The sequence below is a fragment of the Bradyrhizobium zhanjiangense genome, assembly GCF_004114935.1.
GTDB classification, from domain to species: Bacteria; Pseudomonadota; Alphaproteobacteria; order Rhizobiales; family Xanthobacteraceae; genus Bradyrhizobium; species Bradyrhizobium zhanjiangense.
In genome coordinates, this window is the sequence record NZ_CP022221.1 from 286,689 (window position 1) to 507,717 (window position 221,029).

Genomic DNA, 221,029 nt, shown 5'->3' on the forward strand with positions numbered 1-221,029 from the left:
TGACGCTGGAAGCCGCGATCCTGCGCGAAGGCGGCTTTCCCGACATCGACGCCGGTGCGTCGGTCAGCCAGCTCGTCTATGTCCGCCTGAGCGGCAACAATCCGGCCGGGGAAGAGCGCATCCTCCAGCTCAAGGTAAACAAAGGTGACGAGCCAATTCCGCCGGACACTGCCGCCGCCGACGCAAGAGCCAAATTGGAGGCGCTGATCCGCGCCTTCGAGGACGAGAATCAGCCGTACACCTCGCTAAACCTGCCGATGTGGGCGAACCGCTACGGCACCTATGACGATCTTGCCCGGATCAAGGAATGGTCTGCGGCCGGTGGATTGGGGATCGAGGAATGGTGAAGGCGCCGCGCCCCATCCCCGACGAGGTGCGCGCGCGGCAGGCGCGCGCATCCGATCCGACCGCCTCCGCTTTCGTGTCGGCCAATGCCGGCTCGGGCAAGACGCATGTGCTGGTGCAGCGTGTCATCCGCCTTTTGTTGTCGGGCGTGCCGCCGGAAAAGATCCTCTGCATCACCTTCACCAAGGCCGCCGCCGCCAACATGGCCGAGCGCGTGTTCACCACGCTCGGTCATTGGGTGACGCTGGACGATGCCGGGCTCGACGCCGCCATTCGCGCCGTCGGCATTCCCTACCCCAGCCCAAAACTGCGGCGCGAGGCGCGAAAGCTGTTTGCTTGTGCGCTGGAAACGCCGGGTGGCTTGAAGGTGCAGACCATCCACGCGCTCTGCACCCGCCTGCTCCAGCAATTCCCGTTCGAGGCCAACGTGCCCGCGCGCTTTGCCGTGATCGACGAGCGCGACCAGACCGACATGATGGAGCGCGCCAATCTGAAGGTGCTGCTCGACGCCGCACGTGATCCGGAGAGCGTCACAGGCCGCGCGCTGCTGACGGCGATGGCGAGCGCCGCCGACGTCAACTTCAAGGAGGTCGTGCGCGAGGCGTGCCTGAGTCGCGATCATTTCATGGCCTGGACCGATGAGGCCGGCAACGCCGAGGCAGCTGCTGCTCAGATGGCGGCGGTGCTGGGTGTCGACGCCGGCGACCGCATCGAGGACGTCGAGACGGAGATTCTCGACGGTCCGTTCCTGCCGCGGTCGCGCTGGGACGAGATCGCCTTCGCGCTGGAGGACGGCAGCAAGTCCGACAACGACCAGGCCGGCCGGCTCCGCGAAGCAAAAGTCTTTTCCGGCAGTGCACAGGTCGATGCCTATCTCTGCGTCTTCCTCACCGACGACAAGCTGCCGCGCAAGGCAGTGCTGACCAAGAAGTTTTGCGATCACAACCCGTCCGTCGCCCGCCTGTTCGAGGCCGAGGCGCAGCGGCTTGGTGGGATGATCGAGAAGCGTCGCGCTGTGACGGTTCGCGACCGCACTGCGGCCCTGCTGCACATCGCGACCGCTGCCGCCCAAAACTACCGCCGCGAGAAGCAGGAGCGCGGTCTGCTCGACTATGACGACCTCATCGACAGGACGCTGGCGATGCTGGACCGCGTCTCCTCGGGCTGGGTGCATTACAAGCTCGACCGCGGCGTCGATCACGTCCTGATCGACGAGGCCCAGGACACCAGCCCGCGGCAATGGGACATCGTCGCGCACATCATCTCCGAATTCACCGCAGGCGAAGGCGCGCGTGAGGGGCTGAACCGCACCGTCTTCGCGGTCGGCGACGAGAAGCAGTCGATCTTCTCGTTCCAGGGCGCAGCTCCCCATGAATTCGACGCCCGCCGGCGCGAGCTGCACCGCAAGTTCACCGCGGCCGGGCTGAAGTTCGATCCGGTCGCCTTCACCTATTCGTTCCGCTCGGGCGCCGCGATCCTGCACTCGGTCGACCACGTTTTCCGCGATCCCCAGATCTACAAGAGCATCCATTCGGTCGAGATCGGCCATCCCCTGCACAATGCGCTAGCCGATGCAGGCCCGAGCGTGATCGAGCTGTGGGACCTCGCGGAGGCCGACGAGCGACAGGACATTGAGGGCTGGCGCGCGCCGTTCGACGGCGTCGCCGTCACCAGCCCCGAGGTGAAGCTAGCGCGCCGCATCCAGGCCGAGATCAAGCGGCTGGTCGAAAGCGGCACGCTGACGGGACACGAAGGCGAACGGCGGCCGCTGCGCTATGGCGACATGCTGATCCTGGTGCGGCGGCGCGGTAATGCCTTTGACGCCGTGATCCAGGCGCTGAAGCACGCTGGCGTCCCGGTCGCCGGCGCCGACCGGCTCAAGCTGACCGAGCACATCGCCATCATCGACCTGATGAACCTTGCGGACGCGCTGCTGCTGCCGCAGGACGATCTCGCGCTCGCCGTGGCGCTGAAGAGCCCGCTGTTCGGGCTCGATGACGACGACCTGTTCCAGCTTGCCTGGGACCGCAAGGGATCGCTGCGCCGCGCGCTGGGCGAACATGCGGACACAAGCGAGAAGTTCGCCACGGCATTGCGGCGCCTGGAAGCCTGCGAGATGCGCACGCGCGAGGAGACGCCGTTCGCGTTCTACGCCTGGCTGCTAGGGGGCGATGGCGGCCGCGCACGCATCCTGCGCCGTCTCGGGCACGAAGCCAACGACGCGCTCGACGAGTTCCTGGAGCTGGCACTGAACTATGAGCGCAAGGCGCCGGCCTCGCTGCAGGGCTTCATGGCCTGGCTGCGTTCGGCCGACACTGAGGTGAAGCGCGACATGGAGATCTCGCGCGACGAGGTGCGGGTGATGACCGTGCACGGCGCCAAGGGTCTGGAGGCTTCCGTCGTATTCATGGTGGACACGACATCCTCGCCCGCGGATTCGCAGCGGCTGCGGCTAATTCACGTGCCGCGCGGCAATGGCGGCGAGGTGGTGGTCTGGGCCGGCCGTAAGGCCGACGATCCCAAGCCGGTCGCCGAGGCGCGCAAGGCCATGCTCGAGGAGACCGAGGACGAATATCGCCGCCTGCTCTATGTCGCGATGACGCGCGCCGCCGACCGCCTGATCGTCGGCGGCTGCATGCCCGGCAATATGAGGACCGTCCGCAAGCTGAGCTGGTACGATCTGGTCGACACCGGCCTCGCCGGCTCGGGCCTGGACAAGCAGATCATCGAGACGCCGCTCGGCAAGGTGACACGATTCGCGCGGCCAGAGGATGTCGCGGCGCTAGGCACGCCGGCGACGTCCGTGGACCAGACAATCGTTTTGCCGGACTGGCTGCGAGCGCCGGCCCCGCGCGAGGTTATCGACGAGGATCCAGTGCGCCCCTCGGGCCAGTCGGCCGAAGAGGGCCGCCGCGTGCGCAGCGGCGAATCGGTGCAGTCGCGCGCGCTGGCGTTGCAACGCGGCACGCTGGTGCACCGGCTGCTGCAATCCTTGCCCGACATCGCCGCCCAGCGCCGGCGCGAGGCCGCACGCGACTTCATGGCACGCAATGCCTCGGACTGGCCGGAGGCCGACCGCACCGCGCTGGCCGACAAGGTGCTCGCCTTGATCGCTGAGCCGCGCTTCGCCCCGGTCTTTGCCGCCGGCAGCCGGGCCGAGGTCGCCATCGTCGGCAAATTGGAGCGGCCGGGGCGCACCCCGGCGCTGGTGTCGGGGCAGATCGACCGGCTGGTCGTTCGACCCGAGGAGGTCCTGATCGTCGATTTCAAGACCAACCAGGCGGCACCCAGAAACGCGGCCGAGGCACCCGCCGCCTATGTCCGGCAGCTCGCGCTGTACCGGGCGGTGCTATCGAGGCTTTATCCCCAAAGGCCTGTCAGGGCTGTCCTGCTCTGGACCGAGGCCCTTGAATATATGGAGATTTCGGCCCCCGCGCTGGACGCGGCGCTGGCATCCCTTCATCTCGGTGTGAGCGTCCTTGACCCAGCAAGGAGCCGTTCATAGGTTGACCCCATGATCCCGGGCGCGATTCCAGGTCGCGCCGATTCTTTCAACCGAGTGAGGTACTCCAATGGCCGTTAGCAAGGTTTCCGACGCCGATTTCGAAGCCGAAGTGCTCAAGGCGAACGGCCCCGTGGTCGTCGATTTCTGGGCCGAATGGTGCGGCCCCTGCCGCATGATCGCGCCCGCCCTCGACGAGATCGCCGGTGCGATGGGCGACAAGGTCAAGATCGTGAAGCTCAACGTCGACGAGAGCCCGAAGACCGCGTCCAAGTATGGCGTGATGTCGATCCCGACTCTGATGATCTTCAAGGGCGGCGAGATGGCCTCCCGCCAGGTTGGCGCGGCACCGAAGGCAAAGCTCCAGCAGTGGATCACCTCCGCGGTCTGATCCTTCTCGCGCAGGATTATTTTCGAGAACGGCCGGCGAAAGCCGGCCGTTTTGCGTTGGTGGGGCGTGTTCAGCGTAGGACGAGTCCCAGCCCTTGCCCGCCCCTCCCGCAAAGCGCGTGCGAAAATCGACCTCCCTCGTTGCGATGGAGGCGCGGTCGGTCGATGCGATCCCGCGCGGCAAGGAGTGGCAGTACGAGCCGAAATGGGACGGCTTTCGCTGCTTGCTGTCGCGCAACGGCAGCGACGTCGATCTCCGCTCGAAATCCGGCGAGGACCTCACGCGCTATTTCCCCGAGATCGTTGCCGCCGCGTTGAAGCTGAGGGCGGATCGTTTCACGCTCGACGGCGAGATCGTCGTGCCGCACGGCAAGGGTTTTTCGTTCGACGCATTGCTGCAACGAATCCATCCCGCGGCAAGCCGCGTGAAGAAGCTCTCGCAGGACACGCCGGCGCTCTACCTCGTATTCGATCTGCTCGCGGCGGCGAAAGACAAGCACCTCGCTGGAAAGTCGTTGATCGAACGACGGCCGGCGCTCGAAGCGTTCGCGAAAGCCAACCTCAAGGGCAGCGTCTTCCGTCTTTCACCGTCGACAACGAGCTACGCCACCGCCCAAAAATGGCTGGCGCAATCCGGCGGCGGTTCGGACGGTGTCATCGCCAAGCGCATCGACCTGCCCTACCAAGCCGGCACGCGCGACGGCATGCAGAAGATCAAGAAATTCCGCAGCGCCGATTGCGTCGTCGGCGGCTTCCGCTACGCCACCAACAAGATCGCCGGCAGGAACGTGGTCGGCTCGCTGCTGCTCGGGCTCTATGACGACAAGGGTCTGCTGCACCACGTCGGCTTCACCTCGGCGATCAAGGCAGAGCAGAAGCCTGATCTGACCGATCGGCTCGAAGCATTGATTGGCGAGCCCGGCTTCACCGGCAACGCGCCGGGCGGGCCGAGCCGCTGGTCCACCGAGCGCTCCGCGAAATGGTGTCCACTCAAGCCGAAGCTGGTGATCGAGGTCTGCTACGACCATTTCAGCGGCGAGCGCTTTCGCCACGGCACCTCGATCCTGCGCTGGCGCCCCGACAAGGCGCCGCGGCAATGCACATTCGAGCAGCTGAAGCAGAAAGCGGCCGATCCGATGAAGTTGTTGAAGTGAGCTAGCCGTAGCCCGGATGGAGCGCAGCGTAATCCGGGAATTGTGCCACAAGCGACGACGGCCCCGGATTACGCTGCGCTCCATCCGGGCTACAAGATCACACCTACCCAATCCATCCCGTCGCCAGCGCGTTCGCCAGTTCAGGCTGCCCGTTTCGCCGCGCCAACGCCGCCATCGCTTCATAATCATACACGACGTGTCGGAACGTCGCCTGCCAAGCGCCATCAGCAAGTTCGAGAGTGGCATAACGCGCGTGCGGCGTGCCGGCTTCGACGACGTGCGGATACGGATGCTTGTCGCGGTAACCAGGGCTGCCGACACTGCCGGGATTGACGATCAGCCGGCCGTCGCGCAGGCGCACAGCGCGGGCGAGATGGGTGTGGGCGCAGAGGATCAGCGACTGCGTGATGCCTTGTGCGAATTGCTCGATGCGGTCCAGCGGCGACAGCGCAACCGTGCCGTCGGGATGCACGGTGTCGAGCCAATAGACTTCATCGCTATTGGGCGTCGCATGGCACAGGAAGACCTGGTCGCGAAACACACGCGTCATCGGCTGCGCGCGCAGCCAGTCGAGCTGCGCGGCATTGAGCTGCGCATGGGCGGGACGATACCACGAGCCCATCTGTTCCGGAGCGCGGTCGAGCAGATAGCGGTCGTGATTGCCGAGCACGTGCACGGCGTCGAGCGTCATCAGGATCTCGATCGTCCTGCGCGCATCGAGCGGTCCGCTCAGCATGTCGCCGAGATTGACGATGTCGGCAATGCCTTGCGCGCGGATGTCGGCGAGCACGGCTTCGAGCGCGAGACAGTTTCCGTGGACGTCGGCAATCGCGGCAAAACGCATCGTTCATCACCGTAGCCCGGATGGAGCGAAGCGAAATCCGGGGCCTTCATCGCTTGTGGCACGATCCCGGATTGCGCTGCGCTCCATCCGAGCTACGCAAACTCATGCAGGCGGCGTGCCGTTGATCGCCAGCACGTGGCCGGCCAGATACAGCGAGCCGGTGATCAGGATGCGCGGCGGCACCTCGTAGGCGAGCTTCGCCAAGGCGCGCAGCGCAGCTTCGATGCCGGGCGCGGGCTCGACGCGCATGCCGAGGCTGCGCGCGGCGTCCGCGAGGCGGTCGACCGGCATAGCGTTCTCGGTATCGGGGATCGGCACTGCGATGATGTGACGGGTGAGACCGGCGAAATTGGCGAGAAAGCCCTGAGCATCCTTGTTGGCCATCATGCCCGCGATGACGACCAGCGGCCGCGACACCCGCTCTTCGAGATCGCCGAGCGCAGCCGCCGCGACACGCCCGCCCTCGGCATTGTGCCCGCCATCGAGCCAGATGTCCGAGCCCTGCGGCCCCCAGGAGAGCAGCTCGCCCGAGGTGATGCGCTGCATTCGTGCCGGCCATTCCGCGCCGACGATGCCAGCCTCGAACGCCGCCTGGTTGACCTTGAACGCCGGGACGGCGCGCAGCGTCGCGATTGCAAGGCCGGCGTTGTCGAACTGATGACGGCCGAACAGGCGCGGCGCTGCAAGATCCATCAGGCCGCGCTCGTCGGAATAGACCAGACGTCCGCGCTCGACATTGACGTGCCAGCTTTCGTTCGCCGCAAACAGCGGTGCGCGCATGCGCCTCGCCTGTGCTTCGATCACGGCCATCACCTCGCCCGCCTGCTCAGCGCATATCACGGGCACGCCGCGCTTGATGATCGCGGCCTTCTCGCTGGCGATCGATGCCAGGGTCGACCCAAGGAAGTCCATGTGGTCCATGCTGACAGGCGTGATCACGCAGGCCGCCGGCACATCGATCACGTTGGTCGAATCGAGCCGGCCGCCGAGGCCGACTTCGAGCAGCACCACATCGGCCGGATGCTGTGCGAACAGATGCAAGGCCGCGGCGGTCTTCAGCTCGAAGACGGTCGCAGCCTCGCCGGCATTGACGCGCTCGACCTCTTCCAGCGCGGCGCGCAATTCATCGTCACTGACGAGCACGCCGCCACCGACGCGACCCAGCCGGAAGCATTCGTTGATGCGGACGAGATAGGGCGAGGTGTAGGCGTGCACGCGCAAGCCTGCGGCCTCCAGCGTCGCGCGCAGATAAGCGAGCGTCGAACCCTTGCCATTGGTGCCGGCGATGTGGATCACCGGCGGCAGCTTGCTTTCAGGGTGGCCGAGCCGCGCGAGCAGGCGGTGCATCCGCTCGAGCCCGAGATCGATGCGTTTCTGATGCAGGGCCGACAGCCGCCCGATCAATTCGCCGAGCGGCGGCTTTGCGCTGTCAGGGGACGCGTTCACGCGTGGGGCGCGGCCGGCGCCGTTTCGGCGGCCGATACGATCTGCGCCGGGCTCGCAACCGGCTGCACCGGCTTCGATGCGCTTTCCAGCGCCGGCGCCTTGGTCAGCAGGCGGCAGAGTCGCGCCAGCGTCGGACGCAATTCGTGGCGATGCACGACCATGTCGACCATGCCGTGCTCCTTCAGATACTCGGCGCGCTGGAACCCCTCGGGGAGTTTTTCGCGGATGGTCTGCTCGATCACGCGTGCGCCGGCGAAGCCGATCAGGGCGCCGGGCTCGGCGATCTGCACGTCACCGAGCATGGCATAGGACGCGGTGACGCCGCCGGTGGTCGGATTGGTCAGCACGACGATATAGGGCAATTTTGCCTCGCGCAGCATCTGCACCGCAACGGTTGTGCGCGGCATCTGCATCAGCGACAAAATGCCTTCCTGCATCCGCGCGCCGCCGGATGCGGCGAACACGATGAACGGCACATTCTTCTCGACCGCAAGCTCGAGCCCGCGCACGATGGCCTCGCCTGCGGCCATGCCGAGCGAGCCGCCCATGAAATCGAAATCCTGCACGGCAACGACGACGGCGGAGCCTTCGAGCTTGCCGTAGCCGACCTTGATCGCGTCGTTGAGGTTGGTGCGCGCGCGCGCATCCTTGATGCGATCAACGTACTTCTTCTCATCGCGAAACTTGAGCGGATCGGGCGTGACCTCGGGCAGCGCCACATCGAACCAGGTCTCGTTGTCGAAGATCGACTTCAACCGGGCCACCGCGCCCATGCGCATGTGGTAGTTCGAGCCGGGGATGACGAACTGGTTGGCCTCGACGTCCTTGTAGAAGACGAGCTGTCCGGAATCCGGGCACTTGATCCACAGGTTCTCCGGCGTCTCCCGCCGCAGCATGTTGCGGATCTTCGGCCGAACCACATTGGTAAGCCAGTTCATGGTTTGCTCCGATGTGCGAACCCGCCTCGCGGATCGCCTGAAGGGATATATGGCGGCCGGGCCGCTGCCCGGCAAGCCGCCGTGTCGCCCGCCCCAAGAGCGGAATTATGGCCTATTCCGCCGCCTGTTGCGCGCCCTTGACGCCCTGGGCCAGGGCCGCCGTCAATTCGGCGACGGCGTTGACGGTTTTGCCAGTCGCCCGCCCGTCCGCATCGAGGCTGTTCTTGAGCGCATCGACCAGCGCGGTGCCGACCACGGCACCATTGGCATGCGAGGCAATAGCGCGCGCAGCCTCCGGCGTGCGGATGCCAAAGCCGACGCAGACCGGCAGTTTTGTGTGCCGCTTGATGCGGGCAACTGCTTCGCTCACCGCCGAGGAGTCCGCGGCCGCCGCACCGGTGATGCCGGTAATCGAGACGTAATAGACGAAGCCCGAGGTGTTGGCGAGCACGGCCGGCAGACGCTTGTCATCGGTGGTCGGCGTCGCCAGACGGATGAAGTTGAGCCCGGCCTTCATCGCGGGCAGGCAGAGCTCGTCGTCCTCCTCCGGCGGCAGGTCGACGATGATGAGACCATCGACGCCGGCACTCTTGGCATCGGCCAGGAATTTATCGACGCCATAGATGTAGATCGGGTTGTAATAGCCCATCAGCACGATCGGCGTCGCGTTGTCGTCCTTGCGGAAGCCACGCACCAGCTCGAGCGTCTTCTTCAGCGTCATGCCGGCCTTGAGCGCGCGGAGCCCGGCGGCCTGGATCGACGGACCATCGGCCATCGGATCGGTGAAAGGCATGCCGATCTCGATCACGTCGGCGCCCGCCTTCGGCAGCGCCTTGATGATCTCGAGCGACGTCGCCGGATCGGGGTCGCCGGCCATCAGGAAGGTCACGAAGGCCGAGCGGCCCTGCTTTTTCAGCTCGGCAAAACGGGTATCGATGCGGGTGGTCACTTGCTCTTGCCCCTGAGGATGTCGCCGACCTGCGGGACGTCCTTGTCGCCGCGGCCGGAGAGGTTGACGACCATCAGGTGATCCCGAGGCCGCTTCGGCGCGAGCTCCATCACCTTGGCGATGGCATGGGCGGGCTCGAGCGCGGGAATGATGCCTTCGAGCCGCGACAGCAGCTGGAACGCGGCGAGTGCTTCGTCGTCAGTCGCGGAGAGATAGTTCACGCGGCCGATCTCGTGCAGCCAGGAATGTTCGGGGCCGATGCCGGGATAGTCGAGACCGGCCGAGATGGAATGCGCGTCCTGGATCTGGCCGTCGGCATCCATCAAGAGATAGGTGCGGTTGCCGTGGAGCACGCCGGGACGGCCGCCCGCGATCGAGGCGGCGTGCAGCTGCGTGAGGCCATGGCCCGCGGCCTCGACGCCGAAGATCTCGACCGAGGGGTAGTCAAGGAACGGATGGAACAGGCCCATCGCGTTGGAGCCGCCGCCAATGCAGGCCACCAGCGAATCCGGCAGCCGGCCCTCGACCTCCTGCATCTGCGTCTTGGTCTCGTTGCCGATGATCGACTGGAAGTCGCGCACCAGTGTCGGATAGGGATGCGGGCCCGCCACCGTGCCGATGCAGTAGAACGTGTTGTGCACGTTGGTGACCCAGTCGCGCAGCGCCTCGTTCATGGCGTCCTTCAGCGTGCGCGTGCCCGACTGCACCGGGAATACCTTGGCGCCCAGCATCTCCATGCGGATGACGTTGGGCTGCTGCCGCTCGACGTCGACGGCGCCCATATAGACCACGCATTCCAGGCCGAAGCGCGCGCACAGCGTTGCGGTGGCGACACCGTGCTGGCCGGCGCCGGTCTCGGCGATGATGCGCTTCTTGCCCATGCGCCGCGCCAGCATGATCTGGCCGAGCACGTTGTTCACCTTGTGCGAGCCGGTGTGGTTGAGCTCCTCGCGCTTCAGGTAGATTTTCGCACCGCCAAGATGCTCGGTGAGGCGCTCGGCGAAATAGAGCGGCGAGGGCCGGCCGACATAGTTCTTGAGATAGCCGTTCATCTCGGCCTGGAACGCCGGATCGGCCTTGGCTTCGGTATAGGCCTTCTCCAGATCGAGGATCAGCGGCATCAAGGTTTCGGCGACGAAGCGGCCGCCGAAAATGCCGAAATGGCCGCGCTCGTCGGGGCCGCTGCGATAGGAATTGGGTTTGGCGACGTTCATCGGACACTCAACTCTTGGCTTGTATCTTGGCTGGGGCGCGCGGCGCGAATGAAGGCCTTGATCATCTCGGGATCCTTGACGCCGGGGGCGCTCTCGATGCCGGAGGAGACGTCGACGCCGCTGGCGCCGGTGACGCGGAGGGCTTCGGCGACGTTGTCGGCGTGAAGCCCGCCCGAGACCATGTAGGGCAGGATCAGATCGAGATTTTCGAGCAGGTGCCAGTCGAACGGCGCGCCGAGACCGCCGGGGCGGGTTGCATCTTTCGGTGCCCGCGCATCGAACAGGATGCGGTCGGCGACTGCGGCGTAGCCGGGCAGCACGGCGAGATCGGCAGATGTGGCGACCGGCACCGCCTTCATCACGGGGCGGCCGAACCGCTGCTTGATGTCGCGCAGCCGCGCCACGCTCTCCTTGCCATGGAGCTGGAGAATGTCCGGTGACAGCGCGTCCATGATATTGTCGAGCGTGGCGTCGTCGGCATCGACGGTCAGCGCGACCTTGAGCGCACGCCGCTTCACCTGGCGGCCGAGCTCGCGGCCCGCGTCCAACGACAGGTGCCGCGGCGACGGCGGAAAGAACACGAACCCCACCATGTCGGCACCCGCCTCGAGCGCCACCTCGAGCGTCTCGGGCGTAGACAGGCCGCAGATCTTGACGAGCAGGGACATGGTCTCAAAGCGAATGGAGGCCGCGGGCCTGCGGCCGGAAAACAGGGCTTTCGGTTGCGGCCGCTTCTACAACGTCGCGCGCTGCTTGTCTCGCCCGATGGGCCCGTAAAGGCCGACCCCCGAGGCGACGGGGAGGCGCTGGGACTCGGGCTTTGCTGCGGCCATTTGGGCCCGCAGATCGGCCAATTCGCCCCTGGCAGCCCGTGCATCCGCATCATTCCGGCGCGCCGCGCGCCGCCAGTGCCGCTGGCCGAGCCAGACGGCGCAGCCACCTGCCAGCACGCCCAAGGCGGCGACCAGGATCAAAAGCAGGAACAGCGGCAAGGTGACCGACAGCGACGGGTCGGACGACAGGAAGGGATCGAAGGAGACGGTGACGAAATGCCGGTTGGTTACGGCGAAGACCACCAGGAGCAGGCCCAGCGGAATCACGATCAGCGCGGTCAGGAACTTTCGCATCTCGCTTCGCTCGCCTTGAATCAAGCTTGCGGCCGCATCGTGCGCGACCGCAGGAAATCCTGACGCCGGCCTCAGTCTGCCGCGCCGGGATCCGGATGGTCGCGGTTCAACCGCTCGCGCATTTCCTTGCCGGTCTTGAAGAACGGAACGCTCTTCTGGTCGACCGGCACATGGGCGCCGGTGCGCGGATTGCGCCCGGCGCGTGCCGGGCGATGCTTGACCGAGAAGGCACCGAAGCCGCGCAGCTCGACGCGGTCACCGCGTGCGAGGGCCGCTACGATCTCTTCGAGAATCGCATTCACAATGTTCTCGACATCCCGCTGGTACAGATGCGGGTTGTGCTCGGCGATACGCTGAACAAGTTCGGATTTGATCATCGAGAGATAGGATCCGGAAGCGTGCGGATGACCATTTCCGTGAAAATACCGTGATCTGTCAAGACGCTAAATCAAGGTTGAGCGTCGTGAAAATGCGTGACAAATGCCGAAAAAGCAGGCTGACCCGGCACTCGCCCCGCGGGAAAAACATCTGGGACTCGCCCAGTTCCCGTCAGTTTGACGCGGCCGGCTGCCACAAGGCCAGCATTCCATCCATTCCGAACCGATCGACCGCCTGTGCGACGCCGGCCTGCCCGATTTGATGCGCAATCGAGCCTAAACCCAGCGCTTCCAGCGTTACGGCGGCGGCCGTCTTGAGGAACGGCAGATCGCCGAAGCGCGGCTGGAGCTTGTAATCGCGCACGCTGAGCCCCTTCTTGACGCCCTTCTGCTCGACCAGCCAGGTCACGGCCGTCTTCTCGTCGCCGATCTGATCGATCAGCTTGAGATCGATCGCCTGGCGGCCGGTGAAGACGCGGCCATCGGCAACTTTCTCGAGCTGCGTGTCATCCATGCCACGCCGCTCCTTCACTAATCCCCTGAACCAGGCGTAGGAGTCCTTCACCAGCGCATCGAGCGCGGCGCGGGCCTCGGGGCTGGTGGGCTCGAAACCGTTAGGCGCGGCCTTCAGCGGCGACGACTTCACCTCCTCGACCTTGACGCCGATGGTCTTCAAAAGCTCGGTGACGTTCGGATACTGGAACAGCACGCCGATCGAGCCGACCAGCGAGCTCTGCTGGCCGATGATGTGGTCGCTCGCAATCGCGGTGATGTAACCGCCGGAGGCGGCAAGGCCCTCGACCACGACGACGAGCGGCTTCTTCGCCTTCAACCGGGTGAGCGAATCGTAGAGCTGCTCGGAGCCGGCGGTGGTGCCGCCCGGCGAGTTGATGTGAACGATGACGGCCGCGGCCTGCGAATTCTCCAGCCGCTCCAGCGCCTGGGTGCGATCGGAATCGCTGCGGATCAGGCCCTCGATGTGGACGCGCGCGATCGACCCGGCAGATGCGAACGTGCCGCGCGCACCTGGCGTCGCGATCAGCGCGAAGCTCGCGATCGCCGCGATCGCGATCAACGCGGCCATCACGCGCCAGAACGTCAGCTTGCGGCGGATCCTTCGGCGATCGACGATGATGTCCGAATCGAGCGACATCGGAATATCTCCAAATGAATGGCTAGACGCGTTGTGCCGTCACAGCGTGACTATCGGCTTATCTGGATACATCAATTGCGGCGCAATTTGAAGAAAACAAGGCTGTGACCGCGGTAGGTGCGTAGCCCGGATGGAGCGCAGCGAAATCCGGGACAGTCCGTCCGTGAGGCAACGACCCCGGATTACGCTTGCGCTCCATCCGGGCTACAAGCGTAACAAAAAGGCCCCGGCTCGCGCCGGGGCTTTGATGTCAGCGAAACCTGCGTTTCGCTTACTTGTTGTCGCGGTTCTTGAGCGCGGTGCCCAAGATGTCGCCGAGCGTCGCACCCGAATCGGAGGAGCCGTACTGCGCGATGGCCTCCTTCTCTTCGGCGACTTCGAGCGCCTTGATCGACACCTGGACCTTGCGGGCCTTCTTGTCGAACTGGATCACGCGGGCGTCGACCTTCTCGCCGACGGCAAAGCGTTCGGCACGCTGGTCGTTGCGGTCACGGGCGAGTTCGGAGCGCTTGATGAAGGTCGAGAAGTCGGTACCGGCGATCTTCACCTCGATGCCGCTCTCCTTCACTTCGAGCACTTCGCAGGTCACGACCGCGCCCTTCTTGACATCGCCCGGCTCGGCGAAGGGGTCGCCTTCGAGCTGCTTGATGCCGAGCGAGATGCGCTCCTTCTCGACGTCCACATCGAGCACCACGGCCTTCACCATGTCGCCCTTCTTGTAGTTGTCGATCACCTGCTCGCCCGGAAGCTTCCAGTCGAGATCGGAGAGGTGGACCATGCCGTCGACGTCGCCTTCGAGGCCCAGGAACAGACCGAACTCGGTCTTGTTCTTGACCTCGCCCTCGACCACCGAACCGGTCGGGTGACCTTCGACGAAGACCTCCCAGGGGTTGCGCATGGTCTGCTTGAGGCCGAGCGAGATGCGGCGCTTGACGGAATCGACTTCCAGCACCTGCACATCGACTTCCTGCGAGGTCGAGACGATCTTGCCGGGGTGCATGTTCTTCTTGGTCCACGACATCTCGGAGACGTGGATCAGGCCTTCGATGCCCGGCTCGAGCTCGACGAACGCCCCGTAGTCGGTGATGTTGGTGACGCGGCCGGTGAAGCGGGCGCCCAGCGGGTACTTGGCTTCGATGCCCTGCCACGGATCGTCCAAGAGCTGCTTCATGCCCAGCGAGATGCGATGCGTCTCGTGGTTGATCTTGATGATCTTGACCTTCACGGTCTGACCGATCGAGAGCACCTCGGTCGGGTGGTTGACGCGGCGCCAGGCGATGTCGGTGACGTGCAGGAGGCCGTCGATACCGCCGAGATCAACGAACGCACCGTAATCGGTGATGTTCTTGACCACGCCGTCGATGACCTGACCCTCTTCGAGGTTCTGCACCAACTCCTGGCGCTGCTCGGCGCGGGTCTCTTCCAGCACCGTGCGGCGCGACACGACGATGTTGCCGCGGCGGCGGTCCATCTTGAGGATCTGGAACGGCTGCGAGTTGTTCATCAGCGGCGCGACGTCGCGGATCGGACGGATGTCGACCTGCGAGCGCGGCAGGAAGGCCACGGCACCGTCGAGGTCGACGGTGAAGCCGCCCTTGACCTGGTTGAAGATGACGCCGTTGACCTTCTCGTTGTTCTGGAACGCCTTCTCGAGCTTGCCCCAGCTCTCTTCGCGGCGCGCCTTGTCGCGCGACAACACGGCTTCGCCGAGGGCGTTCTCGATGCGATCGAGGAACACTTCCACCTCGTCGCCGACCTTGAGGTCGCTGTCACGGCCGGGGCCGGAAAATTCGCGCAGGGCCACGCGGCCCTCGGTCTTCAGGCCGACGTCGATGACGGCCATGTCCTTTTCAATTGCAACCACCTTGCCCTTGACGACGGAGCTTTCCTGCAGGTTGCCACCTGCGAAGGACTCGTCGAGCATCGCGGCGAAATCGTCGCGCGAGGGGCTATAGGTATCAGCAGAAGTCGAAGCCATTTGTTCTCCAGTTGCGGATGTCTTGCCGGCCGTTGGGTTCATGGGCGCATCGCACACGCAGTGTCGGAAGGTCCGCAAGACCTTCGAGCGACCGCTCGCTGCTCCGGCTCGGCGCCGGAACTGCGGAAGCGGGCCGGCTGAGGCCCGCGCGTTCGATACGTGGAATCGTTGTCCGGGGCCTGGATCGCGCCGGTCCCATCAGGGACCGAAGGTTATCGACCTCAAAGAGCGGGAGCGGGCGCTTCCTCCAATGACGGCTGCGGCTTAACCCCGCGACCGGCCCGCTCGGACGGCCTCGATAATGTCGATGGCGGCCCGGACGCCGCCTTCTATATCCAGTTGGGAGTTATCAAGCAAGTGAGCATCCGGGGCCGGTTTTAAAGGCGCAATCAGCCGGTTCTTGTCGCGCTCGTCGCGCTGGACGATGTCGGCGAGCACGGCCGCCTCGTCCGCCTCCTCCCCCCGCGCCCTCGCCTCCATGGTCCGGCGATGGGCGCGGACCTTGGGATCGGCGACGACGAAAATCTTCACGTCGGCATGGGGGCAGATCACGGTTCCAATGTCCCGGCCATCGAGCACGGCCCCGGGCGGATCAGCGGCGAATTGCCGCTGGAAATTGACCAGGGCCTCGCGGACCCCAGGGATCGCCGAGACGATGGAGGCCCCCTCGCCGACCTTCTGGGTCTTCAGGGCGGGATTGCCGAACTTTTCGGGGTCGAGCTCCAGCGCCGCCGCGACCGCCGCGGCTTCATCGCGGAGATCGTGACCGGACTGCATCAGCTCGTAAGCCACCGCACGATAGATTACGCCGGTATCGAGATGACGATAACCGTAATGGTGGGCGAGGCGCTTGCCGAGCGTCCCCTTGCCGGAGGCCGCGGGCCCGTCGATGGCGATGATCATGAAAACTCGGCCCCTAGCGAACGCATCATCGGAATGAAATCCGGAAAGCTGGTGGCGATGAAGGCAGTGTCGTCGACGCTCACCGGCTGATCGGACGCGCAACCCATCACCAGCGCGGACATCGCGATGCGATGATCCATATGGGTGGCAACAACGCCGCCGCCGGGCACATGACCGCGGCCTTCGACGATCAGATCGTCGCCGGAGACCTCGACCTTCACGCCGTTGACGCGGAGCATGGCAGCCGTGGCTTCCAGCCGATCGGATTCCTTGACGCGCAGCTCTTGCAGGCCGCGCATAATGGTAGTGCCTTCGGCGAAGGCGGCTGCGACCGCCAGCACCAGATATTCGTCGATCATCGACGGCGCGCGCTCCGGCGGCACCTCGACACCGCGCAGTTTCGAGGCGCGCACGCGCAATTGCGCCATCGGCTCGCCGGCATCGCGACGGATGTCGTTTTCCTCGATCGAGGCGCCCATTTCGCGGAGCGTGGTGAACAGGCCGATGCGCAGCGGATTGGTCATGACATCCGACAGGATGACGTCGGAGCCCTCGGCGATCAGCGCCGCAACGACCGGGAAAGCCGCCGAGGAGGGGTCGGCGGGCACGACGACGGTGGCACCGTGCAGCTCAGGCTGGCCTTGAAGCGTGATGCGGCGGCCGTGCTGGCCTTCCTGCACCGATGTGATGTCGGCACCGAAATGCTTCAGCATCAGCTCGGTGTGGTCGCGACTCGCCTCGGTCTCAATCACCGTGGTGGTGCCGGGCGCAGCCAGGCCCGCCATCAGCACGGCCGATTTGATCTGGGCCGAAGCGACCGGGGTCTTGTAGGTGATCGGCAGCGGATCGCGCGCGCCCTGGAGGGTCAGCGGCAGACGGCCGCCCTCGCCGCCTGATACGACCCTGGCGCCCATCTGTTCGAGCGGGTCGAGGATCCGGCGCATCGGGCGGCTGCGCAGCGAGGCGTCGCCGTCGAACACCGCCGAGATCGGGCACCCCGCAACGGCGCCCATGACCAGGCGGCAGCCGGTGCCGGAGTTGCCGAAATCCAGCGCCCCCTTGGGCTGGGCGAAGCCGCCGACACCGACGCCGTTCACCGTCCACGCGAAATCGCCGGTGCGCGCGACCCTGGCGCCCAGCGCCTGCATCGATTTGGCGGTGTTGAGGACGTCTTCGCCCTCGAGCAGCCCCGAAATCTTGGTCTCGCCGACCGCGAGCGCACCCAGGATCAGGGCACGGTGGGAGATCGACTTATCGCCGGGCACCCGTACTTTCCCGGTCAGGGGGCCGCTGGCGCGAGACTGGAGCGGCCTCGGTTGGTCGGAATGGGTCAAGATTGTGTCCTTGGATGCCTTGAAGGCTGGGCCGCAGGTACCACATGGTCCGCGCCCCGTCACGGGCATGTCGTTCTTCCGTAATGCGCTATTGACAGCGGGCCGCCAACTAGCCAAGTGAAACACCGCTTTTCAGACATTCCCAGGATTCCTGCCGTGGCCAAGTCCGAACTCGGAACCAAACGTATTTGCCCGACCACGGGCAAGAAATTCTATGACCTCAACAAGAATCCGGTGATCTCGCCTTATACCGGCGAGGTGGTGCCGATCGCCCCCATCGCTCCCGCACGTGCGTCCCGCGGCACTGAAGCCCGCAGCATGGCCCAGGACACCGCGCCGGAGCCGGCAGAGGCCGAGGAGTTGGTGTCGCTCGAGGAGGCCGATGCCGAGGAGAACACCGGCAAGGTCAAGGCCGTCGTGCCCGAATCGGAGGACGATATCGAGGTCGACGAGACCCTCGACGACGACGATGACGATGATTCGACCTTCATTGCCGACGAGGAAGAGGGCGATGAGGACGTGACCGACATCATTGGTGATGTCGGAGGTGATGAAGAGACTTGAGATCAGCCCTGATCTGTGAAAAAGGGTGCACCGCGCGAGTCGCTAGGGCTCGCCGGTTGGGGTGATCCACCAGATTCACCCCGGTCTAAGGTTAAGGGGCCATAGCTCAGCTGGGAGAGCGCTTGCATGGCATGCAAGAGGTCGGCGGTTCGATCCCGCCTGGCTCCACCAGCCTTCGCTCGCTTCGCGAGCTTCGGCTGGGCAAGCCTAGGGAAGTCCCTCGTAGCGAAGTGAGCGAAGGCTGTCCCGCCATAGCCCGAAGGGCGGCGGCGGACTCTATCCGCGATCACCACCACGGCAACATCCTAGGCATGTCTTGAAGCTGCTATCCTACCCTCCAGGGAGGAAGCGCGATGAAGTACGTCTATATTCTCGAAAGTCTCGATTCCGAGCACTTCTACGTCGGCATCACCGACGATCTACGGGCGCGTCTGGCAAAGCATAACGCCGGCGAGGTGCCTCACACGTCGAAATACGGGCTTGCCGAATACGAACTTATTTCGCGTTCGATGACGCCGCACGCGCTGTCGCATTCGAACGATACTTGAAATCTGGCTCGGGGCGCGCGTTCGCGAAGAAGCACTTCTAGTCGCTCTAACTGCCCCTACTCCCCGATCACCGCATTAAGCCTATCCCGCAGCGCGACGATCTCGTCCTTCATCGCGACCAGTTCCGGCACCGAGCAGTCCGACGCCGCCAGAATCGATTGCGGCACGCTGCGCGCCTTGTCTTTCAGCGCGTAGCCCTGCGGCGTCAGGGCGATCAGCACCTGACGCTCGTCCTCGCTCGAGCGGGTGCGTTTGACGAGTTGGGCGGCCTCGAGCCGCTTGAGCAGCGGTGTCAACGTGCCCGAATCCAGGAACAGCTTCTCGCCGATGTCCTTCACCGGCACGTCGTCGCGCTCCCACAGCACCAGCATCACCAGATATTGCGGATAGGTCAGGCCGAGCCGCTCGAGCAGCGGCTTGTAGACGCGGTTGAAGGCATGCGCGGCCGAATAGACCGCGAAGCAGATCTGGTTGTCGAGCCGCAGCGGCGCGTCCGCTGCCGATGGTTTCCGGGCCATGGCGAATCTCACGGGATTTGCCCCGCATTGTGGGGCCGGGCGGCCGCATATTCAATTGCGAACAATTAAATGTGAGGCACCACAAATTAGATTGCGCACAATCTAATTGTCTGCGATACAGATCGCGCCCACCCGAACCCCCAGGGAGATGAAAATGTCCGTGAACGTCCTCTACAAGACCAGTGCCAAGGCGACCGGCGGCCGCGACGGCCATGCCGCAACCCTCGACGGCGCGCTCGACGTCAAGCTGACCACGCCGAAGGAGCTCGGCGGCGCCGGCGGCGCCGGCAACAATCCCGAGCAGCTGTTCGCGGCCGGCTATGCCGCCTGCTTCATCGGCGCGATGAAGTTCGTGGCTTCGCAGGGCGGCCCCAAGGTCCCCGCCGACGCCTCCGTCACCTCGACCGTCGGCATCGGCCCGCGCTCCGAGGGCGGCTTCGGTCTCGACATCGATCTGGCCGTCTCGCTGCCCGGCCTGGCCCGCGCCGAGGCCGAGGCGCTGGTCGAGAAGGCGCACCAGGTGTGCCCATACTCCAACGCCACGCGCGGCAATGTCGACGTTCGCCTGACGGTCATCTGACCGGAAGTGCGGATTGGCTGGCCCGAGATCCCCCTCGGGCCGGCCGCTTCCGTGGATTTCCCACTTCGCGGGATTGAGGCGTGCATACGGCCCTACGCGCGGGGCCATTGCTGGCCTGCACGAACCTCGCTAGGCCTGTGATCACACGTCGACACAGGGGAAGCGAAGGCATGAGTTCTGAAGCCGCCACAGGTGCCATGAGTGGATTGCGCGTCATCGATCTCACGCGCGTGCTCGGCGGTCCCTATTGCACCCAGATCCTCGCCGACCATGGCGCCGACGTCATCAAGGTCGAGCCGCCCGCGGGCGACGAGGTGCGCGAATGGGGCCCTCCCTTCCACGAGGAGGACGCGGCCTATTTCGTCGGCATCAACCGCAACAAGCGCTCGATCGGCCTCGACCTCGCCTCCGAGGGCGGCCGTGCCGTGCTGCTGAAGATGCTGGAGACGGCCGACGTCCTGATCGAGAATTTCAAGCCGGGCACCCTTGAGAAATGGGGCATCGGCAACGAAGTGCTGCGCGCAAAATTCCCGCGTCTCGTGCATTGCCGGATCTGCGGCTTCGGCGCCGACGGCCCGCGCGGCGGCAATCCCGGCTATGACGCCATCATCCAGGCCATGACCGGCATGATCGCCGCGACCGGCTCACCGGAGAGCGGCCCAATGCGGATCGGCGTGCCGCTGGTCGACATCACCACCGGCCTTTATGCGGCGATCGGCATCCTGATGGCGCTGTCGGAGCGCCAGCGTTCGGGCCAGGGCCAGTTCCTGGAGACGACGCTGTACGAGACCGGCCTTGCCATCATGCATCCGCACACCGCGAATTATTTCATGCATGGCAAGCCGCCCTCGCTCACCGGCAACGAGCATCCCAACCTCGTGCCCTACGCGATCTTCCCGACGAAAACCGACAACATCTTCATCGGGGTCGGTAATGACGGCACCTTCCGCAAGCTCGCCAAGGAGATCGGCAAGCCCGAGCTTGGCACCGATCCGCGCTTTGCCCGCAACAAGGACCGCATCGCCAATCGCGAGGCGCTGCGCGCCGAGCTCGCCGCGGTATTCAGCCAGCACGAGGCCGAGCCGCTGTGCAATCGCCTGCTCGCGGCCGGCCTGCCGGCAGGCCCGGTGCAGAAAATCGACCAGGCGCTGACCAACCCGCACACGATCGCGCACGGCGATATCATCGAGAAGGACTGGTACAAGGGCGTGGCCTCGCCGATCCGGCTCGATCGCAGCAAGCCCAGCCTGCGCCGCCTGCCGCCGAAATTCAGCCAGCATTCGGCGGAGGTGCTGGGCGAGTTCGGCTACTCCAAGACGGAGATCGACGCGATGGTCGAAAAAGGCGTGGTCTGCGGCCCCGAGCGCAAGCGCTGAGATAAGAGAGATTGAGCGGCGGCGCCGGTCCGCTCCCTCCCCCGCTTGCGGGGGAGACTGGGGAGGGTGTCTCCAAAACGGGACAATCCCCAAGCGGAGAGAGCCCTCACCCGCGCCTTCGGCGCGACCTCTCCCGCAAGCGGGAGAGGTTTTCGAGTTTGCGGCCGCACGCATTGCCACGAGCTACCAGCTCTGCTGATCGATCCGCTCGCCGCCAACCAAATGCTGCGGCGCGGTCGCACGCACGTCTTCGCCTATTTTCCGGCTTCCCTTTTCCAGCGCTTGCCGCTTTCGTTTCGGCCGCTTACACAGTCATGTGAACGTCATATGGCGCTGCTAGCGCAAGCGCCTCTTTATTGACGGGCAAGGGAGGTTTTCTTGATGGCTCTTCGACATTTTGGTGCGGCTGCAGCTGTTGCAATCACGGTTGGCTTGTCGGCCTCGCCGGCCCTGGCCGTGACTGAAATCCAGTGGTGGCACGCGATGACCGGCGCCAACAACGACGTCATCGTCAAGCTCGCGAACGACTTCAACGCATCGCAGAGCGATTACAAGGTGATCCCGACCTACAAAGGCAATTACGCCGACACGATGAACGCCGGCATCGCCGCCTTCCGCGCCGGCAACGCCCCGCACATCATGCAAGTGTTCGAGGTCGGCACCGCGACCATGATGGCCGCGACCGGCGCGGTGAAGCCGGTGTACAAGCTGATGGCCGAGACCGGCGAGAAATTCGATCCGAAGGCCTATCTGCCCGCGATCACCGGTTACTACTCGACCTCGAAGGGCGAGATGCTGTCCTTCCCCTTCAACTCGTCGTCGACGGTGATGTGGGTCAATCTCGACGAACTGAAGAAGGCCAATGTCGAGATCCCGAAGACCTGGCCGCAGGTGTTCGACGCCGCCAAGAAGCTGCACGACAACGGCCATCCGACCTGCGGCTTCTCAAACTCCTGGGTCACCTGGGTCAATCTCGAGCAGCTCTCCGCCTGGCACAACGTGCCGCTGTCGACCAAGGCCAACGGCCTCGACGGTTTCGACACCGTGCTCGAGTTCAACAGCCCGGTCCAGGTCAAGCACCTCGAGAAGCTGGTCGAGCTCCAGAAGGACAAGACCTACGACTATGCCGGCCGCACCAACACCGGTGAAGGCCGCTTCACGTCAGGCGAATGCCCGCTCTATCTGACCTCCTCGGCATTCTTCGGCAACGTCAAGGCGCAGGCCAAGTTCAACTTCACCGCCGTCCCGATGCCCTACTATCCCGACGTGAAGGGCGCGCCGCAGAACTCGATCATCGGCGGTGCCTCGCTCTGGGTCATGGGCGGCAAGTCGGCCGACGATTATAAGGGTGTCGCGAAGTTCCTGAGCTTCCTCTCCGACACCGATCGCCAAGTCTACATCCACAAGGCCTCGGGCTATCTGCCGATCACCAAGGCGGCCTATGAGAAGGCCAAGGCGGAAGGCTTCTACAAGGATCAGCCCTATCTCGAGACCCCGCTGCTCGAGCTGACCAACAAGGAGCCGACCGAGAACTCCCGCGGCCTGCGCCTCGGCAACATGGTTCAGCTCCGTGACGTCTGGTCGGAAGAGATCGAGCAGGCGCTCGCCGGCAAGAAGACCGCCAAGCAGGCGCTGGATGCCGCCGTCGAGCGCGGCAACACGATGCTGCGCCAGTTCGAAAAGACCGCCGTCAAGTGAGGCGATCAGCGGCAGGCCGGTAACCCGGCCTGCCGCTCCTGCGGGCATCATGCAAAAGCAAGCCATTTTCCAATCGAAGCTATTGCCCTACGCGCTGGTTGCGCCGCAGCTCGCGATCGTCCTGATTTTCTTCTACTGGCCGGCCCTGCAGGCGGTGATCCAGTCCTACCTGCTCCAGGACGCCTTCGGTCTTTCGACCAGCTTCGTCTGGTTCGACAATTATCTCGAACTTCTGAAGGACCGCGCCTATTTCGAGGCGATCGTGCGGACCTTCTTCTTCTCGTTCGCCATCGCAGTCTCGTCGCTGTCGTTTGCGCTGCTGCTAGCGGTGATGGCGGACAAGCCGCTGCGCGGCTCGATGCTCTACCGCACGCTCTTGATCTGGCCCTATGCGGTGGCGCCGCCGGTCGTCGGCGTGCTCTGGATCTTCATGCTGCACCCCTCGCTGGGTGTGCTCTCGCGCTATGTGCGCGCCTTGGGGGTCGACTGGAATCCGCTGCTAGACGGCGACCAGGCCGCAACGCTGATCATCCTCGCCGCCGCCTGGAAGCAGATCTCCTACAACTTCCTGTTCTTCCTCGCCGGCCTTCAGAGCATCCCGAGAAGCGTGCTTGAGGCGGCCGCGATCGACGGCGCGCGCCCGATGCGCCGATTCTGGACCGTGACGTTCCCACTGCTGTCGCCGACCATCTTCTTCCTGCTGGTCGTCAACATCGTCTACGCCTTCTTCGACACCTTCGGCATCATCGACACCATGACCCGCGGCGGTCCCGGCAAGTCGACGGAGACGCTGGTCTACAAGGTCTATTCCGACGGCCTGCTCGGCGGCAATCTCGGCAGCTCCGCGGCGCAATCGGTGATCCTGATGATCATGGTGATCGTGCTGACCGGAATCCAGTTCCGCTTCGTCGAACGCAAGGTGACCTACTGATGGTCGAGCAAGAGGGCATCAGGCGCTACGTCGCTCATATCATCCTCTGGATCGGGATCGCGATCGTCGCGTTCCCCGTCTACATCGCGATCGTCGCCTCGACCCAGGACAACGCCCTGATAGCGAACGGACAGATGTCGCTGCTGCCCGGCGGCCATTTCTTCCAGACTTACTACCAGACCATCTTCGTCGGCACGAGCGGCTCGACCCGCGAGCCAGTCGGCAACATGATGCTGAACTCGCTGGTGATGGCGCTCTTGATCGCGGTCGGCAAGATCGCGATCTCGATCATCTCAGCCTATGCGATCGTCTATTTCCGCTTTCCGTTCCGGATGCCGATCTTCTGGCTCATCTTCATCACCCTGATGCTGCCGGTCGAGGTGCGCATCTATCCGACCTACAAGATCGTCGCCGATCTGCACATGCTCGACAGCTATGCCGGCCTGTCGCTGCCGCTGATCGCGTCGGCCACCGCAACGCTGCTGTTCCGCCAGTTCTTCATGACGGTGCCGGACGAACTTTTGGAAGCCTCGCGCATCGACGGCGCCGGCCCCTTGCGCTTCTTCTGGGATACGCTGCTGCCGCTGTCGCGCACCAACATGGCGGCGCTGTTCGTGATCCTGTTCATCCTCGGCTGGAATCAATATCTCTGGCCACTGCTGATCACCACCCGCGACGACATGCAGACGATCCAGATCGGCATCCGCAAGATGATCACCACCAGCGACGCACTCACCGAATGGCCGATCGTGATGGCAACCGCCGTGCTGGCCATGCTGCCGCCGGTGTTCGTCGTTGTCGCCATGCAGAAGCTGTTCGTGCGCGGACTGGTCGAGACGGAAAAGTAGGTTCTTGGAAATGAGTTTTCATGGCTAACGTCACCCTGCGCAGCGTCCGCAAGACCTATCCCGGCGGCTTCGAAGCCATCAAGGGCGTCGACGTCGATGTCGGCGACGGCCAGTTCTGCGTACTGGTCGGCCCCTCGGGCTGCGGCAAGTCCACATTGCTGCGCATGGTCGCGGGGCTGGAGACCGTCACCGGCGGCGAGATCGACATCGGCGGCCGCGTCGTCAACCAGATCGAGCCGGCCGATCGCGACATCGCGATGGTGTTCCAGAACTACGCGCTCTATCCGCATATGAGCGTCTACAACAACATGGCCTACGGCCTGCGCAACCGCGGCATGGCGGAAGCCGAGATCAAGACCCGCGTCGAGGAAGCCGCGCGCGTGCTCGAGCTCTCCGCCATGCTCGAGCGCAAGCCGCGCCAGCTCTCCGGCGGCCAGCGCCAGCGCGTCGCCATGGGCCGCGCCATCGTGCGCCAGCCAAAAGTGTTCCTGTTCGACGAGCCGCTGTCCAATCTCGACGCCAAGCTGCGCATCGCGATGCGGGTCGAGATCCGCAAATTGCAGCGCCGCCTCAACACCACGTCGATCTACGTCACCCATGATCAGCTCGAGGCGATGACGCTCGCCGACATCCTGGTGGTGATGAACGGCGGCCAGGTCGAGCAGGTCGGCACCCCCCTCGCGATCTACGAGAAGCCGGCCACCACCTTCGTCGCCTCCTTCATCGGGGCACCACCGATGAATCTGATGTCGACGCGCCCTGACGAGATCAGATCGCAGCTCAATGGTGTAGGCGAGGCCGGCATCCTAGGCATCCGCCCGGAGGATTTCGTCATCACCGACCAGACCCCGGCCGGCGGCGTAGCGCTGCCGCTCACCGTTGAGGCGATCGAGCGCGTCGGTGCCGAAACCTTCGTCTACGGCTCGCGCCAGCAGGAGGAGCAGCGCGTCGCCGCCACCCCCGGCGAGCTGCCGCCGGGGGAGGTCATCGTCCGCATTCCCGGAACCGAGGCCCCCGCCATCGGCCAGAACATCCGCGTCGCGGCGGTGCGCCAAAAGCTGCACCTGTTCAGCGGCGACGGGCGCAAGCGGATCGAGGCCTGACCGGTTCCAGGGGCCGGCCAACCAAAAAGTGCGAAAACAACCCCATGCACAGTAGAAGGGGCTTGTTTTCGTTACGATAAATCGAGACTCGCCATGCCCGGGCTTGTCCCGGGCATCCACGTTCTTGGCGCCGCGGGTAAGATCGTGGATGGCCGGGACAAGCCCGGCCATGACGACCGGAAAGGCCCATCCACAGCCTCCCCGGCTACCTGCTTGAACCGCCTTGGGGATATGCCCATATTGCTGACCAAGGGGTGCCGCTTCCGGGCCCTGAAACACCAAAGTCGCTTCTGCGAGGACTTTGTAAACTATGTCTCGTGTTCCAACGCTCTCCAGTCCCTTTCTGCTGGGCTTCGACGAGATCGAGCGCGTGCTCGATCGGGTCGTCAAAGGCGCCGACGGTTATCCTCCCTACAATATCGAGAGGTGCGACCGCGCGGATGGCCAGCCCGAGCGTTTGCGCATCACGCTGGCGGTCGCCGGATTCACCCGCGACCAACTCGATGTAACCATTGAGGAAAACCAGCTCGTGATCCGCGGGCGGCAGCAGGACGACAAGACCCGGCAATACATCCATCGCGGCATCGCCGCGCGCCACTTCCAGCGCACCTTCGTGCTGGCGGAGGGGATGCAGGTGCTGGGCGCGGATCTGAAGAACGGGCTGTTGTCGATCGATCTGGCCCGGCCTGAACCGGAGAGGATCGTTAAGACAATCGCTATCAATGAGCACGAATAATGGAACGAGTAGCGGACTCGACCGCTTAGTGTTCCAGAGGAGTCGAGACCATGAGTGAAGGTCACGTTGCGTTCGAATATGAAGCCAAGAATGTCTCTCCGGAGACGCTGGCAACACTCGGCGAAGGTCATATCGCCTATGTGAAGCAGATCCGCTCCGAGGACGTGCCGGACCTGTTCCCCGAGGCGCCCAAGATTGCGCCGGGCCTCAAGCTCTTCGCGCTCCACGCCGCCGACGGCACGCCGATCATGCTGACCGACAGCCGGGAAGCCGCGATCGCCAACGCCTGGAGCAACGAGCTGCAAGCGGTGAGCGTGCACTGAGCGCACGCGCGTTCGCACGAATAGAGTTTCAAGCGGGCATGCCTTCACGCGAAGGCGTGCCCGTTTTCATTTCGAGCGATATCGTCTCGGCATCGTCATTGCGAGGAGCGAAGCGACGAAGCAATCCAGAATCCCTCCGCGGAAAGATTCTGGATTGCTTCGCTTCGCTCGCAATGACGGAGTGTGAGCCTACAAGGTGCTCAACTCTCGTGTCCCGGACGCGGTGCAGCGCGAAGCGTTGCGGCGCAGAGCCGGGACCCAGAAAGCAACACGCACAATGTGGAGACATGGGCCCCAGCTCTGCGGCGCACCGTACTCGACGATGCTTCGCATCGCGAGGGAAGCGCTGCGCTGCGTCCGGGGCACGGGAGCGAGTTGCGACGCTCTCTCGCTAGTCGGCAATGACGAAATAGATCAGGCCGCCGTCGCCGGCGGCAGCGCCAGCACCGAATAGATCGCCTGGGCGTCACGCGAGGCGCGGAGTTTTTTGGCGATGTCCTGGTCGCGCAGCAGGCGGGCGATGCGGGCGAGGGCTTTGAGATGGTCGGCGCCGGCGCCTTCGGGAGCGAGCAGCAGGAAGACGAGATCGACCGGCTGGCCGTCCATCGATTCGAAATCGATCGGACGATCGAGGCGCGCGAACAGGCCGAAGATCTTGTCGAGCTTGGGCAGCTTGCCGTGGGGAATGGCGACGCCATAGCCGACTGCGGTGGTGCCGAGCTTTTCGCGCTGAAGCAGCACTTCGAAGACGGAGCGCTCGTTCTGCCCGGTCAGCTCGGCGGCCTTGGCCGCGAGTTCCTGCAAGGCTTGCTTCTTGCTGTTGACTTTCAATGCCGGGAGAATCGCCTCGGGTGCGACCAGATCGGTAATCGGCATGGAAGCTTTCCGAGGTGAATTAAACCGTCAGGTTCCGATTTGGCCATCTTGGAAGACCAAGCTGAGCCGGTGTCAATAACATGAAGCAGGAGGGGGACTTAGCCCCGGTCCTGATGTGGGGCGCTTCTACTCCAACGCAATCCCGGTGCCAACTCCCGCGTGCGGCTTTGCCCACGGTCATTGTTAGGGCTTGCGGAGGGTACGGGACCATTAACCGTCCACCTTGCGGTCTGTTTTGCCGCCCGGAGGGTCGATCCAGCCCACATTGCCGTCGGCGCGGCGGTAAATGATGTTCACCCGGCCCGAGGAGCCGTGCTGGAACACCAGGCAAGGCGCCCCGCTCAGGTCGAGTTCCATGACGGCCTCGCTGACCGACAGCGACTTGAGCGAGGTGGTTTGCTCCGCGATGATCACGGGGCTGTAGCCGGAGACCTCGTCCTCGCCCTCGGGCGCCTCGAGCACATAGCTCGTGGCATTGAGCGCAGCCATCGCCTCGGTGGCGGCATGGGCCTTGCGGGCGGAACGGTCCTTGAGGCGGTTCTTGTAGCGGCGCAGCCGCTTCTCGATCATCAGCAGCGCCTGGTCGGCGCTGGCATAGGCATCCGGCGCGTTCGAATCGGCTTCCAGGGTGATTCCCGAATCGAGGTGCAGCGCGCAATCGGTGCGGAAGCCGAAGCCGTCCTTGCTCAGCGTGATGTGGCCGGAATAGTTGCCGTCGAAATATTTGCGCAGCACCTCGTCGGTGCGGTCGGCAACACGGCCGCGCAGGGCCTCGCCGACGTTGATGCTCTTGCCCGAAATCCGGAGAGTCATGTGATGCCTCGCTTGGTTTGCACCTCAGCTGCGATGACGGATCACCGCAGCTGAAGTTGTTCCCTGCGCATGATCTCCCCGCAAACGCGTTCCGCATTTGTCGGGAGGGAAAACCTTTTCCGGATCATGCGCATGCTTGGATCGGTCTCAATGGGGAGGTGAGAGTAGCGCGATTTCGCCCCGGCGCAATCAGGCCGGCTCGGTGTTGCGGGAACGATCGGACATTGCGGTGGAGAGGACGTTACCAAGAGCGCTCTGCTTGTCGCGGCGGCGTTGCACCGAGGATGGTATACGCATGGCTTCGCGGTACTTCGCGACCGTGCGGCGGGCAATATCAATGCCCGAGGCGCGCAAGCGTTCCACAATGGTGTCATCCGACAGGATCGCCGTGGGCTCTTCCGCATCGATCAGCTGCTTGATGTGGTGGCGAACGGCTTCGGCGGAATGCGCCTCGCCGCCGTCGGCCGAGGCGATCGAGGCCGTGAAGAAATATTTCAGCTCGAACGTGCCGCGATTGGTCGCCATGTATTTGTTGGCGGTGACGCGCGACACCGTGGATTCATGCATCTGGATGGCATCGGCGACGGCCTTGAGATTGAGCGGCCGCAAGTGTGCCACGCCATGGGTGAAGAAGCCGTCCTGCTGGCGCACGATCTCGGTTGCAACTTTCAGGATGGTGCGGGCGCGCTGGTCGAGCGCGCGCACCAGCCAGGTCGCGTTCTGAAGCGCATCGGTGAAGTAGGACTTGTCGCCGTCCTTGCCGATCTTCTTCGACAGCTCGGAATAGTAGGTCTGGTTGACCAGCACGCGCGGCAGGGTGTCGCTGTTGAGTTCGACGTGCCAGCCGCCGTCGGGACCCGGGCGGACATAGACGTCGGGCACCATGGTCTGGAGCCGCGCCGAGCCGAACTTCATGCCGGGCTTGGGATTGAGGCGGCGGATCTCGCCGATCATGTCGGCGATGTCCTCGTCGTCGACGCCGCAAAGCTTGCGCAAGGACGCGATGTCGCGCTTGGCGAGGAGATCCAGATGCTCGACCAGCGCCTGCATGGCCGGATCGTAGCGGTCGAGCTCGCGCAGCTGGATTGCCAGGCATTCGCTCAAATTGCGCGCGCAGACGCCGGGCGGATCGAATTTTTGCAGCACGGCAAGGACGTCCTCGACATCCTGTTGCGATGCGCCGAGACGCTCGGCGGCCTGGCCGAGATCCGGCGGCAGGTAGCCGGCCTCATCGACGAGGTCGATCAGGTACTGGCCGATCATGCGCTGCGCCGGCGCGGTGAAGGCGACCGAGAGCTGCTCGGCGAGATGGTCGGCGAGCGTTATCTCGGCGGCGACGAAGGCCTCGAGATTGTAGTCTTCATCCCCGGAGGCGCCGCCGCCCCACTCGGTGTAGGTCGTCGGCGCGGCGTCCTGGGCATTGCGCGCAGCCGCCTCGGCCGGCTCCTCGGAGAAGACGTTGTCGAGGCCGGTGTCCAGGGTCTGCTCGATCTCGGCGCGGGTGCCGAGATCCTTGCTCATCCATTCTTCCTGGCCGGGCTCGAAGGCCTCCGCGCTGCCACCAAAGCCGTCGTCGCCAAAACTGTCGCCGTTACCATCGTCTTGGCCGCGGGCCTCCTCGCCGTACTGGCCGGCGTCGGCGGAAGCTTCGCCGCCGGCTTCGTCATTGGCCCGCTCCAGCAGCGGGTTACGCTCGAGTTCCTCCTCCACGAAGGTCGTGAGATCGAGATTGGACAATTGCAGCAGCTTGATCGCCTGCATCAGCTGCGGCGTCATGACCAGCGACTGCGATTGCCGGAACTCTAATCTCTGCGTGAGCGCCATGAAGCAAGAACCGTTCCCAAAAATTGGTCCGATTTTTGCTTATCCTAGTCCGGGCCAGATGTACACGTCTTGACGAAACGCAAAAACGGGCTAGAGGCGGAATTCCTCGCCAAGGTAAAGCCGGCGCACGTCTGGATCGGCGACGATCTCATCCGGGGTACCCTCGGTCAGGATTTCACCGGCATAGACGATGTAGGCACGATCGGTGAGGCCGAGCGTCTCGCGCACATTGTGGTCGGTGATCAAGACGCCGATGCCGCGATTGGTGAGATGGCGGACGAGGTCCTGGATGTCGCCGACCGCGATCGGATCGATGCCGGCGAAGGGCTCGTCGAGCAGCATGTAGTTCGGCCGCGTCGCCAGCGCGCGCGCGATCTCGACGCGGCGGCGCTCACCGCCTGATAGCGCGATCGACGGCGATTTCCGCAGGCGCGTGATGTTGAACTCGTCGAGCAGCGAATCGAGCTGCTGCTCGCGCTTCTTGCGCGAGGGCTCGACCACTTCGAGCACGGCGCGGATGTTCTGCTCGACGGTGAGGCCACGGAAGATCGAGGCCTCCTGCGGCAGATAGCCGATGCCGAGCCGCGCGCGCTGATACATCGGGAGTTTCGTGACGTCGTGGCCGTCGAGCTCGATGGCGCCGCGATCGGCCTTGATCAGGCCGGTGATCATGTAGAACACGGTGGTCTTGCCGGCGCCGTTCGGGCCGAGCAAGCCGACGGCTTCGCCACGGCGCACATAGATGCTGACGCCGCGCACGACCTGGCGGCTGCCAAAAGCCTTTTCCACGCTATGCACAGCCAGGAAGCCCGGCCGCCGCAGCAGCTGCGGTCCGCCCGTGCCATTGGACCTGCTGGCGGCCCTGACGGGGTGAACCGCCTGCGGACGCGGCGGCTCGGCTTGATAGTCGGCCTGGTAGTCGCCCTGGAATTGGTCGGGCGCCCGCATCGCCTGGTCACGGGCGAGCGGCGGCGCGTCCCGCACTGGGCTGGTCACGAGACCGCCAACGTTGTCACCGAGCGCGGTGATGTCCTGACGCGCAAACCCTGGCCGGCCGCGTTTGGCGGGGCGCCGACGGAACATGCTGAAGAGATCGACCATCCCCGCCTTCTAGCCTTTCACGACGATCCTGCACGACAATCCTGCACGATGATCCGCGCGTGATCCCGCGATCTGCCACCCCGGCCTTGTGATCCGCCGGTGCAGCATGGGTGAAGGGATGTCTCATGCCCAGTGAAACACGCCCGAAAAGCGGCGAACCCCGCTTCGAAAGCCCTTCGCGCTAGATACAGTCTTGCCGGGCAAGCTTCAACCTCGGATCGGGAGCATCCGACACAAGTGCTTGAATTTACTTTTGTTTACTTGCGCCCGGTAACTGCAAAGGCGGCGCCGTGCCGGGTTTGGCGCCCTGGCCGCAATCACTGCTGCCGCCCTGCGGCAGCAGGGCCTGGACGCGGCCGCTGTCGGATTCCACACGTGAGACGCCGGTCGTCATGTCGACCATCAGACGGTCGCCGCGCAGCACGTTCTTGCACTGCGTCAAGACCACGCCGCCGATCATGGTGATGAGGTTGGTCTTGGTATCGAACACGGCGGTCTCGCCCGTTACCACCTGGTCCTTCTGGGTGACCACGACATTGCCGCGCGCCTCCAGCCGCTTGATCGCGGAGCTGCCGCCCGGACCGGGCGTTGCCGACTGCATCGGCGCCGCCTTCGCGCCCTTCGCCGCGGGCTGCGGCGTGGCCGGCTTATCGCCGCCGCTCGACTCGTAAAACACCACAAGCGTTTTCGAGGTCATGGTGGTGTCGCCCTGCACGACCTTCACATTGCCGGCGAAGGTCGCCTCCTTCTTCTTGTCGCGCATCTCGAGCGAGGCGGCCTCGATCTGGATCGGCTGATCGCGGTTTTGCGAAAAGCCCTGCATCGCGTTGGGCACGCCTTGCATCGTGCTCTGTGCGACCGCGCCACCTGTTGCCATCAGCACGACAGCGGCGGCAAGCGCGGCCGCGTTGATGATGGCGCTCCGCTTGTTGTCGTTGCGCGAAAAAAAACTGATCATGAAAATCACTTTGAATTGGCAGACTTGTTCTGAGGCGTGCGCGTCTTCGCAGGTGGCGCTGGATCGGGTGGCGCAGGCTGCGCGGCGGCGGTGTCGTCCAGCTTGTCGAGGTGCATCACCACGTTGCCCTCGAAGCGGATGAGATCGCCGCCCTCAGTGATCCGCAGCCGGTCCGCAGTCAGCGTGCCGTTGGTCAGCTTGACGTCGACGCGCTCGTCGGAAGTGACCGTGCCTTTGTTCATGTCGACGAAGGCGGAGTTCAGCCGCGCCTCGTAGCCGGTGGAGGTACGCAGCAAGATGTCCTTGTGCAGATCGAGCTGCTGCTGCTTGTTGTCGAAACGGCCGGTGCGAGCGTCGAGGAACAGGGTGGATTGATCCTCCATCAGGACCTTCGCGCGCAGATCGGCGAGATCGACATGATCGGGGTCGGTGATGTCCTGCGTCGCGGTCTTGGCCCAGAGCTCGTAGGGCCGCTGGTCCGGGGTGAAGCCGGCGAGATGCGGCGATTCCATCGTGATCTTGGTGCCCGACACCACCATGTTTCCGGAATCGAGCGGCAGCTTCGGCATCAGCATGCGGAACGGATTGAAGACCGACACGCCGACGATGGCGGCCATGGACAGCAGCACCGCGCCCGGCACCGCGACACGCAGAATCCGCACCAGGCGGCTGTGGCGCGCCGCGCTGGCAAACTTCGCCGCAAGCGCGGCGTCGTAGGTGGGATTCTGGGCCGAGTTCACCGCTGCTCCAGCGTGTCGCTAACCTTGTCCAGTCGAAGGCGCCCCATTGTACCCGGCGCCGCCGAAATATGCAGCCGGCGACAGGCCGTTACGAAAGTGTCCGAAACGGGGCGGCAGCCCTGAACCTGGCGACCACAGGAGGCGTCAGGAATGCGCGAAAATGTCCTCTTCCGCCCAACCCTGCAGGTCGAGCAGGGCGCGGGTCGGCAGGAAGTCGAAACAGGCCTGCGCCAGCTGGGTGCGGCCTTCCCGCACCAGCATGGCATCGAGCCGCTCGCGCAGGCCGTGCAGATGCAGCACGTCGGAGGCGGCATAGGCGAGCTGCGGCTCGGTCAGGCTGTCGGAGCCCCAGTCGCTGGACTGCTGCTGCTTGGAGAGGTCGATGTTGAGCACCTCGCGCACGAGGTCTTTCAGGCCATGGCGGTCGGTATAGGTGCGGGTCAGGCGGGAGGCGATCTTGGTGCAGTAGATCGGCCCGGTCATGACCCCGAAGGTCTGGTACAGCACCGCGATGTCGAACCGCGCGAAGTGGAAGATCTTGGTGATGGCGGGATTGGCCAGCAGCGCCTTCAGATTCGGCGCGTCGGTGTGGCCCTTGGGGATCTGCACCACGTCGGCACTGCCGTCGCCGGGCGAGAGCTGCACCACGCAGAGCCGGTCGCGGTGCGGGTTCAGCCCCATGGTCTCGGTGTCGATCGCCACCGCTCCGGTGTAGCGGGACAGGTCGGGCAGGTCGCCGCGATGCAGGCGTACGGTCATGGCGTTTCAAAACCTCGAATCGGTCGGTCGGCAGAATAGGCTAATCGGGATTACCCGCGATGTATCCACTCGCAGCACGCCGCGCAAGCGCCGGCCGTGACCTTACGGGCCGGTCAGATCGCCGCCAGCATGATGCAGAGCATCGCCGCCACCGTGATGCGGCTGGGGCCGTCGCGGAAAGCGTAGAGAATCGGATCGTCAGGCATCTCGCGGCGATGCGCCATCATCAGGGCGCGGCCGAACCAGTAGAGCAGCAGCGGGTTGAGCAGCCATAGCATCCAGGGGCGGCTGTAGAGCGGCGTCACTGCGGAGGAGGAGACGTAGAGCGAGAACACGGTCACCGCGTTCATCGCGCTCGCCGCCGCCATCGCGGCGATGACATGCAGATCGGTGATCCTGTAGTCGCGGTTGGAGGGATCGGCGAGGCCGGCGCTCTCGCGCATGCTGAGCTCGCTGAAGCGCTTGATCAAGGCGAGCGAGGTGAACACGAACAGCGAGAAGATCAACAGCCATTCCGACAGCACCACGCCGACGCCGACGGCGCCGGCGATGATGCGCAAGCTGTAGAGGCCCGCCAGCGTCACCACGTCGACCAGCATCTTGCGCTTGAGCGCGAGCGAATAGGCGATCGTGGTGACGAGGTAGGCGCCGAGCACGCCGAGGAAGAGGGGCGAGATGCAGAGGCCGGCGACGAGCGCGAACAACCACAGTGCAGGAATCGCTGATAGCGCGGAGGAGATCGGCAAATCGCCGGCCGCGAGCGCGCGATGGCGCTTGGTTGGATGCTGCCGGTCGGCCGCGAGATCCAGGAGATCGTTCATCAGATAGGCGCCCGACGCGCAGGCCGAGAACGCCATGAACGCCAGCAGCGCATAGCCGAGCGTCGAAAGGTTCAGCTGATGCGCGGTGAGCGCCGGCACGAACACCAGCGTGTTCTTGGCGTATTGATAGACGCGCAGCGCCTTGGCCCAGGTTCTTAGGCTGACGCGACTTCCGCCTCGGTTGTCGATGCGCTCGACCGCGCCGCGATCGAACGGCAACGTGTTGCCCGCAGCAAGATCGGCCGGCGTCACGACGCCGTCAAAACCAAGATGCGCGGCAATGCCCGTCGCATGATCGACGAAACGTCCGGCGACGAGATAGATCTTCGCGCCCCGCGCCCGCGCCGCCAGCGCCCGGTTCAGCACATCGGAATCATAGGGCAGATGGGCATAGTCGATCTCGGCCCGCGCCAGGATTTCCGTGAGCGCCGCCATGCCCGCCCGTCCGCCTGCGCCGAAGCGGGCCAGCATGCGGCCAGGCGCGCTGAACAGCGCTTCCATCAGCAGTTCGGAACGCAGCAGCGCGCCTTCCATGTCGACGACAAGCGTCCGCCCAGCCGCCGCAATCGCCGACGGTGCCGGGTCGCTAGAATCGTACTGCCGGGCAGGCTGCTCCATCCGAAAATGCTCTTACTTGCCGCCAAATGACCGGCCCAAAGGCCGGGGAGCAGGGGAAATGGACGGCCGCGAGCCTAAGCGGCATTCGCTAAGGGCGGCTTAACTTGCCGTAAGAGGGGGCGGACGGTCTCCCGCCGAAGGCCCTGTTGCCCAAATCCCACAACCCGCGCGCGCATCCTGTTCCGGCAGAGCTTTTGCCTTGCGCCCTGTGGACATCGTCCCAGCCCACCCTATCTGCCAGTTTCTCGCGCCCCCGTCGCCCTCACCCTGAATCAGGTGCCATGACCGAACAGACGCTCGCTGCGCCCGTCGACGACCCAAGGGAACGCCAACGCGGCTTTTCGCGCTATCAGGCGGTCCTGATCGCGCTGCTCGCGTTCACGCAGTTCACGATCATCCTCGATTTCATCATCATGTCGCCGCTCGGCGCCATCCTGATGCCCTCGCTCAACATCACGGCCGGGCAGTTCGGCGTCGCGGTGTCGGCCTACGCGTTCAGTGCGGGGATCTCGGGCATCCTGGCCGCCGGCTTTGCCGATCGCTTCGATCGCAAGCGCCTGCTCTTGTTCTTCTATGTCGGCTTCACGCTCGGAACGATGCTCTGCGCCGCCGCGCAGACCTACCATGTGCTGCTGCTCGGCAGGATCGTGACCGGATTGTTCGGCGGCGTGATCGGCTCGGTCGTGCTCGCCATCGTCACCGACCTGTTTCCGCTGCACCTGCGCGGCCGCGTGATGGGCTTCATCCAGACCGCGTTTGCCGCGAGCCAGGTGCTCGGCATTCCCGCCGGGCTGTTTCTCGCCAATCACTGGAACTGGCATGTCTGCTTCGCCGCAATCGTCGTGGTGTCGATCGCCGCGATCGCGATCATCGCCCTGGTCATGGAGCCGGTCGACGCGCACCTGAAATTGAAGCAGGACAGAAACCCGTTCCGCCATCTGATCGCGACGATCGGACAGACGCGCTATACGCTGGCCTTCGCCGTCACAACGCTGCTGGCGACCGGCGGCTACATGCTGATGCCGTTCTCCAGCGCCTTCACCGTGCACAATCTCGGCATCGATATTACGCATCTGCCGACGATCTATCTCGTCTCCGGCCTGTTCAGCATCGTCACCGGGCCGCTGGTCGGCAGGGCGAGCGACGCGTTCGGCAAATACCCGACCTTCGTGTTCGGCAGCGTGGTGTCGGTGATCATGGTGCTGATCTACACCCATCTCGGCCACGTCTCGCTGGCGACCGCGATCCTCGTCAACGTCTTGATGTTCGTCGGCATCTTCTCGCGCATGATCCCGTCGCAGGCCTTGATGTCGGCGATCCCCGACGCGAGCCAGCGCGGCTCGTTCAGCGCGGTCAGCGCCTCGCTGCAGCAGCTCTCCGGCGGGCTCGGCTCGGTGCTCGCCGCAGGCATCATCGCGCAGCAGGCGGACGGCTCGCTGATCCATTTCGACCGCCTAGGCTACATCGTCGTCGCGACCTCGATCGTCTCGCTGGTCGCGATGTATTTTGTGCAGAAGGCGGTGGCGGAGCGGGCGGGGAAGCGGGTGGTGTGAGGGCGGCGGGCTGATTTGTACTACAGAGGCACCGTTGTGGCGGCGATACTTCGGCGATCCCAATAAGTCATCGTCCGAACCGCTGGACTAGCCTCGCTCTTCAGGCTCATCGTTGCTCTCCAGTTTCTTCCGTAGCGCCGTGACGACACGGTGAACGGCTTGCAGGTCCTTGACTGCGAGCCCTTCCGAAAGGCCGTTGGCCCACGGCGCCTGCAAAGCCATGGCAGCGTCGAAAGTGCGCCGTCCCTTATCGGTCAGGACGACAAGTTGCGCTCGCCGGTGATGCGGGTTGGCCTCGAGCGCCACAAGCCCTTCCGCGAGAAGGTCGTTGACGATCCGCTGCACGTTCTGCCGATTGGCACCCAGATCGCGGGCAATCCATGCGACTGGCTGGGGGCGCTCTGCATGCACGATGGCGCCGAGGATTTGCCAGCGGGCGCTCGTGAGCCCGAGGCGGGCCACCAAGCGGTCGCCTGCGGTCAAGAGCAGGCTGTTCAGCCGGAACAGGTCAAGCATGAGGTTGGTCAGGGCATCGCCGGCTGGCGTGCGTTCGGATTTCAGCATCTGTCACCATAAATCTAGATTGACATTATGATGTCAAATTGGTATATAGCATAATACCATGATGACATCATGCAACCAACCTCACGGAGGCTTCATGTCGCACCTACGCCCACTGGACCCCGCCTTTCCGATCGATCGTCAGCTCGGCATCGATACCAGCCCTGTCGTGCTGGTGAATGTCTTCACGCTCGACAAGGCCGACGAGCAGAGCTTCCTCCAGGTCTGGCAGGACGATGCCGCCTTCATGAAGCGGCAGCCGGGCTTCATCTCCACCCAGCTTCACCGCGCGATCGGCGAAAGCCCGACCTATCTGAACTATGCCGTCTGGGAATCGACCGCCCACTTCCGGGCTGCGTTCACGCACCCTGAGTTCAGATCGAAGATCTCGGCCTATCCCTCGTCCGCCGTCGCCTCTCCGCACCTGTTCCAGAAGGTCGCCGTGCCCGGCAACTGCGTCGCGTAGCTCGCTTCGAAAACGGCAGGATCCGATGACCAAGATCATCCACCCGATAGCGGGCGCGGTCGCACTGACGACTGTTGCGACCTTCTGGCTTTCCACGGCTTTCGCGGAGATGCTCGCGTCACACGCGAGCGTGACCATGGTCAAAACGGCCATCCCATGGGGCTCCCTGCTGTTGGTACCGGCGCTGGCAGTAACGGGCGGCTCGGGCTCTTCCTCGCTAAGAAGCGACGCGCTGGCCTGATCGGTGGGAAGATCAAACGCATGCCGTTCATTGCCGGCAACGGCATCCTGGTTCTCATTCCCGCTGCCTTGTTTCTAGCTTCCAAGGCGAAGGTCGCCGAGTTCGACTCCACGTTCTACGCGGTGCAGGCGCTCGAACTGCTTGCCGGCGCCACCAACATCGTTCTTCTCGGTCTCAATACGCGGGATGGCTTCAAGGTGAAGGGCCGCTTCCGCGCCCGCCCAGGCGGGCGCTTCGACGCCAAGGCAAAGGTCTGAGGACCGCCCGCAACCTCGCTCTCGATCGATCAGCCCCGCTCATGTCCGGAATTGCCGGACTCCCGATTTCCGAAAGGCAATGATGATGAAATTGGAGATCCGGGACTCCTAGAGTCCATAAACGGAGTCCATAAACGCTGTGTCCCGGCCTTGTGTACCGGTCAGCGGCTCAATTTCCCTGCAAATGAGCGATTTCAACCACTTGGGTTGGGGATGGTGCCCAGGAAAGGACTCGAACCTTCACGGCCGTTAAGCCACTGGCACCTGAAGCCAGCGCGTCTACCAATTCCACCACCTGGGCATGCCGTTTGGGGCACGGAGGCGGTTACTACGGTTCGGTGACGCCGTTGTCAATTCATGCGTGAAGCCTGTTTCGGGATGCCGATTGCGCATCGCAAACCGGCCCGATACAAGCCTGACAACACGTTACCCACCTGCAGGAACCGACCCCCATGGCATCGAATCTGGACACGCTCGTCACGATTTTCGGCGGATCGGGGTTTTTGGGCCGGAATGTCGTCCGCGCCCTGTGCAAGCGCGATTACCGGATCCGGGTCGCGGTGCGGCGGCCGGAACTGGCCGGATACCTCCAGCCCTCCGGCAAGGTTGGGCAGGTCCACACCGTGCAGGCGAACCTGCGCTATCCGGCCTCGGTCGAGGCGGCGCTGCGTGATTCGCATGTCGTGATCAACCTCGTGGGCGTCCTCACCGAGGGCGGCCAGCAGACCTTTGACGCCGTCCAGGCCAAGGGTGCCGAAACCGTCGCCAAGGCGGCGGCGGCCGCCGGCGCCAGCCTGGTGCATGTCTCCGCCATCGGCGCCGACGCCAAATCGCCCTCGCGCTACGCCAAGGCCAAGGCGGCCGGGGAGGAGGCGGTAAGGGCAGCCGTGCCGTCGGCGACGATCTTCCGTCCCTCCCTGATGTTCGGGCCCGAGGACCAGTTCACCAACCGCTTTGCCGCGCTGGCCCGGATTTCGCCGGTGCTGCCGCTGATCGGCGGCGAGACCAAGGTACAGCCGGTCTATGTCGCCGACGTCGCCACTGCGATCGCCGACGCCGTCGACGGCAAGGCCAAGGCGGGCGCGACCTACGAGCTCGGCGGGCCGGACGTGCTGACCATGCGCGCGATCATCGAGGCCATCCTCGCAATCACCAATCGCGAGCGGATGCTGATCCCGCTGCCGTTCGGGCTCGCCCGCTTCAAGGCTAACTTCCTGCAGTTCGCGCCGGGCGCGCTGAAGCTGACGCCGGACCAGGTCACGATGCTCGAGCTCGACAATGTCGTGTCGGATGCGGCGAAGGCGGCGGGCCTGACGCTGGAAGGGCTCGGCATCACCCCCGATTCGCTCGACACCATTGCCCCGCAATATCTCTGGCGCTTCCGCGCGGCGGGCCAGTTTCAGCGCAAGAGCGCGTGAGGTTGACACCTCTCCCGCTTGCGGGAGAGGTCGCCGCGAAGCGGCGGGTGAGGGCTTTCTCGTCATCGGGATCTTTCTGTGGAGACACCCTCTCCCCGACCCTCCCCCGCAAGCGGGGGAGCGAGCGCACCGCCGGTGCGGATACACCTCAAAACTTCAGCTTCTTGAACACCGCTTCGGGCAGCGTCTTGATGATCAGCATCACCAGGCGCCACTTGCCGCTGACATAGACGACGTCGGTTTTGCTCTCGACGGCCTGAAGGATCGCATCGCCGACCACCGGCGCTTCGACTGTGAGCGGGGCGATCAGCTTCATGCCTTCCGTCATCTTGGTGCGGACGAAGCCGGGCTTGACGGTGACGACGTGCACGCCACCGCGGCTGGCGCGGGCACGCAGGCCCGACAGGAACGCGGAGAAGCCGGCCTTGGCCGAACCATAGACATAGTTCGAGGCGCGGCCGCGATCGCCGGCAACGGACGACACGCCGACGATCGTGCCATTGCCGCGGCCTAAAAACTTTTCGGCGAACAGGCCGAGGATCAGCGACGGGCCTTCGTAGTTGGAGCGCATGATCATGGTGGCGTGGGCGAGATCGCTCTCGGCCTTCTCCTGCACGCCGAGCAGGCCGACGATCGAGACAACGACGTCAGGCAATGCCGGCAGGCCGCCGACAAAGCTCTCGAACGACGCAGTGTCGAGCACATCGAATCTGTAAAGGCCGACCTCGATGTTGTAGCGCGCGCGCAGATCGGCGGCATCAGGCTCCAGCACGGCAACGTCGCGGCCGGCGAGGCCGACATCGTATCCCGCTTTGGCAAAGGCGCGCGCGGCGGCGCGGCCGATATCGGAGGAGCCACCCAGCACCAATACGGACTTGCGTGACGTCACGGCCTAGACCTCATCAAACAGGCGTTGTGAAAGTTTCGAGCGGATGGTCCCGGCGGGATCGAGCGATTTGCGGATCGCATTGAAGCGCTGCAAGGCCGGATAGCCGGCGGCGAACGTCGCGCGCGACTGACGCGCATCCTTGGCGAGATACAGCCGGCCGCCGGCAGCGACGACCAGGCGATCGATCTCGTCGAGGAAATTCAGGATGTCGCCCCTCAGCGGGAAATCCAGCGCCAGCGTGTAGCCGGGCAGCGGAAACGACAGGATGCCGTCGCCCTGCCCGAGCTTCTTGAGCACGGCGAGGAAGGAGGCATCGCCGCGACGTGCGACGCGCTCGAGGATGTCGCCGAGCACCGCGCGCGCCCCCTGCTCCGGGATCACGCATTGATGCTGGAGGAAGCCGCGCTTGCCATAGATGCGATTCCAGTCTTTGAGGCTGTCGAGCGGAAAGAAATACGGATAGAGCGAGACCACCTGGCTGCCGCCGGTGCGCCGCGCACCCATGCGGTAATACAGCTCGTTGAAGGCGCGGATGCTGATGCGGTTCAGCGTCATCGAGGGCAGATCGACGGGCACGCGGAGGCCGGGATCTTTGCCGATGGGAAATGCAGCGGCGCCAGCGGCGAGCTCGTCTTTGCCGGCGTGCTCGCCGAGATAAATCAGCGCGCGGCCGAGATCCTTGCCGCGCGCAACACAATCGATCCAGGCCACCGAATAGGTCGCGGAATCGCTCGCATCGAGCGCGCGCATCGCCGCATCGAGGTCGGATGCGGAGATCACCCGTTCGCGGATCCATCCCGTTTTGGCCGGACGCAACCGCATCGTCGCCTCGAGGATGATTCCGGTCAGGCCCATGCCGCCGATAGTCGCAAAGAACGCATCGGAGTTCTGCTCGCGCGAGGCTTCGATCACCTCGCCCTGTCCGGTTCGCAGCAAAATACTCTCGACATAGCGGCCGAAGCCGCCCTCGCAATGATGGTTCTTGCCATGCACGTCGGCCGCAATCGCGCCGCCGATTGACACGAAGCGCGTGCCGGGAACGACGAAGGGCAGGAAGCCGCGCGGGCCGAAGGTCTCGATCAGGTCCGACAGCAGCACGCCGGCCTCGAGGCGGATGCGTCCGGTCGCCGGGTCGAACCACCTGACCCGGTCGAACCCCGTCATCGCGACGGTCCTGGCGGCGCCGATCGCGGCATCGCCATAGGCGCGGCCATTGCCGCGCGCGACAGTGCCGGCCGAGATAGCCTCGCCGACCGCCGCGAACGAGCGCGGCCGCAGCACATCGCTATCGACGACCGGGAAGCGCCCCCAGCCGCTGACGAGGGTCATGGTTCAGCTCCTGTACCGGGGCTCCGCCCGGCGTTGGAAACTGACTACCGATCAAAAGCTTATTTTGCGTTGAAAACGCTCTTCCAGCCATCGCGGCGTAGCCCGGATGGAGCTGGCGGATCGGCGCAAAGCGCCGACCGATGGCGCAATCCGGGATCGTGCAGCAAGCGACGCCGGCCCCGGATTACGCTAGCGCTCCATCCGGGCTACAGCCAGGCGCTTTAGTGCCCCAGCGCCAGCGCGATCAGGCCGAGCGTGCCGACGATGACGCGCCACCAGGCGAACAGCATGAAACCGTGCCGAGTGACGTAGGTCAAAAACGTCTTGACCACGATGATCGCGGTGATGAACGACACCACGAAGCCGATCGTGACGATGTTCATGTGATCCATCGTCATCTCGGAGCGGTTCTTGTAGAAATCGTAGGCGAACGCGCCGATCATGGTGGGGATGGCGAGGAAGAACGAGAACTCCGCCGCCGCGCGCTTGTCCGCGCCGAGCAGCATGGCGGCCACGATGCTGGCGCCGGAGCGCGACACGCCCGGGATCATCGCCACGCACTGCGCGATGCCGATATAGAGATACATCAACAGCGGAAACTTGGTGGCCTCATACTCGCGCGGCTTGAGCTCGAGCCTGTCGACCCAGAGCAGGATGGCGCCGCCGACGATCAGCGTAAAGCACACGACCCACGGATTGAACAGCATGAGCTTGATGTACTTGCCGGCGACGAGGCCGACGATCACGGCTGGCAGGAACGCCACCAGCACGCCGATCACGAAGCGGCGCGCATAGGCATCGCCCGTGAACAGGCCAATCGCGACGTCCCAGAGCTTCTTGAAGTAGAGCCCGACGATCGCGAGGATCGCACCCAGCTGGATCAGAACCGTAAACGAATCCCAGAAGGCTCCTTCGCCGAGGTGGAAGAAGCGCTCGGCAAGCAAGAGGTGGCCGGTCGAGGACACGGGAAGGAACTCGGTCACACCCTCGATGATGCCGAGGATCACTGCCCGTATTGCATCTGACATATTTACGGTCCATTTCGGCTGGAAAAGCGGGGCTCTTCTCGCCTATTCGCCCCCATGCCGCAATCGCAAAATGCGACATCACGCCCTTGCTTCGCGGTTTTGAGGAACTAGTGTGGCGCCGCACAAACATTGATGGATTCTTAAGCACCATCAAATAGTCAAAGGCTTCATGTTTACGCTGTTTCATCATCCGTTCTGCCCGCATTCACGCTTCATCCGCCTGATCGCGGGCGAATACGGGCTCGACCTGAAGCTGGTCGAAGAGCGCAGCTGGGAGCGGCGCGAGGCGTTTCTGCTGCTCAATGCGGCCGGCACGACGCCGGTTCTGGTGGACGATGAGCAGCCGCCCATACCGGGCGCGGCGATCATCGCCGAATATGTCGACGAGGCCCATGGCGCCGAGATGGGACCCAAGCGCCTGATGCCGCAAACGATCGGCGAGCGGGTCGAGGTGCGCCGGCTGATGGCCTGGTTCAACGAAAAATTCTTCGAGGAGGTCTCGCACCCTCTCGTCACCGAGCGCATCTACAAGCGGTTCATGAGCGAGGAGGACGGCGGCGGCCCGCCTTCGGCCGACGTGATGCGCGCCGCCAAGGCCAACGTGCGCTATCATCTGGCCTATATCGGCTGGCTGGCGCAGACGCGTAACTTCCTCGCGGGTGATCGGCTCACCTACGCGGATCTCGCCGCCGCGGCGCATCTCTCGGCGATCGACTATCTAGGCGACGTGCCATGGAGCGAGGACGACGCAGCAAAGGCGTGGTACGCACGGGTGAAGTCCCGCCCGTCGTTCCGTCCGCTGCTCAGCGAATGGCTGGCCGGCGTACCGGCGTCCCGGACTTACGTGGACCTGGATTTCTGAGCTCCGATCCGGCTGAACTGAAGACGGCGCTTGCGCGCGAAGCCCGCGCGCTCGGCTTCGACTGCATCGGCATCACCGCACCGGGCACGATCGAGAGCGCCGGAAAATATTTTCTCGAATTCATCGCATCCGGCGGCCATGGCGACATGGACTGGCTGGCCGCAAGCCCTGAGCGCCGCGTCGATCCGCGCGGGCTGTGGCAGGACGTACGCTCGGTGATCATGCTCGGCGTCAATTACGGCCCCGACCAGGATCCACTGGTGATCCTGAAGCAGCGCACGCGTGCGGCGATCTCGGTCTATGCGCAGGGCGATGACTATCACGACCTCATCAAGAAGCGGCTGAAGGCGCTGGCGCGCTGGCTGGTCGCGACCGCGCCGTCCGACGTGAAGGTGTTCGTCGACACCGCGGCGGTGATGGAGAAACCCTTGGCGCAAGCCGCGCATCTGGGCTGGCAGGGCAAGCATACCAATCTCGTCTCGCGCGCGTTCGGCTCCTGGCTGTTCCTCGGCGCGATCTACACCACGCTGGAGCTGCCGCGCGACGATGCGGAGATCGACCATTGCGGCTCGTGCCGCGCCTGTCTCGACATCTGCCCGACTGCCGCGTTTCCCGCGCCCTACAAGCTCGATGCGCGGCGCTGCATCTCGTATCTCACCATCGAGAACAAGGGGCCGATCCCGCACGAATTTCGCAAGAGCATCGGCAATCGCATCTATGGCTGCGATGATTGCCTTGCCGCCTGCCCCTGGAACAAGTTCGCGCAGGAGGGCCGCGAGACCAAGCTCGCCGCGCGCGATGAATTGCGCGCACCCGGTCTCGCTGAACTGGCACGGCTCGACGACGCGGCGTTTCGCGCGCTGTTCACGAAGTCGCCGATCAAGCGCATCGGCCGCGATCGTTTTGTGCGGAACGTGCTGATCGCGATCGGCAATTCCGGGGAGGGGGCCCTGGCTGCGGAGGCGCGGCGATTGCTGGAGGATGCGAGCCCGCTGGTGCGCGGGGCCGCGGTGTGGGCGTTGGGGCAGTTAATGTCGGAGGAGGAGCTTGCGGCGATGAAGAGCGCTGCGATGGATGGAGAGTCTGACGAGAGCGTGCGTGAGGAGTGGCGCATCGCCTCCTGAAATTTTCCTCATCCGCGACTCACATCTGAACCAGCGTCAGTGCCACATCCTCCGTCATTGCGAGCGCAGCGAAGCAATCCAGAATCTTTCCGCAGAGGCAGTCTGGATTGCTTCGTCGCAAGAGCTCCTCGCAATGACGCGAGCGCGAGCGCCGTTCGGCACCCTGTACGATCTTGATTTCCAAGCGCGTTTCTTCAATCTCGCGCGTCATGACAAACATGCCTTTCTTCACCCGCGACGGCGACACATTCCATCCGACGGAAGTCGCCAACGGTCCATGGGACCCGAAATCGCTGCACGGGCGCGTCATCATCGGCCTGCTCGGTTTCGCCATCGAGGAGCGCTATTCCGGCCCCGAATTCGTGCCGGCACGACTCACCGTCGACATGTTTCGGCTGCCGACCATCGACAAGCCGATCGAAGTGACGACGCGGCTCGTGCGCGACGGCTTGCGCATCCGCGTGTTGGAAGCGGAGTTCGTCTCCGGCGGAGTCAGCATGGCGCGCGCCTCGTGCCAGCTGTTGCGGCGGACGCAGAATCCGGAAGGTAACGTCTGGTCGCCGCCGAACTGGGACGTGCCGAAGCCGGCCGACATTCTAAAGCCGACCGATCCCAGGCTCGGCATGAACGGCAAATGGACGACGCGGCCGATCATCGGCCATATGGGCTCGCTCGGACCGCGCCGGCTCTGGATGAGCGAGGTGCGCGAGCTCGTTGCGGGCGTGCCGATGACGCCGTTCGTCCATGTCGCTGTTGGTGCCGATTTCGCCAGCCCGTTTGCGAACGCCGGCGACAAGGGGCTCGGCTACATCAACAGCGACGTCACGATCTATCTGCATCGCCTGCCGGTCACGAAGTGGATCGGCTTCGAGGTGGTGAACCACCACGCCACCGACGGCGTCGCGATCGGCGAATGCTGGCTCTATGACGAACAGGGCCCGATCGGCACCGCAACGGTCGCGGCGCTGGCCCAGCGCAAGCCGATGGTGAAAGCGCCGCCGCCGTAACCACGCTGCCATTCCGGTGCATCGACCGCGATGAACCCGGAATCTCGCTCAACCATCTCTGGATTCTCTGGTGCGCAATTGCGCACCGTAGTTCGCGCTCCGCGTGCCCCGGAATGACGGCTAGACGAGATGCCGCCGCATCTCGGGGCGCGCCTTCAGCTCGGCGCCCTGCTTGGCGACGATCTTCGCGATGCGCTCGGGTGCGAACTTCAAATCGACGAACGCCGGCGCGGTATTGGCGACCTCGTGATAGCTGGCGATCTTGCCGCCCGTCAGCGTCATGATCGCCACGCCCTCGAACATCGCCCGCGCGCCGTTCGCCTCCGGCAGGGTCGATTTGTAGCTGAACGTGTAGCGCGCATAGAGCGTGGTGCCGTCCGATACGGGATTGTGCATGTCCCAACGGAAATCGGTTGCCGTGCGATAGAACCAGTCATCGATCATTTCGGCGATCTTGGCGCGACCGGCGAAGGCACCGTAGAAGACGTCGTGATAGACGCCGTCCTCGGTGAACAGCTCAGCAAAGGCACGGCCGTTGCGCTGCTCGACCGCATCGCAGAAGGTGCGCAGCATGGCGGTGGTGGTGGTCATTGTGTTGCCTCCCGGTGCTTCTTATTGTGCCCTCTCCCCTTGCGGGAGAGGGCAGCTCCGCTCGTTGATACGCATTCGCTTGGGTGAGGGGTCTGTCTCGGCGAACACGTCTATTCGAGTTCGCGGAAACCACCCCTCATCCGGCGCTTCGCGCCACCTTCTCCCGCAAGGGGAGAAGGAAGAGAGACACTTCACTCGATCTCCGCCACCGCGGCAAGAATGCGCGCGATGTCCTGCGGGCGGGAAAGGCGGTGATCGCCGTCCTGGATCATGGTCAGCACGACGTCGTCGGCCGGCAGGCGATGCGTCAGCGCGAAGGCGTGCTGCCACGGCACATCGGGATCTTTCGCCCCTTGCAGAATGCGGACGGGGCAGCCGAGATCGATGGCGCTGCCAAGCACGAGGTGATTGCGCCCCTCCTCGATCAGGTTTCGCGTGATCGGATAGGGCGAGCCGTCGCCATAGTCCGACGGCCGCATCCAGACGCCTTTGGTCTCGATCTCCTTCTTCACCGCGGGTGAGAAATTCTTCCACATCAGCGCCTCGGTGAAGTCGGGCGCCGGCGCGATCAGGACGAGACCGGCCAGCGAGGCCTTGGCTTGCTGTTGCTCTTGGCGCTTCTTGATCTCGCGTGCGAGCAGCAGCGCCATCCAGCCGCCCATGGAGGAGCCGATCAGGATTTGCGGACCGTCGCAGAAGCGCTCGAACACCGCGACGCTCTCCTCCAGCCAGCGCCCGATGGTTCCATCGGCGAACTCGCCGCCGGATTCGCCGTGACCGGAATAGTCGAACCGAACCACGGCGCGGCCGTGCTCTCTGGCCCAGGCGTCCAGCGCCAGTGCTTTGCCGCCCTGCATGTCCGATTTGAATCCACCGAGCCAGACCAGCCCGGGGCCCGTTCCGCCACGGCGGCGCACCGCGATCCTGCGCGCGGAAGGGCCCTCGCCGACATCAATGAAGTCGAGCACGGTATCGGGAATTGCATTGATCATGGAACGTTTACTCTGGCTGTGCGGTTTGAGCTGTTTGGTCGCGCCCCGCAGCTCAATTCGGTGTCGGCATTGGCCCTTTGGGACGCTTGCGGAACAGAAGCAAGGTGTCTATGTCGTCTGCGTGCCAACGGGCGTGACCAAAATGCCTCGCATTTGAGGGTTTTTCGCGTCTCGCACGAGCGACTTGCTTGCCGGCAAACGCATCTTCCTTCAAAATGGCCGCTTCCTTCACAACTTTGGAGAACCACCCATTCGCCGTCCTAATAAAGCTCCGCCCGCTGCCAGCAAAGACGGGCCCCGCATCAATGATGATATCCGCAATGCGCAGATCCAGCTGATCGATCAGACCGGTGAGAACAAAGGCACGGTCGAGACCGTCGTCGCCATCCGGATGGCCCAGGACGTGGGCATGGATCTGGTCGAGATTTCGCCGAATACCAGCCCTCCCGTCTGCAAGATCATGGACTACGGGAAGTACAAGTATTCCGCTCAGAAGAAAGCCGCCGAAGCCCGCAAGCGACAGAAGACCGTCGAGATCAAGGAGATCAAGCTCCGCCCGATGATCGACGATCACGATTACGACGTGAAGATGCGCGCGATGCAGCGGTTCTTCGAAGAGGGCGACAAGGTCAAGATCACGCTGCGCTATCGTGGTCGCGAAATGGCGCACCAGGAGATCGGCACCAAGCTTCTGGACAAGATCAAGACCGACGTCGCCGAGCTCGCCAAGGTCGAGCAGGACGCAAGGTTCGAGGGCCGCCAGGTCGTCATGGTGCTGGCGCCGCGCTAACGGCTGGCTTGTTAGGATTGAGAGTTCAACGGCCCGTCCGGATCTCCGGCGGGCCGTTTTGTTTTGGTCGAGGTGCAAGCCGCGAGCGCTGCTGCAACCTCTCCCGCTTGCGTGAGAGGGAGCACATCGAACGCTTGGCGCCTACGTCCTTGTCGCCTGCCAGGTGCCGCTGCACTGGTCGCCTGAGATGATGCCTCTCCACGAGCCGGCGCCGTTGATGCCGGCGAGCCGGCCGCCGCCGCTGGCGTGGGAGGCGCCGACCGAGACCTGGACCGCCACAGTGCCCCCGCGATTGACCTTGCCCGACACCAGTCCGCCGCCGGCAGACGACACCCGGCTGCCGGTGACGGTGAAGGGAACGCTGTAGCCGGAGCTGCAATTGCCCCTCGTGGTGGCGAAGGTGACGTTCCAGATGCCGTCATAGCCGCCGGCGCGGGCATCGGCAGTCGAAGGCATCATGGCGGCGGCAAGCACGGCGAGCAGCGCCAGGCGGCGCGGGCGGGCAAAGGTGGAAATCGATTGTGGGAAATCGGCCATTTTGGTCCTGCTCCGGAAATGAAGGCGTGGATATTGGGGGTGGCAACTCCAAATAGTCGGCGGGCAGGTTCCGGCGGTTCATCGTTGCCATTTGGCTCCCGCTCTGTCATAAGCCCAGCCTTCATCGCCCGGCTGATTAAGGGCTGCCGTGGCGATGTACCGTGCGGGTTTCGCGCTTGTTCGTAAAACCTGAGCACAATCAACGCTCTAACGAGCATTTTAGACGGCCAGCCGCCTTCACGGGCGGATTTCTGTTGCGGCCATAGGAGAGCCAAATGCCCAAGCTGAAGACCAAATCGGGCGCTAAAAAGCGCTTCAAGGTGACTGCCACCGGCAAAGTGATGCACGCCCAGCGCGGCAAGCGTCACGGCATGATCAAGCGGACGAAAAAGCAGATCCGTCAGCTCCGCGGCACCCGTGTGCTGTTCAAGACCGACGGCGACAACGTCAAGAAGTACTTCTTGCCGAACGCCTGATCGCGTCCACGATCACTGCCACCTCGCCCCGTTTACGCGCGGCGATCCGAAAACCAAGTCACCTCTGAAGGATTTCTGTCATGTCTCGCGTCAAACGCGGTGTGACCGCCCACGCCAAGCACAAGAAAGTCTACAAGGCCGCCAAGGGTTTCTACGGCCGCCGCAAGAACACCATCCGCGCCGCCAAGCCGGCCGTCGAGAAGGCCGCGCAGTACGCCTTCCGCGACCGCAAGCGTCGCAAGCGCACCTTCCGCGCGCTCTGGATCCAGCGTCTCAACGCCGCGGTGCGTCCGTTCGGCCTGACCTATAGCCGATTTATCGACGGCCTTGCCAAGTCGGGCATCACCGTGGACCGCAAGGTGCTGTCGGATCTCGCGATCCGCGAACCCGCCGCGTTCCAGGCGATCGCCGAGAAGGCCAAAGCCGCGCTGGCGGCGTAAGCCGTCTTCCACTGTGCTCTGCGCAGCGTTTAGCTTGTGATGGCCCGGGCAGCGGCGCGTCTTGGCGTTTGTCTTGGCGCTTCGACTGCCCCAGCCGTCATCTCTTGCGCAAACACACTTCTCCGACGTGGATGCCCGGCAGAGTGCCGGGTGTGACGGGCTAGGATCATCGGCTCAGCATCCTGGCCAAAAGGGATTGCCATGACCGATCTTGCTCAGCTCCAAGCCCAGATCACCGCCGACATCGCCGCCGCCACCGATGAGGCGGCGCTCGAATCCGTGCGCGTCGCGGCCCTCGGCAAGAAGGGCTCGATCTCAGCACTGCTCGCAACGCTCGGCAAGATGTCGCCGGACGAGCGCAAGACGCAGGGCGCCGCGATCAACCAGGCCAAGGACGAGGTTAGCCAAGCGCTCGCAGCAAAGCGCGACGTCTTGAAGTCGGCGGCGCTCGATGCGCGGCTTGCCGCCGAGACCATCGACGTCACCCTGCCCCTGCGCGATGCGGCGGCTGAAGCCGGCCGCATCCATCCGCTGAGCCAGGTCTGGGACGAGCTGACCACGATCTTCGCCGACATGGGCTTCTCGGTCGCCGAAGGTCCCGACATCGAGACCGAGGACTACAACTTCACCAAGCTGAACTTCCCGGAAGGCCATCCCGCGCGCGAGATGCACGACACCTTCTTCTTTCATCCGAAAGAAGACGGCTCGCGCATGCTGCTGCGGACCCACACCTCGCCGGTGCAGGTGCGCACCATGCTGAGCCAGAAGCCGCCGATCCGCGTGATCTGCCCGGGCCGCACCTACCGCATCGATTCGGACGCGACCCACACGCCGCAATTCCACCAGGTCGAAGGCCTCGTCATCGACAAGACCTCGCATCTCGGCCACCTCAAATGGATCCTGCATGAGTTCTGCAAGGCGTTCTTCGAGGTCGACCATATCAACATGCGCTTCCGCCCGTCGTTCTTCCCGTTCACCGAGCCGTCGCTGGAAGTCGACATCCAGTGCCGCCGCGACAAGGGCGAGATCCGCTTCGGCGAGGGCGAGGACTGGCTCGAGATTCTCGGCTGCGGCATGGTGCATCCCAACGTGCTGCGCGCCTGCGGCATCGATCCCGACGAGTACCAGGGCTTTGCCTGGGGCATGGGCATCGACCGCATCGCCATGCTGAAATACGGCATCGCCGATCTGCGCCAGCTGTTCGACAGCGACATCCGCTGGCTATCCCATTACGGCTTCAAGCCGCTGGAGGTACCGACGCTAGCGGGAGGATTGAGCACGTGATGGCGACGCTCGGACACAGGAAGACTCTCTCCGTTCCCTCCGTGGAGAGAACCCTCTCCCTACCCCTCCCCCGCAAGCGGGGGAGGAAACGGATGGAGCGTGCGCGTAGCCTTTGTCTCGTGGGTACGTATTCTGTGTCTGCTCGACAGGTCGAACTCCCTCCCCCGCTTGCGGGGGAGGGTTGGGGTGAGGGTTTCTCCGCAATGGGGCTGCCGATGGTTGATCCCAAGCATCCGGACTGGAAAGTGTCACCCAGACTGCGCGCCAATGCGCGCGCGCTCAGGCGCAACTCGACCGATGCAGAGCGAATCCTCTGGTCGGAGCTGCGCGGCAACCGGCTGAATGGCGCCAGCTTTCGCCGCCAAGTGCCGATCGAGAACTATATCGCCGATTTCATTTGCCATTCAGCGAACCTCGTCATCGAGCTCGACGGCGGCCAACACTTCTCGGACGAAGGCGAGCGCGCCGATGCGCGTCGCTCAGCTCTGATCGAAGCCAAGGGCTTCAAAGTGCTTCGCTTCAGCAATCTCGATGTCATGACCAATCGTGCCGGCGTTCTCGAAACAATCGCAACCACCGTTGCGGAGAGAGCCCCCACCCCAGCCCTCCCCCGCAAGCGGGAGAGGGAGCAGACCGTCCCTGCGGAGAAAAAACAGCCATGAAATTCACTCTCTCCTGGCTGAAGGATCATCTCGAGACCGACGAGTCACTCGACAAGCTCGCCGACAAGCTCACCATGATCGGGCTCGAGGTCGAGAACATCGAGGACAAGGCGAAGGCGCTCAAGCCCTTCACCATTGCGAAGGTGATCTCGGCCGAGCAGCATCCGAATGCGGATCGCCTGCGGGTCTGCATGGTCGACACCGGTGACGGCGGTGCGCCGGTGCAGGTCGTGTGCGGCGCGCCGAATGCGCGGGCCGGACTCGTCAGCGTGTTCTCGCCGCCCGGCACCTACATTCCCGGCAAGGACATCACGCTCGGTGTCGGCACCATCCGCGGCGTCGAGAGCCGCGGCATGCTGTGCTCGGCGGCCGAGCTGCAGATCTCCAACGACCATGACGGCATCATGGAGCTGCCGGCGAACGCGCCTGTTGGCGCTGCTTACGCCGAATGGGCCGGGCTCGGCGATCCCGTGGTCGAGATCAATCTGACGCCGAACCGGCAGGACTGCACCGGCGTGCACGGCATTGCGCGCGATCTTGCCGCCGCCGACATGGGCAAGTTCAAGGACCCCACGATCAAGCCGATCAAGGGTGAATTCCCCTGCCCCGTGAAAGTGACGGTCGAAGACGCCACGCTGTGCCCGGGCTTCGCGCTGCGCCTCGTGCGCGGCGTCAAGAACGGGCCGTCGCCGGAATGGCTGCAGAAGCGGCTGACCGCGATTGGGCTGCGCCCGATCAACGCGCTGGTCGACATCACCAATTTCATGACCTTCGATCGCGCGCGGCCACTGCATGTGTTCGACGCCAAGAAGGTGAAGGGCAACCTCGTCGTGCGCCGCGCCCGCGAGGGCGAGACGCTGCTCGCGCTCGACGGCCGCACCTACAATCTCGATCCCGCGATCTGCGTGATCGCGGATGAGCACGGCGTCGAATCGCTCGCCGGCATCATGGGTGGCGAAGCTTCCGGCTGCGACGAGAACACCACCGACGTGCTGATCGAATCGGCGCTGTGGAACGAGATCAACATCGCCCAGACCGGCCGCAAGCTCGGCATCAATTCCGATGCGCGCTACCGCTTCGAGCGCGGCGTCGATCCCGCCTTCATGGTGCCGGGGCTCGAGCTCGCGACCAAGCTGGTGATGGAGATGTGCGGCGGCACGCCGTCGGAGACTGCCGTGGTCGGCAAGGCCTTCGGCGACGATCGCGTGATCGATTTCCCGGTCACCGAGGTCAAGCGTCTCTCCGGCATCGAAGTGCCGCAAGCAGAGATGAAGCGCATCCTGACCCATCTCGGTTTCATGATGGCGGGCCCGGGCCCGGTGGTGAAGGTCGCAGTCCCCCCCTGGCGCACCGACGTGCACGGGAAGGCCGACATCGTAGAAGAGATCGTCCGCATCTTCGGCGTCGACAAGGTGCCGGAAACACCGTTCGAGCGCGGCGAGGACGGGCGCAAGCCGGTACTGACTCCGCTTCAGCTCCGCACCCGCCGCGCGCGGCGCGCGCTGGCAAGCCGCGGCATGGTCGAGTCGGTGACCTGGTCGTTCATCGCAAAACCTGCGGCAAAATTGTTCGGCGGCGGTCAGCGCGAGCTCGAAGTCGCCAACCCGATCGCGTCGGACCTGTCCGACATGCGCCCGACCCTTTTGGCGGGCCTGATCGCCGCGGCGCAGGCCAATGCCGATCGTGGCTTTGGCGATGTCGCACTGTTCGAGGTCGGGCAGCTGTTCAGGGGTGACCGCCCGCAGGATCAGTTCATGGCGGCGAGCGGCGTGCGCCGCGGCGTTGCTTCTTCGGAAGGTCTGGGACGGCACTGGTCCGGTTCGGCGCAGGCTGACGTTTTCGATGCCAAGGCGGACGCGCTGGCGGTGCTCGCCGCTGCGGGCGCGCCGATGCAGGCGCTTCAGATCGTCGCCGGTGGTCCCGGCTGGCTGCATCCGGGACGCTCGGGCACGATCCAGATCGGTCCGCAGAACGTGCTCGGCTATTTCGGCGAGATGCACCCGCGCGCGCTCGAGTCGCTCGGCGCCGACGGCCCGTTGATGGCGTTCGAGGTGATTCTCGACCGCATCCCCGAGGCGAAGAAGAAGCCGACCCGTGCCAAGCCTGTGATCGAGCTGTCGGCGTTCCAGCCGGTCTCGCGCGACTTCGCCTTCATCGTCGATCGTACCATCAAGGCCGGTGACATCGTGCGCGCCGCGCAAGGCGTCGACAAGAAGCTGATCACCGGCGTCAATGTCTTCGACGTCTACGAGGGCAAGGGCATCGACGACGGCAAGAAGTCGATCGCGATCGCGGTGACCATCCAGCCGCGCGAGAAGACGCTGACCGACCAGGAGATTGAGGCTGTGGCCGCGAAGGTCGTTGCCGAGGTGACGAAGAAGACCGGTGGCACCTTGCGGGGATGAGTCTCACCGACTTTCTTCCCATGGACGTCAGCCTCACCATTGCGATGGCGCTCTGCGCCGTCGCTTTCGTTTCGGGCACCGCCCGCGGCTTCTCCGGCTTCGGCTCGGCGCTGATCTTCATGCCGCTGGCGAGCAGCATCGCGGCGCCGCGGCTCGTGGCTGCACTGCTGCTCGTGATCGATTTCGTCGCGGCCGCGCCGCTCCTGCCCGACGCCTGGCGCAAGGCGGACCGCAAGGCCACTGCCGTGATCGTGCTGGGCGCGCTGACCGGCGTGCCCCTTGGCACCTATTTCCTCAGCGTGCTCGAGCCCGTCACCACACGCTGGATCATCTCCTGCTTCGTCGCTGCACTGCTGCTCCTGCTGCTGTCGGGCTGGCGCTATCGCGGCAAGGACCACGCCTGGCTCTCGGTCGGCATCGGCAGCCTCTCGGGATTCTGTAGCGGGCTGGCTCAGACCGGCGGCCCTCCGATCGTCGGCTACTGGCTCGGGCGCCCGATCGCGCCGCTCGTCGCGCGCGCCAACATCGTGCTGTTCTTCGGCGCGTCGGATTTCTTCTCGATGGTCAGTTACGCGACCACGGGTCTGATCTCGCGCGAGTCGCTCGTGCTTTCGCTGATCGTCGGCCCGGTCTACGCGCTCGGCGTCGCGTTCGGCGCCTCGCTGTTCGGCCGCGCCAGCGAAAAAGTGTTTCGCGGCATCTGCTACGCGCTGATCGCGATGGCGGTGATTGCGGGATTGCCGGTGCTGGATGGGGTGTTGCGTTGAACCATCCTCGCGTCGTCCTGGCGAAAGCCAGGACCCATTACCCCGGTCAGCATTTTTAGCCCGGGTTGGTGACCACTGGCCGTCGCCAAATCCCTCCCTGGGGTAATGGGTCCTGGATCTGCGCTCCGCCCTGGACAACGCTACGCGTTGCCAAGAGCTGCGCTTGTCCAGGACGACGACTGAATCAATTCCGCGGCGGCTTGGCCCTACGCTTCTTCGTCGACTGCGTCGGCACGTCCGCCGGCTCGTCCTTGAGCGCGCCGATCTTGCGCAAGGCGGCCTCCGCGGCGCGTTCGCCGCTTTCCCAGGCGCCGTCGACCGTGCCCCACAGCGTCTCATGCGTGGCTTCGCCGGCGAGGAACATGTTGCCGATCGGCTCCGCCAAAACCTTTCGCGAGAGCTGGCCGCCGGGCGAGGCCGCCGACATCGCGCCCATGACATAGGGCGAGGCATTCCAGCGCGTCGCGCTGGTCTTCTGCACGGCGGCCGCAGCCTCACTGCCGAACAGCTTGGTGATCCACTCCTTCGCGAAAGCCGTCATCGCCTTCTCGCCCTGCTCGGCGAGATCACGGCCGAACGAGCCGCCGACGTCGACCGAGCACAGCGAGGAGCCGCCGATATTGGCGAACATGCGGGCCGTGCGCGTCGAGTTGCTCTGCTCGATGAGGATGTCGTCGCGCGACAGGCCGAGCGGATTGCCCGGCAGTTGCAGCACGATGTGATCATAGCTGCCGAGGGTGAGCTTCGATGCCGCGTCTAACGTGCGTTTCGGAATGTCGGGCGCGAACTTGATCGCGCCTGAGGTCAGCACGTTGGTCGAGACCGTGATGATGGCGGCGCGGGCGGCGATCTTGCCGCTCGGGGTCTCCACGCCGACATCGCGATTGCTCCAGACGATCCGGCTCGCCGGCGTCGACAGCGCCACCGGCGCCTGCTCGCCGAGTTTCGCGATCAGCGTCCCCAGACCCTGGCGGCAGGCGATCGCGCCATTGCGGTCCTGCGCGCGGGTCTTGTCGATCGCCGAAAGCTCCTTCAGATCCTTGCCCGCAAAGCCCGCGCCCAGCATGAATTCGGCCGCGCCGGCCCAGTCGCCGAGATCCTTCGGCAGCACGGAGGCGCAGGAAGTATCCAGCTTGCCGCGCGCGGCGTCGTCGATGGCGCGGTTGGCGCGCACCAGCGCGGCCAGGAACTCCTCGGTCTCGCCGGCGCGCGCATTGCGGCGGCCAATGCGCATCTTCTGACCTGATGGCGCCGGCAGCACGTCGAGCCCGGCGCTGCGCGCCAGCCGGATCATCGGATTGGTCTCGGGATTGTGCATCCAGCGCGCGCCGCGGTCGAATGGCGTGCCGAAAGTCGTGCTGTCCGTGATGCAACGGCCGCCGATCTGGGCCGCCGCTTCCACCACCACAACCTTGCGGTTGGCAGCCATGATGCGCCGCGCTGCGGCAATTCCCGCAGTCCCCGCGCCGATCACGACGATGTCAGCCTCCCGCGGCGGGATCGCGGCGGTTGCGCGCAGCACCGGCACCGCAGCAAGAGCCGCGGACGCCGAAAGGAAACTGCGGCGCGTGATTGTCATGTCATGGTTTCCGGGGACTTGCGGCGAACGGGAACAGCCCGCGAACCTTGCCGCATCTGATGTTGCGCAGCAACCATCATGGTGAATCAACCGTGCTTGATCTCACAGAGTGATGAACCGAATTGCAACACGTTTCGACCATGATAGAGAAGGGAAAAAGACGGCCGGAAAAGGCCGTGGGGGGAGTTCGAAATGGGGACGGTCCTGGACTCAGTCGGCAAGCTGATTGCCGCGTACCTCTCGAAGGAGGTGCCGGGCTACGAGCCGTTCACGCCGAGCGACCCGGAGCACCTGCGCGGCGTCATCGAGCCCGGCGACGTGCTGCTGGTCGAGGGCAACAACCGCATCTCCGGCATCATCAAATATCTGACGCAGTCGACCTGGTCGCATGCTGCGCTCTATGTCGGTCCGATCGAGGGCGCGGAAGAGGCGGACGGCGAGCCGCATGTGCTGATCGAGGCCAATATCGGCGAGGGCGTCACCTCGGCGCCTTTGTCGAAATATTTCCCCTATCACACCCGCGTCTGCCGCCCGGTCGGGCTGTCCTATGAGGACCGCACCACCGTCTGCCGCTATGCGATCAACCGCATCGGATTCGGCTACGACACCAAGAACATCGTCGACCTCATGCGCTTCCTATTCCCGCTGCCGGTGCCACAGCGCTGGCGGCGGCGCATGATCGCGCTGGGATCGGGCGATCCGACCAAGATCATCTGCTCGGCGCTGATCGCGCAAGCGTTCGACGCGGTGCGCTACCCGATCCTGCCGAAGATCACCAAGGCCGGCAGCCGCGCCGCTCGCCGCGAGATCCTGCACATCCGCGATTCCTCGCTCTACATGCCCCGCGACTTCGACATCTCGCCCTATTTCGAAGTCGTCAAACCCACCATCGTGCACGGCTTCGACTACACGGCCTTGCACTGGGCCGACAAGCAGAAGCCGCTCGAGGAGGTGGCGGGCACATTCAGTGTGTTTCCAGAAACGCTCCGTGCGCCGCCGCTCGTTCCTGAAGCGATTGACGAAGAGACGCCGGCTGAGATTTCGGCTGAGGAAGTGAGCAAGCAACCTGCCGAGATGGCCGGCCATGTCCCGCTGCTGAAGAGGCTGGCGATGTATCGCCCAAGGCGGCGAGGCCGGGCAAGAGAGAGGGCGGCGTAGCTCCACTGTCGTCCCGGCGAAGGCCGGGACCCATTACCCCAGGGAGCAGTTTGGCGAAGACTCCTCGTTCGGTACGCCTACCGAACGCAATCGATAGATTCCGCGGTATGGGTCCTGGCTTTCGCCAGGACGACGCAAGAGGAGTTATCTCGCGTCCCTCTCCACAGTCATTGCGAGCGCAGCGAAGCAATCCAGGATCCCTAAGCAGAGACAGTCTGGATTGCTTCGTCGCAAGGGCTCCTCGCAATGACGGTGAGAGCCTACCGCTCCGCCCGTCCGATCACTGCCATCAGCTCCGCGATCTTCTCGCGCTGATCGGCCTTGTCGCCGCTGGCGATGGCGTGCTCGACGCAATGGGCGACGTGATCCTTCAGGATCTCCTCCTCGACCCGGCGCAGCGCGGCGCGCACCGCCGAGATCTGCGTGACGACGTCGATGCAGTAGCGGTCTTCCTCCACCATTTTCGAGAGGCCACGAACCTGGCCCTCGATCCGGCCGAGACGTTTTCCGACAGATGCCTTGATGTCCTTGCGCATGCGGCCTATATACCCCTACCGGGTATAGGTTGCAAGGCCGGAGCATGGAAATGAACAGCAGCGAACACAAGCCTCATCACGACGCCGCAGATGGACATTCGGGGTGCGGTTGTTCCGCCAAGGCCGAGCCCGCAGCGCCCGAGCCGGCGTCCTCCTGCTGCGGCGGACACGGCGATCACGCTGGCCACGTCCATCATCACGCCCATGACCATGGCGATGCCGCGACCAAGGTTCTCGATCCCGTCTGCGGCATGACGGTCGATCCCGCGACGTCGAAGCACCACCTCACACATCACGGCGAGACCTTCCATTTCTGCTCGGCCGGCTGCCGCACCAAATTCGCCGCCGACCCCGCCAAGTACCTCGCGAAGGACGGGGCGCCCGAGCCCGAGATGCCCGCGGGCACGATCTACACCTGCCCAATGCACCCCGAGATCCGCCAGGTCGGCCCCGGCACCTGCCCGATCTGCGGCATGGCGCTGGAGCCGGAAGTCGCGAGCCTCGAGACCGGGCCCAATCCGGAGCTTGCCGACATGACGCGGCGGTTCTGGATCGGCGGCGCGCTGGCGCTGCCGGCCGTGGTGCTGGAGATGGGCGGCCACCTCGCGGGCCCGCACAACTGGATCGACCAGACATTGTCGAACTGGATCCAGCTCGTCATCGCCACGCCCGTGGTGCTGTGGGCCGGCTGGCCGTTCTTCGTCCGCGGTTGGCAGTCGCTGCTGACGCGCAACCTCAACATGTTCACGCTGATCGCGATGGGCACCGGCGTCGCCTATGTCTACAGCATCATCGGCACCGTCGCGCCGCAGATATTCCCTGACACCTTCCGTGGCCATGAGGGGGCGGTCGCCGTCTATTTCGAGGCGGCTGCCGTGATCACCGTGCTGGTTCTGCTCGGTCAGGTGCTGGAGCTGCGCGCCCGCGATGCGACCTCGGGCGCGATCAAGGCGCTGCTCCAACTCGCGCCGAAGACCGCGCGCCGCGTCGATGCCGATGGCAGCGAGCATGAAGTCGAGATCGATACGCTGCATGCCGGCGACCGCCTGCGCGTTCGTCCCGGCGAGAAGGTGCCGGTCGACGGCGCGATCCTCGAGGGCCGCTCCTCGCTCGATGAATCGCTGGTCACGGGCGAATCGATGCCGGTCACCAAGGAGAGCGGAGCCAAGGTGATCGCCGGCACGCTCAACCAGTCCGGCAGCTTCATCATGCGCGCCGACAAGGTCGGACGCGAGACGCTGCTGTCGCAGATCGTGCAGATGGTCGCCGACGCGCAGCGCTCGCGCGCGCCGATCCAGCGGCTGGCCGATCAGGTCGCCGGCTGGTTCGTGCCGATGGTGATTGTCGTCGCCATCGCCGCCTTTGCGGCCTGGTCGTGGTTTGGACCGGAGCCGCGGCTCGCTTTCGGCCTCGTCGCTGCGGTCAGCGTGCTGATCATCGCCTGCCCCTGTGCGCTCGGACTTGCGACCCCGATGTCGATCATGGTCGGCGTCGGTCGCGGCGCGCAAGCGGGCGTGCTGATCAAGAACGCCGAGGCGCTGGAGCGGATGGAGAAGATCAACACGCTGGTGGTCGACAAGACCGGCACGCTGACCGAGGGCAAGCCCAAGGTGGTGGCGATCGTGCCGGCTGCCGGCTTTGCCGAGGATGACGTCCTTCGCCTCGCCGCCAGCGTCGAGCGTGCCAGCGAGCACCCCCTGGCCGACGCGATCGTGCGCGCGGCAAAGGAGAAGCAGCTCACGCTTAGCCAAGTCGAGCATTTTGACTCGCCGACCGGCAAGGGCTCGACCGGCAAGGTCGACGGCAAGACCATCGCGCTCGGCAATGCCAGATATCTGACGTCGATCGGCATCGACACCAAGGCGCTCGATGCCGAAGCCGAGCGGCTGCGCGGCGACGGCGCGACCGTGATCAACATGGCCGTCGACGGCCGGCTTGCCGGCCTGTTCGCGATCGCCGATCCGGTCAAGGCCTCGACCCCGGAGGCGCTGAAGGCCCTCGCCGCCGAAGGCATCAAGGTCATCATGCTGACCGGCGACAACCGCACGACGGCGCAAGCGGTGGCGCGCCGACTCGGCATCGCCGATGTCGAAGCCGAGGTGTTGCCGGACCAGAAGAGCGCGGTGGTGACCAAGCTGCAAAAGGCCGGCCGCAGCGTCGCAATGGCCGGCGACGGCGTCAACGACGCGCCGGCGCTGGCGGCGGCCGAAGTCGGCATCGCCATGGGCACTGGCACCGATGTGGCGATGGAGAGCGCCGGCGTGACCCTGCTCAAGGGCGATCTCGTCGGCATCGTGCGGGCGCGAAAGCTCTCGCAGGCGACGATGAGCAACATCCGCCAAAACCTGTTCTTCGCCTTCATCTACAACGCCGCCGGCATCCCGATCGCGGCCGGTATCCTCTATCCGGCCTTCGGCGTGCTGCTGTCGCCGATCATCGCCGCGGCGGCGATGGCGCTGTCCTCGGTGAGCGTGGTCGGCAACGCCCTGCGGCTGCGTGCGACGCGACTGTGATGGTGTACTCCCTCTCCCCGTTCTTACCGGGAGAGGGTTGGGGTGAGGGGCATCTCCACACAGGCGGTAACAGCCGCATTCGCGGAAGCTCCCCCTCACCCGTAATTCAAGCTACGCTTGAATTACGACCTCTCCCCGCAGGCGGGGCGAGGTAAGAAGGGGCCGCGCGAGGGAGCATCTGATGCAGCGAATTACGATCACGATCGAGGATGATCTGCTGGCGGAGATCGACGCGGCGGCGGAAGCACGCGGCTACCAGAACCGCAGCGAGATCATCCGCGATCTCGCGCGCGCCGGCCTGCAACAGAGCACCGAGGACACCGCGCAGACCGGCCCCTGCGTCGCCGGCCTCGTCTATGTCTACGACCATAGCGCCCGCGATCTCTCAAAACGCCTGGTGCAGGAATTCCACGGCCATCACGACCTCGCGCTGGCGACCCTGCACGTCCATCTCGACGACAACAATTGCATGGAGATGACGGCGCTGCGCGGCGCGGCCTCCGAGGTCAAGCATTTCGCCGACCACATCATCGCCGAACGCGGTGTGCGCTACGGCCGCGTGGTGATGATTCCGACCGGCGAGGGCAAGCACGTGAAGGCGCGGAAGCACGGTCACGGTCATCGGCATGAGTAGGCTACTCTAGGAGAGCGTAGCGGCTCTTACCCTCCCCTGGAGGGGGAGGGTCGATCGCGCGCAGCGCGAGCGGGGTGGGGTGACAGTCTCTCCGCACGAACAATGCCCGAGTGGAGAGATCACCCCACCCCGTCACGCAATCTCGCTTCGCTCGATCACGTGCCGACCCTCCCCCTCCAGGGGAGGGTAAGCAAGAATTCGCGCCGCGTCGCAGCCGACGGCGGCGGAGCCGCCCGCCCTTGCCGAAGCTGCCTTGCATGTCTACCTCTCGCGGGTGGTTTCGGGAGAGGGTGCCCCATGCTGGATGCCGCCGTGAAGGCGTTGTCGCAAATGATCTCGCCGCCGATGCGCTCGATCTTGTGGCGATCGATCGGGCTGGCGCTGGTGCTGATCACCGTGCTCGCGATCGGCCTGCAACGGCTCCTCAGCTGGTTTGCGACCTCTGGCGAGGTCTGGCTGGAGGGCCTGCTCGGGCCGGGCTGGCACTCGTCGCTCGAGGTCCTCTCGTGGATCGTCTCGATTGCCGCCGGCCTCGGCGTCGTGTTCGGAGGCATCTTCCTGATGCCCGCCATCACCTCGCTGGTGGCGAGCCTGTTCGTCGACGACGTCGCCGACATCGTCGAGCGTGAGCATTATCCCGCCGAGCGGCCCGGTGTCGCGCTGCCGTTCAGCCAGGCAATCCTCGAGGGCGTCAAGACCGCATTGCTGACGATCCTGGTCTATCTCGCCGCGCTGCCGCTGGTGCTATTCGCTGGCGCCGGCTTCCTGATCTTCTTCATCGCCGCCGCCTGGCTGCTCGGCCGGGAATATTTCGAGCTCGCGGCCATGCGCTTCCGCCCGCCTGCGGAAGCCAAGGCGATGCGGCGCGACAATGCCGCGACCATCTTCACCGCCGGCCTGTTCATCGCCGCCTTCGTCTCGATTCCGATCGTGAATCTGGCGACGCCGATCTTCGGCATGGCCTTCATGGTCCATATGCACAAGCGCCTGTCCGGCTCGCGACCCGAGCTGATCGAGCCAGCGCGACAGATGCGGTGACGCGCCCGACGCGGCACTATCTCACACCGTCTTCTCCGGCCACCGGCAGAGATCGTTGATCAGGCAGACCTCGCAGCGCGGCTTGCGCGCGAGGCAGGTGTAGCGGCCGTGCAGGATCAGCCAGTGATGGGCGTGCCGCATGAACTCGGCCGGGATCACCTTTTCGAGACCGAGCTCGACCTCGAGCGGTGTCTTGCCCGGCGCAAGCCCGGTGCGGTTGCCGACGCGGAAGACATGCGTGTCGACCGCCATCGTGTGCTCGCCAAAGGCCATGTTGAGCACGACGTTCGCAGTCTTGCGTCCGGCGCCGGGCAGCGACTCGATCCCGGCGCGCGTGCGCGGCACCTCGCCGCCGAACTCGCTGAGCACTTTTGCCGATAGCGCAATGACGTTCTTCGCCTTGGTGCGATAGAGGCCGATGCTCTTGATGTACTCGCGCAGGCGCTCCTCGCCGAGATCGAGCATCTTCTGCGGGGTGTCGGCCACTTCGAACAACGCGCGCGTCGCCTTGTTGACGCCGGCGTCGGTCGCCTGCGCCGACAGCACCACGGCGACCAGCAGCGTGAACGGATTGATGTGCTCAAGCTCGCCCTTCGGCTCCGGATTGGCCTTGCGGAAACGGCTGAAGGCCTCGTGAATTTCGGCGGGCGTCCAGGGTTTTGCGGCTTTGCGCGACTTTTTCGCGGGCGGTTTCGGCTTTGCCGCGGCCGGTTTTGCCTTCTTCTTCGGCACGGCCGCTTTGCGCGGAGCCGGCTTGCGGGTGATTTTCGCCATGATCGGGATATACTGAGGGACGATGAGCACAGGCAACGAAATTGAGCGCAAGGGCTCCGAAGATCAGCGCGAAGTGCAGATCTTCTCCGCGCTGCTGACGCCACACCGCTCGCTGAACCGCACCGGCTTCCTCGCCGTGATGCTGTTCCTGAGCGTTGTCAGCTTCGTCACGGGCCTTGCCTTCCTGATGATGGGGGCCTGGCCGGTATTGGGCTTCTTCGGGCTCGACGTTCTCGTGATCTGGTGGGCCTTCAAAGCCAATTTCCGCGCCGCACGGGCCAGCGAGGAGATCGTGGTCACCCCTTCCGAATTGCGGGTGCGCCGCATCAGTGATCGCGGCCAGGTCGTCGACTGGACGTTCAATCCGCTCTGGGTCCGGCTCGACATGGAGATCGACGAGGAGTTTGGCATCGAGCATCTCTATCTGATTTCGCGCGGCCACCAGATCCAGATCGCCCGCTTCCTGGGTCCTGACGAAAAGGCGAGCTTTTACAAAGGCTTGGTTGAGGCGCTGAACGCCGCCAAGCGCGGCCCGACCTACAATCCGATCACCTGATTCCAGATCAGAAATCGGGTGGTTTCATACCCTTCCCGCTCCTACATTCCGGTCATGATGACACTCGCCATACATGATCAGCGCCTGGCCAAGCCGGGCCCCCAGAACGCCGCGCTGCGCGACTATGATTCCGTGCGCCGGGCGATCGCGTTCATCTCGGAAAACTGGCGCGCGCAGCCGACCATCGAGGCGATGGCCGATGCGGCCGGCGTCACGCCCGATGAGCTGCACCATCTGTTCCGCCGCTGGGCCTCGATCACGCCGAAGGCTTTCATGCAGGCGCTCACCCTCGACCACGCCAAGGGGCTGCTCAGGGATTCCGCAAGCATCCTCGATGCGGCACTCGACTCCGGCCTGTCGGGCCCGGGCCGCTTGCACGATCTCTTCGTCACCCACGAAGCGATGTCGCCGGGCGAATGGAAGAACGGCGGCGCCGGATTGACGCTGCGCTACGGCTTCCATCCCTCGCCGTTCGGCACCGCGATCGTGATCGCGACCGACCGCGGCCTGTCGGGCCTCGCCTTCGCCGATCACGGTGAGGAGAAGATCGCGCTCGCCGACATGACGCGGCGCTGGCCGAACGCCACTTATGTGGAAGATCACGACGGCACCGCGCCGCTCGCAGCGCGCATCTTCGACCCCAAGCTGTGGCGGCCGGATCAGCCGCTGCGCGTGGTCCTGATCGGCACCGATTTCGAGGTGCGGGTGTGGGAGACGCTGCTGAAGATCCCGATGGGCCGCGCGGTGTCCTACTCCGACATCGCCTGCAACATCAACAGCCCGAAGGCCTCACGCGCCGTCGGCGCTGCGGTCGGCAAGAATCCGGTCTCGTTCGTCGTCCCCTGCCATCGCGCCCTCGGCAAGAGCGGCACGCTCACCGGCTATCACTGGGGCATCACCCGCAAGCAGGCGATGCTGGGCTGGGAGGCCGGGCGGGTGGGGATGCAGTAGGCAATACGCGAACTGCCTTCACATGGTCGTCCTGGCGAAAGCCAGGACCCATTACCCCAGGAAGGCGTGGTGGCGTGAAGTGCTCACCACCAATCTTTGCAACAACGACGGCCGGTGGTTATGGGTCCTGGCTTTCGCCAGGACGACACCGAGTATGAGGCGCGGCCTCACCGCACCTCACGCAAAATCTGGCTCAACCCGCCAGATCCAGCTTCGACGCCACCGTCGAATCCGCATTGAGGCGATAGATGATCGGCACACCCGTCGCCAGCTCGCGCTTCAAGATGCCCTCCGGCGAGAGCTTCTCCAGCACCATGATCAAGGCGCGCAAGGAGTTGCCGTGGGCGGCGACCAGCGTGCGCTTGCCGTTGAGGACGGCGGGCAGGATCTCCTGCACGTAGTAGGGCAGCGCCCGCGCCAGCGTGTCCTTCAGGCTCTCGCCGCCGGGCGGTGGCACGTCGTAGGAGCGGCGCCAGATCAGCACCTGGTCCTCGCCCCACTTCTTGCGGGCGTCGTCCTTGTTGAGGCCGGAGAGATCGCCATAGTCGCGCTCGTTCAGCGCGAGGTTCTTCGCGGTCGGCAGGCCTTCTTGCCCGAGCTCGCCGAGGATGAGGTCCAGTGTGTGCTGCGCGCGCGTCAAGACCGAGGTGTAGGCGACGTCGAACACGAGACCCTGTGCCTTCAGCTTGCGGCCGGCTTCCTTGGCTTCGCTCACGCCGAGCTCGGTGAGGTCAGGATCCTTCCACCCCGTGAACAGGTTCTTCAGATTCCATTCGCTCTGGCCATGCCGCACGAGCACGAGAAGACGTTCGCTCATCAACTGCTTTCCATCTAGTTTATTGTTCTGAGCATGACCTTGTCGGAAAACCGCTTCGCACTTTTCCGGATCATGCTCTGGTTCAGATGTCGGACAGGCCGAGCACGTCGGCCATGGAGTAATGCCCCGGCGCTTTGCCGTGCGCCCACAGCGCCGCCTTGAGCGCGCCATGGGCGAACAGCATGCGGTCCTCGGCGTGATGCGACAGGGTCAGGCGTTCGAACTGGCCGAGGAAGCTGACACTGTGATCGCCGGCCACGGTGCCGCCGCGCAAGGAGGCAAAGCCGATGTCGCCGGGCCGGCGTGCGCCGGTGATGCCGTCGCGGCCGCGCGCGGAGTGTTCGTCGAGCGGGATGCCGCGCCCGCTAGCTGCCGCCTGGCCCAGCATCAGCGCGGTGCCCGAGGGCGCGTCGACCTTCATGCGATGATGGGTCTCGACGATCTCGATATCAAAACTCTGGTCCAGCGCCTTGGCGACGCGCTTGACCACGGCGGCAAGCAGGTTGACGCCCAGACTCATATTGCCGGATTGCACCACGACGGCGCGGTTGGTCACGCTCTTGATCACGGCGTTATCGGAGGCCGACAGCCCGGTGGTGCCGATGACATGGACAAGGCCGCGCTGGGCGGCGATCGCGACATTGGCGATGGTCGCCGCCGGCACGGTGAAATCGAGGATGCCATCGGCATCCTTGGACATCGCCCAGAGATCGGCGGAGAGCATGATGCCGTTGGCCGGCAGGCCTGCGAGCACGCCGGCATCCTTGCCGAGCAAGTCCGAGCCCGGCGCCTCCAGCGCGCCGGCCAGCACCGCACCTTTGCTCTCGGCAATCGCCCGCGTCAGCGCGCGGCCCATCCGGCCACCGGCCCCAGCAACAATCAAGCGCATGTCGGACATGGTGTGATCCTCTCTAGGGCCGTTGTAGCGGGGGGAGGCAGTTCCGGCAACCGAGGGGGATCAGAGGCGTGCTTCCACCCTCCCCTGGAGGGGCAGGGTCGGGCGCGCGATCGAGCAAAGCGAGATTGCGTGACGGGGTGGGGTGACGGTCTCTCCGCAACCAGCCGTGCCCGAGCGGAGAGATCACCCCACCCCGCTCGCGCGGCGCGCGATCGACCCTCCCCCTCCAGGGGAGGGTAAGAAAGATCGTGCCTCAGCCGTCCGACGGCTGCGGGCCGTCATAGCCCTCGATGATGATGAGCTCGGCGATGGAGTGCGGCTGGCGCACCTTGATATTGGCTTGGTATTCCGGCGAGTTGTAGCAGGCGAGCGCGGTCTCGTAGTCCGGGAATTCGATCACGACGTTGCGGTTGCGGCTGGCGCCTTCGACGGTGGTGAACTTGCCGGCGCGAACGACGAAGCGACCACCCCATTTCTTGAAGATCGGACCGTTGGCGAGTGCATAGGGCTTGTAGCCCTCGTCATTGCTCACATCGACGCGCCCGATCCAGTAGCCTTTTGCCATTGTTCTTCTCTCCCTGGTTGTTGCTCAGCCGAGCGCTTGCGCGATCTCCGCTTGGATGGCGTCGGCCGCCGCCCTGGGGTCGGCGGCTTCGAGGATCGGACGTCCGACGACGAGATAATCGGCACCTGCGGCGATCGCACGACCCGGCGTCATGATCCGCTTCTGGTCGCCACTCGGCGCGCCCGCGGGGCGGATGCCTGGCGTGACGAGGCTCATCTGGTGACCGACGATCTTTCGCAGGGCGCCCACTTCCTCGGGCGAGGACACGAGGCCATCGACACCGAGCACCTGTGCCTGTTGGGCGCGGGCCTCGACCAGCTCTGAGACGCCGAGCCGATATCCGGCCGCGTGCAGATCGTCGTCGTCGTAGGAGGTCAGCACGGTGACCGCGAGAATCTTCAAGCCCGAGCCGCCACGTCCCTCGACGGCCGCCTTCATGGTCTGCGGATAAGCGTGGACGGTGAGGAAAGTCGCCCCCAGCTTGGCGACACTCTCGACACCGCGCATCACGGTGTTGCCGATGTCGTGCATCTTGAGATCGGCAAACACCTTCTTGCCCGTGTCGGCAAGCTTGCCGATCAGCGGCAGGCCACCGGCATAGGCGAGTTGGTAGCCGATCTTGTAGAAGGTGACGCTGTCGCCAAGCTTTGCGACCATCGCCTCGGCAGCCTCCGGGCTCGACAGGTCGAGCGGAACGATCAGGCGGTCCTTGGGGGCGATCTCGGCTGGCGTCATGTCACCTCACATCATGCGTTGGGAAATGTCGATCAACTGCCGCACCAGCGCCTTCAACGCGGCGATATCGCCCTCGTTCTTCAGCCTGTCCATATCGTCATAGGCCTGATCGGCAAAGGCAAGCGTGAGCTGGCTGGCAATCACATGGGCGTGGCAGGAGGTCAGGATCAGCCGCAACGCCTGCAGCGCACGGGCCGCGCCCAGCCGGCTCTGCGACGCGCCGGCGAGCGCGAAGACGCGGTTGCGGAACACGTCGCCGCGCGCCTCGTGCAGATCGTGCACGCGGCTGACCCAGTCGATCGCGTTCTTCAGCAGCGGCGGCACCGAAGCATTGTATTCGGGCGTGACGATCAGCACGCCGTGATGCGCGCCGATCATGCGCTTGAGATTGATGGCGTGCTTGGGCACGCCGGATTTGGCCTGGAGATCGCCGTCATAGATCGGCAGCGGAAAGTCAGCGAGCGAGATGCGGGTGACGTCGACGCCGGCCTGGTCGAATTCATAGGCTGCGAGCGCCGCCAGCTTCGCATTATGCGAGCCGGTGCGCAGTGAGCCGGGAATGACCAGGATCTTGGGAGCTGACATCCGGGCGGCGAACTCCGTTCACCTCTCCCGCTTGCGGGGGAGGTCGACGCGCGAAGCGCGGCGGGGGGCTTTCTCGACTGGGGGAATCCCACCGTGGAGACACCCCCAGCCCTTCCCCGCAGGCGGGAGAGGGAGCGCACCGCGTTTGTGGCGACAGGTTAGTCCTTGCGATACACCCAGACGCGGGCCGGAGGAAGGTTCATCCAGATCCGTTCCGAGGCCTCTGTGGACACGCCGGGCAGCGATTTCGGGATCGGCGGCACCACCGCATAGGTGAACTGGATGAACGGCGCACCGGGCGCCAGCGCCGTGAAGGCATCGCGGATGAGGCGCAGCCGCGTCAGCATCGGTTTTGTGACGAGCGGCAGGCCGGAGACGACCGCGGAGGCCGGCGCGCTCAAGACGTTCCAGAGCGTGTCGCGCAGGCGATAGGCATCACCCTGCACTACCTTGGCTTGCGGGTAGCGGTCGCGCAGCAGGGCGCAGAAGCCGGGATTGTATTCGACAAGGACGAGGCGCTTCTGGTCGATGCCGCGCTCGATCAGCGCCGAGGTGATGGCGCCGGTGCCGGGCCCGAGCTCGACCACTGGCGCGTCGGAATCGATATCGACGTAATGGGCCATGGTCCGGGCCAGCAGCTTGCCCGACGGCATCACCGCGCCCATGTGCAGCGGCTTTTCGATCCAAGATCTGAGAAAGCGCACCTCATCATCAAGACGAGGCTTCTTCAACGCACGCGCGGACGATGGCAATGGCATGTCAGGACCGGACGGGACCGCGGGACGCGGCGTGTCAGAAAATGGTCATAAAGACGTATAGGCCGAAGACGGCACGGTCAAGACACGTCAACTCGCCCGGTTGCCGAAGAAATCCTTGACCTTGGCGAAGAATCCTTCGGATTCCGGCTGGGTGTTGCCGGAGGAGAGCTTTTCGAACTCGGCCAGCAATTCCTGCTGCTTCTTGGTGAGGTTCTGCGGGGTCTCGACCACGACCTGGACGTACATGTCGCCCATCTGACGCGAGCGCAGCACCGGCATGCCCTTTGATGCAATGCGGAAACGGCGGCCCGACTGGGTTCCGGCGGGCACCTTCACCTTGGCCTTGCTCTTCTCGATCGTCGGCACCTCGAATTCGCCGCCAAGGGCGGCCGTCACCATCGAGATCGGCACGCGGCAATGCAGATCGGCGCCGTCGCGCTGGAAGAACTGGTGCTGGGCCAGCGACAGGAAAATGTAGAGGTCGCCGGGCGGGCCGCCGCGGACCCCGGCCTCGCCCTCGCCGGCGAGCCTGATCCTCGTGCCGTCCTCGACCCCTTGCGGAATATTGACTGACAACGTGCGCTCGCGGGTGACCCGGCCCTGTCCCGAGCAGGACGGGCAGGCATCCTCGATCGTCTGGCCGCGTCCCTGGCAGCCGGGACAGGTGCGCTCGAGCGTGAAGAAGCCCTGCGACTGCCGCATGCGGCCCGCGCCGCCGCAGGTCGAGCAGGTCTTCGGCTTGGTGCCGGCCTTGGCGCCGATACCCGAGCAGGCCTCGCAGGTGACCGAGACCGGAATCTCGATCTGCGCGGTCTTGCCGCCAAAGGCTTCCTCGAGCGTGATCTCCATGTTGTAGCGCAAATCGGCGCCGCGCTCGCGGCCGCCGCGGCCGCGCTGTCCGGCCATGCCGAACAGGTCTTCGAAAATGTCGGAGAAAGAGGAGGCGAAGCCGGCGCCGAAACCGGCGCCGCCGCCAAAGCCGCCGCCCTGCTCGAACGCGGCGTGGCCATAGCGGTCATAGGCGGCGCGCTTGTCCTTGTCCTTCAGGACCTCATAGGCCTCGTTGATCTCCTTGAACTTGACTTCGCTGGTATGGTCCCCGGGATTGCGATCGGGATGGAATTTCATCGCCAGCTTGCGGAACGACGATTTCAGCTTGGATTCGTCAGCGTCGCGGTCGACTTCGAGGGTCTCGTAGTAGCAGCGCTTGGTGGACGTGGACATGTTGGACTCGGTCTATCCAATCGCGAATCAAGTCGGGGCGAAACGATGCCGCTGCGCGACGACATAGGCAGCCTTGATATAGGCGGCCTTGCGCGTCGCGGCAGAGGGCAGCGTAGCAACATTGAGCATAACGGCTGGGAATTGATTGATCGTAACAGGCGTCTTGCCCGCCCGTCCCGACACGTTGGCCTCCCCCGCGAGGGAGGAGGCCTTTAGCGCGTCTGTGGTCCAAGCCGTCCGCATCGTCACCCTCTTGGGGTTTAAGCGGACTTCTTGTTGTTCTTCTCGTCGTCGACCTCGGTGAATTCCGCGTCGACGACGTCGTCCTTGGCCGCGTCCTTCTTGGCGTCGGCCTCGGCCTGCTGCTTGTACATGGCTTCGCCGAGCTTCATCGAGGCCTGGGCCAGGGTGTTGGTCTTGGCCTTGATCGCCTCGGCATCGTCGCCCTTCAGCGCCTCCTTGAGGTCGCTGACGGCATCCTCGATGGCGCGGCGCTCGGTCTCGGAGACCTTCGAACCGTGCTCGGCGAGGGCCTTCTCGGTGGAATGCACCAGCGCGTCCGCATGGTTCTTGGCATCGACCGCCTCGCGGCGCTTCTTGTCGGCCGCCGCATTGGCCTCGGCGTCCTTGACCATCTTCTCGATGTCGGCTTCCGACAGGCCGCCCGAGGCCTGGATCCGGATCTGCTGCTCCTTGCCGGTCGCCTTGTCCTTGGCCGAGACGTTGACGATGCCGTTGGCGTCGATGTCGAAGGTCACCTCGATCTGCGGCATGCCGCGCGGAGCCGGCGGAATGCCCATCAGATCGAACTGGCCGAGCATCTTGTTGTCGGCCGCCATTTCACGCTCGCCCTGGAAGACGCGGATGGTGACGGCATTCTGATTGTCTTCAGCCGTCGAGAACACCTGGCTCTTCTTGGTCGGGATCGTGGTGTTGCGGTCGATGATGCGGGTGAACACGCCGCCCAGCGTCTCGATGCCCAGCGACAGCGGGGTCACGTCGAGCAGCAGCACGTCCTTGACGTCGCCCTGGAGCACGCCGGCCTGGATCGCGGCACCAATCGCCACGACTTCGTCCGGGTTGACGCCCTTGTGCGGCTCCTTGCCGAACAGCTGCTTCACAACCTCCTGGACCTTCGGCATGCGGGTCATGCCGCCGACCAGCACCACCTCGCCGATTTCACCGGCGGTGACGCCGGCGTCCTTCAGCGCCTTGCGGCAGGGCTCGATGGTTTTCTGCACGAGGTCGTCGACCAGCGCCTCGAACTTGGCGCGGGTGAGCTTCATCGTCAGATGCTTCGGGCCGGTTTGGTCCGCGGTGATGAAGGGCAGGTTGATCTCGGTCTGCGTCGTCGAGGACAGCTCGATCTTGGCCTTTTCAGCGGCTTCCTTCAGGCGCTGCAAGGCGAGCTTGTCGTTGCGCAGATTGATGCCCTGCTCCTTCTGGAACTCGTCGGCGAGATAGCCGACCAGGCGCATGTCGAAATCTTCGCCGCCGAGGAAGGTGTCGCCGTTGGTCGACTTCACCTCGAACACGCCGTCACCGATCTCGAGAATGGAGATATCGAACGTGCCGCCGCCGAGGTCGTAGACCGCGATGGTACCGGCCTTGGTCTTGTCGAGGCCATAGGCAAGCGCGGCCGCGGTCGGCTCGTTGATGATGCGCAGCACTTCGAGGCCCGCGATCTTGCCGGCGTCCTTGGTCGCCTGGCGCTGGGCGTCGTTGAAGTAGGCGGGAACGGTGATGACGGCCTGGTCGACCTTCTGGCCCAGATGAGCTTCCGCGGTCTCCTTCATCTTCTGCAAGATGAACGCCGAGACCTGCGAGGGCGAGTAGGTCTGGCCGTCGGCCTCGACCCAGGCGTCGCCGTTGGAAGCCTTCACGATCTTGTACGGAACGAGCTTCTTGTCCTTCTCGACCATCGGGTCGTCGTAGCGGCGGCCGATGAGGCGCTTCACTGCGAAGAAGGTGCGCTCGGGATTGGTGACGGCCTGGCGCTTGGCCGGCTGGCCGACGAGGCGCTCGCCGTCATCCGTGACGGCGACGATCGAAGGCGTCGTGCGCATGCCCTCGGAATTCTCGATGACTTTGGCGTTCTTGCCATCCATTACGGCGACGCACGAGTTCGTGGTGCCGAGGTCGATCCCAATGACCTTTCCCATGGTCCTGATATCCTTCCTTTTGCGGCAGGTTGGCTGGGCCCAGAAGGCACCCGACCGAAACCCCCTAAGATCAAACATCCGCGATATTGCGATGATTGAGGCTCATATAGGAGGGGGAGAGGGGCCCGCAAGGACCGAACGCAAGTTTCGGCCGCGAAAACATCGGGTTTTGGAAGATCATATCCGGGCTCAACCGCCCTTGCGGGTGAGGAAATATTAACAGGTTCAGGCCTCGGCAAGCCCCCGCTATCGCAGTCCGCCCCACCCTGTTGCGGCAAGGCCAAACCCGCTAAAAGGCGGTCCGGCCGGCAACCGCAGCGCAGCTGCTCCGCGCGACAAAGCGGCCCAATGGCCGACCATCGAACGGCCTCAATGTGAACCAATCAGAGTGCCCATGAAGCTGATCCGCCTCCTCGCCGCGTTCGCCCTCCTCGTCGCCTCGGCGCTTCCGGCCCTTGCTGCCGACGCCGTTTACCCGCCTGGCCTGCGCCTCGGAATGGTGCCGCTGGTCGGCCTCAACACGGCAAAAACCTTTCCGGGCTTCGAGAGCGAGGACGGCAGCGTCAAGGTGCTGATCACCGAGCTGCCGCCTGCGGCCTATGGCGAGGTCGTGAGCGCCTTCAATTCCAATCCGGCCGGTGCGAACGGCGTCAAGCAGGACAAGATCGAGACCCCCGCGGGCCTTGCCTATTTCACCACCGAAAGCGGCAAGGCCGGCGACACTCCGGTGAGGCGCTATTCGATGATCGTGCCGGGCGCCGGCTTCTCCGGCTATGTCGCGGTGCAGATCCCGGAGAATGCGACCAAGATCTACACCGATGAAGCGGTGCGGCAGATGTTTGCGAGCACTGTGACCCGCAAGCAGGTCTCGGCCGAAGAGCAGATCGCGCTGATGCCGTTCAAGATCACCGATCTCGCCGACTTCAAGGACATCCGCACGCTGGCGCCGGGCGCGAGCATCATCCTGGCCGACGGCAACGAGAGCGCAGGCTATGAGTCGAAGCCGTTCATGATCCTCGGCCTGATCGGTGCCACCCCGCAGCAGGCCGACGACCGCGCCCGCTTTGCGCAGGAGGCGGCGCTGCAGATTCCCGGCGTACGCGAGTCGCGCGTCACCATGTCCGAGCCGATCCGCATCAACGGCCAGCAGGGCTTCGAGACCCGGATCGACGGCGTCAGCGGCAAGGACAAGACGCCGGTGACCGTGGTGCAGTGGATCCGCTTCTCGACCGGCGGCGCCTCGCTGCGCATCATCGCCAGCGCCCCGCGCGACCAGTGGCAAGCCGCCTTCACCCGCTTCCGCGCCGTGCGCGACGGCATCCAGCCGAAGGGGTAGTCGCATCCACAAACTGGATGCGCTTCCTCCCCGGCTGGCGGGGGAGGGTTGGGGAGAGGGTGTCTCCGCAAGGGGACACTCTCGACGTGGACAGAGCCCTCACCCGCCGCGCTCTGCGAGCGCAGCGACCTCTCCCGCAAGCGGGAGAGGTTAAGCGAACCCGCCGACCAAGCCCAACCACTCACCAATATCGGCTGCATTTTCGGGCTTCTGTTCGTATGCGAACGGAACTAGGCTTTCTTCCCGTGGATCATCCTGGAGGGGAGACGAACGATGCTGGATCGGCGACACATGTTGGCGGCGCTTGCGACTACCGCGCTCGCGGGCCTCGCTCCAACCGCGCTGTTTGCGGCCGCGTCAATCAAGCCGGACGAGGCCTCCGCCCTGCTCGTGATCGACGTGCAGAACTGCTTCCTGCCCGGCGGCAGCCTCGCGGTGAAGGAAGGCGAGCAGGTGGTGCCGGTCATCAACAAGATCGCGAAAGCGTTTGCGAACGTGGTGATGACGCAGGACTGGCACACGCCCGGCCACATCTCGTTCGCGTCGGTGCATTCCGGCAAGAAGCCGTTCGAGACCGTCGATCTTCCCTACGGCAAGCAGGTGCTGTGGCCGGACCATTGCGTGCAGGGCACCGACGGTGCGGCGCTGTCGAAGGACCTTGCGATCCCGCACGCCGAACTCATCATCCGCAAGGGTTTTCACAGGGACGTCGACAGCTACTCGGCCTTCCTCGAAGCCGACGGCAAGACCTCGACGGGCCTTGCCGGATACCTGAAGGGCCGCAAGATCAAGCGCGTCTTCGTCGCTGGCCTCGCGACCGATTTCTGCGTCGCCTGGACCGCGCTCGATGCGCGCAAGGCGGGCTTCGACGTCTATGTGGTGGAGGACGCCTGCCGCGGCATCGACACGCAGGGCTCGCTGGCAAAGGCCTGGGCCGATATGGCCAAGGCCGGCGTGAAGCGGATTCAGTCTGCCGATATCGCGGTGAGCGCGTAAGAGTTTCGCACCGTCATTCCGGGGCGATGCGAAGCGTCGAACCCGGAATGACGGCGAAGCCGTGAGACTCAATTCGTCGCGCCGCTCGACTCATTGTTGTTGGCCGCGGCCGCAGCCTTCGCGCCGCCCTTGGCGACACCGACCAGGGCGGGACGCAGCACGCGTTCGCCGATGGTGTAGCCGGCCTGCACGACCTGCACTACGGTGCCCGACGGCACCGACGCATCGGGCACCTCGAACATCGCCTGCTGGAAATTCGGGTCGAACTTCTGGCCCTGCGGATCGAACTTCTTCACGCCATGCTTTTCCAGCGCGTTGAGCAGCGAGCGCTCAGTGAGCTCGACGCCCTCGATCAACGAGATCAGGCCGGGATCGGCCGCGGCACGCGCCTCGGCCGGAACGGCATCGAGCGCGCGCTGGAGGTTGTCGGCGATGTCGAGCACGTCGCGGGCAAAGCCGGTGATGCCGTAGAGGCGGGCGTCGGCGACTTCCTTGGTGGTGCGCTTGCGCAAGTTCTCCATCTCGGCCAGCGTCCGCAGCATGCGGTCGCGCGCCTCGGCGGCTTCCTTCTGCAGCGTCTCGACCGAACCAGGCTCGGGATCGTCGGGCATGATGTAAGGCTTCGACACCACGGGCTCGCCGGTCGGCGCGGTCGTGTCTTCGGGTTGCCGGTCTTGATCGGTCATCGGCCTATTCTCGAACTCGTCTCAGGGGATTGTTGGCCCGGATATCGTGCCTAAGCTTACGAAAATCAAGCGCCTGTGATCGGAGGAAACGCCGGTCAGCCCCCCAAAAGGCGACTGACGATGCGGGCGGCGTAGTCCACCGTCGGGATCACGCGGGCATAATTCAGCCGCGTCGGGCCGATCACGCCGAGAACGCCGACGATATGGCCGGCGGCATCCCGATAGGGCGAGATGATGGTGGAGGAACCCGACAGCGAGAACAGCTTGTTCTCGCTCCCGATGAAAATTCGCACGCCTTCGGCGGTCTCGGCCCGGCCGAGCAGGTCGATGACGCCGCGCTTGGTCTCGAGATCGTCGAACAACAGGCGCACCCGCTCCAGATCCTCCAGCGCGTGCAGATCCTCCAGAAGATTGGCGTGACCGCGGACGATGAGCTGGCGGTCCTCGTTCTCCCCGCCGGACCAGCTTGCGATGCCAGCCGAGATCACCTTTTGCGTCAGCTGATCGAGCTCGGCGCGGGCCTCCCCGAGCGCGGTCTCGAGCTCGAGCCGCGCCTCGGCCAGCGTGCGGCCGCGGATCCGCGCATTGAGGAAATTGCCGGCTTCGGTCAGCGCCGAGGAGGGAACTCCGGGCGGCAGCGTCAGCACACGGTTTTCGACCTGGCCATCCTCGCCGACCAGGATCACCAGCGCCTTCTCCGGTTCCAGGCGGACGAATTCGATGTGCTTGAGCCGCGCATTGGATTTCGGCGTCAGCACGACTGCGGCGGCACGGGTCAGGCCCGACAGCCGCATCAGGGCCTGGTCCAGCGCCGCCTCGACCGATTGCGCCTCGCCGACGGAAGAGAGCTGGCTCTGAATGGATCGCCGTTCGGCCTCGTTGAGGTCGCCGACCTGCATCAAGGCATCGACGAAGAAGCGCAGACCGAGTTCCGTCGGCAGCCGGCCGGCGGAGGTATGGGGCGCATAGATCAGGCCGAGCTGTTCCAGATCGGCCATGACATTCCGCACGGAGGCCGGCGACAGCGGCATCGCGATCAGGCGCGAGATATTGCGCGAGCCCATCGGCTCGCCGGTCGCGAGATAGCTTTCGACAATTTGACGAAAGATGTCGCGGGAACGCTCGTTGAGCTGGGCGAGGCCTGCGCGCGGCGCGATCAGATGGATCGGATCGTGATGGGCCACAGACGGTAACTCCTCTCAGATACTCATAATTTGTCCATCCCGGGCGCTTCTGACAAGCGTGGCGTTTACAGGCTCGAAATCAGGGGGTGAAAAAACCTTGCCGCCTACCCTCGCCCCTCCTACAAGCACCGCGAACAGCCTTTCCCGTGAGTTTTGGAGGATTTCCCATGCGGCCAAGCCGCCGTGCGCCCGACGAATTGCGCCCCGTGACGCTGGAGCGCGGCGTGGTCAAATATGCGGAAGGCTCGTGCCTGGTGAAATTCGGCGACACCCATGTGCTGGTCACCGCCACGCTGGAAGACCGCCTGCCGCCGTGGCTGAAGGGCCAGGGCCGCGGCTGGGTCACCGCCGAATACGGCATGCTGCCGCGCGCAACCTCCGAACGCACCCGCCGCGAGGCCTCCGCCGGCAAGCAGAGCGGCCGCACCGTCGAGATCCAGCGCCTGATCGGCCGCTCGCTTCGCACCATCGTCGATCTGGAAGCGCTCGGTGAGCGCCAGATCACGGTCGATTGCGACGTGCTCCAGGCCGACGGCGGCACCCGCACGGCCTCGATCACCGGCGCCTGGGTCGCGCTTGCCGATTGCATCAACTGGATGAAGGCGCGCAACATGATCAAGACCAACGTGCTGCGCGACAACGTCGCCGCGATCTCCTGCGGCATCTACAACGGCACGCCGGTGCTCGATCTCGACTACGCCGAGGATTCGGAAGCCGAGACCGACGCCAATTTCGTCATGACCGGCGACGGCCGCCTCATCGAGGTGCAGGGCACCGCGGAACGCGAGCCGTTCACCGAAACCGAGTTCCTGGCGTTGATGGCGCTGGCGCGCAAGGGCGTCGCGCGTCTGGTAGACTTGCAGAAACTGGCGGTAGCGTAGTCAATAGGCCATGCACCGCCGAATCACGGACAAGCTCGTCATCGCCACCCACAATCCCGGCAAGCTCGCCGAGATGCGGGAGCTGCTTGCCCCGTACGGCATCGAGGCGGTGTCGGCCGGAGATCTCGGCCTGAGCGAGCCCGAAGAGACCGGCAATGATTTCCGCAGCAATGCCGCGATCAAGGCGATCGCGGCGGCGCGGGCAAGCAAGCTCCCGTCCTTCGCCGATGATTCCGGCATCGTGGTCGACGCGCTCGACGGCGCGCCCGGCATTTTCTCCGCGCGCTGGGCCGGGCCAAACAAAGACTTCGCAGTGGCGATGGCACAGATCGAGCGCCTGCTCCAGGAGCGCGGCGCGACGATTCCGGCGAAGCGCACCGCACATTTCGTCTCCGCGCTCTGCGTCGCCTGGCCCGACGATCATCTCGAACAGGTCGAGGCGCGCGTCGACGGCACGCTGGTCTGGCCGCCGCGCGGTACCGCCGGCTTCGGCTACGACCCGATGTTTTTGCCCGACGGCCACAGCCGCACCTTCGGCGAGATGGACAGTATCGAGAAGCACGGCCTGCCGCCGCTCGGCCTCGGCCTGTCGCACCGCGCCCGCGCCTTCGTGAAACTGGCGGAGATCTGCCTTGAGCCGCGCTAAGGAAGCCTTCGGCGTCTACGTGCACTGGCCGTTCTGCCTGTCGAAATGCCCCTATTGCGACTTCAACAGCCATGTCCGCCACGCACCAATCGACGAAGCGCGCTTCGCCTCGGCCTTCGCCCGCGAGATCGCAGCGACCGCCGAACGCGCGCCCGGCCGGGAGGTCACCTCGATCTTTCTCGGCGGCGGCACGCCGTCATTGATGCAGCCCGCAACCGTCGGCGCAGTGCTCGATGCGATCGGCAAGCACTGGCATGTTGCTGACGATGTCGAGGTGACGCTGGAGGCAAACCCGACCAGCGTCGAGGCCACACGCTTCGCCGGCTATCGCGCCGCCGGCGTCAACCGCGTCTCGCTCGGCGTGCAGGCGCTCGACGATGCCTCGTTGAAGGCGCTCGGCCGCATGCACAGTGCGCGCGAGGCCCTCGATGCCGTCGCCATCGCGCGCCGCTCGTTCGACCGTTATTCGTTCGACCTGATCTACGCCCGTCCTGACCAGACCCCGGCGATGTGGGCCGAGGAGTTGCGTCTCGCGATCGATGAAGCGGCCGAGCATCTGTCGCTCTACCAATTGACGATCGAGGAAGGCACGCCGTTCTTCGGCCTGCACCAGGCGGGCAAGCTTAAGACACCGGACGAAGCCGTCGCGCGTGCGCTTTACGACGTCACGCAGGAAACCTGCGACAAGCTCGGCCTGCCCGCCTACGAGATCTCCAACCACGCGCGGCGCGGCGCCGAGTGCCGGCACAATCTGGTCTATTGGCGCGGCGAGGAATATGCCGGCATCGGCCCCGGCGCCCACGGCCGCCTCGACATCGACGGCGTGCGCCATGCCACCGCCACCGAGAAGCGCCCCGAGGCCTGGTTGGTGCGGGTCGAGACCAACGGCGACGGCGTCGTCACCGACGAGCTCCTCAACAGCGAGGAACGCGCCGACGAATTCTTGCTGATGGGGCTGCGCCTCGCCGAGGGCATCGACCCCGAGCGCTACAGAGCCCTCTCCGGCCGCCCGCTCGACCCCGGTCGCATCGCGCTGCTCCGCGAGGAAGGCGCGATCACGGTCGACGCGACGGGCCGGCTGCGCGTGACCAGCAGCGGTTTTCCGGTGCTGGATGCTGTGGTCGCGGATTTGGCGGCGTAAGCCTCAGCCAAGTCATTGGTGCGCTCCCTCGCCCGCTTGCGGGAGAGGGTTGGGGAGAGGGTGTTTCCGCAACGGGAGAATCCCCAAGAAGAAAGAACCCTCACCCGGCGCTACGCGCCGACCTCTCCCGCAAGCGGGAGAGGTGAACCATCAAGCCCCAAAACTCTTCGGCGAGCCCGCGACCGCAACGCCGCCACCCTGCGTCACCTTCATGACCGCAAGCCCGCGCTCGTTGGTGCCGTCGGCGCGGAAGCGAAACAGACCGTCGATGCCGGCAAAGCCCGAGGGGTTGGTGAGCACATCAGGCGAGAAGCGCGTCGTGCCTTGCGTGCGCGCGAGCGCGGCGACGAGGGCGACCGCATCATAGGCGAGCGTCGCGGTGCGTATCGGGTCGGCGCCGTATTTGGTGCGATAACGGCCGGAGAACGCGCGAAAACCGGCCGGGTCCGGCGCGGCATAGAGACCGCCTTGCAACGCAGCGCTGGCATAGACGCGCGGATTGTCCCACAGGCCGGTGCCGAGTAGTTGGATGTTGCGCAAATTCGCACCCGCCGCAGTCATCGCATCCGCCACCGAGACGACGGCATCGCCGTCATCAGCAATGAACAGCGCGTCCGCGCCGCCGAGCTGCTGCGCCACAGTCCGCGCCGGCGTGGCGCGATCGGCGCCGTATTTCTCGAAGGCGACGATGCGCCCGCCACGCCGCGGCACCGCCGCCTTCACGGCGGCTTCGACGACATTGCCATAGGCATTGTCGGGCACGAGCACGGCGACGGAGCGTTTTCCGATGCTGGCGGAATATTCGACGATGCGGTTGACGTCGGACTCCGGCAGGAAGCTCAGCAGATAGACGCCGCGTCCGGCGATGCTGGAATCGGTCGAGAACGCGATCACCGAAATGCCACGCGTGCGCGCGACCTGCGCCACCGCAGGCACCGACTGCGCGAACAGCGGTCCCAGGATGATCTCGGCGCCCTCATCGACCGCCTGCTGCGCACCTGCTTGCGCGCCTTGCGGGCTGCCATTGTCGTCCTTGATCAGGAGCTGGATGTTCGGGTTTTGGAACTCGGCCAGCGCCATCTCGGCGGCGTTGCGCATGGATTGTGCCGCGAGGCCCGCATTGCCGGCGGCCGAGAGCGGCAGGATCACGGCGACCTTCACCCCGCCGGTGCCCGCGGTCGCGGCCTGTTGCGGCGGGCCAGCCGGCTGAGCCGGGGGCGCCGAGCTGGAGAACTGACTGAGACTCTGCTGCACGCCGGCGCAGGCCGACAGCAAGGGCGCGCCGAGCAGGAGGCCGAGCGCACTCCGCCGGGTCGCCGCCGACGATCGGGGCCCGGGAGCGGAAGACTCCTCCGAAGAGGAAGATCTGGGATGACGCGGGCCCACCATGGCAACTTCTCTTCCGACCGGCCGTCGGCAGCCGGTCACTCCTTCCACGACACAAGCCGGGGATTCAGGCATATTGTCGACGAATAGTTAACCAAAACAAAAGGATAATAGCCACTTAACCCGGCCGCCTTCCGTCCTGGCCAACTGCTCACGCACTCACGCAGCATCAAGGCGGCGTTTCGGTCGCGAATATGGCGCGAGGACCCTTACTCCCTCGCAACGCGATCCCGGATCGATCACATTCCCGTCCGCCCTCACCTCGGCACGATCTTTTTCGAAGAGCCGGTTCCCAGCCCTGCGGATCGTGCCTAAGTTGACTTCATTATGCGCGCAAAGCCGGCCCCGATAAATACGCCTGAAGCTCAAGATGCCGCCTCGCGCGGCTTCTCCATCGACGCCCATCGGCTTACGGCGCCGAAGGCGGCGCCCGGCCTTCATCTGGTGGCGACGCCCATCGGCAATCTCGGCGACATCACCCTGCGGGCGCTTCAGACGCTCGCCGGCGTCGACGTCATCGCCTGCGAGGACACCCGCATCACCCGGCGCCTGACCGAGCGCTACGCCATCGCTGCACAACTCAAGCCCTATCACGAGCACAACGCGGAAGCCGCGCGCCCAAAGATCCTGGAGGCGCTTGCGGCAGGCGGCTCGGTCGCGCTGGTCTCTGACGCCGGCACGCCGCTGATCTCCGATCCCGGCTTCAAGCTGGTGCGCGAGGTCTGCGCTGCCGGCCATGCGGTCTATGCGCTGCCCGGCCCGTCGTCGGTGCTGGCGGCGCTGTCCGTCGCCGCGCTGCCGACCGACCGCTTCTTCTTCGAAGGCTTTTTGCCGGCGAAATCGGCCGCGCGCCGCGCACGCCTGGCCGAGCTTGCGCGCATCGACGCGACGCTGGTGATGTTCGAATCGGGCAATCGCATGCAGGCCACATTGACCGATCTCGCCGAGATCATGGGTGAACGAGAGGCCGCGGTTTGCCGCGAGCTGACGAAGTTGCACGAGGAGGTCAGGCGTGCGCCCCTCGCCGAGTTCGCGCGGCAAGCCGACGCGCCGGAGACGCGCGGTGAATTCGTTCTGGTGATCGGTCCGCCTGCAGCAACCGCCGACGTGCTGGCATCGGATGCGCTCGACGATCTCTTGCGCGAGCAGCTGGCCGCGCACAGCGTCAGGGATGCCGTGGCGCATGCGGTCGCACTTTCGGGCCGGCCACGACGCGAGGTCTACGCCCGCGCGCTCGAGCTCGCCAAAGACGTGCACAAGGACTTGCGGGGCGGCGATGGCGAAGACTGAGGTCCCGGCGGAACCGAAAGTCGCCTCGCCCGAGCGCGTCGCCGCGTTCCGCACCGGCATCTCCGCCGAGAGCCGCGCCGCCGCCTTTCTCATGGCCAAGGGCTATCGCATCCTCGCCAAGCGTTATCGCACCCCGCATGGCGAGATCGACATCGTGGCGCGCCGCCGCAATCTGATCGCCTTCGTCGAGGTCAAGGCGCGGGCGACGCTGGATGACGCCGCCTTCGCGGTGACGCCGCGCCAGCAGCAGCGCATCATCGATGCCGCACAAGGCTGGCTCGTGGCGCATCCCGAGCATGCCGAATTCGAATTGCGATTCGACGCCATGCTGATTGCGCCGCGATCACTTCCGCGCCATGTGTTGGCGGCATTCGACGCCTCGACCTGAAAGGCAGACCATGAAACTGAACGTCGCCGTCCAGATGGACCCCATCGCCCGTATCAACATCAAGGGCGATTCCACCTTTGCACTGCTCCTGGAGGCGCAGAAGCGCGGCCACGGCCTGTCCTATTACACGCCGGACAAGCTCTCGATGGTCGGCGACGAGCTGGTCGCTCCGGTTCAGCTCCTCACGGTGCGCGACGAGCCCGGCGACCATTTCACCCTCGGGGAGCCCAGGCGCGAGGCGCTCAACGGCTTTGACGTGGTGCTGCTCCGCCAGGACCCGCCGTTCGACCTCGCCTACATCACCTCGACGCATTTCCTGGAGCGCATCCATCCGAAGACGCTGGTCGTCAACGATCCCGCCTCGGTGCGGAATGCGCCGGAAAAGCTGTTCGTCATGAACTTTCCGCAGCTGATGCCGCCGACCCTGATCTCGCGCGACCTCGACGAGATCAACGCCTTTCGCGACAAACATGGAGCCGTTGTCATGAAGCCGCTGCACGGCCATGGCGGCGCCGCGGTTTTCCGCGTGATGCCGCAGGACATGAATTTCGGCTCGCTATTCGACATGTTCTCGGTGACGTTCAAAGAGCCCTGGGTGATCCAGCAATTCATCCCCGAGGTGAAGCACGGCGACAAGCGGATCATCCTCGTCAACGGCGAGTTCGCCGGCGCGGTAAACCGCGTGCCGGCCGCGGACGACCTCCGCTCCAACATGGTGCGCGGCGGCGCGGCGCAGGAGACCGAGCTCACGGTGCGCGAGCGCGAGATCTGCGCCACCGTCGGACCGGCGCTGCGCGAGCGCGGCCTCCTGTTCGTCGGCCTCGACGTCATCAACGGCAACCTCACCGAGATCAACGTCACCTCGCCGACCGGCATCCGCGCCATTACGCGGCTCGGCGGCCCAGATGTGGCGGCGAAGATCTGGGACGCGATCGAGCAGAAGCGGGCGAAGTAGCGTCGGGCTACGCAGGCGTCAATTTATCACCGTCATCCTGAGGCGCTTGTCCTGCATAGCAGGACGAGCCTCGAAGGACGACGGCCCGGCTGCATCCCGGCCGCTCATCCTTCGAGGCTCGCCTTGCGATGCGTTGCATCGACAGCCTCGCACCTCAGGATCACGGATCGCCGACGCGTCGCAGCACACACTGCGATGACGCGCGACTTCGAGCCTCTCCCATCACTAACCACCCATTCACCATGACGCCCCCGCGCTGCATCCGCACGCGTCTCACGCGCTACGTGAATCTACGGGGCCGCTGGCCGACCGAATAACGCTGCGTTCACCATCTGCCGAAAACCCGCAGCGTGATCGGCCATCACATTCGACCTCGCAACACCCCTTATACTTTTACTCCCTACTCATCGACGCGGGGGAACCCGCCACGTGCGGTTCGAGTGCCCCGCGTGAGAGTAGAAGCGTATGAATACCGCGCGCATTGTCGTTCTCGTCATCGCACTGGGCGCCGGCGGCGTCGCTGCGTATCTGGCGAGCAGCTATCAGAGTGCGCCCTCGCCCGTTCTGCCCGTCGCCGAGAAGCTTCCGACGGTCGAGGTCCTGGTCGCGAAAAACGACATCGGGCTCGGCCAGGCCGTGAAGCCCGAGGATCTGCTATGGCAGGCCTGGCCGGCGGCGACCGCGAGCAACGCCTTCATCCGCCGCGACAGCAGGCCCGAGGCGCAGACCCAGATCGCCGGCTCGATCGCGCGCGTGCCGTTGATGCAGGGCGAGCCGATCCGCGAGCAGAAGCTGGTCAGGGCCGAAGGCTCCGGCTTCATGGCTGCGATCCTGCCTTCCGGCATGCGGGCCGTCTCCACCGAAATTTCAGCCGAGACCGGCGCCGGCGGCTTCATCCTGCCGAACGACCGCGTCGACATCGTGCTGACCCGCCGCCTGAAAAATCCCGACACCAACGGACCGACCGGCGGCAATGACCTGATCGTGTCCGAGGTCATCCTGACCAACATCCGCGTGCTCGCGATCGACCAGGCGCCGAAGGAGAAGGACGGCCAGACCGCCGTGATCGGCAAGACCGTCACGCTCGAGCTCAAGCCTGACCAGGTCGCCACGCTGTCGGCTGCGCGCCAGGGCGGCACGCTCCAGCTCGCGCTGCGGAGCATCGTCGATGCCAACGCAGTCGATGGCACGCCCGAGGACCAGGCGGTCAAGCGTCCCGCCGGCGTGAATGTAATTCGTTACGGCGTGCAGGCGCGGCAACTGACGTCACAGAAGTGATGATGGGGATAGCATGAACTACGGGGATGATCGGACGGGCGTGCGCATTCGGGGGAAGCGCGCGCGCTCGTTCTTGGCGGGGACGATGCTGATGCTGGGGCTGCTCGCAGCCCCCGACCGGCTCAGTGCCGCGGACGCACCGGTCGGCGACCAGACACCGATGCAAGCGCCTGATCTCGGTGTGTCGCCGGTCGCGACGATCGCGCCGGCACGGACGCGCTTCCTGTCGCTCGGCGTCGGCAAGTCCGTCGTCATCGACCTGCCGCGCGAGGTCAAGGACGTGCTGGTGGCCGATCCCAAGATCGCCAACGCGGTGATTCGCTCGGCGCAGCGCGCCTATATCATCGGCGGCCAGGTCGGCCAGACCAACGTGGTGTTCTTCACCGCCGACGGCCAGCAGGTCGCCTCCTACGACATCGCGGTGAAGCGCGACCTCAACGGCATGCGCGCCGCGCTGCGCCAGTCGCTGCCGGGCGTGCAAATCGAAGGCGTCGGCGACAGCGTGATGCTGACGGGCTCGGTATCGAGCCCGGTCGAGGCCCAGCAGGCCGGCGACGTCGCCGCAAAGCTCGTCGGCGGCAGCGACAAGGTCGTCAACAACATCGTCGTGCGCGGCCGCGACCAGGTGATGCTCAAGGTCGTCGTCGGCGAAGTCCGCCGCGATATCGTCAAGCAACTGGGCGTCGATCTCAGCGCCAGCCTGAATGCCGGCACCGCCGTGGTGAACTTCAACAACTCCAACCCGTTCTCGGTCTCTGGTGGACCGATCGTCGCCAACAACGGGCTCGGCGTCGCCGGCCTCGCCAAGGGCGTCGCCACCGTGAGTGCCACGATGCGCGCAATGGAAAGCGCCGGCGTCATGCGCACCCTGGCCGAGCCGAGCCTGACCGCGATCTCGGGCGAATCCGCAACCTTCATCGCCGGCGGCGAATTCCCGATTCCGGCCGGCTATTCCTGCGATCCGGTCACCCACGTCTGTACCACCCAGGTCACCTACAAGAAGTTCGGCATCTCCCTGAATTTCACCCCGGTCGTGCTCAGCGAAGGCCGCATCAGCCTGCGCGTCATGACCGAGGTCTCGGAGCTGTCGAATACGAACGCGATCACGCTGACGCAGGCGGTGTCCTCGACCTCGAGCAACTCCATCACGATTCCCTCGGTTCAGACCCGCCGCGCCGAAACGACGCTGGAAATTCCCTCCGGCGGCTCGATGGCGATGGCCGGCCTGATCCAGCAGCACACCAAGCAGGCGATCAACGGCCTGCCCGGCGTCGACCAGGTGCCGATCATCGGCGCGCTGTTCCGCAGCCAGGACTTCGTCAACAACGAGACCGAGCTGATGGTGATCGTGACGCCCTATGTGGTGCGCGCCGTCGCCCAGAAGGAATTGTCGCGGCCCGACGATGGTTTCGCGCCGGCCTCCGACGCGCAGACGGCGCTGCTCGGCCGCATGAACCGCCTTTATGGCATCGCGCGCCGCGTCGATCCGATCAACGGCACGCCTGGCGATTTCGGTTTCATCATCGACTGACGACGAGCGGACGGCCCGGGGGAACGGGACAGGAAACGGGGCAAGAGGGGATCAAGCGATGACGAGGACGATAGCCGACCGACGCCGCCACTTCAGCGTAGCGATGGCGCTGACGGGACTGTCCGTCATGCTGGGTGCGTGCAACACCACCGGTGAAATCGTCACTCAGACGGTGCCGACCGACTATCGCCAGCGCCACCCGATCGCGGTGCAGGAGGGCAAGCGCTCGATCGTGATCTTCGTCGGCAAGGCGCGCGGCGGCCTCTCGGCTGCGCAACACGCGGATGTCGTCGGCATTGCCCGGGACTGGGTGCGCGAAGGCACCGGCTCCGTCGTCGTCGACGTGCCCACCGACACCGCGAATTCGCGCGCGGCGGCGGCAACCTATCAGGAAATCCGCTCCGTGCTCGCATCCGGCGGCGTGCCCTCGCGCGCCATCGTCCAGCATCCCTATCGTCCCGAGGATCCCGGCCTCCTGCCGACGATCCGGCTGAGCTATTCCAAGATCAGCGCGGTGGCCGGACCCTGCGGACTGTGGCCGGAAGACGTTGGTCCGAACATCCTCGACCCCGGCTACAACGAGAACCGGCCGTATTTCAATCTGGGCTGCGCCAGCCAGCGCAACCTCGCGGCCATGATCGACAACCCCGCCGACCTCGAGCAGCCGCGCGCCGAGACGCCCGCCTACACCGCTCGGCGCGACATCGCCTTCGACCGCTATCGCAAGGGCTCGCCCACTGCGACTGCCTATCCCGAGGCCGACAAGGCCAAACTCAGCGACACCGGCAAATGACAGGCATCCACGACGAAGACGCGGACGATCCGCGGCACCCCGACGAACACATTGCGCCGGTTCCCCGCATCTCGGTGCAGGCCTTTTGTGAGACCGAGCAGACGCTCGCCGCGGTGACCGCGGCGGGGGAGGATCGCCGGCTCGCCAAGGCGCATCTCACTGCCAGGGACGGTGGCCTTGCTGCGGCGATCGAAGTCTATGAATCGATGCCGACGCCGAACGTGATCGTGATCGAGTCCGACGGCACGCGCGACATCCTGGAGGGGCTCGACGACCTCGCCGGCGTCTGCGATCCCGGTACCCGCGTCGTGGTGATCGGCAATCCCAACGACACCGCGCCCTATCGCGAGCTGGTCCGCCGCGGCGTCAACGATTACGTGGTCGGACCGGTCGAAACCCTCGACGTGGTCCGCTCGATCTGCAGCCTGTTCTCGGCGTCGGAAGCCATCATCACCGGCCGTGTCATCGCGGTGGTCGGCGCCAAGGGCGGCGTCGGCGCGTCCACCGTCGCGCACAACGTGGCCTGGACCATCGCCCGCGATCTCGCGCTCGATTCCGTCGTGATCGATCTCGACCTCGCCTTCGGCACCGCGAGCCTCGACTACAATCAGGATCCGGTGCAGGGCATCGCCAACGCGGTGCTGTCACAGGACCGGCCGGACACGGCGCTGATGGAGCGCCTGCTCGCCAAATGCACCGAGCGTCTCAGCCTGCTGGCCGCGCCCGCGACGCTCGACCGCGTCTACGATTTCGGCGCCGAAGCCTTCGACGCGGTGTTCGACACGCTGCGCATGACCACGCCTTGCATCGTGCTCGATGTTCCCCACCAATGGTCGGGCTGGACCCGGCGCGCGTTGGTCAACGCCGACGACATCGTGATCGTCGCCGAGCCCGATCTCGCCAATTTGCGCAACACCAAGAACATGCTGAGCGTGCTCAAGGCGGCGCGGCCGAACGACCGGCCGCCGCTGTACTGCCTCAACCAGGTCGGCATGCACAAGCGGGCGGAGATCGAGGTCAAAGCCTTCGCCAAGACCATGGAGAGCCAGCCGCTCGCGGTGATCCCGTTCGATTCGAAGCTGTTCTCGACCGCTGCCAACAATGGCCAGATGATCGCGGAGGTCTCCAAGAGTCACCGCACCACCCTTCTGTTCCAGAGCATGGCGAACCGCCTCGCCGGCCGCGGCGAGATGAAGAAGCCGAAGCGTTCGCTGGTCGGGCCGCTGCTGAAAAAGCTGAAGGGCAGGTCGGGCCGCGGATCCGCCCCGCATCGCAAGGCGTCGTAAGGCTGGAAGCGTCTTCGAGCGAACTGGCTACCGGTTCGTGCGAAGACAACGCGTCAAAACGAGAATCTACGAAGAGAAGAGCGTGGGCTATCTGTCCGCCCGCTGCTGCTTCTTCGCGAGCAATTGCCGCAGCGCCGTGACCTTTGCCGCCGCCTGATCCGGCGGCAGATCGGCCTTCACGATGGCCTCGGCCTCCGCCTGCTTTCCTTCCAGCCCCAGCACGAGCGCGAGATTGGCGCGCACGCGGGGGTCAGTGGGATTGCGCTCATGCGCGCGGCGCATCGTTTCCTCTGCCCGCGGCAGATTGTTCTGGAGCATGTAGGACAGGCCGAGATTGGACAACACCTGCGGCTCGTCGGGCACGATCTTCAGGGCGGTCGCGTAATATTGCTGCGCCTCCTCGTTGCGGCCGAGCTGATCGAGCGCCGCGCCCTGCGCCGACAGGATGCGCCAATCCGGATCCTCGGGCGTATGCGCACGGCCGAGAACATCGAAGGCCTGCTGAAAATTGCCGTTGTCGGCGAGCGCGCGGCCATAGCCGGCGAGCAATGCCTTGTTGCTGGGATGGGCGAGCACGGCCTGCTCCATCACCGCGACGGCCTGCGCCCGCTGGCCGCTCTCGCGCAGCGCCTTGCCGTAGGCGAGCGCAACGCTGGGATCGCCGGGCTTGGCGCGGTAGCGCTCACGCAGGGCGTCCATGTCCGGCCTGGCGTCGGCCGTGACGGTCGTTTCAGATCTGACGCCGAGCGCGCCGGTCACATCCTCGATGCCATTGGTCTGGCAGCCGCCGAGCACGAGCACCATCAACGCGGGAAGCAGGAATTTCGCCGAAGGAAAGGCGGCGGACGGACGCTTGGGCATACTCTGATCACTCGGCGACTGATCAGAGATGCTTACCCATTAACGCTAAAGCCCGGTTAAGGAGGCGCAACCATTAAGGCCTAATCGACGAACTCCGCGCCGAACTCGCAGCCGATGCGCCAGCGCAGGCGGCATTGGCGGGAATAATCGGGCGCGAAGATGATGGTGAATTGCGGCGGCACTTCCAGGAATTCCGCCACCACTTTCACGCCGCCATCCGAAATATCCGTGATCGTGCAGTCGCGCGGCAGCGAGCCCGCACCAAAATGGATCTTGGCCAGCCGGCTGCACACCCGGCGTTCGCTTCTCCGGCGATTTGCAAGCATTTGAATTCTTCACCCGTTAGATCACGGCCCATCCCGCAGCCCCAAGAGTAGCGGACATTCGTTGGAATGTGCTGAGGAGAGCCGCTCGCATTCGAGGCGTAGTGTCGGCATCGCGTTTACGGTCGGTTAGGGCTTGCTTGGCCTCGGAAATGTTCCTGTATTGTTCTTGCGAAGGGCGCCAGGCTCTGCTACCCCTAATTGCACGAGAGGGCAGGCTGGTTCGAGCATGGTTCAGCGGGTTTCTACCGTCGCCTTTGAGGGGATCGAGGCCCGTGCGGTCGACGTGCAGGTGCAGGTCGCCCCGGGCCTGCCGGCCTTCGCCATCGTCGGCTTGCCGGACAAGGCGGTGTCGGAGGCGCGCGAGCGGGTCCGTTCGGCCCTGATCGCCTCGGGGCTGGCGCTGCCGGCGCGGCGGATCATCGTCAATCTGGCGCCGGCCGATCTGCCCAAGGAGGGCAGCCATTACGACCTGCCGATCGCGCTCGGGCTGATGGCGGCGATCGGCGCGATCCCGCCGGATGCGCTGACGGGTTTCACGGTTCTGGGCGAGCTCGGCCTCGACGGGTCGATCGCGCCGGTCGCAGGTGTCCTGCCCGCCGCGATCGGCGCCAATGGACGCGAGGAGGGCCTGATCTGCCCCGCCGCCTGCGGCTCGGAGGCGGCCTGGGCGAGCCCGGACATCCAGATCATCGCCGCACAATCGCTCATTCAGATCGCCAACCATTTCAAGGGCACGCAGGTGCTGTCGCGGCCCTCACCGAAGGTGCATGAAGCCGCCGCCTCGTCCCTCGACCTGCGCGATATCAAGGGCCAGGAAAGCGCCAAGCGGGCGCTGGAGATCGCAGCTGCCGGCGGGCATCACCTCTTGATGATCGGTGCGCCCGGCGCGGGCAAGTCGATGCTGGCGGCGCGCCTGCCCTCGATCCTGCCGCCGCTGTCGCCGAGCGAATTGCTCGAAGTCTCCATGATCGCGTCCGTCGCCGGCGAGATCGAGGGCGGCGCGCTGACCGCGCGGCGGCCGTTCCGCTCGCCGCATCATTCCGCCAGCATGGCCGCGCTCACCGGCGGCGGCATGCGCGCCAAGCCCGGCGAGATCTCGCTGGCGCATCAGGGCGTGCTGTTCCTCGACGAGCTGCCCGAGTTCGATCCGCGCGTCCTGGATTCGCTGCGCCAGCCCTTGGAGAACGGCGAGGTCGCGGTGTCGCGCGCCAATCACCGCGTCACCTACCCTGCCCGCTTCATGCTGGTGGCCGCAATGAATCCCTGCCGCTGCGGCAATGCGTTCGAGCCCGGCTATGCCTGCAAGCGCGGCCGCATCGACCGCTGCACCGGCGACTACCAGGCGCGCATCTCCGGTCCCCTGATGGATCGCATTGATCTGCGCATCGAGGTGCCGGCAGTGACCGCGGCCGATTTGATCCTGCCGCCGCCGGCGGAAGGCTCCGCCGAGGTCGCCGCGCGCGTGGCGGCCGCACGCGACATCCAGCTTGCGCGTTATGCCGATGCCGGCCTGCCCAACGTCCGCACCAATGCCGAGGCGCCGGCCTCGGTCCTCGAAGAGATCGCCAAGCCGGATGCGCAGGGCGCCAAACTGCTGCGCGACGCCGCCGAGACCATGCGGCTGTCGGCGCGCGGCTATCATCGCGTGCTGCGGGTCGCGCGCACGCTGGCCGATCTCGACAACGCCGACAAGATCGGCCGCTTGCACCTCGCCGAGGCCCTGTCCTACCGCGCACTCGCGGAGGATGTGCGCCAGTTGGCCTGATCATTCCGCGCATCAACCCGGCGGTAACGAGTTTCCTTTACGCTCTGCAAACCATAAGCCCCATGTGTTTCCAACACGAGTTCCCGAGGGGCCCGGGCGAGTAGAGTGTCATGTTGCGTTTCAAGATCCTGGCCTCGGTTGTCCCCCTGTTGGCAGCGGCGGTGTTCGCCCGCGCTGAGATCGGATCGGTCTCGCATCCCTGCATCGCCCTCGGCGAGACCTCGGTCGAGCTCACAACTCTGTTCTGGACCGCCGGCGTGCACGTCGCCTTCACCGAGGATCCCGCGCAGGCCACGGTCCGGGTTCAGGTCACCGACGATGCGGACGCTGCGGATTTCGCGGTGGTGGACGACGGCCTCGGTTCGGAATCGGAAACCTGCCAGGCCACTCCGTCGACGCGCTTGGTCTCGATCGCGGCGCAGCCCATCGATGGCGCTCAGGTGATCTATCTCTCCACCGAAGGGCCGGCTGATTACCGCATCTATGTGCGCTCGAAAACGTTCTCGCAGCGCGAGGCGGCGGCGCTGATCGTCGGCGCCCGCGGCGGCCACCGCCAGCTCCAGGCCGCCTCGCTCTGAAGCATTAACACCTCGTCAACCCTGTTTGGAGGCGGCGCCGAAGCCTCAAACTGTTCGCAAGGTCGAGGCGACATCGTCACACACGGCGAGCGCGGGGTTTCGGACAAGAGTCGGGGTCGGTGGCGATGGGTCGGACGTTCCGGATCAAGGTGCGCATGCGCCGCTTCAGGCGACGGCATCCCCGTATCGCTTTCGCGCTCCGCTCCTTCATGATCTTCTCGGCGACGTTCGGCGCCGCCTATGGTTTCGTCTCCGGCAGCCGGTCCGAGAACTCCGGCTACGATCCGAATGCGTTTGCGATCGGCGCGAGCTTCCTGTTCGCCCTCGCCTGTCTCGGCCTTGCGACGCTGAGCATGCGGCTGCGTTTCGTCAACAAGCGGCTGCGTACGCTCGCCGCCCACAATGAGACGCTGATCGATCGCAATTGGGAGCTGAAGGAAGCCGAAGAGCGTGCCCGCAGCCTGTTCGAGCAGCAGGGCGATCTGATCGTGCTGCGCGACACAAACGGGCGCATCACCTTTGCCAATGACGCCTATTGCGCGCTGGCCGGACAGGCGCGGAGCGCGCTGGTCGGCACCCGCTTCGATTTCGACGTGCTCGAGCAGGGCGACAGCGCGCGCGAGAGCAGCGGCACGCGCGTCCACGACCAGAAGATCGCAACCCCGCTCGGCGCGCGCTGGATCGCCTGGCGCGAGGGCTATGTCCGCCTCGATGCCGGGCAGCCCGCCGAATTGCAGAGCGTCGGACGTGACGTCACCGACCGCACCGAGACCGAACGCGCTTTGTCCGACGCCCGCGATCAGGCCGATGCCGCCAACCGCGCGAAATCGCGTTTTCTCGCGATGGCCTCGCACGAAATCCGCACGCCCCTCAACGGCATCATCGGCATGGGCGGCCTTCTGCTCGATACCACGCTGACGCCGGAGCAGACGACCTATGCCAAGGCGGTGAAAACCTCCGGCGAAGCCTTGATGACGCTGATCGAGGAGCTGCTCGATTATTCCAAGATCGAAGCCGGCAAGCTCGATCTCGAGCAACGTCCCTTCGCCTTGTCCACGCTGATCGAGGAGATCACCGAGCTTCTGGCGCCGCGTGCGCAGACAAAAACTCTCGAGATCGCATCCTATATCGACGAGCGCCTGCCGCTCGAGGTGGTAGGCGACGCCGCGCGGCTGCGTCAGGTGCTGCTCAATCTTGCGGGCAACGCCATCAAGTTCACCGCGAGCGGAGGCGTCGCGCTGATCGTCGAGCCCGGCATCTGGCCGCACGAGATCAGCTTCCTGGTCCGCGACACCGGCATTGGCATCGCGCCGGAAGCGCAGTCGCGCATCTTTCGGGAGTTCGAGCAGGCGGACGAGCGCGTCGCGCGCACTTATGGCGGCACCGGGCTCGGCCTTTCCATCAGCGAGCGCATCGTCAAGCGCATGGGCGGCCGGATCACGCTCGCGAGCGAGCCGGGCAAGGGCTCGACCTTCGAGGTCGCGGTGCCACTGGCCCCGTCACAAGCCGGCGCCGGACAGACGGCATTCCCCAGCCCCGACCTCGCCGGCAAATCGTTACTCCTCGTCGCCGAGGGCATCGAAGCCTCGCTGATCGCGCGGCGCCTGGAACGCTGGGGCGGCCAGACCTGCATGGTTGCGGATGCGGCGGTCGCCGAGGCGCTACTGCCGGAGCGTTCATGGCACGCCGTACTGGTCGATCGCGCGATCGGTCCTGCCGCTGCCGACCATCTCGGCGAAGCGGCGCGGGCGCATGCGATGCAGCGGCTCGTGCTGCTGACGTCGAGCTCGCGCCACGAGAAATTCTCCCCGGCCTTCTCCGGATTCCTGGTGAAGCCGCTGCGCGCGGCCTCGCTTGCCACACGCCTCGCGCTGACGCCGGAGATCGCCTCGCCCGATCTCGCGCCGGAGCCGGTGACAGAATCCACCAGCGCAACGCGGGCGAGGGGTTTCTCGATTCTCGTTGCCGAGGACAACGAGATCAACGCATTGTTGATGCGATCGCTGCTCACCAAACTCGGCCATCGCGTCGTCATCGCCGTCCATGGCGAGGCGGCGCTGGAATCCTGGCTCGCCGCCTCATCGGCCGGCGCGCCCTATGACCTCGTGCTGATGGACATCCAGATGCCGCAGCTCGACGGCATCGAGACGACAAAACGCATCCGCGCACATGAGGCAGCCACGGGTCGCCAGCACACACCGATCCTGGCGCTCACCGCCAATACGCTGGTCGAGGACCGCTACGCCTGCTTCGAGGCAGGCATGAACGGATTCCTGATCAAGCCGCTCGACCGCGAGAAGCTGGACGAGGCGCTGGCCGGGCTGGCCGCGTCGCGGAACCTGGCAGTCTGATCCAGAATTTCACGGGAACCTCAGCTCGCCGGCGCCAGCTATGTTGCGGGGCAGGCCGGGAGCCGAGCATGCCCCGTGTCGTCCGGCGGGACGATCGTTCCTTCATGAGCAGTAAAACGCGGCGCAGCGAGCTTATCAGGCGGCGTTTGGGGGCCTTTGAATATGGTGTCCGTCTTTGCCGCGCGCTTGCAATGTGGGCACACGAAGAGATGCGCGATGATCGGGGTCGGCTCGTCCGCGAGCAGTTCGGAGCGGAACCACTTCATCTCGATATGGCAGTCCGGGCAGATCGGCGCTTCAAGCTGCTCCGCGGCGCTTCTGAGACGATCAACCATGCTGCCTCCCAGCCGTTTTTGAAGGCATAGCGGAATACCGATTGTCGGTCAGCAACAAAAGACACTCAGCCCGGACCAGCCAGGGACCCATGTTCACCGGCGCGATTACAGCCGCCTGAGCGCCACGCTCTCCACCGTGTGGTCGGCGCCCTTTTTCAGGATCAGCGTCGCGCGGGGGCGGGTCGGCAGAATGTTGTCCTCGAGATTGGCAAGGTTGGTGCGTTCCCAGATTGCGATCGCGGTGGCGGTCGCTTCCTCATCCGACAACAGGGCGTAGCGGTTGAAGTAGGATTTTGGATTGGTGAAGGCGGTGTCGCGCAGCGCCAGGAAGCGCTTGATGTACCATTGCCGCAGCGCCGCCTCGTCGGCGTCGATATAGACCGAGAAGTCGAAGAAGTCGGAGACCACAGGCACCGCCTTGCCGTCACGCGGCAGCTTTCCGGTCTGCAGCACGTTGACGCCTTCGACGATCAGAATGTCGGGCCGATCGATCTCCGCCCACTCGTTTGGCACGATGTCATAGGTCAGATGCGAATAGACCGGCGCGCGGACGTGACGACGGCCGGACTTGATGTCGGAGAGGAAGCTGAGCAGCAGCGGCAGGTCATAGCTGTCCGGAAAGCCCTTCTTCTGCATGATGCCCTGCCGCTCGAGCACCGCGTTGGGATACAGAAATCCGTCGGTCGTGATCAGTTCGACCTTCGGCCGCGGCGACCAGCGCGCCAACAGCGCCTGAAGCACGCGGGCCGTGGTGGATTTTCCGACGGCGACCGAGCCGGCGACGCCGATGATGTAGGGTACTTTTCGGTCGCGGATATTGAGGAACTGGCGCTCGGCGTAATACAGGCGCTGCATGGCGTCGACATAGATCGACAACAGGCGCGACAGCGGCAGGTAGATGTCCTCGACCTCCTGCAAGTCCAGGCGATCGTGCAGCGAGCGCAGCCGGTCGAACTCGCCCGGCTCCAGAGTCATCGGCGTATCGTCGCGCAGCCTGGACCACTGCTCGCGCGTATAGACGCGGTACGGATTATACTGCTGCTCGGGTGCGCGGATATCCATGACGCGATCTTTCCACCTCGGCTAGTTGCCGCTCTTGCGCGACGCCTTTTCTTCCAACCCTGACATCGACGTCCGCTTGTCCAGCGCGGCCTCGACCTCCTCCAGCTTTACGCCGCGTGCCTTGAGCAGCACAAGGAAATGGTAGAGCAGGTCGGCGCTTTCGGCGATCAGATGCGCGCGATCGTTTTCGACTGCTGCGATTACGGTTTCGACTGCTTCCTCACCGAACTTCTTGGCGCAATGCTCGGCGCCCTTGTCCAGAAGCTTGCGGGTATAGGAGGCTTCGCCACCGGATGCCGCGCGGGCATCGATGGTCTCGGCCAGATCGTGGATCGTGAAACGCGGCATACAGACTACTCGGAAAGCGCGATCCGGCCGAACGAGCCGGTCTACCGGCTCGTGTAGCACTTTTGTGAACGGGAGTCGTCAGGCATCGAGGCGCATGGGCAGTCCGCAGCGGGCCATGTGCTCCTTGGCTTCGCGGATGGTGAATTCCCCGAAGTGGAAGATCGAGGCGGCCAGCACGGCGGTGGCGTGCCCGTCGCGGATACCGTCGACGAGGTGGTCGAGATTGCCGACGCCGCCGGAGGCGATCACCGGGACGGAGACGCTGTCGGCGATCGCCCGGGTCAGCGGAATGTCAAAACCCTGCCGGGTGCCGTCGCGGTCCATCGAGGTGAGCAGGATTTCACCGGCGCCGAGCGAGACCACTTCCTGGGCATATTCGATGGCGTCGATGCCGGTCGAATTGCGCCCGCCATGGGTGAAGATCTCCCAGCGGTCGCCGCCCGGACGCTTGACGCGCTTGGCGTCGATCGCCACCACCACGCACTGCTCGCCGAACTTCTCGGCGGCTTCCTTGACGAACTCGCGTCGCGACACCGCGGCGCTGTTGATCGAGACCTTGTCTGCGCCGGCGCGCAGCAGCGTCTTGATGTCGTTGACCTCACGCACGCCGCCGCCGACGGTGACGGGCATGAAGCAGGCTTCCGCCGTGCGCCGGACCACGTCCAGCATGATGCCGCGGTTCTCATGGGTCGCGGTGATGTCGAGGAAGGTGAGCTCGTCGGCCCCGGCGGCATCATAGGCGATCGCGGCTTCGACAGGGTCGCCGGCATCGCGCAGATCGACGAAGTTGACGCCCTTGACGACCCTTCCGTCCTTGACGTCGAGGCAGGGGATCACGCGCACCTTGAACATTGGATGTCTCCTAGTACGCGTTGCGGATCAGGGTGAGGGCGGCGGCGGGATCGAGCCGGCCGTCGTAGAGCGCGCGGCCGGCGATCGCGCCAGCGAGCTTCTTGGCGCGCGGCGTCAGCATCGCCTTGACGTCCTCGATCGAGGCGAGGCCGCCTGAGGCGATCACGGGAATGGAGATCGCGTCCGCCAGCGCAATGGTCGCGTCTAAGTTCAGGCCCTTGAGCAGGCCGTCGCGCGCGATGTCGGTGAAGATGATGGCGGCAACGCCGGCATCCTCGAAACGCTTTGCGATCTCCAGCACCGTGACCTGCGAGGTCTCGGCCCAGCCTTCGACCGCGACCTTGCCGTCGCGGGCATCGAGACCGACCGCGACGCGGCCGGGGAATTTCTTCGCCGCAGCCTTCACCAACTGGGGATCGCGCACCGCGGCGGTGCCGATGATGACGCGGGTGATGCCCTTGTCGAGCCAGGCTTCGACGGTGGCGAGATCGCGAATGCCGCCGCCGAGCTGCACCGGAATTTTGATCGTCTTCAGCATCGCCTCGACGGCCTCGGCATTCACCGGCTTGCCGGCAAAGGCACCGTCGAGGTCGACGACGTGGAGATACTCAAAACCCTGCGCGGCAAAGCTCTGCGCTTGCGCCGCCGGATCGAGGTTGAACACGGTCGCGCGCGCCATGTCGCCTTGCTCGAGGCGCACGCATTGGCCGTTCTTGAGGTCGATCGCGGGGAAGAGGATCACGGTTTCCATCGCAAAAAGTTCGAGATCAGGGCCAGGCCGAAACGCTGGCTTTTCTCGGGGTGAAATTGCGTGCCGATCGCGGTGTCCTTCGCGACGATCGCGGTGACAGGCCCGCCGTAATCGGCGCGCGCCAGCACATCCGCCTCGTTGGCGGGGTTGAGGTGATAGGAGTGCACGAAATAGGCGTGCTGGCCCTTAGGGCCAAGCGGCAGCTTGTTCAGCACCGGATGCTCGCGCAAAACCTCCAGCGTATTCCAGCCCATGTGCGGGATCTTCAGGTTTTCGTCACGCGGCGTGATCTTCTCGACATCGCCGCCGATCCAATTCAGGCCGTCCGTCGTGACATGCTCCTTGCCGCGGCTTGCCATCAACTGCATGCCGACGCAGATTCCGAAGAAGGGCCGCGCCTTGACGCGCACCGCTTCCGTGATCGCCTCGACCATGCCGTTGACGGCATCAAGTCCGCGCCGGCAATCGGCGAAAGCGCCGACGCCCGGCAGCACCAGACGGTCGGCGCTGTAGGCCTGGTCCGGATCGCTGGTAACGAACACCTTTTGCGGATTGTCCAGGCTGCGCGCGGCGCGCTCGAAGGCTTTCGCGGCGGAATGCAGATTGCCGGAACCGTAATCGATGATGGCGACGCTCATCTTGGCCCTCCCGGTTCTGGAAACAACCCAATGATGCCGCCCGCCGGCAATGGCGGCGGGTTCGAGAATTGCTGACCCGGCACGCCGCGGGTCGGCGGCGGGCCGCCGCGATCAACGGCCCATTGATCGTTGACGATGCCGTGCTGCTTCTGGCTCCAGCGCTCGAAGAAGCGGTGCTCGGCGGTATCCTCGTTGTCGGCAATCACGACGTCGAGCTGCCGCCACTTGCCGCGCGACAAGGTCCAACGGCGAAGGCTCGAGGCCTCAAAGCCCATCAGCAGGGCGATAATGAGATCCGCGTAGAAGATCGACGAGCGCCCGAGACCGAGGCTGGACAGCCCCGCATTGAACGCGGCCACAAAGATCAGCCAGCCGATCAGCGCCAGCCACAGCCGATTCCACAGCAGCCAGACCGGGCCGAAGATCATCGCCCAGAAGTGGAAGCCGTCGCGCACGAAGACGAACTTGTCGGTGGCACGCAGATCGGCTCCGGCAGGAGAGGGAGCATGAACCGTATAGACAGGCATGGTGATGCCCCGTTCTCTGAATTCAGTGATACCGGAGGCGGCGCCCGCCGCCGGACCGAGACGTCAGCCGCCGAGCGAACCCTTGGTGGACGGGATTTCGCCCACAGCCTTCGGATCGATCGCGACCGCAGTGCGCAGCGCCCGCGCCAGACCCTTGAAGCAGGACTCGGCGATATGGTGGCTGTTATCGCCATATAGGGTCTCGACGTGGAGAGTCACGCCGGCGTTGATGGCGAAGGCCTGGAACCATTCGCGCACCAGCTCGGTGTCGAACTCGCCGATCTTGTCGCGGGGGAAGTCGGCCTTGAACACCAGGAACGGGCGGCCCGAGATGTCAATGACGACGCGCGACAGCGTCTCGTCCATGGGCATGTGCACGCCGGCATAGCGGGTGATGCCCGCCATGTTGCCAAGCGCCTGCTTGACCGCCTGGCCGAGCGCGATGCCGGTGTCTTCGGTGGTATGGTGATGATCAATGTGCAGGTCGCCCACCGCCTTGACCGTGAGGTCGATGCGGGAATGGCGGGCCAGGAGATCGAGCATATGGTCGAAAAAGCCGATGCCGGTCGCGATATTGGCCACGCCGGTGCCATCGAGGTTCACGGTGACCTCGATGTCGGTCTCCTTGGTCTTGCGCTTGATCGTCGCGGTGCGCATCAAAACTAGCTTTCATCCTAGTTCGGGGCCGAAAACGCCGGTCTTTTAACAGCCAAATGACGCCTTCGCTACTGCGGGAACGGGTAGCCGGGCCTCTACTTCTGCCTATGGTGAGCGAATTAGGCCCGGAGCGGCCCGTTGTCCGCCGGTTGTCCGGCTGTTGTCCCATTGGCCCCGACCGCCTAAATCAGACCCCACAACGAGGATCATTCATGCAGGTTTCCCAGAACAGCTCGCCGGGCTGGCACGGCACCACGATTTTGACGGTCCGCAAGGGCGGCAAGGTGGTGGTCGGCGGCGACGGCCAGGTCTCGATCGGCCAGACCGTGATCAAGTCCAACGCCAAGAAGGTCCGCAAGCTCGGCAAGGGCGACGTCATCGGCGGCTTTGCCGGCGCGACCGCCGACGCCTTCACGCTCTTTGAGCGGCTGGAGAGCAAGCTCGAGCAATATCCGGGGCAGCTGACCCGCGCTGCGGTCGAACTGGCCAAGGACTGGCGCACCGACCGCTATCTGCGGCGGCTGGAGGCCATGATGATCGTGGCTGACAAGGATGTTTCGCTGGTGCTGACCGGCACCGGGGACGTGCTCGAGCCCGAGGCCGGCGTGATGGCGATCGGCTCCGGCGGCAATTATGCGCTCGCCGCGGCACGCGCCCTGCTCGATACCGACAAGGACGCCGAGACCATCGTCCGCCGCTCCCTCGACATCGCCGCCGACATCTGCGTCTACACCAACCGGAATGTGACCATCGAGAGCCTGGCGACAGGGTAGGGCCCACCTGTGACTCAACGGCGGGGCACCGGACTGGCTGTAACTTCTCCCGCTTGCGGGAGAGGTCGCGCCGAAGGCGCGGGTGAGGGCTTTTCTCCTCTGGGGGATTGTCCCATTGCGGAGACACCCTCTCCCGACCCTCTCCCGCAAGCGGGAGAGGGGGCGCAGCATCGCCGCGGCTAGCTGATGGCCATAACCTACATCTTCCGCCCGATGACCGCGGCCGATCTGCCGCTGATCCGGCGGTGGCTGGGCGAGGCCCATGTGCGGGAATGGTGGGGCGATCCGGACGAGCAGTTTTCGCTCGTCAGCAGCGATCTCGACGAGCCGGCCATGAACCAGTTCATCGTGTTGGTCGGCAACAGGCCCTTCGGCTATCTTCAATGCTACCGCCTGACCGCCTGGAATACGGGCTTCGGGCCGCAACCGGAGGGCACGCGTGGGATCGACCAGTTCATCGGCGAAAGCGACATGATCGCGTGCGGCCATGGCGCGGCGTTGATTCGCCAATTCGTCAACGCGCAGCTGCGGAACGGCCTGCCGCGGATCGTCACCGATCCTGATCCGCTCAACGCGCGTGCCATACGCGCCTATGAGAAGGCTGGCTTTGTCCGCGACCGCATGGTCAAGACGCCGGACGGACCGGCGCTGTTGATGGTGCGTGAATCGTGACGCTGACGAGCACGCAGCAGAGCAAAGTCGCGGTACCCCCGCAAGCCTGGGTGGGCATCGCGTTATTGCTGCTCATGCTGCAAGCCTCGATCCTGTTCGCGGTGGGACGCGTGCCGATCTGCACCTGCGGCTATGTGAAGCTGTGGCATGGCGTGGTGAACAGCTCGGAGAATTCGCAACACATCGCCGACTGGTACAGTTTCTCCCACGTCCTGCACGGCTTCCTGTTCTACGGTTTGACTTGGCTGCTGTTCGCGCGACTGCCCTCGCTGCCTTTGTCATGGCCGGCACGATTGATCATCGCCATGCTGATCGAAGGCACCTGGGAAATCGTCGAGAACTCGCCGTTCATCATCGAACGCTACCGCGCCGGTACGATCTCGCTGGACTATTACGGCGACAGCATCGTCAACTCGGTCTCGGACGCGGTCTTCATGGTACTGGGGTTCCTCGTTGCCCGTGTGCTGCCGGTGTCAGTGACCATTCTGATCGGGCTCGCCTTCGAAATCATGCTGGCGCTCCACATTCGCGACAATCTGACACTCAATATCCTGATGCTGATCCATCCGGTGGACGCCGTGAAGCAATGGCAATCCGGTCCGCCGAGCATCTGATGGCCGAAAAAAGCGGCTTGTCCCAGCCCGCATCTGACCCTAGCTAAGGTGCCATGACAGACTTCTCCCCCCGCGAAATCGTTTCCGAACTCGACCGTTTCATCGTCGGCCAGGCCGATGCCAAGCGCGCCGTCTCGATCGCACTGCGCAACCGCTGGCGGCGGCAGCAGCTCGAAGGCTCCTTGCGCGAGGAGGTGCTGCCGAAAAACATCCTGATGATTGGCCCCACCGGCGTCGGCAAGACCGAGATCGCGCGACGGCTCGCCAAGCTCGCAAATGCGCCGTTCCTGAAGGTGGAAGCGACCAAGTTCACCGAGGTCGGCTATGTCGGCCGCGATGTCGAGCAGATCGTGCGCGATCTCGTCGAGGTCGCGATCGTCCAGGTGCGTGAACGCAAGCGCAAGGACGTGCAGGCTCGGGCGCAGCTCGCGGCCGAGGAGCGTGTGCTCGATGCGCTGGTCGGCGCCAATGCCTCTTCCGCGACCCGCGAATCCTTCCGCAAGAAGCTGCGCGCCGGCGAGCTCAACGACAAGGAAATCGAGATCGAGACGCAGTCGTCCGGCGGCGGCATGCCGATGTTCGAGATCCCGGGCATGCCGGGCGCGCAGATGGGCGCGATCTCGATCGGCGACATCTTCGGCAAGCTGGGCGGCCGCAGCAAGACGCGGCGGCTGACCGTTGAGGGCTCGCACGAGATTCTCGTCAACGAGGAATCCGACAAGCTCTTGGACACCGAGCAGCTGACGCTGGAAGCGATCAGCGCGGTCGAGAACAACGGCATCGTGTTCCTGGACGAGATCGACAAGATCTGTGCCCGCGACGGCCGCGTCGGCGGCGATGTCTCGCGCGAGGGCGTGCAGCGCGATCTGTTGCCGCTGATCGAGGGCACCTCGGTCTCGACCAAGCACGGCGCGGTCAAGACCGACCACATCCTGTTCATCGCCTCCGGCGCCTTCCATGTCGCAAAGCCCTCGGACCTGCTGCCGGAATTGCAGGGCCGCCTGCCGATCCGCGTCGAATTGCAGGCGCTGACCCGCGACGACATGCGCCGCATTCTCACCGAGCCCGAAGCCTCGCTGATCAAGCAATATGTCGCCTTGATGCAGACTGAGGGCGTGACGCTCGACATCACCGATGGCGCGGTCGATGCGCTGGCCGACGTCGCCGTGGCCGTCAATTCCGCCGTCGAGAACATCGGCGCGCGGCGGCTCCAGACCGTGATGGAGCGGGTGCTGGACGAGATCTCCTTCACCGCCCCCGACCGCAATGGTGAGACGGTCCGGGTCGATGCTGACTACGTGCAGAAGCACGTCGGAGATTTGGCCAAGAATGCCGATCTGAGCCGGTTTATTTTGTAATTTTGCCCCGGCGCTGTATCTATTCCGCCGTCGTCCTGGCGAAAGCCAGGACCCATTACCCGCGGCGGTCCTTGTTGAAACAGATGGCGACTCCGATCTCGGCTCAAACAACCTTCTGTGGTTATGGGTCCCGGATCAGCGCTCGCTATGCTCGCTTGTCCGGGACGACGGCTGAGTTGGCCGCCAATGCGCAGGTGCGGCGTGCCCGCTAGCCTCTGGCAAAACCCGTGGCGGCTGCTGCTCGCGATCAACGCCGCCGTCCTAGTCGGCGTGTTCGTCCACAAGATCCAGCTGCCGCCTTACGTCCCCTATATCCACCTCCTCGTCGACTACCATTTCGGCTTCATCAAGCGTGCGCTGATCGGGGCGATCGTCGCGCTGTTCACGGCGAAGGTGCCGGTGTGGCTGGTGTTCGCGCTCGGCGGGGTGACGTGGCTGGCGACGCTGGGGCTGTACGCAAGGCTGTTCCAGAAGACGTTCGGCTTCACCGCGAAGACGCTGCCGCTGTTCGTCTTCACCGCGGGCTCGCCGTTCTTCCTCAAGAACTTCATGCACACGCTCGGCCATTTCGACATCTATGGCTGTGCGCTGGCGATCGTCCTCTTGCTGATGCCGGCGGGCTCGCTGCTCTTCGTGGCGACGGCTACACTGTTCTCGATCATGCTCGTGTTGATCCATCACATCCATCTCTTGATGTATGTGCCGACGATCATCACCATCGTCGTGATCAGGCATTACCTGGCTTGCGGCTGCAATCGCACCAACAATACGTTCGGTGTCGCGGCTTTTGCCATCGTCTCCGCGCTGTTCTTCGCGGCGCAGTTTCTGGGAACGATGCCGATCCCGGAAGCGGATTTCGTCGCATATCTCAAGAGCCGGATGGCCGATCCGTCCCGCACCGATCTGCTGCAATTCAGCTACATCTGGTATCAACCGCTGGCGAAGGAGGTTGCCGACACCTGGGGCCGGCTGCCGCACAACATTCTCGGCGTGCCCGTGTTTGCGCTACTGATCTGGCTGCACACGCCGCTGTGGCGTTATCTTGCGAGCCTGATCGACGCGCTTGCGAAGGATATGCACCGGCGGCTGGTCCTCGCGGCGGTGATCGGCGTCAGCCTCGCCTATCTCGTGATGTTCGCGATGGTGTTCGACTATTCGCGCTGGATCTCGAACTGGGCGGTCTGCATGTTCCTGATTCTGCACGCGGTGAAGATGCTTCCCGCCGCGCGCGAGACGCCGCCGATTCCGGCCGAGGATCGGAAGACGAACACCTTCGGCCTGATCCTCACGCTGATCCCGCGCGTCGGAATCATCCGGCCGTTCTGAGACGACTCAGTCCAACTCCGGAGACGGTGCGCTCCCTCTGCCGCTTGCGGGAGAGGGCTGGGGTGAGGGTGTCTCCACAAAGAGATTGCCCAAGATGAGAGAGCCCTCACCCGCAAGCGGGAGAGGCAAGAGAAGTCCGCGCTCGCAATCGCCCGGCCGCTCTAGACCCTCGCCCGCCGAATTCGCACGTACAGCGCACCTTCGCCGCCGTGCCCGATATGGGCCTCCTCGAAGCCGACGACGAAAGCGCGGAATTCCGGCAGGCTGAGCCATTCCGGCACCTGGCGGCGCAGCACGCCGCTTTCGCCGCCGCTGCGGCCCTTGCCGGTGATGACCAGAACGAAGGTCAGGCCGTCGTGCTGGGCGCGGTGCAGAAAGCCGGTCAACGCACGATGGGCGCGCGTCTGGGTCATGCCATGCAGGTCGAGCCGCGCTTCGATCTCGCTGCGCCCACGCGATAGCTTTGCGCGCTCGCGCTTGCCGATCGGCGCCAATGGCGGGACGGACGGTTTTGCGACGCGCGGCACCGGCGCAGCGGCGACCGGCCTTGCGGGCGGCGCGGGTCTTGCGGACGGGAGCGTCGGTGATGGCTCACCGCGCGGCGCGGCCGGCGCCTTCGCCACGCGAGACTTCCTCAGCGGCTTGACCTGTTTCGCAACATTGTCCCACAGCGCGCGCTCCTCCTCGCTCAGCGCACGGCGGCGCGGTGAGGGACGCGGCTCCAGCACGGGCGGACGGGACGATCGCTTCATTGCTGCGGGTGGGAACGACGATTCACGCGCTTGCGCTGTTCGCGGTCGGGCTTGATGTTGGGACGCGGCTCCGGCAGCGGCACCGGGCTCGCCACCGCAACGGTGGCGTCCTTGGCTTGTGGCACGGCAGGCGAGGGCGCGCCAGCTTTGCCTGACTCAGCAGCTTTCGCCGCAGCCGCCGCGTTCTTCGGATCCTTGGCCGGGTCAGTCTGCGGGAACAGCTTTGCGATCTTCTCCGAGGGACGCGGGTCCGGCACCGGCAATCGCGCGCCGCGCATGCTGGGATCGAGGCTCTTGGGCACCAGCATCACGAAATGCATGGGATGGCGCAGCCGCCCGGAGACGCGGCCGGCATCCGGGCCCGCGCCGAAATAAAGATCGGCGCGCGCAGGTCCAATGATGGCCGAGCCGGTGTCCTGCGCGATCATCAGCCGGTGGAACGACGTCTTGGCGCGTTCGGAATCGATCGGCAGCTCGCCCTCAATGAAGAATGGCGTGCCGTAGACGTGCAGCGACTTGTCGACTGCGATCGAGCGGCCGGCCGTCAGCGGAATGCCCTGCGCGCCGACCGCCTCCTCCTTGTCGGAGAGATTGACCTCGCGGAAGAAGATGTAGGCGCGGTTCTGGCGGCGCAGCTCCTTGGCGCCCTCAGGATTCTGCGTCATCCATTCCCTGATCTTCTGCATCGACATCTCTTCCTTCGGAATGATGCCGCGCTCGATCAGGATGCGGCCGACCGCCGTGTAGGGATAGCCGTTATAGGCGTCGTAATTGAGCCGGACGGTGCCGCCGTCGTCGAACTTGATCCGTGCCGAGCCCTGGATCTGCGCGAACAAGAGATCAGTGGGGTCCTTGAGCCAGGCGATCTCCAGCCCGCGGCCGGCGATCTTGCCGTCCTCGATCTCGCCGCGGTCATAGTAGGGCACCAGCTTGCGGCGGCCGATCTTGCGATAGACCGGACCCTTGTTGGGCAGGCTGACCGAGTCCTGCTTGTAGCCGCGCACGAACAGGTTGGAGGGGCGGCGATAGACCGGAACGTTGTAGACGTCGGTCTGCGTCCGCGATCCCTCCAGCACGGGCTCGTAATAGCCGGTGACGAAGCCGTCGGGCTCGCCGAGGCGCGAGATGCGCAACGGCGAAAAATTCTCCTCGAAGAAGGTCTTCGCTTTGGCGTCGTCGGTGAGCTCGAGCGATCTGGCGGCCCGGCAGGGCTTGCTCAGCGAGGCGCCAAGTGCTTTGGATTCGGCTTTGGATTCGGCTTTCGGCTCAGATGCGCCGGTCTGCGCGTTGATCGACCGGCAGCTCGCACGGAAGGTCTTGTAGGCGGCGAGATGATTGTCCTCGCTCCAGCCCTTCACGTCCGCCCAGGCCAGCGGCAGATATTGCGCGCCGGAAATCTCGAACGGCAGGGGAAGCTGCGGATAGGGCAAGGCCCGCGGCGGGGCGGCAGGCAATGTCGGAGGATGATGGTGGTGGCTGCGGTAGTGGCGCCGCGCCGCCTCTGCGCCGAGCGAAAACGACGACAGCACGACGACACCTGCGCAAAGCGCCGTCGCGCTGTTCTTCAGAAATATCTTAATTCGCGCTTCCGGTGCCAACCAGCTTCCAGTTCGGATCGCGAGAGGAGGTGTCGCGGGCGAAAGTCCAGATGTCGGTGATGTCGGCGACCGTGTCGGCGCTGCCGTCGACGATGTTGCCGGCCTTGTCGCGGGTGGCCGAGATCATCTGCGAGACGAAGCGTACGGTGAGCTGAGCGGTGCGGTCGCGCAGCTCGGCGCCGACGAGCTCAGCCTTGTCGATCGAGACAAAACGCGTCTCGGTCTTCTGCTCGTTCTTCTCGCGCTCCTTGATCGCGGCATCGAAGCTCTCATAGACCTCCGACGACAGCAGGTCGCGCAGCGCGCGGCGGTCGCCATTGGCAAAGGCGAGCACGATCATCTCATAGGCGCCACGAGCACCCGAGATGAAATGGCGCGGGTCGAAAGTGGAATCCTTGTCGACGATGGCGTCGAGACCCTGCGCGAGTGGGGTGCCCGGCTCGGCCAGGCCCTTCCAGCGATCGGCGGGCGGGGTCGGCTCGGCCGTCGGCGCCAGCGGGGCTTGGTCGATCACCTTGCCCGGCATGGTCACGACGTTCTTGTCCTGGGCACCCTGGAGCGCATTGCGGTCGAACGGCGGCCGTTCGTTGCCGGTGCGCTGTCCCAGCACGCTGCGCAGCCGCAGAAAGATAAAGACCGCCAGCGCCAGGAAAATGATAGTGTAGATGTCCACGTCGTATTCGCTTTCTGGTCTTTGCTTTTGGTCTTCGATTTGAGGTCGTCGCCGGGAAAATCAATCCGGCCAGTAGACCGTTCCATACGGAAACGGCAAGTCTACATCACCATTTAGGTCCGCGCGTCTGGTCCCTGGGATGTAGGCACGAAATCTTGCCCGGCCAATGGCGCCTTTTGGCACGGCGCTGAGTGTAGCGCGTTTTATGCTTAAGGGGAAACCCGATCCTGCCCGGAAATCGCGCTTCTTCAATCGTTTAGGGCGCAATTTCGCGCAAAAGACCGGGTGAACCGCACAGTTGCGGGCGCGGCTCCGATATCTCACCCGGGGTCGTTCGTCCTTGTAGAATGAGGCGGGCCTATGTTAGCCAACCGCCGCGAAATTCAGCCCAAATCGGGTAAGGAGAGACTTTCATGACCAACGGTAACGGCACCCCTCCCGAGGCGGCCCAGGCTCCCCAGCTCAACGTGCTGGCGCAATATACCAAGGACCTCTCGTTCGAAAATCCGAACGCGCCGAGCTCGCTCCAGCAGCAGAGCCAGCCGCCCCAGATCAACATCCAGATCAACGTCAGCGCCAACAACCTCAGCGAACAGGAGTTCGAGGTGACGTTGTCGGTCGAGGGCAAGGCCGAGGCGGCGAGCAAAGTGATGTTCTCGTTCGAGCTCGCCTATGCCGGCGTGTTCCGGATCGCCAATGTGCCGAAGGAGAATTTGCATCCGCTGGTCATGATCGAGTGCCCGCGCCTGCTGTTCCCGTTCGCGCGCGAGATCATCGCGACCGCCGTCCGCGACGGCGGGTTCCCGCCGCTGATGCTGGATCCGGTCGACTTCGTCGGTCTCTATCGTCAGAACATGGAGCGGCAAATGGCCGCTCAGGGCCAAGCCGGTCAGGCCTAACCGGCCGCCATGGCAGCTGGAGCGGGCAGGTACTCGTTCCAGATCGCCTTGTCGCCAAACGTTGCGATGAAGGCCCGGTGGGCCTCGCGTTCGGCATCGGAAACCCGCGGCGCAAGCGGCACCAGGCGCTGTCGCCGCGGCGCTTCGCCGGTCGCACTGACGCGAATCTCCTCGGTGTCCGAGGCCAGCAGCAGCTGCGACTGCCGCGCCCCAACCAGATCGACATAGACCTCGGCCAGGAGCTCGGCGTCGAGCAGCGCACCGTGCTTGGTGCGGTGTGAATTGTCGATCGCGTAGCGCGAGCAGAGATCGTCGAGCCGGTTCGACACGCCGGGATGCTTGCGCCGCGCCAGCAGCAGCGTATCGACCAGCCGCTCGCGCGGGATCGCCGCGCGCTTGATCCTATCGAGCTCGGCATTGATGAAGCTGATGTCGAACGAGGCGTTGTGGATCACCAGCGGCGCATCGCCGATGAATTCCAGAAACTCGTCGACGACCTCGTGGAACAGCGGCTTGGTCGACAGGAATTCGGCCGACAGCCCGTGCACTGCGAAGGCCTCCGCCGGCATGTCCCTTTCGGGGTTCATGTAGCGGTGGAAGGTCTGTCCGGTCGGCATGCGGTTGAAGATCTCGACACAGCCGATTTCGACCAGGCGATCGCCGCGGAGCGGATCGAGGCCGGTGGTTTCGGTATCGAGAACGATTTCGCGCATGATTGGGATGGCCGTGCAAAAATCGGCGAATCAGGCTCGCCGCTGCGGCATCTTAACGACCTCGGCCAGGATGTGCTTGATTTGAGCACGCACCGGGTCCAGCCCGTTTGAGGTATCCACCACGAAATCGGCGCGCTTGCGCTTTTCGGCGTCGGGCATCTGCTTGGCGATGATGGCGTCGAGCTTTGCCTCGTCCATCGTGCCGCGCGCCAGCACCCGCTCGCGCTGAAGTTCCCGCGAGGTCGAGACCACGACCACGGCGTCGACCCGTTTCTCGCCGCCAGTCTCGAACAGGAGGGGAATGTCCAGGACCACGACGGGGACCTTGGCCGCTTCGGCCTCGGCGAAGAATTTTTTGCGGGACTCGCCCAGCATTGGATGGACGATCTGCTCGAGCTGCTTGATCGCGGCGGGATCGTGCACGACCCGCGCGGACAGTTTGGACCGGTCGACCTTGCCGTTGATGGTGGTGCCGGGGAAGGCAGCCTCGATCGCGGGAGCCGCTTCGCCTTCATACAAGTGATGAACTGCGGCATCGGCGTCGTAGACGGGAACACCAGCCTCCGCGAACAATTTCGCGGTGGTGGATTTGCCCATCCCGATCGAGCCGGTCAGTCCGAGGATCCGCATCAGCGCCCAGCCATGTCTGTCGTTCACACCGCAACTAGCCGCTCGCGGCGCAGGAACGCAAGCAGCGGCAGCAGCGGCAGGCCGAGAATGGTGAAATGGTCGCCCTCGATGCGCTCGAACAGATGAATACCCAGCCCTTCGAGCTGATAGCCGCCGACACTGGTCGCGACGGCGTCACCGGCGGCATCGAGATAGGCTGAAAGCTGGGCCTCGGTCATATGCCGCATGGTCATGCGGGCTACCGAAACATCCTCGAAAACAATCTTTCCGCCATGCGCCACCGCCACCGCTGAATTCAGCTCGTGGCTGTTGCCGGCGAGATCGCGCAATTGCGCCATCGCCTGGGGACGACCGGCAGGCTTGTTGAAGAGGCGCTCGCCAAGAGCCAGGGTCTGGTCGGCGCCGATCACATAGCTTCCGGGATGAAGAGCCGAGACGGCCTTCGCCTTTTCACAGGCCAGCAACAGAGCGATCGCGCGCGGGTTTGAAAGCTTCGACGCAGCCTGAAGGCCGCGCTCGTCGATGTCAGCCGTCACGCTCTCGAATTCGAAGCCAGCATTCGCCAACAGCATTTTCCGCGCGCTGCTTTGCGAGGCCAGGATCAACGGAGATGTGCCGCGCCACAGACCCATTGCGAAACTATTCTGAGGGCCGGTTGCGCTGGCGATCGGTGTAGAGCTTCATGATCGCCGCGGCGGTTTCCTCGATCGAGCGTCTGGTGACATCGAGCAGTGGCCAATCATGCTTGGCGCTGAGCTTGCGTGCGAACGCAACCTCCTCGGTGACCGATTGCTTGTCGGTGTAGGTGTCGCTGCCAGACTCGGCTCCCATAGAGAGCAGGCGATTCTGACGGATCTGGATCAGCCGTTCCGGCGTCGCATGCAGGCTGACGACCAGCGGACGCGTCAGCGTCTCCAATTGCGAGGGCACCGGAATGCCCGGAACCAGCGGCACGTTGGCGGTGCGGATGCCGCGATTGGCAAGATAGATCGACGTCGGCGTCTTCGAGGTGCGGGACACACCCACCAGCACCACGTCGGCCTCGTCGAGGCCTTCGACATGCTGACCGTCGTCGTGGATCATGGTGTAGTTCAGCGCATCGATGCGCTTGAAATATTCCGCATTGAGCACGTGCTGGGCGCCGACGCGGCCGGTGGTCGCAGCGCCGAGATACGCTTCGAACAGCTGCATCACCGGGCCGATGATCGACAGGCTCGGAACGTTGATCTCCTTGCACTTGTTCTCGAGCCTGAAGACCAGATCCTTCTCCAGCAGCGTGAACAGCACGATTCCCGGCGCCTCCTCGATCTCGTCGAGCACGCGATCGAGCTGCTTCTGGCTGCGCACCAGCGGATAGACGTGCTCGACCGGCGTCACGTTGGCGTATTGAGCCGCGACCGCGCGCGCCACGGTGATGAGTGTTTCACCGGTGGAGTCGGAGACCAGGTGCAGATGGAAATAGTTGTTCGAGGTCGGCACAAAAACTCTTTGGATTTTGGCGGGGCAGTTTGTGGATTTCTGTGGAGCTTAACCTCTCGGAAAGAGATGCGCGACACCAGGGACGGGACAACGGCCAATTTTCTTCACACCGCTGCCCGCCAGAACAAGTTTGCCGGCCGGCCGGCGCGGAAACGGGATTGCGCGGACAAGCCTCTTGATAAGCTGCCGACAGGCGGGCGCAAGCCCCTGAGACCGGGTCACTTATTCCGACCGGCCAGACCGGCGCAGGAGATGTTGATGGATGTGAACAAGCGCGCGTGAAGTGGCGGACGGAATTGCGTGAGTCCAATCCACGGTCACAAAGACTCAAACCTTAAGATTCTAAAATTTTTAGGTTTAGAAGAGCCGAGCACGCGGATATGTGTGTGCGCCCAAATCTATGAATGAATTCTTACCGAACACCTTCCATCCACTGTTCGGTGAGCAGAAAGCGGTTTCGAGCAGAATGGATCCCGGTTCGCGTCGGCAAAGCGGGTCGAAAACAAGAATGGAAGGCTGCCGGCATGTATGAGTGGATCAAGGCGCTGCACGTGATCGCCGTCATCGCCTGGATGGCGGGCATGCTCTATCTGCCGCGGCTGTTCGTCTATCACTCCGAAGCCGAAATCGGCTCGAAGCAGTCCGAAACGTTCAAGGTCATGGAACGCCGGCTGCTCAAGGCGATCATCAATCCCGCCATGACGGTCACTTGGCTCGCCGGGCTCTATCTCACCTGGTCCGGCCATTGGTTCAGCTCCGGCTGGCTGCACGTAAAACTGGCACTGGTCCTGGCAATGTCCGCGGTCCACGGCTTTTTTTCCCGCTGGCTGAAGGATTTCGCCGCCGATCGGCGCCCGCGGACCCAGAAATTCTATCGAATTATCAATGAGGTGCCGACCGTCCTGATGATTTTCATCGTGATCATGGTGATCGTGAAGCCGTTCTAGGCAAGGCGCGCGACGAATCGCTCAGCGCTTCGGCTTGCGGAGCAGGGAGCGATTTTCTATATTATCGATATCCCACCCAACGCAGGCGGATGTGGTTGTGTCCGAGCTTTCCAGAGGCCGGACACCGCATCAGGTTTGAAGCCTCATCGGCACTCTCCTTGCCAGACCTGCGGACCTTACCTGCACTGCTCGCGTCCGCATTTCAGAGCCACCTCGCACCCCCCCTCCAAGGTTACCCCACAGGACCACCCCAATGCGGGAAATTAAACTCCAGGACCTCAAGTCGAAAACCCCGGCCGAGCTGGTCTCGTTCGCGGAAGAGAACGGGGTCGAGAATGCCAGCACCATGCGCAAGCAGGAGCTGCTGTTCGCCATCCTCAAGCAGCTCTCGCTGGCCGAGACCGACATCGTCGGCGAGGGCGTCGTCGAGGTGCTCTCCGACGGCTTCGGTTTCCTGCGCTCGCCTGATGCGAATTATCTGCCCGGCCCGGACGACATCTACGTGTCGCCCTCGCAGATCCGCCGGTTCGGTCTGCGCACCGGCGACACCATCGAGGGCCATATTCGCAGCCCGAAAGAGGGCGAGCGCTATTTCGCGCTGCTGAAGGTCAACACGCTCAATTTCGAGGACCCGGAAAAGGCCAAGCACAAGGTCAATTTCGACAACCTCACGCCGCTGTTTCCGAATCAGCGCTTCCGCATGGAGATCGATGATCCTACGCGCAAGGATCTCTCCGCACGCGTGATCGACATCGTCGCGCCCATCGGCAAGGGCCAGCGCGCGCTGATCGTCGCGCCGCCGCGCACCGGTAAAACCGTGCTGATGCAGAATATCGCGCACTCGATCACCGCGAATCACCCGGACTGCTATCTGATCGTGCTCTTGATCGACGAGCGTCCGGAAGAAGTCACGGACATGCAGCGTTCGGTGAAGGGCGAGGTGGTGTCCTCCACCTTCGACGAGCCGGCGGTGCGCCACGTTCAGGTCGCCGAGATGGTGATCGAGAAGGCCAAGCGCCTGGTCGAGCATGGCCGCGACGTCGTGATCCTGCTCGATTCGATCACCCGCCTGGGGCGCGCCTACAACACCGTGGTGCCGTCATCCGGCAAGGTGCTGACCGGCGGTGTCGATGCCAACGCGCTGCAGCGTCCGAAGCGCTTCTTCGGTGCCGCCCGTAACATCGAGGAGGGCGGCTCGCTGACCATTATCGCGACCGCGCTGGTCGATACCGGCAGCCGCATGGACGAAGTCATCTTCGAAGAGTTCAAGGGCACCGGTAACTCGGAGTTGATCCTGGACCGCAAGGTCTCGGACAAGCGCACCTTCCCGGCAATCGACATCTCGCGCTCCGGCACCCGCAAGGAGGAGCTCATCACCGATCCGCAGGTGCTCAAGAAAATGTACGTGCTCCGCCGTATCCTCAACCCGATGGGCACCATGGATGCGATCGACTTCCTGCTCGACAAGCTGCGCTCGACCAAGAGCAATTCGGAGTTCTTCGACTCGATGAACACCTGAGTGCAGTGCAGCGATAAGTTGGAGGGCGCCTTCGGGCGCCCTTTTTCATTGTGCAGCCTTCCTGCGGCGAATTGCAGCAGATTAGCGGCCTCTCGCTCGACCCCGATTTTTGGTTAAGCCTTTGATAGAATACAATAAGATTGAATTTTTTTGAGCCTGCTGGGCTTGAGCGGCTGGATCCTGCAGCAAAATTTCCGCAGCTTTATTGCATTGCAATATCAGCCTTAGTTGCGGGACTTGGCGCAGCAAAACTAGGCCACCTGGCGTTCGAAAATGGTGGATTTGCCTTTTCTCCCGCAGCCGGACAAATAGGCCATGCATCCGCAAGACCAGACCATCTTTGCGCTGTCGTCCGGCCGTCCGCCGAGCGCGATTGCGATGGTGCGCGTCTCCGGGCCGCAGGCCGGCGTGGTGTTGACGACGCTGACGGGTACGCTGCCTGCGCCGCGGCAGGCCAGCCGCCGATTGCTCCGTGACGGTATGGGCCAACCGATCGACGACGCAGTCGTGCTCTGGTTTCCGGGACCGGCAAGCGCGACCGGCGAGGACGTCGCCGAATTCCACGTCCATGGCGGACGTGCGGTGCTCTCGGCGCTTCTCGCATCTATTTCTGATATACCGAATACGCGGGCGGCCGAGCCTGGTGAGTTCACGCGGCGCGCGTTCGAGAACGGCAAGCTCGACCTCACCGAGGCCGAGGGCCTCGACGATCTCATCCACGCCGACACCGACCGCCAGCGGCGTCAGGCGCTGCGCCAATTGCAAGGCCTGCTCGGCGATCGCGCGCGCGATTGGCGTGAGCGCATCATCGAGGCTTCTGCCCTAATCGAAGCCGGCATCGATTTCTCGGACGAGGGCGATGTGCCTGCCGAGCTCCTGGCGCCGGCCATCAAGGCGATCCGAGCGCTGCATGGTGAAATTGCAGAAGTCCTTGCGGCACAGGGACAAGCCGAACGTCTGCGCGATGGCCTGGTGGTTGCGATCGCAGGCGAGCCGAATGTCGGCAAGTCGACGCTGATGAATCAGCTCGCCCGCCGCGAGGTCGCGATCGTCTCGCCGCATGCCGGCACCACACGCGATGTGATCGAGGTACAGCTCGATCTCGATGGCTACCCCGTGACGGTGATCGACACCGCCGGTATTCGCGAAACCGATGATCCGGTGGAGCAGGAGGGCGTGCGCCGGGCGCAGGCCAGGGCCGAAGACGCAGATCTCGTGCTGTGGTTGGTGGAGGGATCGCAGGCCATCGATCCCGACGCGACGCGGTCGCTGTGGAAGGCCGGCGAAGGCGATCGGACCGGTGGCTCGATCTGGATCGTGCGCAACAAGATCGATCTCGGTGGGGTGGGGGAAGCCGGGCCGCGCGGCGAGTTCGGGATCTCGGCGAGCCGGGGCGATGGCATCCCTCAGCTGGTCGACGCGCTGGTGACATTTGCCTCTGAATTCTTCGGAACCAGCGAGGGCGCATTGGTGACCCGGGCGCGCCAACGCGACCTGTTGCGCCAAGCGGCAGACAGCTTGCGCCGGAGCTTGGAGCTTGTAGAAGAGGGCGAAGAACTTGCCGCGGAGGAACTACGTGCCGCCGCCTATGCCCTGGGTCGGCTGCTGGGCCGGGTGGATGTCGAAGACGTCCTTGGGGCCATCTTCCAGAAATTCTGTATTGGAAAGTAGCGCTAGTTCTTCATTGTAGGATTAGCGCTTGTTCCATTTCTTGCCTGAAGGGGTCAGGTGAATAGGCTTACGAGTTCCGGTTTGTTTCACGTGAAACAAATCTGACCCGTTTCGATCTTGGTCTCTTCGATCTAGGCCCGAAAACAGCGGTGCCGGAATCGAAACCTGGTGCTCAATCTCGTCATTGCGAGGAGCCCTTGCGACGAAGCAATCCAGTCTGCCTCCCGAGAGAAGATGCTGGATTGCTTCGCTGCGCTCGCAATGACGGCGGGGGTGTCGATCTCGCTCAATGCTGAAATACCTAGGCATCGAAACATGGCGGGCTTCGCTGTCTACCTCCCATCGATCGGCGCCTTTAATATTGTTTCACGTGAAACAACCTCCCTTTCATCCCCTCTTTCAACGCCCTTTGTACTGTGCATGGGGTTGTTTTTACGAAATCGCTTTTCGCATCGTTTCACGTGAAACGTCCGCCTCACCCAGTTTTCCGCTTCCGGCTTTTCCGCCTCTGAGCTAGAAGTCCGCTCATGCGAACAGAGCGAGAGAGTTTCGACGTCATCGTCATCGGTGGTGGTCACGCCGGCTGTGAAGCCGCGGCTGCTGCTGCGCGGATGGGTGCAGCGACCGCTCTGGTGACGCACCGTTTCTCCACTGTCGGCGCCATGTCCTGCAACCCCGCCATTGGCGGTCTCGGCAAAGGCCATCTGGTCCGCGAAGTCGATGCTCTCGATGGTCTGATGGGTCGCGTCGGCGACGCCGGCGGCATTCAATTTCGCGTCCTCAATCGCCGCAAGGGTCCCGCTGTTCGTGGTCCTCGCGCTCAGGCCGACCGGAAGCTCTATGCGGCCGCGATGCAGGCCGCGATCAGGGAAACCGAGGGTCTTTCCGTCATCGAGGGTGAGGCTGACGAGCTGATCGTGGTGGAAGGCCGGGTCACCGGTCTGCGCCTGGCTGATGGCCGGCAGCTTCGAGCAGAGGCGATTGTCGTCACCACCGGCACTTTCCTGCGCGGCCTGATCCATCTCGGTGAGAAGAATTGGCCCGCCGGTCGTGTGGGCGAGGCGCCGGCGATGGGCCTGTCCAGCTCCTTTGAGCGTGCCGGCTTTACCCTCGGACGGCTGAAGACGGGGACTCCACCCCGTCTGGACGGCACCACGATCGATTGGTCGGCGGTCGAAATGCAGCCCGGAGACGAACCACCGGAGCCGTTCTCGGTGATGACGGAGCGGATTACGACCCCGCAGATCCAGTGTGGGATCACCCGGACCACCTCGGCGACCCATGAGGTGATCCGGGCCAATGTCCATCGCTCCCCGATGTATTCCGGTCAGATCAAGAGCTCCGGTCCGCGCTATTGTCCGTCGATCGAGGACAAGATCGTCCGCTTCGGCGACCGCGATGGCCATCAGATCTTCCTGGAGCCGGAAGGGCTCGACGATACGACCGTCTATCCCAACGGCATCTCGACCTCGCTTCCCGAAGAGGTCCAGCTCGCGATCCTCGCCAGCATTCCAGGCCTGGAACGGGTGAAGATGGTCCGTCCGGGCTATGCCATCGAATACGACCACATCGATCCCCGGGAGCTCGATCCGACCCTCCAGACCAAGCGTTTGCGCGGTCTGTTCCTGGCAGGGCAGATCAACGGCACCACCGGATACGAGGAGGCCGCCGGGCAGGGCATCGTGGCCGGCCTCAACGCAGCGCTCTCCGCCAGCGGGGCCGCACTGACCGTGTTCGACCGGGCGGATGGCTATCTCGGTGTGATGATCGATGACCTCGTCACCCGCGGGATCAGCGAGCCCTATCGGATGTTCACCTCCCGGGCCGAATACCGGCTGACGCTGCGGGCCGACAACGCGGATCAGCGTCTGACCGAGAAGGGCATCGCCTTGGGGTGTGTCGGCAGTGCCCGCACGCAGCACCATCGCGCCAAGATGGATGCCCTGAACGCAGCCCGGACGCTCTCGAAGTCGCTCACGATCACCCCGAACGAGGCGATCAAGCACGGCCTGTCCCTGAACCGCGATGGCCAGCGCCGGTCCGCCTTCGAGCTGATGGCGTATCCCGACATTGGCTGGAGCCAGGTCCGCGCCATCTGGCCGGAGCTGTCGGCAATCGACCCCGTCATCGCCACCCATCTTGAGATCGACGCCAAATACGACGTCTACCTGGAGCGCCAGAGCGCCGATGTCGAAGCCTTCCGACGCGACGAGGGGATGGTGCTGGCTGAGGTCGACTACCAGCGGGTGCCTGGTCTCTCCAATGAGGTGCGGGCCAAGCTGGAAAAGGCCCGGCCGTTCACGGTCGGCCAGGCCGGCCGGATCGATGGGATGACGCCGGCGGCGCTCGGCATTCTCGCTGCCTATCTGCGGCGCGAGGCCCGGAAGATCTCAAAGGCGATCGCGTAGGCGTTTCACGTGAAACATCGCGGGCCGGGAGGCGGCAGATCGTCATCAAGAAAATCCGCGGCGGGTGAGGGCGCCGGCGGTCGACCCGAGCCGAGGCCGACCAGACCGAAGATCGACAAGGCCAGCGCCACCGATCAATCACTGGACGCGGTCATCGCTGCCGACAAGATCGCAGCGCTCAAGCTCGCGCCCGTTTCACATGAAACGGAAGACCGGCTCGATCGCTTCATCGCCTTGCTCCGGGAGTGGCAGGCCAAGACCAACCTCGTCGCGCCCTCGACGCTGCCGCACCTTTGGACCCGGCACATCGCCGACTCGCTTCAGCTCGTGGATCTCGCACCGGCGGCAAAACGCTGGGCCGATCTCGGCAGCGGCGGTGGCTTCCCGGGCGTCGTGCTCGCCTGCGCCATGGCCGGGACGCCGGATGCCCGCGTCCATCTCGTCGAGCGAATCGCCAAGAAGGCCGCATTCCTGCGCGAGGCGATTCGCGTCACCACATCTCCAGGGCTCGTACATCTCGCTGAGATCGGGGATAATGTGGATAGAATCACCGGCCCCGTCGATTGCGTCACCGCGCGCGCGTTGGCTCCGCTACATCAACTTATCGGCTTTGCGGAGCCGCTGATGCGCCAGGGCGCAAAAGCGTTGTTTCTCAAGGGTCAAGATGTAGAGGCTGAATTGACCGAAGCCGCTAAATATTGGAATATTCAGACTCAGCTCCATCCAAGCCGCACCGGTGACGGGTGGATCGTGGAACTGACGTCCGTCGAACGGCGCGGGTGAGGCGTTCAGGGGCCTGAGTGGGGGAATTTGCGATGAGCGTGATTGACGAGCCGCAGCAAGAACAGACCGCCCAAGAGACCAATGAGGTGACCAATGAGGTGCCCCCTGGCCACCCCCGCATCCTGGCGCTGGCGAATCAGAAGGGCGGCGTGGGAAAAACAACCACAGCGATCAATCTCGGCACGGCGCTCGCCGCGATCGGCGAACGCGTCCTGATCGTCGATCTCGACCCCCAGGGCAACGCCTCGACCGGCCTCGGCATCGATCGCCGCAGCCGTTCCTGCTCCACGTATGACGTGCTGGTCGGCGAAGCCGCCCTGCGCGAGGCGGTGGTCTCGACCGCCGTGCCGCGGCTGCACATCGCGCCCTCGACCATGGATCTCTCCGGCCTCGAGCTCGAACTCGGCACCACGCCCGGCCGCGCCTTCAAGCTGCGCGACGCCATCGGCGCGCTCAACAACAATGTCTCGCCGGACGCCGACTACACCTATGTGCTGATCGACTGCCCGCCCTCGCTCAACCTGCTCACGGTGAACGCGATGGCGGCGTCCGATGCGATCCTAGTGCCGTTGCAATGCGAGTTCTTCGCGCTCGAAGGTCTGTCGCAATTGCTGCAGACGGTCGAGCAGGTGCGCTCGACGCTCAACCCCAACCTGTCGATCCACGGCATCGTGCTGACCATGTTCGACTCGCGCAACAACCTCTCGAACCAGGTCGTTGCCGACGTCCGCCAGTTCATGGGCGAGAAAGTCTACAAGACCATGATCCCGCGCAACGTGCGCATCTCGGAAGCGCCGTCCTACGGCAAGCCGGTGCTGGTCTACGATCTCAAATGCGTCGGCAGCGAAGCGTATTTGCGGCTCGCCACCGAAGTGATCCAGCGCGAGCGCGAGCTGCGCATGACGCATTGACGCTGCCGTAGGGTGGGCAAAGGCGTCTTCGCCGTGCCCACCACCTTCCGTACACACCGCGTGGGCATGCTTCGCTTTGCCCACCCTACGAGAATTCAGTTCTGGAGTGCTGCACCGTGAATCCAAGGGAGCTGGCGATGGCCGACGAAGCGCGTTCGCGACTGGGCCGAGGTCTTGCGAGTCTGATCGGTGATGTCGGCGGCGAGGCTCAGCATGTCGATCGTCCGCGCGCGCAGCGCAAGGTGCCGATCGAATTCATCAAGGCCAATCCGCGCAATCCGCGCCGTACCTTTTCGGAGGCCGAGCTCAAGGAGCTCTCCGACTCCATCAAGCAGCACGGCGTGATCCAGCCGATCGTGGTGCGACCGGTGAAGGGCACACAGGACCGCTACGAGATCATCGCCGGCGAACGGCGCTGGCGCGCTTCGCAAATGGCCGGCCTGCACGAAGTGCCGATCGTGCCGGTCGACATCAGCGATAGCGATGCGCTGGAGTTCGCGATCGTCGAGAACGTGCAGCGCGAAGACCTCAACCCGATGGAAGAGGCGCAGGGCTATCACGCGCTCGCAAACGAGTTCAAACGCAGCCAGGATGACATCGCAAGAGTCGTCGGCAAGAGCCGCAGCCACGTCGCCAACATGATGCGGCTGACGAAGCTCCCGGCCGAGGTGCAGGCCTTCATCGCGACCGGCGAGCTGACGGCCGGCCATGCCCGCGCGCTGATCGGCGTGCCCGATCCGCTCGCAGCCGCCAAGCGCATCGTTGAGGAGGGCCTCAATGTTCGTCAGGCCGAGGCGTTGGCGCATGAAGAGGGCGTGCCGGAGCGCAAGCCGCAGAAGGCGCGCGCTGGCGCGAAGGAAAAGGACCCCGATACGATCGATCTCGAAAAGCGCGTCAGCGACGCGCTCGGGCTCAAGGTCACCGTCAATCACCGTGATCCCGGCGGCTCCGTGCAGATCAACTATCGCAACCTCGATCAGCTCGACGAGGTGATGAAGCGGCTGGCGAAGGGCGGGATTTGATCGCGGCCGCGACCTGCTCCGGCATTGTGAGCCGGGCAATTGGCTGTACCCTCGGTGTCGTCCTGGCGAAAGCCAGGACCCATACCGCGTGATCTATCGATCGTGGAAGGTCGCAGTACCGGATCACATCTTCGCCAAACGTCTCGCTGCAGCATTGAGTCCTGGCTTTCGCCAGGACGACAGTTGCGTGTGTGGCGCCCGTCTACATCAATCACGTCATTGCGAGCGAAGCGAAGCAATCCCAGAATTTTTCCGCGGAAGGATTCTGGATTGCTTCGTCGCAAGTGCTCCTCGTAATGACGGTGCTGAGAGAGCTGCGCTCGCAATGACGTGGTGAGCGCCGCGCTTACCCCCGCCGCTTCGCATTCGCGGCGATCGCCATCAGCGTGCGCTGGGCGATGGCGGCGGCGAGGGTGGACTGCTTGCGGGTCTCGAGCGCGGCTGTCGCGAGCTGCTCGATGATGGCGGCAAGCCGGACCGGGCTGAAATTGCGCAGCGCCGTTTCGACTGCGGGCTTTCGCGAGAAGTGCAGCCGTGGAAAGCCGCCGTCGAGCACGGCGGAGGCCGGCGTGCCGTCGGCAATCGCGAGCGCCGATTTGTGCAGCCACGCGGCCTGACGCTGCGCGGCGGAGATGATCACGCCGGGATAGGTGCCGGCGATCATGGCCTTGGCGAATTCGGTCTCGACGATGTCGGGTCGGCCGGCGAAGGCGCCGTCGACGATGGGATCGAGCTTCAGCTCGGAGGCATCGGCGACCACGGACATCACGTCGTCCAGCGTGATCTCGCCTTTGCCATGGGCATAGAGCGTGAGCTTGCGCAGCTCGTTGCGCGAGGCCTGGCGGTCGCCGCCGAGGAACGACATCAGCGCCGCGCGGGCATCCTGCGCGATGCGCAAATTGGCAGTGCGGAGCTCGTCCTCCATCAGCTTGGCGAGGTCGCGCTCGGTGTCGGGGTAGCAGCCGATCGCGACCGCCGTCTTGGCGCGCTCACAGGCTTTGCGCAGCGGCGATTCCGGGCGCAGCTCGCCGGCCTCGATCACGATGCGGCAATCTTTCACGCTCATCTCGGCTAGGGTGTCGATGCCGCTGGCAAAGCTGCGCGAGCCGGCGCGGACGCGGATGGCGCGGCGGCCGCCGAACAGCGGCACAGTCATGGCCTCGTCGACGAGGCGGGACGGCTCGGCGGAGAGCTCGTCGCCATCGAGCTTGACCAGTGAGAATGGATCGTTGGGATCGTCGACGGCCGATGCGATCAGTGCATCGGCGCGCTCGCGCACGAGGCCCGCGTCAGGACCGTAGAGCAGGATGATCGGACGGCCCGCATCGGGGCGGGCGAGGAAGGCATCGATCTCTTTTCCGCGCAGCGCGACCATGCCGCCTCAAAACTCGTCATTCCGGGGGGCCCGAAGGGCGAACTACGGCGCGCAATTGCGCGCCTGAGAATCTCGATCCACAATCTCTGGATTCCGGATTCTCGCTTCGCGAGCCCCGGAATGACTGGAATGAATCAGGTGCCCGCGGTGAAGAACGAGGCGAGCCGGGTCGTGATGTTCTCGGCGATCTCGTTGGCGGCACGATCCTCGGCGTCGCGATAGGCCCGGTTACGGGCAAAGCGCTGGTACGAGCCGGGCATGTCGTAAGACACACGCGAGAAGGTGGTGCCGGTCATCACCGATTTGCCGCTGACGACCTCGATCAGATTGTACTGGGCGTCGATGCCGTAATTCTCGCTGGTCGGCAGTCCGGTCGCGGCGCTGACGATCAGCGAGGAGCGGGTAGATGTGAAGCGGATCTCCAGGCGGTGCGTCGGTGGCATGCCTGTCGCCGTGCCGTAGAGCTTGAAGGCCAGGGCATTGCGGACCTCGACGCCAACGCGCGCCTCGCGCGACGCGTTCGGCTTGGCGATCGGCGGCAGCTCGACCCCCATCAGCTTCTCGCGCAGGCCGGGAGTGCCGTCGTTACGCTCGGCATACATCGGCTGGAAGCAGCCGGCCGTCAGCGCCGCCAGGGCGGCGACCGCCAGCAAGCGGGCTGCGATGCGGATCCTAGCCGACAACATTCACGATCCTCTTGGGGACGATGATCACCTTGCGAACGGGCTTGCCGTCCAGGGCCAGCTTTACCGCATCGAGGGCCAAAACGGCAGCCTCGATTTCCGGATTCTGGGCCACTGTTGCAACCGTGACCTCACCCCGCTTCTTGCCATTGACCTGGACCACCAGGGTCACGCTGTCTTCAACCAGCAAATCGCGTTCGATTTGGGGCCAATTGGCCTCCGAAACCAGCCCGCTCTGGCCCAAAGCCTGCCAGCACTCTTCGGCCAGATGCGGCATCATCGGGGAGAACAGCTGGACCAGGATCTGGCCGGCCTCCCGGATCGCCCAGGCCAGGTCCGCGGCAGGCTGGCCGGGGCGCTGGAGCATCTCGGACAGGGCATTGGCGAATTCGCGGATATGGGCGAGGCAGACGTTGAAGTGCAGCCGCTCGATGCCGGTCGTGACCTTGTCCAGGGCGCCATGGGCGGCCTTGCGCAAGGCGGTCGCATCCGTCCCGAACGAAGCTGGCCGGGCCGCCGGCGCGTCCTTGCCGAGTTCCTTCGCATCGTTCACCAGCCGCCATAGCCGCTGCACGAAGCGCGATGCGCCCTGGACGCGCTCGTCGCTCCAGATCACGTCGCGGTCGGGCGGGGAGTCCGACAGCATGAACCAGCGCGCGACGTCGGCGCCGTAGGTCTCGATGATGTCGTCGGGATCGACCGTGTTCTTCTTCGACTTCGACATCTTCTCGATCGGGCCGATCTGGATGTCTTCGCCGGTCGCGAGCAGCGTGGCGCGGCGACCATTGCCGCCGACCTCGACCTTGACCTCGGCCGGCTGCACATAGGTGCCGTCGGCCTTCTGGTAGGTCTCGTGCACCACCATGCCCTGGGTGAACTGACCGGCGAACGGCTCGTCCAGCGCAATGTGCCCGGTCGCCTTCATCGCGCGGGTGAAGAAGCGCGCGTAGAGCAAATGCAGGATCGCATGCTCGACACCGCCAATATACCAATCGACCGGCATCAGCCGATCGACCACCGACCGCGTGGTCGGCGCCTTCTCGTTCCAGGGATCGGTGAAGCGCGCAAAGTACCAGGACGAATCCACGAAGGTGTCCATGGTGTCGGTCTCACGCTGCGCCTTGCCGCCGCATTTCGGGCAGGTGACGTGCTTCCAGGTCGGATGATGATCGAGCGCGTTGCCGGGCTTGTCGAAGGTCGCATCCTCCGGCAGCGTCACCGGCAAATCGGCATCCGGCACCGGCACCACGTCGCATTTCGGGCAATGAATGACGGGAATCGGGCAGCCCCAATAGCGCTGGCGCGAAATGCCCCAGTCGCGCAGGCGGAAATTGACCTGCCGCTCGCCGACCGCCGCATTGCCGCTCAGCTCGCCTTCCAGCCGCTTCGCCACCTCTTCCTTGGCTTGATCAATCGTCATGCCGTCAAGGAAGCGCGAATTGATGATGCGGCCGTCACCGTCATAGGCGGTGTCGGTGATGACGAATGTCTTCGGGTCCTGGCCCTCGGGGCACACCACCGGCGTGTTGCCGAGATTGTACTTGTTGACGAAGTCGAGGTCGCGCTGGTCGTGCGCCGGGCAGCCGAAGATCGCGCCGGTGCCATATTCCATCAGCACGAAATTGGCGACATAGACCGGCAGCTTCCAGGAGGGATCGAACGGATGCACCGCGCGGATGCCGGTGTCAAAGCCCTGCTTCTCCGCGGTGTCGATGACCTCCTGCGCGGTGCCGATCTTCTTGATCTCGGTGATGAACTCCGCAAGCTCAGGGTTCTTCGCGGCGGCCGCCTGCGCCAATGGATGATCCGCCGAGATCGCCATGAACTTCGCGCCGAACAGCGTGTCCGGGCGCGTCGTGAAGATCTTCAGCTCGTTCTCGCCGGCCGGCGTCGTCGCCGCATCCAGCGCGAAGCGGATCAACAGGCCTTCGGAGCGGCCGATCCAGTTGCGCTGCATCAGCCGCACCTTGTCGGGCCAGCGGTCGAGCCCATCCAGCGCGGACAGCAGCTCCTGCGAGTATTTCGTGATCTTGAAGACCCACTGATTCATCTCGCGCTGCTCGACGACAGCGCCGGAACGCCAGCCGCGGCCGTCGATCACCTGCTCGTTGGCGAGCACGGTCATGTCGACGGGGTCCCAGTTCACTTTGCGCTTCTCGCGCTCGGCGAGGCCTGCGCGCAGGAAGTCCAGGAACATCTTCTGCTGGTGCTTGTAATAGGAGGGATCGCAGGTCGCGATCTCTCTGGACCAGTCCAGCGACAGCCCGATCGAGCGGAGCTGCTTCTTCATCGCGGCGATGTTGTCGTAGGTCCAGGCTTTCGGCGCGACCTTGCGTTCGATCGCCGCGTTCTCGGCCGGCAGGCCGAAGGCGTCCCAGCCCATCGGATGCAGCACGTTGAACCCCTTGGCGCGCTTGAAGCGGGCCAGCACGTCGCCGAGCGTGTAATTGCGGACATGGCCGATATGGATGCGCCCGGACGGGTAGGGGAACATCTCGAGGACGTAGTATTTCGGCCGCGAATCGTCGTTTCGGGAGACGAAGATCGCCTGTTCGTCCCAGAGGCGTTGCCAGCGCGGTTCGGCGTCGCGGGCGTTGTAGCGTTCGGAGGTCATGGAATCGTTGGCTTTTCGTGGTTCGGCCGGCTTAAAGACGGCGGACTAGGCCATAGAAGTCCGCAAGGGGTCAATGGGTTGCCGCAATCTGGGGAACCTTCCGAACTGCTCCGCAAAAATACCGAGGCCGTCGTTGGGGTGTGATTAAGGGGTCGATGCGAAGTTGCGGCCGCCAAGGACCCCCGATACTTGCGATGGATTCCAGCTTCGACGATCCCGATTACGACTATGCCGCGTCCATTGCCGGACGGGCGCTGCGGAGCATGGCCGAGCAGCGGATTGCGCCGACCCCGGCCAATTTTGCCGTCTGGTTCCAATATCTCGCCGGCAGCCAAGACGATCTGCGCGACGCGATCGATCTCCTGATCGACCACAACCGTCCTTTCGACAGCAGAACCAATCAGGATCTGTTCGAGACCTACATCGCGCCGCAGGTCAGTGCCATCGTCGTCCGCACCTCCGAGCGGCTGCATGCCCTCATGGGTGCGGCAAAGGAGTTTCTGACGACGGCCATCGCCGACAACCATTCGCAGATGCAGGCGATCAGCGAGGTCGCGGACCAAGGCAAGGCCGGCGTCGATCCGAAGGCACTGGTCGCCCAGCTCATGAACGAGCTGGCCCGCGCCGCCACCCGCGCGACACGGCTCGAGGCAGGCTTTGCGGAAAAGACCCGCGAGCTCGACGTGATCCGTGATTCGCTGTCGAGGTCCGAGCAGCGCGCCCGGACCGATACGCTGACGGGGCTGGCGAATCGGCGGGCGCTCGACGAATTCCTGCGCAAGGCGCAGGCGACCGCGGAATGGGGCGAGCCGCTCAGCGTGCTCTTGCTCGACATCGACCACTTCAAGACCTTCAACGACAATTTCGGCCATGGCATCGGCGACCAGGTATTGCGCCTGATCGCCAAGGTGTTGCGCGAGAAGGTCCGCGAGCAGGATCTGCCGGCCCGCTATGGCGGCGAGGAGCTGATCGCGGTGCTGCCGGATGCCGACCTTGCCGCCTCTGCCGAGACCGCCGAGCGCATCAGGCGCGCGATCGCCGAATGCAGGATCACGCGTCGTTCGACAGGTGAGATCCTGCCCAATATCAGTGTGTCGATCGGTGTCGCGCAATACCGGACCGGCGAAGCGATCACCGATTTCATCGAGCGCTGTGACCGCGCGCTCTATCTCGCCAAGGGCGGTGGCCGCAATCGCGTGGTGACCGAGATCGAGCTCGAGCGCGCCGGAGCGGCGGGCTAGAGCATTATCGGTTCCGATTGAATCAGAACCGAAGCTCTAGATTCTTGTTTTGACGCGTTTTCTTCACGCGAACCGGTGTCCACTTCGCTCGAAAACGCTCTAGCCGTTAGCCGCCATCATCATCATGTCAGTCGTGCCGGTCTCGATCGCCTGCACGCCGTGCTCGACGACGTTGTTGCGGCCGCGATGCTTGGCGGCATAGAGCGCGGCGTCGGCGGCTTCGATGAGATCACCGGGGCGCAGTGTCTCGTTTGGCTTCGTCGCAGCAACGCCGATCGAGACGGTGACGATCATATGCGCGGAGGTGATGTGCGGCAGGCAGAGTTTCAGCACGGCCGCGCGCACCAATTCGCCGATTTCGACGGCGCGGGGCACGTCGGTGTTCGGCAGCAGCAGGCAGAATTCCTCGCCGCCATAGCGTGCCGCAAAGCCCATCGTGTCGGCGGCAATGCCGGACAGTGATTCGCCGAGCCGGGTCAGGCAGGAATCGCCTTCGAGATGGCCATAGGTGTCGTTGAAGAGCTTGAAGTGGTCGACGTCGATCATCAGAAGCGCGAGCTCGCTGCCATATTGCTGCGCGCGCATCCATTCGAAATCGAGCCGGCTCTGGAAGCCGCGGCGGTTGGCGAGGCCGGACAGCATGTCGATCGAGGCCATCACCGTCAGGCGGTCGTTGCTGGCGATCAGCTCGCGCTCGCGCTGGCTCAATTGCGCGGCCATTGCGTTGAACGCGCGGGCCAGCGGCACGAACTCGGCGGGCAGGCGACTGCGCGCCGCCCGCGCCGACAGATCGCCTTCGCCGAGACGCTTGGCCATGTCGGCCAGCATCTCGATCGGCTTGATCACCAGTTTCTCGGCGGCGATCAGCGCGCCGAGCAGGACGAACACGACGACGAAGGCGAACTGGAGATAGGCGGTGCGGATGTCGCGGCTCACGGCCGCAGATACCTTGTCCTCGTCGATGCTGGCGATCAGGCGAGCATTGGTGCCGGCGATGCGGATATAGCTGACCGCGCGGCGGGAGCCGTCTGCAGCAAGAAACGACAGCGAGCCTTCGTCCTGGTCCGACCGCAGTGCCCTGTCGGCGATCGCCGACATCAGCGGCATGTTGTCGAGGGGACGGCCGACCGCGCTGTGCTGGTCGGCGGGCGCGGCGAGCACGGTGCCGGCGCTGTCGACCAACACCGCAGAAATGCCGGCGCGGCCGCCGAGATTGCTCATGACCTTCGACATCCAGTCGAGATTGACGGTGGCGAGCACGACGGCATCCGGGACGCCGCTGAACGCGGACACCGGATAAACCGCCATGACGGTCGGCGTCGGCGCGGGCCGGGACATGATGAAGTCGCTCAACACGAAGCGGCCGGTTTGCTGTGCCTGCAGGAAGTAAGGCCGGTCACTGAGGTCGAGGCCGACATACATGTTGTTGGTGGCACATTGGATGCGTCCGTCCTGGCCGGCGATCAGAAGTGTGCGGATCCAGGGCAGGCTGGACGGCAGGCTCGCGCGCAGCACGTCGCAGCTCTTGCTGATGCCGCCGGCGGACGCCCGAATGAAGGCCTCCGATTTCAGGATGGTCTCGACCGACGAGATCACCTCGCGCTGCGCATCGGCGCTGTGCCTTGCGACGGTGGTGAATTCGGCCGCGGCCTGCGCGATCTGTCGCGCGCGCGTGTCTTCGAGCGAACGGATGCGCTCGAGCATCAAGGGGGCCACCAGAATCACCGCGAGCAACGCCAGCCGCGCTCGGATACCGAGAACCTGCTTGAGTTTCGCTCGTTTGCGGTTGAGACTGACGCTTGCCATCTTCGCTACCCACCCCATGGGCCAAGGTAAAGCGAAGGGTTCAAAAACTCTTTCTTGAACTAGGTAAAATTGGACTTACCTCGGTTACGACCACAGCCAATCGACGTCATGACAGAAGCCAATGCCGCGCCGGTAACCGGCCATTCACCAAACGCACTCGCCGCAGTCGAAGCCGAAATTGCACGCGCCTGCAAGGATGCGCAGCGTGATCGCGCCTCCGTGACGCTGATCGCGGTGTCCAAGACTTTCGCCGCGGATGCGATTACCCCGGTCATCGTCGCCGGACAGCGCGTATTCGGCGAGAATCGGGTGCAGGAGGCCAAAGCCAAGTGGCCTGCGTTAACGTCTGTTTACTCCGACATCGCGCTGCATCTGATCGGCCCGCTGCAATCCAACAAGGCGAAAGAGGCGGTCGCGCTGTTCGATGCCATCCATTCGGTCGACCGTCCGAGCATTTGCCAAGCGTTAGCCAAAGAAATCGAATCCCAGAACAAGCACCCGCAGCTCTTCGTCCAGATCAACACCGGCGAGGAGCCGCAGAAGGCCGGCGTCGCGCCCGGCGAGGCCGATGCCTTCCTCGCGAGCTGCCGCGACACCTATGGGCTGACGATTTCCGGCCTGATGTGCATTCCGCCGGTCGACGAACCGCCGGCGGCGCACTTTGCTCTCACTGCCAAGATCGCGGAGCGCAATGGATTGAAGAACCTGTCGATGGGCATGAGCGCGGATTTTGCGACCGCGATCATGCTCGGCGCCACCCATGTGCGCGTGGGGAGCGCGATCTTCGGACACAGGTGAGAGCCGTTAGCGAGGAACGCACCCAGCAACCGTCATCGATTTCGTCATTGCGAGCGAAGCGAAGCAATCCAGAATCTTTCCGCGGAGGGATTCTGGATTGCTTCGTCGCAAGGGCGCCTCGCAATGACAGCGGAGCGTGTGCGCCTACACAAACCCCACCGACACCTTCCCCAACACGCCGAAATCCGCCGCAAAATGATCGCCGGCCTTAATCGGCAGCGGCGGATGGCATGTGCCTGTGGTCACCACCTCCCCTGCCCGCAAGGTGATGCCGAGGCCGCGGAGCTCGTTGGCGAGCCAGGCGAGGGCTGCGCGGGGATCGCCGAGCACGTTCTTGCCGTGACCGATATAGCGCTGGCCACGTAGCGTGATTTGTGGCCGCTCCTCGACGAGATCCAGTGCGCGCCAATCCGCAGTCGTCGGCGCGCCCAGCACGAACAGATGCGCACAGGCATTGTCGGCGATGAGCTGCGCCTCGCCGGCGCTGGCGAAATCGGTAAAGCGCGAATCGGGAATTTCGATTGCGGGATGGAAGGCGTCTACGGCGGCGAGGACCTCGTCGACAGTGTACGGCACCGCGCGCGGCGATAGATCGCGCCCCATGCGGAAGGCGAATTCCGGTTCGCCGACGCGCATCTCGTTGCCCAGCATCGACGCGGTGCCGCCATCGGCGATTACGGTGTCGCTCATGATGCGGCCGGCCAGCGGTCCCGTGACGTTGATGTGCTTCTGTCCGGACTCGCTCGTTGCCGCGATCTTCCAGCCGAATAATTTTCCGCTCGATTGCGTTTCGAGCGCGGCCTGGATGGCATAGCCATCAGCGCGGCTCTGCGGCCGCAACCGGGCATCCAGCGCGTCAAGCTTGGTGCCGTCGCGCCCATGCTTCACCAGGACTTGCGATGCGACGGCGATCTGATCCTTGTCGAGCATGCGTCTTCACCCGATGATGATTCTTGTTCTTGGTCCCAGCCGTCGCAGCAATTGCAGCATCGCAGATTTCGTCATGGAGACGCAGCCTGCAGTCGGGCCGAAATTGTCGCGGGCGAGGTGCAGGAACACCGCGCTGCCGCGGCCGGCGATCCGCGGCCTGGTGTTGTGGTCGATCTCGATGATGAAATCGTAGAGGTGGTCGGCGCGCTTGAGCCGGTCGCCGCCCTGCCCCTCGCCGAGCCGGATACCCTGGTTGTAATGACGGTCTTTGGGATCCTCGCACCAGGCGTCTTCGCCGGTGATGATCCGGGCCGGCAAGAACGTCTGGGGGCGGCTGTGCCGGTCGCCCCGCCACCACAATCGCCTGGGACGGAAGCTGCCGCGCGGGGTACCGCCGTCGCCCTCGCGCTTGTTGGCGAGAATGCCGCCTCGCCCCAACGCCACCGGTATCGTCAGTGCTCCGGCCGTCAGCCAGCCCCGGCGCGGATTACCGGCAGCTGGCTTAACGCGGATCGCGGACAGCGGCCTGGCCCTTCGATTCTGGGTGTAACTAGCTGACGCAGCTTTGTTTTTCATGTGAACATGCGATGTCGAATTCATTACAGGACATTCATCAAAACGCCCTGCTATTCTGGGTTAGAGTGGTTCTGGCTTGTGAATCGGTAACAGCCCACTACTTCAACACGAACAACAATAACAACGGCGACCCTAACTTTCCCTCGCGGCTGGGTGCGGCATGGATGCGCGCCGAGCCGGATCCAAAAGGATGACCCCCCATGGCCAATGCCCGCAAGATCCTGATCGTGGATGACGATACCGATCTGCGCGATACGTTGGTGGAGCAATTATCGCTGCACGAAGAATTCGAAGCGTCCGCCGTCGATACCGGCGCCAAGGGCGCGAGCGCCGCAAAGGCCAATGCGCCCGATCTCGTTCTGATGGATGTCGGCCTGCCTGACACCGATGGCCGCGAGGTGGTCCGCTCCCTGCGCAAGGGCGGCTTCAAGGCCCCGATCATCATGCTGACCGGCCACGACACCGATTCCGACACGATTTTGGGCCTGGAATCCGGCGCCAACGACTATGTGGCAAAGCCCTTCCGCTTCGCTGTGCTGCTCGCCCGCATCCGCGCTCAGCTCCGCCAGCACGAGGCCAGCGAGGACGCGGTGTTCTCGGTCGGCCCCTACTCCTTCCGCCCGGGTTCGAAGATGCTGACCGCGGCGAACGCGCGCAAGGTGCGCCTCACCGAGAAGGAGACCGCCATCCTCCGTTTCCTTTACCGGGCCGGCCAGATGCCGGTCTCGCGTGAGACCCTGCTCCAGGAGGTCTGGGGCTATAATTCCGGCGTCACCACCCACACACTGGAAACCCACATCTACCGCCTTCGCCAGAAGATCGAGAAGGACGCCGCCAACCCGGAAATCCTGGTCACGGAAGCCGGTGGCTACAAGCTGGTGCCGTGATACGCTTCAGGGGCCTGCGAATCGTTTGAGATCGCGTGCCTTTGAGCCTCGGACCTGAATGTCAATCGACGACGATGTAGCGCTTCTCGAGCGAGTCCCGACACTGCGCCTGTTGGGAGACGCATCGTTGCGCATGCTGGCGATCGGCTCCGAGCAGCGGAACTTCGTCCGCGGCGACGTCCTGTTCAATCTCGGCGATGAGGCCGATGCCGGCTTTGTGGTCCAGCGCGGCGCCTTCCGGGTCGAGGACGGCGCCGGCGCCGAAATGATCGCCAGTCCCGGCGCGCTGATCGGCGAGCTCGCGCTGGTGGTGCCGATGAAGCGGCCGTCGAGCGCGGTTGCGCTGGAGCACGCCTCCGTCATCCGCATCGCGCGCAGCCTGTTCCAGCGCGTGCTCGAAAGCGACCCCGCCGCCGCGGTTCGCCTCCGCGACGAATTCGCGGTCCGCTCCAGCCAGATCGCCAGCGATATCCTGATGGCGGGCGCGAAGCTGACGAGCTGAAGTCGTCCTGGCGCAGGCCAGGACCCATAACCCCAAATGTTTGTGGCTTGGTGCGACTGCCGACGTCCTCGCGCAACAACGAACACTGGTGGTAATGGGCCCTGGCTTTCGCCAGGGCGACAATCATAGATCCAGCGTCACCGTGACGGGGACATGGTCCGACGGCCGCTCCCAGCTCCGCGCGTCGCGCAGGATATTGAAATCACTGACAGTATCCTTCAGCGCGCGCGAGATCCAGATATGGTCGAGCCTGCGACCGCGATCGCCGACGGTCCAGTCGGCGGAGCGGTAGCTCCACCAGGTATAGACCTTCTCCGACATCGGAATGCGCTCGCGCGCGACATCGATCCATTCGCCGGCCGCCAGCGCCGCCTTCAGCTTATCGGTTTCGACAGGCGTGTGCGACACCACCTTCAGGAGCTGCTTGTGGGACCATACGTCGTTCTCGTGCGGGGCGACGTTGAGATCGCCAACCAGGATATGACGGTCCTCGCCGCGCGGATGCAGCGGTTCGCAGGCCTTCATCTCGTCGAGGAAGCGGAGCTTGTGATCGAACTTCTCGTTCAGCGCGGGATCGGGAATGTCGCCGCCGGCGGGCACGTAGAAATTATGCAGCACCAGTGGCTTTGCGATGTTGGCCTTCTCGCCGAACGACACCGAGATATGGCGCGAATCGATCTTGTCACAGAAGGTGCGGATGTCTTTCGATTCGAACGGGATCTTCGAGACGATGGCGACACCGTGATAGCCCTTCTGTCCGTTCAGCGCGACGTGCTCATAGCCGAGCCGCTTGAAGCGCTTCAGCGGAAAGGCGTCGTCGATGCATTTGGTCTCCTGCAAACACAGCACGTCCGGCCGCGCACTCTTGAGGAATTTCGCGACCAGATCGATGCGCAGCCGCACCGAATTGATGTTCCAGGTTGTCAGGGAGAGACGCATGAGGGATGCGTCTTAGCAAGCTCTCGTAGGGTGGGCAAAGGCGCAAAGCGCCGTGCCCACCGTCTTTTCGGGTGCGAGATGTGAGGATCTGGGCGTGCTTTTGTAGGGTGGGCAAAGCGAAGCGTGCCGACGTGCCGATCGCGAGGAGGAAAGATGGTGGGCACGGCGCTCCGCGCCTTTGCCCACCCTACGGCAGCGGAGCGCTCAACCCGGCGATGGGCCGTAATTGGTGAAATCGATCTTGAACATGCCCGGATCGAGCTTCTTGCTCGAATCCAGATTGTAGACCGCGATCGTGGTATCGTAGCCCTGCGGGTCGGTGACGGTCCACTGCTTCAACTGGCCGTCCTTGGCGCCGAACATCAAGAGGAGGCGGCTGGTGCCGACCAGCGCCTGCTTCTCCTCGATAGTGACACTGGTGAAGACGTCGTCGGCCGAGACGTTGACGACGTTGGTGTCCTTCATCAGGTCGATGCGATCGGACAGCAGGAAACGCAGCGGCGTCTGCGACAGCGGATAAATGTCCTGGGTCGCAAGCTTGCGATCACGCACCACCAGCGATGATCCGTCGGCGACGATGTCGATCGGGCTCGGCGCGTCATATTCGAAGCGCACCTTGCCCGGCTTCTGGATGTAGAAATCGCCCTGCGTCTTGCTGCCGTCGGGGCCGACCTGGACGAAATTCCCGACCAGTGTCTGGAGCGAGGAGAGATAGGCGCTGATCTTGGCGGCCTGCGCCTTCTGGTTGGCATCGAAGGTCTGGAAGATACTGCTCGGCACGTTGCGGCGCGGATCCGGGATGACCGGATTCGGCGGCGCCTGCGTCGCACCGGTGACGGCGGGCCCTCCCCCCGCCGCACCGCCATCGCGGCCCTTCGGCGCTGGCTTCGGCACGGGCACGGTCTGCGCGAGCGACGTAGCGGTCACCATCGCGGCGGTGACGAGAAGCACGCCGGCCACGCGCGCGCTTCGCGCAGCGATGGTGGCAGCGAATCGAATGTCCGGATGTCTGATCAACGCGTCGTCCTAACGTGGCTGGGCGCCTTTTAGCGTGATTTCGTGCAAAAGCAGATATCGATTTTGCGTGAAATGATGTGTTGAGGCTCCTCGCCTCACATATGGCTGTCTTCTTCCTCGACCAGAATCTCGCGCTTGCCGGCATGGTTGGCGGGCCCGACGATGCCTTCCAGTTCCATGCGCTCCATCAGCGATGCAGCGCGATTATAGCCGATTTGCAGGCGGCGCTGGATGTAGCTGGTCGAAGCCTTGCGGTCGCGTTTGACGATGGCAACGGCCTGCGCGAACAAATCGCCGCCGCCATCGGCACCCATGCCTGTGGCGTCGAACACTGCGCCGTCCTCGTCCTCGGTGGGCTCTTCGGCCGTGACCGCTTCGAGATATTCGGGCTGGCCCTGAGTCTTGAGGTGACGCACCACCTTCTCGACCTCCTCGTCGGAGGCAAAAGGTCCGTGCACGCGGCTGATGCGGCCGCCGCCGGCCATGTAGAGCATGTCGCCTTGGCCGAGCAGCTGCTCGGCGCCCATCTCGCCGAGAATGGTGCGACTGTCGATCTTGGACGTCACCTGGAAGGCGATGCGGGTCGGGAAGTTCGCCTTGATGGTGCCGGTGATGACGTCGACCGACGGACGCTGCGTGGCGAGGATCACGTGCAGGCCGGCGGCGCGCGCCATCTGCGCCAGACGCTGCACCGCGCCTTCGATGTCCTTGCCGGCGACCATCATCAGGTCGGCCATTTCGTCGACGATGATCACGATGTAAGGCAGCGGGTCGAGCGAGAGCTTCTCTTCCTCGTAGATCGCTTTGCCGGTCTCCTTGTCGAAGCCGGTATGCACCGTGCGCGTCGGCTCCTCGCCCTTGGCCTTCAATTCGAGCAGGCGCGTGTTGTAGCCGTCGATGTTGCGCACACCGAGCTTGGCCATATTCTTGTAGCGCTCTTCCATCTCGCGCACGGCCCATTTCAGCGCAACCACCGCCTTCTTCGGATCGGTCACAACAGGCGTGAGCAGATGGGGGATGCCGTCATAGACGGAGAGTTCGAGCATCTTCGGATCGACCATGATCAGCCGGCACTGGTCGGGGCGCAACCTGTAGACCAAGCTGAGGATCATGGTGTTGATGGCGACCGATTTGCCGGAGCCGGTGGTACCGGCGATCAGCATGTGCGGTGTGCGTGCGAGGTCGATGATCACGGGGTCGCCGCCGATGGTCTTGCCGAGGCAGAGCGGCAGCTTTGCCACCGTGTCGGTCGCCTCCTTCGCCACCAGCAGTTCGCGCAGGTAAACTTTTTCGCGATGCGCGTTCGGCAATTCGATGCCGATCGCGTTGCGGCCGGGCACGACGGCAACGCGTGCCGACAGCGCGCTCATCGAGCGCGCGATGTCGTCAGCAAGCCCGATCACGCGCGACGACTTGATGCCGGGCGCCGGCTCCAGCTCGTACAGCGTGACCACGGGACCCGGATTGGCCTTCACGATCTCGCCGCGCACGCCGAAATCCTGGAGCACGCCTTCGAGCGAGCGGGAATTGGTCTCCAGCTCCGCCTTGCTGAGCGGCTGGCGGTCACCGGCCTTTGGTGCGGCCAGCATGGAGACGGACGGAAGATCGAACTTGTCGGAGGATTTCTTGGCAGAGGTTTTCGGCGCGGCCTTCTTGCGCGGTGCGCGCGCGGCGGGCTCCTCCTCTTCCTCCTCCTCTTCCTCTTCTTCGTACTCGTCCTCGTGGTCCTCGTCTTCGGACTGTGGTGAGATCGAGGGCGCGGCGCGGCCGCCGCCGAGATTGGGCTCCTGACGGCTGAACTGAGCGGCCTTGGTCTTCGGCCCGCTCGAGACCAGCGAGCGGTAAGCGGCACCGAAGAGCCAGATCAGTCGCGCTTTGGTGCTCATCAAGGCGTGGAACAGCCAGCCCAGCGACACCGAGCCGCGATCGCTCTCCTCGTCTTCGTCGAGCGGTTTGTCGTCATCCTCGATCTCTGCGAGCTCGTCGTCATGCTCGCGTGCGCCGAGACCGCAGGCGATCAGGAAGGTCACGGCCATCGCGGCGAACAGGATCGTGCCCAGCACGATGCGATAGATTGTTCCTGCAGGTCCGAAGATCACGGCGGGCGCGCGCACCAGAGCATCGCCGACGACACCGCCGAGGCCGGTCGGCAGCGGCCAGGCGCCGCCATGTGGCCAGCAGCTGACAAAGCCCGCGGCGATCACCGTGCAGAGAATCCAGGAGCCGAGCCGCAGCGCTTCGCGGTCGAACGGGCGATGCGTCATCATGCGCCAGCCCCAGACCGCGACGGTCAGGACCAGCATGATCGCGCCAAGGCCGAGGATCTGCATCGAGAGGTCGGCACCGATCGCACCGGCATAGCCGAGGATGTTGCGGATCGGCCGTGAGGTGGCGTGGCTGAGGCTGGGATCCTGCACCGACCAGGTCATCAGCGCCGCCGATGCGACGCCCGCCAGCGCGATCAGGCCGAGGCCGGTGAGCTCGCGCAGACGTCGCGCCAGCCCCTCTCGGATCGAGGGCGGCAGATGGCCGACCAGTGGAATGACACGTTCGATTGCCGACATGCTCATGGGCCCCGCCTAACCCAGAGTCTCGACCAGGCGGTGCAGCGCTTGCGCCGTGGTCTCGCCATCCTGCACCAGCGCGAGGCGAATATAGCCCGCGCCGGGATTGAAGCCGTCAGGCTGGAGCCGCGCCAGATAGCTGCCGGGCACCACGCGCACGCCTGCTTCCGTGAACAGTCTCAGCGTCACCGACACGTCGTCGCCGAACTCGGATGTGTTGAGCCAGACGCAGAAGCCGGCATCGGGCCGGCGATAACCATAACGATTGCCGATGATCTGGTCGGCGAGATCGAACTTGATCCGGTAGAGCCTGCGGTTCTCCTCGACATGCGCTTCGTCGCCGTAAGCAACGGTCGCGACATGCTGGAGCGGTACCGGCACCTGCGGCGCGGCGATGTTGCGCAGCTCGAGGAAGATGCCGATGAACCTCTTGTCGCCGGCGGCGAAGCCGACGCGCAGGCCGGGCAGGTTGGAGCGCTTCGACAGCGACTGGAACGCAACCACGCGGGTGAAATCGGGGCCGGCGCATTCGAGCGCGCTGCCCGGTGCCTCGCGGGTGTAGATCTCGGAATAGCACTCGTCGCTGAGGATCACGAAGCCGTAGCGGTCGGCGAGCTGTTTCAACCGCTTGAAATAGTCGGGCTTGGCGACCGAGCCTTGCGGATTGGCGGGCGAGGCCAGATAGAACGCCACGGTGCGCGCCAGCGTCGCTTCGTCGATGGCGTCGAGATCGGGCAGGAAACCGTTTTCGACCGTGGTCGGCAGGTAGACCGGCTCGCAGGCCGCGGCGCGAGCGCCGGCGCCATAGACCGGATAGAACGGGTTCGGCATCAGGATGGCAGGCTTGCCGGGGCGCGGACCGACATAGCGCGCCGCCGCGAGCGCGGCGAGGAACAGCCCCTCGCGGCTGCCATTGAGGACGAGAATCTCGTTCTCGGGGTCGAGCGGCCGCGGCAGCTTGAAGCGCGATGACAGCCAGCCACCCGCCGCGTTGCGGAAGGGGTCGGTGCCCTTGTTCGCCGGGTAACGGCCGAATTCGGCGATGTGCTTGGCCAGCACCGGGCCGACGAAGTCAGGCACGGGATGCTGTGGCTCGCCGACTGCAAGCGTAATCAAGGGCTTACCTGGCTGATGCGGGCCCAAGAGCTCGTTCAGCCGGACGAAGGGCGAGCGTTCGCTGTCGGAGCTTCCACTGGCCTGCGGCGCACGGGATGAAGCGGTCATGACCATTCTGGGCGCCAGCACTCTTGGAACAGCCGGTCGCACCAAGGCGCCGGCGGGAAGCGGTTCAGTTCACCATAGATAGGGCGAGGTTAAGACGCGATTAACCATCGGCCGCCGCCCCCGTCCAGAGCGGGAATAATGGGGCCGGATAATAACGGGATGCATGGGCGGGTTCGTCACCTCTCCCGCTTGCGGGAGAGGTCGACGCGAAGCGTCGGGTGAGGGTTCTCCCCTCTTGGGGTTCTCGCCCGCGGAGGCACCCCACCCCAGCCCTCCCCCCGCAAGCGGGAGAGGGAGCGCAGCGTCTCCCTGGCTCGATTCGAGCTTCAATGCCCCGGCAGCTTCTCGAATGTCTTCATGCCCGCGGGGATCGCGTGGAACTCCTGCTTGTCGCAGGTGTAGATCGCCATCTGCGGATGGAACTGGCCGGGCTCGTCCAGCGTGCCGACCTTCACAACCGCGGCCGGCAGGCCTGGAACCTTAGTCACAAGATGGGTGCCGCATTCGGCGCAGAATTCGCGCGTGACGGCGCGTTCGAGGTCTTTGCGCGTGAACTGCTTGGGCTGTCCGGTGATGTAGCTGAAGCCGGCCGCCGGCATTGCGATGAAGGTGTTGGGCGCGCCGCCGGTGATGTACTGGCATTCGCGACAATGACACTGGGCCTGCATCATCGGATCACCTTCGGCCTTGTAGCGCACTGCGCCGCAATAGCATCCGCCTTCCAAACGCATGACGACCTCCCGATTGTTGTTCTTGAGGTCGATATTTCTGCGCCGGCGGTCCGCAATGGCAATGTTTTTCTTCGGCGCTCCGACCAAAAGAAAGGGGCTCCAACTTGCGCTGGAGCCCCTCAACGGTCGGGGCATTGCCGGGTATGTGCCCAAACCGTAGGTCTGGTCGCGATCCCCGAGGAGATCGCGGCCGGGAGGAGAGTTACATGTTGTAGGCGCGCTCGGTGTGCTCGGTGATGTCGAGGCCTTCACGCTCGCTCTCGACATTGGTGCGAAGGCCAACGATCACATCGACGACCTTGTAGAGGATCGCCGAACCGATGCCCGACCACACCAGCGTGGTGCAGACGCCCCAGAGCTGGGCGATCATCTGCGTGGCGAAGTCGTAATCGGCAACCTTGGGCGGGATCGCGGTGTAGTCCATGATGCCGGCACCACCGAGCGCCGGGTTGACCAGAATGCCGGTGCCGAGGGCGCCGACGATGCCGCCGATGCAGTGCACGCCGAACACGTCGAGGGAGTCGTCGTAGCCGAGCGCGTTCTTCACGACGGTGCAGAAGAACAGGCAGACCACGCCGACCACGAGGCCGAGGACGATCGCACCCATCGCGCCGGCGAAGCCGGCAGCGGGCGTCACGGCCACGAGACCCGCGACAGCGCCGGAGATCACGCCGAGCACCGACGGATGACCCTTCACGATCCACTCCGCGAACATCCACGACAGCGCGGCGGCGGCAGTAGCGACGAAGGAGTTGGTCATGGCGAGCGCAGCGCCGCCATTGGCTTCCAGGTTGGAGCCGGCGTTAAAGCCGAACCAGCCGACCCAGAGCAGCGAGGCGCCGATCATCGACATGGTCAGCGAGTGCGGAGCCATCAGCTCCTTGCCGTAGCCGACCCTTTTGCCGATCAGGAGAGCGCCGACGAGACCTGCGATACCGGCGTTGATATGCACCACGGTGCCGCCAGCGAAGTCGATGGCGCCCTTCTTGAAAATCCAGCCGGCGTCGGCGTTGATCTCGTCGAGCTTGGCCTGCGCCGCGGTCTTGGCTGCCGCATCACCCGCCGCAGCGAGCGCCTTGGCCGCATCCTGGATCATGTCCGGGCCGGGCCAGTACCAGACCATGTGCGCGATCGGGAAGTAGATCAGCGTGACCCAGAGCGGGATGAACAGAGCGATCGCCGAGAACTTCATGCGCTCTGCGAAGGCGCCGACGATGAGGGCGGGCGTGATCGCCGCGAAGGTCATCTGGAAGCATACGTAGATGAGCTCCGAGATGTTGGCGTCGACCGAGAAGGTGGCCGCCTTCGAGTCGGTGGTGACGCCCATCATGAAGGCCTTGGAGAAGCCGCCGATGAAGTCGGAACCGCCGGTGAAGGCGAGGCTGTAGCCGTACACGGCCCAGATCACGGTGACGACGCAGACGGTGTAGAACACCTGCATCAGGACCGAGAGCATGTTCTTGGAACGGACGAGACCGCCGTAGAACAGTGCGAGGCCGGGGATCGTCATCAACAGCACCAGCACTGTCGATGTCAGCATCCAGGCGTTGTCTCCCTTGTTGACCGTTGGCTCGGCATAGGCTGCGGTCGCAGCGAACAGGCCGACTGCGAGAGCCGCCAGTCCCGCGCCATAGGGACGCTTAAACGTCATTGTATTCACTCCTGATTGGATAAAGGTTGAGCGCGAAATCAAAGGGCCGCGGCGTCGGCCTCGCCGGTGCGGATGCGCACCGCATGGTCGAGGTTGATGACGAAGATCTTGCCGTCGCCGATCTGGCCGGTTTTCGCGGCGGACGTGATGGCGTCGATGGTCTTGTCGACCTGGTCGGAGGCGACAGCGACCTCGATCTTGATCTTGGGCAGGAAGCTCACGGCATATTCGGCGCCGCGGTAGATTTCCGTATGGCCCTTCTGGCGGCCATATCCCTTGACTTCCGTCACCGTGAGACCATGAACGCCGATGGCGGTCAGGGCGTCACGGACTTCTTCCAGCTTGAATGGCTTGATAATCGCCATAACGATTTTCATGGGTCCTATCCCCGCTTGGCCCGGTCCGGACATGGCCGGGCGTTCTCGACTGGTTCGCCACGAGGGAGAAGTTCACTACGCGGGCTCAGCCGGGACCCGTAGAATCAAATGCCGTGCCAGATCAGGCGCGTTGCCTAACGGATTATGAAAACGCGTGTTTTCGCGCCTAACGCGCATTGCCGTGCAGTGCGATATTACGTCGCGCTCAAAACGTGGTCACGTCTGCTCAAAACGCAGGCAGGACAGGCTGCCGACACAATGTTGCTCATGTGTCGGGCAGTCAAAAGGTATTTTGATACGGAAGGGGACTTAAGAAATATCGAGACCACTGCGCCCGCTGCTTACGGGATATGCTCATCGCGGCGGCCGCGGGTCGAGCAGATGAACCTCGCCGAGGGTATCCCGCTGAGGGCCGCTGTCGCACCATCAGGCGGCGTCGCGCTCTGCAAAAACCCGGTCGACCAATCCCCATTCGACTCCCTGCTGCGCGGTCATGAAGTGGTCGCGGTCCAGGGTCCGTTCCACCTCCTCTTCAGTCCGTCCGCAATGCTGCGCATAGAGCCTGGTGATGCGCCGCTTGGTTTCCTGCATTTCGTTGGCGTGGATCAGGATGTCTGACGCCTGGCCCTGGAAGCCGCCGAGCGGCTGATGCACGTGAAGGCTCGCATTGGGCAGCGCGGCGCGGTGACCGGGTTCGCCGGCCATCAGCAGGAATGAGCCCATGGAGCGCGCGGTGCCCATGCACAGCGTATGAACCGGCGCCTTGATGAACTGCATGGTGTCGTACATCGCGAGCCCGCTGGTAACCACGCCGCCATAGGAATTGATGTAGAGATTGATCGGCCGGCTCGGATTCTCCGCCTCCAGGAATAGCAGCTGCGCGCAAACCAGCCCGGACATCGCATCATTGACCTCGCCGTTGAGGAAGATGATGCGTTCGCGCAGCAGCCGCGAGTAGATGTCGAAGGATCGTTCGCCGCGGGCGGATTGTTCGACGACCATAGGGACGAGCTGAAGCATGTCGCGCATCGGCGACCTCCATGTCTGCAGGTGATGAAGTTGTGTTGTTGCTAGGCCGCCGCGCGCATCAGGCAGCAATTGCTATTGGCCGGCTGCGGCAGCCTTGTTCGCTGGTCGCAGGCTTGCTGGATGATGCGAAAGCGGGTGCCGCCGTCTTCGTTCGGCTCGATCCGGAAGATGACGTGGCTCTCGCGAAATGGCGGTTTGGAATCGCGAAGCCGGTAGCGCACCTCTTCACCTGCGATCGTTGATTCCGGCTCGGCGCCGGCAAGGTCGCAATCCGGCAGCCAGCGCTCGCGCAATGCAGGAATGGTCACGGCGCGCCAGACTTTTGCCGGCGGTGCATCGAAATCATATTCGAGCACGAGGGCTTCGTCGGGACGATCAGGCTTCACGGTGTCGCTCATTGATCCATGTCCTTCAGGAGGTCAGCGAGTGCTTCCATGCGCTTCGGCCAATAGGCGCGGTAGCGCGCAAGCCATGCCCCGATGGCGACGATTCCGTCCGGGTCGACTTCGTAATTCACAAAGCGGCCCTGCCGCTGTTCGCGCACGAGGCCTGCCGCGCGCAGCACCGAAAGATGCTGCGACATCGCGGGTTGGCTGATCTCCAATCCGTCGCGCAAGGCGCTGGCATTCAGGCTTCCGCCAGCGAGCTTTTCAAAGACCTTGCGGCGCGTCGGGTCGGCCAGCGCCTTGAAGATGTCGGCTTCGATCATGACAACACATAAGCACGTACTTATGTGTCGCGCAAGCCCCTGTTACTGAAGCGCCTCGCCGTGCTGCGAAATATCCAGCCCCTCGAGCTCGTGCTCACGGGATACGCGCAAGGGCACGAACAGGCCGACCAGCTTGAGCAGGACGAAGCTCACCCCTGCCGACCACACGAAGGTGACGGCGACGCCATAGAGCTGGATCAACACTTGCTGCGGGTGGCCCTCGATCAGGCCGGCGGTGCCGCCGATGGCGCTGGTTGCGAACACGCCGCCAAGCAGGGTGCCGGTCAGGCCGCCGATGCCGTGGACGCCGAACACGTCGAGCGAATCGTCATAGTTGAAGCGGTGCTTCAGCCAGGTGCAGGCCCAGTAGCAAACCGCACCGGCAATGATGCCGATGACGATGCCGTGCCAGGGCGCCACGAATCCGGAGGCCGGTGTGATGGTGCCGAGGCCTGCGACCGCGCCGGAGATCATGCCGAGCACCGAGGGCTTGCGCCGCGTCGACCATTCGATCGCGCCCCATGTCAGGGCGCCGGCGCAAGCGGCGAGATGCGTTGCAATGATCGCCATCACCGCGCGCGAATTGGCCGCGCCGGCCGAGCCGCCGTTGAAGCCGAACCAGCCGACCCACAACAGGCCGGTGCCCATCACCGCCAGCGAGAGATCGAACGGCGAAAGATTCTCGGTGCCGTAGCCGTGACGGCGCCCCATCACCTTCGCGGCGACGAGGCCGCCGGTGCCGGCGGACAAATGCACCACGAGGCCGCCGGCGAAATCCAAAACGCCCATGCTGGCGAGGAAGCCGCCGCCCCACACCCAATGCGCCAGCGGAATATAGACGAAGATGAACCAGGCGACGGAGAACAAGAGATAGGCGGAGAACCGCATGCGATCGGCGACCGAGCCCGCGACCAGCGCCACCGTGATGATCGCAAACGTCATCTGGTACAGCATGAACAGCGATTCCGGGATCGTCTTGGCCGCCGGGTTGACGCTGTCCATAGTCATGCCCGCGAGGAACCAGCGGTCGAGCGTGCCGATCCAGGGGCCGTCGCCGACGAAGCACAGCGAATAACCGAACGCGACCCAGAGAATCGAAATCAGCGTCACCGCGGCGAGGCTCTGCGCCATGGTGGCAAGCACGTTCTTCTTGCGCACCATGCCGGAGTAGAACAGCGCAAGTCCGGGGATCGTCATCATCAGCACCAGCGCGGTGGCGACGATCATCCAGGCGGTGTCGGCAGTGTTGATCTCGGAGCCTGCGGCGTGCGCCGGCGAGGCAATGGCAGACGCAAATCCGATCGGCGCAGCCATAGCAGCTGCGCGGCGCAAATATCCCGCCATGTCGTTCCCCCCGGCATTAACTGGCGTCGCACGCTGTGGCGTCGTTGCCCGGTGCGATCGAAGAAGATGTATTAGATTAGATCAGAGCGCGTCGCTGTCGGTTTCGCCGGTGCGGATACGCAGCGCGTGGTCGATCGGCGTGACGAAGATCTTGCCGTCACCGATCTGGCCGGTGCGCGCGGTCGCAGTGATCACGCTGACCGCCTTGTCGGCAACGTCGGACGCGACCGCGATCTCGATGCGCAGCTTCGGCAGGAAGTTCACGACATATTCGGCGCCGCGATAAATCTCGGTGTGGCCCTTCTGGCGGCCATAGCCCTTCACCTCGGTCACGGTCATGCCGTGGACGCCGATCGCCGTCAGGGCCTGGCGGACCTCATCGAGCTTGAAGGGTTTGATGATCGCGACGACGAGTTTCATGGCAGGCCTATTCCCCGGGATGCGCCGCGCCGTATGTCGCCGGCGCTGCGTCAATCTGGCATCTTTCCGGGCAAATGGCACAAAAAAGTTGCAGATTGAAGCGGAAAAACGTTTGGCCATGTGAACGGCCGCCTCTGTACAGGGCAGCCGTCCATCCTTCACAATGCATTTTCGGCATGGATCGGGTGAACCTGCCGGTCCCGGGCGGTACATAAGTATTTTGGGGGACGCATCATGGCGAGTTGGTTCTACGCATCCGAGGGCAAGCAGCAGGGGCCCTTTGCGGAAGGGCAGTTCCGCGATCTCATCGCCCAAGGCGTCGTGCGCCCGGATACGCTGGTCTGGACCGAAGGCATGGCCGGCTGGCAGAAGGCCGCCGAAATCCCCGGCTTGATCGGAGGCGGCGGCGCGCCGCCGATGATGCCGGCCGGCGGCCCTCCGATGATGGGCGGCGGTGGGTATGCCAGCGCCAGCGCCGGCGGCTATGGTGGCGCAGGTGCAGGATCGCTGGCAGTCGATTTTGGCATCCTCGAGTTCACCTGGCGCAGCATCGTCTTGCTGATCGGAATGATCTTCGTCCTGCCGGCGCCGTGGGTGTTCGTCTGGTACACGCAATGGATCGTGTCCTGCGTGAGGGTCCCGGGGCGTCCGAATCTCAGCTTCACCGGCAATGCGATGACGCTGGTGCCCTGGTATTTCGGCTTCATCGTCCTGGCGATCGCCATCTCCTTCATCGGAAGCCAGCTGCTCAGCAATCTGCTGTTCATCGTGCAGATCGTCCTCTACTGGCTGCTGATCAAATGGATGGTCGCGAACCTCGCCTCCAACGGCCAGCCGCTGGGCCTGAGCTTCACCGGCTCGATCTGGGCCTATATCGGCTGGAGCCTGCTGTTCGCGATCTCGATCATCACCATCATCGGCTGGGCCTGGGTCGCCGCGGCGCAGATGCGCTGGTTCTGCCGCAGCGTCGAAGGCACACGGCGCGAAATCGTGTTCAAAGGCAGCGGACTCGAGATCTTGTGGCGCGGAATCGTGGCCGCGATCCTGTGCAGCTTCATCATCCCGATCCCGTGGGTGTATCGCTGGATCATGAACTGGTTTGCGTCGCAGACCGAACTCGCTCCGCGCGGCTCGCTCTAAGCGATCAAGCCCTCCGCTCGCGCACGGAGCCTTCCTGCGCGACGGAGGCGACCAGCGTGCCGTCGGGCTTGAAGATCGAGCCGCGGGTCAGTCCGCGGCCCGATTGTGCGCTCGGCGAATCCTGGGCGTAGAGCAGCCATTCGTCGGCGCGGAACGGGCGGTGAAACCACATCGCGTGGTCGAGGCTCGCCGGCATCATGCGCTTGTCGAACAGCGTGCGGCCATAGCGCGCCATGATCGCGTCCAGCAGCGAGAAGTCCGAGGCATAGGCGAGCGCGCACATGTGCAGCGCCGGATCGTCCGGCAGTTTCGCAGCGGTCCTGATCCAGACGTGAATGCGGCCGTCCTCGATCTTCTGGCCGAAATAGCGGCCGAGCTCGACCGGACGCAGCTCGATCGGACGATCGGATTCGTAGTAGCGGCGGATGAACTCCGGCATCTCCTTGAACATCGGCTGCTTCGCCACCTCCTCCGCCGTGAGCTTTTCCGGCGGCGGCACGTCGGGCATCTTGTCCTGGTGGTCGAACGCGCTCTCCTCCTCGGCATGGAACGACACCATGATCGAGAAGATCGCATTGCCGTGCTGGATCGCGGTGACGCGGCGCGTCGAATAGCTCTTGCCGTCGCGCAGCCGCTCGACCTGGTAGATGATCGGGATCTGCGGGTCGCCCGGCAGGATGAAATAGCAATGCAGCGAATGCGGCAGCCGGCCCTCGACGGTGCGGCAGGCCGCCACCATCGCCTGCCCGATCACCTGGCCGCCGAACACCCGCTGCCAGCTCGTCTTCGGGCTGTTGCCGCGGAACAGGTTCACCTCGAGCTGTTCGAGGTCGAGGATCGAAATGAGGTCGATCAGGCTTTTGGACATGCGTGAGCTTTCTTGCCGTCATTTCCGGATTGAAGCTCCGAAATGACATACGGGCCGATCCGCCCTTGTTTCACCGCACTGTTTCGCCCACCTCAAGTCTGCTAGCAAGACCAGGAATTGGCCGGGAAAGTCGGGTATGTCGGTACAGGGTAGCATTGTCATTGGCGGCGGCGCGTTTGCAGGGCTGGCGCTGGCGTTGGCGCTGCGTCAGGGGCTCGGACCCGAGATTTCCGTCATCGTGGCCGATCCCGCGCTCAGCATGCGTCCGAGCCGCGACCCGCGCGCCACCGCGATCGTGGCCGCCTGCCGCCGCCTGTTCGAGGCGATCGGCGCCTGGGACGATGTCCGGGGCGAGGCGCAGCCGATCCTCGACATGGTCGTCACCGATTCCAAGCTGGAGGACGCTACGCGCTCGGTGTTCCTGAATTTCGCCGGCGATGTCGCGCCGGGCGAGCCCTTCGCCCATATGGTCGAGAACGGCCGCCTGATCGATGCGCTGGTGGCGCGCGCCGAGGCCGAGGGCATCGATCTGCGCGCCACCACTGTCGCGTCCTACGACGCGCGTTCCGAGGGCATCGACGTGACGCTCGGCGATGGCAGCGTGATCGCGGCGAGCCTGCTGGTCGCCGCCGATGGCGCCAGATCCAAGCTGCGTGAGCGCGCTGGGATCGCCACCCACGGCTGGGAGTACGATCAGTCCGGCATCGTCGTCACCGTCGGCCACGAGCGCGATCACGAGGGCCGCGCCGAAGAGCACTTTCTGCCCGCCGGCCCGTTCGCGATCCTGCCGCTATCCGGCAAGCGGTCATCGCTGGTGTGGACCGAGCGCCGCAGCGAGGCCGCGCGCATCATCGCGCTCAGTGATGAGGAGTTCCACGCTGAACTCGAGCAGCGCTTTGGCCTGCATCTCGGTGAGGTCAAGGCGCTCGACAAGCCGCGCGCATTCCCACTGTCCTATTTCGTCGCGCGCTCCTTCATCGCCGAGCGCCTGGCGCTGGTCGGCGATGCCGCCCATGTCATCCATCCGATCGCGGGCCAGGGCCTCAACATGGGGCTGAAGGATGTCGCCGCGCTGGCCGAGGTGGTCGTCGATGCCGCGCGGCTCGGCATGGATCTCGGCGGCGCCGACGTGCTGGACCGTTACCAGCGCTGGCGCCGGTTCGACACCATGGCGATGGGCGTTGCCACCAACTCGCTGAACTTCCTGTTCTCCAACCAGTCGACGCTGCTGCGCACGGTGCGCGACATCGGCCTCGGCCTCGTCGACCGCGCCCCGCCGCTGAAGAATCTCTTCATCCGCCAGGCGGCTGGTTTGACTGGTGAAGTGCCGCGCTTGTTGAAGGGCGAGGCGCTATAGGTCTCGCTGCTGCCTTAACTCTCCGCCGTCATCCCGGACAAGCGCGCTCTCAAGCGCGCGCAGATCCGGGATAAATACGCCGCAGCAATCGTTTTGCGAAGACTCGGAGTTGCCAGCTCACGCAACCATGCAATTCCGTGGTTATGGGTCCTGGCTTTCGCCAGGACGACCCCGAGAGTGCTGCGCGGCCATCGCGTGCAACTCTCGCTTATCTCAATCGATCTTGCGCGCCTCTTCCGGCAGCATGATCGGGATGCCGTCGCGGATCGGATAAGCGAGCTTGGCGCTGCGCGAGATCAGCTCCTGCCGCGCGGCGTCGAACTCCAGCGGGCCCTTGGTCAGCGGGCAGACCAGAATCTCCAGCAGTTTCGGATCGACGCTGGCTTCGGGGCGTTCGGTGGGCGCGTTCATGGATGGTCTCCGGCAGTCGGCTGCCTCTAGCACAGAAATTCGCATCCGCCCATCGCGGCTGCCAAAGCGTTTTCCAGCGAAATGGGTACCGGTTCGCGGAAAGAAAACGCGTCAAAATAAGAATCTAAGCGGACACCATCCGCAAGAGCTCGTCGAGCAGGGCCTGGAGCCGCGCCGGCGGCACCGGCGTGCCGGATAAGGCAAAGCCGAGAAAGGTCCAGTACAGGATCTGCGAGCGCACCTGCGCCATCGCCGGGTCGAGCCCCCGCTGCTTCAGCAGCGCCTCGATATAGTCGAGCCTGCGGCGGTCGATCGCGCGGACTGCGCCTTGCGCGGCCGCATCGAACGCCGCCCAGTTGCGCACGGCGCGCTCGAGGTCGAGCCGCGCGCCGAAAGATCTTCGCAACAGGGCATTCAGTGGCTCGTCACTGCCGGCCTCGACGTCGGCGATGATCTGCTCGGCCGCGATCTCGCGCCAGCGTTTCAGCAAGGCGGCGTGGAAGGCGCCGAGATCGGCAAAATGCCAGTAGAAGCTGCCGCGCGACACGCCCATGGCCTTGGCGAGCGGATCGGCTTTCAGCGCCGTAAAACCGCTTCTGGCGAGCGCCTTGAGCCCCTCCTTGATCCAGTCGTCGGCGGAGAGCTGTTCGGTCATGGCGGGTTCCCGATGATCAGGACCATACACGAGTGTATTGACAGATCACCGCGCGTGGGTCCATACCATACACGACTGTATGGACAACTGGATGGATCGGGAGTTTCCGTCATGCGCGATCTCCTGCTGCAATGCTCCGGCGCCGCCGCGGTCGTGCTGGCGCTGATCCACGGCATGCTCGGCGAGACCAAGGTATTCGCGCGGGCCACGATCGAACCGCCGCGCCTTCGTACGCTGATCCGCTTGGTGTGGCAGGCCGGCACGGTGGCGTGGATCGGCGGCGGCGTACTGCTGCTCGCGGCACCCTGGATGCAATCCAACCTCGCCCGGCACTGGATCATCGTCACGCTCGCCGTCGTGTTCGGCTTCGCGGCACTCGCCAATGCCTTGGCGACGCGCGGCCGCCACTTTGGCTGGGTCGGCATGGGTGCTGTCGTGGCGCTTGCGGTTGCCGGCTACTAGCGACACCCGCGTCTTGGCCCGTGAGGCGTAAGGCCGCAGCGGCGCTTCAAATGCGCGCTGCATACGGAGAGCGCTGATCTTTTGACGACCGTTAGAATGAATCTAAGATTGGTCACCCCCCAACCGGATTGACTTCACCTTCACCTTTGCTTCCTTCGGCTGCGCTTCGCGCTGAGCACACAGCGCACAGAGAAGGAGACGTTCGTGAAGGTCATTCGTGTTGTTGCCATTGCGCTGACGATCGGGATTGGTATGGGATCGGCGGCCATGGCCGACGGTTTCAAGGACTGCACCAAGCTCGACAAGGCGTCGTGGAAGCCGGCCAGCGAAGCCGAAGCCAAGGCCAAGGCTTTGGGCTATGAGGTGCGGCGCTCCAAGATCGAAGGCTCGTGCTATGAGGTCTATGGCGTCAAGGAAGGCAAGCTCTATGAGCTGTTCTACAGCCCCGAAGACCTCAGCTTGAAGCACACGATTGCCAAGTAAGCTGCGCAAGTAAACTGCGGCAAGTGAGCCCCAAAGCGAAACGGGCTTGATGGAAGAAGCGGCGCGACAAACGCGCGGGGCGTCCGACAGGACCCCCGCGAATCGAATCGTTTCGCGGACGGTCGCGGTCTGGGACCTCCCGCTGCGCGTCTGGCATTGGCTTCTTGCGATCTCAGTTCTGACGGCGTGGTTCACGCCGACCGTCTATGACGGCCTTCACCGCATCGTTGGCTATGCGGTCATCGGCCTCCTCGCCTTCCGCCTGATCTGGGGCTTGATGGGAAGCCGCTATTCGCGCTTCCGGATGGTCGGCGTCAGGCTGCGCGCCGCACCACACTATCTCTGGAATCTGCGCCGCGGCATCACCGGCCGCTATATCGGGCTCAACCCCGCCGGTACCTTGATGCTGGTGGCGCTGCTGGTTTCGCTCGCGGTGTCGACGATCACGGGCGCGATGTCGGTGACCGTCACCTTTTTCGGCGTCTGGTGGGTCGAGGATACCCACCATTATTCATCGGACGCGGTCATCGTCCTGGTCGTGCTGCACGTGCTCGGCGTGCTGCTGATGGGGATTCTCCAGCGCGAGAACCTGATCCGCGCGATGTTCACCGGGCGCAAGCACATTCGCAATCGCCTCTAGGATTACCTTGCCATCGTCGCACGTGTTGTTCCCTCAGCTTGGGCGCGATTGCGGTAAGACATTCGCGATGCTCGGCAAAATCGAATTGCGCGGGGAGCATTAACGTGCCAGTAAGCATGCAATCAGACGTTGCACGAAATTAACGCGAACGACGTTTAGCCCGTCCACCATCGACACTATTGACGATGGAGCGATATTGGATGTTCCGCGTTTTGTCCTGCCTTACCGTCGAGCATGATTTCCGGCTCGTCGTGCTCGCCGGCCTGGTCTGCTTCGTCGCGAGTATTGTTGCAGTCAGCATCTTCCATCGTGCGATCGCGGCGCGCGCAAGGACGCGGCTGATCTGGATCGCGATTGCCGGCGCCGCCATCGGATACGGAATCTGGGCGACGCATTTCGTCGCCATGCTCGCCTACGAGCCCGGCGTTACCACCGGCTACGGAATCGTGCTTACGGCACTTTCGCTTGCGACGGCAATGCTTCTGACCTCGGGGGGCTTCGGCGTTGCGGTCGGCGATTCCGGCCGGTGGCGCGCGGCGGCCGGCGGCGTCATCATCGGCGGCGGCATCGCCAGCATGCACTATCTCGGAATGTGGGCACTTGAAGTGCCGGGTCGGGTTAGCTGGTCACTGGACCTCGTATTCGTCTCGATCATTCTGGCCATGTGCCTCGGCTATGCCGCTCTGGCCGTCGCGATCAGGTATCAGAATTACCGGGGCACGCTCGCCGCGGCGGTCCTGCTGACACTCGCCATCGTATCGCACCACTTCACGGCCATGGGCGCCGTGCAGGTCACGCCGGATCCAACGCGTGCGACGGGCGCCCTGTCGCTGTCTCCGGCCGTGCTCGCGTTTGCTATCGCCGGTGTGGCGCTATCTGTGCTGGGCATGAGCCTGATCGGCGTGCTGGCCGATCGTCGCCTGGCAAGCAGAACCGCCAAATTCGAGGCGATCATCAGCCAGCTTTCGGACGCCCGGCAGCAGCTTGAAGACTCCCAGCAGGAACTGCAGGACCAGACGGTCAGGCTGGACACTGCGATCAACCACATGGTCGAGGGCCTTTGCATGTTCGATGCCGAAAAGCGGCTTGTCGTCTGCAACGAGCGTTATGCCCGACTGTATCGGCTGCCGCCGGAACTGCTGCGGACGGGGACATCGCACACCGAGATCATCAGGCATCGTATTGTGAAGGGAATCCTCAAGGGCGATTCCAGCGAGGGTGCTGCCGAGCAATTCATCTCGAAATTGGCGGCCCTGCCGTTCGATGCAGTCTCGAGCAGGATCGACGAGTTTGCGGATGGTCGGCTGATCCGCGTGACGCGACAGCCGATGACCGGTGGCGGATGGGTGGCCACGCATCTCGATGTTACCGCGCAACGCCGGTCCGAGGCCAAGATCACTCATATGGCGCAACACGACGCGCTGACCGATCTGCCAAATCGCGTGTTGCTCAGGGAACGGATGGAGCATGCCATTGCGGTTACGCGCAACGGCGGCCTCGATCTGGCCGTGCTCATGCTCGACCTCGATCGCTTCAAGGAAGTCAACGACACGCTGGGACATCCGGCGGGCGATTCCCTGCTGCGCGCCGTCGCTGCGCGTCTGCGCGAATGCACCACGGAAACCGCGTTGATTGCCCGACTGGGCGGCGACGAATTCGCGGTGATCGATTACGTGACCAACCCGGCCGTGGAGGCCGCCGCCCTTGCCGAGAACATCAGAAAGGCGCTTTGCGAACCCTTCGATCTCGGCGATCACCGGGTCACGGTGGGCACCAGCATCGGCATTGCCATCGCGCCGCGCGATGGCAACGATTCCGACGTGATCATGAAGAGCGCGGATCTCGCGCTCTACTCGGCCAAGAGTGGCGGACGCGGAGCATTTCGCTTCTTCGAGCCGGAACTCGACGAGCTCATGCATGCGCGACGCAATCTGGAGCGCGACATGCGGGATGCGCTTGCCGGCCGTCAATTCGAGCTTCACTACCAGCCGTTCGTCAGCGCTGCCACCGGCAAGACCATCGGCTTCGAGGCCTTGCTACGCTGGCATCACCCGCAGCGAGGCTTGGTCCTGCCGAGCGAATTCATTCCGCTTGCGGAGGAAACCGGCTTGATCGTGCCGCTGGGAGAATGGGTCTTGCGGACCGCCTGCGCGGAAGCTGCCAAATGGCCTGCCTATGTCAGGATCGCAATCAACCTGTCTCCCGCTCAATTCAGGAGCACGGAGCTTGTTCCGGTCGTTGTCGGCGCGCTGGCGAGTTCAGGAATTGCGCCGCACAGGCTTGAGCTCGAGGTCACCGAGACCGTAATCATGCATGACAGCGACGCTGTTTTTGCGGTCCTCGCTCAGCTGCGCGAGCTCGGCGTGCGAATCGCCCTGGACGATTTCGGCACGGGCTATTCATCGTTGAGCTTTCTGCAAAGATTCCCGTTCGACAAGGTCAAGATCGACCGCAGTTTCGTGGGCGAACTATCCAGCGCGAGGGCAGAGGCGCACCATCTCGCGCGAGCAGTGGTTCGTTTCGCCGTCAGCCTCGGCAAGACGACGACCGCCGAAGGCGTCGAAACGAAGGAGCAGCTGGATATCCTCCGCGAAGAGGGATGCGCCGAAACGCAAGGCTACTATTTCAGCCGGCCGATGCCTGCATCCGACATCGCCACAATGCTGCGGGAAGATTCCGGAGCGGCCATCCGCGCTGCGTGAGGATTCAGGCCGTCACTGCAGCGGTGGATCGCCGCTGGTGCGCTTCTTGGCGAGGTCCATCTCGGTGACAGCGATCAGGATCTCGGCCCGGGTCTTCAAGTCGGGTGCCTCCAGCATGGCCTGCTTCTCAGCGGGTCCATAGGGCGACATCATTGCCAACGCGTTGACCAGTGCCTCGTTGGGAGCGCTCTCGACGCCCTCCCAATCGACCTTGAGGTTGTTGGCCTTCAGGAAGTCCGCCAGCACCGCCAGCAGCGCTTCGCGATCGACCTGGTCCTCGCCCATGCGCGCGGTGAAATCGTCGACGAAGGCGAAGAAATCCACCTTGCACTGCCGGTAGGCGGTCAGCACGTCGAGCTCCTCGACCACCTTGAAGCGCGAGACGCCCGTGAGCTCGAGGATGTAGCGGCCATCGCCGGATTCTGCGAGCTGGGTGATGCGGCCGACGCAGCCGACGCGGAACAGCGCCGGCTTGTCGGAATCCTTCGGCGAGTGCGCCACATCGGGCTGGATCATGCCGATCAGGCGATGGCCGTCACGGAAGGCATCGTCGACCATCGAAAGGTAGCGCGGCTCGAAGATGTTCAGCGGCATCTGGCCGCGGGGCAGCAGCAGCGCGCCGGGCAGCGGAAATACCGGAATGATCTCCGGAAGGTCGGCGGGCCCGCGATATTCGATGTTGATCGGCATCTGCCCGGTCCCCCTGGCGTTGCCAGCACGCCCTACGAAAATAGGATCGTCGACAAACGCTTGCGTCCCTCGACGGTTGCATCATCCGTGCCGCCCCAGGCCTCGAAGAACTGCACCAGCTGCTTGCGGGCGCCGTCGTCGTTCCACTTGCGGTCGCGCTTGATGATCTCGAGCAACTGCTCGGTGGCGGCCGCGCGGTTGCCTTGCGCATTGAGCGCGGTGGCGAGATCGAATCGTGCCTGATGATCGAGCGGGTTTGCGGCGACTTTCTGTTCCAGCTCGGCCACCGGCCCCAGCGCTTCCGCCTGCTCGGCGAGGTCGATCGTGGTCTGCACGCCTCTCACAGCGGGATCGTTGCGCTTGGATTCCGGCACCATGGCCAGCGTCTGCTTGGCCTGCTCCATCGCGCCGGACACCGCGTAGCACTTCGCAAGGCCCGCAAGCGCCGCGATGTTGGTCGAATCATGCTGGAGCGCCTCGGCATAGATCTGCGCAGCCGCAGCCGTGTCGCCCTCGGCGAGCACGGCCTCGGCCTCCTGCACGATCTCGGCGACGTTGACCTCGCCCGGCGCGGTCACGCCCTTGGTCAGCTTTTCGATGAAGGCGTTGAGCTGGCTTTCGGGCACCGCGCCCATGAAGCCGTCGGCCGGCTGGCCGTTGACGAAGGCGATCACGGCCGGGATCGACTGGATGCCCATCTGGCCCGGAATCGCCGGGTGCTGGTCGATGTTCATCTTGACCAGCTTGACCTTACCCTTGGCCGCCTTGACCGCCTTTTCCAAGACCGGGGTGAGCTGCTTGCAGGGGCCGCACCACTCCGCCCAGAAATCGATCAGCACCGGCTGGCGCTTCGATTCCTCGATGACGTCCTTCACGAAGGTCTGGGTGGTGGTGTCCTTGATCAGATCGGCGGCGGCCGGGCCCGCCGCTCCGTTACCCTGGTCGATGATCGTCACGGGATCCCCTCGTCATGTCTGGAATGGCGGCTGTTTAGCACGTCGTCGATGTAGATGCGCGTCGTCGGCTCCTAAATTGGGCCGGGACGGCCGAATTTCAATCCATTGCGGCCGATTCGCCGGTTCCGGAGCAGTTTCGGGCGATTTGGTCGCATTCAGGGTCCATATCGGGCCTCCGATTGCGAATCTATGCCGCCGGTAGCTGTTGCATTCCCCTCCCGCTTTTGGCATACGACAGCCGTTGCCGGCGCGTCACGCGACCGACACAGGATGCGGGTGTAGCTCAGTGGTAGAGCACGACCTTGCCAAGGTCGGGGTCGAGGGTTCGAGCCCCTTCGCCCGCTCCAATTTTTCCCAGAGCATCCAGCCAAACCGGGTCGGGCCGTGGTTTTCCGCGCCGCTGGCGGCTGTATTGGGTTTTGCATGACAATTCTGGTCACGGGCAGCGCCGGTCATCTCGGGGAGGCCATCTTGCGGACACTCCGGGCGCGCGGCTCGTCCGCGCGCGGGATCGATCTGAAGCCATCGCCCTTCACCGATGCCGTCGGCTCCATCGTCGACCCAGCCTTCGTCCGGCGCCAGATGGACGGCGTCACTGCCGTGATCCACACCGCGACGCTGCACAAGCCGCATGTGGCGACTCACGGCAAGCAGGATTTCGTCGACACCAACGTCACCGGCACGCTCAATCTGCTCGAGGCGGCCGCGGCCGCCGGTGTGAGGAGCTTCGTCTTCACCAGCACCACCAGCGCGTTCGGCTCGCAGCTCAGGCCGGAGGCGGGACAGGCTGTCGTCTGGGTCAGCGAGGACCTGCCGCCGGTGCCAAAGAACATCTACGGCACGACCAAGCTGATGGCCGAAAACCTCTGCGAGCTGTTCTTTCGCGAGCGTGCCCTGCCGGTCGTCATCCTGCGGACCTCGCGCTTCTTTCCGGAAGCCGATGACGATCCCGAGATGCGGTCGGCTTACACAACCGAGAACGCGCAGGCCAACGAGCTGCTCTATCGCCGGCTGGATATCGCGGATGCGGTGAGCGCCCACCTGCTCGCCGCCGAGCGCGCGCCCAGAATCGGGTTTGCCCGCTACATCGTCTCGGCCACGAGCCCGTTTGAGCAACGCCATCTCGCGGCGCTCGCGCGCGATGCCGCCAATGTCGTGCGCGAGCTCTATCCGGATTGTGCGCAGCTCTATGCGGCGCGCGGCTGGCGCCTCTTCCCTGCGATCGACCGCGTCTATGTCAACGAACGCGCGCGGCGCGAGCTGGGCTGGCGGCCCGAATTCGACTTCGCGCATGTGCTGCGCAGCCTGCATGGTGACCGCGATTTTCGTAGCGCGCTGGCGCGCGAGATCGGGTCGAAAGGCTATCATGACACGGTGTTCGACGATGGGCCCTATCCCGTCGTTTCGTGAGCGCCGCGATTGCTATTTTGCTCGACGCTTCAAATGTCTGTCCGGTGTCACCGAGAACAACCCGGCCTGAGCCGTTCTACTGTGCATGGGGTTGTTTGCGCATTTTTTGTATGATCCGCCCCGCGAGCCGCCTGCAAACGATCCGCACGCCAACTTTATTCCGCGCTGCAGCGAGAGCGTTGTCGTCGCGCCGTTCGCCCCTCATTGACGTTCCGTCTCAATTTTTACGGCGCGCAATCGCGGTGCACGCGGCGCGCTTCTCGCCGTTCGCAGATGTGCTAACCTTTTTGCGTCTGTCGTCCTGACGGACCCAAAACTTCGCCTCTCGACTAGCAAAATAAAATAACGTGCAGCCCTGACGGCTGCCTTAGGGGAGTGACGCGATGAAATTCCATCAATCCGTCTTTCGATCCGTCGTGGCGCTTGCAGCGGTTGCCCTTCTCGCGGGGACCAGCGCTGGCAATGCGCAGCAGCAGGACAAGAACAGGGCGCTGAAGAAATACGAATCCGGCACCAAGGAGTTCTGGACCCATCCGCCGGATGACTGGTTTCTCGGCGACGAGACCGAGGCACAGAAGGGCCTGGCACCGCCCTCGGGTCCGCCGACCGGTGCGTCGGAGGCCGAGCTCGCGGCGATGATGAAGAAGATCAAGCTGCCGCCGGGCTTCAAGATCGAGGTTTACGCCCCCGGCGTGCTGGCCGCGCGGCAAATGGCCTGGGGTGACAAGGGCACGCTGTTCGTCGGCTCGTTCGGCCTCGGCAACGTCTATGCCATCAAGGACAACAACGGAAAGAAGGAGGTCAAGACCGTCCTCAAGGGGCTGAACATGCCCACCGGCCTCGCCTTCAAGGACGGCGCGCTCTACGTCATCGCCGTCGACAAGCTGATCCGCTACGACGACGCCGAAGCCAATCTCGACAAGCTCGGCGACGGCAAGGTCGTCTACGACGACATGCCGTCCTATGCCGCGCATGGCTGGAAATACATCTCGGTCGACAAGGATGGCTGGTTCTTCCTGCCGTTCGGGCCGCCCTTCAATATCGGCATGCCGCCGACCAGCGTCGCGCAGATCCGGCGCGTCGATCCCAAGACCGGCAATGCCGAGATCTGGGCGCTCGGCGTCCGCAACTCCGTCGGCGGCGACGTCGATCCGCGCACCGGCAAATACTGGTTCACCGAGAATGCCCGCGACTGGATCAGCGACGATCTGCCCTCAGACAAGCTGAACATGATCAACAAGATCGGCGAGCATTTCGGCTATCCCTATTGCCACCAGGGTAATTTGCCCGACGACAAGTTCGCGATGGGCCACAAGTGCTCCGAGTTCACGCCGCCGGTGCTGAATCTCGGCGCGCATGTCGCTCCGCTCGGCATGAAGTTCTATACCGGCGACCAATTCCCCGCCGAGTACAAGAACAATATCCTGATCGCCGAGCACGGCTCCTGGAATCGCCACAAGTATCAGGGCGCGCGCATCGTGCGCGTGATCGTCGGGCCCGACGGCAAGAACCCCAAGCAGGAGATCTTCGCCTCCGGCTGGCTCGAGGGCGACCAGGGCTATCTCGGCCGTCCCGCCGACATCGTTCTCGCCAAGGACGGCTCGATCCTCGTCGCCGACGACTGGGCCGGCGCGATCTATCGCATCAGCTACAGCAAGAAGTAGCGCGACGTAACGGAAGGCTGCGACCGGGCGACGGTCGCAGCCTCTTTCATTCTCAAAGTCTCATGCGTCGTTCCGGATTGTGCGCGACTTGCGCGCAAGTCCGGAACCCATACCCGCGAGCAGGTGTTATGGATTGTCCGATGCGCAATTGCGCATCATAGCTCGTGCCCCCGAATGACGAACTCGACGGAACGGAATTCCCATCATGCGCCGGAAGTTCATCTCGCACGCAATCAGCGCGGTTGCGCTCCTGACGCCCGGCGCCCTTCCAGTAGGCGCCGCCGATAATTCCGCGATCAAGGAGAAGGCGGCGGCCTGCGCCGGCTGTCACGGCGAGAACGGTATCTCGCAGACCGAGAACATTCCCTCGCTCGCCGGCCAGCCTGATCAATTCCTGCAATGGCAGCTGGTGTTCTTCCGTGCCGGCTCGCGCAAGAACGAGCAGATGCAGCCGATCGTCGAGGAGATCAACAACGAGGACATCCGCAATTTCGGCGCCTATTTTTCGCAGCTAATGCCGCCGAAGGGACCGGAGGACGGGAATCCGGACCTGTCGAAAAAGGGGGCGCAGGTGGCTGCCGGCCGCCGCTGCGCCTCATGCCATACGGACAGCTATGCCGGCACCAAGGCTGTGGCGCGGCTCGCGGGTCAACGCGAGGAATATCTGGTCAAGGCGCTGCACGACTATAAAGCGGGCCAGCGCGTCGGCGGCGGAGTCGCCGCGATGGCCGATGTCGCCTATCACATGAGCGATGAGGAAATCACCGCCGTCTCGCACTATCTTGCGCATCTGAAATAGCTGGGGCTGTTGCGGCAAACTCTGCCGTCGTCCCGGACAAGCGCGCCTCAAGCGCGCGCCGATCCGAGACCGATAGCCACAGGATCGCGTCTTGCGAAGACTCGTAGCTTCCGTCTCGCGCAATAACTACTTGCTGTGGTTATCGGTCCCGGATCAGCGCTCGCTATCGCTCGCTTGTCCGGGACGATAGCTGAGAGTGTAGCTGCCCTACCCCGCCCGCTGCTTCTCATACGCCTTCAGATGCGTATAGGCGATGCGCAGCTTCGGCACCGGCACCTTGGCAGCATCTCCGCGCGCGATGAGATCGCCGATGACGTGATCGGCTTCGACCGGCAGGCCTGCCTTGATGTCGCGGAACATGGATGCCGTCATCGGCGAGCCCTCGGTGGTCAGATTGCCCTTCACCCGCTCGAAGAATGGTCCGCCAGGTGCGTAGCCCGACGCAGCGGCGATCGCGCTGGTCTCGTCCAACATGCCGAGCAGAAAATCCCTGCCGCCGGGGGCGGCGAGAATGTTGCCGACGGAGGTGCGCATCAGGCTGGTGGACGCCGCGAGCGTCGAGAGGAACACCCACTTCTCCCACATGTCCTGCATGATGTTCTGGCTGGCGGAGGCGCCATTGATGCCGCTCTTGAAGGCCTCGTCGATCGCCTTGACGCGGTCCGACAGTTTGCCGTCGCGCTCGCCGTAACTGATCGATTGCATCGGCTGCAGCTGCACCACCTCGCGCTTCTCGTTCAGCGTCGCGGCGATGGCGCAGAGCCCGCCCAGCACGAGCCCGGCGCCGAATTTCTGGTCGAGGACGTCGAGATGCTTCATGCCGTTGAGCATGGGGATGATCACGGTGTTCGGCCCGACGGCGGCCGCGAACGACTTGATGGCGTCGTCGAGGTCGAACGCCTTGCAGCTGAGCAGAACGACGTCGAATTTTTCCGCGAGCTTGTCCGCTTGCACCGTCTTCGGATCCTTCAGCGTCACATCGCCGTTCGGGCTCTTGATGACGAGACCGGCGCTCGCGAGCTCGCTGGCGCGGCGCGGCCGGACCAGGAAGGTGACGTCGCGGCCGGCCTGCAACAGCCTGCCACCAAAATAGCCGCCGATGGCGCCGGCGCCGACGACGAGGATACGCATGAGGATTGTCCTTGTTGTTTCTTCTTTGCCGTCGTCCTGGCGAACGCCAGGACGACGCGAGGAGCTTGCCAGCTTTCAAAGCAATACGGAAATCACTTCCCCAGCACCATCTCCTCGACCTCGCGCAGCTGCTCCTTGCCGAAGAACATCTCATTGCCGACGAAGAAGGTCGGCGAGCCGAACGCGCCGCGCGCCACCGCCTCCTCGGTGTTTTTGATCAGTCTGCCTTTCACCTCGGGTTCCTGCGCGCGGGCGAACAGCCTTTGCGCATCGAGGCCGGATGACGCCAGCGCCTTCGCCGCGATCTCGGGATCGTCCATCTTCTTCGGCTCGCGCCACATGTGGTGGAAGGCCGCTTCGACATAGGCCTCGAACACGCCCTCGAGCTGCGCCGCGATCGCCGCGCGCATCAGGTTCAGCGTGTTGACGGGGAAGAACGGATTCATGACGTAGGGCTGCACCTTAAAGCGCTTGATGAAGCGCTCGGTCTCGATCGCGTGGAATTCACGCTTGTTCTTGATGCCGGCGAGCGTCTCGGCCGGCGACTTGTTGTTGGTCGCCTTAAAGATGCCGCCGAGCAGGATCGGCACATATTCGAACTTGACGCCGATGCGTTGCTCGATCGCCGGGATCGCCAGATGGCTGAGATAGGCGTTCGGGCTGCCGAAATCGAACAGGAATTGCGGGGCTGTGCGGGTCAAATTCGATCTCCCTGGCGGCGCTTTTCATCCATTTTGGCGTAGGCCGCGCCGCAGGTCCACCGTTTAATGATGGTCATAATACCTTGATGGCTCCCGTCAGATCAGACGCCGGATCGTCTGCTTGCGCCACACCAGAAGGTAATAGCCCATCTGCAAAACGAACATGGCGCAGAACACGATCGGATAGGCGGCCCATACGCCCTTAAGGCCGATCGTGCGGCTCAGGATCACTGCAGACGGCAGCTCGATCGCGACGATGGCGAAGATCGCCAGCAGCATCGGCGTCAAGGCGACACCGGCGGCGCGCATGGCGCCCGAAAACACCGTGGCGAGGCCAAACGGCACCGAGCTCCACAAGGCGATGTAAAGCAGTTCCTTCGCCAGATCGAGCACGGCGCCGTCGGTGATGAAGATGCCGAGCACGGCGCGCGGCACCAGGTAAATCAGCGCCACCAGCCCGCCGGTCAGCACGAGGTTGAACGCAAGGCCGGTGCTCAGGATGCCGTCGAGCCGCGCCCTGTCGCCGCCGCCGATCGCCTGCGCACCGAGGATCGAGACCGCGATCGAAATCGACATCGCGGTGAACTGGGTATAGCCCATCACCTGATTGACGGCGCCGTACGCGGCCGTGGCGTTTGAGCCGAAGCCGTTGACGAGCCCAAGCAGCACCAGCTCGGCAATCGCCATCACCACCATGCCAATTGCGCTTGGCAGTCCGATGCCGAGAATTTTTCCGAGCACGGCGCCGTTGAGCCGCAGATGACGCAGCAGTGCCGCGTCCGGTGCCAGCGCGTGCTTTTTCCGGAGCAGATAGACGGCCAGCACGTTCAGCGTCAGCGCGTTGGCAATCGCAGCTGACCATGCCGGACTGGTGATGCCCGCCGCCGGCAATCCGAAGGCGCCGCGGATCAGCAGCGGCGTCAGGATCAGGCCGATCGCGGTCGACAGCGCCAGCGCGAGGAGCGGCGTCACGGTGTCGCCGACACCGCGGATCATCGCTGTCATCAACAGGAAGACGAAGCCGAGCGGCATGGTCAGCAGCATGATGCGGGCATAGGCGCTGGCCTGGTCGAGTATATCAGCGGGCGTCGCAAGCATGACCATCAATTGCCGGCTGAAGATCCCGCCAGCGAGTGCAACCGTGGCCGAGAGCATTAGACCGATCGCGAGCGTCGTGCCGACGACGAGCTTGATCCGGCCATGCTCGCCCGCGCCAAAGGCCTGGCCGATCAGCACGGTGGCACCGGTGCTGAGGCCCATGACGAAGGCGAACAGGAAGAACATCACTGGGAAGAAGGCCGAGACCGCGGCGAGCGCGTCGATGCCGATCATCTGGCCGAGATAGACGTTGCTGACGGTGCCGAACAGCGATTGCAGCGCGTTGCTCAGCATCAAGGGTGCGAGGAAGCGAAGAAACGTCGTCGAGAGAGGCGCGGGTGCGGACATGGATTTGCCTTTCATCAGGGCGTGCGAAGCCGTTGCCGCGCGATGCGCGGCTCGGCCGTTTATGGGGTGAATGCTGCGCGCGCCTTAAGCGCGGTCGCTGTAGGCGAGCTTGACGATGTGATCGCGGATGTCAGTCGGCCAGTCGGCGATCAGCCCGGTGAAGCGCCGCCTGTCATCCGCGAACAGCGCGCGCGAGGCTTCCTCGAACTGCGGCAGGTTGCCGGCCATGGTCGACATGAAGTGATAAGCTGCATCGCGCGCCTTCCGCTCGCGGTCCTTGTCGCCGCTGGCGCGTCTGGCCTCGTCGACCAGCTTGCGTAGCGCGACCGAGGCGCCGCCGGCTTGCGCGTTGAGCCACTCCCAGTGCCGCGGCAGCAAAGTCACCTCGCGCGCGACCACACCGAGCTTCGGCCGGCCTCGACCGCGCGGCTCGCTCGGCGGTTCGCTGATTTCGGTCGGTGGCGGCGGCATGAGCTTGGCCAGCCGCGCCAGTACCTCGTGATCCTCGCCGCGCAGGTCGAAATCAATCGACCGCCCCGTCCCGTCGTCGAAAATGATGATCGGCTGGTCCGGCTGCGACCCCGCCCGCTTGACCGCGAGTGCGACGTCGCCCGCCGCTCCCGAGGCCAGCCGGCGCTGGCCGATGAAGGCTGTGAAGGTCGTTTGCATTGGAATCATTGCCAGATTGATCGCGTTGGCAATTTTAATACCCGGGTAAATTCCCGGCGTCAATATACCCGGGTGAAAATATCCGCACCGATGGCTCGACATTGCGTGCCCGGGCTGGCACCAACGGCGCAACCGACCAAGCCAAGCTGGGGACCTGCGCGATGCTGACCGTTCACCACCTCAACAATTCCCGCTCGCAGCGCGTGCTGTGGCTGCTCGAGGAGTTGGGCGTGCCCTACGAGATCGTGCGCTATCAGCGCCAGCCGGATATGCGCGCGCCGAAGGAGCTGCGCGCCATCCATCCGCTCGGCAAGTCGCCGGTCATCACCGACAACGGCAACACCATCGCCGAGTCTGGCGCGATCATCGAGTATCTCATCGCCACCTACGGCAATGGTCGGCTGATCCCGCCGCCGAACACGCCGGAACGTCTGCGCTACACCTATTGGCTGCACTACGCGGAAGGGTCGGCGATGCAGCCGCTGCTCTTGAAGCTGCTGTTCACGCTGATGCCGAAGCGCGCGCCGGCGCTGCTCCGCCCGCTGGTCCGCAAGGTCTGCAACCAGGCGCTGACCGCGCTGGTCAATCCGCAGCTCAAGCAGCACATGGACTACTGGGAAGGCGAGCTCGGCAAGAGCGAGTGGTTCGCGGGCAGCGAATTCACCGCCGCCGATATCCAGATGAGCTTTCCGCTGGAAGCAGCCCAAGCGCGCGGCGGGCTGGAGCAGGGCCACCCCAAGGCGATGGCGTTCCTGGAGCGCATCCACGCGCGGCCAGCGTATGCACGCGCGCTCGAAAAGGGCGGGCCATATCAGGTCGGGCGGTAAGGTACTTTCAGCGAGATCCCGGGTTCGGCTCTGCGAGCCGCCCAGCCCGCGCTGCCGTGCCATGCAAACGACGTGGTTACTGGCCCGCTGCTTCTGCGCCTCGCGTGCGTGGGTCTGGCGCGCCGAGTGGCCCGTTCCGAGTCACGAGAATTGAATTGGCCGATGTCTGTCCCATGGGCTCGACGATGAGATGGCCCATCGCCTTCAGCTCGGACAGGACATCGCCGGGAAAGCCGCTCTCGACGCGCACCTCGTCCGGTAGCCATTGGTGATGCAGCCGCGGTGTAGCAACGGCAGCAGCCACATCCATCTTGTAGTCGAGGACGTTCACGATGACCTGGAGCACGGTCGAGATGATGCGGCTGCCACCAGGCGAGCCCGTCACCAACACCGGCTTGCCGCCTCGCAGCACGATGGTCGGTGACATCGACGACAGCGGGCGTTTTCCAGGCCCAGGCAGATTGGCCTCAAAGCCGACGAGGCCATAGGCATTGGAAGCGCCCACCGCCGCGGTGAAGTCGTCGAGCTCGTTGTTGAGCAGCACGCCGGTGCCGTCGGCAACGAGACCGACGCCATAGCTGAAGTTCAGCGTATAGGTGTTGCTGACGGCGTTGCCGCGGCCGTCGACGACGGAAAAGTGCGTGGTGTTGCTGCCTTCGCGCGGCGCAGCAGCAGCGGAAACGAGCTCTTTCGAAGGCGTGGCGCGATCGGCGGAGATGCCTGCGCGCAGCTTGGCGGCGTAGTCCTTCGCGGTCAGCGTTTCGATCGGTGCGTTGACGAAGGCGGGATCGCCGAGATAGCGCGCACGGTCCGCATAGGCGCGCTTCATGGCCTCGATCAAGAGATGCAGCGATGCCGGCGATCCCTGCTTCAGATCGGCGAGCTGAAAGCCTTCGAGGATGTTGAGCGTCTCCACCAGCACCACGCCGCCGGACGAGGGCAGCGGCATCGAGACGATGTCGTAGCCGCGATAGCTGCCGCGCACCGGCGCACGGATCACCGCCTGATAGGCCTTCAGGTCGGCTGGCGTCATGATGCCACCGGCTTCAGAGACGGCCTTGGCCAGCTTTTCCGCAACTGGCCCCTCATAGAAGCCGCGCGACCCCTGTGCGGCGACGGCCGACAGCGTTGCGGCGAGATCGGCTTGCACCAGCCTGTCGCCCTCGCCAAGCGGCGCGCCGTCGGGACGCGAGAAGATTTTGGCCGAGGAAGGCCAGCGCGCCAGCCGCCGGTGCCAACTCGGCAGCGTATCGGCGATATCGTCGCTGACGACAAAGCCGTCGCGGGCGAGTGCGATCGCCGGCTCGAGCAGTTGCGCCAGCGTGAACTGGCCGGAGCCGTATTTTTCCAATGCGAGCGTGAGACCTGCGACGGTGCCGGGCACGCCGACGCCGAGCGCGGAATCGCGTGACTTGGTCGCGTCAGGCTTGCCATCCGGTCCGAGAAAGATCTGCGGCGTGGTCGCGGCCGGGGCGGTCTCGCGATAGTCGATCGTGATGTCTTCATTACGGTCGGCGGAATGGATCACCATGAAGCCGCCGCCGCCGACATTGCCGGCGCGCGGATAGGTCACGGCCATCGCAAAGCCGGTGGCGACCGCGGCATCGACGGCATTGCCGCCACGTCGCAGGATGTCGGCGCCGACCTGCGCGGATATCCTCTCCTGCGCCACCACCATGCCGTGCTCGGCAGCGACGGCACGCATTGTATCGCGCGCGGGCGGGACATAGCCCCGCCGCGCATCCTGAGCCGTCGCGGGGGCGAGACCGAGCGCCAAAGCGGCTATGACGGCGAAAAATGTCCGCCGCGTCGAATATGACGACATCATCAAAATTCCCGTTGCGCCCCCGGGCCAGTTCACACGCGTCACGGCAATGCTATACGGTTTGCCCCGAGAGAGGCAAAACTGTTCGTGATGAGGACCGCGTGATGACGACGATCGCCCCGGATGTGCGCATGGCCGGTGTGCCGCGGACCTATCCGCCGCGTGCCGCCGTCGTCAGCTGGATCTTCTTCGATTGGGCCGCGCAACCCTATTTCACGCTGATCACGACCTTCGTATTCGCGCCCTATTTCGCGACCGCCATCGCTCCAAATCCGGCTACCGGCCAATCGCTGTGGGGCTTTGCGATGGCGGCCGCGGGTCTTGCGATCGCGTTGTTGTCGCCTGTGCTCGGGGCGATCGCGGATGCTTCGGGCCGCAGGAAACCATGGATCGCAGGTTTCGGCACAGTGCTGGTGTTGGCGTCCTGCACGCTGTGGATCGGCAAGCCCGGTGAATACGCCATCATTCCGCCGCTGCTCACCGCCGTCGCGCTCGCCAGCGTCGGTGCGGAATTCGCCACCGTCTTCAACAACGCGATGATGCCGACCCTGGTGCCGCCAGAGCGCATCGGGCGGCTGTCCGGCACCGGCTGGGCAACAGGTTACATTGGCGGCATCGTCAGCCTGATCATCGTGCTCGGCCTGCTCGCCGCCAATCCCGAGACCGGCCGCACGCTGCTCGGCTTCACGCCGCTATTCGGGCTCGATCCCGTCACTCATCAGGGCGACCGTGCTGCCGGGCCGTTGACAGGGCTTTGGTTCATCATCTTCGTGACGCCAATGTTCCTGTTCACGCCGGATTATCCCGCGAAGCTTCCGGTGCGCGAGGCGCTGCGCGAAGGATTGTCGGAACTGAAGCAGTCGATCAAGAGTCTGCCGCACCAGAAATCGCTTGCGGCGTTCCTGCTCGCCAACATGATCTATACCGATGGTCTGGTGTCGCTGTTTGCGTTCGGCGGCATCTATGCCGCCGGCACCTTCGGCTGGCACACGATTCAAATCGGCACGTTCGGCATCATGCTCGCGATCGCCGGTGCGTTCGGCGCATGGTTTGGCGGCAAGCTCGACGATCATCTCGGGCCGAAGCGCGTGATCGCAGGCAGCCTGCTGATCCTGCTGCTGTCGGTGGCGGCGATCCTGCTGGTCGACAAGGACAGTGTGTTGTTCGTCAAGGTCGCGCCGCCCGAGCCGGGTGCGGCCCTGTTCTCGAGCGCCGCGGAGCGCGCCTATCTGGTGCTGGGCTGTCTCATCGGCGCCGCTGGCGGCCCGCTGCAAGCCGCTTCGCGCACGCTGCTGATCCGCCTCGCGCCGAAGGATCGCATCGCGCAGTACTTCGGCCTGTTCGCATTGACCGGGAAGGTGACGTCCTTCATCGGCCCGCTACTGATCGGCATGATCACCGCCGCGACGGCAAGCCAGAAAGCCGGCATGGCGGTGTTGGTGGTGTTTTTCGTCGCGGGACTAGCGCTGTTGATGCGGGTGCGGAAGTAGCCGCAGCTCGCCGTCATTCCGGGGCGCGCGGAGCGCGAGCCCGGAATCTATCGTGCAGCGTGTCATGCGGAGAAATGGATTCCGGGCTCGCGCCAAGTGGCGCGCCCCGGAATGACGGCGACCTTAATGCCTGAAGTGCCGCGTTCCCGTGAACACCATGGCGATGCCGTGCTCGTCGGCGGCCTTGATGACCTCGTCGTCTCGCATCGAGCCGCCGGGCTGCACCACCGCGGTGGCCCCGGCTTCGATGCAGGCGAGCATGCCGTCGGCGAACGGGAAGAACGCATCCGACGCCACCACCGAGCCCTTGGTGAGCGGCTCGGCAAGCTTCAGCTCATTGGCGGCATCCTGCGCCTTGCGCGCCGCGATCCGGGCCGAGTCCACCCGGCTCATCTGGCCCGCGCCGATGCCGACGGTGGCGAGATCCTTGGCGTAGATGATGGTGTTGGACTTGACGTGTTTTGCCACCCGGAATGCGAATTTCAGGTCGCGCATTTCGGCCTCGGTCGGCGCACGCTTGGTCACGACCTTGAAGGTCATGTCGTCGACCACGGCATTGTCGCGGCTCTGTACGAGCAGACCGCCGGCCACGGTCTTGGCGGTGAGGCCCGGCGCGCGCGGGTCGGGCAGGCTGCCGGCCAGCAGCAGGCGGAGGTTCTTCTTGCCGCCGATGATGGAGATCGCCTCTTCGCTGGCGTCGGGAGCGATGATCACCTCGGTGAAGATTTTTGTGATCTCGCGCGCGGTGTCGGCGTCGAGCGGACGGTTCATCGCGATGATGCCGCCGAACGCCGAGGTCGAATCGCAGGCCAGCGCCCTGCGATAGGCCTCGACGAGGTTCGCGCCCTCCGCGACGCCGCAGGGATTGGCGTGCTTGACGATGACGCAGGCCGCGGTGCGCTTGGCGTCGAACTCGCCGATGCACTCATAGGCCGCATCGGTGTCGTTGATGTTGTTGTAGGAGAGCTCCTTGCCCTGCAGCTGCCGTGCGGTTGAGACGCCCGGGCGCTTGTCGGGCGTCGCGTAGAACGCAGCGGTCTGGTGCGGGTTCTCGCCATAGCGCAGCGACTGGATCAGTCTGCCGCCGAAGGCGCGGAAATCCGGCGCGTCGATCTCGAGCTGCCGGTTGAACCAGTTCGAGATCGCAGCGTCATAGGCCGCAGTGCGGGCATAGGCCTTTGCCGCAAGGCGCCGGCGCAGCTTCAGCGTGGTTGAGCCGTTGTTGGCGGCGAGCTCGTCGAGCACGGCCTTGTAGTCGTCGGCCTCGACCACGACGGCGACGTCGTCATGGTTTTTCGCGGCGGCGCGGATCATCGCGGGGCCGCCGATGTCGATGTTCTCGATGCAATCCTCGAAACCGGCGCCTTTGTCGACAGTTGCTTCGAACGGATAGAGATTGACGACGAGGAGATCGATCGGCGCGATGCCGTGGGTCTTCATCGCAGACGCGTGCTCGGCGTTGTCGCGGATCGCGAGCAGGCCGCCATGCACTTTCGGATGCAGCGTCTTGACCCGGCCATCCATCATCTCGGGGAAGCCGGTGAGGTCGGAGACGTCCTTCACCTTGAGCCCGGCGGCGGCGATCGCCTTGGCGGTGCCGCCGGTCGAGACCAGCTCGACATCGTGCGCGGCAAGCGCCTTTGCGAACTCGATCAGGCCGGTCTTGTCGGAAACGGAGAGCAGAGCGCGGGTGACGCGGCGGGGATGGTCAGTCATGAGCAAGATCCTCTGTCTTAAGGAGTGTCTATGCCCAGGCGCGCGGCAGGCGTATCTCGCGCTTCCCGATGGTGCTCCATCCAAGGTCGCCAGTCGCGCGAGCGCGTGCTGGTTAGCAGTTTTCGGCGCCCTTCACAACGACCAGATAGGGCTGAAATACGGGCGTCTATAGCGGCAGTTCCGGCTCCCGCCGCGCATTTCTTCGGGCATTGGTCACCGCCGGCGAGGCAGTGGAACGGACAAAACTCCAGCGGATCGACGGGGCCTGCCGCGCATCCTGTCGGATCACGATCTGCGCGGTGCGGCGCGGCCCGTCATTGCCGGCCAGGAACACGCTGTCTTCGAGATCGACCTTGTCGTCCAATGCTTCAAAGGTCCAGACGTCGCGGTTCGGCAGCACCAGCATGACGCCGCGGGCATCCGACAGGCGGCTCGCCTTCACCGCCGGATGCAGATGGAAGCGCAGCGCGAAATCGGCATCCGCGCCCTTGAAGCGCCCGCCCTGCGGCGGCGACAGCGTATCCTCGCCGTCGATGCGAGCGCCGTCATTGGCGATCATCAGTACACGGCGGTGGATCGCGCCGAATTTAGAGAGATAGCCGTCATGCGAGGTCGTCAGCAGCGTGCCGTTCGGCACGATTTCACGATAGCTCTCGACCTCCACCGGGCCGCTGGTGACGGGCGCGCCGTGCAACAGCCGTTTCATCGCCGACATCTCCACGAACTGGCATGAGGAGGTGTCGTGATAGGCCAGTGTCGAATGTGCCACGGTGCCGCGGGCGAACGGCCGCCAATTGTCGCGGCCCGTGGTCGGCATGCCGCAATTGGTGACGATGCGGCTGATGCCGGAGGACAGTTCGAACGACAGGCAGCCGGCATGGGCGTCGTGGCTGACGCCGGCCGGCGGCGGCGGGCCGGTGTCGATGATCAGCGTGGTCTGGCCGGCATCGAGACGCTGGAAGCCGGTATGCGGCATGTTCGCCATCGGTGCGCCATGGGTGTCGTCATAGGCGAGCAGCGTCGCAAGCAGGTCGGATGGCGTCGCGCTCATGCCGTTGAACAGCGCAAAATTGCCGTCACCGTGACGGAAGAAGCGCAGCATCGGCATCATACGGTCGATCGCGTTGAGCAGCGCCGGCGGCGGCGCGATGTTGCGCGCCGCGAAGGTCTGCCGTAGCGGCAACAGGTCGATCAGGAGGTCGATCAGGGCGCCCGGGTTGCGGGAGATGTGTCCACCATCGGGCAGGATCTGCCGCTGCAATTCGTCGGAGAGCTTTTTCGAGGTGCTGCGGATGTGGCGCGCCTGGTTGGCGAGGCACAGCGCCGCATAGCACAGCGCGATCAGCACCTGGAGCTTCGGCACCCCGTCGGGAATGTCGAGCATGGTGTAGCGCAGCAAGCGGATCTCGCGTGCGAGGGCGCGCAGGTAGCGGCGGTAGAACTTGTTGTCGGTGTCATTGAGCACCAGCGGCGCCTGCGACAACAGCGAGATCACGCGCCGTGACAGCACGTCGGCGCGCCGCGCGACCTGGCGGCGCTTGTTGGCTGGATTCGAGATCCAGTCCTCGACCAGCGCGCGCGCGTTCGCCCGCGTCAGCGCGGTGTCGGCGGCACGTAAGTGCCGCAGCCAGCCGAAGCCAAGCAGCGCGACCTCCCAATCCTCGGACGGCGGTTCGAGATCGAAGATCGAGCGTCCGTGGCAATTGACGATCTTGCCGGCGAAGACGAAGCGGCCGGCATAGATCTCGGCGGCGCGGGTCGCATCCGCGGTGCGCAGGTCATGCGGCGCGATGATGAGCCGGTCGGTCCGGCTGGGCCAGACCCGCGACATCGCCACCGGCCCGCCGCTCGCACGCGCGAGCATGTTCCGCGCGAAGCGGTTCATCACCAGCGTCGAGATACGTCTGCGTTGAGCGACCGACACGCCTTGCCTTGAAGGGGAGAGGAGGATTCCGACGAATCCTTATTAATCCCAAAATCGGACGGCTGACACCACCTTGAACGGCGCGAATCAGCATCGAGGTTGCAAAATCCAGTGCAAAATCAGGATTTAACAAGCCGGGCCGCGTAAAATCCGTCGAGCCCACCAAGCTTGGGATCGGCATTCGGCAGATGGCTCGGTAGGGTGCGCAGATCGCCTTCCGCGGTGAGGATTTCGTCGAGACCTGCGACCTCCGACGCCTCGATCGGGACACGGCGAAGCGCGGGCTCTGCGGCCAGCAGCGCGGCGATGGCCTGCTCGCCCTCTTCGGGTTCCAACGAACAGGTGCAGTAGATCAGCGTCCCGCCGGATTTGAGCAGCGACAGCGATTTGCGCAGCAGCCGCTGCTGGAGCGCGGTCAGGGCGGCGATGTCGGATTCCTGCCGGAGCCATGCCACATCGGGATGACGGCGGATCGTGCCAGTCGAGGTGCAGGGCGCATCGATCAAGACGCCGTCGAAGGCCTCGGTGGGGCCGGCCCATTCCACGGCGTCAGCGACGACAGTCTCGGCCTGCAGCGACAACCGCCCGAGGTTTTCGCGCAGCCGCGCCACGCGGGCGGGCGAGCGGTCGATGGCCGTGACATGGGCGCCGGCAAGTGCCAGCTGCGCGGTCTTGCCGCCCGGGGCGGCGCAGAGATCGGCGATGGACTTGCCCTTGATGTCGCCGAACAGCCGGGCCGGCAGCGCAGCGGCGGCGTCCTGCACCCACCATTGTCCCTCGGCAAAGCCTGGCAGCATGGTCACCGAGCCATGCAGCAGCATCCGCACCGTCCCGGTCGGCAGCGTCTCGCCATGCAGGCGGCTTGCCCATTGCGCGGCATCCGACTTCACGGTCAGATCGAGCGACGGTTCGTGGCCGAGCGCGAGCGCCATGTCTCTTGCGGTCGCCTCACCATAATGTGCGCTCCAGCGCGCCAGCAGCCAAGGCGGCAGATCCAGCGATTGCGTGGCAACTTCCTCGACCAGGGCCTTGCCCTCGCGCGCGCAGCGGCGCAGCACGGCATTGACGAGGCCGGCATAGCGCGCAGCGCGCCGGTCGGACTGCACGAGGCGAACGGAGAGATCGACGGCGGCGTGATCGGGCACGTCCATCCAGAGGATCTGCGCGGCGCCGATCAACAGCGCGCTCTGCGCACGCGGTGCATCGGAGGGAATGCCCTTGTCGAGCAGCCGGGACAGCACATGACCGAGCGTGCCGAGCCGGCGCAGCACGGTGGCGACCAGGCGCCGCATCAGCGCGCGGTCGCGGTCGGCCAGCGTCTTCAGTCCGGGATGGGCGCCGCCGCCGTCGAGTTGGTCGTCAAGCGTGCGGTGCTTGTGCAGGACGCCGTCGACGATGTCGGCGGCAATCCGCCGCGCCGCAAGACCGGGCACTTCGGACGGAGGAACGAAACGTTGAGATGGCATGCGGAAGCAAGGTTCTGAGCGAGCGGCAGTTCCGCCGCGATGGGCGCATGCCTTAACCAGCTCATCTTTGGCACGCGAATATGCCAAATGTAAGAATCGCTTCCGGCTTTTTCAGCCCTTTGGGCCCGATTTCAGGAATGCGTTATTGGACGTCGCGCCGCGGGCCGTCCTGCGCTAATAAGCCGGACCATGAGTGACCAGCCTCCCGTTCCCGATCGTAAGCCGCTGCCGCCCGCAGCCCAGCGTGCGCTGGCTGAAGCCGAGGTGCGGCGGCAAGCCGCGGCGGCCGAAGCCAAGGCGCGGCCGAAGGAGCTTCAGGGACCGAAGGGACCGGAGCCCACCCGCTATGGCGATTGGGAAAGCAAGGGCATCGCCTCCGACTTCTGATGCCTGCGAAGCTCCGCGCTGGTGCACGCCGCTATAGATAGTGATTGTCTCTGAGATAGCGGATGATGCGTTCGCAGGCCGCCTCGCTGGACAGTTCCGAGGTGTCGATGCTGATCTCCGGCGCTTGCGGTGCCTCGTAGGGATCATCGATCCCGGTGAAGCCTGTCAGCTCGCCCGCGCGCGCTTTGCGATAGAGGCCCTTGGGGTCGCGACGCTCGCATTCGGCAAGCGGCGTCGCGACATGGATCTCGATGAACTCGTTCGTCTCGACCCGCTGCCGCGCCAGTGCGCGCTCGCTACGGAACGGCGAAATCAGCGCGACCAGCGCGATCATGCCGGCATCGACGAACAGCGCCGCGATCTCCGCGACACGCCGGACGTTTTCCATTCTCTCCGCGCTGGAAAAGCCGAGATCGCGATTGATGCCGTGGCGGAGATTGTCGCCGTCGAGCAGCGCGGCGTGGCGTCCGAGCTCGGCAAGGCGCCGGTCGACGAGATCTGCGATCGTCGATTTGCCGGCTCCACTGAAGCCCGTGAACCAGAGCACGCAGGGCCGCTGCTGCTTGAGCCGCGCACGCACCGACTTGTCGACTGCGAGTCGATGGCGGTGAATGTTGGTTGCGCGGCTCAGCGAGAGATCGATCATCCCGGCGGCAGCCGTGCGATGGCTGATCGGATCGATGAGGATGAAGCTGCCCATGTCGCGGTCGTCGCGATAGGCCTCGAATACCAGCGGGCGGTCGAGGCGGAGATGGACCTGGCCGATCTGGTTGGCATCGAGCGTCGTGCCGCTTTCCTGCGCCATGGTGTCGATTGAGATGCGGTGCTCGAGCGACGTGATCACCGCGCCGATCGAAGCCGTGCCGCATTTGAGAACGTAGCGCCGGCTCGCGACCATGGCCTGGTCATCGAACCAGACGAGATGGGCCGCCAGTTGGTCCGAGATCTGTGGTGTGGACCCCGCTGTCAGCACGTCACCGCGACTGACGTCGATCTCGTCCGTCAATGTGAGCGTCACCGATTCGCCCGCCGCAGCCCGATCGCGCTCGCCGCCGGGCGTGAGAATGCGCGCGACCTGGGTTTGACGGCCCGAGGGCTGCACGGCAACGGCGTCGCCGGCCCGGATCGTTCCGCTGGCGATTCGGCCGCAGAAGCCGCGAAAATCCGCATGCGGCCGGTTGACCCATTGCACCGGCAGCCGGAACGGCCGCTGCGAGATGTCGCCGGACACGTCCACCGATTCCAGATAGGCCGTGACGGTCGGCCCGCTGTACCAGGGCATCCGCGTGCTCGCGGCGACGATGTTGTCGCCGTCGGGCGCCACCACCGGGATGCATTGGACCTGGGAAATGCCGAGCTGCCCGGCCAGCGTCAGATATTCGGCGGTGATGGCCGCGAAGCGACCGCCGTCGAATCCGATCAGATCCATCTTGTTCACGGCGAGGACGACGTGGCGGACGCCGAGCAGCGACAGGATGTGGCTATGACGCCGCGTCTGCGAGATCACGCCCTTGCGCGCGTCGACCAGAACCACGGCGAGATCGGCGTTGGAGGCTCCGGTCGCCATGTTGCGGGTATATTGCGCATGTCCCGGCGTGTCGGCGACGATGAAGCGGCGCAACGGCGTGGCGAAGAACCGGTAGGCGACGTCGATCGTGATGCCCTGCTCGCGCTCGGCCTGCAAGCCATCGACCAGCAGCGCGAAATCGAGATCGCCGCCGGTCGTGCCAACGGTCCGGCTCTCGGAGGCGAGCGCGTCGAGCTGATCGTCGAGCAGCGTCTTGGAATCGTAGAGCAGGCGGCCGACCAGCGTGCTCTTGCCGTCATCGACGCTGCCGCAGGTGACGAAGCGCAGCGTCGGGCGGTCGTCCTGATCCAGCCGCGGGGCATCGGAGGCGGCGATCGCGGGGGCCTCGTGATAGGACATCAGAAGTAGCCTTCCGCTTTCTTGCGCTCCATCGATGCGGGACTGTCCCGGTCGATCATGCGACCCTGCCGCTCGGAGGTGCGCGAGGCCATCATCTCCCGAACGATCTCCGGCAGGGTCGCCGCCGTCGAGGTCGTCGCGCCGGTGAGGGGATAGCAGCCGAGCGTGCGAAACCTGACGGAGCGCCAGCGCGGCTCCTCGTTCGAACGCAGCGGCATCCGTTCGTCATCCACCATGATCAGCGCACCGTCGCGCTCGACCACCGGACGCGGCGCCGCCAGATAGAGTGGAACGATCGGGATGTCCTCCAGCAGGATGTAGTCCCAGACGTCGAGCTCGGTCCAGTTCGACAGCGGAAACACCCTCATGCTCTCGCCCGGCGCGAGCATCGTGTTGTACAGGCTCCACAGCTCTGGCCGCTGGTTCTTCGGGTCCCAGCGATGCGCCGCACTGCGATGCGAGAAGATGCGCTCCTTGGCGCGCGACTTCTCCTCGTCGCGCCGCGCTCCTCCAATCGCGGCGTCGAAGCCGTGGAGGTCCAGCGCCTGTCGGAGCGCCTGCGTCTTCATGACGTCGGTGTAACGGGCCGAGCCGTGGGTGAAGGGGTCAATGCCCTGGCTCAATCCGTCATTGTTGGTGTGGACGATCAGATCGAGGCCAAGCTCGCGCGCGCGCATGTCGCGAAATGCGATCATCTCCCGGAACTTCCACGTCGTGTCGACATGCAGCATGGGAAACGGCGGCCTGCCGGGATGAAACGCCTTCATCGCCAGATGCAACAGCACCGAAGAGTCTTTCCCGATCGAATACAGCATGACCGGCTTGCGGAACTCGGCCGCCGTCTCCCGCAGGATGTGGATGCTTTCTGCCTCCAGGCGCCGCAGGTGGCTGGCAGTCGCGCGGCTCGGCTTGTCGTCAACCGTTCCAGGAAAGGCTGGCTCGGCGGTCGCGGGAACGTCGAGCATGGTGATCACGCGGCCGTAGCGAGCCATTCGCCGAACAGGTGCGCCGACGTCGCTGCATTCAGGTCGAGATCGCGAACGCATGCCGCAACCGAGGCGCGATAGGCATCGTTGACGCCGCAGCGCTCCAAGACGTCCAGCTGGGCCTGGCTCAGCGAGGTCGTTACGCGGCGCTGGTAGCGATAGGCGCTATCCGAGGTGTGCAGATTGGGCACCTTGTAGATCGCCGCTTCGCTCGGGAAGATGACGCGCGCGTTGTTCGCCTGCTCCTGACCCGGCTCCCGCCATGAGGTCACGGCATTTTCGGTAAAGCTGCCCGAAATGCCGAGGCGGTCGAACAGGACTCGAACCGACGATACCGCCTCCTTGCTCACCTCGTAGACGTAATGCGTGACCGGAACGCCCTGTTGCCTGGCGTAGCTTGCGACCCGGACTGCGCTGAGTGCGGCGACGACATAGTGCGCCAACAGCGTACTTTCAGGAGCGCGCGAGATCAGCTTCTCGAGCCAGGACGCCAGCGCGCTGGCCGGCTCGCGGTCGAGCGCGATGAGGTGCAGCCGGTGCCGCGGATAGCCTGCCTCGATCAGCAGCTTGAGTGGATTGAACAGGCTCTCGGCGAGCACGTAGGGCCCGATCGTCTCCTTGCTGAAGATATTCGGCTCATCGGCCGCCGACGGCACGATCCACGGTGTCAGCGCCTTGCCGACGAGCGAATCGCGCAGCATGGCCTTCAGCGGTTGATAATACGAGGGCATCCCGGTCATGCCGAACAAATTGCTCAGGGCCGTCGATCCGACCCGCGCCTTGCCGCATGCAAAATAAAGCATGGGAAAATCCTGCGCCGGGCGATGCCGAAAGCTCTCGGCAAGACATTCCGTCACTTCGCGCATCAGCGTTTCGAGCGTGACTGTCCGGGTCTGGAATCCATCCACCGGCGAAAGCAGCGTGGTGTCGAGGGAATTATGTTGCTGACGCACCAGATCGGCGATTCGTTCGAGCGAATCGTGTGAAGTCACGTCGATGTTCATGTTGGGGGACTCGCTGAACAGGCTCCGCAAGCGAGTTGCTTACGGTTTCATGTTCAACCTATCGTTGCTCACGATGTCGGTCAAACCCGGGAAATCCCGGGGGTGTCATGAATGTCCGGCGAGCACAGAAACTGTGCTCGCCGCTTCGTTGCCGATCTAGGCGGCGCGCACAGTATTGAGGAATTTCTCGACCTCTGCCTTCAACAGACCGCTTTCGGTGGACAGCGAGCGCGCCGATGCGAGCACCTGTCCGGATGCCGCGCCGGTGGCGCTCGCACCGTGACTGACCTGCGCGATCTTGTCTGCGACCTCGACCGTGCCCTTGGCCGCTTCGCTGACGTTGCGCGCGATCTCCGATGTCGCGGCTCCCTGCTCCTCGATGGTCGCGGCGATGGTGGTCGAGATGTCCGAGATCCTGGCGATGGTCGCGCCGATCTCCTTGATCGCGCCGACGGAATCTTCCGTCGCTGCCTGCATGCCGGCGATCTGCGTGCCGATTTCCTCGGTCGCTCGCGCGGTCTGGGCGGCGAGCGCCTTGACCTCGCTCGCTACCACGGCAAATCCGCGGCCGGATTCACCGGCGCGGGCCGCTTCGATCGTGGCGTTCAGCGCCAGGAGGTTGGTCTGTTCGGCAATCGCAGTGATCAGCTTGACGACGTCGCCGATCCGGCCCGCGGCCTTGAGCAGTTCATTGATGCGGATGTCGGTGCGCTCGGCCTGCTTCACCGCTTCGCCGGCGATACGGCTGGAATCGTGGACCTGACGGCTGATCTCGACCACCGACGTGCTCATCTCTTCGGCGGCCGACGCCACGGCGCCGACATTGGTGGATGCCTCCTCGGAGGCCGCTGCCACCATTCCGGAGAGCTGCTGGGTCTCTTCCGCGGTGCCCGACAACGTGCCGGCGGCGGATTCGAGCTGCTGGGAAGCGGCGGACACCGAATTGATGATGCTGCCGACCGTTGCTTCGAATGCGCCGGCGAGCCGGATCATCTCTTCCTTGCGCTGCGCGGCCGCAGCGGCTTCCTGCTGCTTCTGCTCGGCTTCCATCTGCTCGATGCGGATCAGGTTGTCCTTGAAGGTCTGCGCCGCGCGCGCGTTGTCGCCCACTTCGTCGCCGCGCGCCGTATAGGGGATCTCGACAGCCTTGTTGCCGCCGGCGAGTTGCAGGAGCACATCGCCGATGCGCCGGATCGGTCGGGCGATGCTCGACACCGAAAAGACCGCGGAGCCGATCAGCATCAGCATCACGAACACGCCGACGATGATCGCGAAGTTGGCGACGCGCTCCAGTTCGACCAGCAATTCGCCTTTGCGTCGCGCTGCGAATTCGTTGGCGACGCCCACCAGATCGTCGACGCGTTTGCCGACCTCCTTGGCTGCCGGGCGCATCCGTTCTGCGAGAATGCCCGCCTTTGCTGTCTCGGCTATGGACTTGGCGCCGCCGGCGGGAGCATTGATGACGGCCTTCTGCGCCGCCGCCAGCTCGACGGCACTGGCAAGATAAGTATCCACGAACTTCCTCGCCTCGCGATAGGCATCCTGCGTGACCTTCCGCGTCGCCCGCTCCCTTGCGGCGTCGATTTCCGTACCGGCCTCGGTTGCATGGTTGCGGAGAGTTTCGAGGAGCTTGTCGACCTCGCCGACCGACGGCGCGGAACCGAGCTCGAGGGCGGCGAGCTGCGCGCGCGCCATCGCCGTCTGTGCCGCCTGCGCATTGCCTTTGTTGAGGTAATTGATGATGACGAGCCGGTTGGACTCCGCGATCGACTGGTTGCCGAGCATCTGGTTGGTCAGGATACCGCCGACCAGCAGAACGTTGATGCCCGTGACGATGCCGAGCTTTGTTCCAATGCGAAGCTTGAATAATCCCACCGCTCTCTCCTCAATTCCGTCCCGCATCAGGTATGTGCAACCAAAGATTGAGATTTGGGTAATATTCACCGATGGCCGTAGAAGTACGGCCGATGCGCCGCAGGCGCCCGCCCGGCAGAACCATGAAGTGGCGGTATCTCGGGATGCAGACCGCGCTATGATCGTGCGAGGACCACGGCGCACGGAAACAGGTCCGAGCCGGGACTCAATGCGACCACGCAGGCGCTAAACGGAATGTGAAGATCGCTCTCCGTGCAACTACAGGCAGTAACCCCTAGAAAGCGTTTGGAACGCGGCTTGCCGGTTCTGCCGACTCAGCTCTAGCGTCAGACAATGCATTCCCGCGATCGTCTCAATCCGTATCGGTCATCGTTCAGCGGCTCTCCGTTCCACCGCCGATTCTCCGGGCTGTTGCCCTGGATGTTCGTGGTCGGCGTCGTGACGGCTGTCGTGCTTGTCTTCCGACACGGCACGAACTGGCCCGTCCCGCATGGGGCCGACGGCCAGTCGCAGGCGACCGACATCGTCCTCCAGCAGGCCGGAGATGCCGGCGCTCGCCAACCGGTCGAGGTGATCCGCACTGTCGATGGCGACACTTTTCTTGCGCGCGTGCGTCAGCGCAATGGCGGTCATCTCGTCGTGCGGGTTCGCCTGCGCGGCATCGATGCACCTGAACTGAAGGCATCCTGCCAGGATGAGCTGAACAAGGCTGAAGCCGCCACCGACGCGCTGCGCAATCTGCTCGGCCAGGGGGATGTGACGATCTCCAATCTCGGGCCCGACAAATACGGACGCATTCTTGCTGATGTCGCGACCCGGCGCACCGCCAACGTCTCGGCCACGCTGCTCGCGGGCGGTTACGTGCGCAGTTACAATGGCGGCCATCGCGACGGCTGGTGTGCGCGCAGCTGGCGTTTCTGGTAATAAAAAAGCCGCGTCGCTAAAGCATGATCCGGACCCGAAGGGCCGCGTTCGCGCAAAGTGTGTAGCGGTTTTCCGAAAAGATCATGCTCAAACAAGAGCCTAAAGCACGATGACGATTCATCCTGATCTCGTCGCGCTTTAGACGCGGCTTTCGCAATCCTCTCCCGATCTCTTCGATCAGCGCGTCACGACCACCGTCGTGCCCACGGAGACGCGGCCGTAGAGATCGGTGATGTCGTCGTTGAGCATGCGAATGCAGCCATAGGAGACGAAGCCGCCGATCGAGCCCGGCACGTTGGTGCCGTGGATCGCATATTCGCCGCCGGCCAAGGTCATCGCCGCGACGCCCATCGGGTTGCGCGGCGAGCCGCCCGGAATGACGTCGGGAATATTCGGCTTGTCGCGCTTCACCTCGGCAGGCGGCGCCCAGGCTGGATTGAGATACTTGCCGTCGATCTTCGTCGTGCCGGCCCATTGCTTGCCGGCCTTGCCGACGCCAACCGGATAGCGCACGGCGTGGCCGTTATCGAGGATGAGATAGAGCCGGCGCTCGCTGGTTTTGACCACGATGGTGCCCGGCGAATAGTCGGCGAGGTGCGTCCCGACCATTTCCGGCCGCGCCTCGGCCGCGGTCGACATCAAAACCCCAGCCCCGATGGTGGCGGCCAGCGCCACCGCAATCCTCATCGACATCGATGCTTCCCCTTGCCCCAAACGGATCGTCCAGAAATTTACGCAGAACCCGGCAATCGCGGCTTGCCCAGATATTCTTAACCGCGCTCGTTAACCGGATGGTTTCCACGCGCGGCCGCCAAGGGCCAGCCGGCACGGGAACAAAGGAAATGTTCGAAATAAAGTAAATGACCTGAAAACAACACTCGGCGGGAAAGCCGCGCAGGTCCCGGGGCGCACCCTGACGTATGCGTGAGGATGTGAACGGCTGTTATTTCAGGAGGCGTTAGCGAACCCGAGCGCAGCTAGGTCTCGTGTCCCGGACAAGGCGCGGTGCGCAGCGCACCGCTGAAGAGCGCGCTGCGCTGCGTCCGGGGCACGGAGCCGCTTCCTACGCCGACTTCCGGTTCTGCCGGTTCTTGACGAGGTCGTCGACCACGGCCGGATCGGCCAGCGTCGAGGTGTCGCCCAGGCTGCCCGGCTCGTCCTCGGCGATCTTGCGCAGGATGCGGCGCATGATTTTGCCGGAGCGGGTTTTGGGCAGGCTAGGGGCGAACTGGATCTGGTCCGGCGAGGCGATCGGGCCGATCTCCTTGCGTACCCAGGTGACAAGCTCCTTGCGCAGATCGTCGGTCGGCTGGACGCCGGCCATCAGGGTGACATAGGCGTAGATGCCCTGGCCCTTGATGTCGTGCGGGAAGCCGACCACGGCAGCCTCCGACACCTTCTCGTGCGCGACCAGCGCGCTCTCGACTTCAGCGGTGCCCATGCGATGGCCGGAAACGTTGATGACGTCGTCGACGCGGCCGGTGATCCAGTAATAGCCGTCGGCGTCGCGCCGGCAGCCATCGCCGGTGAAGTATTTGCCCTTGTAGGTCGAGAAGTAAGTCTGCTCGAACCGGGCGTGGTCGCCATAGACCGTGCGCATCATGCCCGGCCATGACCGCGTGAGACAGAGGTTGCCCGTCGTCTCGCCTTCGAGCGTCTTGCCGTCGGCATCGACGATCTCCGGCACCACGCCGAAGAACGGCAGCGTCGCCGAACCCGGCTTGAGCTTGATCGCGCCCGGCAGCGGCGTGATCAGGATGCCGCCAGTCTCGGTCTGCCACCAGGTGTCGACGATCGGGCAGCGGTCGTCGCCGACGACGCGGTGATACCACTCCCAGGCTTCCGGATTGATCGGCTCGCCGACAGAGCCGAGCAGGCGCAGCGAGGCGCGCGAGGTTTTCTTCACCGGTTCGTCGCCGCCCTGCATCAGCGCGCGGATCGCGGTCGGCGCGGTGTAGAAGGTGTTGACCTTGTGCTTGTCGATGACGTTCCAGAATCTGGAATTATCGGGATAATTCGGCACGCCTTCGAACATCAGCGTGGTCGCGCCGTTACAGAGCGGTCCGTAGAGAATGTAGCTGTGGCCGGTGACCCAGCCGACGTCGGCGGTGCACCAGTAGACGTCGCCGTCGTGATAGTCGAAGACGTATTGATGCGTCATCGCGGCATAGACGAGATAGCCGGCGGAGGTGTGCAGCACGCCCTTGGGCTGGCCGGTCGAGCCCGAGGTGTAGAGGATGAATAGCGGATCCTCGGCGTGCATGTGCTCGGCCGGGCACTCCGTCGTCACCATCTTGGCGGCGTCGTGATACCAGAGGTCGCGCGTCGGGTTCATGTCGACCTTGCCGCCGGTGCGCTTGACTACGACGACCCAGTCGACGCCGTCGGTCTTGGCGAGCGCCGCGTCGACATTGGCCTTCAGCGGCACCTTCTTGCCGCCGCGCAGGCCTTCGTCCGCAGTGATGATCACCTTAGATTGGCAGTCGTTGATGCGCTGGGCGAGGCTGTCGGGGGAGAAGCCGGCGAACACCACGGAATGGATCGCGCCGATCCGCGCGCAGGCCAGCATCGCGTAGGCGGCCTCAGGGATCATCGGCAGGTAGATGGTGACGCGGTCGCCCTTCTTGACGTTGCGGGTGCGCAGGATGTTGGCCATCCGGCAGACCTCGTCGTGCAGCTCCTTGTAGGTGATGTGCTTTGACTGCGAGGGATCGTCGCCTTCCCAGATGATCGCGGTCTGATTGGCGCGCTTGGCCAAATGCCGGTCGATGCAATTGTGCGCGACGTTGAGGACGCCGTCCTCGAACCATTTGATCGAGATGTTGCCGGGCGCGAACGAGACGTTCTCGATTTTCGTCGGCGTCTTCATCCAGTCGATGCGCTTGGCCTGCTCCGCCCAGAAACCGTTCGGGTCCGAGATCGAGCGCGCGTACATGTCCTTGTACTTGGCCTGGTCGACCCAGGCGCGCTTCGCCCACTCTGCCGGTACGTCGTAGATCTTCTCGGACATGCTTTCCCTCCACATACGGCAGGCCGAACGCTGACGCCTGGCGAGCCGACTTGATCATTGAATGATTATGCGTCGGGCTAACCGGACCCGACAAGGAGCACAAGCTGGACCTTCGGCGGGCCGCCGGCCATGCGGAGGATCAAGCCCACCTGGGCGACTGTCGCAGATATGAAACAGGCCGGGGGCCGGCTTTCGGGCCTTTCTCCCACTCTCCGGAACAGGCCCGCGCGGGGCGCCACGCGGCCGACGGAGGTATTTGGGAACCTTTCCTCACTGATTCGGGACTCGCATTACGGTTCGGAACACCCTAAATGGCCAACCCGGGACCCCAACGAGGCTCCTGGAACAAAAATCAGAACAATCGCATTGATCGATAACAGGCAGGGCTAAGGCGTAAGACTATGATGGATCAGCAGAATCTCGGGGCGATGCAGCCCGCTTCCGCCGATCCTGCGGCCATTGCCCTCGCCAAAGCCCTCGGACAATGGCCGAAACCGGCCAGTTTCAGGCGTCTCAGCCCCAAAAAGACCTTCGACACGACACCGGCGGCGACGGTCGAGGCGCTCGCCAAGGGGCTGGGCCTGCGGCTCGGCGACCAGAACGAGCTGACCATCCGGCGCATCAAGCGCGGCAAGGGCTATTCCTTCGTCCGCCCGAACGGTGCGCATATTCGCGACGCCCGCACCATCCGCCGGCTGCACGCCATGGCGGTGCCGCCGGCCTATCGCGAGGTGCGCTACTCCGCCGATCCGAGCTCGCATCTCCAGGCCGTGGGACGCGATGCCGCGGGCCGGCTGCAATACCGCTATCACGCCGACTGGGAGAAGGTCCGCGAGCACCGCAAGGCGCATCGTCTGGAGAAGCTTGTCGGCGCGCTGCCAAAGATCCGGCGCAAGGTCTCGGCGTTCCTGTCGGGCGACGAGCCGACGCGTGAATTCGCGCTCTCGGCCGTCATCGAGCTGATCGCCCGCACCGCGATCCGCCCCGGCAACGAATCCTATGCCCGTCTCAACGGCACCCGCGGCGCCACCACGCTGCTCAAGTCCAACGTGACGCTGGAAGATGATTGCTTCGTGCTGACCTTCAAGGCGAAGGGCGGCAAGGCGGTGCGGAAGGAATGCGACGCGGCCAAGCTAGTGCGCGCCATCGGCATTTTGCGGGGCGTCCCGGGTAAGCGCATGTTCCAGTATCGCGACGCCTACGGCATCGTGCGCGCGGTCAATACCACGCAGGTGAATGCGTTTCTGCGCGAGATCGCCGGCATCAAGATCTCGCTGAAGGATTTTCGCACGCTGATGGCGTCTGCCGTCGTCGTGGAATCGCTGTCGCGGATCACGCCGGCGACCAGCCAGCGCGGCCGCAAGAAGCAGGTGCTGGACGCGATCCGCGCCGCCGCCGACCAGCTCTCCAACACGCCGGCGATCTGCCGCAAGAGCTACGTCCACGACACCATCGTCACCGCCTTCGAGGACGGCATTCTCGAACGCTTCGCCGCGACCATGAAGGGTCAGCGCTCGCAGGCGAGGCGCGAGCAGCTTCTGGCCCAGGTGGTGGCGACCGCGGCGGTTTAGCGTCGCGCTTCCGTAGGGTGGGCAAAGTGGAGCGTGCCCACCATTTCTGCTGCGGTGTTGGGATAGATGGTGGGCACGGCGCAAGTGCGCCTTTGCCCACCTACAGTCCCTACGACTTCTCGGACACGCCCTTGTCCGGACCGGGATCGCCGCCCGCGGCTGCCGTGGTGAGCCGTTCCAGATAATGCGCCCAGCCCTTTGCATGCGCGGCCGCCTGCTCTTCCGTCGGCAGCCCGCTATGGGTCATCCGCATCAAAGTGCCGCCGTTGTGCTCAATCAGGTCGATCTCGATCAGGCTCGAGCCGGGCGGCACCTCCTGTCCGCCCTCCCAGCCGAACGTGTAGGCGAGACGATGCACCGGCACGACCTCGCGGAAGGCGCCTCGGGCGACGCCGCCGCGCGGGCCGACGCCCTTCAGCAGATAGAGCCCGCCGGGATGCGGCTCCGTGGTCGCGTCGGAACCCATCCAGCTCAAAATCTTCTCAGGGTCGGTCAGATAGGCGAAAACAGTCGCGCGCGGGGCGGCGATCTGGGTCTCGCGTCGCACTATGAACGGTTCGGTCATCGGCGATCATCCCTGGGCTGACACTCGGACATGGCGGCGCCAGCGCGGTCCGTCAAGGATTGCCCGTGACAAAGACGGCGTGCCTTCGTCATGATCGCGCCATGCAGCTCTCTCCGACGCTCGCCTGGCTTGTCGACGCCGCCTCAGATAGTCCTGGGGCGGACCGCCTGCTTGCGGAACTCGGCGCCCATCTGGTTGCTGATGGCGTGCCGCTTGCGGCGGGCGCCCTGACGCTGGAGGTGCCGCACCCGCTGATCGCGAAGCGGACCTGGTTGTGGCGCGCCGATAGCCGTCGGGTGATCGAAGCGCTCGGCTTTGCGCCGGGCGGGCTGGCACCGGACCCGCCCAACGATGCCGGCCGCCGCTGGCTGCGCGACATTGCGGGCGGTGAGGTGCATGAAGATATCGTCGGACGGCCCGATGGGCCGCAGCTCGGTTGGATCGGGCCGCGCCCGTTCACCGCAGATGAAATCGAGCAGCTGCGCCAAGCCGCACGTTTTGCCGCGACGCCGCTCGCCGTGCTCGCCGCGCGTGCCACGCTGCGGGCGACGCTGGACGCCTATCTCGGCAAGCGCAGTGCGGAGCGGGTGCTGGCGGCGCCGCTGCGACGCGATCTCGGCGAGACCATTCAAGCCGCATTGCTCTATGCCGACTTGCGCAACTTCACCAGCTTGTCGGAGACCAATCCGCCGGCCGATGTCATCGCGGCGCTCGATGCATGGTTCGACCGGATCGCCGGCGCCGTTCACGCCTTCGGCGGCGAGGTGCTGAAATTCATCGGCGACGGCGTACTCGCGATCTTTCCCGTGATCGAGGCGTCGCCCCGCCGCGCCTGCGATGCCGCTCTGCGCGCGGCAGGCGCGGCCGAAGCCGGGATGGTGTATCTCAACGCGGAGCGCCGCGGCCAGGGCTTGCCGCCGCTCGCGTTCGGTGCCGCCCTCCATCTCGGCGAGATGCTCTGGGGCAATATCGGCGCCGCCAACCGGCTCGATTTCACGGCGATCGGTCCCGCCGTCAATCTCGCCAGTCGGCTCGAAGGACTATGCAAGCCGTTGGGGCGGACCGTGCTCGTATCGGGCGCGCTCGCCGCAGAGACGGATACGCCCCTCATCGCGCTCGGATCGCATTCGCTGCGCGGCATTGCCGCGCCATGCGAGGTTTTTGCGCTGCCGGAGACGCAAGCTCGGACGTCGTAGCCGCATCAGCGCAGCGATATGCGGATCGATCGGTCCCGGATGTCGCTTTCGCTCACCCGCGCTACGCACCGACTAGATCCCACCCATCTTGCAGACGAGCTTCCACTCCTCCGCCGTCACCGGCTGCACCGACAGGCGCGAATATTTCACCAGCGCCATGTCTGCGAGCTTCTTCTCGGCCTTGATCGCGGCCATCGTCACCGGCGTCTTCAAGGGCTTGTCGGCCTTGATGTCGACGCAGACGAATTTCTCCGTCTTGTCGGTCGGGTCCGGATAGGCCTCCTTGATGATCTCCGCGATGCCGACGATCTCCTTGCCCTCGTTGGAATGATAGAAGAACGCCTTGTCGCCCTTCTTCATCGCAACGAGGTTCTGGCGTGCGGTGAAGTTGCGCACGCCGGTCCAGGCTTCGCCCTTGGCGCCCTTCGCCACCTGCTGGTCCCAGGACCACACCGAAGGTTCGGATTTCACCAGCCAGTACGCCATGTTTCATTCCTCTGCCTTGAAGGGGCGCGTCAACAGCCCCGAGATCGCGGCGTCAATCGTGCTCCGGCCGCTCAGGATCGAAGCGACCGCTTCTGATACCGGCATCTCGATGTTTTGCGAAGCCGCAAGCTCGATCAGCACCGGCGCGGTGGACTCGCCCTCGGCAAGCTTGCCCGCGGGCGGGTTCTCGCCGCGGCCCAGCGCGAGGCCCAGCGCGAAATTACGTGATTGCGGGCTCGAACAGGTCAGAATGAGATCGCCGAGCCCGGACAGGCCCGTGAGCGTCTCGCTGCGCGCACCAAGCGCGCGACCGAGGCGTGTCAGCTCGGCAAAGCCGCGGGTCGTCAGCGCGGCCTGGGCCGAGGCACCGAGCTTGCGCCCGACCGCGATGCCGACCGCAATCGCCAGCACGTTCTTGGCCGCGCCGCCGATCTCGACACCTCTGATATCAGTGGAATGATAGGGACGGAATGTCGCCGAGCCGAGCGCCTGCACCAGGCCGCTGGCCAGCGCTTCTTCCTTCGCGGCCAGCGTTACCGCGGTCGGCAGGCGGCGCGCGACATCGTCGGCAAAGCTCGGGCCGGACAGGATCGCCGGCTGCGCGCCCGGTGCGGCTTCGGCGATCACCTCAGTCATGAATTTGTGGGTGCCGTGCTCGATGCCCTTGGCGCAGGCGACGACGGGGACCGGCTTTGCAATGCGCGAGGCCAGCAGGTTGACCGCGCCGCGCAAGTGCTGCGCAGGCGTTGCGATCAGCAGCATATCGGCACGCGCGGCGAGCGCCAGATCGCTCGTCACAACGATCTCAGGAGCGATCCGCACGCCGGGCAGCCGCGGATTGTCGCGCGTCGCGGCAATCCGCGTCGCATGTTCGGCATTGCGCGCCCACAGCGTCACGTTCCGTCCTGCCCGTGCCGCCACAGTTGCCAGCGCCGTGCCCCAGGCGCCTGCTCCGATCACTGTGATGGAGTCGAACGCGGTCATTACTAGAATCCTGCCCGCGTGTTGCCGTAACCTGCCGGTGCCGTCGCGTTGGCGTCGAGCAGCCAGCGTGCGCGGGGCTGCGCCTCCATCGTGTCTGTCATGCCGAGCGCGAGGCGCTCGGCGCCGGCCCAGGCGATCATCGCGCCGTTGTCGGTGCAGAGCGCGGGCGGCGGCATGATCAGCTGGGTCCCAGCTTGCTGCGCGACATCGAGCAGGGCGCCGCGGATCGCCTGATTGGCGGCAACGCCGCCGGCGGCCACGAGTGCGCGTGGCCCGCCGAACTGCTCGCGGAAAAGTTTTAGACCGACGCTCAACCGGTCCGCCGTCGAATCCAGCACGGCGGCTTGAAAGCTCGCGCAGAGGTCGCTGATGTCCTGCGGCGTGAGCTCGGCGATGCGGCTCGCTTCGTTGCGGACCGCCGTCTTCAAGCCCGACAGCGAGAAATTGGCATCGGGGCGCCCCTGCATCGGGCGTGGGAAAGCGAAGCGCATCGCATCGCCGCTTGCCGCCGCACGCTCGACCTGCGGACCGCCGGGATAGAGCAGGCCCAGCATCTTCGCGACCTTGTCGAAGGCCTCGCCAATGGCGTCGTCGACCGTGGTGCCGAGCCGCACATACTGGCCGACGCCAGTGACGGCGACGATCTGGGTATGTCCGCCCGAGGCGAGGAACAGGCAATAGGGGAATTCGATCCCGTCGGTGAGACGCGGCGTCAGCGCATGCGCCTCCAGATGGTTCACCGCGATCAGCGGAGTGTCGTGCACCATCGCGATCGCCTTGGCGGTGGTGAGCCCGACGATGACGCCGCCGATCAGCCCCGGCCCCGCCGCCGCGGCGACACCGCCCAGCTGGGCGAAGCCGACGCCGGCCTCACTCATGGCGCGGTCGATGATGCCGTCGAGCAGATCGACATGGGCGCGGGCGGCGATCTCCGGCACCACGCCGCCGAAGCGTGCGTGCTCCTCGACCTGCGACCGCACGATGTTGGACAGGATCTTGCCGCTGCCGTCAGGCGCACGCTCGATCACGGCCGCGGCGGTTTCGTCGCAGGTGGTTTCGATGCCCAATACCAGCATTGGCGAATTGTTATCCAATTTGCGCCCTTGCGCTCATCCGTAAAGCAGAGTTCTGGTACGTCCGGTAGCATTCCGGGGCTGGCTTGCGCAATCGTCACGCGCGGCCGTCCTCGCGAATGCGCCACCGTCACGTGGTTCGGGAACACCAGCGATGTCCATTCTTGTCACACGACCGCATCCCGACAATGAGGCGACGGCGGAGAGTTTGCGCGCGCGGGGGCATGTGGTGCTGCTTGCGCCGGTGCTCAAGTTCGAGCCGGTCGCCTTTCATGACGAGAGCGAGACGAACTATAACGGCGTCATCGTTACATCGGCCAATGCAATCCGTGGCGTCACAGCGCAATTGCGGGACCTTGGTTTGTTGGAGCTGCCACTGTTTGCGGTCGGCGAGCACACGGCTACTGCGGCACGCGACGCCGGCTTTGCCGACGTGATCGTCGCCGGTGGCGATGCGGCGGCCTTGCGCGACAAGGTGGTGCAGAGTGCACGCGACAAGGTGCTGAAGAAAAAGAGCACGCTGCTTTACCTGGCGGGTGCGGATCTGTCGCGTGACCTCGGCAACGAGCTCGGCGCCGAAGGATTCAATGTGGTCACGCAGACCACCTATCGCATGGCTCCGGTCAAGTTGCTGCCGCGCGAAGTTTGCGACGGCTTTGCCGCCCATGGGATTGAGGCGGTGCTGCACTATTCCCGGCGCAGCGCGCGGGCGTTTCTGGATGCGGCGCGGGACGAAGGTGTCGAAATCTCGGCGCTGGCGATACCGCAATGCTGCCTGTCCGAGACGGTTGCCGGCGTGCTGCGCGAAGCCGGCGCGTCGCAGGTTCTGGTGGCGGCGACGCCGGACGAAAATGCCCTATTCGACACCTTGGAGCGTGCTTTGCGCACCCGTTTGGCGTAAGAGGTCGGGCCGAATCCGACGCAATCGGATCCGAAGGATCTGTGCAAGGTATGGATGTGAGGAACCGTCACGATGGTCGATGACAAGCCTGAAGACGCAGGATTGGCCCCCGACAGCGGTCGTGCCAAGCGCACCCCGCCCACCATCGACCTCGAGGCGACCGAAGTCTCGACCCAGCCGCCGCAGGCGGCGGGCGAGCCCGAGGCTCAGGCGGCGCCGGAGCGCGCCGAGACCGAGTCGTCACAATCCGAGCAGGTCAAGTCCGAGCCGGCGGATGCTGAGCCGGAGCGCGATGAGGCGCCGGCCACCGTTGCATCCGCGCCCGTCTCTCCGCCGATTTCACCCTGGGTCGTTGCTCCGCTCTCCGGCGCTGTCGCAGCGGCAGTCGTGATCGCGGTCGGCTGGATGCTGGGCTGGCCCGCCGTGCAGGCGCCGCCTGCCGCACCGCAAGTCACGAGCGCGACGGTCGATGCGCTCAGCGGCCGCGTTGCCGCGGTCGAAGCCAAGGCCGCCAAGCCGGTCGCCGATCCGGCGACGGCGGCGCGGATCGACGCGCTGGAGAAGTCCGTCGGCAGCCTGCGCAGCGACATCGCCAATTTGCGCGCGCAGTCCGACAAGGCGGCGAATGCACTGAACGACGTGAAGTCGGCTCCAAGCGCTGCCGCGCCCGATCTTAGCGCTCTCAACGACCGCATCGCGCAGCTCGAACGCGCCGGCAGGACCGAGCGGGCCGAGCTCGCGCAGCAGGGCGAGAAGATCGCCGACGCCAAGACGATGGACGACAAGCCGCTGCGCCATGTGGTGGCGGCGGCCCTGCTCGACGTCGCCGTTCGTCATGGCGATCCCTATCAACAGCAACTGGCCGCGGCGCGGTCACTGGCGGCCAAGCCCGATATGCTGAAGCCGCTCGACATCTTTGCTTCCTCCGGCATCCCGACGCCGGTCGCGCTGAGCCGCGAGCTTCTCAACATCGTGCCGAAATTGTCGCCGCCGGCGGAAACCCAGACCGGCGGCAGCGGTATCGTCGAGCGCCTCCAGGCCGGCGCATCGAAGCTCGTCCGCATCGAACGCACCGACGGCGTCGGCAATGATCGCGGTGCGATCGTGACGCGTGTCACCGCGGCGGCGCTACGCAACGATTTTGCGGAAGCACGTCGCGAGCTGAAGGCGCTGCCGGAGGCCGATCGCACCGCGGCGCAAGTCTGGCTCGACAAGGCCGATGCCCGCGACGCCGCGCTCGCCGCGTCCCGCAAATTCGCCGACGATGCCATGGCGGATCTCGCCAAATCTGATCCGGTCAAGCCTGCTCAATAAGGTTCGCGCAACAATCGGCGCGTATAGAGATCACCATGCTTCGCATCGTCCTCTTTCTCATTCTGATCGCACTGGCGGCGGCCGGCGGAGCCTGGGTTGCCGATCAGCCCGGCGATTTGGTCCTGACCTGGGGCGGTCTCCGTGCCACGACGACGTTTCCCGGGTTCGTGCTCGGGCTCGGCATCTTCGCAACCGCAATCGTGCTGGTCTGGAGCATCCTGACCATGATCTGGCGCACGCCGGGGCGTTTGCGCCGCCGTCGTCATGAGAAGCGCCACGCCCGCGGCCGACACGCCATCACCCACGGCCTGCTCGCGATCGGTCATGGCGACACCGCGCTCGCCCGTCGGCATGCGGAAGCGGCGCGGCGGCATGCGCCGAACGATCCGCTCGCGCTGCTCTTGCACGCGCAGTCGGCGCAGCTCGAAGGCAATCGCGACGAAGCGCAGCGCGTCTTCCGCGCCATGGCCGAGCGTGAGGACACGCGGCTGCTCGGCCTGCGCGGCCTGTTCATCGAGGCGCAGCGCGCCGACGATGCGATTGGCGCCGTGATGATCGCGGAGGAAGCCATCAAATTGTCGCCGTCCTCGACCTGGGCCTCGCAGGCGGTGCTCGGCTTCCGCTGCGCGCGCGGCGACTGGAGCGGCGCGCTCGCGATCCTCGATTCGAATCTGTCAGCTGGCCTGATCAACAAACAGACCTATCGCCGGCAGCGCGGCGTCCTGCTTACCGCGCGCGCGCTGGAATTGGAAACCATGGACCGCGACGTCGCGCGCGAGAGCGTGATGGAGGCGATCAAGCTCGCACCGACCCTGGTGCCGGCCGCGGTGCTCGCCGCGAAATTCGAGAGCGAGGCGCATCAGGTGCGCCGCGCCATGAAGCTGGTCGAGGCCGCCTGGCTCACCAATCCGCATCCCGATCTCGCGGATGCCTATGCCCATGTGAAGCTCGGCGATTCCGCGCGGCAGCGCTTGCAGCGGGTCGAGACGCTCGCGGCCAAAACGCCTGCCGACAAGGCAGGTCAGATCGAGGGCCAGCTCGCGATCGCTCGCGCTGCGATCGATGCCTCCGAGTTCGCCCGCGCGCGCGAGGCGCTCGCGCCTTACGTCAACGATCCGACCCAACGCGTCGCGCTGCTGATGGCCGAGATCGAACGCACCGAGCATGGCGACGGCGGCCGTGCCCGCGCCTGGACCTTGCGCGCGGTGCGGGCCCGCCACGATCCGGCCTGGACTGCGGACGGCTATGTCAGCGACCGCTGGCGTCCGGTCTCCCCGGTCACCGGCCGTCTCGATGCGTTCCAGTGGCAGACGCCGGTCGCGAGCCTGCCTTCGGATAAGGGCGCCACGATCGAATCCTCGGCCTTCGAGGAGGCCATGCTGGCGGCCCCACCGCCGAAGCGGGTGACGGCGGCTGCCAGCGAAGCTCCGGTGGAACCGCCGGTGGCAGCCCCAGTGCCGGCGCCGGCCGCCCAGGACAATTCGCCCCCTCCGGCCAAGGAACCTGCCAAGGAAGCTGTCAGGGAAGCTGCCAAGGAAGAGCCGACGGTCACGCATTCGGAGCCGGCTGATCCGGCCCCCGCGCCCGTCGAATCATCGCCGCCCGCGGCAACGCCGGTGTTCCGGAGCCGGGCCGACCTCGGCAAACCCGGATCGGCCCCCATCCCTGCCGTGATCCCGATCGTCCGCGCGCCTGACGATCCCGGGATCGACGACGAGGGCCCGAGCGATGAATTTACGGAACAAATCGGCACGCCCAAGGCCCAGGCCGGCGGTTGGCGCGGATTCTGGTCCCGCTGGGGCGCGTGAGGCGCATTTCGCACCCCGCTTGTCCTTGCCAATTCGGGCCATGCCCGATATCAGGGGCGCGCGTATCGGGGCCGGCATTGTCCTGGCTCCGGCAGGGTTCGCCGCAATAGCTCAGTCGGTAGAGCACGTCATTCGTAATGACGGGGTCGGGGGTTCGAATCCCTCTTGCGGCACCAGCGCCTCGGTTCATCCGATCTCCGCAAGCCCGGCGTTTTGACCAGCACATCCAGCCTGCTTGAGCACACGGTGCAAGGGCACGGCAGCCTGCGTGATCATGATCACGTAACCTCAGGTGCGCTTCCCGTAACGTCCAGCCACGCCAACACGGGGAGATTTCACATGCGCAAGATCCTTTTGGTTGCCGCCATGCTCCTGGCCTCCGCGTCTGCCCAGGCAGGCGGGTCCCGCAGCCTGTCGCTGGTCGCGGCAGGCGAGCAGACCTCCGCGCCGCAAACCACGACGTCGGCGACCGCCACCGCGACGACGCAGCTGAGCGAAGTCGCGCCAGCCACGGAGGCTCCGAAATATTCCGATCGTCCGCCGGCCGTGTCGCTTTCTGCGCCGGCTGCGGCGACTGCTCCGGCCGTGACGACGCCCACGACGACCAAACCTGCCACCAAGACCACGGCAACAGCGGACAAGCCGAAGCACAAGCGCAGCTGGACCGAGCGCCGCATCATCAGCGAGCTGCACCGCCACGGCATCTACTGGTAAGCCGCTTGCCCAAAGCAAATGGCCGGGCGAAGGCCCGGCCATGCGCATATTGAAGCGGTGATCACGGTTATTGCGAAACCGTCTGCACCACGCTTCCGATCGGACGTGCGCTCGAAGTCGGCACCTTCAGGTCTTTCAGCAACGCCTCGTCATATTCCGGCAGCGTCTGGAAGGTCGTCTTGGCCTTCATCTGCACCACCTTGTAACCGCCGGCCTTGAGCCGCGCGAGCAGGGCCGGCAGGGCTTCGCCGGTGTGCTTCTGGAAGTCGTGCATCAGGATGATGCCCTTGCCGAGCTTGTCCAGCCTGGTCATCACGGTCTCGACGATCTTCTCCGGCGTGGCGCCCTTCCTGAAGTCGAAGGAGTCGATGTCGGTCGAGAACATCGCGACGTTGCGGGTGCCGAAATAGGTCACCATCGCCGGATTGTGCTGAAGCTGCGGGAAGCGGAAGAACGGCGCCGGGTTGGTGCCGAGCGCGAATCTCACTGCGCTGAAGCCCTTCTCGACCTCGTCCTTGACCTGTTGCTCGGTCATCTTCTTGCTGTTCAGGTTGACATGTGACCAGGTGTGCGTGCCGACCGTGTGGCCCTGGGCCAGCACCTGGCGCAGGATCTCCGGATGATAGGTCGCGTGCTTGCCGACCGAGAAAAACAGGCCCTTGGTGCATTCATCCGCAAGCGCCTTCAGCACGGCGGGCGTGTTGATCGGCCACGGACCGTCGTCGAAGGTCAGCACGACCTCCTTTTCAGTGAGGAAGTCGAACTGCTTGAAGTGCTCGAAGCCGAAGCCGGGACCGCCTGTGGTGTCGATCTCGACCACCCGGGCAACGCCCAGCGCGTTCGGATTGGCGCAGGCCTGTTTCTGCTGCACCGGCATGGCGGGAGCGGGCGCAGGTGCCGGAGCAGCTCCCGCTGGCTTGGCCGCGATCGCCGCGGTGGTCTCGACGTCATCCTTGGCAGCGAGCTTCGCCGGTGCCGGCAATGGATCGGCGGCACGGGCGGCAACTGTCTTGGGGGCGCCCTGATCGGCGCGCGCGGAATAATAAAACCAACCGCCGGCGGCAATCACGACCGCCGCAACTACACTGGCCAGCATCAGGCCCAACGCATTACGCATCGCTATTCTTTCCAATTACGCAACCAAACCGGCGGAATTTCCCGCGCGACGAGCCATTAATGCGAAGGAACAGTTAACGTGACACCAACGCGACAGCGGCTGCGGAGGAATTTCAGCGAGGTGCGCCAAAGTGACGGAGGTCACAGAGGCTGTGCCTGCCGTGACTGTCATCACAGTGGAAACCGTTTTGCCGGAGCATCGTAGTTCCCATCAACAACGGGCGCCGTTCCGACGGCCCCCAATGGGAGCTTCAAATGACCAAGTCTTTTTCTGCCAAGTCTCTTTCTGGCAAGTCCCTGACCACCAAGATCCGCGATACCAGCCTGGCCTTGGGCTTTGCCGCCATCGCGTCGATCGTCTCGGCGACCTCGAGCTTCGCCTTCACTGCGGAGGCGCAGCAGATGTGCACCGGCGATGCATTTCGCCTCTGCTCGGCGGACATCCCCAACATCCCGAAGATCACGGCGTGCATGATCAAGCATCGTTCTGACTTAAGCGCCGGCTGCCGCGCGGTGATGGACAAGGACCTCGCCAAGGGCGCCTCGCGCAAGGTCGCTGACGCACAGGACAAGCAGTAAGCAACACGATGATCGTTGCGTCGGTTAGCTCCCCTCGCGATGTGCTCCTGCATCAAGCCGGGGCCATGCGGCGGCACGTTGCAGCCAGTCAACAAAGTCGTTGCGGCCTCGGGATCAGCGCACTAGCTTCGCCCGCACATTTCTTCCGGGTAAGAGGCATTACGCGATGGCCAGATTTCTTTTCATTATTCCTTTGCTGCTGTGCGCATCGAGCGCGTTCGCGCAGCAGCAGCCCGGCCACGATGCCTGCGCGCGTGATGTCAGCCGCTTCTGCCGCGCCGTGATGAACAATGGCGATGGCGCCGTGCTCGCCTGCCTGAAGCAGAACCGCACCCGGCTGAGCAAAGGCTGCGACAAGGTGCTGTCGGATCACGGGCAGTAGTAGATTTCGTAGCCCGGATGGAGCGGAGCGTAATCCGGGGTTCTGTTTCCGCGGTGAGACCGTCCCGGATTGCGCTTCGCTCCATCCGGGCTACAGGTTGACAGACTTACGTGCTGCTCCCCGCCGCAGTCGCGACCACCGGCAGCACTTCGCTATTGGCGCGGTCCGGCGTCTCCTCCTTCCAGCGCACCGAGCCGAACGGACGTTCCAGCATGCGCCGGATCCGTACCGGTTCGGGGCCGATGTGGAAATCGATCGCTTGCTGATGCAGCGCGCGTTCGGATTGGGTCGAGCGGTTGCGCTGGCGTAAGTAGTCGAGCCAGGTCGGACAATGATAGCGCTCGGTCCATAATTCCGGATCGGCGATGTCGCGCGCGATCGACCAGCCATAGGCGCCGTTGCGCTGCCGGGAGAGCTGCACGTCCTGCATCACATTGTGGAAGGCGCGGGCATTCTCCCGGCTCACCCGGTATTCGATCTCGACCACCAAGGGCCCGCTGCGGCCGGTCAGCGACAGCTTCACCTCGGGATCGGCCAGCACCTCGGCATCCTCGTTGCGCGCGCCGACGCGTGGCATCGCCAGCCAGATGCCGATCAGCGGCGAGATCAGCATCAGTCCGGCCGCGACCAGGAGCGCGACCTCGACCCCGGCATAGTCGGTGAGATGGCCCCAGCCCCAGGCGCCAATCGCGATGCCGCCCGAAATTGAGGCCTGGAACGCCGCAAGCGAGCGACCCGCGACCCAGCGCGGCGCCGAGAGCTGCACGCCGATGTTGAACAGCGCCACCGCGGCCATCCAGACCGCGCCGGCCAGCACCAGCGCGGTTGCCGTCAGCACCGGCTCCGTGCTCAAGGCGAGCGCGGCCATCGCAAACGCCATCGAGATGGTGCAGGCGCGGATCGCCGCCTCGCCGCTCATGCGCTTGCGCAATTCATGGATGTTGAGCGCGCCGACCACCGCGCCCATGCCGAACGCGCCCAGCATGATGCCGTAGGTCTGCGCGCCGCCATGCAAGAGGTCGCGCGCGACCAGCGGCATCAGCGCCATCACGGCGCCGCCGATCAGGCCCATCACCAGCGTGCGCAACAGCACGATCTTGATCGGCGGCGAGTTGGTGATGTAGCGGAAGCCGGAGACCATGGCGCGGTTGAGCTTTTCCCGCGGCAGGCGCGAGGGTTCGGTGCTGCGCCGCCAGAGCAGCAGCACCACGAGCAGCGGCAGATAGAGGACCGCGTTGCAGGCAAACGCGGCGACTGCGCCGGCCGCGGCGACGATGACGCCGCCGACCGCAGGACCGAAGCTGCGCGCGATGTTGTAGCTGATGCCGTTCAGCGCCACCGCGGACGGCAGCGCATCGGGCGGCACCTGCTCGCTGACCGAGGACTGCCAGGCAGGTCCAAACAATGCATTGCCGCTGCCGACGACGAAGCAGAACGCCAGCAGCGTTTCCGGCGTGATCAGCTTGAGCCCGGCCAGGATGGTGAGCGCGGTGGCGCCGGTCAGCGCGATCGACAGCGAGACCAGGGTGACGATGCGGCGGTCATACATATCGGCGATGGCGCCGGCCGGCATCGAAATCAGCATGATCGGTAACATCAGCGCGGTCTGCACCAGCGCCACCTTGTCGGCGGAGGCCGCCATCTGCGTCATCGCCCAGGCGGCACCGACGCCCTGGATCAGGAGGCCGAGATTGGAGAGCAGGCTAGCGAGCCAGATGCGCCGGAACACGGTGTATCGCAGAGGTGCGGTGATGCCCTCGGCGGCAATTCTCTGGCGGTTCGTCTGCTCGGTCATATCCCCTTCCATATCGGGTGTAAGAAGTGGTCTTGGCGATTCCGGCAAATTCAGTGATGCCTGCGAAAGTCCTTCGCTGTCCAGTGGTTAGGTCGCTATAAGCAGTGCAAAGAGGCGTTTGCCGGGGGAGGAACAGATGAAGCTGTCGCGACGGACGATCCTGCAAGGGGTCAGCAGCTTGCCTTTCGCAGTTGCGAGCTTGCGGGCCGGCGTGATGGCCCAAACCGCACCTGCCGTGACGCCAAGCACTGAGGTGCCGCCGATCCTGTTCGTCCACGGCAATGGCGACTACGACGCGCTCTGGGTGACGACCTTGTGGCGGATGGAGTCGAACGGCGTCGCGCGCGATCGCATGGCGGCGATCAATTTCACCGATCCGCTGGCGCGGAGCGACGACAAGGTCGAGCAGGCAGGCCGGTCCTCGACCGAGGACCAGCGCCGCGAGCTCACTGCCGCCATTGCTGACTTGAAGCGCCGCACCGGCGCGTCCCGCGTGGCGCTGGTTGGCAGCTCCCGCGGCGGCTATGCCATCCGCAACGTCATCAAGAACGGCGGTGCCGGCGATGTCAGTCACGCGATCTTGTGCGGCACGCCCAATCACGGCGTGTTTGCGACCGACGACCAGTCCAACAACGAGTTCAACGGCCGCGGCGCATTCCTGCGCGGCCTGAACGAGGGCGAGAGCGAGGTGACGCCGGGCACAGCTTTTCTCACTCTGCGCAGTGACGGCCTGGACAAATATGCCCAAGCCGACGGCCGGTTCATCGGAAAGCCCGGCGTTCCGACCGGTGTCACCGCCGAGGGGCCGGAGCTGAAGGGCGCCACCAACCTTGTGCTTGGTGCGCTCGATCATCGCGAAGTGGCGTTTCATCCGCGCGCTTTTCGCGAGATCTACAAGTTCATCGCCGGCCGCGAGCCCACGCGCATCGCGATCGTGCCGGAGCCAAGCGTGAAGCTGAGCGGTTTGGTCACGGGCACGCCGGGCGGCGTGTCGACCAACCGGCCGGTGGCGGGCGCAACCGTCGACGTCTTCCGCGTCGATCCTGAAACCGGAGAGCGCAACGGCGGGGCGCTGCACAGCTCAAAGACCGGTGCCGACGGCCGCTGGGGACCGGCGCAGGTCAATCCGGCCTGGTCACTCGAATTCGTCCTGGCATCGCCCGACGCGCCGACGACGCACATCTACCGCTCGCCCTTCCCGCGCTCGTCCGACGTCGTGCACCTGCGGCCCGCGCGCCCGCTCGGGCCGGCTGACAAGGACGCAGGAGCTGTCGTGATCATGTCGCGGCCGCGCGGCTATTTCGGCCTGCCGCGGGACGTGGTGCTGCTCGACGGCAAGGAGCCCGCCGACGTCAAACCGGGCGTGCCCACGGATGCGGCAGCAACCCTGCGGCTTCCGGCCAGCGAGGTCGGACGTAACATCGTGGCCCAATTTGGCGAAGAACGGATTGTGGCACGCGCCTGGCCCGCCGCCGAAAACAGGATTGCGATCGCCGAACTGACTTACTAGCTATTGACCTGCGTCACTTCTGCGGGAGCGAGCCATGAACATCGCCAGCCTGCGTCGGCCCCTCATCCCTCCGACGCCGCCGCGTGCGCCGGATGACATGTCGTTCTTTGGCAAGCTCGCGGTGATCCGCCAGAACATGATCGCGACCTGGGGACAGCGTGCCTATGAGGAAGACGTCATCCCGGGTCGCTTCTTTCTCCGCAACAGTTTCATCCTGAACCAGCCGGACGCGATCCGGCACGTCCTGCTCAGCAATTACGAGAATTATACGCGCACGCCGGCGGGCATCCGCATGCTGCGCCCCGTGCTCGGCGACGGCCTCCTGATTGCGGAAGGTCATTCCTGGACGTTTCAGCGCCGCACGCTCGCGCCGGCCTTCACGCCGCGCGCCACCGCAAATCTCGTCCCGCATATGACGGCGGTGCTCGACGAGACCATCACAAAGCTCGATACGCGAACCGGCGAGCCGGTCGATCTGCGCGAGGTCATGCAGCGCATGACGCTCGAGATCGCCGGACGCACGATGTTCTCGTTCGGCATGGACCGGCATGGCGCGACCTTGCGCAACTTCATCATGGAATATGCCGCACGGCTGGGACGGGCTTATTTCCTCGACATGGTGCTGCCCGTGTCCTGGCCGAGCCCGATGGATTTCGCACGGGCGCGGTTTCGCAAGCGCTGGACCGAATTCGTTGCCATGCTGATCGCCGAACGCCGCGCGGCCGGCAAGAAGGACGGCGCGCCGCCACGCGACCTGTTCGATCTCATGGACGAGGCGCGGGATCCTGAAACGGGCAAGGGCTTTTCCGACGAACAGCTCGTCGACGAGGTCGCGACCATGATTCTCGCGGGTCACGAGACCACGGCGACGGCGCTGTTCTGGGCGCTCTATCTGCTGTCGCTCGATCCTGACACGCAGGAGGAGGTCGCCACTGAGACCCGCGGCGAACATCTCGACAGCATCGCCGACATCGATCGCCAGAAGTTCACTCGAGCCGTGATCGAGGAGACGATGCGACTCTACCCGCCCGCCTTCCTGGTCGCGCGTGCCGCGCGCGATAGGGACAACGCGGCCGGTATCGAGATCGGCAAGGGCGATATCATCATGATCGCGCCGTGGCTTTTGCACCGGCACGAGAAACTGTGGGATCAGCCGAACGCGTTCATTCCAAAGCGCTTCATGTCGGCGGAGCCCGATCGCTTCGCATATCTGCCGTTCGGCGCGGGGCCACGCGTCTGCATCGGCGCGCCGTTTGCGCAAGCCGAATCGGTGCTGGCGCTGGCCCGGCTGATCGGTGCGTTCCGCGTCGAGCTTGCCGATACCGTTCCCGTGATCCCGCATGGCGTCGTCACGACCCAGCCGGACCACTCACCCATGTTCCGCATCACCCGTCGGTAACGGACCCTCGGCTGGCCGATGGCGTGATCCAGCTTAGACAGAGCCCCGCCATGAGCGACATCCAGGCCCAGTTTTCCGTTCTGAAGCAGACCGCCGATGCAAAGGTGGTCGATGCGATTGCGCGCCTCATCCAGGATGGCGAGGACCACGAGCTCAACCGCGTCAATGTCCTCGATTTCTCCCGGCATCACGGCCTCGACGAAGAGCGCGTCATCTCGGCTTTCCTGCATTCGGCCAGGCTCGGTCTGTTCGATCTCGGCTGGAACGTGCTGTGTCCGGGCTGCGGCGGCGTGCTGGGCGCTCACTCGACGCTCAAGGCGCTCAAGCCGGACGACTATCACTGCGCGCTCTGCGCCTGCGGGTACAAGGCGTCCGTCGACGACCAGGTCGAGGTCTCTTTCACAGTGAATCCGCGCGTCCGGCGCATCGCGGCGCACGATCCCGATACGCTTCCGGTGTGGGAATATTTCAAGCAGGTGTTCTGGAGCTCCGGGGTCGACTTCAACAAGGAATCGTTTGCGACGCTGGCCAACGAGGTGACGCTGGATACGATGGAGCTGCCGGCCGGCGAGAAGGCGACGATGTCGCTGCAATTGCCGAGTGATTTCGTCATCATCTTCGAGCCGGTGACGCACGCCGCTCATTTCATCGATGTCCAGGGCGAGCCGACCAAGGACCGTCAGCAGCTCGCCATCATGTACAACAAGGTGCAGGCCCCGACGGGGACGACGACCATGCGGCCGGGTCCGCTGCGGCTATCGCTGGAAAACCAGGCCGGTGTGCGCGTGTTGCCGTCGGTGTTTATCGCGGCCGAGGCGCTTCATCATCTCATCGGCAAGCGTAAGCCGTTCCTCACCGCCAAGCGGATGCTGTCGAACCAGACTTTTCGCGACGTCTTCAAGGCGGACAATCTCGGTCTCGACCAGCGGCTCCAGATCACCTCGCTGACGTTCCTGTTCACCGACCTGAAGGGATCGACCGCGCTTTATGAGCGCGTCGGCGATCTCGCCGCCTTCGATCTCGTGCGCGCGCATTTCCGCGCGCTGCTGGAGATCATTGCCGCCGAGAAGGGGGCGGTTGTAAAGACGATCGGCGATGCTGTCATGGCGACCTTCGTGAGACCTGAGCACGCGATTACGGCGGGACTGCGCATGCGTGCAGCCATGGATGAATTGAACAAGGAACGCGGCGCCAACGATCTCATTCTCAAGATCGGCATCCATGAAGGTCCATGTCTTGCGGTGATGCTGAATGAGCGCCAGGATTATTTCGGCCAGACAGTCAACATCGCCTCGCGCGTGCAGAGTCTGTCGACCGCGCAGGAAATTCACATCACCGGCCCGGTGCTCGATGCACCCGCGGTTGCTGAAATCCTTCAGCGGCGCGAGATCAAGCCGATCCAGAAGCAGGCCGCGCTGCGCGGCATCGCCGACAAGATGGTGGTGTATGAGATACCGTGAGGGATGCGGTCCTGCTGCTGCAATCCCCGTCGTTGCGAGCGTGGCACTATGCCTCTCCAACGTCGTCCTGGCGAAAGCCAGAACCCATACCGCGGAATCTATCGAGTGCGATAGGTCGTAGTACCGGACGGCTAGCCTTAGCGAAACGACGTCTTGGGGTAATGGGTCCTGGCTTTCGCCAGGACGACGTCGAAGGATGTGGCCCGCCTGCCTCACTCTGGCACCGAGGCGACAACAGATTGCCGAAACGTAATGCAGCGCGCGGAACTGAAGCACGTTGCGCCGGTTAAGTTTCCCGCTCATATAATGCTGGTAACGGCCGCACCCCTCGCGGCGTCATCGATCTCGGTAGGACTTTATGCTCGACGGCCTGCGCCAATTCATTGCCGACATTGTTGCTCCCCATGATCAGGACCGCGCATTTGGCGACAGCGACTATCGGCTGGCGGCCACGGCGCTGCTGATTCACGTGGTCTCGCTGGACGGACAGCCGAGCGCGGCCGAGCAGCGCAAGCTGCACAGCCTGATCGAGAGCCATTTTGGGCTCGATCGCGGCACCGCGGATCGGTTGATCGCCGACGCCACTCAGGTCGAGGGCGAGGCGGTCGATCTCTATCATTTCACCAGCGTCATCATGCGCTCGCTCGACGAAGAGGGTCGCAAACGCATCGTGCAGATGATGTGGGAGCTGGTCTATGCCGACGGTCAGGTCAGCGAATTCGAGGACAACGTCGTCTGGCGCGCCTCCGACCTGCTCGGGATTTCGCAGCGCGACCGGATCGACCTGAAGCACGCGGTCGGGGATCGTGTCGGCGGCCAAGTCAAGGACAGCGCTGTCGGCGGCTGACGGCTCTAGACACGACTGATCGCGGCCTGCCCGGACACATGACGAAACTTTAATTTATCCGCCGCCTGCGCTGAATCCGCCTGCAAATCAACGGTTTTTCAGCGCGGCCTGTCGTTCTGCTCAAGCGGCCATGCTGGCGGCGCGGCTTGCATGTCGCGCGCGGCCTGTGCTCTCGTTCCGAGATTGCGGGGCGAAAAACTTGAATTCAAGAGTCTTCGATCGTGACTGAGCGGGTGACGCTGATCACTGGTGCCTCGGCGGGCATCGGCACGGAGCTGGCGCGTGTGTTTGCTGCCAACGGGCATCGCCTCGCGTTGACGGCGCGCCGGACGGATCGGCTGGAGGCGCTCGCGAACGAGCTCGCCGCCAACGGCGGCAAGAAGCCGATCGTGATCGCCTGCGATCTCGAGCAAGCGGATGCCGGCAAGACCATCGCGGCAGCACTTGCCGCCGAAGGCGTCGAGCTCGATCATCTCATCAACAATGCGGGCTTCGGCGTGTTCGGCGATGCGATCGAGCGCGATCGCGTCGAGCAGCTCGGCATCGTCGATGTCAACATCAGGGCCCTGACGGATCTGTCGCTGCGCTTTGCCGATCAGCTCATCAAGAACAAGGGCGGACTTCTCAATGTCGGATCGGTCGCCGGCTTCCTGCCTGGCCCCGGCATGGCCGTCTACTACGCCTCCAAGGCCTATGTGATTTCGTTCACCGAAGCCTTGCGGGCGGAGCTCGCGCCGCGCGGCGTTCGCGTCACCGTGCTTTGCCCGGGTCCGGTGCCCACCGAATTCCAGGCGCGCGCCGGCGTCGGCTCCCAACATGATACCGCCGTTCTCAACGTCTCCGCCGCCGAAGTTGCGCGCGATGCATATCGTGGCCTGATGGCCAACAAACGGGCAGTGCTGCCCGGTCTGGGCATCAAGATCGTGCCGTTGGCGCTGCGTTTCTTCCCGCGCGGCTTCATCCTGGCCGCTACCAGCCGGTTTCAGAGGCGCAGGCACTAGAGAAAACTTTGAAGCACCGTAGTGGCCCGGAGCTTGCTTCAATCGGTATGTGTGCGCGAACTCACACGATGTTAACCATCGCTTAGCTATGCTGGCGGTCTGAACCGATAGCACTTCGCAGAGACCATGTCGTTCCGGACGGACAGGTTTGGTGGCGCAGAATTGGTGCCCTTTCCCAGAAGGACGCCGGGCGCGGCCGCCTCCGCTTCCGAAGCCCGGTTACCGGTTCTGATCGTCCTGCACCAGGAATCCTCGACGCCCGGCCGGGTCGGCAATGCGCTGCGCGCGCTCGGCCATCGCCTCGACATTCGCCGTCCCCGCTTCGGCGATCCCCTGCCCGAGACGCTCGATCAGCATGCCGGCGCCGTGTTCTTCGGCGGCCCGATGAGCGCCAATGATTCCGACGACTACATCCGCTGCGAGATCGACTGGATCGAAATTCCGCTCCGTGAGCAGCGTCCGTTCCTTGGCATCTGCCTCGGCGCGCAGATGCTCGCGATGCAGCTAGGGGCCCGCGTCGCGCCGCATGCGGATGCGCTGACCCAGATCGGCTATTACCCGATCAGGCCGACCGCTGCGGGCCACGCGCTCTGCCCGGATTGGCCTGCGCAGGTCTATCATTGGCATCGCGAGGGATTTGAGCTGCCGGTTGGTGCCGAGCAGCTCGCGGAAGGTGATGATTTTCCGGTGCAGGCGTTCCGTGCCGGCAACGCCTTCGGTGTGCAGTTTCATCCAGACGTGACCTACGCCATGATGCATTGCTGGACCACGCGCGGCTATGACGGCTTCAGCGCGCCCGGAGCGCGGCAGCGGCATCACCATTTCGCGGATCGTGCCGTCTACGACCTCGCGGAGCGCGCCTGGCTCGATCACTTCATCAATGGCTGGCTGGCGCGCCGGCCGGTGCTGGCGCAAGCCGCCGAGTGAATCGCGCCTCCGCGCAAGCCCTTGCCTCATCCCTTTATATGCTAGGCTCGTTCGCAACGCGCGCACGCGAGATTGCGCCGGCAAGCAAAGGGAGAGCGTCATGCCCTATGAACACATTCTCTATGAGGTGAGCGACAGGATCGCGACCATCACGCTCAATCGCCCGGACCGCATGAATGCGTGGACGCCGACGATGGAGTGCGACGTGCGTCACGCGATGGAAGCCTCAAGCGCCGACGACAATGTCCGCGTCATCGTGCTCACCGGCGCGGGCCGCGCCTTCTGCGCCGGTGCCGACATGGATGCGCTGAAAGGGCTCGATCCTAACGACGTCGGGCGCGCCTCGAATCTGCCGCCGTTCGACATGAACCGCCGGCCGGATTGGCAGACGCGCTACGGCTTCTATCCGTCGATCGCAAAGCCCGTCATCGCCATGCTCAACGGCGCGACCGCCGGAATCGGCCTGGTCCACGCGCTCTATTGCGACCTGCGCTTTGCCGCCGACAATACGGTGTTCACGACCGCCTTCGCGCGGCGCGGCCTCATCGCCGAGCACGGCATCAGCTGGATGTTGCCGCGCATCGTCGGCCATGCCCATGCGCTGGATCTGTTGCTCTCGGCGAGGCGCGTGTCGAGCGACGAAGCGCTGCGGATCGGGCTGGTGAACCGGCTCTGCTCGCCGGAAAAACTCCGCGAGGAGACCTATGCTTACGCGCGCGATCTCGCCGATTTCGTCTCACCGAGCGCGATGGCCGTGATCAAGCGGCAGCTTTACGAGGTGCCGTTCCAGACCCTGGCGGAAGCGACGATCGAGGCCAACCGCGAGATGATGGTGGCGCTGAACGGCAGCGATTTCCGGGAGGGCGTGGCGAGTTTTATGGAGAAGCGGCCGCCGAGGTTTACGGGGAGGTAGGGGACTTTGGAAAGAGGTCCGCCGTCGCCCTTCGGGCTATGGCGGGACAGCCTTCGCTACGCGAGGGCTTGCCGAGCCGAAGCAGGCGCAGCCTGCGAAGGCTGGTGGAGCCAGGCGGGATCGAACCGCCGACCTCGTCATTGCGAACGACGCGCTCTCCCAGCTGAGCTATGGCCCCTTTGCAGGCCGCTCTGGTGAACGCGGCCGACAACCGGGCGCCATTTAAGTCCCCGCCAAGGTCAAGTCAAGGACAGGTGTAGCCCCGTTTTGGCCATCCGGGCGCCGACTTCCCTTGTTTGGGTCGGAGGGAACCGATATCTAGCAACAGCCGTCAATCCCGACCGAAGCCAGAGTTTTCAAAAGCCATGCGTGCCGTTCTCGACATCGTCATCATCGTGCTCGATCTGTACGTCTGGCTGCTGATCGCCGCCGCGATCCTGTCCTGGCTGATCGCCTTCAACGTGGTGAATACCCGCAACCAGTTCGTCTCGGCGGTGGCGGAGTTCCTGTACCGGATCACCGAGCCCCTGCTGGCACCGATTCGCAATTTCCTGCCCAGTCTCGGCGGCCTCGACATCTCGCCGATTATCCTGATTCTGCTGATCATGTTCATCGAGCGGGTGATCCTGTATTACATCTACCCGAACGTGATCTAACGGGCTGGAGCGCCTTGGTTGCCAAAGATCCCTGGCGCATCTCTGCCGCAGGCGTCAGCATCGCGCTGCGGGTGACGCCGCGCGGCGGCCGCGACGACATCGACGGGATCGAGCAGCTCTCCGACGGCCGCAGCGTGCTCAAGGTGCGGGTACGCGCGATTGCCGATGGTGGCGAGGCCAACAAGGCTGTCTTGGTCCTGCTGGCGAAATCGCTTGGCGTGCCCAAGGCCAGCGTAAAATTGCTATCGGGAGCTACCTCGCGGTTGAAGCAGATCGCGGTCGACGGCGACCCCGTGCGGCTCGGAGAAACCCTGCGCCAGCTCGTGTCGGCTAAATCGAAGGACTGAAGGAACTGACATGACCGCCAAAATCATCGATGGAAAAGTCATTGCCGCGGAGCTTCGCGGCCGCGTCGCCGAGGAGGTCGCCCGCGTCAAACGCGAGCATAACCTGGTCCCCGGCCTCGCGGTGGTGCTGGTCGGCAACGACCCTGCCAGCGAAGTCTATGTCCGCTCCAAGCACACCCAGACGCAAGGCGCCGGCATGGCCTCGTTCGAGCACAAGCTGCCGGCCGACGTCTCGCAAGCAGAACTCCTGGCTCTCGTCGCAAAGCTCAACCGCGATCCGGCCGTGCACGGCATTCTGGTGCAACTGCCGCTTCCGAAGGGGCTGAACACCGAGGCCGTCATCAACGCCATCGATCCCGCCAAGGATGTCGATGGCCTGCATCCGAGCAATGCCGGCCGGCTCGCCGGTGGTTTTGAGGCGCTGTCGCCCTGCACGCCGCTCGGCTGCATCATCCTGACCAAAAGCGTGCACGCTTCGCTCGAAGGCATGAACGCCATCGTCATCGGCCGCTCCAACCTGGTCGGCCGCCCGTTGGTGCAATTGCTGCTGAACGAGAACGCCACGGTCACGATCGCGCATTCGCGCTCGCGCGACCTGCCCGGCCTCGTGAAGCGCGCCGACCTCGTTTACGCCGCGGTCGGCAAGCCGGAGATGGTGCGCGGCGACTGGCTGAAGCCGGGCGCGACCGTGATCGACGTCGGCATCAACCGCATCCCCAAAGCAGACGGCAAGACGCGCCTCGTCGGCGACGTCGCCTATCGGGAGGCGCTTGGGGTTGCCGGCGCGATCACGCCGGTGCCGGGCGGCGTCGGTCAGATGACGGTCGCCTGCCTGCTGGTGAACACGCTGCGCGCCGCCTGCGCGATCGCAGGGCTGCCGAAGCCGGCGGTGTAGCTTTTCTTCACCTCTCCCCGTTTGCGGGGAGAGGTCGGAATTCGCGCGAAGCGCGGATTCCGGGTGAGCGGGACTTTCCGCGAGCCCAACTCTGACCGTCTTTGTGGAGGTAGTTCCTCACCCCAACCTTCTCCCCGTAAGAACGGGGCGAGGGAGCACACCTTTTGTCCGGGATACCGAAGGCTCAGGCCTTTTTCTTCTCGCGATCTATGCCTTCGAGGATCAGCTTGTGCGCTTCCTCCGGGCCGCCCCAGCGCAGGATCTTCACCCACTTGCCCTTCTCGAGATCCTTGTAGTGCTCGAAGAAGTGCTGGATCTGCTGGAGCGTGATGTCCGGCAGGTCGGAATAGCTCTTCACCTTGTCGTAGCGCTGCGTCAGCTTTGACGACGGCACCGCCAGAATCTTCTCGTCGCCGCCGGCTTCGTCTTCCATGAACAGCACGCCGACCGGCCGCACGCTCATGACGGCACCGGGAATGATGGCGCGGGTGTTGATGATCAGCACGTCGCAGGGGTCGCCGTCATCCGACAGCGTGTGCGGGATGAAGCCGTAGTTCCCGGGGTAACGCATCGGCGTATAGAGGAAGCGATCGACGACGAGCGTGCCGGCCTCCTTATCCAACTCGTATTTGATCGGTTCGCCGCCCACGGGGACTTCGATGATGACATTGACGTCGTGGGGTACGTTCTTCCCGATCGAGACCGCATCGATACGCATTCAAGGCTCCGTTGTTGCCGAGGTGAAATCGCGCCCGGCAGCGATTTTGGCGCTGTCATACGCGGGCTTGGCCCGCTGATCCATCGCGTTTTTGTGAAATAATGAATCCGGCGATCACCGACGCAAAAGGCGGTATCAACGGATGGAAAACGCTGCCGATTCAGGTTTCAGCAGCTCAATTGGTCCAAGCGAAGGCAACTTTGTCGAGCGACTTCGGCCCGAACCGCTCCGAGGAGCGCGCCACCATCCGGCCGCCCAGGGCACGGTAGAACTCGGTGGCCGGATCGTTGTCCGAGAGCGCCCACACCACCATGCTCTTCAGGCCGCTCTGCATCAGGTCGCGGCGGGCGGCGGCGAACAGACGGCGGCCGAAGCCGAGGCCCTGGAATTCCGGGCGCAGATAGAGCTCGTAGATCTCGCCGTCGAAATGCAGGCTGCGGGCGCGGTTGCGGCCGTAATTAGCGTAGCCTGCGATCTTGTCGCCGAACACGAGCACGCTGACGCGGCTGCCCTTGCGAATCGCGCTGTCCCACCACTGTGGACCGCGGCGGTTGATCAGCTTTTCCAGCTCCGCGCCGGGGATGATGCCCTGATAGGCCGAGCGCCAAGCTTCGTCATGGGTCGACGCCACCGCAGTTGCATCTGCGGCTTTGGCCGGCCGGACCTCGATCAGGGTTGTGCTCATGGACGCGATCAAATCAAGTCGCCGCGCCGGCGGCAAGACCTATCGTTAATTATCGGTTAACGTGTGGACTTTCTGCATCAGTATTTCAACCCCGTTGTCCCGAAAGAGGACAAGCCGGCGTTTTGAATGGCAGTGGCCTGCCATGTGTCGGTGCGAAACCCGCTGCGGCAACGAATGAATGGCAATGGCAGCGCAGAAAGTCTGCCCGGAGTGATTCGTTCCTATTAGTGTGGCCATTGCTGTTCGTGTCCGCCTCCTCTGGCAATTCATGCGGCTCCTCGTCACTCCCGCGCTTCTGTCTTTGCTGTCTTTGCTGGCCGTGCTGGCTGCGTCGCCTCTGTGCGCTCAGGTCACGTTTGGCCCATTGGGAGAGCAGGGCGAACCGTTTCGCCGGCAAGAATGGCGCCTGCCGTCGCCGGATACCGGCACGGCCGCGCATGCGCTGCTGTTTCGCCCCCTCGGCGTTGGCCCGTTCCGGCTCGCGGTCATCGCCCACGCCTCGACACAGAATGGCTTGCGTCGCGCGCAAATGCCGCGGCCGGAGTATCGCGCGCTCACGGCGTATCTCGTCGCGCGCGGCTTTGCCGTGCTGGTGCCGGAACGGCTCGGCCATGGCGCCACCGGTGGCCGCTATGTCGAGGACCAGGGCGGCTGCGACGAGGCGGATTACGCGCGATCGGCCCGCGCAACGGCCGACCAAATCTCGCTCGCGCTGGACTATTTGCGAAAGCAGGAATTTATCCGCAAAGACGCCGCGATCGTGCTCGGCCATTCCGCCGGCGGCTGGGGCACGCTGGCGCTGGCCAACGCCGATCCGAAGGCGGTCTCTGCCATCATTGCATTCGCACCGGGGCGCGGCGGCCATGCCAATGATGAGCCGAACACGATCTGCGCGCCGCACACGCTGCTTGCGGCCGCAGCCGAATTCGGCAAGGCCGCGCGCATTCCCGTCACGTGGCTCGTTGCAACCAATGACAGTTACTTCGCGCCGGCGTTTTCGCAAAAGCTGGTCGAGGCGTTTCGCGGCGCTGGCGGCGAGGTCGACTTCCGCACCCTGCCGGGCGTCGGCAGCGAGGGGCATTGGATGATCGAAACCGAAGCCGGCGTCAAAGCCGCAAGCGGCGATCTCGCGCGTGTGCTGAACCAGCCCAAGCCAGTGGCGACCAAGAAGCCATGACGCTGTATTTCCTGGTCAAATTCCTGCATGTGCTCGGCGCGATCGTCATCCTCGGCACCGGAACCGGCATCGCCTTCTTCATGCTGATGGCGCATCGCACGAACGACGCGGAGTTCATTGCGCGCACTGCCGCTGTGGTCGTGATCGCGGATGCGATCTTCACGCTGTCGGCCGTGATCCTGCAGCCGGTCACGGGTGGCCTGCTGATGATGCTCTCGGCGACGTCGCTCACTGAGCGCTGGCTCCTGGCTTCGCTAGCGCTGTATGCCGTCGCGGGCCTGTTCTGGGTCCCCGTCGTCTTCATGCAGATCGAGATGCGCGACCTCGCGCGCAAGGCGGCCGAACAGTGCAACGCGCTTCCGGAGCGCTATTTCGTTCTGTTCCGCCGCTGGTTCATATTCGGCTTCCCCGGCTTCGGCGCGACGATGCTGATCCTCTGGCTGATGATCGCAAAACCGTTTTGAGGGGCGCAATGAGTAAGCGAACCATCTTGCTGTTCGGCGCCTCCGGCCTGATCGGCCGCTTCGTCACCGACGATCTGCGTGCGCGTGGCCTTCGTGTTGTCGGCGTGGCACGTAAGCTGTCGCCGGCGCAGCAGATGAGCGCGCAGGACATCGAGCTGCCGGTCCTCATCCTGGATGCGGCTGCGCTGGCGCGAGTGCTCACCGAGCATGCCGTCGATGTCGTCGTGAACTGCCTCGGCGTGCTCCAGGACAGGCCCGGCAGCGACACAAATGCCGTGCATCGTGATTTCGTCGCGCGCCTGCTTCAGGCAATTGGCGATAGCGGCCGTGCGATCCGTCTGGTGCACATCTCGATCCCTGGCGTGGTGGAGGCGGATCGCACCGCCTTCGCAACGACCAAACGCGACGCCGAGCGTTTGATCGCGGCCTCCGGCATTCCCCATGCCATCCTGCGACCGGGCTTCCTGGTTGCGCCGTCAGCCTATGGCGGCAGCGCCATGCTGCGTGCGCTGGCCGCTTTTCCGCTCGACCTGCCGGACAAGGAAATGGCGACGCTCTTCCAGCCCGTCGCGGTCGAGGACATCGCCGCCACCATCGCCTGGCTCGCTGCGCGCGACATCGACGACACCTCCTTGAAAGCCGTGAGCTGGGACCTGATGCAGGCAGAGCCGGTCACGATAGCCGGAGTCATCAAGCAGTTTCGCCACGCGTTCGGCACGGCCACCTGGCGGCGTCTCGTGATGCCGGCCTTCCTGCTCGATCTCGGCGCCAAAATCGGCGATTTTGCCAATCATCTTGGCTGGATGCCACCGCTGCGTTCCACGGCCATTGCCGAGCTGCGCCGTGGCGTGACCGGCGATCCCTCGGCGTGGATCGCAGCCACGGGCATCGCGCCGAAGACATTGGCTGAGACGATCGGTCGCCATCCGGCAAGTATCCAGGACAAATGGTTCGCGCGGCTGTTCCTGATCAAGGCGCTGATCTTCGCAAGCCTGGTCGCATTCTGGCTCGTCTCGGGCTTCATCGCACTGTTTGTGTCCTATCGTGCCGCCGCCGGCATCCTGACCGCGCATAACTTTCCGCCTGCGCTGGTCGATCCCATCACCATCGGCACCAGCCTGATGGATATGAGCATCGGCGTGCTGATCGCCTTCCGCCGCACCGCGGCGATCGGGCTCGTTGCAGGCATCGTCGCCTCGCTGGGCTACATGGTGGGTGCAGCCATCCTCACGCCCGATCTTTGGATAGAGCCGCTCGGCGCACTGGTGAAGACCGGGCCGGCGATCGTGCTAATGCTTGTGGCTCTCTTGACGCTGGATAATCGCTGATGAGCAAATGGCCCGACGACAACGTGATCCTGTATGACGGCGTCTGCATCTTCTGCTCGCGCTGGGTTCGCTTCGTGGCGACCCGCGACACGGCGAAGCGGTTTCGCTTCACGCCGATCCAGTCGGACTACGAGAAACGGCTCGCGCGAACGTTTGGTATCGACCCCGATGATCCCGATACCAACGCCCTAGTCCATGGCGGCGAGGTGTTCATGAAGTCGGACGCCGCGCTGACCGTGTTGTCGCTGCTCCCCGGCTGGGGCTGGGTGCGCGCGTTGTTCGCCGTGCCGAGACTCTTAAGAGACCCCGTCTACAGCCTCGTCGCACGCAACCGCTATCGCATCTTCGGCAAGTATGACACCTGCTTCGTGCCCGATGCCGATTTGCGGGCGAGGGTGATCGAGTGACGCGTCATTGCGAGCGTAGCGAAGCAATCCAGGATTTTGCCGCGGCGGCAGTCTGGATTGCTTTGCTGCGCTCGCAATGACGGAGGTCGTAGCTAGGGCTTGCGAAGGGCCGCGAGCGCCTCGTTGGCCGCGCGCTCCCCGCTGTCCCGCGCCCCATGCGCCGTCGTGAAGAAATTCGGCGACGTCGCTTCTCCCGCGAAGAACAGTCGCCCTTCCACCGGCGCAGCCAGCACAGCACGATCCCCGGCGTGCCCCGGCAGCGCATGCGAATAGGCGCCTCTGGCGAAGGGATCGCGCGCCCAGCGCGATTCATACAGCGGCCTCAGCTTGCGCCTGATGTCGTTGCCGACAAGGCCCGCGATCTCGTCGATGCTCTGCGCGGCAATGGCGCCTTCGCCCGCGTCTTCCAGCTCGCGCGCAAAGCTGCCGCCGAAAAAGCCTTCGATGCAGGGCTGGCCGAACGGGCGGATGTGGTAGGTGCCCATCTCGGTGCGCATGGTGGCGCCGCGCAGATTACCTTCGGTCGGGAAGGCTTCGGCGCTATCGAGCGCCAGCGTCACCTTGTCGTCGACGCCGAGCGGCAGGCCTGCGGCTGCATCGATCTTGGTCGGCAACGGTGGTGAAAAGCGGATCGTCTCGTCGGCGATCAGATTGGTCGGGACGGTGACGATCACCTTGTCCGCGGTCAGCGTGCCCCGCGATGTTTCGAGCCGGATGCGCTGACCGGAATGATCGACCAATGTAACGTTGCAGCTCAGGGCCACCGTGACCGGCGCGCCATAGGCGGCGATCAGCGCGCCATAGCCGCGGCGGACGCGCCAGTTGAGGTCACTGTCCTCATAGGCGTCCCAGTCCAGCGTCGACATGTCCTCCAATTCGCAGCCATTGACGTAGGTCGAGACCGCGTCGATCATCGGATTCCAACGGTTGCCCGGCTCGAGGCTCAGGCTCGCGGGTTCGTCCTTGCTCTTTTGCGCGGCCTGCCAGAGGCGCTCGTAGAACGCCTCCATCGCGCGCATGAAATCGTCGCGCTCGGTTTGCGGAAAGGCGTTGCCGAAGGCGCGCTCGCGCCAGGGCGGCAGGGCCGTGTTGAGCTCGAAACCGAGCTGCTTCGCGATTGGAGCGAACGAGTTCTTATCGGCCGAGTGCAGCCAGCCGCAGCCGACGTCGAAGATGACCTCGGGCGAGGCCTGCACCGTCCAGGCGCGGCCGCCTAGCCGGTTACGCGCCTCCAGCACGACCACGGAAAGGCCGGAGCCCGCCAGCGCGTGCGCGGCGCCGAGGCCGGCGGCACCGGCGCCGATGATCGCGACGTCGACGGAGGAGGGGAGGGAGGTCATGCGCGGGCTCTAGCACGTTCGCCGGGTGTGCTGAAGCCGCCGCAAGCATGGCCGTCATCACCCGCCTTGTTGCGCAATTGCGTACTGGAGCGGGTGATTCAGCATTCTAGAGATAGTTTCGTAGGGTGGGCAAAGGCGCTCTTGCGCCGTGCCCACCATTGTCGACCGCGATTTCAAGTGGTGGGCACGCTTCGCTTTGCCCACCCTACGGCACTGCGGCGTGCGGCAGCTTACGCCACCGCTTCCTTGGCCTTCTCCGCGCGCTTGCGCTCGTTCGGGTCGAGGTGCTTCTTGCGCAGGCGGATCGATTTCGGCGTGACCTCGACGAGCTCGTCGTCCTCGATATAGGCGAGCGCCTTTTCCAGGGTCATGCGGATCGGCGGGGTCAGGCGCACCGCTTCGTCCTTGGATGTCGTGCGGATATTGGTGAGCTGCTTGCCCTTGAGCACGTTGATCTCGAGATCGTTGTCGCGGGTGTGCTCGCCGACGATCATGCCGCGATAGACCTTCCAGCCCGGCTCGATCATCATCGGGCCGCGGTCTTCCAGCTTGAACATGGCGTAGGCCACGGCATCGCCCTGATCGTTGGAGATCAGGACACCATTGCGGCGGCCCTGGATCTCGCCCTTGTACGGGGCATAGCCGTGGAACAGGCGGTTCATGATCGCGGTGCCGCGGGTGTCGGTGAGCAACTCGCCCTGATAGCCGATCAGGCCGCGGGTCGGCGCGTAGAACACCAGGCGCTGGCGGTTGCCGCCCGACGGCTTCATCTCGATCAACTCGGCCTTGCGCTCACTCATCTTCTGCACGACGACGCCGGAATGCTCCTCGTCGACGTCGATCACGACCTCCTCGATCGGCTCCATGGTGGCGCCGGTCGCTTCGTCCTTCTGGAACACGACGCGCGGGCGCGACACCGAGAGTTCGAAACCCTCGCGGCGCATGGTCTCGATCAGGATCGCAAGCTGTAATTCGCCGCGGCCCGAGACTTCCATCGCGTCCTTGTCGGCGGATTCGACGACGCGTAGCGCGACATTGCCCTCGGCTTCGCGCAAGAGACGGTCGCGGATCATGCGGCTCGTCACCTTATCGCCTTCGGTGCCGGCGAGCGGAGAGTTGTTGACGATGAAGGACATCGACACGGTCGGCGGATCGATCGGCTGCGCCGGCAGCGGCACTTCGACGGTCGGATCGCAGAAGGTGTCGGCAACGGTGCCCTTGGTCAGACCCGCAATCGCGACGATGTCGCCGGCTTCGGCTTCATCGAGCGGGGTACGCTCAAGACCACGGAACGCCAGGATCTTGGTGATGCGCCCGGATTCGACCAGCTTGCCGTCGGCGTTGAGCACCTTGACCTGCTGGTTCGGCTTCAGCACGCCGGAAGAAATGCGGCCGGTGATGATGCGGCCGAGATAGGGGTTGGCCTCCAGGATGGTGCCGATCATCTTGAACGGACCTTCCTCGACCTTCGGCGGCGCGACGTGGCGCAGGATCAGGTCGAACAGCGGCTCCATGCCCTTGTCCTTCGGACCCTCGGGGCTCTCGGCCATCCAGCCCTGCTTGGCCGACCCGTAGAGGATCGGGAAGTCGAGCTGCTCCTCGCTGGCATCGAGCGCCGCGAACAGGTCGAACACCTCGTTGATGACCTCGGTCGGGCGCGCGTCGGGACGGTCGACCTTGTTGATGACGACGATCGGCTTCAGGCCGACCTTGAGCGCCTTGGAGACCACGAACTTGGTCTGCGGCAGCGGGCCTTCGGCGGCGTCCACCAGCACCAGCGCGCCGTCCACCATGTTCAGGATGCGCTCGACCTCACCGCCGAAATCGGCGTGGCCGGGGGTGTCGACGATGTTGACGCGGGTGTCCTTCCACTGCACCGAGGCCGCCTTGGCCAGGATGGTGATGCCGCGCTCGCGCTCCAGATCGTTGGAGTCCATGGCGCGTTCGGTCACCTTCTGGTTCTCGCGGAACGTGCCGGACTGCTGCAGGAGGCGGTCGACCAGGGTCGTCTTGCCGTGGTCGACGTGGGCGATGATGGCGACGTTGCGGAGGTTCATGAGTGAGCTTCTTTGCGTTCGAACAATGGGTTAAGCGCGATCTCGCCGGTCGGACCGGGACCTCTTCTCGAAACAACGCTGGAAGACTGGAAACGGGCGCTCGCCGCCCAAAAAGGAAGCCCGGCCATATCAGACCGGGCGCCCTACGCGTTGCGGCGCAATATATGCAAAAAACGCCAAAAAACAATGTGTTCTTTGGCCGTTGGTTGACTGAATTTTGTCCGGGAATCTCCGGGGGTTAGGGCTGGGTCCCAGGGTGGGCGGGGGCCTTTCGCCCCCTGATGGCCGCCCAGATCAGGACGACGCCTCCGATGCCGACGACCAGTCCCAGGAAGACCAGCGGCGCGATGTCCGAGTCGATCTTGCCCCCGTCGATCACCGAAGCTCCGCCGAAGAGCAAGGCGCAGAGACCCGGAAGCAGCAGGATCACCCCTGAAATCACCATGAACGCGGTGAGGCAGCCGCTGCGTGGCTCAACGGGCGTCGGGACGGGGGGCAGAACCGGTGGTGGCGTATCGCTCATCGTGGTGCCTCCTCGCCCTGCCTTGCCTCGCGATAGGTCTGCCCTTCGAGCCCGGCGCGGATACGACCGATTGCGCCGTTGCGGTAGAACAGATTGTAGGTGTCGAACGGAATGATCGCCCCCTGCTCCGTCACGAAATGGATGCAGCTGCGCTTGACGTTGCCGACGCAGAAATTGAAGCGATCGAGAAACTGCACGATGGTGACGCGGAAGACGTTCTCGTAGGTGAGGCCTTGCGGCACCTCGAAGCTCGGCAGGCAGCACAAGAGTTCGCAGACCCGCTCGCTGGTGTTCAGCGGCCCCGAGGACAGCGAGAACAGATCGACGAATTTCTCCCGCAGCATCGGATATTTCTCCGGGCTTATCGTGTTCGGCATCACGGCGACGAGCTGCTCCTGCTGTAACAGCGAGGTCAGCGGCAGCACCTTCTCGCCGTTGCGCAGGCCATAGCCGATCGAGATGCTTTCGGGGTTGCAGGGCAGTGGGATCATGTCCTTGTCGCCGAACACGCGGGTCTCGACGACGCGCTTGCGGATCTCCGACAGCATGATGCGATCGGTATTCTTGTCGAAATTCTCGTTGCGACCGGCGTCCTGCACCGGTTGCAGCGTGACGCCGCGCACGCATGTCCAGGTGAGCGCGTGACGAACGATGTCGCCGATCTCGGCATCGTTGACGCCGCGCTTGATGGTCGCGACCAGCGTGGTCGAGATGCCGTAATGCTCGAGATTCTCCAGCGCCTGTTGGCGGATTTTTCGCAGGTCCGCGCCGCGCAGATTGATCAGCGCATCGCGCTGCAGTGAATCGAACTGGAGATAGACCTCCAGCCCGCGCTTGCTCTCGGCGAGCCGCGCCACGAAATCCTTCTCGCGGGCGATGCGCAGGCCGTTGGTGTTGATCATGACGTGGCGGATCGGGCGGGCGCGCACGGCCTCCAGGATCTCGAAGAAATCCGGGTGCAGCGTCGGCTCGCCGCCGGAGATCTGCACCAGGTCGGGTTCGCCTTCGCTGGCGACCAGCGCGTCCAGCATCTTCTCGACCGTCGCGAGCGGGGTGAATTTCGTCCGCGCGGGCGAGGAGTCGGCGAAGCACACCGGGCAGGTGAGATTGCAGTGCTCGGTGATCTCGATCAGTGCTAGGCAGGAATGCTGCTCGTGGTCGGCGCACAGGCCGCAATCATAGGGGCAGCCGAATTCCGTGCGCTGCTGGAATTGCAGGGGCCGATCGCCGGGCTTGATGAAGTCCTTGCACAGACGCCAATAGGCAGCGTCCGTCGACACCAGCGTCGATTGCACGCCATGCTGCTTGCAGCGTTTTTCGTACCAGACCTCGTTGCCGAGAATCTGGATCTTGGTCGGCACCAGCTCCAGGCAGGTCTCGCAGAGAGACTGAGTCTGGCCCCAGAAGATATAGGGACGCGACTTACGCAACGGCGCGTTCATGCCGGGATCTCGCTTTGGGCGCTGTCGCCAGCATGAAGGCGGCGTAGAGCAGGATGGACAGCGACAGCAGGTGAAACAGCGTGAAGGGGCCGATCAGCGTGCCATAGGGCTTGAGGAATTCCCACAGGAAGCGCTGTGCTCCATAATAGACGAGGACAAGATAGAAACCATTGGTGACCACAAAACCGTTTCGGTTCAAGACCGCCAGCGCATAGAGAAGCGCGAACACGCCCATGGCGGCGCTCTCGTAGAGCTGCACCGGATGGCGAAGGATGCCATCGCCGAAATCATGCCCGAAGGGCAGCCCCGTCGGCGTGCCGTAAGTGAAATCGTCGAGGCCTGCGAAGTAGCAGCCGAGCCGCCCGACCGCGATCCCGAGCGCCAGCGGCAAGGCAAAACGGGCGCCGGTTCGTACAGCGATGCCCGCGGACCATTTGTAGAGCTCGATCGCCACGATGCCGCCGGCGAGCGCACCCTCGACCGAGCGCGCAATGCCGCTCTGGCCCGACAGCCACAGATTGACCGACCCGAACAAATAAGCACCGAGGCCCGCACCGAACACCAGGGCGGCGACATAGGGCAGCGCGAAAGATTGCGCGGGAAATTCCAGGCGTCGTCGCGACAGCCAGTAGACGGCAGCTGCCGCCGCCAGCCACGCCGCGATGTCAAAGACGGTGTGAAGGAAAGCCCCGCTCATGCAGGGGAGAGCATAGCACGATCACGTTCAAAATAGTGCGCCGTGCATTCTTGTGTCCTCTCCCTACGGGAGAGGTGAACATCGATTCAACCAAATTCATCCTGCTCTAGCCATTAGGCCTGTTTCGGATCGAGCGTGGTCGACCACAGCGCGACGTCGGCGCGGTCGCGCAGTGTCACCGTCATCTGGCCGGAAGCGCCGTCGATCTTGACGTGACCGAAGAACTGCATGCCGGCTGACGGCGGCAGATTCTGGTTGTCCTTGCCCGGAGCCTTGACGAAGCGGACCTCGGGTCCAAAGGTGTTGTCGAGCGCGTTCGGACCGAACGTGCCCGCGTGCAGCGGACCCGAGACGAATTCCCAGAACGGCTCGAAATCCTGGAATTGCGCCTTGTTCGGATCGTAATAATGCGCGGCGGCGTAGTGCACGTCCGCGGTCAGCCATACCGTGTTGCTGATCGGCGCCATCTTGATGAAGCGCAGGATGTCCGCGATCTCGAGCTCGCGGCCGCGCACGGGGCCGTCGCCTTGCGCGACTGCCTCCGAGCCGCCCTTTGGCGTGTCCGATACGATGAGGCTGAGTGGCATGTCGGAGGCGATCACTTTCCAGGTCGCACGCGAGTTGAGCAGACCGCGCTTGAGCCAGGCGATCTGGTCGGGTCCGAGGAAGTAGCTGGCCGGTCCGTAAGCGGTATCGAGATTGGCGCCGTTCGGGCCGCGATAGCTGCGCTCGTCGAGCACGAACACGTCGAGATGCGGACCGTAAGCGATCTGGCGATAGACCCGGCCCGGCTCAGTGATGCTCTCGCGCATCGGATACATTTCGTGGAAGGCGCGACCCGCGCGGGCCGCGAGCAGCGCGATGTTGCGCTCCTTGTAGGTCGCCGGTAGCTCCTTCGAGAGCGACCAGTTGTTGGTCACTTCGTGGTCGTCCCACTGCACGAAGATCGGCACTTCCCCATTGAAGGCACGGAGATTGTCGTCGGTCAGATTGTATTTGTGCGCGGCGCGGAACTCGTCCAGCGTCTCGGCGACCTTGGCCTTTTCGGGGATAGTGACGTTCTTCCAGATCTTGCCGTCGGTGAGCTTCACCTCGGATTGAATCGGACTGTCGGCGTAGATCGTGTCGCCCGAGTGCAGGAAGAAATCCGGGCGGTGCTTGCGCATCGCGGCGAAGGTGAACATGCCGCCGTCGTCGGGGTTGATGCCCCAGCCCTGGCCGGCGACATCGCCACCCCAGACGAAACTGACGTCGCGACGGTCGGCGGGCGCGGTGCGGAAGCGGCCGGTCACCGGCTCGCCCTCGACCGCGCTGTGCGAGAGATCGCGGAAGCGGACGCGATAAAAGATGTCCTGGCCGCCCGGCAGGTTCTCGATCAGCATTTTTGCGGTGAAGTCGCTCTCGGGCAGCGCCGCGATCGGCGGCAGCGCGCGGGCATCCCTGAACGACTCCGTCGTCGCCACCTCGACCAGCATCTGCGCCGGCCGGTCGGTGCGCGCCCAGACCACGCCGCCGTCGACGGTGACGTCGCCCGATTGCACGCCGTGGGTGACCGCAGGCCGGTCGGCCGCGCGCGACAGGTAAGGCATCGCGACCGCGCCAAGCGCGCCGGCGCTGGTGGTGAGGAAACGGCGGCGGGAGAATTTGATGTTCATGGAGGATGATTTCGAACTGGGGTCACGGGAAGACTCGTCATTCCGGAGCGCGCCATCAGGCGCGAGTCCGGAATCCATTCCCGTCGCGGATGCGGGACGTGGTTTTCGGGCTTGCGCGTTGCGCGCCCCTGAATGATGTGAACCTATATTGAGACAATGTGACGCAGCAATAACGCGCAGGCGCTACGCGTTGCCGGCGGCTCTGAACTGCGCGCCCGCGCGCTGCAGGTTCTGCGGCAGGCTGAACAGCACCGCCTTGCGGTCGGCAACGGCGGCATGGAACTGGTCGAGTGCGATGTTGAACGCGGTGAGCGCAGCTTCCTCGATCGCGCCGTGATCGAAGCAGCGCAGCGTATCGCGCAAAATCTCGTCGGCCTCGGTTTGCATCTGATCGAGCTCCTCGGTGGTCTCGCTCTTGCGTGCTGCTGCGATCATGTCGAGCAGGCGGTCGCGCAGATGGCTGTTGTTGTCGCGCTCGTCCTTCTTCAGGTAGCCCGCAAACCAGGCGCCGATCGAGCCCATGGCGGAGAGCGCCATCAGGCTCCACCAGATGTAATCGCTGTATTTGTCGAGAAAGGTCTTTTCCTCGCCGTCGACGAAGGCGGCGGCGCCGGGATGCACGGGGATCACTGCATCCTTGTCGGTGTCGGGTGTCTCGATCTTCGCTGCCAGCGGGAATTCCGCCACCAGTTGCTGGCGCACGGCGAAGAGCTGGCGCGTGAACGCCGCGATGGTGGTTTCGGACACACCTTTGCGCGCCACGATGTGGTGCGCGAAGCTGATCGTCTTGACCTCTTCGTCCGGACGATCGGGCGAGCCGCCGTAAGTGCCTGCGGGAATCTCCGAGGATTCGTAGACCGGATGGTTCTGCGCGATCGCGTCGGCGGAATCGATGGCGAGGAAGGTCGGCGTGCCGCCCTCCCTGACCGATGCCGCGATCGCGTCCCCCGTGATCTTGCTGTTGACGGGACCGGCCGCGAGGTAGATGTCGGCTTTCTGCGCCTTGATCGCCTCGGCAACCTCGTTGGCCGGGAATTGCACGATCTCGACCTTGGCGGGATCGACGCCGTATTGCTGGAGGATCACCTTGAGCAGATTGACATTGGCCTGGGTGCGACCGATGACGCCAATGCGATGGCCGGCGAGCTGTGCGATCTTGGTGATCTTGGCGCCCTTCTTCTTGCCCTTGCCCGGGACGGACCACAGCACCACGACGTTCTTGCGCAGCGTCGCGACCGCCTGTGCGTTCTTCGGCACGTCGAGGTCGCCGCGCACGATGGCAAGATCGACCTTGCCTTCCGCGAGGGCATTGGCGCTGGCGGTGGCGCCGTCGGTCTGGATCGGGCGTAGCCGCACCTGGCTCTTGTTCTGCGTGAAAGCCTGGGTCAGCGCCTGCACGACCTTGACGTCATCGCTGTTGGCGGGACCAACCGCGATCTTCAGCGTCACCGGCCGCATCGCGAAGTAGTAACCGCCGGCGAGCGCACCGATGATCGCAAGCACGAGCGCCAGAGACACGAGCGCGGTCTTCCGCGCCGCGGATCGCGGCGAAGGCGGAGAGGGCGTTTCGGCCAGGTTCAATCCCCCGGTCATCGATCTCCCAAACAGGCGCTTCAGGCTCAGTTTCATCTTGGCCGGCGATTTACGCCGGCAATTGTAGCAAATTTCTTGTCCGGAGGGGTTACATCTCCGTCATGGTTAGCGGATGGACGAAATCCCGCATGAACCGAGCCGCCGGCACGGTGTTAGGGTAAAGTTCCCCTGAATGACGGAGGCGATCATGGCAGAGCGGCTATCGGCGGAGGCGCGCAAGCAGGCGCTGGGCGGCATACCGGGCTGGGGCGAGATTTCCGGCCGCGACGCCATCGGGAAGACTTTTGTCTTCAAGGATTTCAACCAGGCCTTCGGCTTCATGACCCGTGCGGCGCTGGTCGCCGAGAAGATGGATCACCATCCCGAATGGCGCAACGTCTACAAGACGGTGGAGGTGGTGCTGTCGACCCATGACGCCGGCGGCGTCACCGCGCGCGACATCGAGCTGGCCAAGGCGATGAACGCCATCGCCGGCTGACAGCTGGCTGACACTTGACTGACACTTGGCTGACGTCTTGCAGGCCGCAGGCTCATCCCCATCTTGTGATCAGCAGGCAACGTGGCGATCCGCCGCTCGGCCTGAACGGGGAGTTTTCGAGCATGGCTGCCGAACACAGCGTCGGCTTTGAGCCCGCCGATCGGCTCGCGCAAGACCGGGAGGGCGTTCGCCGCCGCTTCTGGCGCAAGCTGAAGCGCGTCGCCGCGCAACTGCCGTTCGCCGAAGACCTGCTCGCCGCCTATTACTGCGCCTTCGACCGGCAGACGCCGCGCCATGTTCAGGCCTCGCTGCTCGGCGCGATCGCCTATTTCATCCTGCCATTCGACTTCGTCGCTGATGTGATGCCGGTCCTCGGTTTCGCCGATGATGCCGCCGTGCTCGCCACCGCCATCCGCATGGTCGCCGGCCACATCACGAACGAGCACCGCGAGGCTGCCCGTGCCGCACTGAAGCGCGGTGTGGAAGAGGCGGAGGAGTAAGCGTTGTTGACAGCGCGCCGCCGCCATATCCTCCGGCGACACCGAGAGGAGTGACGGCGCCACTACTTCTTTTCCCCCGCCCGCGCGTTCGCTGCGTCCCAAGCCTGGAATTGCTTGAACAGCGCTTCCTTGTCCGCATCGGATACCTGCGCGGCCGCCGGGCTCTGCTTCAGGAACGCTTCGAAGCGCTGGCGCGTCACCGGCTCGACGCCGTGCTTGTCGAGCCATTGCTGCGCCACCGGCAATCTGTTCCAGCCCGACAGCGGCGCCGCGAGCGAGACCTCCTTCCACTTGGGATGGAAGGGCGGGTTCTGCAGCGACGGAAATTTCGTGAAGAACGCGTCCACGAACAACGCAAGCTTGCGATAGCGCTCGGTGTTGGGTGCCCAATTGTAAGCCGCAAGCACCGCAGGGACTGCAATGGTGTCCACGCTCTC

At 64.6% G+C, this 221,029-nt stretch carries 217 protein-coding genes, 5 tRNA genes, 1 pseudogene and 1 riboswitch (2 of these 224 only partly in view); of the genes and pseudogenes, 107 read left to right on the plus strand and 116 right to left on the minus strand.

The features are described from left to right. The 4 genes from addB to XH85_RS01350 form a co-directional block, all read left to right on the plus strand. Positions 1–347, plus strand: the final stretch of a protein-coding gene (gene addB / locus XH85_RS01335) for a double-strand break repair protein AddB (protein WP_128930416.1). It extends 2,800 nt beyond the left edge of the window; 347 of the gene's 3,147 nt are visible here — the last part of the coding sequence; its start codon lies off the left edge, out of view; it ends in the stop codon at positions 345–347. Next, positions 341–3,850 carry a double-strand break repair helicase AddA gene (gene addA, locus XH85_RS01340; protein ID WP_164940675.1) on the plus strand — a complete coding sequence of 1,170 codons (3,510 nt, stop codon included), beginning with the start codon at positions 341–343 and terminating at the stop codon, positions 3,848–3,850. The genes addB and addA overlap by 7 nt, the downstream gene beginning before the upstream one ends. A gap of 67 nt (positions 3,851–3,917) precedes the next feature. After that, entirely contained in the window at positions 3,918–4,238 is a 321-nt protein-coding gene (trxA, locus tag XH85_RS01345; RefSeq protein ID WP_008540017.1) for a thioredoxin, read from the plus strand. 145 nt (positions 4,239–4,383) lie between these two features. Further along, positions 4,384–5,391, plus strand: coding sequence for an ATP-dependent DNA ligase (locus tag XH85_RS01350; RefSeq protein WP_128937057.1), 1,008 nt, complete (start codon positions 4,384–4,386; stop codon positions 5,389–5,391). Positions 5,392–5,494: 103 nt separating this feature from the next. On the opposite strand, the gene XH85_RS01355 is transcribed toward XH85_RS01350, so the two are convergent. The 12 genes from XH85_RS01355 to aroA form a co-directional block, all read right to left on the minus strand. Continuing rightward, complete coding sequence (locus XH85_RS01355) at positions 5,495–6,235, minus strand: metallophosphoesterase family protein (protein WP_128930418.1); 741 nt, start codon at positions 6,233–6,235, stop codon at positions 5,495–5,497. A 102-nt stretch (positions 6,236–6,337) separates the two neighbouring features. Further along, positions 6,338–7,681 (minus strand): bifunctional folylpolyglutamate synthase/dihydrofolate synthase, encoded by a 1,344-nt coding sequence (locus XH85_RS01360; protein WP_128930419.1) that lies wholly within the window; start codon positions 7,679–7,681, stop codon positions 6,338–6,340. After that, positions 7,678–8,619 (minus strand): acetyl-CoA carboxylase, carboxyltransferase subunit beta, encoded by a 942-nt coding sequence (gene accD / locus XH85_RS01365; protein WP_128930420.1) that lies wholly within the window; start codon positions 8,617–8,619, stop codon positions 7,678–7,680. Before accD ends, XH85_RS01360 begins: the two co-directional genes overlap by 4 nt. Positions 8,620–8,731: 112 nt before the next feature. After that, positions 8,732–9,568: a tryptophan synthase subunit alpha gene (trpA, locus tag XH85_RS01370; protein WP_128930421.1), complete on the minus strand. Its 837-nt coding sequence runs from the start codon at positions 9,566–9,568 to the stop codon at positions 8,732–8,734. Continuing rightward, entirely contained in the window at positions 9,565–10,782 is a 1,218-nt protein-coding gene (gene trpB, locus XH85_RS01375; RefSeq protein WP_128930422.1) for a tryptophan synthase subunit beta, read from the minus strand. Before trpB ends, trpA begins: the two co-directional genes overlap by 4 nt. Further along, the gene (locus XH85_RS01380; RefSeq protein ID WP_128930423.1) at positions 10,779–11,450 is read right to left on the minus strand and encodes a phosphoribosylanthranilate isomerase; all 672 of its coding nucleotides are present in this window, start codon (positions 11,448–11,450) and stop codon (positions 10,779–10,781) included. Before XH85_RS01380 ends, trpB begins: the two co-directional genes overlap by 4 nt. A 66-nt stretch (positions 11,451–11,516) precedes the next feature. Beyond that, a complete protein-coding gene (locus XH85_RS01385; protein WP_128930424.1) occupies positions 11,517–11,909 on the minus strand; it encodes a LapA family protein in 393 nt (130 codons plus the stop codon). 71 nt (positions 11,910–11,980) lie between these two features. Beyond that, positions 11,981–12,286 (minus strand): integration host factor subunit beta, encoded by a 306-nt coding sequence (locus XH85_RS01390; protein WP_008539997.1) that lies wholly within the window; start codon positions 12,284–12,286, stop codon positions 11,981–11,983. Between the two features lie 172 nt (positions 12,287–12,458). Next, a complete protein-coding gene (gene sppA / locus XH85_RS01395; RefSeq protein WP_128930425.1) occupies positions 12,459–13,439 on the minus strand; it encodes a signal peptide peptidase SppA in 981 nt (326 codons plus the stop codon). A 271-nt stretch (positions 13,440–13,710) separates the two neighbouring features. Further along, on the minus strand, positions 13,711–15,417 hold the full coding sequence (gene rpsA, locus XH85_RS01400; protein WP_164934835.1) for a 30S ribosomal protein S1: 1,707 nt from the start codon (positions 15,415–15,417) through the stop codon (positions 13,711–13,713). A gap of 264 nt (positions 15,418–15,681) precedes the next feature. Further along, positions 15,682–16,320: a (d)CMP kinase gene (cmk, locus tag XH85_RS01405; RefSeq protein WP_128930426.1), complete on the minus strand. Its 639-nt coding sequence runs from the start codon at positions 16,318–16,320 to the stop codon at positions 15,682–15,684. Beyond that, positions 16,317–17,654, minus strand: coding sequence for a 3-phosphoshikimate 1-carboxyvinyltransferase (gene aroA / locus XH85_RS01410; RefSeq protein ID WP_164940037.1), 1,338 nt, complete (start codon positions 17,652–17,654; stop codon positions 16,317–16,319). Before aroA ends, cmk begins: the two co-directional genes overlap by 4 nt. Positions 17,655–17,810: 156 nt before the next feature. Here aroA and XH85_RS01415 point away from each other — a divergent pair, with 156 nt between their 5' ends. The 3 genes and pseudogenes from XH85_RS01415 (at position 17,811) to XH85_RS01425 (ending at position 18,807) form a co-directional block, all read left to right on the plus strand. Further along, positions 17,811–18,218 (plus strand): TIGR02300 family protein, encoded by a 408-nt coding sequence (locus tag XH85_RS01415; RefSeq protein WP_128930428.1) that lies wholly within the window; start codon positions 17,811–17,813, stop codon positions 18,216–18,218. Positions 18,219–18,313: 95 nt separating this feature from the next. Then, positions 18,314–18,389 (plus strand) — tRNA-Ala (locus XH85_RS01420). A gap of 182 nt (positions 18,390–18,571) precedes the next feature. After that, positions 18,572–18,807, plus strand: a pseudogene (locus XH85_RS01425) (GIY-YIG nuclease family protein). Positions 18,808–18,822: 15 nt separating this feature from the next. Here the strand turns inward: XH85_RS01425 and XH85_RS01430 are convergent. Beyond that, complete coding sequence (locus XH85_RS01430) at positions 18,823–19,284, minus strand: MarR family winged helix-turn-helix transcriptional regulator (protein WP_128930429.1); 462 nt, start codon at positions 19,282–19,284, stop codon at positions 18,823–18,825. A gap of 154 nt (positions 19,285–19,438) precedes the next feature. On the opposite strand from XH85_RS01430, the gene XH85_RS01435 reads away from it, so the two are divergent. The 8 genes from XH85_RS01435 to XH85_RS01475 all read left to right on the plus strand — a co-directional run bounded on the left by XH85_RS01435 (position 19,439) and on the right by XH85_RS01475 (position 26,879). Beyond that, positions 19,439–19,864: an organic hydroperoxide resistance protein gene (locus XH85_RS01435; protein WP_128930430.1), complete on the plus strand. Its 426-nt coding sequence runs from the start codon at positions 19,439–19,441 to the stop codon at positions 19,862–19,864. 170 nt (positions 19,865–20,034) lie between these two features. Next, complete coding sequence (locus XH85_RS01440) at positions 20,035–21,240, plus strand: CaiB/BaiF CoA transferase family protein (RefSeq protein ID WP_128930431.1); 1,206 nt, start codon at positions 20,035–20,037, stop codon at positions 21,238–21,240. A 381-nt stretch (positions 21,241–21,621) separates the two neighbouring features. After that, positions 21,622–22,938, plus strand: coding sequence for a sn-glycerol-3-phosphate ABC transporter substrate-binding protein UgpB (gene ugpB / locus XH85_RS01450; RefSeq protein WP_128930433.1), 1,317 nt, complete (start codon positions 21,622–21,624; stop codon positions 22,936–22,938). A 49-nt stretch (positions 22,939–22,987) separates the two neighbouring features. Further along, complete coding sequence (gene ugpA, locus XH85_RS01455) at positions 22,988–23,869, plus strand: sn-glycerol-3-phosphate ABC transporter permease UgpA (RefSeq protein ID WP_128930434.1); 882 nt, start codon at positions 22,988–22,990, stop codon at positions 23,867–23,869. Continuing rightward, on the plus strand, positions 23,869–24,717 hold the full coding sequence (gene ugpE / locus XH85_RS01460) for a sn-glycerol-3-phosphate ABC transporter permease UgpE (protein ID WP_128930435.1): 849 nt from the start codon (positions 23,869–23,871) through the stop codon (positions 24,715–24,717). The genes ugpA and ugpE overlap by 1 nt, the downstream gene beginning before the upstream one ends. Before the next feature lie 20 nt (positions 24,718–24,737). Further along, positions 24,738–25,820 (plus strand): sn-glycerol-3-phosphate import ATP-binding protein UgpC, encoded by a 1,083-nt coding sequence (locus tag XH85_RS01465; RefSeq protein WP_128930436.1) that lies wholly within the window; start codon positions 24,738–24,740, stop codon positions 25,818–25,820. A 310-nt stretch (positions 25,821–26,130) separates the two neighbouring features. After that, positions 26,131–26,556 (plus strand): Hsp20 family protein, encoded by a 426-nt coding sequence (locus XH85_RS01470; protein ID WP_091882361.1) that lies wholly within the window; start codon positions 26,131–26,133, stop codon positions 26,554–26,556. Positions 26,557–26,606: 50 nt separating this feature from the next. Continuing rightward, positions 26,607–26,879: a BQ00720 family protein gene (locus tag XH85_RS01475; protein WP_035704148.1), complete on the plus strand. Its 273-nt coding sequence runs from the start codon at positions 26,607–26,609 to the stop codon at positions 26,877–26,879. Positions 26,880–27,293: 414 nt separating this feature from the next. On the opposite strand, the gene ptsN is transcribed toward XH85_RS01475, so the two are convergent. The 8 genes from ptsN to XH85_RS01515 form a co-directional block, all read right to left on the minus strand. Further along, a complete protein-coding gene (gene ptsN, locus XH85_RS01480; RefSeq protein WP_091882367.1) occupies positions 27,294–27,755 on the minus strand; it encodes a PTS IIA-like nitrogen regulatory protein PtsN in 462 nt (153 codons plus the stop codon). A gap of 210 nt (positions 27,756–27,965) precedes the next feature. Continuing rightward, positions 27,966–28,568 (minus strand): ribosome hibernation-promoting factor, HPF/YfiA family, encoded by a 603-nt coding sequence (gene hpf / locus XH85_RS01485; RefSeq protein ID WP_128930437.1) that lies wholly within the window; start codon positions 28,566–28,568, stop codon positions 27,966–27,968. Positions 28,569–28,757: 189 nt separating this feature from the next. Then, the gene (gene rpoN / locus XH85_RS01490; RefSeq protein ID WP_128930438.1) at positions 28,758–30,392 is read right to left on the minus strand and encodes an RNA polymerase factor sigma-54; all 1,635 of its coding nucleotides are present in this window, start codon (positions 30,390–30,392) and stop codon (positions 28,758–28,760) included. Positions 30,393–30,482: 90 nt separating this feature from the next. Beyond that, positions 30,483–31,493: an LPS export ABC transporter ATP-binding protein gene (gene lptB, locus XH85_RS01495; protein ID WP_128930439.1), complete on the minus strand. Its 1,011-nt coding sequence runs from the start codon at positions 31,491–31,493 to the stop codon at positions 30,483–30,485. Between the two features lie 247 nt (positions 31,494–31,740). Next, positions 31,741–32,451 carry an LptA/OstA family protein gene (locus XH85_RS01500; RefSeq protein ID WP_164940038.1) on the minus strand — a complete coding sequence of 237 codons (711 nt, stop codon included), beginning with the start codon at positions 32,449–32,451 and terminating at the stop codon, positions 31,741–31,743. Positions 32,452–32,456: 5 nt separating this feature from the next. Further along, positions 32,457–33,191 (minus strand): LPS export ABC transporter periplasmic protein LptC, encoded by a 735-nt coding sequence (gene lptC / locus XH85_RS01505; protein ID WP_128930441.1) that lies wholly within the window; start codon positions 33,189–33,191, stop codon positions 32,457–32,459. Positions 33,192–33,335: 144 nt separating this feature from the next. Continuing rightward, positions 33,336–33,950: a ribonuclease D gene (locus XH85_RS01510; protein ID WP_128930442.1), complete on the minus strand. Its 615-nt coding sequence runs from the start codon at positions 33,948–33,950 to the stop codon at positions 33,336–33,338. A 113-nt stretch (positions 33,951–34,063) separates the two neighbouring features. After that, positions 34,064–35,389, minus strand: a complete 1,326-nt coding sequence (locus XH85_RS01515; protein WP_128930443.1) for a UbiA family prenyltransferase — start codon at positions 35,387–35,389, stop codon at positions 34,064–34,066. Between the two features lie 281 nt (positions 35,390–35,670). Between XH85_RS01515 and XH85_RS01520 the strand changes: the two genes are divergently transcribed. Beyond that, positions 35,671–36,942 (plus strand): MFS transporter, encoded by a 1,272-nt coding sequence (locus XH85_RS01520; RefSeq protein WP_128930444.1) that lies wholly within the window; start codon positions 35,671–35,673, stop codon positions 36,940–36,942. A gap of 87 nt (positions 36,943–37,029) precedes the next feature. On the opposite strand, the gene XH85_RS01525 is transcribed toward XH85_RS01520, so the two are convergent. Continuing rightward, a complete protein-coding gene (locus XH85_RS01525; protein WP_128930445.1) occupies positions 37,030–37,506 on the minus strand; it encodes a MarR family winged helix-turn-helix transcriptional regulator in 477 nt (158 codons plus the stop codon). Between the two features lie 94 nt (positions 37,507–37,600). Between XH85_RS01525 and XH85_RS01530 the strand changes: the two genes are divergently transcribed. From XH85_RS01530 to XH85_RS47530, 3 genes are read left to right on the plus strand one after another with little or no spacing between them, the layout of a single operon-like run. Next, on the plus strand, positions 37,601–37,969 hold the full coding sequence (locus XH85_RS01530) for an antibiotic biosynthesis monooxygenase family protein (RefSeq protein ID WP_128930446.1): 369 nt from the start codon (positions 37,601–37,603) through the stop codon (positions 37,967–37,969). 25 nt (positions 37,970–37,994) lie between these two features. Continuing rightward, entirely contained in the window at positions 37,995–38,210 is a 216-nt protein-coding gene (locus XH85_RS47525; protein WP_338025595.1) for a hypothetical protein, read from the plus strand. Between the two features lie 20 nt (positions 38,211–38,230). Beyond that, complete coding sequence (locus XH85_RS47530) at positions 38,231–38,467, plus strand: hypothetical protein (RefSeq protein ID WP_338025596.1); 237 nt, start codon at positions 38,231–38,233, stop codon at positions 38,465–38,467. Positions 38,468–38,681: 214 nt separating this feature from the next. On the opposite strand, the gene XH85_RS01540 is transcribed toward XH85_RS47530, so the two are convergent. Continuing rightward, positions 38,682–38,768, minus strand: a tRNA-Leu gene (locus tag XH85_RS01540). 151 nt (positions 38,769–38,919) lie between these two features. On the opposite strand from XH85_RS01540, the gene XH85_RS01545 reads away from it, so the two are divergent. Beyond that, positions 38,920–39,885 carry a complex I NDUFA9 subunit family protein gene (locus tag XH85_RS01545; protein WP_128930447.1) on the plus strand — a complete coding sequence of 322 codons (966 nt, stop codon included), beginning with the start codon at positions 38,920–38,922 and terminating at the stop codon, positions 39,883–39,885. Positions 39,886–40,033: 148 nt separating this feature from the next. Here the strand turns inward: XH85_RS01545 and XH85_RS01550 are convergent, their stop codons facing one another. The 3 genes from XH85_RS01550 to XH85_RS01560 all read right to left on the minus strand — a co-directional run bounded on the left by XH85_RS01550 (position 40,034) and on the right by XH85_RS01560 (position 43,131). Then, on the minus strand, positions 40,034–40,774 hold the full coding sequence (locus tag XH85_RS01550) for an SDR family oxidoreductase (protein ID WP_128930448.1): 741 nt from the start codon (positions 40,772–40,774) through the stop codon (positions 40,034–40,036). 3 nt (positions 40,775–40,777) lie between these two features. Next, positions 40,778–42,103: an FAD-binding oxidoreductase gene (locus XH85_RS01555; protein ID WP_128930449.1), complete on the minus strand. Its 1,326-nt coding sequence runs from the start codon at positions 42,101–42,103 to the stop codon at positions 40,778–40,780. 221 nt (positions 42,104–42,324) lie between these two features. Next, positions 42,325–43,131, minus strand: coding sequence for an undecaprenyl-diphosphate phosphatase (locus XH85_RS01560; RefSeq protein ID WP_128930450.1), 807 nt, complete (start codon positions 43,129–43,131; stop codon positions 42,325–42,327). A 169-nt stretch (positions 43,132–43,300) separates the two neighbouring features. Here XH85_RS01560 and XH85_RS01565 point away from each other — a divergent pair, with 169 nt between their 5' ends. Both XH85_RS01565 and queG read left to right on the plus strand, forming a co-directional pair. After that, on the plus strand, positions 43,301–43,993 hold the full coding sequence (locus tag XH85_RS01565; RefSeq protein WP_128930451.1) for a glutathione S-transferase family protein: 693 nt from the start codon (positions 43,301–43,303) through the stop codon (positions 43,991–43,993). Next, positions 43,942–45,117: a tRNA epoxyqueuosine(34) reductase QueG gene (queG, locus tag XH85_RS01570; protein ID WP_128930452.1), complete on the plus strand. Its 1,176-nt coding sequence runs from the start codon at positions 43,942–43,944 to the stop codon at positions 45,115–45,117. Before XH85_RS01565 ends, queG begins: the two co-directional genes overlap by 52 nt. A gap of 19 nt (positions 45,118–45,136) precedes the next feature. Here the strand turns inward: queG and XH85_RS01575 are convergent, their stop codons facing one another. Beyond that, complete coding sequence (locus tag XH85_RS01575; protein ID WP_128930453.1) at positions 45,137–45,337, minus strand: hypothetical protein; 201 nt, start codon at positions 45,335–45,337, stop codon at positions 45,137–45,139. On the opposite strand from XH85_RS01575, the gene XH85_RS01580 reads away from it, so the two are divergent. After that, the gene (locus tag XH85_RS01580) at positions 45,327–46,124 is read left to right on the plus strand and encodes an acyl-CoA thioesterase domain-containing protein (protein WP_128930454.1); all 798 of its coding nucleotides are present in this window, start codon (positions 45,327–45,329) and stop codon (positions 46,122–46,124) included. The two genes, XH85_RS01575 and XH85_RS01580, sit on opposite strands and share 11 nt — an antisense overlap. A 120-nt stretch (positions 46,125–46,244) precedes the next feature. On the opposite strand, the gene XH85_RS01585 is transcribed toward XH85_RS01580, so the two are convergent. After that, positions 46,245–46,715, minus strand: coding sequence for a nuclear transport factor 2 family protein (locus XH85_RS01585; protein ID WP_128930455.1), 471 nt, complete (start codon positions 46,713–46,715; stop codon positions 46,245–46,247). Between the two features lie 191 nt (positions 46,716–46,906). After that, positions 46,907–47,707, minus strand: a complete 801-nt coding sequence (locus tag XH85_RS01590) for an alpha/beta hydrolase (protein ID WP_128930456.1) — start codon at positions 47,705–47,707, stop codon at positions 46,907–46,909. A gap of 250 nt (positions 47,708–47,957) precedes the next feature. On the opposite strand from XH85_RS01590, the gene infC reads away from it, so the two are divergent. Then, the gene (gene infC / locus XH85_RS01595; protein WP_128937058.1) at positions 47,958–48,497 is read left to right on the plus strand and encodes a translation initiation factor IF-3; all 540 of its coding nucleotides are present in this window, start codon (positions 47,958–47,960) and stop codon (positions 48,495–48,497) included. Between the two features lie 141 nt (positions 48,498–48,638). Here infC and XH85_RS01600 read toward each other — a convergent pair whose 3' ends face one another. Then, positions 48,639–49,034: a hypothetical protein gene (locus XH85_RS01600; protein WP_128930457.1), complete on the minus strand. Its 396-nt coding sequence runs from the start codon at positions 49,032–49,034 to the stop codon at positions 48,639–48,641. A 275-nt stretch (positions 49,035–49,309) separates the two neighbouring features. Here XH85_RS01600 and rpmI point away from each other — a divergent pair, with 275 nt between their 5' ends. The 6 genes from rpmI (at position 49,310) to XH85_RS01630 (ending at position 55,068) form a co-directional block, all read left to right on the plus strand. Continuing rightward, positions 49,310–49,510, plus strand: coding sequence for a 50S ribosomal protein L35 (gene rpmI / locus XH85_RS01605; protein ID WP_008539890.1), 201 nt, complete (start codon positions 49,310–49,312; stop codon positions 49,508–49,510). An 80-nt stretch (positions 49,511–49,590) separates the two neighbouring features. Then, a complete protein-coding gene (gene rplT, locus XH85_RS01610; protein ID WP_027528250.1) occupies positions 49,591–49,950 on the plus strand; it encodes a 50S ribosomal protein L20 in 360 nt (119 codons plus the stop codon). 201 nt (positions 49,951–50,151) lie between these two features. Further along, positions 50,152–51,234, plus strand: a complete 1,083-nt coding sequence (pheS, locus tag XH85_RS01615) for a phenylalanine--tRNA ligase subunit alpha (RefSeq protein ID WP_128930458.1) — start codon at positions 50,152–50,154, stop codon at positions 51,232–51,234. 215 nt (positions 51,235–51,449) lie between these two features. After that, positions 51,450–51,896: an endonuclease domain-containing protein gene (locus tag XH85_RS01620; RefSeq protein ID WP_245473351.1), complete on the plus strand. Its 447-nt coding sequence runs from the start codon at positions 51,450–51,452 to the stop codon at positions 51,894–51,896. Beyond that, positions 51,893–54,301, plus strand: a complete 2,409-nt coding sequence (gene pheT / locus XH85_RS01625) for a phenylalanine--tRNA ligase subunit beta (RefSeq protein ID WP_128930459.1) — start codon at positions 51,893–51,895, stop codon at positions 54,299–54,301. Before XH85_RS01620 ends, pheT begins: the two co-directional genes overlap by 4 nt. Beyond that, complete coding sequence (locus XH85_RS01630) at positions 54,298–55,068, plus strand: sulfite exporter TauE/SafE family protein (RefSeq protein WP_128930460.1); 771 nt, start codon at positions 54,298–54,300, stop codon at positions 55,066–55,068. The genes pheT and XH85_RS01630 overlap by 4 nt, the downstream gene beginning before the upstream one ends. 184 nt (positions 55,069–55,252) lie before the next feature. On the opposite strand, the gene XH85_RS01635 is transcribed toward XH85_RS01630, so the two are convergent. Next, a complete protein-coding gene (locus XH85_RS01635; protein ID WP_128930461.1) occupies positions 55,253–56,647 on the minus strand; it encodes a flavin monoamine oxidase family protein in 1,395 nt (464 codons plus the stop codon). A 192-nt stretch (positions 56,648–56,839) separates the two neighbouring features. Between XH85_RS01635 and XH85_RS01640 the strand changes: the two genes are divergently transcribed. Further along, a complete protein-coding gene (locus XH85_RS01640) occupies positions 56,840–57,805 on the plus strand; it encodes a YiiX/YebB-like N1pC/P60 family cysteine hydrolase (protein WP_128930462.1) in 966 nt (321 codons plus the stop codon). Positions 57,806–58,065: 260 nt separating this feature from the next. Here the strand turns inward: XH85_RS01640 and XH85_RS01655 are convergent, their stop codons facing one another. Then, entirely contained in the window at positions 58,066–58,341 is a 276-nt protein-coding gene (locus tag XH85_RS01655; protein WP_128930464.1) for a metal-sensitive transcriptional regulator, read from the minus strand. A gap of 50 nt (positions 58,342–58,391) precedes the next feature. Between XH85_RS01655 and XH85_RS01660 the strand changes: the two genes are divergently transcribed. The 3 genes from XH85_RS01660 (at position 58,392) to XH85_RS01670 (ending at position 62,526) form a co-directional block, all read left to right on the plus strand. Next, positions 58,392–60,854 carry a heavy metal translocating P-type ATPase gene (locus tag XH85_RS01660; protein WP_164940039.1) on the plus strand — a complete coding sequence of 821 codons (2,463 nt, stop codon included), beginning with the start codon at positions 58,392–58,394 and terminating at the stop codon, positions 60,852–60,854. Positions 60,855–61,035: 181 nt separating this feature from the next. Beyond that, entirely contained in the window at positions 61,036–61,488 is a 453-nt protein-coding gene (nikR, locus tag XH85_RS01665) for a nickel-responsive transcriptional regulator NikR (RefSeq protein WP_128930466.1), read from the plus strand. A gap of 297 nt (positions 61,489–61,785) precedes the next feature. Continuing rightward, entirely contained in the window at positions 61,786–62,526 is a 741-nt protein-coding gene (locus XH85_RS01670) for a sulfate transporter family protein (RefSeq protein WP_128930467.1), read from the plus strand. 21 nt (positions 62,527–62,547) lie between these two features. On the opposite strand, the gene nth is transcribed toward XH85_RS01670, so the two are convergent. Then, positions 62,548–63,300 (minus strand): endonuclease III, encoded by a 753-nt coding sequence (nth, locus tag XH85_RS01675; RefSeq protein ID WP_164934839.1) that lies wholly within the window; start codon positions 63,298–63,300, stop codon positions 62,548–62,550. A gap of 22 nt (positions 63,301–63,322) precedes the next feature. Between nth and XH85_RS01680 the strand changes: the two genes are divergently transcribed. Together XH85_RS01680 and XH85_RS01685 are read left to right on the plus strand one after the other, a co-directional pair. Further along, complete coding sequence (locus XH85_RS01680) at positions 63,323–63,856, plus strand: DUF2244 domain-containing protein (RefSeq protein ID WP_128930469.1); 534 nt, start codon at positions 63,323–63,325, stop codon at positions 63,854–63,856. Positions 63,857–63,910: 54 nt separating this feature from the next. Beyond that, the gene (locus XH85_RS01685; protein WP_128930470.1) at positions 63,911–64,807 is read left to right on the plus strand and encodes a methylated-DNA--[protein]-cysteine S-methyltransferase; all 897 of its coding nucleotides are present in this window, start codon (positions 63,911–63,913) and stop codon (positions 64,805–64,807) included. Positions 64,808–65,000: 193 nt separating this feature from the next. On the opposite strand, the gene XH85_RS01690 is transcribed toward XH85_RS01685, so the two are convergent. From XH85_RS01690 to dnaK, 9 genes are all read right to left on the minus strand, one after another. Next, on the minus strand, positions 65,001–65,624 hold the full coding sequence (locus tag XH85_RS01690; protein ID WP_128930471.1) for a 2,3-bisphosphoglycerate-dependent phosphoglycerate mutase: 624 nt from the start codon (positions 65,622–65,624) through the stop codon (positions 65,001–65,003). Positions 65,625–65,706: 82 nt separating this feature from the next. Then, positions 65,707–66,522 (minus strand): 4-hydroxy-tetrahydrodipicolinate reductase, encoded by an 816-nt coding sequence (gene dapB, locus XH85_RS01695; RefSeq protein ID WP_128930472.1) that lies wholly within the window; start codon positions 66,520–66,522, stop codon positions 65,707–65,709. Between the two features lie 253 nt (positions 66,523–66,775). Beyond that, entirely contained in the window at positions 66,776–67,087 is a 312-nt protein-coding gene (locus XH85_RS01700) for a DUF1330 domain-containing protein (protein WP_128930473.1), read from the minus strand. Between the two features lie 24 nt (positions 67,088–67,111). After that, positions 67,112–67,822 carry an orotidine-5'-phosphate decarboxylase gene (gene pyrF / locus XH85_RS01705; RefSeq protein ID WP_128930474.1) on the minus strand — a complete coding sequence of 237 codons (711 nt, stop codon included), beginning with the start codon at positions 67,820–67,822 and terminating at the stop codon, positions 67,112–67,114. Positions 67,823–67,828: 6 nt separating this feature from the next. Next, positions 67,829–68,407, minus strand: a complete 579-nt coding sequence (locus XH85_RS01710; RefSeq protein WP_128930475.1) for an NADPH-dependent FMN reductase — start codon at positions 68,405–68,407, stop codon at positions 67,829–67,831. 158 nt (positions 68,408–68,565) lie between these two features. Beyond that, a complete protein-coding gene (locus tag XH85_RS01715) occupies positions 68,566–69,165 on the minus strand; it encodes a class I SAM-dependent methyltransferase (RefSeq protein WP_091882486.1) in 600 nt (199 codons plus the stop codon). A gap of 87 nt (positions 69,166–69,252) precedes the next feature. Next, positions 69,253–70,389 carry a molecular chaperone DnaJ gene (dnaJ, locus tag XH85_RS01720; protein WP_128930476.1) on the minus strand — a complete coding sequence of 379 codons (1,137 nt, stop codon included), beginning with the start codon at positions 70,387–70,389 and terminating at the stop codon, positions 69,253–69,255. A 27-nt stretch (positions 70,390–70,416) separates the two neighbouring features. Continuing rightward, positions 70,417–70,572, minus strand: a complete 156-nt coding sequence (locus tag XH85_RS01725) for a hypothetical protein (RefSeq protein WP_245473353.1) — start codon at positions 70,570–70,572, stop codon at positions 70,417–70,419. 77 nt (positions 70,573–70,649) lie between these two features. Beyond that, a complete protein-coding gene (gene dnaK, locus XH85_RS01730; RefSeq protein WP_122400223.1) occupies positions 70,650–72,551 on the minus strand; it encodes a molecular chaperone DnaK in 1,902 nt (633 codons plus the stop codon). A 394-nt stretch (positions 72,552–72,945) separates the two neighbouring features. On the opposite strand from dnaK, the gene XH85_RS01735 reads away from it, so the two are divergent. Both XH85_RS01735 and pncA read left to right on the plus strand, forming a co-directional pair. Then, positions 72,946–73,887 (plus strand): hypothetical protein, encoded by a 942-nt coding sequence (locus XH85_RS01735; RefSeq protein WP_164939315.1) that lies wholly within the window; start codon positions 72,946–72,948, stop codon positions 73,885–73,887. 273 nt (positions 73,888–74,160) lie between these two features. After that, entirely contained in the window at positions 74,161–74,883 is a 723-nt protein-coding gene (gene pncA / locus XH85_RS01740; RefSeq protein WP_128930479.1) for a bifunctional nicotinamidase/pyrazinamidase, read from the plus strand. Between the two features lie 68 nt (positions 74,884–74,951). Here the strand turns inward: pncA and grpE are convergent, their stop codons facing one another. Both grpE and hrcA read right to left on the minus strand, forming a co-directional pair. Next, positions 74,952–75,569: a nucleotide exchange factor GrpE gene (gene grpE / locus XH85_RS01745; RefSeq protein WP_128930480.1), complete on the minus strand. Its 618-nt coding sequence runs from the start codon at positions 75,567–75,569 to the stop codon at positions 74,952–74,954. Between the two features lie 95 nt (positions 75,570–75,664). Continuing rightward, positions 75,665–76,753, minus strand: coding sequence for a heat-inducible transcriptional repressor HrcA (gene hrcA, locus XH85_RS01750; RefSeq protein WP_128930481.1), 1,089 nt, complete (start codon positions 76,751–76,753; stop codon positions 75,665–75,667). Positions 76,754–76,920: 167 nt separating this feature from the next. Here hrcA and rph point away from each other — a divergent pair, with 167 nt between their 5' ends. Genes rph through hemW form a run of 3 tightly spaced genes read left to right on the plus strand, consistent with a single transcriptional unit; the run spans position 76,921 to position 79,421 of the window. After that, complete coding sequence (rph, locus tag XH85_RS01755; RefSeq protein ID WP_091882509.1) at positions 76,921–77,634, plus strand: ribonuclease PH; 714 nt, start codon at positions 76,921–76,923, stop codon at positions 77,632–77,634. A 10-nt stretch (positions 77,635–77,644) separates the two neighbouring features. Beyond that, positions 77,645–78,280 carry an RdgB/HAM1 family non-canonical purine NTP pyrophosphatase gene (gene rdgB, locus XH85_RS01760; RefSeq protein WP_128930482.1) on the plus strand — a complete coding sequence of 212 codons (636 nt, stop codon included), beginning with the start codon at positions 77,645–77,647 and terminating at the stop codon, positions 78,278–78,280. Further along, positions 78,267–79,421, plus strand: coding sequence for a radical SAM family heme chaperone HemW (hemW, locus tag XH85_RS01765; protein WP_128930483.1), 1,155 nt, complete (start codon positions 78,267–78,269; stop codon positions 79,419–79,421). The genes rdgB and hemW overlap by 14 nt, the downstream gene beginning before the upstream one ends. Before the next feature lie 150 nt (positions 79,422–79,571). On the opposite strand, the gene XH85_RS01770 is transcribed toward hemW, so the two are convergent. Beyond that, a complete protein-coding gene (locus tag XH85_RS01770) occupies positions 79,572–80,810 on the minus strand; it encodes a penicillin-binding protein activator (RefSeq protein WP_206734803.1) in 1,239 nt (412 codons plus the stop codon). Positions 80,811–81,134: 324 nt separating this feature from the next. Here XH85_RS01770 and rsmI point away from each other — a divergent pair, with 324 nt between their 5' ends. From rsmI to XH85_RS01805, 7 genes are all read left to right on the plus strand, one after another. Continuing rightward, positions 81,135–82,097 carry a 16S rRNA (cytidine(1402)-2'-O)-methyltransferase gene (rsmI, locus tag XH85_RS01775; RefSeq protein ID WP_128930484.1) on the plus strand — a complete coding sequence of 321 codons (963 nt, stop codon included), beginning with the start codon at positions 81,135–81,137 and terminating at the stop codon, positions 82,095–82,097. Further along, complete coding sequence (locus XH85_RS01780) at positions 82,084–82,485, plus strand: YraN family protein (RefSeq protein ID WP_128930485.1); 402 nt, start codon at positions 82,084–82,086, stop codon at positions 82,483–82,485. The genes rsmI and XH85_RS01780 overlap by 14 nt, the downstream gene beginning before the upstream one ends. A 10-nt stretch (positions 82,486–82,495) precedes the next feature. Further along, positions 82,496–83,440 (plus strand): glutathione synthase, encoded by a 945-nt coding sequence (gene gshB, locus XH85_RS01785; protein WP_128930486.1) that lies wholly within the window; start codon positions 82,496–82,498, stop codon positions 83,438–83,440. Between the two features lie 465 nt (positions 83,441–83,905). Beyond that, a complete protein-coding gene (gene cpaB / locus XH85_RS01790; protein WP_128930487.1) occupies positions 83,906–84,718 on the plus strand; it encodes a Flp pilus assembly protein CpaB in 813 nt (270 codons plus the stop codon). A gap of 13 nt (positions 84,719–84,731) precedes the next feature. Next, positions 84,732–86,249 (plus strand): type II and III secretion system protein family protein, encoded by a 1,518-nt coding sequence (locus tag XH85_RS01795; RefSeq protein ID WP_091882534.1) that lies wholly within the window; start codon positions 84,732–84,734, stop codon positions 86,247–86,249. A 58-nt stretch (positions 86,250–86,307) separates the two neighbouring features. Further along, entirely contained in the window at positions 86,308–87,042 is a 735-nt protein-coding gene (locus XH85_RS01800; protein ID WP_128930488.1) for a CpaD family pilus assembly protein, read from the plus strand. After that, positions 87,039–88,328, plus strand: coding sequence for a CpaE/TadZ family protein (locus XH85_RS01805; RefSeq protein ID WP_128930489.1), 1,290 nt, complete (start codon positions 87,039–87,041; stop codon positions 88,326–88,328). Before XH85_RS01800 ends, XH85_RS01805 begins: the two co-directional genes overlap by 4 nt. Positions 88,329–88,415: 87 nt before the next feature. On the opposite strand, the gene XH85_RS01810 is transcribed toward XH85_RS01805, so the two are convergent. Next, positions 88,416–89,189, minus strand: coding sequence for a tetratricopeptide repeat protein (locus tag XH85_RS01810; RefSeq protein WP_128930490.1), 774 nt, complete (start codon positions 89,187–89,189; stop codon positions 88,416–88,418). An 80-nt stretch (positions 89,190–89,269) separates the two neighbouring features. Next, on the minus strand, positions 89,270–89,515 hold the full coding sequence (locus XH85_RS01815) for a PilZ domain-containing protein (RefSeq protein ID WP_018644993.1): 246 nt from the start codon (positions 89,513–89,515) through the stop codon (positions 89,270–89,272). Between the two features lie 226 nt (positions 89,516–89,741). On the opposite strand from XH85_RS01815, the gene XH85_RS01820 reads away from it, so the two are divergent. The 3 genes from XH85_RS01820 to XH85_RS01830 all read left to right on the plus strand — a co-directional run bounded on the left by XH85_RS01820 (position 89,742) and on the right by XH85_RS01830 (position 94,209). Next, positions 89,742–91,280 carry a YifB family Mg chelatase-like AAA ATPase gene (locus XH85_RS01820; protein ID WP_128930491.1) on the plus strand — a complete coding sequence of 513 codons (1,539 nt, stop codon included), beginning with the start codon at positions 89,742–89,744 and terminating at the stop codon, positions 91,278–91,280. Positions 91,281–91,390: 110 nt separating this feature from the next. After that, entirely contained in the window at positions 91,391–91,858 is a 468-nt protein-coding gene (locus XH85_RS01825; protein ID WP_128930492.1) for a hypothetical protein, read from the plus strand. 125 nt (positions 91,859–91,983) lie between these two features. Beyond that, positions 91,984–94,209: an ATP-binding protein gene (locus tag XH85_RS01830; protein WP_164940040.1), complete on the plus strand. Its 2,226-nt coding sequence runs from the start codon at positions 91,984–91,986 to the stop codon at positions 94,207–94,209. 38 nt (positions 94,210–94,247) lie between these two features. On the opposite strand, the gene XH85_RS01835 is transcribed toward XH85_RS01830, so the two are convergent. From XH85_RS01835 to hisB, 8 genes are all read right to left on the minus strand, one after another. Continuing rightward, positions 94,248–94,544: a hypothetical protein gene (locus tag XH85_RS01835; protein ID WP_245473356.1), complete on the minus strand. Its 297-nt coding sequence runs from the start codon at positions 94,542–94,544 to the stop codon at positions 94,248–94,250. 105 nt (positions 94,545–94,649) lie between these two features. Continuing rightward, entirely contained in the window at positions 94,650–95,606 is a 957-nt protein-coding gene (gene coaA / locus XH85_RS01840) for a type I pantothenate kinase (protein ID WP_091882557.1), read from the minus strand. A gap of 21 nt (positions 95,607–95,627) precedes the next feature. After that, positions 95,628–95,954 (minus strand): phosphoribosyl-ATP diphosphatase, encoded by a 327-nt coding sequence (locus XH85_RS01845; RefSeq protein WP_008539706.1) that lies wholly within the window; start codon positions 95,952–95,954, stop codon positions 95,628–95,630. Positions 95,955–96,032: 78 nt separating this feature from the next. Further along, positions 96,033–96,806: an imidazole glycerol phosphate synthase subunit HisF gene (gene hisF / locus XH85_RS01850; RefSeq protein ID WP_091882560.1), complete on the minus strand. Its 774-nt coding sequence runs from the start codon at positions 96,804–96,806 to the stop codon at positions 96,033–96,035. Between the two features lie 10 nt (positions 96,807–96,816). Then, entirely contained in the window at positions 96,817–97,557 is a 741-nt protein-coding gene (gene hisA / locus XH85_RS01855; protein WP_245473358.1) for a 1-(5-phosphoribosyl)-5-[(5-phosphoribosylamino)methylideneamino]imidazole-4-carboxamide isomerase, read from the minus strand. Continuing rightward, a complete protein-coding gene (gene hisH / locus XH85_RS01860; RefSeq protein WP_091882563.1) occupies positions 97,545–98,195 on the minus strand; it encodes an imidazole glycerol phosphate synthase subunit HisH in 651 nt (216 codons plus the stop codon). The genes hisA and hisH overlap by 13 nt, the downstream gene beginning before the upstream one ends. Next, a complete protein-coding gene (locus XH85_RS01865; RefSeq protein ID WP_128930494.1) occupies positions 98,192–98,722 on the minus strand; it encodes a DUF2628 domain-containing protein in 531 nt (176 codons plus the stop codon). Before XH85_RS01865 ends, hisH begins: the two co-directional genes overlap by 4 nt. A 63-nt stretch (positions 98,723–98,785) precedes the next feature. Further along, on the minus strand, positions 98,786–99,379 hold the full coding sequence (gene hisB, locus XH85_RS01870) for an imidazoleglycerol-phosphate dehydratase HisB (protein ID WP_091882569.1): 594 nt from the start codon (positions 99,377–99,379) through the stop codon (positions 98,786–98,788). A gap of 212 nt (positions 99,380–99,591) precedes the next feature. Here hisB and hslV point away from each other — a divergent pair, with 212 nt between their 5' ends. The 5 genes from hslV to XH85_RS01895 all read left to right on the plus strand — a co-directional run bounded on the left by hslV (position 99,592) and on the right by XH85_RS01895 (position 104,122). Then, complete coding sequence (hslV, locus tag XH85_RS01875) at positions 99,592–100,152, plus strand: ATP-dependent protease subunit HslV (RefSeq protein WP_091882572.1); 561 nt, start codon at positions 99,592–99,594, stop codon at positions 100,150–100,152. A 186-nt stretch (positions 100,153–100,338) separates the two neighbouring features. Next, positions 100,339–100,824 carry a GNAT family N-acetyltransferase gene (locus XH85_RS01880; protein ID WP_128930495.1) on the plus strand — a complete coding sequence of 162 codons (486 nt, stop codon included), beginning with the start codon at positions 100,339–100,341 and terminating at the stop codon, positions 100,822–100,824. Next, positions 100,821–101,438, plus strand: a complete 618-nt coding sequence (locus XH85_RS01885) for a DUF2585 domain-containing protein (RefSeq protein WP_128930496.1) — start codon at positions 100,821–100,823, stop codon at positions 101,436–101,438. Before XH85_RS01880 ends, XH85_RS01885 begins: the two co-directional genes overlap by 4 nt. Before the next feature lie 53 nt (positions 101,439–101,491). Beyond that, positions 101,492–102,796, plus strand: a complete 1,305-nt coding sequence (hslU, locus tag XH85_RS01890) for an ATP-dependent protease ATPase subunit HslU (protein ID WP_091882581.1) — start codon at positions 101,492–101,494, stop codon at positions 102,794–102,796. Positions 102,797–102,982: 186 nt separating this feature from the next. Next, a complete protein-coding gene (locus XH85_RS01895) occupies positions 102,983–104,122 on the plus strand; it encodes a hypothetical protein (RefSeq protein ID WP_128930497.1) in 1,140 nt (379 codons plus the stop codon). Positions 104,123–104,283: 161 nt separating this feature from the next. Here XH85_RS01895 and XH85_RS01900 read toward each other — a convergent pair whose 3' ends face one another. The 3 genes from XH85_RS01900 to XH85_RS01910 are packed head-to-tail and all read right to left on the minus strand — an operon-like array spanning position 104,284 to position 107,145. Beyond that, positions 104,284–104,874, minus strand: coding sequence for a Smr/MutS family protein (locus XH85_RS01900; RefSeq protein WP_128930498.1), 591 nt, complete (start codon positions 104,872–104,874; stop codon positions 104,284–104,286). Next, positions 104,871–106,472 (minus strand): murein transglycosylase A, encoded by a 1,602-nt coding sequence (gene mltA, locus XH85_RS01905; protein WP_164940042.1) that lies wholly within the window; start codon positions 106,470–106,472, stop codon positions 104,871–104,873. Before mltA ends, XH85_RS01900 begins: the two co-directional genes overlap by 4 nt. Continuing rightward, positions 106,450–107,145: a Tim44/TimA family putative adaptor protein gene (locus tag XH85_RS01910; protein WP_128930500.1), complete on the minus strand. Its 696-nt coding sequence runs from the start codon at positions 107,143–107,145 to the stop codon at positions 106,450–106,452. The genes mltA and XH85_RS01910 overlap by 23 nt, the downstream gene beginning before the upstream one ends. Positions 107,146–107,558: 413 nt before the next feature. On the opposite strand from XH85_RS01910, the gene secB reads away from it, so the two are divergent. Further along, a complete protein-coding gene (gene secB, locus XH85_RS01915) occupies positions 107,559–108,044 on the plus strand; it encodes a protein-export chaperone SecB (RefSeq protein WP_091882589.1) in 486 nt (161 codons plus the stop codon). Here secB and dnaQ read toward each other — a convergent pair. The 4 genes from dnaQ to XH85_RS01935 are packed head-to-tail and all read right to left on the minus strand — an operon-like array spanning position 108,041 to position 110,866. Further along, positions 108,041–108,757 (minus strand): DNA polymerase III subunit epsilon, encoded by a 717-nt coding sequence (dnaQ, locus tag XH85_RS01920; protein ID WP_128930501.1) that lies wholly within the window; start codon positions 108,755–108,757, stop codon positions 108,041–108,043. The two genes, secB and dnaQ, sit on opposite strands and share 4 nt — an antisense overlap. A gap of 30 nt (positions 108,758–108,787) precedes the next feature. Then, positions 108,788–109,387, minus strand: a complete 600-nt coding sequence (coaE, locus tag XH85_RS01925; protein WP_128937062.1) for a dephospho-CoA kinase — start codon at positions 109,385–109,387, stop codon at positions 108,788–108,790. A gap of 23 nt (positions 109,388–109,410) precedes the next feature. Next, the gene (locus tag XH85_RS01930) at positions 109,411–110,019 is read right to left on the minus strand and encodes a Maf family protein (RefSeq protein WP_128930502.1); all 609 of its coding nucleotides are present in this window, start codon (positions 110,017–110,019) and stop codon (positions 109,411–109,413) included. A gap of 7 nt (positions 110,020–110,026) precedes the next feature. Further along, positions 110,027–110,866 (minus strand): pyruvate, water dikinase regulatory protein, encoded by an 840-nt coding sequence (locus XH85_RS01935; RefSeq protein ID WP_091882598.1) that lies wholly within the window; start codon positions 110,864–110,866, stop codon positions 110,027–110,029. A gap of 524 nt (positions 110,867–111,390) precedes the next feature. Between XH85_RS01935 and hemJ the strand changes: the two genes are divergently transcribed. The 7 genes from hemJ to XH85_RS01975 all read left to right on the plus strand — a co-directional run bounded on the left by hemJ (position 111,391) and on the right by XH85_RS01975 (position 120,127). Beyond that, positions 111,391–111,813 (plus strand): protoporphyrinogen oxidase HemJ, encoded by a 423-nt coding sequence (hemJ, locus tag XH85_RS01945; protein ID WP_128930504.1) that lies wholly within the window; start codon positions 111,391–111,393, stop codon positions 111,811–111,813. A gap of 253 nt (positions 111,814–112,066) precedes the next feature. Continuing rightward, positions 112,067–113,332, plus strand: coding sequence for a transcription termination factor Rho (gene rho, locus XH85_RS01950; RefSeq protein ID WP_128930505.1), 1,266 nt, complete (start codon positions 112,067–112,069; stop codon positions 113,330–113,332). Between the two features lie 315 nt (positions 113,333–113,647). Next, positions 113,648–115,003 carry a tRNA uridine-5-carboxymethylaminomethyl(34) synthesis GTPase MnmE gene (mnmE, locus tag XH85_RS01955; RefSeq protein ID WP_128930506.1) on the plus strand — a complete coding sequence of 452 codons (1,356 nt, stop codon included), beginning with the start codon at positions 113,648–113,650 and terminating at the stop codon, positions 115,001–115,003. 527 nt (positions 115,004–115,530) lie between these two features. Continuing rightward, positions 115,531–117,411, plus strand: a complete 1,881-nt coding sequence (mnmG, locus tag XH85_RS01960) for a tRNA uridine-5-carboxymethylaminomethyl(34) synthesis enzyme MnmG (protein ID WP_128930507.1) — start codon at positions 115,531–115,533, stop codon at positions 117,409–117,411. A gap of 9 nt (positions 117,412–117,420) precedes the next feature. After that, entirely contained in the window at positions 117,421–118,194 is a 774-nt protein-coding gene (gene rsmG, locus XH85_RS01965; protein ID WP_128930508.1) for a 16S rRNA (guanine(527)-N(7))-methyltransferase RsmG, read from the plus strand. Positions 118,195–118,226: 32 nt separating this feature from the next. Further along, the gene (locus XH85_RS01970) at positions 118,227–119,105 is read left to right on the plus strand and encodes a ParA family protein (RefSeq protein WP_128930509.1); all 879 of its coding nucleotides are present in this window, start codon (positions 118,227–118,229) and stop codon (positions 119,103–119,105) included. A gap of 137 nt (positions 119,106–119,242) precedes the next feature. Further along, a complete protein-coding gene (locus XH85_RS01975; RefSeq protein WP_164934844.1) occupies positions 119,243–120,127 on the plus strand; it encodes a ParB/RepB/Spo0J family partition protein in 885 nt (294 codons plus the stop codon). A gap of 346 nt (positions 120,128–120,473) precedes the next feature. Here XH85_RS01975 and holA read toward each other — a convergent pair whose 3' ends face one another. The 3 genes from holA to leuS form a co-directional block, all read right to left on the minus strand. Further along, positions 120,474–121,502 (minus strand): DNA polymerase III subunit delta, encoded by a 1,029-nt coding sequence (gene holA, locus XH85_RS01980; RefSeq protein WP_128930511.1) that lies wholly within the window; start codon positions 121,500–121,502, stop codon positions 120,474–120,476. A 134-nt stretch (positions 121,503–121,636) separates the two neighbouring features. Continuing rightward, complete coding sequence (lptE, locus tag XH85_RS01985) at positions 121,637–122,188, minus strand: LPS assembly lipoprotein LptE (protein ID WP_128930512.1); 552 nt, start codon at positions 122,186–122,188, stop codon at positions 121,637–121,639. Further along, complete coding sequence (gene leuS / locus XH85_RS01990; protein WP_128930513.1) at positions 122,175–124,799, minus strand: leucine--tRNA ligase; 2,625 nt, start codon at positions 124,797–124,799, stop codon at positions 122,175–122,177. Before leuS ends, lptE begins: the two co-directional genes overlap by 14 nt. A gap of 194 nt (positions 124,800–124,993) precedes the next feature. Here leuS and XH85_RS01995 point away from each other — a divergent pair, with 194 nt between their 5' ends. Beyond that, positions 124,994–126,040, plus strand: a complete 1,047-nt coding sequence (locus XH85_RS01995) for a GGDEF domain-containing protein (RefSeq protein ID WP_206734804.1) — start codon at positions 124,994–124,996, stop codon at positions 126,038–126,040. A gap of 99 nt (positions 126,041–126,139) precedes the next feature. Here XH85_RS01995 and XH85_RS02000 read toward each other — a convergent pair whose 3' ends face one another. Beyond that, complete coding sequence (locus tag XH85_RS02000; RefSeq protein WP_164940043.1) at positions 126,140–127,846, minus strand: diguanylate cyclase domain-containing protein; 1,707 nt, start codon at positions 127,844–127,846, stop codon at positions 126,140–126,142. Between the two features lie 108 nt (positions 127,847–127,954). Between XH85_RS02000 and XH85_RS02005 the strand changes: the two genes are divergently transcribed. After that, positions 127,955–128,644 (plus strand): YggS family pyridoxal phosphate-dependent enzyme, encoded by a 690-nt coding sequence (locus XH85_RS02005; protein WP_128930515.1) that lies wholly within the window; start codon positions 127,955–127,957, stop codon positions 128,642–128,644. A gap of 144 nt (positions 128,645–128,788) precedes the next feature. Here XH85_RS02005 and XH85_RS02015 read toward each other — a convergent pair whose 3' ends face one another. Next, complete coding sequence (locus XH85_RS02015) at positions 128,789–129,574, minus strand: 2-keto-4-pentenoate hydratase (RefSeq protein ID WP_128930517.1); 786 nt, start codon at positions 129,572–129,574, stop codon at positions 128,789–128,791. A gap of 6 nt (positions 129,575–129,580) precedes the next feature. Continuing rightward, positions 129,581–130,150: a L,D-transpeptidase family protein gene (locus XH85_RS02020; protein WP_164940044.1), complete on the minus strand. Its 570-nt coding sequence runs from the start codon at positions 130,148–130,150 to the stop codon at positions 129,581–129,583. Between the two features lie 200 nt (positions 130,151–130,350). Here XH85_RS02020 and XH85_RS02025 point away from each other — a divergent pair, with 200 nt between their 5' ends. Together XH85_RS02025 and XH85_RS02030 are read left to right on the plus strand one after the other, a co-directional pair. Beyond that, entirely contained in the window at positions 130,351–131,037 is a 687-nt protein-coding gene (locus XH85_RS02025; RefSeq protein WP_007598630.1) for a response regulator transcription factor, read from the plus strand. A gap of 58 nt (positions 131,038–131,095) precedes the next feature. Beyond that, complete coding sequence (locus XH85_RS02030) at positions 131,096–131,539, plus strand: cyclic nucleotide-binding domain-containing protein (RefSeq protein ID WP_091882654.1); 444 nt, start codon at positions 131,096–131,098, stop codon at positions 131,537–131,539. A gap of 123 nt (positions 131,540–131,662) precedes the next feature. Here the strand turns inward: XH85_RS02030 and xth are convergent, their stop codons facing one another. The 12 genes from xth to XH85_RS02090 form a co-directional block, all read right to left on the minus strand. Further along, positions 131,663–132,478 carry an exodeoxyribonuclease III gene (gene xth / locus XH85_RS02035; protein ID WP_128930519.1) on the minus strand — a complete coding sequence of 272 codons (816 nt, stop codon included), beginning with the start codon at positions 132,476–132,478 and terminating at the stop codon, positions 131,663–131,665. A gap of 204 nt (positions 132,479–132,682) precedes the next feature. Continuing rightward, positions 132,683–133,438 carry an outer membrane lipoprotein carrier protein LolA gene (locus XH85_RS02040; protein WP_128937064.1) on the minus strand — a complete coding sequence of 252 codons (756 nt, stop codon included), beginning with the start codon at positions 133,436–133,438 and terminating at the stop codon, positions 132,683–132,685. Positions 133,439–133,590: 152 nt separating this feature from the next. Then, entirely contained in the window at positions 133,591–136,065 is a 2,475-nt protein-coding gene (locus tag XH85_RS02045) for a DNA translocase FtsK (RefSeq protein WP_128930520.1), read from the minus strand. 9 nt (positions 136,066–136,074) lie between these two features. Beyond that, on the minus strand, positions 136,075–137,289 hold the full coding sequence (locus XH85_RS02050; protein WP_164940676.1) for an aminotransferase class I/II-fold pyridoxal phosphate-dependent enzyme: 1,215 nt from the start codon (positions 137,287–137,289) through the stop codon (positions 136,075–136,077). Positions 137,290–137,609: 320 nt separating this feature from the next. Then, the gene (locus XH85_RS02055; protein ID WP_128930522.1) at positions 137,610–138,014 is read right to left on the minus strand and encodes a GFA family protein; all 405 of its coding nucleotides are present in this window, start codon (positions 138,012–138,014) and stop codon (positions 137,610–137,612) included. A 202-nt stretch (positions 138,015–138,216) separates the two neighbouring features. Then, positions 138,217–139,665: an ammonium transporter gene (locus XH85_RS02060; protein ID WP_128930523.1), complete on the minus strand. Its 1,449-nt coding sequence runs from the start codon at positions 139,663–139,665 to the stop codon at positions 138,217–138,219. Between the two features lie 38 nt (positions 139,666–139,703). Beyond that, positions 139,704–140,042, minus strand: a complete 339-nt coding sequence (locus tag XH85_RS02065) for a P-II family nitrogen regulator (protein ID WP_008142813.1) — start codon at positions 140,040–140,042, stop codon at positions 139,704–139,706. Positions 140,043–140,468: 426 nt separating this feature from the next. Further along, a complete protein-coding gene (locus XH85_RS02070) occupies positions 140,469–141,071 on the minus strand; it encodes an ATP-dependent Clp protease proteolytic subunit (RefSeq protein ID WP_128930524.1) in 603 nt (200 codons plus the stop codon). A 41-nt stretch (positions 141,072–141,112) separates the two neighbouring features. Then, on the minus strand, positions 141,113–141,469 hold the full coding sequence (locus XH85_RS02075) for an SRPBCC family protein (RefSeq protein WP_128930525.1): 357 nt from the start codon (positions 141,467–141,469) through the stop codon (positions 141,113–141,115). Then, on the minus strand, positions 141,466–141,780 hold the full coding sequence (locus XH85_RS02080) for an ArsR/SmtB family transcription factor (RefSeq protein ID WP_018646000.1): 315 nt from the start codon (positions 141,778–141,780) through the stop codon (positions 141,466–141,468). The genes XH85_RS02075 and XH85_RS02080 overlap by 4 nt, the downstream gene beginning before the upstream one ends. 42 nt (positions 141,781–141,822) lie before the next feature. Then, positions 141,823–143,124: an ammonium transporter gene (locus tag XH85_RS02085; protein WP_128930526.1), complete on the minus strand. Its 1,302-nt coding sequence runs from the start codon at positions 143,122–143,124 to the stop codon at positions 141,823–141,825. 81 nt (positions 143,125–143,205) lie between these two features. Beyond that, positions 143,206–143,544 (minus strand): P-II family nitrogen regulator, encoded by a 339-nt coding sequence (locus XH85_RS02090; protein ID WP_028176997.1) that lies wholly within the window; start codon positions 143,542–143,544, stop codon positions 143,206–143,208. 234 nt (positions 143,545–143,778) lie between these two features. Here XH85_RS02090 and XH85_RS02095 point away from each other — a divergent pair, with 234 nt between their 5' ends. Next, positions 143,779–144,684 carry a DUF4339 domain-containing protein gene (locus XH85_RS02095; protein WP_128930527.1) on the plus strand — a complete coding sequence of 302 codons (906 nt, stop codon included), beginning with the start codon at positions 143,779–143,781 and terminating at the stop codon, positions 144,682–144,684. Positions 144,685–144,688: 4 nt separating this feature from the next. Here the strand turns inward: XH85_RS02095 and tesB are convergent, their stop codons facing one another. Beyond that, the gene (gene tesB / locus XH85_RS02100) at positions 144,689–145,552 is read right to left on the minus strand and encodes an acyl-CoA thioesterase II (RefSeq protein WP_128930528.1); all 864 of its coding nucleotides are present in this window, start codon (positions 145,550–145,552) and stop codon (positions 144,689–144,691) included. Positions 145,553–145,688: 136 nt separating this feature from the next. Here tesB and XH85_RS02105 point away from each other — a divergent pair, with 136 nt between their 5' ends. After that, positions 145,689–146,909, plus strand: a complete 1,221-nt coding sequence (locus XH85_RS02105) for a ubiquinone biosynthesis hydroxylase (protein ID WP_128930529.1) — start codon at positions 145,689–145,691, stop codon at positions 146,907–146,909. Between the two features lie 213 nt (positions 146,910–147,122). On the opposite strand, the gene XH85_RS02110 is transcribed toward XH85_RS02105, so the two are convergent. Together XH85_RS02110 and XH85_RS02115 are read right to left on the minus strand one after the other, a co-directional pair. After that, on the minus strand, positions 147,123–147,320 hold the full coding sequence (locus XH85_RS02110; protein ID WP_028133418.1) for a Trm112 family protein: 198 nt from the start codon (positions 147,318–147,320) through the stop codon (positions 147,123–147,125). A 124-nt stretch (positions 147,321–147,444) separates the two neighbouring features. Then, entirely contained in the window at positions 147,445–147,975 is a 531-nt protein-coding gene (locus XH85_RS02115; RefSeq protein WP_128930530.1) for a TetR/AcrR family transcriptional regulator, read from the minus strand. A gap of 111 nt (positions 147,976–148,086) precedes the next feature. Here XH85_RS02115 and XH85_RS02120 point away from each other — a divergent pair, with 111 nt between their 5' ends. The 4 genes from XH85_RS02120 to XH85_RS02135 all read left to right on the plus strand — a co-directional run bounded on the left by XH85_RS02120 (position 148,087) and on the right by XH85_RS02135 (position 152,262). Beyond that, entirely contained in the window at positions 148,087–148,437 is a 351-nt protein-coding gene (locus XH85_RS02120; protein WP_128930531.1) for a hypothetical protein, read from the plus strand. 204 nt (positions 148,438–148,641) lie between these two features. Then, a complete protein-coding gene (locus XH85_RS02125) occupies positions 148,642–148,920 on the plus strand; it encodes a PepSY domain-containing protein (protein WP_091882699.1) in 279 nt (92 codons plus the stop codon). Between the two features lie 49 nt (positions 148,921–148,969). Then, entirely contained in the window at positions 148,970–149,560 is a 591-nt protein-coding gene (locus XH85_RS02130) for a cytochrome b/b6 domain-containing protein (RefSeq protein WP_128937065.1), read from the plus strand. A 200-nt stretch (positions 149,561–149,760) separates the two neighbouring features. Beyond that, the gene (locus XH85_RS02135) at positions 149,761–152,262 is read left to right on the plus strand and encodes an EAL domain-containing protein (protein WP_128930533.1); all 2,502 of its coding nucleotides are present in this window, start codon (positions 149,761–149,763) and stop codon (positions 152,260–152,262) included. Positions 152,263–152,274: 12 nt separating this feature from the next. Here XH85_RS02135 and XH85_RS02140 read toward each other — a convergent pair whose 3' ends face one another. Then, positions 152,275–152,952 (minus strand): LON peptidase substrate-binding domain-containing protein, encoded by a 678-nt coding sequence (locus XH85_RS02140; protein WP_091882705.1) that lies wholly within the window; start codon positions 152,950–152,952, stop codon positions 152,275–152,277. Between the two features lie 32 nt (positions 152,953–152,984). Further along, positions 152,985–153,908, minus strand: coding sequence for a thioredoxin (gene trxA / locus XH85_RS02145; protein ID WP_128930534.1), 924 nt, complete (start codon positions 153,906–153,908; stop codon positions 152,985–152,987). Positions 153,909–154,180: 272 nt separating this feature from the next. Between trxA (XH85_RS02145) and XH85_RS02150 the strand changes: the two genes are divergently transcribed. The 4 genes from XH85_RS02150 (at position 154,181) to XH85_RS02165 (ending at position 157,781) form a co-directional block, all read left to right on the plus strand. Next, positions 154,181–154,255 (plus strand) — tRNA-Gly (locus tag XH85_RS02150). Between the two features lie 76 nt (positions 154,256–154,331). Further along, positions 154,332–155,318 (plus strand): NAD-dependent epimerase/dehydratase family protein, encoded by a 987-nt coding sequence (locus XH85_RS02155; RefSeq protein WP_164940045.1) that lies wholly within the window; start codon positions 154,332–154,334, stop codon positions 155,316–155,318. Between the two features lie 383 nt (positions 155,319–155,701). Next, positions 155,702–156,982, plus strand: coding sequence for a PQQ-dependent sugar dehydrogenase (locus XH85_RS02160; RefSeq protein WP_128930536.1), 1,281 nt, complete (start codon positions 155,702–155,704; stop codon positions 156,980–156,982). A 205-nt stretch (positions 156,983–157,187) separates the two neighbouring features. Beyond that, positions 157,188–157,781 (plus strand): c-type cytochrome, encoded by a 594-nt coding sequence (locus tag XH85_RS02165; protein WP_128930537.1) that lies wholly within the window; start codon positions 157,188–157,190, stop codon positions 157,779–157,781. Positions 157,782–157,988: 207 nt separating this feature from the next. On the opposite strand, the gene panE is transcribed toward XH85_RS02165, so the two are convergent. The 4 genes from panE to XH85_RS02185 all read right to left on the minus strand — a co-directional run bounded on the left by panE (position 157,989) and on the right by XH85_RS02185 (position 161,728). After that, positions 157,989–158,912, minus strand: a complete 924-nt coding sequence (gene panE, locus XH85_RS02170; protein ID WP_128930538.1) for a 2-dehydropantoate 2-reductase — start codon at positions 158,910–158,912, stop codon at positions 157,989–157,991. A gap of 92 nt (positions 158,913–159,004) precedes the next feature. Continuing rightward, positions 159,005–159,613: a 2-hydroxychromene-2-carboxylate isomerase gene (locus XH85_RS02175; protein WP_128930539.1), complete on the minus strand. Its 609-nt coding sequence runs from the start codon at positions 159,611–159,613 to the stop codon at positions 159,005–159,007. Positions 159,614–159,709: 96 nt separating this feature from the next. Next, positions 159,710–161,059, minus strand: a complete 1,350-nt coding sequence (locus tag XH85_RS02180; RefSeq protein WP_245473362.1) for an MATE family efflux transporter — start codon at positions 161,057–161,059, stop codon at positions 159,710–159,712. Positions 161,060–161,143: 84 nt separating this feature from the next. Beyond that, a complete protein-coding gene (locus tag XH85_RS02185) occupies positions 161,144–161,728 on the minus strand; it encodes a DUF2239 family protein (protein ID WP_164940046.1) in 585 nt (194 codons plus the stop codon). Positions 161,729–161,889: 161 nt separating this feature from the next. Between XH85_RS02185 and XH85_RS02190 the strand changes: the two genes are divergently transcribed. Then, positions 161,890–162,555 (plus strand): glutathione S-transferase family protein, encoded by a 666-nt coding sequence (locus XH85_RS02190; protein WP_036038860.1) that lies wholly within the window; start codon positions 161,890–161,892, stop codon positions 162,553–162,555. A 76-nt stretch (positions 162,556–162,631) separates the two neighbouring features. Here the strand turns inward: XH85_RS02190 and ggt are convergent, their stop codons facing one another. Next, positions 162,632–164,383, minus strand: a complete 1,752-nt coding sequence (gene ggt, locus XH85_RS02195; protein ID WP_128930541.1) for a gamma-glutamyltransferase — start codon at positions 164,381–164,383, stop codon at positions 162,632–162,634. A gap of 101 nt (positions 164,384–164,484) precedes the next feature. Between ggt and XH85_RS02200 the strand changes: the two genes are divergently transcribed. After that, complete coding sequence (locus XH85_RS02200; RefSeq protein ID WP_128930542.1) at positions 164,485–165,870, plus strand: MFS transporter; 1,386 nt, start codon at positions 164,485–164,487, stop codon at positions 165,868–165,870. A 123-nt stretch (positions 165,871–165,993) separates the two neighbouring features. Here XH85_RS02200 and purH read toward each other — a convergent pair whose 3' ends face one another. The 3 genes from purH to XH85_RS02215 all read right to left on the minus strand — a co-directional run bounded on the left by purH (position 165,994) and on the right by XH85_RS02215 (position 170,976). Further along, complete coding sequence (purH, locus tag XH85_RS02205; protein ID WP_128930543.1) at positions 165,994–167,586, minus strand: bifunctional phosphoribosylaminoimidazolecarboxamide formyltransferase/IMP cyclohydrolase; 1,593 nt, start codon at positions 167,584–167,586, stop codon at positions 165,994–165,996. A 25-nt stretch (positions 167,587–167,611) separates the two neighbouring features. Next, a riboswitch (ZMP/ZTP riboswitch) is annotated at positions 167,612–167,693 on the minus strand. A gap of 59 nt (positions 167,694–167,752) precedes the next feature. Further along, positions 167,753–169,471 carry a heparinase II/III family protein gene (locus XH85_RS02210; protein WP_164940048.1) on the minus strand — a complete coding sequence of 573 codons (1,719 nt, stop codon included), beginning with the start codon at positions 169,469–169,471 and terminating at the stop codon, positions 167,753–167,755. Between the two features lie 158 nt (positions 169,472–169,629). Beyond that, complete coding sequence (locus tag XH85_RS02215) at positions 169,630–170,976, minus strand: RsmB/NOP family class I SAM-dependent RNA methyltransferase (protein ID WP_128930545.1); 1,347 nt, start codon at positions 170,974–170,976, stop codon at positions 169,630–169,632. 189 nt (positions 170,977–171,165) lie between these two features. Between XH85_RS02215 and XH85_RS02220 the strand changes: the two genes are divergently transcribed. After that, positions 171,166–171,363 carry a DUF1674 domain-containing protein gene (locus XH85_RS02220; protein ID WP_128930546.1) on the plus strand — a complete coding sequence of 66 codons (198 nt, stop codon included), beginning with the start codon at positions 171,166–171,168 and terminating at the stop codon, positions 171,361–171,363. A 31-nt stretch (positions 171,364–171,394) separates the two neighbouring features. Here XH85_RS02220 and cysN read toward each other — a convergent pair whose 3' ends face one another. The 4 genes from cysN to XH85_RS02240 all read right to left on the minus strand — a co-directional run bounded on the left by cysN (position 171,395) and on the right by XH85_RS02240 (position 177,182). After that, on the minus strand, positions 171,395–173,290 hold the full coding sequence (gene cysN, locus XH85_RS02225; protein ID WP_128930547.1) for a sulfate adenylyltransferase subunit CysN: 1,896 nt from the start codon (positions 173,288–173,290) through the stop codon (positions 171,395–171,397). After that, positions 173,290–174,282, minus strand: a complete 993-nt coding sequence (gene cysD / locus XH85_RS02230; protein ID WP_128930548.1) for a sulfate adenylyltransferase subunit CysD — start codon at positions 174,280–174,282, stop codon at positions 173,290–173,292. Before cysD ends, cysN begins: the two co-directional genes overlap by 1 nt. Then, positions 174,261–175,280 carry a sulfotransferase family protein gene (locus tag XH85_RS02235; protein WP_128930549.1) on the minus strand — a complete coding sequence of 340 codons (1,020 nt, stop codon included), beginning with the start codon at positions 175,278–175,280 and terminating at the stop codon, positions 174,261–174,263. Before XH85_RS02235 ends, cysD begins: the two co-directional genes overlap by 22 nt. A 156-nt stretch (positions 175,281–175,436) precedes the next feature. Next, a complete protein-coding gene (locus tag XH85_RS02240; protein ID WP_128930550.1) occupies positions 175,437–177,182 on the minus strand; it encodes a methyl-accepting chemotaxis protein in 1,746 nt (581 codons plus the stop codon). Between the two features lie 306 nt (positions 177,183–177,488). Between XH85_RS02240 and XH85_RS02245 the strand changes: the two genes are divergently transcribed. After that, positions 177,489–178,079, plus strand: a complete 591-nt coding sequence (locus XH85_RS02245; protein ID WP_128930551.1) for a thermonuclease family protein — start codon at positions 177,489–177,491, stop codon at positions 178,077–178,079. A 177-nt stretch (positions 178,080–178,256) separates the two neighbouring features. Here the strand turns inward: XH85_RS02245 and XH85_RS02250 are convergent, their stop codons facing one another. Both XH85_RS02250 and acs read right to left on the minus strand, forming a co-directional pair. Next, positions 178,257–178,772, minus strand: coding sequence for a L,D-transpeptidase (locus tag XH85_RS02250; RefSeq protein ID WP_128930552.1), 516 nt, complete (start codon positions 178,770–178,772; stop codon positions 178,257–178,259). A gap of 370 nt (positions 178,773–179,142) precedes the next feature. Beyond that, positions 179,143–181,089 (minus strand): acetate--CoA ligase, encoded by a 1,947-nt coding sequence (gene acs / locus XH85_RS02255; protein ID WP_128930553.1) that lies wholly within the window; start codon positions 181,087–181,089, stop codon positions 179,143–179,145. A gap of 401 nt (positions 181,090–181,490) precedes the next feature. Between acs and XH85_RS02260 the strand changes: the two genes are divergently transcribed. Further along, a complete protein-coding gene (locus XH85_RS02260; protein WP_128930554.1) occupies positions 181,491–182,660 on the plus strand; it encodes a DNA topoisomerase IB in 1,170 nt (389 codons plus the stop codon). A 109-nt stretch (positions 182,661–182,769) separates the two neighbouring features. Here the strand turns inward: XH85_RS02260 and XH85_RS02265 are convergent, their stop codons facing one another. Further along, positions 182,770–183,225 (minus strand): SRPBCC family protein, encoded by a 456-nt coding sequence (locus XH85_RS02265; protein WP_128930555.1) that lies wholly within the window; start codon positions 183,223–183,225, stop codon positions 182,770–182,772. Between the two features lie 101 nt (positions 183,226–183,326). Here XH85_RS02265 and XH85_RS02270 point away from each other — a divergent pair, with 101 nt between their 5' ends. Further along, positions 183,327–184,421: an adenylate/guanylate cyclase domain-containing protein gene (locus XH85_RS02270; protein ID WP_164939324.1), complete on the plus strand. Its 1,095-nt coding sequence runs from the start codon at positions 183,327–183,329 to the stop codon at positions 184,419–184,421. A 72-nt stretch (positions 184,422–184,493) separates the two neighbouring features. On the opposite strand, the gene XH85_RS02275 is transcribed toward XH85_RS02270, so the two are convergent. The 3 genes from XH85_RS02275 to tsaD are packed head-to-tail and all read right to left on the minus strand — an operon-like array spanning position 184,494 to position 186,967. Then, on the minus strand, positions 184,494–184,907 hold the full coding sequence (locus tag XH85_RS02275; protein WP_091882779.1) for an EVE domain-containing protein: 414 nt from the start codon (positions 184,905–184,907) through the stop codon (positions 184,494–184,496). A 3-nt stretch (positions 184,908–184,910) separates the two neighbouring features. Beyond that, positions 184,911–185,891 (minus strand): NAD(P)H-dependent glycerol-3-phosphate dehydrogenase, encoded by a 981-nt coding sequence (locus XH85_RS02280; protein WP_128930557.1) that lies wholly within the window; start codon positions 185,889–185,891, stop codon positions 184,911–184,913. Between the two features lie 2 nt (positions 185,892–185,893). Next, complete coding sequence (gene tsaD / locus XH85_RS02285; protein WP_128930558.1) at positions 185,894–186,967, minus strand: tRNA (adenosine(37)-N6)-threonylcarbamoyltransferase complex transferase subunit TsaD; 1,074 nt, start codon at positions 186,965–186,967, stop codon at positions 185,894–185,896. A 151-nt stretch (positions 186,968–187,118) separates the two neighbouring features. Between tsaD and XH85_RS02290 the strand changes: the two genes are divergently transcribed. From XH85_RS02290 to XH85_RS02310, 5 genes are all read left to right on the plus strand, one after another. Beyond that, positions 187,119–187,865, plus strand: a complete 747-nt coding sequence (locus XH85_RS02290; protein WP_128930559.1) for a uroporphyrinogen-III synthase — start codon at positions 187,119–187,121, stop codon at positions 187,863–187,865. A 72-nt stretch (positions 187,866–187,937) separates the two neighbouring features. Beyond that, positions 187,938–189,179, plus strand: coding sequence for a COG4223 family protein (locus XH85_RS02295; protein ID WP_128930560.1), 1,242 nt, complete (start codon positions 187,938–187,940; stop codon positions 189,177–189,179). Positions 189,180–189,214: 35 nt separating this feature from the next. After that, positions 189,215–190,987, plus strand: a complete 1,773-nt coding sequence (locus XH85_RS02300) for a heme biosynthesis HemY N-terminal domain-containing protein (protein ID WP_128930561.1) — start codon at positions 189,215–189,217, stop codon at positions 190,985–190,987. A 100-nt stretch (positions 190,988–191,087) separates the two neighbouring features. Further along, a tRNA-Thr gene (locus XH85_RS02305) sits at positions 191,088–191,163 on the plus strand. A gap of 163 nt (positions 191,164–191,326) precedes the next feature. After that, positions 191,327–191,701, plus strand: a complete 375-nt coding sequence (locus tag XH85_RS02310) for a hypothetical protein (RefSeq protein ID WP_128930562.1) — start codon at positions 191,327–191,329, stop codon at positions 191,699–191,701. 67 nt (positions 191,702–191,768) lie between these two features. Here the strand turns inward: XH85_RS02310 and XH85_RS02315 are convergent, their stop codons facing one another. Continuing rightward, positions 191,769–192,818: a polysaccharide deacetylase family protein gene (locus XH85_RS02315; RefSeq protein ID WP_128930563.1), complete on the minus strand. Its 1,050-nt coding sequence runs from the start codon at positions 192,816–192,818 to the stop codon at positions 191,769–191,771. Between the two features lie 254 nt (positions 192,819–193,072). Here XH85_RS02315 and XH85_RS02320 point away from each other — a divergent pair, with 254 nt between their 5' ends. Both XH85_RS02320 and XH85_RS02325 read left to right on the plus strand, forming a co-directional pair. Next, complete coding sequence (locus tag XH85_RS02320; RefSeq protein ID WP_128930564.1) at positions 193,073–193,396, plus strand: hypothetical protein; 324 nt, start codon at positions 193,073–193,075, stop codon at positions 193,394–193,396. 166 nt (positions 193,397–193,562) lie between these two features. Beyond that, complete coding sequence (locus XH85_RS02325) at positions 193,563–193,778, plus strand: cysteine rich repeat-containing protein (RefSeq protein WP_128930565.1); 216 nt, start codon at positions 193,563–193,565, stop codon at positions 193,776–193,778. 106 nt (positions 193,779–193,884) lie between these two features. On the opposite strand, the gene XH85_RS02330 is transcribed toward XH85_RS02325, so the two are convergent. Beyond that, positions 193,885–195,573: an MFS transporter gene (locus XH85_RS02330; RefSeq protein WP_128930566.1), complete on the minus strand. Its 1,689-nt coding sequence runs from the start codon at positions 195,571–195,573 to the stop codon at positions 193,885–193,887. Positions 195,574–195,709: 136 nt separating this feature from the next. Here XH85_RS02330 and XH85_RS02335 point away from each other — a divergent pair, with 136 nt between their 5' ends. The 7 genes from XH85_RS02335 (at position 195,710) to XH85_RS02365 (ending at position 203,630) form a co-directional block, all read left to right on the plus strand. Continuing rightward, positions 195,710–197,083, plus strand: coding sequence for a hydrolase (locus tag XH85_RS02335; protein ID WP_128930567.1), 1,374 nt, complete (start codon positions 195,710–195,712; stop codon positions 197,081–197,083). A gap of 34 nt (positions 197,084–197,117) precedes the next feature. After that, a complete protein-coding gene (locus XH85_RS02340; RefSeq protein WP_128930568.1) occupies positions 197,118–198,482 on the plus strand; it encodes a cytochrome P450 in 1,365 nt (454 codons plus the stop codon). Between the two features lie 50 nt (positions 198,483–198,532). Next, entirely contained in the window at positions 198,533–199,942 is a 1,410-nt protein-coding gene (locus XH85_RS02345) for an adenylate/guanylate cyclase domain-containing protein (RefSeq protein WP_128930569.1), read from the plus strand. Between the two features lie 358 nt (positions 199,943–200,300). Continuing rightward, on the plus strand, positions 200,301–200,789 hold the full coding sequence (locus XH85_RS02350; RefSeq protein ID WP_128930570.1) for a tellurite resistance TerB family protein: 489 nt from the start codon (positions 200,301–200,303) through the stop codon (positions 200,787–200,789). A gap of 221 nt (positions 200,790–201,010) precedes the next feature. Next, a complete protein-coding gene (locus tag XH85_RS02355; RefSeq protein ID WP_128930571.1) occupies positions 201,011–201,790 on the plus strand; it encodes an SDR family NAD(P)-dependent oxidoreductase in 780 nt (259 codons plus the stop codon). A 126-nt stretch (positions 201,791–201,916) separates the two neighbouring features. Then, on the plus strand, positions 201,917–202,717 hold the full coding sequence (locus tag XH85_RS02360; RefSeq protein ID WP_128930572.1) for a glutamine amidotransferase: 801 nt from the start codon (positions 201,917–201,919) through the stop codon (positions 202,715–202,717). Positions 202,718–202,817: 100 nt separating this feature from the next. Next, on the plus strand, positions 202,818–203,630 hold the full coding sequence (locus XH85_RS02365) for an enoyl-CoA hydratase (RefSeq protein WP_128930573.1): 813 nt from the start codon (positions 202,818–202,820) through the stop codon (positions 203,628–203,630). Between the two features lie 102 nt (positions 203,631–203,732). Here XH85_RS02365 and XH85_RS02370 read toward each other — a convergent pair. Then, positions 203,733–203,808 (minus strand) — tRNA-Ala (locus tag XH85_RS02370). A gap of 187 nt (positions 203,809–203,995) precedes the next feature. Between XH85_RS02370 and XH85_RS02375 the strand changes: the two genes are divergently transcribed. From XH85_RS02375 to folD, 3 genes are read left to right on the plus strand one after another with little or no spacing between them, the layout of a single operon-like run. Further along, on the plus strand, positions 203,996–204,286 hold the full coding sequence (locus XH85_RS02375) for a YggT family protein (protein WP_091882830.1): 291 nt from the start codon (positions 203,996–203,998) through the stop codon (positions 204,284–204,286). Between the two features lie 14 nt (positions 204,287–204,300). Beyond that, on the plus strand, positions 204,301–204,633 hold the full coding sequence (locus XH85_RS02380) for a DUF167 domain-containing protein (protein WP_128930574.1): 333 nt from the start codon (positions 204,301–204,303) through the stop codon (positions 204,631–204,633). 10 nt (positions 204,634–204,643) lie between these two features. Further along, entirely contained in the window at positions 204,644–205,528 is an 885-nt protein-coding gene (gene folD, locus XH85_RS02385) for a bifunctional methylenetetrahydrofolate dehydrogenase/methenyltetrahydrofolate cyclohydrolase FolD (protein ID WP_128930575.1), read from the plus strand. Positions 205,529–205,712: 184 nt separating this feature from the next. On the opposite strand, the gene ppa is transcribed toward folD, so the two are convergent. Further along, on the minus strand, positions 205,713–206,246 hold the full coding sequence (gene ppa / locus XH85_RS02390) for an inorganic diphosphatase (protein ID WP_128930576.1): 534 nt from the start codon (positions 206,244–206,246) through the stop codon (positions 205,713–205,715). Positions 206,247–206,421: 175 nt separating this feature from the next. After that, positions 206,422–206,931, minus strand: coding sequence for a GNAT family N-acetyltransferase (locus XH85_RS02395; RefSeq protein ID WP_008136728.1), 510 nt, complete (start codon positions 206,929–206,931; stop codon positions 206,422–206,424). Positions 206,932–207,199: 268 nt separating this feature from the next. Between XH85_RS02395 and XH85_RS02400 the strand changes: the two genes are divergently transcribed. Genes XH85_RS02400 through XH85_RS02415 form a run of 4 tightly spaced genes read left to right on the plus strand, consistent with a single transcriptional unit; the run spans position 207,200 to position 210,307 of the window. Beyond that, positions 207,200–208,108 (plus strand): dienelactone hydrolase family protein, encoded by a 909-nt coding sequence (locus XH85_RS02400; RefSeq protein ID WP_128930577.1) that lies wholly within the window; start codon positions 207,200–207,202, stop codon positions 208,106–208,108. After that, the gene (locus XH85_RS02405; RefSeq protein WP_128930578.1) at positions 208,105–208,572 is read left to right on the plus strand and encodes a DUF2269 family protein; all 468 of its coding nucleotides are present in this window, start codon (positions 208,105–208,107) and stop codon (positions 208,570–208,572) included. The genes XH85_RS02400 and XH85_RS02405 overlap by 4 nt, the downstream gene beginning before the upstream one ends. A gap of 8 nt (positions 208,573–208,580) precedes the next feature. After that, on the plus strand, positions 208,581–209,900 hold the full coding sequence (locus XH85_RS02410) for an SDR family oxidoreductase (protein WP_128930579.1): 1,320 nt from the start codon (positions 208,581–208,583) through the stop codon (positions 209,898–209,900). Beyond that, positions 209,900–210,307 carry a thiol-disulfide oxidoreductase DCC family protein gene (locus XH85_RS02415; protein ID WP_128930580.1) on the plus strand — a complete coding sequence of 136 codons (408 nt, stop codon included), beginning with the start codon at positions 209,900–209,902 and terminating at the stop codon, positions 210,305–210,307. Before XH85_RS02410 ends, XH85_RS02415 begins: the two co-directional genes overlap by 1 nt. Before the next feature lie 92 nt (positions 210,308–210,399). Here XH85_RS02415 and XH85_RS02420 read toward each other — a convergent pair whose 3' ends face one another. The 7 genes from XH85_RS02420 to XH85_RS02455 form a co-directional block, all read right to left on the minus strand. Further along, on the minus strand, positions 210,400–211,647 hold the full coding sequence (locus tag XH85_RS02420; RefSeq protein WP_128930581.1) for a flavin monoamine oxidase family protein: 1,248 nt from the start codon (positions 211,645–211,647) through the stop codon (positions 210,400–210,402). 230 nt (positions 211,648–211,877) lie between these two features. After that, on the minus strand, positions 211,878–213,704 hold the full coding sequence (gene typA / locus XH85_RS02430) for a translational GTPase TypA (protein ID WP_128930582.1): 1,827 nt from the start codon (positions 213,702–213,704) through the stop codon (positions 211,878–211,880). A 238-nt stretch (positions 213,705–213,942) separates the two neighbouring features. Continuing rightward, positions 213,943–214,227 carry a hypothetical protein gene (locus XH85_RS02435; RefSeq protein ID WP_128930583.1) on the minus strand — a complete coding sequence of 95 codons (285 nt, stop codon included), beginning with the start codon at positions 214,225–214,227 and terminating at the stop codon, positions 213,943–213,945. Beyond that, positions 214,224–215,669 (minus strand): radical SAM protein, encoded by a 1,446-nt coding sequence (locus XH85_RS02440; protein WP_128930584.1) that lies wholly within the window; start codon positions 215,667–215,669, stop codon positions 214,224–214,226. The genes XH85_RS02435 and XH85_RS02440 overlap by 4 nt, the downstream gene beginning before the upstream one ends. Further along, positions 215,650–216,366 (minus strand): prolipoprotein diacylglyceryl transferase family protein, encoded by a 717-nt coding sequence (locus XH85_RS02445; RefSeq protein ID WP_128930585.1) that lies wholly within the window; start codon positions 216,364–216,366, stop codon positions 215,650–215,652. Before XH85_RS02445 ends, XH85_RS02440 begins: the two co-directional genes overlap by 20 nt. 113 nt (positions 216,367–216,479) lie before the next feature. Next, positions 216,480–218,021 (minus strand): alkaline phosphatase D family protein, encoded by a 1,542-nt coding sequence (locus XH85_RS02450; RefSeq protein WP_128930586.1) that lies wholly within the window; start codon positions 218,019–218,021, stop codon positions 216,480–216,482. A 183-nt stretch (positions 218,022–218,204) separates the two neighbouring features. Then, positions 218,205–219,650 carry a TAXI family TRAP transporter solute-binding subunit gene (locus tag XH85_RS02455; RefSeq protein ID WP_128930587.1) on the minus strand — a complete coding sequence of 482 codons (1,446 nt, stop codon included), beginning with the start codon at positions 219,648–219,650 and terminating at the stop codon, positions 218,205–218,207. 151 nt (positions 219,651–219,801) lie between these two features. On the opposite strand from XH85_RS02455, the gene XH85_RS02460 reads away from it, so the two are divergent. Further along, a complete protein-coding gene (locus tag XH85_RS02460) occupies positions 219,802–220,092 on the plus strand; it encodes a 4a-hydroxytetrahydrobiopterin dehydratase (protein ID WP_128930588.1) in 291 nt (96 codons plus the stop codon). 122 nt (positions 220,093–220,214) lie between these two features. Further along, on the plus strand, positions 220,215–220,592 hold the full coding sequence (locus XH85_RS02465; RefSeq protein ID WP_164940047.1) for a YkvA family protein: 378 nt from the start codon (positions 220,215–220,217) through the stop codon (positions 220,590–220,592). Between the two features lie 62 nt (positions 220,593–220,654). Here the strand turns inward: XH85_RS02465 and XH85_RS02470 are convergent, their stop codons facing one another. Beyond that, positions 220,655–221,029, minus strand: the 3' portion of a protein-coding gene (locus XH85_RS02470) for a TAXI family TRAP transporter solute-binding subunit (RefSeq protein WP_128930589.1). Its footprint extends 783 nt past the window's final position; only the last 375 of its 1,158 coding nucleotides appear in the window; its start codon lies off the right edge, out of view; its stop codon occupies positions 220,655–220,657.

What these genes read in the sequence shown, in the direction of transcription:
- queG (WP_128930452.1), top strand. Translation starts at nt 43,942, where the DNA reads ATGGCTGGCCGGCGTACCGGCGTCCCGGACTTACGTGGACCTGGATTT.
- XH85_RS02395 (WP_008136728.1), bottom strand. Translation starts at nt 206,931, where the DNA reads ATGAGCACAACCCTGATCGAGGTCCGGCCGGCCAAAGCCGCAGATGCA.
- XH85_RS02400 (WP_128930577.1), top strand. Translation starts at nt 207,200, where the DNA reads ATGCGGCTCCTCGTCACTCCCGCGCTTCTGTCTTTGCTGTCTTTGCTG.
- XH85_RS02050 (WP_164940676.1), bottom strand. Translation starts at nt 137,289, where the DNA reads ATGGTCATGACCGCTTCATCCCGTGCGCCGCAGGCCAGTGGAAGCTCC.
- XH85_RS02300 (WP_128930561.1), top strand. Translation starts at nt 189,215, where the DNA reads ATGCTTCGCATCGTCCTCTTTCTCATTCTGATCGCACTGGCGGCGGCC.
- XH85_RS01350 (WP_128937057.1), top strand. Translation starts at nt 4,384, where the DNA reads ATGGAGGCGCGGTCGGTCGATGCGATCCCGCGCGGCAAGGAGTGGCAG.
- hslU (WP_091882581.1), top strand. Translation starts at nt 101,492, where the DNA reads ATGACAGACTTCTCCCCCCGCGAAATCGTTTCCGAACTCGACCGTTTC.
- XH85_RS02005 (WP_128930515.1), top strand. Translation starts at nt 127,955, where the DNA reads ATGACAGAAGCCAATGCCGCGCCGGTAACCGGCCATTCACCAAACGCA.
- folD (WP_128930575.1), top strand. Translation starts at nt 204,644, where the DNA reads ATGACCGCCAAAATCATCGATGGAAAAGTCATTGCCGCGGAGCTTCGC.
- XH85_RS01545 (WP_128930447.1), top strand. Translation starts at nt 38,920, where the DNA reads ATGGCATCGAATCTGGACACGCTCGTCACGATTTTCGGCGGATCGGGG.
- XH85_RS02310 (WP_128930562.1), top strand. Translation starts at nt 191,327, where the DNA reads ATGCGCAAGATCCTTTTGGTTGCCGCCATGCTCCTGGCCTCCGCGTCT.
- rph (WP_091882509.1), top strand. Translation starts at nt 76,921, where the DNA reads ATGCGGCCAAGCCGCCGTGCGCCCGACGAATTGCGCCCCGTGACGCTG.
- XH85_RS01440 (WP_128930431.1), top strand. Translation starts at nt 20,035, where the DNA reads ATGAGTTCTGAAGCCGCCACAGGTGCCATGAGTGGATTGCGCGTCATC.
- hisF (WP_091882560.1), bottom strand. Translation starts at nt 96,806, where the DNA reads ATGTTCAAGGTGCGCGTGATCCCCTGCCTCGACGTCAAGGACGGAAGG.
- XH85_RS01475 (WP_035704148.1), top strand. Translation starts at nt 26,607, where the DNA reads ATGAGTGAAGGTCACGTTGCGTTCGAATATGAAGCCAAGAATGTCTCT.
- XH85_RS02135 (WP_128930533.1), top strand. Translation starts at nt 149,761, where the DNA reads ATGTTCCGCGTTTTGTCCTGCCTTACCGTCGAGCATGATTTCCGGCTC.
- XH85_RS02235 (WP_128930549.1), bottom strand. Translation starts at nt 175,280, where the DNA reads ATGAACATCGACGTGACTTCACACGATTCGCTCGAACGAATCGCCGAT.
- XH85_RS02245 (WP_128930551.1), top strand. Translation starts at nt 177,489, where the DNA reads ATGCATTCCCGCGATCGTCTCAATCCGTATCGGTCATCGTTCAGCGGC.
- XH85_RS01525 (WP_128930445.1), bottom strand. Translation starts at nt 37,506, where the DNA reads ATGCTGAAATCCGAACGCACGCCAGCCGGCGATGCCCTGACCAACCTC.
- rho (WP_128930505.1), top strand. Translation starts at nt 112,067, where the DNA reads ATGCGGGAAATTAAACTCCAGGACCTCAAGTCGAAAACCCCGGCCGAG.
- nth (WP_164934839.1), bottom strand. Translation starts at nt 63,300, where the DNA reads ATGGCGAAAATCACCCGCAAGCCGGCTCCGCGCAAAGCGGCCGTGCCG.
- ugpE (WP_128930435.1), top strand. Translation starts at nt 23,869, where the DNA reads ATGGTCGAGCAAGAGGGCATCAGGCGCTACGTCGCTCATATCATCCTC.
- leuS (WP_128930513.1), bottom strand. Translation starts at nt 124,799, where the DNA reads ATGACCTCCGAACGCTACAACGCCCGCGACGCCGAACCGCGCTGGCAA.
- XH85_RS02155 (WP_164940045.1), top strand. Translation starts at nt 154,332, where the DNA reads ATGACAATTCTGGTCACGGGCAGCGCCGGTCATCTCGGGGAGGCCATC.
- XH85_RS02030 (WP_091882654.1), top strand. Translation starts at nt 131,096, where the DNA reads ATGTCAATCGACGACGATGTAGCGCTTCTCGAGCGAGTCCCGACACTG.
- XH85_RS01670 (WP_128930467.1), top strand. Translation starts at nt 61,786, where the DNA reads ATGCTGGATGCCGCCGTGAAGGCGTTGTCGCAAATGATCTCGCCGCCG.
- XH85_RS01555 (WP_128930449.1), bottom strand. Translation starts at nt 42,103, where the DNA reads ATGACCCTCGTCAGCGGCTGGGGGCGCTTCCCGGTCGTCGATAGCGAT.
- XH85_RS02280 (WP_128930557.1), bottom strand. Translation starts at nt 185,891, where the DNA reads ATGACCGCGTTCGACTCCATCACAGTGATCGGAGCAGGCGCCTGGGGC.
- gshB (WP_128930486.1), top strand. Translation starts at nt 82,496, where the DNA reads ATGAAACTGAACGTCGCCGTCCAGATGGACCCCATCGCCCGTATCAAC.
- hpf (WP_128930437.1), bottom strand. Translation starts at nt 28,568, where the DNA reads ATGACTCTCCGGATTTCGGGCAAGAGCATCAACGTCGGCGAGGCCCTG.
- mnmE (WP_128930506.1), top strand. Translation starts at nt 113,648, where the DNA reads ATGCATCCGCAAGACCAGACCATCTTTGCGCTGTCGTCCGGCCGTCCG.
- XH85_RS02335 (WP_128930567.1), top strand. Translation starts at nt 195,710, where the DNA reads ATGAAGCTGTCGCGACGGACGATCCTGCAAGGGGTCAGCAGCTTGCCT.
- XH85_RS02210 (WP_164940048.1), bottom strand. Translation starts at nt 169,471, where the DNA reads ATGAACCGCTTCGCGCGGAACATGCTCGCGCGTGCGAGCGGCGGGCCG.
- XH85_RS47530 (WP_338025596.1), top strand. Translation starts at nt 38,231, where the DNA reads ATGCCGTTCATTGCCGGCAACGGCATCCTGGTTCTCATTCCCGCTGCC.
- XH85_RS01380 (WP_128930423.1), bottom strand. Translation starts at nt 11,450, where the DNA reads ATGTCCCTGCTCGTCAAGATCTGCGGCCTGTCTACGCCCGAGACGCTC.
- XH85_RS01735 (WP_164939315.1), top strand. Translation starts at nt 72,946, where the DNA reads ATGAAGCTGATCCGCCTCCTCGCCGCGTTCGCCCTCCTCGTCGCCTCG.
- XH85_RS02405 (WP_128930578.1), top strand. Translation starts at nt 208,105, where the DNA reads ATGACGCTGTATTTCCTGGTCAAATTCCTGCATGTGCTCGGCGCGATC.
- ptsN (WP_091882367.1), bottom strand. Translation starts at nt 27,755, where the DNA reads ATGCCGATTACCGATCTGGTCGCACCCGAGGCGATTCTCCCGGCATTG.
- hisH (WP_091882563.1), bottom strand. Translation starts at nt 98,195, where the DNA reads ATGAGCGTCGCCATCATCGATTACGGTTCCGGCAATCTGCATTCCGCC.
- XH85_RS02120 (WP_128930531.1), top strand. Translation starts at nt 148,087, where the DNA reads ATGCGCGATCTCCTGCTGCAATGCTCCGGCGCCGCCGCGGTCGTGCTG.
- XH85_RS01580 (WP_128930454.1), top strand. Translation starts at nt 45,327, where the DNA reads ATGACAAACATGCCTTTCTTCACCCGCGACGGCGACACATTCCATCCG.
- XH85_RS02190 (WP_036038860.1), top strand. Translation starts at nt 161,890, where the DNA reads ATGCTGACCGTTCACCACCTCAACAATTCCCGCTCGCAGCGCGTGCTG.
- XH85_RS02000 (WP_164940043.1), bottom strand. Translation starts at nt 127,846, where the DNA reads ATGGCAAGCGTCAGTCTCAACCGCAAACGAGCGAAACTCAAGCAGGTT.
- XH85_RS02250 (WP_128930552.1), bottom strand. Translation starts at nt 178,772, where the DNA reads ATGTCGATGAGGATTGCGGTGGCGCTGGCCGCCACCATCGGGGCTGGG.
- XH85_RS02080 (WP_018646000.1), bottom strand. Translation starts at nt 141,780, where the DNA reads ATGATCGAAGCCGACATCTTCAAGGCGCTGGCCGACCCGACGCGCCGC.
- coaA (WP_091882557.1), bottom strand. Translation starts at nt 95,606, where the DNA reads ATGGATATCCGCGCACCCGAGCAGCAGTATAATCCGTACCGCGTCTAT.
- XH85_RS02360 (WP_128930572.1), top strand. Translation starts at nt 201,917, where the DNA reads ATGTCGTTCCGGACGGACAGGTTTGGTGGCGCAGAATTGGTGCCCTTT.
- XH85_RS01930 (WP_128930502.1), bottom strand. Translation starts at nt 110,019, where the DNA reads ATGGGTCTGTGGCGCGGCACATCTCCGTTGATCCTGGCCTCGCAAAGC.
- XH85_RS01830 (WP_164940040.1), top strand. Translation starts at nt 91,984, where the DNA reads ATGGGTCGGACGTTCCGGATCAAGGTGCGCATGCGCCGCTTCAGGCGA.
- holA (WP_128930511.1), bottom strand. Translation starts at nt 121,502, where the DNA reads ATGGTCGCGCTGCGCGGAAAAGAGATCGATGCCTTCCTCGCCCGCCCC.
- XH85_RS02115 (WP_128930530.1), bottom strand. Translation starts at nt 147,975, where the DNA reads ATGACCGAACAGCTCTCCGCCGACGACTGGATCAAGGAGGGGCTCAAG.
- XH85_RS01430 (WP_128930429.1), bottom strand. Translation starts at nt 19,284, where the DNA reads ATGGCCCGGAAACCATCGGCAGCGGACGCGCCGCTGCGGCTCGACAAC.
- dapB (WP_128930472.1), bottom strand. Translation starts at nt 66,522, where the DNA reads ATGTCCGACATGCGCTTGATTGTTGCTGGGGCCGGTGGCCGGATGGGC.
- xth (WP_128930519.1), bottom strand. Translation starts at nt 132,478, where the DNA reads ATGCGTCTCTCCCTGACAACCTGGAACATCAATTCGGTGCGGCTGCGC.
- trpB (WP_128930422.1), bottom strand. Translation starts at nt 10,782, where the DNA reads ATGAACGTCGCCAAACCCAATTCCTATCGCAGCGGCCCCGACGAGCGC.
- secB (WP_091882589.1), top strand. Translation starts at nt 107,559, where the DNA reads ATGACCAACGGTAACGGCACCCCTCCCGAGGCGGCCCAGGCTCCCCAG.
- XH85_RS01630 (WP_128930460.1), top strand. Translation starts at nt 54,298, where the DNA reads ATGAGTCTCACCGACTTTCTTCCCATGGACGTCAGCCTCACCATTGCG.
- XH85_RS01835 (WP_245473356.1), bottom strand. Translation starts at nt 94,544, where the DNA reads ATGGTTGATCGTCTCAGAAGCGCCGCGGAGCAGCTTGAAGCGCCGATC.
- ugpB (WP_128930433.1), top strand. Translation starts at nt 21,622, where the DNA reads ATGGCTCTTCGACATTTTGGTGCGGCTGCAGCTGTTGCAATCACGGTT.
- XH85_RS02295 (WP_128930560.1), top strand. Translation starts at nt 187,938, where the DNA reads ATGGTCGATGACAAGCCTGAAGACGCAGGATTGGCCCCCGACAGCGGT.
- addA (WP_164940675.1), top strand. Translation starts at nt 341, where the DNA reads ATGGTGAAGGCGCCGCGCCCCATCCCCGACGAGGTGCGCGCGCGGCAG.
- XH85_RS02330 (WP_128930566.1), bottom strand. Translation starts at nt 195,573, where the DNA reads ATGACCGAGCAGACGAACCGCCAGAGAATTGCCGCCGAGGGCATCACC.
- ggt (WP_128930541.1), bottom strand. Translation starts at nt 164,383, where the DNA reads ATGATGTCGTCATATTCGACGCGGCGGACATTTTTCGCCGTCATAGCC.
- XH85_RS02365 (WP_128930573.1), top strand. Translation starts at nt 202,818, where the DNA reads ATGCCCTATGAACACATTCTCTATGAGGTGAGCGACAGGATCGCGACC.
- XH85_RS01715 (WP_091882486.1), bottom strand. Translation starts at nt 69,165, where the DNA reads ATGCCATTGCCATCGTCCGCGCGTGCGTTGAAGAAGCCTCGTCTTGAT.
- XH85_RS02265 (WP_128930555.1), bottom strand. Translation starts at nt 183,225, where the DNA reads ATGACCGAACCGTTCATAGTGCGACGCGAGACCCAGATCGCCGCCCCG.
- accD (WP_128930420.1), bottom strand. Translation starts at nt 8,619, where the DNA reads ATGAACTGGCTTACCAATGTGGTTCGGCCGAAGATCCGCAACATGCTG.
- pheT (WP_128930459.1), top strand. Translation starts at nt 51,893, where the DNA reads ATGAAATTCACTCTCTCCTGGCTGAAGGATCATCTCGAGACCGACGAG.
- pyrF (WP_128930474.1), bottom strand. Translation starts at nt 67,822, where the DNA reads ATGACGCCAGCCGAGATCGCCCCCAAGGACCGCCTGATCGTTCCGCTC.
- XH85_RS01700 (WP_128930473.1), bottom strand. Translation starts at nt 67,087, where the DNA reads ATGGCAAAAGGCTACTGGATCGGGCGCGTCGATGTGAGCAATGACGAG.
- XH85_RS02455 (WP_128930587.1), bottom strand. Translation starts at nt 219,650, where the DNA reads ATGAAACTGAGCCTGAAGCGCCTGTTTGGGAGATCGATGACCGGGGGA.
- ppa (WP_128930576.1), bottom strand. Translation starts at nt 206,246, where the DNA reads ATGCGTATCGATGCGGTCTCGATCGGGAAGAACGTACCCCACGACGTC.
- XH85_RS02270 (WP_164939324.1), top strand. Translation starts at nt 183,327, where the DNA reads ATGCAGCTCTCTCCGACGCTCGCCTGGCTTGTCGACGCCGCCTCAGAT.
- XH85_RS02200 (WP_128930542.1), top strand. Translation starts at nt 164,485, where the DNA reads ATGACGACGATCGCCCCGGATGTGCGCATGGCCGGTGTGCCGCGGACC.
- sppA (WP_128930425.1), bottom strand. Translation starts at nt 13,439, where the DNA reads ATGTCGCTCGATTCGGACATCATCGTCGATCGCCGAAGGATCCGCCGC.
- ugpA (WP_128930434.1), top strand. Translation starts at nt 22,988, where the DNA reads ATGCAAAAGCAAGCCATTTTCCAATCGAAGCTATTGCCCTACGCGCTG.
- XH85_RS01470 (WP_091882361.1), top strand. Translation starts at nt 26,131, where the DNA reads ATGTCTCGTGTTCCAACGCTCTCCAGTCCCTTTCTGCTGGGCTTCGAC.
- XH85_RS01805 (WP_128930489.1), top strand. Translation starts at nt 87,039, where the DNA reads ATGACAGGCATCCACGACGAAGACGCGGACGATCCGCGGCACCCCGAC.
- rdgB (WP_128930482.1), top strand. Translation starts at nt 77,645, where the DNA reads ATGCACCGCCGAATCACGGACAAGCTCGTCATCGCCACCCACAATCCC.
- XH85_RS02450 (WP_128930586.1), bottom strand. Translation starts at nt 218,021, where the DNA reads ATGAACATCAAATTCTCCCGCCGCCGTTTCCTCACCACCAGCGCCGGC.
- rplT (WP_027528250.1), top strand. Translation starts at nt 49,591, where the DNA reads ATGTCTCGCGTCAAACGCGGTGTGACCGCCCACGCCAAGCACAAGAAA.
- XH85_RS01575 (WP_128930453.1), bottom strand. Translation starts at nt 45,337, where the DNA reads ATGTTTGTCATGACGCGCGAGATTGAAGAAACGCGCTTGGAAATCAAG.
- XH85_RS02345 (WP_128930569.1), top strand. Translation starts at nt 198,533, where the DNA reads ATGAGCGACATCCAGGCCCAGTTTTCCGTTCTGAAGCAGACCGCCGAT.
- XH85_RS01530 (WP_128930446.1), top strand. Translation starts at nt 37,601, where the DNA reads ATGTCGCACCTACGCCCACTGGACCCCGCCTTTCCGATCGATCGTCAG.
- XH85_RS01465 (WP_128930436.1), top strand. Translation starts at nt 24,738, where the DNA reads ATGGCTAACGTCACCCTGCGCAGCGTCCGCAAGACCTATCCCGGCGGC.
- XH85_RS02410 (WP_128930579.1), top strand. Translation starts at nt 208,581, where the DNA reads ATGAGTAAGCGAACCATCTTGCTGTTCGGCGCCTCCGGCCTGATCGGC.
- lptB (WP_128930439.1), bottom strand. Translation starts at nt 31,493, where the DNA reads ATGGTCGATCTCTTCAGCATGTTCCGTCGGCGCCCCGCCAAACGCGGC.
- XH85_RS02185 (WP_164940046.1), bottom strand. Translation starts at nt 161,728, where the DNA reads ATGCAAACGACCTTCACAGCCTTCATCGGCCAGCGCCGGCTGGCCTCG.
- grpE (WP_128930480.1), bottom strand. Translation starts at nt 75,569, where the DNA reads ATGACCGATCAAGACCGGCAACCCGAAGACACGACCGCGCCGACCGGC.
- XH85_RS02220 (WP_128930546.1), top strand. Translation starts at nt 171,166, where the DNA reads ATGAGTGACCAGCCTCCCGTTCCCGATCGTAAGCCGCTGCCGCCCGCA.
- XH85_RS02325 (WP_128930565.1), top strand. Translation starts at nt 193,563, where the DNA reads ATGGCCAGATTTCTTTTCATTATTCCTTTGCTGCTGTGCGCATCGAGC.
- dnaK (WP_122400223.1), bottom strand. Translation starts at nt 72,551, where the DNA reads ATGGGAAAGGTCATTGGGATCGACCTCGGCACCACGAACTCGTGCGTC.
- acs (WP_128930553.1), bottom strand. Translation starts at nt 181,089, where the DNA reads ATGTCCGAGAAGATCTACGACGTACCGGCAGAGTGGGCGAAGCGCGCC.
- XH85_RS02105 (WP_128930529.1), top strand. Translation starts at nt 145,689, where the DNA reads ATGTCGGTACAGGGTAGCATTGTCATTGGCGGCGGCGCGTTTGCAGGG.
- cysN (WP_128930547.1), bottom strand. Translation starts at nt 173,290, where the DNA reads ATGTCCTATCACGAGGCCCCCGCGATCGCCGCCTCCGATGCCCCGCGG.
- XH85_RS01820 (WP_128930491.1), top strand. Translation starts at nt 89,742, where the DNA reads ATGGTTCAGCGGGTTTCTACCGTCGCCTTTGAGGGGATCGAGGCCCGT.
- XH85_RS01385 (WP_128930424.1), bottom strand. Translation starts at nt 11,909, where the DNA reads ATGCGAAAGTTCCTGACCGCGCTGATCGTGATTCCGCTGGGCCTGCTC.
- hslV (WP_091882572.1), top strand. Translation starts at nt 99,592, where the DNA reads ATGCAGGTTTCCCAGAACAGCTCGCCGGGCTGGCACGGCACCACGATT.
- hisB (WP_091882569.1), bottom strand. Translation starts at nt 99,379, where the DNA reads ATGCGCACCGCGACGATCAAGCGCAAGACCAAGGAGACCGACATCGAG.
- XH85_RS01800 (WP_128930488.1), top strand. Translation starts at nt 86,308, where the DNA reads ATGACGAGGACGATAGCCGACCGACGCCGCCACTTCAGCGTAGCGATG.
- XH85_RS02340 (WP_128930568.1), top strand. Translation starts at nt 197,118, where the DNA reads ATGAACATCGCCAGCCTGCGTCGGCCCCTCATCCCTCCGACGCCGCCG.
- XH85_RS47525 (WP_338025595.1), top strand. Translation starts at nt 37,995, where the DNA reads ATGACCAAGATCATCCACCCGATAGCGGGCGCGGTCGCACTGACGACT.
- XH85_RS02160 (WP_128930536.1), top strand. Translation starts at nt 155,702, where the DNA reads ATGAAATTCCATCAATCCGTCTTTCGATCCGTCGTGGCGCTTGCAGCG.
- XH85_RS02075 (WP_128930525.1), bottom strand. Translation starts at nt 141,469, where the DNA reads ATGAGCGACACCGTGAAGCCTGATCGTCCCGACGAAGCCCTCGTGCTC.
- XH85_RS01685 (WP_128930470.1), top strand. Translation starts at nt 63,911, where the DNA reads ATGATGACACTCGCCATACATGATCAGCGCCTGGCCAAGCCGGGCCCC.
- XH85_RS02180 (WP_245473362.1), bottom strand. Translation starts at nt 161,059, where the DNA reads ATGTCCGCACCCGCGCCTCTCTCGACGACGTTTCTTCGCTTCCTCGCA.
- XH85_RS01795 (WP_091882534.1), top strand. Translation starts at nt 84,732, where the DNA reads ATGAACTACGGGGATGATCGGACGGGCGTGCGCATTCGGGGGAAGCGC.
- XH85_RS02240 (WP_128930550.1), bottom strand. Translation starts at nt 177,182, where the DNA reads ATGCGGGACGGAATTGAGGAGAGAGCGGTGGGATTATTCAAGCTTCGC.
- XH85_RS02165 (WP_128930537.1), top strand. Translation starts at nt 157,188, where the DNA reads ATGCGCCGGAAGTTCATCTCGCACGCAATCAGCGCGGTTGCGCTCCTG.
- purH (WP_128930543.1), bottom strand. Translation starts at nt 167,586, where the DNA reads ATGACTGACCATCCCCGCCGCGTCACCCGCGCTCTGCTCTCCGTTTCC.
- XH85_RS02215 (WP_128930545.1), bottom strand. Translation starts at nt 170,976, where the DNA reads ATGCCATCTCAACGTTTCGTTCCTCCGTCCGAAGTGCCCGGTCTTGCG.
- XH85_RS02130 (WP_128937065.1), top strand. Translation starts at nt 148,970, where the DNA reads ATGGAAGAAGCGGCGCGACAAACGCGCGGGGCGTCCGACAGGACCCCC.
- XH85_RS01900 (WP_128930498.1), bottom strand. Translation starts at nt 104,874, where the DNA reads ATGAAGCGATCGTCCCGTCCGCCCGTGCTGGAGCCGCGTCCCTCACCG.
- XH85_RS01510 (WP_128930442.1), bottom strand. Translation starts at nt 33,950, where the DNA reads ATGACCGTACGCCTGCATCGCGGCGACCTGCCCGACCTGTCCCGCTAC.
- tesB (WP_128930528.1), bottom strand. Translation starts at nt 145,552, where the DNA reads ATGTCCAAAAGCCTGATCGACCTCATTTCGATCCTCGACCTCGAACAG.
- dnaQ (WP_128930501.1), bottom strand. Translation starts at nt 108,757, where the DNA reads ATGCGCGAAATCGTTCTCGATACCGAAACCACCGGCCTCGATCCGCTC.
- XH85_RS02060 (WP_128930523.1), bottom strand. Translation starts at nt 139,665, where the DNA reads ATGACGTTTAAGCGTCCCTATGGCGCGGGACTGGCGGCTCTCGCAGTC.
- XH85_RS01975 (WP_164934844.1), top strand. Translation starts at nt 119,243, where the DNA reads ATGGCCGACGAAGCGCGTTCGCGACTGGGCCGAGGTCTTGCGAGTCTG.
- XH85_RS01865 (WP_128930494.1), bottom strand. Translation starts at nt 98,722, where the DNA reads ATGCCTGTCTATACGGTTCATGCTCCCTCTCCTGCCGGAGCCGATCTG.
- XH85_RS01660 (WP_164940039.1), top strand. Translation starts at nt 58,392, where the DNA reads ATGAACAGCAGCGAACACAAGCCTCATCACGACGCCGCAGATGGACAT.
- XH85_RS02350 (WP_128930570.1), top strand. Translation starts at nt 200,301, where the DNA reads ATGCTCGACGGCCTGCGCCAATTCATTGCCGACATTGTTGCTCCCCAT.
- XH85_RS01880 (WP_128930495.1), top strand. Translation starts at nt 100,339, where the DNA reads ATGGCCATAACCTACATCTTCCGCCCGATGACCGCGGCCGATCTGCCG.
- XH85_RS02085 (WP_128930526.1), bottom strand. Translation starts at nt 143,124, where the DNA reads ATGGCGGGATATTTGCGCCGCGCAGCTGCTATGGCTGCGCCGATCGGA.
- lptE (WP_128930512.1), bottom strand. Translation starts at nt 122,188, where the DNA reads ATGTTGTCGGCTAGGATCCGCATCGCAGCCCGCTTGCTGGCGGTCGCC.
- XH85_RS02045 (WP_128930520.1), bottom strand. Translation starts at nt 136,065, where the DNA reads ATGAGCATGTCGGCAATCGAACGTGTCATTCCACTGGTCGGCCATCTG.
- XH85_RS02070 (WP_128930524.1), bottom strand. Translation starts at nt 141,071, where the DNA reads ATGCGCGACATGCTTCAGCTCGTCCCTATGGTCGTCGAACAATCCGCC.
- pncA (WP_128930479.1), top strand. Translation starts at nt 74,161, where the DNA reads ATGCTGGATCGGCGACACATGTTGGCGGCGCTTGCGACTACCGCGCTC.
- cpaB (WP_128930487.1), top strand. Translation starts at nt 83,906, where the DNA reads ATGAATACCGCGCGCATTGTCGTTCTCGTCATCGCACTGGGCGCCGGC.
- XH85_RS01500 (WP_164940038.1), bottom strand. Translation starts at nt 32,451, where the DNA reads ATGATCAGTTTTTTTTCGCGCAACGACAACAAGCGGAGCGCCATCATC.
- XH85_RS02445 (WP_128930585.1), bottom strand. Translation starts at nt 216,366, where the DNA reads ATGAGCGGGGCTTTCCTTCACACCGTCTTTGACATCGCGGCGTGGCTG.
- XH85_RS02025 (WP_007598630.1), top strand. Translation starts at nt 130,351, where the DNA reads ATGGCCAATGCCCGCAAGATCCTGATCGTGGATGACGATACCGATCTG.
- panE (WP_128930538.1), bottom strand. Translation starts at nt 158,912, where the DNA reads ATGCGTATCCTCGTCGTCGGCGCCGGCGCCATCGGCGGCTATTTTGGT.
- XH85_RS02435 (WP_128930583.1), bottom strand. Translation starts at nt 214,227, where the DNA reads ATGAGCGATACGCCACCACCGGTTCTGCCCCCCGTCCCGACGCCCGTT.
- XH85_RS01565 (WP_128930451.1), top strand. Translation starts at nt 43,301, where the DNA reads ATGTTTACGCTGTTTCATCATCCGTTCTGCCCGCATTCACGCTTCATC.
- rpmI (WP_008539890.1), top strand. Translation starts at nt 49,310, where the DNA reads ATGCCCAAGCTGAAGACCAAATCGGGCGCTAAAAAGCGCTTCAAGGTG.
- XH85_RS01895 (WP_128930497.1), top strand. Translation starts at nt 102,983, where the DNA reads ATGCGCAGGTGCGGCGTGCCCGCTAGCCTCTGGCAAAACCCGTGGCGG.
- XH85_RS01560 (WP_128930450.1), bottom strand. Translation starts at nt 43,131, where the DNA reads ATGTCAGATGCAATACGGGCAGTGATCCTCGGCATCATCGAGGGTGTG.
- XH85_RS02275 (WP_091882779.1), bottom strand. Translation starts at nt 184,907, where the DNA reads ATGGCGTACTGGCTGGTGAAATCCGAACCTTCGGTGTGGTCCTGGGAC.
- dnaJ (WP_128930476.1), bottom strand. Translation starts at nt 70,389, where the DNA reads ATGTCCACGTCCACCAAGCGCTGCTACTACGAGACCCTCGAAGTCGAC.
- XH85_RS02260 (WP_128930554.1), top strand. Translation starts at nt 181,491, where the DNA reads ATGATGGATCAGCAGAATCTCGGGGCGATGCAGCCCGCTTCCGCCGAT.
- XH85_RS02015 (WP_128930517.1), bottom strand. Translation starts at nt 129,574, where the DNA reads ATGCTCGACAAGGATCAGATCGCCGTCGCATCGCAAGTCCTGGTGAAG.
- XH85_RS01780 (WP_128930485.1), top strand. Translation starts at nt 82,084, where the DNA reads ATGGCGAAGACTGAGGTCCCGGCGGAACCGAAAGTCGCCTCGCCCGAG.
- XH85_RS01845 (WP_008539706.1), bottom strand. Translation starts at nt 95,954, where the DNA reads ATGCCGCGTTTCACGATCCACGATCTGGCCGAGACCATCGATGCCCGC.
- XH85_RS02020 (WP_164940044.1), bottom strand. Translation starts at nt 130,150, where the DNA reads ATGAAAAACAAAGCTGCGTCAGCTAGTTACACCCAGAATCGAAGGGCC.
- XH85_RS02415 (WP_128930580.1), top strand. Translation starts at nt 209,900, where the DNA reads ATGAGCAAATGGCCCGACGACAACGTGATCCTGTATGACGGCGTCTGC.
- XH85_RS02375 (WP_091882830.1), top strand. Translation starts at nt 203,996, where the DNA reads ATGCGTGCCGTTCTCGACATCGTCATCATCGTGCTCGATCTGTACGTC.
- XH85_RS01680 (WP_128930469.1), top strand. Translation starts at nt 63,323, where the DNA reads ATGAGCACAGGCAACGAAATTGAGCGCAAGGGCTCCGAAGATCAGCGC.
- XH85_RS01710 (WP_128930475.1), bottom strand. Translation starts at nt 68,407, where the DNA reads ATGTCAGCTCCCAAGATCCTGGTCATTCCCGGCTCACTGCGCACCGGC.
- XH85_RS01815 (WP_018644993.1), bottom strand. Translation starts at nt 89,515, where the DNA reads ATGCTTGCAAATCGCCGGAGAAGCGAACGCCGGGTGTGCAGCCGGCTG.
- XH85_RS01585 (WP_128930455.1), bottom strand. Translation starts at nt 46,715, where the DNA reads ATGACCACCACCACCGCCATGCTGCGCACCTTCTGCGATGCGGTCGAG.
- hemJ (WP_128930504.1), top strand. Translation starts at nt 111,391, where the DNA reads ATGTATGAGTGGATCAAGGCGCTGCACGTGATCGCCGTCATCGCCTGG.
- XH85_RS02090 (WP_028176997.1), bottom strand. Translation starts at nt 143,544, where the DNA reads ATGAAACTCGTCGTCGCGATCATCAAACCCTTCAAGCTCGATGAGGTC.
- XH85_RS01590 (WP_128930456.1), bottom strand. Translation starts at nt 47,707, where the DNA reads ATGATCAATGCAATTCCCGATACCGTGCTCGACTTCATTGATGTCGGC.
- coaE (WP_128937062.1), bottom strand. Translation starts at nt 109,387, where the DNA reads ATGCGGATCCTCGGACTGACCGGCTCGATCGGGATGGGCAAATCCACC.
- XH85_RS01970 (WP_128930509.1), top strand. Translation starts at nt 118,227, where the DNA reads ATGAGCGTGATTGACGAGCCGCAGCAAGAACAGACCGCCCAAGAGACC.
- trxA (WP_008540017.1), top strand. Translation starts at nt 3,918, where the DNA reads ATGGCCGTTAGCAAGGTTTCCGACGCCGATTTCGAAGCCGAAGTGCTC.
- XH85_RS02460 (WP_128930588.1), top strand. Translation starts at nt 219,802, where the DNA reads ATGGCAGAGCGGCTATCGGCGGAGGCGCGCAAGCAGGCGCTGGGCGGC.
- rsmI (WP_128930484.1), top strand. Translation starts at nt 81,135, where the DNA reads ATGCGCGCAAAGCCGGCCCCGATAAATACGCCTGAAGCTCAAGATGCC.
- nikR (WP_128930466.1), top strand. Translation starts at nt 61,036, where the DNA reads ATGCAGCGAATTACGATCACGATCGAGGATGATCTGCTGGCGGAGATC.
- XH85_RS01620 (WP_245473351.1), top strand. Translation starts at nt 51,450, where the DNA reads ATGGTTGATCCCAAGCATCCGGACTGGAAAGTGTCACCCAGACTGCGC.
- XH85_RS01690 (WP_128930471.1), bottom strand. Translation starts at nt 65,624, where the DNA reads ATGAGCGAACGTCTTCTCGTGCTCGTGCGGCATGGCCAGAGCGAATGG.
- cysD (WP_128930548.1), bottom strand. Translation starts at nt 174,282, where the DNA reads ATGGCTCGCTACGGCCGCGTGATCACCATGCTCGACGTTCCCGCGACC.
- tsaD (WP_128930558.1), bottom strand. Translation starts at nt 186,967, where the DNA reads ATGCTGGTATTGGGCATCGAAACCACCTGCGACGAAACCGCCGCGGCC.
- XH85_RS02420 (WP_128930581.1), bottom strand. Translation starts at nt 211,647, where the DNA reads ATGACCTCCCTCCCCTCCTCCGTCGACGTCGCGATCATCGGCGCCGGT.
- XH85_RS01515 (WP_128930443.1), bottom strand. Translation starts at nt 35,389, where the DNA reads ATGGAGCAGCCTGCCCGGCAGTACGATTCTAGCGACCCGGCACCGTCG.
- mnmG (WP_128930507.1), top strand. Translation starts at nt 115,531, where the DNA reads ATGCGAACAGAGCGAGAGAGTTTCGACGTCATCGTCATCGGTGGTGGT.
- XH85_RS01635 (WP_128930461.1), bottom strand. Translation starts at nt 56,647, where the DNA reads ATGACAATCACGCGCCGCAGTTTCCTTTCGGCGTCCGCGGCTCTTGCT.
- XH85_RS01355 (WP_128930418.1), bottom strand. Translation starts at nt 6,235, where the DNA reads ATGCGTTTTGCCGCGATTGCCGACGTCCACGGAAACTGTCTCGCGCTC.
- pheS (WP_128930458.1), top strand. Translation starts at nt 50,152, where the DNA reads ATGACCGATCTTGCTCAGCTCCAAGCCCAGATCACCGCCGACATCGCC.
- XH85_RS01640 (WP_128930462.1), top strand. Translation starts at nt 56,840, where the DNA reads ATGGGGACGGTCCTGGACTCAGTCGGCAAGCTGATTGCCGCGTACCTC.
- XH85_RS01770 (WP_206734803.1), bottom strand. Translation starts at nt 80,810, where the DNA reads ATGGTGGGCCCGCGTCATCCCAGATCTTCCTCTTCGGAGGAGTCTTCC.
- XH85_RS02055 (WP_128930522.1), bottom strand. Translation starts at nt 138,014, where the DNA reads ATGCGTTTGGAAGGCGGATGCTATTGCGGCGCAGTGCGCTACAAGGCC.
- XH85_RS01825 (WP_128930492.1), top strand. Translation starts at nt 91,391, where the DNA reads ATGTTGCGTTTCAAGATCCTGGCCTCGGTTGTCCCCCTGTTGGCAGCG.
- XH85_RS02065 (WP_008142813.1), bottom strand. Translation starts at nt 140,042, where the DNA reads ATGAAAATCGTTATGGCGATTATCAAGCCATTCAAGCTGGAAGAAGTC.
- typA (WP_128930582.1), bottom strand. Translation starts at nt 213,704, where the DNA reads ATGAACCTCCGCAACGTCGCCATCATCGCCCACGTCGACCACGGCAAG.
- XH85_RS02315 (WP_128930563.1), bottom strand. Translation starts at nt 192,818, where the DNA reads ATGCGTAATGCGTTGGGCCTGATGCTGGCCAGTGTAGTTGCGGCGGTC.
- XH85_RS01655 (WP_128930464.1), bottom strand. Translation starts at nt 58,341, where the DNA reads ATGCGCAAGGACATCAAGGCATCTGTCGGAAAACGTCTCGGCCGGATC.
- hisA (WP_245473358.1), bottom strand. Translation starts at nt 97,557, where the DNA reads ATGGAAACCGTGATCCTCTTCCCCGCGATCGACCTCAAGAACGGCCAA.
- rpoN (WP_128930438.1), bottom strand. Translation starts at nt 30,392, where the DNA reads ATGGCGCTCACGCAGAGATTAGAGTTCCGGCAATCGCAGTCGCTGGTC.
- XH85_RS02290 (WP_128930559.1), top strand. Translation starts at nt 187,119, where the DNA reads ATGTCCATTCTTGTCACACGACCGCATCCCGACAATGAGGCGACGGCG.
- XH85_RS02110 (WP_028133418.1), bottom strand. Translation starts at nt 147,320, where the DNA reads ATGAACGCGCCCACCGAACGCCCCGAAGCCAGCGTCGATCCGAAACTG.
- rpsA (WP_164934835.1), bottom strand. Translation starts at nt 15,417, where the DNA reads ATGGCTTCGACTTCTGCTGATACCTATAGCCCCTCGCGCGACGATTTC.
- XH85_RS02440 (WP_128930584.1), bottom strand. Translation starts at nt 215,669, where the DNA reads ATGAACGCGCCGTTGCGTAAGTCGCGTCCCTATATCTTCTGGGGCCAG.
- XH85_RS01520 (WP_128930444.1), top strand. Translation starts at nt 35,671, where the DNA reads ATGACCGAACAGACGCTCGCTGCGCCCGTCGACGACCCAAGGGAACGC.
- cmk (WP_128930426.1), bottom strand. Translation starts at nt 16,320, where the DNA reads ATGATCATCGCCATCGACGGGCCCGCGGCCTCCGGCAAGGGGACGCTC.
- XH85_RS01390 (WP_008539997.1), bottom strand. Translation starts at nt 12,286, where the DNA reads ATGATCAAATCCGAACTTGTTCAGCGTATCGCCGAGCACAACCCGCAT.
- XH85_RS02320 (WP_128930564.1), top strand. Translation starts at nt 193,073, where the DNA reads ATGACCAAGTCTTTTTCTGCCAAGTCTCTTTCTGGCAAGTCCCTGACC.
- XH85_RS02095 (WP_128930527.1), top strand. Translation starts at nt 143,779, where the DNA reads ATGGCGAGTTGGTTCTACGCATCCGAGGGCAAGCAGCAGGGGCCCTTT.
- XH85_RS01600 (WP_128930457.1), bottom strand. Translation starts at nt 49,034, where the DNA reads ATGGCCGATTTCCCACAATCGATTTCCACCTTTGCCCGCCCGCGCCGC.
- XH85_RS01435 (WP_128930430.1), top strand. Translation starts at nt 19,439, where the DNA reads ATGTCCGTGAACGTCCTCTACAAGACCAGTGCCAAGGCGACCGGCGGC.
- XH85_RS02140 (WP_091882705.1), bottom strand. Translation starts at nt 152,952, where the DNA reads ATGCCGATCAACATCGAATATCGCGGGCCCGCCGACCTTCCGGAGATC.
- XH85_RS01810 (WP_128930490.1), bottom strand. Translation starts at nt 89,189, where the DNA reads ATGCCCAAGCGTCCGTCCGCCGCCTTTCCTTCGGCGAAATTCCTGCTT.
- XH85_RS02465 (WP_164940047.1), top strand. Translation starts at nt 220,215, where the DNA reads ATGGCTGCCGAACACAGCGTCGGCTTTGAGCCCGCCGATCGGCTCGCG.
- XH85_RS01995 (WP_206734804.1), top strand. Translation starts at nt 124,994, where the DNA reads ATGGATTCCAGCTTCGACGATCCCGATTACGACTATGCCGCGTCCATT.